Annotated in this window: 197 protein-coding genes, 2 tRNA genes, 2 pseudogenes and 2 riboswitches (1 of these 203 running past the window's edge); of the genes and pseudogenes, 98 read left to right on the plus strand and 103 right to left on the minus strand. The window is 64.9% G+C overall.

The window, feature by feature from the left end:
- Window positions 1-324: 324 nt before the first annotated feature.
- Together VJS90_RS16070 and VJS90_RS16075 are read right to left on the minus strand one after the other, a co-directional pair.
- Window positions 325-1,818 carry a CoA-acylating methylmalonate-semialdehyde dehydrogenase gene (locus VJS90_RS16070; RefSeq protein WP_324122636.1) on the minus strand — a complete coding sequence of 498 codons (1,494 nt, stop codon included), beginning with the start codon at window positions 1,816-1,818 and terminating at the stop codon, window positions 325-327.
- A 67-nt stretch (window positions 1,819-1,885) separates the two neighbouring features.
- Window positions 1,886-3,232, minus strand: a complete 1,347-nt coding sequence (locus VJS90_RS16075; RefSeq protein ID WP_324122637.1) for an aspartate aminotransferase family protein — start codon at window positions 3,230-3,232, stop codon at window positions 1,886-1,888.
- Window positions 3,233-3,350: 118 nt separating this feature from the next.
- Here VJS90_RS16075 and VJS90_RS16080 point away from each other — a divergent pair, with 118 nt between their 5' ends.
- The 5 genes from VJS90_RS16080 (at window position 3,351) to VJS90_RS16100 (ending at window position 8,162) form a co-directional block, all read left to right on the plus strand.
- A complete protein-coding gene (locus tag VJS90_RS16080; protein ID WP_324122638.1) occupies window positions 3,351-4,268 on the plus strand; it encodes a LysR family transcriptional regulator in 918 nt (305 codons plus the stop codon).
- Between the two features lie 69 nt (window positions 4,269-4,337).
- Window positions 4,338-5,000: a TetR/AcrR family transcriptional regulator gene (locus VJS90_RS16085; protein WP_324122639.1), complete on the plus strand. Its 663-nt coding sequence runs from the start codon at window positions 4,338-4,340 to the stop codon at window positions 4,998-5,000.
- A 9-nt stretch (window positions 5,001-5,009) separates the two neighbouring features.
- Entirely contained in the window at window positions 5,010-5,597 is a 588-nt protein-coding gene (locus VJS90_RS16090) for a YigZ family protein (protein ID WP_324122640.1), read from the plus strand.
- Window positions 5,598-5,972: 375 nt separating this feature from the next.
- A complete protein-coding gene (locus tag VJS90_RS16095; protein WP_324123233.1) occupies window positions 5,973-6,659 on the plus strand; it encodes an SDR family oxidoreductase in 687 nt (228 codons plus the stop codon).
- Window positions 6,660-6,806: 147 nt separating this feature from the next.
- A complete protein-coding gene (locus tag VJS90_RS16100; protein WP_324122641.1) occupies window positions 6,807-8,162 on the plus strand; it encodes an 8-oxoguanine deaminase in 1,356 nt (451 codons plus the stop codon).
- 3 nt (window positions 8,163-8,165) lie between these two features.
- On the opposite strand, the gene VJS90_RS16105 is transcribed toward VJS90_RS16100, so the two are convergent.
- The gene (locus VJS90_RS16105) at window positions 8,166-9,251 is read right to left on the minus strand and encodes a calcium:proton antiporter (protein ID WP_324122642.1); all 1,086 of its coding nucleotides are present in this window, start codon (window positions 9,249-9,251) and stop codon (window positions 8,166-8,168) included.
- A 128-nt stretch (window positions 9,252-9,379) separates the two neighbouring features.
- On the opposite strand from VJS90_RS16105, the gene VJS90_RS16110 reads away from it, so the two are divergent.
- Window positions 9,380-10,330, plus strand: coding sequence for an adenosine deaminase (locus tag VJS90_RS16110; RefSeq protein ID WP_324122643.1), 951 nt, complete (start codon window positions 9,380-9,382; stop codon window positions 10,328-10,330).
- 13 nt (window positions 10,331-10,343) lie between these two features.
- On the opposite strand, the gene VJS90_RS16115 is transcribed toward VJS90_RS16110, so the two are convergent.
- Entirely contained in the window at window positions 10,344-11,069 is a 726-nt protein-coding gene (locus tag VJS90_RS16115) for a helix-turn-helix transcriptional regulator (protein ID WP_324122644.1), read from the minus strand.
- Window positions 11,070-11,680: 611 nt separating this feature from the next.
- On the opposite strand from VJS90_RS16115, the gene VJS90_RS16120 reads away from it, so the two are divergent.
- A complete protein-coding gene (locus VJS90_RS16120) occupies window positions 11,681-11,845 on the plus strand; it encodes a hypothetical protein (protein WP_324122645.1) in 165 nt (54 codons plus the stop codon).
- Here the strand turns inward: VJS90_RS16120 and VJS90_RS16125 are convergent.
- The gene (locus VJS90_RS16125) at window positions 11,829-13,010 is read right to left on the minus strand and encodes a multidrug effflux MFS transporter (RefSeq protein ID WP_324122646.1); all 1,182 of its coding nucleotides are present in this window, start codon (window positions 13,008-13,010) and stop codon (window positions 11,829-11,831) included. The two genes, VJS90_RS16120 and VJS90_RS16125, sit on opposite strands and share 17 nt — an antisense overlap.
- 84 nt (window positions 13,011-13,094) lie before the next feature.
- A complete protein-coding gene (locus tag VJS90_RS16130) occupies window positions 13,095-13,292 on the minus strand; it encodes a heavy-metal-associated domain-containing protein (protein WP_324122647.1) in 198 nt (65 codons plus the stop codon).
- Window positions 13,293-13,425: 133 nt separating this feature from the next.
- Here VJS90_RS16130 and VJS90_RS16135 point away from each other — a divergent pair, with 133 nt between their 5' ends.
- The 5 genes and pseudogenes from VJS90_RS16135 to VJS90_RS21890 all read left to right on the plus strand — a co-directional run bounded on the left by VJS90_RS16135 (window position 13,426) and on the right by VJS90_RS21890 (window position 18,505).
- On the plus strand, window positions 13,426-13,812 hold the full coding sequence (locus tag VJS90_RS16135; protein WP_324122648.1) for a hypothetical protein: 387 nt from the start codon (window positions 13,426-13,428) through the stop codon (window positions 13,810-13,812).
- 52 nt (window positions 13,813-13,864) lie between these two features.
- Window positions 13,865-16,063, plus strand: coding sequence for a heavy metal translocating P-type ATPase (locus tag VJS90_RS16140; RefSeq protein ID WP_324122649.1), 2,199 nt, complete (start codon window positions 13,865-13,867; stop codon window positions 16,061-16,063).
- On the plus strand, window positions 16,060-16,467 hold the full coding sequence (cueR, locus tag VJS90_RS16145) for a Cu(I)-responsive transcriptional regulator (RefSeq protein ID WP_324122650.1): 408 nt from the start codon (window positions 16,060-16,062) through the stop codon (window positions 16,465-16,467). The genes VJS90_RS16140 and cueR overlap by 4 nt, the downstream gene beginning before the upstream one ends.
- 250 nt (window positions 16,468-16,717) lie before the next feature.
- Window positions 16,718-17,647: pseudogene (locus tag VJS90_RS21885) on the plus strand (cache domain-containing sensor histidine kinase); the annotation flags it as partial.
- Between the two features lie 129 nt (window positions 17,648-17,776).
- Window positions 17,777-18,505, plus strand: a complete 729-nt coding sequence (locus tag VJS90_RS21890) for a methyl-accepting chemotaxis protein (RefSeq protein WP_414704953.1) — start codon at window positions 17,777-17,779, stop codon at window positions 18,503-18,505.
- Here the strand turns inward: VJS90_RS21890 and VJS90_RS16155 are convergent, their stop codons facing one another.
- Together VJS90_RS16155 and VJS90_RS16160 are read right to left on the minus strand one after the other, a co-directional pair.
- On the minus strand, window positions 18,506-19,294 hold the full coding sequence (locus VJS90_RS16155) for a helix-turn-helix transcriptional regulator (protein ID WP_324122652.1): 789 nt from the start codon (window positions 19,292-19,294) through the stop codon (window positions 18,506-18,508). It lies immediately after the preceding gene.
- A gap of 123 nt (window positions 19,295-19,417) precedes the next feature.
- The gene (locus tag VJS90_RS16160; protein ID WP_324122653.1) at window positions 19,418-20,695 is read right to left on the minus strand and encodes an acetyl-CoA C-acetyltransferase; all 1,278 of its coding nucleotides are present in this window, start codon (window positions 20,693-20,695) and stop codon (window positions 19,418-19,420) included.
- Window positions 20,696-20,810: 115 nt separating this feature from the next.
- On the opposite strand from VJS90_RS16160, the gene VJS90_RS16165 reads away from it, so the two are divergent.
- From VJS90_RS16165 to VJS90_RS16200, 8 genes are all read left to right on the plus strand, one after another.
- On the plus strand, window positions 20,811-22,163 hold the full coding sequence (locus tag VJS90_RS16165) for a 3-oxoacyl-ACP reductase (protein ID WP_324122654.1): 1,353 nt from the start codon (window positions 20,811-20,813) through the stop codon (window positions 22,161-22,163).
- Between the two features lie 2 nt (window positions 22,164-22,165).
- Window positions 22,166-23,017 (plus strand): MaoC/PaaZ C-terminal domain-containing protein, encoded by an 852-nt coding sequence (locus VJS90_RS16170; RefSeq protein ID WP_324122655.1) that lies wholly within the window; start codon window positions 22,166-22,168, stop codon window positions 23,015-23,017.
- A 105-nt stretch (window positions 23,018-23,122) separates the two neighbouring features.
- Window positions 23,123-23,428 (plus strand): MazG-like family protein, encoded by a 306-nt coding sequence (locus VJS90_RS16175; protein ID WP_324122656.1) that lies wholly within the window; start codon window positions 23,123-23,125, stop codon window positions 23,426-23,428.
- Window positions 23,425-24,174: a methyltransferase domain-containing protein gene (locus tag VJS90_RS16180; protein ID WP_324122657.1), complete on the plus strand. Its 750-nt coding sequence runs from the start codon at window positions 23,425-23,427 to the stop codon at window positions 24,172-24,174. The genes VJS90_RS16175 and VJS90_RS16180 overlap by 4 nt, the downstream gene beginning before the upstream one ends.
- A 22-nt stretch (window positions 24,175-24,196) precedes the next feature.
- A complete protein-coding gene (locus tag VJS90_RS16185; protein ID WP_324122658.1) occupies window positions 24,197-24,838 on the plus strand; it encodes a DUF4136 domain-containing protein in 642 nt (213 codons plus the stop codon).
- Between the two features lie 18 nt (window positions 24,839-24,856).
- Window positions 24,857-25,417: a DUF4136 domain-containing protein gene (locus tag VJS90_RS16190; RefSeq protein WP_324122659.1), complete on the plus strand. Its 561-nt coding sequence runs from the start codon at window positions 24,857-24,859 to the stop codon at window positions 25,415-25,417.
- A 132-nt stretch (window positions 25,418-25,549) separates the two neighbouring features.
- Window positions 25,550-26,020 carry an A24 family peptidase gene (locus VJS90_RS16195; RefSeq protein WP_324122660.1) on the plus strand — a complete coding sequence of 157 codons (471 nt, stop codon included), beginning with the start codon at window positions 25,550-25,552 and terminating at the stop codon, window positions 26,018-26,020.
- 112 nt (window positions 26,021-26,132) lie between these two features.
- Window positions 26,133-26,921 carry a response regulator transcription factor gene (locus VJS90_RS16200; protein WP_414704951.1) on the plus strand — a complete coding sequence of 263 codons (789 nt, stop codon included), beginning with the start codon at window positions 26,133-26,135 and terminating at the stop codon, window positions 26,919-26,921.
- 27 nt (window positions 26,922-26,948) lie between these two features.
- Here the strand turns inward: VJS90_RS16200 and pbpC are convergent, their stop codons facing one another.
- The gene (gene pbpC / locus VJS90_RS16205) at window positions 26,949-29,303 is read right to left on the minus strand and encodes a peptidoglycan glycosyltransferase PbpC (RefSeq protein WP_324122662.1); all 2,355 of its coding nucleotides are present in this window, start codon (window positions 29,301-29,303) and stop codon (window positions 26,949-26,951) included.
- Between the two features lie 92 nt (window positions 29,304-29,395).
- Here pbpC and VJS90_RS16210 point away from each other — a divergent pair, with 92 nt between their 5' ends.
- Entirely contained in the window at window positions 29,396-29,689 is a 294-nt protein-coding gene (locus VJS90_RS16210) for a hypothetical protein (protein ID WP_324122663.1), read from the plus strand.
- Window positions 29,690-29,743: 54 nt separating this feature from the next.
- On the opposite strand, the gene VJS90_RS16215 is transcribed toward VJS90_RS16210, so the two are convergent.
- Window positions 29,744-34,642 carry an alpha-2-macroglobulin gene (locus VJS90_RS16215; protein WP_324122664.1) on the minus strand — a complete coding sequence of 1,633 codons (4,899 nt, stop codon included), beginning with the start codon at window positions 34,640-34,642 and terminating at the stop codon, window positions 29,744-29,746.
- Between the two features lie 136 nt (window positions 34,643-34,778).
- On the opposite strand from VJS90_RS16215, the gene VJS90_RS16220 reads away from it, so the two are divergent.
- On the plus strand, window positions 34,779-36,113 hold the full coding sequence (locus tag VJS90_RS16220; RefSeq protein WP_324122665.1) for an MATE family efflux transporter: 1,335 nt from the start codon (window positions 34,779-34,781) through the stop codon (window positions 36,111-36,113).
- 120 nt (window positions 36,114-36,233) lie between these two features.
- Here VJS90_RS16220 and speA read toward each other — a convergent pair whose 3' ends face one another.
- The 4 genes from speA to VJS90_RS16240 form a co-directional block, all read right to left on the minus strand.
- Window positions 36,234-38,147, minus strand: a complete 1,914-nt coding sequence (speA, locus tag VJS90_RS16225; RefSeq protein WP_324122666.1) for an arginine decarboxylase — start codon at window positions 38,145-38,147, stop codon at window positions 36,234-36,236.
- A gap of 151 nt (window positions 38,148-38,298) precedes the next feature.
- Complete coding sequence (locus VJS90_RS16230) at window positions 38,299-38,670, minus strand: translation initiation factor Sui1 (RefSeq protein ID WP_324122667.1); 372 nt, start codon at window positions 38,668-38,670, stop codon at window positions 38,299-38,301.
- A gap of 190 nt (window positions 38,671-38,860) precedes the next feature.
- Window positions 38,861-39,397: an NUDIX hydrolase gene (locus VJS90_RS16235; RefSeq protein WP_324122668.1), complete on the minus strand. Its 537-nt coding sequence runs from the start codon at window positions 39,395-39,397 to the stop codon at window positions 38,861-38,863.
- Window positions 39,397-40,464, minus strand: coding sequence for a DUF2333 family protein (locus VJS90_RS16240; RefSeq protein WP_324122669.1), 1,068 nt, complete (start codon window positions 40,462-40,464; stop codon window positions 39,397-39,399). Before VJS90_RS16240 ends, VJS90_RS16235 begins: the two co-directional genes overlap by 1 nt.
- A gap of 375 nt (window positions 40,465-40,839) precedes the next feature.
- Here VJS90_RS16240 and VJS90_RS16245 point away from each other — a divergent pair, with 375 nt between their 5' ends.
- The 11 genes from VJS90_RS16245 to VJS90_RS16295 all read left to right on the plus strand — a co-directional run bounded on the left by VJS90_RS16245 (window position 40,840) and on the right by VJS90_RS16295 (window position 55,134).
- Entirely contained in the window at window positions 40,840-42,615 is a 1,776-nt protein-coding gene (locus VJS90_RS16245; protein WP_324122670.1) for a protein-disulfide reductase DsbD, read from the plus strand.
- Window positions 42,616-42,791: 176 nt separating this feature from the next.
- Window positions 42,792-43,244 (plus strand): type II 3-dehydroquinate dehydratase, encoded by a 453-nt coding sequence (gene aroQ, locus VJS90_RS16250; RefSeq protein ID WP_324122671.1) that lies wholly within the window; start codon window positions 42,792-42,794, stop codon window positions 43,242-43,244.
- 99 nt (window positions 43,245-43,343) lie between these two features.
- Complete coding sequence (gene accB, locus VJS90_RS16255) at window positions 43,344-43,808, plus strand: acetyl-CoA carboxylase biotin carboxyl carrier protein (protein ID WP_324122672.1); 465 nt, start codon at window positions 43,344-43,346, stop codon at window positions 43,806-43,808.
- Between the two features lie 17 nt (window positions 43,809-43,825).
- Window positions 43,826-45,181, plus strand: a complete 1,356-nt coding sequence (gene accC / locus VJS90_RS16260) for an acetyl-CoA carboxylase biotin carboxylase subunit (protein ID WP_324122673.1) — start codon at window positions 43,826-43,828, stop codon at window positions 45,179-45,181.
- Between the two features lie 147 nt (window positions 45,182-45,328).
- Window positions 45,329-46,222, plus strand: a complete 894-nt coding sequence (gene prmA / locus VJS90_RS16265) for a 50S ribosomal protein L11 methyltransferase (protein ID WP_324122674.1) — start codon at window positions 45,329-45,331, stop codon at window positions 46,220-46,222.
- A gap of 27 nt (window positions 46,223-46,249) precedes the next feature.
- Window positions 46,250-47,551, plus strand: a complete 1,302-nt coding sequence (locus VJS90_RS16270; RefSeq protein WP_324122675.1) for a DUF3426 domain-containing protein — start codon at window positions 46,250-46,252, stop codon at window positions 47,549-47,551.
- A gap of 175 nt (window positions 47,552-47,726) precedes the next feature.
- Complete coding sequence (dusB, locus tag VJS90_RS16275) at window positions 47,727-48,740, plus strand: tRNA dihydrouridine synthase DusB (protein WP_324122676.1); 1,014 nt, start codon at window positions 47,727-47,729, stop codon at window positions 48,738-48,740.
- Window positions 48,737-49,057, plus strand: a complete 321-nt coding sequence (gene fis / locus VJS90_RS16280; protein WP_158461106.1) for a DNA-binding transcriptional regulator Fis — start codon at window positions 48,737-48,739, stop codon at window positions 49,055-49,057. Before dusB ends, fis begins: the two co-directional genes overlap by 4 nt.
- Window positions 49,058-49,138: 81 nt before the next feature.
- Window positions 49,139-50,746: a bifunctional phosphoribosylaminoimidazolecarboxamide formyltransferase/IMP cyclohydrolase gene (gene purH / locus VJS90_RS16285; protein ID WP_324122677.1), complete on the plus strand. Its 1,608-nt coding sequence runs from the start codon at window positions 49,139-49,141 to the stop codon at window positions 50,744-50,746.
- Window positions 50,747-50,937: 191 nt separating this feature from the next.
- Complete coding sequence (gene purD, locus VJS90_RS16290) at window positions 50,938-52,233, plus strand: phosphoribosylamine--glycine ligase (RefSeq protein ID WP_324122678.1); 1,296 nt, start codon at window positions 50,938-50,940, stop codon at window positions 52,231-52,233.
- 135 nt (window positions 52,234-52,368) lie between these two features.
- Window positions 52,369-55,134, plus strand: a complete 2,766-nt coding sequence (locus VJS90_RS16295; RefSeq protein WP_324122679.1) for a hybrid sensor histidine kinase/response regulator — start codon at window positions 52,369-52,371, stop codon at window positions 55,132-55,134.
- A gap of 54 nt (window positions 55,135-55,188) precedes the next feature.
- Here the strand turns inward: VJS90_RS16295 and VJS90_RS16300 are convergent, their stop codons facing one another.
- From VJS90_RS16300 to cobG, 6 genes are all read right to left on the minus strand, one after another.
- Complete coding sequence (locus VJS90_RS16300; protein ID WP_324122680.1) at window positions 55,189-55,812, minus strand: hypothetical protein; 624 nt, start codon at window positions 55,810-55,812, stop codon at window positions 55,189-55,191.
- Window positions 55,813-55,874: 62 nt separating this feature from the next.
- Window positions 55,875-56,564 (minus strand): hypothetical protein, encoded by a 690-nt coding sequence (locus VJS90_RS16305; RefSeq protein WP_324122681.1) that lies wholly within the window; start codon window positions 56,562-56,564, stop codon window positions 55,875-55,877.
- 97 nt (window positions 56,565-56,661) lie between these two features.
- A complete protein-coding gene (gene cobJ, locus VJS90_RS16310; RefSeq protein WP_324122682.1) occupies window positions 56,662-58,365 on the minus strand; it encodes a precorrin-3B C(17)-methyltransferase in 1,704 nt (567 codons plus the stop codon).
- The gene (locus VJS90_RS16315) at window positions 58,362-59,093 is read right to left on the minus strand and encodes a precorrin-2 C(20)-methyltransferase (protein ID WP_324122683.1); all 732 of its coding nucleotides are present in this window, start codon (window positions 59,091-59,093) and stop codon (window positions 58,362-58,364) included. The genes cobJ and VJS90_RS16315 overlap by 4 nt, the downstream gene beginning before the upstream one ends.
- Window positions 59,093-59,719, minus strand: coding sequence for a precorrin-8X methylmutase (locus VJS90_RS16320; RefSeq protein ID WP_324122684.1), 627 nt, complete (start codon window positions 59,717-59,719; stop codon window positions 59,093-59,095). Before VJS90_RS16320 ends, VJS90_RS16315 begins: the two co-directional genes overlap by 1 nt.
- Window positions 59,712-61,049 carry a precorrin-3B synthase gene (gene cobG, locus VJS90_RS16325; RefSeq protein WP_324122685.1) on the minus strand — a complete coding sequence of 446 codons (1,338 nt, stop codon included), beginning with the start codon at window positions 61,047-61,049 and terminating at the stop codon, window positions 59,712-59,714. Before cobG ends, VJS90_RS16320 begins: the two co-directional genes overlap by 8 nt.
- Window positions 61,050-61,152: 103 nt before the next feature.
- On the opposite strand from cobG, the gene cbiE reads away from it, so the two are divergent.
- The 16 genes and pseudogenes from cbiE to VJS90_RS16405 all read left to right on the plus strand — a co-directional run bounded on the left by cbiE (window position 61,153) and on the right by VJS90_RS16405 (window position 75,764).
- Window positions 61,153-62,361, plus strand: a complete 1,209-nt coding sequence (cbiE, locus tag VJS90_RS16330) for a precorrin-6y C5,15-methyltransferase (decarboxylating) subunit CbiE (RefSeq protein WP_324122686.1) — start codon at window positions 61,153-61,155, stop codon at window positions 62,359-62,361.
- Window positions 62,354-63,448 (plus strand): cobalt-precorrin-5B (C(1))-methyltransferase, encoded by a 1,095-nt coding sequence (locus VJS90_RS16335; protein WP_324122687.1) that lies wholly within the window; start codon window positions 62,354-62,356, stop codon window positions 63,446-63,448. Before cbiE ends, VJS90_RS16335 begins: the two co-directional genes overlap by 8 nt.
- The gene (locus VJS90_RS16340) at window positions 63,445-64,164 is read left to right on the plus strand and encodes a cobalt-precorrin-6A reductase (RefSeq protein WP_324122688.1); all 720 of its coding nucleotides are present in this window, start codon (window positions 63,445-63,447) and stop codon (window positions 64,162-64,164) included. The genes VJS90_RS16335 and VJS90_RS16340 overlap by 4 nt, the downstream gene beginning before the upstream one ends.
- 85 nt (window positions 64,165-64,249) lie before the next feature.
- Window positions 64,250-64,480, plus strand: coding sequence for a type II toxin-antitoxin system VapB family antitoxin (gene vapB, locus VJS90_RS16345; protein ID WP_324122689.1), 231 nt, complete (start codon window positions 64,250-64,252; stop codon window positions 64,478-64,480).
- Window positions 64,480-64,879: pseudogene (gene vapC, locus VJS90_RS16350) on the plus strand (type II toxin-antitoxin system tRNA(fMet)-specific endonuclease VapC). The gene vapB and the pseudogene vapC overlap by 1 nt, the downstream one beginning before the upstream one ends.
- Before the next feature lie 153 nt (window positions 64,880-65,032).
- Entirely contained in the window at window positions 65,033-65,425 is a 393-nt protein-coding gene (locus VJS90_RS16355; RefSeq protein WP_324122690.1) for a DUF2946 domain-containing protein, read from the plus strand.
- Window positions 65,426-65,474: 49 nt separating this feature from the next.
- On the plus strand, window positions 65,475-65,957 hold the full coding sequence (locus VJS90_RS16360) for a copper chaperone PCu(A)C (protein ID WP_324122691.1): 483 nt from the start codon (window positions 65,475-65,477) through the stop codon (window positions 65,955-65,957).
- A 20-nt stretch (window positions 65,958-65,977) separates the two neighbouring features.
- Entirely contained in the window at window positions 65,978-66,448 is a 471-nt protein-coding gene (locus VJS90_RS16365) for a DUF2946 domain-containing protein (RefSeq protein WP_324122692.1), read from the plus strand.
- A 111-nt stretch (window positions 66,449-66,559) separates the two neighbouring features.
- Window positions 66,560-67,924 carry a PepSY domain-containing protein gene (locus tag VJS90_RS16370; RefSeq protein ID WP_324122693.1) on the plus strand — a complete coding sequence of 455 codons (1,365 nt, stop codon included), beginning with the start codon at window positions 66,560-66,562 and terminating at the stop codon, window positions 67,922-67,924.
- 120 nt (window positions 67,925-68,044) lie between these two features.
- A complete protein-coding gene (gene cycA / locus VJS90_RS16375) occupies window positions 68,045-69,451 on the plus strand; it encodes a D-serine/D-alanine/glycine transporter (RefSeq protein ID WP_324122694.1) in 1,407 nt (468 codons plus the stop codon).
- A 180-nt stretch (window positions 69,452-69,631) separates the two neighbouring features.
- The gene (urtA, locus tag VJS90_RS16380) at window positions 69,632-70,897 is read left to right on the plus strand and encodes an urea ABC transporter substrate-binding protein (protein ID WP_324122695.1); all 1,266 of its coding nucleotides are present in this window, start codon (window positions 69,632-69,634) and stop codon (window positions 70,895-70,897) included.
- Window positions 70,898-71,054: 157 nt separating this feature from the next.
- Window positions 71,055-72,548: an urea ABC transporter permease subunit UrtB gene (gene urtB, locus VJS90_RS16385; protein WP_324122696.1), complete on the plus strand. Its 1,494-nt coding sequence runs from the start codon at window positions 71,055-71,057 to the stop codon at window positions 72,546-72,548.
- The gene (gene urtC, locus VJS90_RS16390; protein ID WP_324122697.1) at window positions 72,548-73,627 is read left to right on the plus strand and encodes an urea ABC transporter permease subunit UrtC; all 1,080 of its coding nucleotides are present in this window, start codon (window positions 72,548-72,550) and stop codon (window positions 73,625-73,627) included. The genes urtB and urtC overlap by 1 nt, the downstream gene beginning before the upstream one ends.
- Window positions 73,624-74,496 carry an urea ABC transporter ATP-binding protein UrtD gene (gene urtD / locus VJS90_RS16395; RefSeq protein ID WP_324122698.1) on the plus strand — a complete coding sequence of 291 codons (873 nt, stop codon included), beginning with the start codon at window positions 73,624-73,626 and terminating at the stop codon, window positions 74,494-74,496. The genes urtC and urtD overlap by 4 nt, the downstream gene beginning before the upstream one ends.
- A 19-nt stretch (window positions 74,497-74,515) precedes the next feature.
- The gene (gene urtE, locus VJS90_RS16400) at window positions 74,516-75,214 is read left to right on the plus strand and encodes an urea ABC transporter ATP-binding subunit UrtE (protein WP_324122699.1); all 699 of its coding nucleotides are present in this window, start codon (window positions 74,516-74,518) and stop codon (window positions 75,212-75,214) included.
- 31 nt (window positions 75,215-75,245) lie between these two features.
- Complete coding sequence (locus VJS90_RS16405; protein WP_324122700.1) at window positions 75,246-75,764, plus strand: GNAT family N-acetyltransferase; 519 nt, start codon at window positions 75,246-75,248, stop codon at window positions 75,762-75,764.
- A 52-nt stretch (window positions 75,765-75,816) separates the two neighbouring features.
- On the opposite strand, the gene VJS90_RS16410 is transcribed toward VJS90_RS16405, so the two are convergent.
- Both VJS90_RS16410 and cbpA read right to left on the minus strand, forming a co-directional pair.
- The gene (locus VJS90_RS16410; protein ID WP_324122701.1) at window positions 75,817-76,122 is read right to left on the minus strand and encodes a chaperone modulator CbpM; all 306 of its coding nucleotides are present in this window, start codon (window positions 76,120-76,122) and stop codon (window positions 75,817-75,819) included.
- Window positions 76,123-76,124: 2 nt separating this feature from the next.
- Complete coding sequence (gene cbpA, locus VJS90_RS16415) at window positions 76,125-77,072, minus strand: curved DNA-binding protein (RefSeq protein WP_324122702.1); 948 nt, start codon at window positions 77,070-77,072, stop codon at window positions 76,125-76,127.
- Window positions 77,073-77,232: 160 nt separating this feature from the next.
- On the opposite strand from cbpA, the gene VJS90_RS16420 reads away from it, so the two are divergent.
- The gene (locus VJS90_RS16420) at window positions 77,233-78,504 is read left to right on the plus strand and encodes an Hsp70 family protein (RefSeq protein ID WP_324122703.1); all 1,272 of its coding nucleotides are present in this window, start codon (window positions 77,233-77,235) and stop codon (window positions 78,502-78,504) included.
- A 13-nt stretch (window positions 78,505-78,517) separates the two neighbouring features.
- Here the strand turns inward: VJS90_RS16420 and VJS90_RS16425 are convergent, their stop codons facing one another.
- From VJS90_RS16425 to VJS90_RS16435, 3 genes are all read right to left on the minus strand, one after another.
- Entirely contained in the window at window positions 78,518-79,525 is a 1,008-nt protein-coding gene (locus VJS90_RS16425; protein WP_324122704.1) for a hypothetical protein, read from the minus strand.
- Between the two features lie 103 nt (window positions 79,526-79,628).
- Window positions 79,629-79,910 carry a PsiF family protein gene (locus VJS90_RS16430; protein ID WP_324122705.1) on the minus strand — a complete coding sequence of 94 codons (282 nt, stop codon included), beginning with the start codon at window positions 79,908-79,910 and terminating at the stop codon, window positions 79,629-79,631.
- A 102-nt stretch (window positions 79,911-80,012) separates the two neighbouring features.
- Window positions 80,013-80,903, minus strand: a complete 891-nt coding sequence (locus VJS90_RS16435) for a triacylglycerol lipase (protein ID WP_324122706.1) — start codon at window positions 80,901-80,903, stop codon at window positions 80,013-80,015.
- 122 nt (window positions 80,904-81,025) lie between these two features.
- Here VJS90_RS16435 and osmE point away from each other — a divergent pair, with 122 nt between their 5' ends.
- Entirely contained in the window at window positions 81,026-81,367 is a 342-nt protein-coding gene (gene osmE / locus VJS90_RS16440; RefSeq protein WP_158461070.1) for an osmotically-inducible lipoprotein OsmE, read from the plus strand.
- A 49-nt stretch (window positions 81,368-81,416) separates the two neighbouring features.
- Window positions 81,417-81,947 (plus strand): ferritin-like domain-containing protein, encoded by a 531-nt coding sequence (locus tag VJS90_RS16445; RefSeq protein WP_324122707.1) that lies wholly within the window; start codon window positions 81,417-81,419, stop codon window positions 81,945-81,947.
- 244 nt (window positions 81,948-82,191) lie between these two features.
- Here the strand turns inward: VJS90_RS16445 and VJS90_RS16450 are convergent, their stop codons facing one another.
- Window positions 82,192-84,255, minus strand: coding sequence for an AsmA family protein (locus VJS90_RS16450; RefSeq protein ID WP_324122708.1), 2,064 nt, complete (start codon window positions 84,253-84,255; stop codon window positions 82,192-82,194).
- Window positions 84,256-84,538: 283 nt separating this feature from the next.
- Here VJS90_RS16450 and VJS90_RS16455 point away from each other — a divergent pair, with 283 nt between their 5' ends.
- The 3 genes from VJS90_RS16455 to VJS90_RS16465 all read left to right on the plus strand — a co-directional run bounded on the left by VJS90_RS16455 (window position 84,539) and on the right by VJS90_RS16465 (window position 86,779).
- Window positions 84,539-84,859 (plus strand): hypothetical protein, encoded by a 321-nt coding sequence (locus VJS90_RS16455; RefSeq protein ID WP_324122709.1) that lies wholly within the window; start codon window positions 84,539-84,541, stop codon window positions 84,857-84,859.
- Between the two features lie 123 nt (window positions 84,860-84,982).
- Complete coding sequence (locus tag VJS90_RS16460; protein ID WP_324122710.1) at window positions 84,983-85,615, plus strand: TetR family transcriptional regulator; 633 nt, start codon at window positions 84,983-84,985, stop codon at window positions 85,613-85,615.
- Between the two features lie 54 nt (window positions 85,616-85,669).
- Complete coding sequence (locus VJS90_RS16465) at window positions 85,670-86,779, plus strand: AGE family epimerase/isomerase (protein WP_324122711.1); 1,110 nt, start codon at window positions 85,670-85,672, stop codon at window positions 86,777-86,779.
- 3 nt (window positions 86,780-86,782) lie between these two features.
- On the opposite strand, the gene VJS90_RS16470 is transcribed toward VJS90_RS16465, so the two are convergent.
- The 6 genes from VJS90_RS16470 to VJS90_RS16495 form a co-directional block, all read right to left on the minus strand.
- Window positions 86,783-87,550 carry an SDR family oxidoreductase gene (locus tag VJS90_RS16470; RefSeq protein ID WP_324122712.1) on the minus strand — a complete coding sequence of 256 codons (768 nt, stop codon included), beginning with the start codon at window positions 87,548-87,550 and terminating at the stop codon, window positions 86,783-86,785.
- Between the two features lie 566 nt (window positions 87,551-88,116).
- Window positions 88,117-88,833 carry an ABC transporter ATP-binding protein gene (locus VJS90_RS16475; protein ID WP_324122713.1) on the minus strand — a complete coding sequence of 239 codons (717 nt, stop codon included), beginning with the start codon at window positions 88,831-88,833 and terminating at the stop codon, window positions 88,117-88,119.
- Window positions 88,830-89,705: an ABC transporter ATP-binding protein gene (locus tag VJS90_RS16480; RefSeq protein WP_324122714.1), complete on the minus strand. Its 876-nt coding sequence runs from the start codon at window positions 89,703-89,705 to the stop codon at window positions 88,830-88,832. Before VJS90_RS16480 ends, VJS90_RS16475 begins: the two co-directional genes overlap by 4 nt.
- Complete coding sequence (gene livM / locus VJS90_RS16485; protein ID WP_324122715.1) at window positions 89,702-90,985, minus strand: high-affinity branched-chain amino acid ABC transporter permease LivM; 1,284 nt, start codon at window positions 90,983-90,985, stop codon at window positions 89,702-89,704. Before livM ends, VJS90_RS16480 begins: the two co-directional genes overlap by 4 nt.
- Before the next feature lie 2 nt (window positions 90,986-90,987).
- The gene (locus tag VJS90_RS16490) at window positions 90,988-91,902 is read right to left on the minus strand and encodes an ABC transporter permease subunit (protein ID WP_324122716.1); all 915 of its coding nucleotides are present in this window, start codon (window positions 91,900-91,902) and stop codon (window positions 90,988-90,990) included.
- Between the two features lie 153 nt (window positions 91,903-92,055).
- On the minus strand, window positions 92,056-93,192 hold the full coding sequence (locus tag VJS90_RS16495) for a branched-chain amino acid ABC transporter substrate-binding protein (RefSeq protein ID WP_324122717.1): 1,137 nt from the start codon (window positions 93,190-93,192) through the stop codon (window positions 92,056-92,058).
- A gap of 458 nt (window positions 93,193-93,650) precedes the next feature.
- Here VJS90_RS16495 and pncB point away from each other — a divergent pair, with 458 nt between their 5' ends.
- Both pncB and nadE read left to right on the plus strand, forming a co-directional pair.
- The gene (gene pncB / locus VJS90_RS16500; protein WP_324122718.1) at window positions 93,651-94,856 is read left to right on the plus strand and encodes a nicotinate phosphoribosyltransferase; all 1,206 of its coding nucleotides are present in this window, start codon (window positions 93,651-93,653) and stop codon (window positions 94,854-94,856) included.
- 3 nt (window positions 94,857-94,859) lie between these two features.
- Window positions 94,860-95,687 carry an ammonia-dependent NAD(+) synthetase gene (gene nadE, locus VJS90_RS16505; RefSeq protein ID WP_324122719.1) on the plus strand — a complete coding sequence of 276 codons (828 nt, stop codon included), beginning with the start codon at window positions 94,860-94,862 and terminating at the stop codon, window positions 95,685-95,687.
- Window positions 95,688-95,743: 56 nt separating this feature from the next.
- On the opposite strand, the gene azu is transcribed toward nadE, so the two are convergent.
- From azu to rnr, 10 genes are all read right to left on the minus strand, one after another.
- Entirely contained in the window at window positions 95,744-96,193 is a 450-nt protein-coding gene (gene azu, locus VJS90_RS16510; RefSeq protein ID WP_324122720.1) for an azurin, read from the minus strand.
- Between the two features lie 373 nt (window positions 96,194-96,566).
- The gene (locus VJS90_RS16515; RefSeq protein WP_324122721.1) at window positions 96,567-96,860 is read right to left on the minus strand and encodes a hypothetical protein; all 294 of its coding nucleotides are present in this window, start codon (window positions 96,858-96,860) and stop codon (window positions 96,567-96,569) included.
- Window positions 96,861-97,251: 391 nt separating this feature from the next.
- Entirely contained in the window at window positions 97,252-99,558 is a 2,307-nt protein-coding gene (locus tag VJS90_RS16520) for a YgiQ family radical SAM protein (RefSeq protein ID WP_324122722.1), read from the minus strand.
- Window positions 99,559-99,681: 123 nt separating this feature from the next.
- The gene (gene dnaB, locus VJS90_RS16525) at window positions 99,682-101,079 is read right to left on the minus strand and encodes a replicative DNA helicase (protein WP_324122723.1); all 1,398 of its coding nucleotides are present in this window, start codon (window positions 101,077-101,079) and stop codon (window positions 99,682-99,684) included.
- Window positions 101,080-101,189: 110 nt separating this feature from the next.
- Complete coding sequence (gene rplI / locus VJS90_RS16530; protein ID WP_324122724.1) at window positions 101,190-101,636, minus strand: 50S ribosomal protein L9; 447 nt, start codon at window positions 101,634-101,636, stop codon at window positions 101,190-101,192.
- 21 nt (window positions 101,637-101,657) lie between these two features.
- The gene (locus VJS90_RS16535) at window positions 101,658-102,557 is read right to left on the minus strand and encodes a hypothetical protein (protein WP_324122725.1); all 900 of its coding nucleotides are present in this window, start codon (window positions 102,555-102,557) and stop codon (window positions 101,658-101,660) included.
- A 34-nt stretch (window positions 102,558-102,591) separates the two neighbouring features.
- Window positions 102,592-102,822 carry a 30S ribosomal protein S18 gene (gene rpsR / locus VJS90_RS16540; RefSeq protein WP_009403887.1) on the minus strand — a complete coding sequence of 77 codons (231 nt, stop codon included), beginning with the start codon at window positions 102,820-102,822 and terminating at the stop codon, window positions 102,592-102,594.
- 28 nt (window positions 102,823-102,850) lie between these two features.
- Window positions 102,851-103,276, minus strand: a complete 426-nt coding sequence (gene rpsF, locus VJS90_RS16545; RefSeq protein ID WP_324122726.1) for a 30S ribosomal protein S6 — start codon at window positions 103,274-103,276, stop codon at window positions 102,851-102,853.
- 208 nt (window positions 103,277-103,484) lie between these two features.
- On the minus strand, window positions 103,485-104,231 hold the full coding sequence (gene rlmB, locus VJS90_RS16550) for a 23S rRNA (guanosine(2251)-2'-O)-methyltransferase RlmB (protein WP_324122727.1): 747 nt from the start codon (window positions 104,229-104,231) through the stop codon (window positions 103,485-103,487).
- Entirely contained in the window at window positions 104,228-106,879 is a 2,652-nt protein-coding gene (gene rnr, locus VJS90_RS16555) for a ribonuclease R (RefSeq protein WP_324122728.1), read from the minus strand. Before rnr ends, rlmB begins: the two co-directional genes overlap by 4 nt.
- Before the next feature lie 267 nt (window positions 106,880-107,146).
- Here rnr and VJS90_RS16560 point away from each other — a divergent pair.
- The 4 genes from VJS90_RS16560 to VJS90_RS16575 all read left to right on the plus strand — a co-directional run bounded on the left by VJS90_RS16560 (window position 107,147) and on the right by VJS90_RS16575 (window position 110,153).
- A tRNA-Leu gene (locus VJS90_RS16560) sits at window positions 107,147-107,233 on the plus strand.
- Between the two features lie 76 nt (window positions 107,234-107,309).
- A tRNA-Leu gene (locus VJS90_RS16565) sits at window positions 107,310-107,396 on the plus strand.
- A gap of 178 nt (window positions 107,397-107,574) precedes the next feature.
- Entirely contained in the window at window positions 107,575-108,588 is a 1,014-nt protein-coding gene (locus VJS90_RS16570) for an extracellular solute-binding protein (RefSeq protein ID WP_324122729.1), read from the plus strand.
- Window positions 108,588-110,153: an iron ABC transporter permease gene (locus VJS90_RS16575; RefSeq protein ID WP_324122730.1), complete on the plus strand. Its 1,566-nt coding sequence runs from the start codon at window positions 108,588-108,590 to the stop codon at window positions 110,151-110,153. Before VJS90_RS16570 ends, VJS90_RS16575 begins: the two co-directional genes overlap by 1 nt.
- 155 nt (window positions 110,154-110,308) lie before the next feature.
- Here the strand turns inward: VJS90_RS16575 and VJS90_RS16580 are convergent, their stop codons facing one another.
- The 11 genes from VJS90_RS16580 to VJS90_RS16630 all read right to left on the minus strand — a co-directional run bounded on the left by VJS90_RS16580 (window position 110,309) and on the right by VJS90_RS16630 (window position 122,534).
- Window positions 110,309-111,601, minus strand: a complete 1,293-nt coding sequence (locus VJS90_RS16580) for an adenylosuccinate synthase (protein WP_324122731.1) — start codon at window positions 111,599-111,601, stop codon at window positions 110,309-110,311.
- 55 nt (window positions 111,602-111,656) lie between these two features.
- Window positions 111,657-112,844, minus strand: coding sequence for an ATP phosphoribosyltransferase regulatory subunit (locus tag VJS90_RS16585; RefSeq protein WP_324122732.1), 1,188 nt, complete (start codon window positions 112,842-112,844; stop codon window positions 111,657-111,659).
- A 261-nt stretch (window positions 112,845-113,105) separates the two neighbouring features.
- Window positions 113,106-113,975, minus strand: a complete 870-nt coding sequence (hflC, locus tag VJS90_RS16590; protein WP_324122733.1) for a protease modulator HflC — start codon at window positions 113,973-113,975, stop codon at window positions 113,106-113,108.
- Window positions 113,975-115,147 carry an FtsH protease activity modulator HflK gene (gene hflK, locus VJS90_RS16595; protein WP_324122734.1) on the minus strand — a complete coding sequence of 391 codons (1,173 nt, stop codon included), beginning with the start codon at window positions 115,145-115,147 and terminating at the stop codon, window positions 113,975-113,977. The genes hflC and hflK overlap by 1 nt, the downstream gene beginning before the upstream one ends.
- 96 nt (window positions 115,148-115,243) lie before the next feature.
- Window positions 115,244-116,545, minus strand: coding sequence for a ribosome rescue GTPase HflX (hflX, locus tag VJS90_RS16600; RefSeq protein ID WP_324122735.1), 1,302 nt, complete (start codon window positions 116,543-116,545; stop codon window positions 115,244-115,246).
- A 12-nt stretch (window positions 116,546-116,557) separates the two neighbouring features.
- A complete protein-coding gene (hfq, locus tag VJS90_RS16605; RefSeq protein WP_158458519.1) occupies window positions 116,558-116,818 on the minus strand; it encodes an RNA chaperone Hfq in 261 nt (86 codons plus the stop codon).
- 94 nt (window positions 116,819-116,912) lie between these two features.
- Window positions 116,913-117,884, minus strand: coding sequence for a tRNA (adenosine(37)-N6)-dimethylallyltransferase MiaA (miaA, locus tag VJS90_RS16610; RefSeq protein ID WP_324122736.1), 972 nt, complete (start codon window positions 117,882-117,884; stop codon window positions 116,913-116,915).
- A gap of 2 nt (window positions 117,885-117,886) precedes the next feature.
- Entirely contained in the window at window positions 117,887-119,782 is a 1,896-nt protein-coding gene (gene mutL, locus VJS90_RS16615; protein ID WP_324122737.1) for a DNA mismatch repair endonuclease MutL, read from the minus strand.
- Window positions 119,779-121,212: an N-acetylmuramoyl-L-alanine amidase gene (locus VJS90_RS16620; RefSeq protein ID WP_324122738.1), complete on the minus strand. Its 1,434-nt coding sequence runs from the start codon at window positions 121,210-121,212 to the stop codon at window positions 119,779-119,781. The genes mutL and VJS90_RS16620 overlap by 4 nt, the downstream gene beginning before the upstream one ends.
- Window positions 121,213-121,686 carry a tRNA (adenosine(37)-N6)-threonylcarbamoyltransferase complex ATPase subunit type 1 TsaE gene (gene tsaE, locus VJS90_RS16625; RefSeq protein ID WP_324122739.1) on the minus strand — a complete coding sequence of 158 codons (474 nt, stop codon included), beginning with the start codon at window positions 121,684-121,686 and terminating at the stop codon, window positions 121,213-121,215.
- A complete protein-coding gene (locus VJS90_RS16630; RefSeq protein ID WP_324122740.1) occupies window positions 121,674-122,534 on the minus strand; it encodes an NAD(P)H-hydrate dehydratase in 861 nt (286 codons plus the stop codon). Before VJS90_RS16630 ends, tsaE begins: the two co-directional genes overlap by 13 nt.
- Window positions 122,535-122,599: 65 nt before the next feature.
- On the opposite strand from VJS90_RS16630, the gene queG reads away from it, so the two are divergent.
- On the plus strand, window positions 122,600-123,682 hold the full coding sequence (gene queG, locus VJS90_RS16635; protein WP_324123234.1) for a tRNA epoxyqueuosine(34) reductase QueG: 1,083 nt from the start codon (window positions 122,600-122,602) through the stop codon (window positions 123,680-123,682).
- A 439-nt stretch (window positions 123,683-124,121) separates the two neighbouring features.
- Here queG and VJS90_RS16640 read toward each other — a convergent pair whose 3' ends face one another.
- On the minus strand, window positions 124,122-124,733 hold the full coding sequence (locus VJS90_RS16640) for a trimeric intracellular cation channel family protein (protein WP_324122741.1): 612 nt from the start codon (window positions 124,731-124,733) through the stop codon (window positions 124,122-124,124).
- Between the two features lie 93 nt (window positions 124,734-124,826).
- A complete protein-coding gene (gene orn / locus VJS90_RS16645) occupies window positions 124,827-125,369 on the minus strand; it encodes an oligoribonuclease (protein WP_324122742.1) in 543 nt (180 codons plus the stop codon).
- Between the two features lie 84 nt (window positions 125,370-125,453).
- Between orn and rsgA the strand changes: the two genes are divergently transcribed.
- A complete protein-coding gene (rsgA, locus tag VJS90_RS16650; RefSeq protein ID WP_324122743.1) occupies window positions 125,454-126,485 on the plus strand; it encodes a small ribosomal subunit biogenesis GTPase RsgA in 1,032 nt (343 codons plus the stop codon).
- Between the two features lie 195 nt (window positions 126,486-126,680).
- Window positions 126,681-127,118 (plus strand): molecular chaperone Tir, encoded by a 438-nt coding sequence (locus VJS90_RS16655; RefSeq protein ID WP_324122744.1) that lies wholly within the window; start codon window positions 126,681-126,683, stop codon window positions 127,116-127,118.
- 62 nt (window positions 127,119-127,180) lie between these two features.
- On the opposite strand, the gene motB is transcribed toward VJS90_RS16655, so the two are convergent.
- Window positions 127,181-128,224 carry a flagellar motor protein MotB gene (motB, locus tag VJS90_RS16660; RefSeq protein ID WP_324122745.1) on the minus strand — a complete coding sequence of 348 codons (1,044 nt, stop codon included), beginning with the start codon at window positions 128,222-128,224 and terminating at the stop codon, window positions 127,181-127,183.
- A gap of 3 nt (window positions 128,225-128,227) precedes the next feature.
- Window positions 128,228-129,079 (minus strand): flagellar motor stator protein MotA, encoded by an 852-nt coding sequence (gene motA / locus VJS90_RS16665; protein ID WP_324122746.1) that lies wholly within the window; start codon window positions 129,077-129,079, stop codon window positions 128,228-128,230.
- Window positions 129,080-129,211: 132 nt separating this feature from the next.
- Between motA and VJS90_RS16670 the strand changes: the two genes are divergently transcribed.
- Genes VJS90_RS16670 through asd form a run of 3 tightly spaced genes read left to right on the plus strand, consistent with a single transcriptional unit; the run spans window position 129,212 to window position 132,504 of the window.
- A complete protein-coding gene (locus tag VJS90_RS16670) occupies window positions 129,212-130,747 on the plus strand; it encodes an HDOD domain-containing protein (RefSeq protein ID WP_324123235.1) in 1,536 nt (511 codons plus the stop codon).
- Between the two features lie 46 nt (window positions 130,748-130,793).
- Complete coding sequence (locus VJS90_RS16675; protein WP_324122747.1) at window positions 130,794-131,603, plus strand: rhodanese-like domain-containing protein; 810 nt, start codon at window positions 130,794-130,796, stop codon at window positions 131,601-131,603.
- Window positions 131,604-131,616: 13 nt separating this feature from the next.
- Complete coding sequence (gene asd / locus VJS90_RS16680) at window positions 131,617-132,504, plus strand: archaetidylserine decarboxylase (RefSeq protein WP_324122748.1); 888 nt, start codon at window positions 131,617-131,619, stop codon at window positions 132,502-132,504.
- Window positions 132,505-132,583: 79 nt separating this feature from the next.
- Here asd and serB read toward each other — a convergent pair whose 3' ends face one another.
- Window positions 132,584-133,798, minus strand: coding sequence for a phosphoserine phosphatase SerB (serB, locus tag VJS90_RS16685; RefSeq protein WP_324122749.1), 1,215 nt, complete (start codon window positions 133,796-133,798; stop codon window positions 132,584-132,586).
- 133 nt (window positions 133,799-133,931) lie between these two features.
- Between serB and VJS90_RS16690 the strand changes: the two genes are divergently transcribed.
- The gene (locus VJS90_RS16690) at window positions 133,932-135,416 is read left to right on the plus strand and encodes a histidine kinase (RefSeq protein WP_324122750.1); all 1,485 of its coding nucleotides are present in this window, start codon (window positions 133,932-133,934) and stop codon (window positions 135,414-135,416) included.
- A 93-nt stretch (window positions 135,417-135,509) separates the two neighbouring features.
- Here the strand turns inward: VJS90_RS16690 and VJS90_RS16695 are convergent, their stop codons facing one another.
- The 9 genes from VJS90_RS16695 to VJS90_RS16735 all read right to left on the minus strand — a co-directional run bounded on the left by VJS90_RS16695 (window position 135,510) and on the right by VJS90_RS16735 (window position 144,744).
- The gene (locus VJS90_RS16695; RefSeq protein ID WP_324122751.1) at window positions 135,510-136,217 is read right to left on the minus strand and encodes a PqiC family protein; all 708 of its coding nucleotides are present in this window, start codon (window positions 136,215-136,217) and stop codon (window positions 135,510-135,512) included.
- Between the two features lie 172 nt (window positions 136,218-136,389).
- Window positions 136,390-138,648: a DNA topoisomerase IV subunit A gene (gene parC, locus VJS90_RS16700; protein ID WP_324122752.1), complete on the minus strand. Its 2,259-nt coding sequence runs from the start codon at window positions 138,646-138,648 to the stop codon at window positions 136,390-136,392.
- A gap of 10 nt (window positions 138,649-138,658) precedes the next feature.
- Window positions 138,659-139,177, minus strand: a complete 519-nt coding sequence (locus tag VJS90_RS16705; protein WP_324122753.1) for a retropepsin-like aspartic protease family protein — start codon at window positions 139,175-139,177, stop codon at window positions 138,659-138,661.
- Window positions 139,174-140,160: an esterase-like activity of phytase family protein gene (locus tag VJS90_RS16710; protein WP_324122754.1), complete on the minus strand. Its 987-nt coding sequence runs from the start codon at window positions 140,158-140,160 to the stop codon at window positions 139,174-139,176. Before VJS90_RS16710 ends, VJS90_RS16705 begins: the two co-directional genes overlap by 4 nt.
- Entirely contained in the window at window positions 140,157-142,061 is a 1,905-nt protein-coding gene (gene parE / locus VJS90_RS16715) for a DNA topoisomerase IV subunit B (RefSeq protein WP_324122755.1), read from the minus strand. The genes VJS90_RS16710 and parE overlap by 4 nt, the downstream gene beginning before the upstream one ends.
- Before the next feature lie 35 nt (window positions 142,062-142,096).
- On the minus strand, window positions 142,097-142,705 hold the full coding sequence (locus tag VJS90_RS16720; protein WP_324122756.1) for a YqiA/YcfP family alpha/beta fold hydrolase: 609 nt from the start codon (window positions 142,703-142,705) through the stop codon (window positions 142,097-142,099).
- 138 nt (window positions 142,706-142,843) lie between these two features.
- On the minus strand, window positions 142,844-143,647 hold the full coding sequence (cpdA, locus tag VJS90_RS16725) for a 3',5'-cyclic-AMP phosphodiesterase (RefSeq protein WP_324123236.1): 804 nt from the start codon (window positions 143,645-143,647) through the stop codon (window positions 142,844-142,846).
- A gap of 36 nt (window positions 143,648-143,683) precedes the next feature.
- Window positions 143,684-144,136 carry a DUF1249 domain-containing protein gene (locus tag VJS90_RS16730; RefSeq protein WP_324122757.1) on the minus strand — a complete coding sequence of 151 codons (453 nt, stop codon included), beginning with the start codon at window positions 144,134-144,136 and terminating at the stop codon, window positions 143,684-143,686.
- Window positions 144,127-144,744 carry an NUDIX domain-containing protein gene (locus VJS90_RS16735; RefSeq protein WP_324122758.1) on the minus strand — a complete coding sequence of 206 codons (618 nt, stop codon included), beginning with the start codon at window positions 144,742-144,744 and terminating at the stop codon, window positions 144,127-144,129. The genes VJS90_RS16730 and VJS90_RS16735 overlap by 10 nt, the downstream gene beginning before the upstream one ends.
- A 183-nt stretch (window positions 144,745-144,927) precedes the next feature.
- On the opposite strand from VJS90_RS16735, the gene VJS90_RS16740 reads away from it, so the two are divergent.
- The gene (locus VJS90_RS16740; protein ID WP_324122759.1) at window positions 144,928-145,674 is read left to right on the plus strand and encodes an RsiV family protein; all 747 of its coding nucleotides are present in this window, start codon (window positions 144,928-144,930) and stop codon (window positions 145,672-145,674) included.
- On the opposite strand, the gene cytX is transcribed toward VJS90_RS16740, so the two are convergent.
- On the minus strand, window positions 145,643-146,926 hold the full coding sequence (cytX, locus tag VJS90_RS16745; RefSeq protein WP_324122760.1) for a putative hydroxymethylpyrimidine transporter CytX: 1,284 nt from the start codon (window positions 146,924-146,926) through the stop codon (window positions 145,643-145,645). The two genes, VJS90_RS16740 and cytX, sit on opposite strands and share 32 nt — an antisense overlap.
- Before the next feature lie 117 nt (window positions 146,927-147,043).
- Window positions 147,044-148,930 (minus strand): phosphomethylpyrimidine synthase ThiC, encoded by a 1,887-nt coding sequence (thiC, locus tag VJS90_RS16750; protein ID WP_324122761.1) that lies wholly within the window; start codon window positions 148,928-148,930, stop codon window positions 147,044-147,046.
- Between the two features lie 157 nt (window positions 148,931-149,087).
- Window positions 149,088-149,194: riboswitch (TPP riboswitch) on the minus strand.
- A 157-nt stretch (window positions 149,195-149,351) separates the two neighbouring features.
- On the opposite strand from thiC, the gene VJS90_RS16755 reads away from it, so the two are divergent.
- Window positions 149,352-150,794: a TolC family outer membrane protein gene (locus tag VJS90_RS16755; RefSeq protein WP_324122762.1), complete on the plus strand. Its 1,443-nt coding sequence runs from the start codon at window positions 149,352-149,354 to the stop codon at window positions 150,792-150,794.
- 96 nt (window positions 150,795-150,890) lie between these two features.
- On the opposite strand, the gene waaA is transcribed toward VJS90_RS16755, so the two are convergent.
- Window positions 150,891-152,162, minus strand: coding sequence for a lipid IV(A) 3-deoxy-D-manno-octulosonic acid transferase (gene waaA / locus VJS90_RS16760; protein ID WP_324122763.1), 1,272 nt, complete (start codon window positions 152,160-152,162; stop codon window positions 150,891-150,893).
- A 78-nt stretch (window positions 152,163-152,240) separates the two neighbouring features.
- Here waaA and VJS90_RS16765 point away from each other — a divergent pair, with 78 nt between their 5' ends.
- From VJS90_RS16765 to VJS90_RS16780, 4 genes are read left to right on the plus strand one after another with little or no spacing between them, the layout of a single operon-like run.
- Complete coding sequence (locus VJS90_RS16765; RefSeq protein WP_324122764.1) at window positions 152,241-152,573, plus strand: DMT family transporter; 333 nt, start codon at window positions 152,241-152,243, stop codon at window positions 152,571-152,573.
- Between the two features lie 53 nt (window positions 152,574-152,626).
- The gene (locus tag VJS90_RS16770; RefSeq protein WP_324122765.1) at window positions 152,627-153,802 is read left to right on the plus strand and encodes an NAD(P)/FAD-dependent oxidoreductase; all 1,176 of its coding nucleotides are present in this window, start codon (window positions 152,627-152,629) and stop codon (window positions 153,800-153,802) included.
- On the plus strand, window positions 153,799-154,611 hold the full coding sequence (locus VJS90_RS16775; RefSeq protein WP_324122766.1) for an aldo/keto reductase: 813 nt from the start codon (window positions 153,799-153,801) through the stop codon (window positions 154,609-154,611). The genes VJS90_RS16770 and VJS90_RS16775 overlap by 4 nt, the downstream gene beginning before the upstream one ends.
- A gap of 40 nt (window positions 154,612-154,651) precedes the next feature.
- Window positions 154,652-155,605 carry a metal ABC transporter ATPase gene (locus VJS90_RS16780; RefSeq protein ID WP_324122767.1) on the plus strand — a complete coding sequence of 318 codons (954 nt, stop codon included), beginning with the start codon at window positions 154,652-154,654 and terminating at the stop codon, window positions 155,603-155,605.
- 84 nt (window positions 155,606-155,689) lie between these two features.
- Here the strand turns inward: VJS90_RS16780 and hldE are convergent, their stop codons facing one another.
- From hldE to VJS90_RS16810, 6 genes are all read right to left on the minus strand, one after another.
- Window positions 155,690-157,111 (minus strand): bifunctional D-glycero-beta-D-manno-heptose-7-phosphate kinase/D-glycero-beta-D-manno-heptose 1-phosphate adenylyltransferase HldE, encoded by a 1,422-nt coding sequence (hldE, locus tag VJS90_RS16785; RefSeq protein ID WP_324122768.1) that lies wholly within the window; start codon window positions 157,109-157,111, stop codon window positions 155,690-155,692.
- Window positions 157,112-157,186: 75 nt separating this feature from the next.
- Window positions 157,187-158,608, minus strand: a complete 1,422-nt coding sequence (locus tag VJS90_RS16790) for a PIG-L family deacetylase (RefSeq protein WP_324122769.1) — start codon at window positions 158,606-158,608, stop codon at window positions 157,187-157,189.
- Between the two features lie 16 nt (window positions 158,609-158,624).
- Window positions 158,625-159,521: a GNAT family N-acetyltransferase gene (locus VJS90_RS16795; protein WP_324123237.1), complete on the minus strand. Its 897-nt coding sequence runs from the start codon at window positions 159,519-159,521 to the stop codon at window positions 158,625-158,627.
- Window positions 159,521-161,311 (minus strand): lipid A export permease/ATP-binding protein MsbA, encoded by a 1,791-nt coding sequence (gene msbA / locus VJS90_RS16800; RefSeq protein ID WP_324122770.1) that lies wholly within the window; start codon window positions 161,309-161,311, stop codon window positions 159,521-159,523. Before msbA ends, VJS90_RS16795 begins: the two co-directional genes overlap by 1 nt.
- Before the next feature lie 133 nt (window positions 161,312-161,444).
- A complete protein-coding gene (locus VJS90_RS16805; RefSeq protein WP_324122771.1) occupies window positions 161,445-162,599 on the minus strand; it encodes an O-antigen ligase family protein in 1,155 nt (384 codons plus the stop codon).
- A gap of 35 nt (window positions 162,600-162,634) precedes the next feature.
- Window positions 162,635-163,735 carry a capsular biosynthesis protein gene (locus tag VJS90_RS16810; RefSeq protein WP_324122772.1) on the minus strand — a complete coding sequence of 367 codons (1,101 nt, stop codon included), beginning with the start codon at window positions 163,733-163,735 and terminating at the stop codon, window positions 162,635-162,637.
- A gap of 207 nt (window positions 163,736-163,942) precedes the next feature.
- On the opposite strand from VJS90_RS16810, the gene VJS90_RS16815 reads away from it, so the two are divergent.
- The gene (locus VJS90_RS16815; protein WP_324122773.1) at window positions 163,943-164,575 is read left to right on the plus strand and encodes a toluene tolerance protein; all 633 of its coding nucleotides are present in this window, start codon (window positions 163,943-163,945) and stop codon (window positions 164,573-164,575) included.
- Between the two features lie 8 nt (window positions 164,576-164,583).
- On the opposite strand, the gene VJS90_RS16820 is transcribed toward VJS90_RS16815, so the two are convergent.
- From VJS90_RS16820 to putP, 5 genes are all read right to left on the minus strand, one after another.
- A complete protein-coding gene (locus VJS90_RS16820; protein WP_324122774.1) occupies window positions 164,584-165,852 on the minus strand; it encodes a capsule biosynthesis protein in 1,269 nt (422 codons plus the stop codon).
- Window positions 165,849-166,754 (minus strand): glycosyltransferase family 2 protein, encoded by a 906-nt coding sequence (locus VJS90_RS16825; protein ID WP_324122775.1) that lies wholly within the window; start codon window positions 166,752-166,754, stop codon window positions 165,849-165,851. Before VJS90_RS16825 ends, VJS90_RS16820 begins: the two co-directional genes overlap by 4 nt.
- Entirely contained in the window at window positions 166,747-168,501 is a 1,755-nt protein-coding gene (locus tag VJS90_RS16830) for a carbamoyltransferase (RefSeq protein WP_324122776.1), read from the minus strand. The genes VJS90_RS16825 and VJS90_RS16830 overlap by 8 nt, the downstream gene beginning before the upstream one ends.
- A gap of 160 nt (window positions 168,502-168,661) precedes the next feature.
- Window positions 168,662-169,498 (minus strand): 23S rRNA (adenine(2030)-N(6))-methyltransferase RlmJ, encoded by an 837-nt coding sequence (locus VJS90_RS16835; protein WP_324122777.1) that lies wholly within the window; start codon window positions 169,496-169,498, stop codon window positions 168,662-168,664.
- A gap of 124 nt (window positions 169,499-169,622) precedes the next feature.
- Entirely contained in the window at window positions 169,623-171,098 is a 1,476-nt protein-coding gene (gene putP, locus VJS90_RS16840) for a sodium/proline symporter PutP (RefSeq protein ID WP_324122778.1), read from the minus strand.
- Between the two features lie 356 nt (window positions 171,099-171,454).
- Here putP and putA point away from each other — a divergent pair, with 356 nt between their 5' ends.
- The 8 genes from putA (at window position 171,455) to yccS (ending at window position 185,706) form a co-directional block, all read left to right on the plus strand.
- Window positions 171,455-175,408: a trifunctional transcriptional regulator/proline dehydrogenase/L-glutamate gamma-semialdehyde dehydrogenase gene (putA, locus tag VJS90_RS16845; protein ID WP_324122779.1), complete on the plus strand. Its 3,954-nt coding sequence runs from the start codon at window positions 171,455-171,457 to the stop codon at window positions 175,406-175,408.
- A gap of 102 nt (window positions 175,409-175,510) precedes the next feature.
- Window positions 175,511-176,263, plus strand: coding sequence for a sulfite exporter TauE/SafE family protein (locus VJS90_RS16850; RefSeq protein WP_324122780.1), 753 nt, complete (start codon window positions 175,511-175,513; stop codon window positions 176,261-176,263).
- Window positions 176,264-176,467: 204 nt separating this feature from the next.
- Complete coding sequence (locus tag VJS90_RS16855; RefSeq protein ID WP_324122781.1) at window positions 176,468-177,910, plus strand: TldD/PmbA family protein; 1,443 nt, start codon at window positions 176,468-176,470, stop codon at window positions 177,908-177,910.
- The gene (locus VJS90_RS16860; protein WP_324122782.1) at window positions 177,910-179,241 is read left to right on the plus strand and encodes a TldD/PmbA family protein; all 1,332 of its coding nucleotides are present in this window, start codon (window positions 177,910-177,912) and stop codon (window positions 179,239-179,241) included. The genes VJS90_RS16855 and VJS90_RS16860 overlap by 1 nt, the downstream gene beginning before the upstream one ends.
- Window positions 179,242-179,291: 50 nt before the next feature.
- Window positions 179,292-180,719 carry a multidrug transporter subunit MdtD gene (mdtD, locus tag VJS90_RS16865; RefSeq protein WP_324122783.1) on the plus strand — a complete coding sequence of 476 codons (1,428 nt, stop codon included), beginning with the start codon at window positions 179,292-179,294 and terminating at the stop codon, window positions 180,717-180,719.
- Between the two features lie 106 nt (window positions 180,720-180,825).
- On the plus strand, window positions 180,826-182,163 hold the full coding sequence (gene dbpA / locus VJS90_RS16870) for an ATP-dependent RNA helicase DbpA (protein ID WP_324123238.1): 1,338 nt from the start codon (window positions 180,826-180,828) through the stop codon (window positions 182,161-182,163).
- A 44-nt stretch (window positions 182,164-182,207) separates the two neighbouring features.
- A complete protein-coding gene (locus tag VJS90_RS16875) occupies window positions 182,208-183,389 on the plus strand; it encodes an NAD(P)/FAD-dependent oxidoreductase (RefSeq protein ID WP_324122784.1) in 1,182 nt (393 codons plus the stop codon).
- 121 nt (window positions 183,390-183,510) lie between these two features.
- Window positions 183,511-185,706: a YccS family putative transporter gene (gene yccS, locus VJS90_RS16880; RefSeq protein ID WP_324122785.1), complete on the plus strand. Its 2,196-nt coding sequence runs from the start codon at window positions 183,511-183,513 to the stop codon at window positions 185,704-185,706.
- Here yccS and VJS90_RS16885 read toward each other — a convergent pair.
- The 9 genes from VJS90_RS16885 to tkt all read right to left on the minus strand — a co-directional run bounded on the left by VJS90_RS16885 (window position 185,697) and on the right by tkt (window position 195,068).
- Window positions 185,697-185,993, minus strand: a complete 297-nt coding sequence (locus VJS90_RS16885; protein ID WP_324122786.1) for a winged helix-turn-helix domain-containing protein — start codon at window positions 185,991-185,993, stop codon at window positions 185,697-185,699. The two genes, yccS and VJS90_RS16885, sit on opposite strands and share 10 nt — an antisense overlap.
- 17 nt (window positions 185,994-186,010) lie before the next feature.
- On the minus strand, window positions 186,011-186,511 hold the full coding sequence (locus VJS90_RS16890) for a M48 family metallopeptidase (RefSeq protein WP_324122787.1): 501 nt from the start codon (window positions 186,509-186,511) through the stop codon (window positions 186,011-186,013).
- A gap of 30 nt (window positions 186,512-186,541) precedes the next feature.
- On the minus strand, window positions 186,542-188,668 hold the full coding sequence (locus tag VJS90_RS16895) for a putative bifunctional diguanylate cyclase/phosphodiesterase (RefSeq protein WP_324122788.1): 2,127 nt from the start codon (window positions 188,666-188,668) through the stop codon (window positions 186,542-186,544).
- Between the two features lie 194 nt (window positions 188,669-188,862).
- Window positions 188,863-189,927, minus strand: coding sequence for a class II fructose-bisphosphate aldolase (gene fba, locus VJS90_RS16900; RefSeq protein ID WP_324122789.1), 1,065 nt, complete (start codon window positions 189,925-189,927; stop codon window positions 188,863-188,865).
- Window positions 189,928-190,030: 103 nt separating this feature from the next.
- A complete protein-coding gene (locus VJS90_RS16905) occupies window positions 190,031-190,363 on the minus strand; it encodes an MliC family protein (RefSeq protein ID WP_324122790.1) in 333 nt (110 codons plus the stop codon).
- Window positions 190,364-190,428: 65 nt separating this feature from the next.
- On the minus strand, window positions 190,429-190,647 hold the full coding sequence (locus VJS90_RS16910) for a hypothetical protein (protein ID WP_324122791.1): 219 nt from the start codon (window positions 190,645-190,647) through the stop codon (window positions 190,429-190,431).
- A 32-nt stretch (window positions 190,648-190,679) separates the two neighbouring features.
- The gene (locus tag VJS90_RS16915; protein ID WP_324122792.1) at window positions 190,680-191,843 is read right to left on the minus strand and encodes a phosphoglycerate kinase; all 1,164 of its coding nucleotides are present in this window, start codon (window positions 191,841-191,843) and stop codon (window positions 190,680-190,682) included.
- Between the two features lie 13 nt (window positions 191,844-191,856).
- Window positions 191,857-192,924: an erythrose-4-phosphate dehydrogenase gene (gene epd, locus VJS90_RS16920; RefSeq protein ID WP_324122793.1), complete on the minus strand. Its 1,068-nt coding sequence runs from the start codon at window positions 192,922-192,924 to the stop codon at window positions 191,857-191,859.
- Window positions 192,925-193,070: 146 nt separating this feature from the next.
- Window positions 193,071-195,068: a transketolase gene (gene tkt / locus VJS90_RS16925; RefSeq protein ID WP_324122794.1), complete on the minus strand. Its 1,998-nt coding sequence runs from the start codon at window positions 195,066-195,068 to the stop codon at window positions 193,071-193,073.
- Between the two features lie 258 nt (window positions 195,069-195,326).
- Here tkt and VJS90_RS16930 point away from each other — a divergent pair, with 258 nt between their 5' ends.
- From VJS90_RS16930 to VJS90_RS16950, 5 genes are all read left to right on the plus strand, one after another.
- The gene (locus tag VJS90_RS16930) at window positions 195,327-196,328 is read left to right on the plus strand and encodes a metalloregulator ArsR/SmtB family transcription factor (protein ID WP_324122795.1); all 1,002 of its coding nucleotides are present in this window, start codon (window positions 195,327-195,329) and stop codon (window positions 196,326-196,328) included.
- A gap of 12 nt (window positions 196,329-196,340) precedes the next feature.
- Window positions 196,341-197,531 carry a methionine adenosyltransferase gene (metK, locus tag VJS90_RS16935; RefSeq protein ID WP_158458586.1) on the plus strand — a complete coding sequence of 397 codons (1,191 nt, stop codon included), beginning with the start codon at window positions 196,341-196,343 and terminating at the stop codon, window positions 197,529-197,531.
- Window positions 197,532-197,677: 146 nt separating this feature from the next.
- Window positions 197,678-199,351, plus strand: a complete 1,674-nt coding sequence (gene ligB, locus VJS90_RS16940; RefSeq protein WP_324122796.1) for an NAD-dependent DNA ligase LigB — start codon at window positions 197,678-197,680, stop codon at window positions 199,349-199,351.
- Between the two features lie 141 nt (window positions 199,352-199,492).
- Entirely contained in the window at window positions 199,493-199,888 is a 396-nt protein-coding gene (locus VJS90_RS16945) for a DUF1090 domain-containing protein (RefSeq protein ID WP_324122797.1), read from the plus strand.
- A 113-nt stretch (window positions 199,889-200,001) separates the two neighbouring features.
- Complete coding sequence (locus tag VJS90_RS16950) at window positions 200,002-201,159, plus strand: murein transglycosylase A (RefSeq protein ID WP_324122798.1); 1,158 nt, start codon at window positions 200,002-200,004, stop codon at window positions 201,157-201,159.
- A gap of 1 nt (window position 201,160) precedes the next feature.
- On the opposite strand, the gene VJS90_RS16955 is transcribed toward VJS90_RS16950, so the two are convergent.
- Window positions 201,161-201,547, minus strand: coding sequence for an MAPEG family protein (locus VJS90_RS16955; protein WP_324122799.1), 387 nt, complete (start codon window positions 201,545-201,547; stop codon window positions 201,161-201,163).
- 29 nt (window positions 201,548-201,576) lie between these two features.
- Window positions 201,577-202,410 carry a DMT family transporter gene (locus VJS90_RS16960; RefSeq protein WP_324122800.1) on the minus strand — a complete coding sequence of 278 codons (834 nt, stop codon included), beginning with the start codon at window positions 202,408-202,410 and terminating at the stop codon, window positions 201,577-201,579.
- A gap of 291 nt (window positions 202,411-202,701) precedes the next feature.
- On the opposite strand from VJS90_RS16960, the gene VJS90_RS16965 reads away from it, so the two are divergent.
- Both VJS90_RS16965 and VJS90_RS16970 read left to right on the plus strand, forming a co-directional pair.
- A complete protein-coding gene (locus tag VJS90_RS16965) occupies window positions 202,702-203,088 on the plus strand; it encodes a DUF3800 domain-containing protein (RefSeq protein WP_324122801.1) in 387 nt (128 codons plus the stop codon).
- 336 nt (window positions 203,089-203,424) lie between these two features.
- A complete protein-coding gene (locus VJS90_RS16970; protein ID WP_324122802.1) occupies window positions 203,425-204,681 on the plus strand; it encodes a sodium:proton antiporter in 1,257 nt (418 codons plus the stop codon).
- Between the two features lie 4 nt (window positions 204,682-204,685).
- On the opposite strand, the gene VJS90_RS16975 is transcribed toward VJS90_RS16970, so the two are convergent.
- The gene (locus tag VJS90_RS16975) at window positions 204,686-205,084 is read right to left on the minus strand and encodes an acyl-CoA thioesterase (protein ID WP_324122803.1); all 399 of its coding nucleotides are present in this window, start codon (window positions 205,082-205,084) and stop codon (window positions 204,686-204,688) included.
- Between the two features lie 179 nt (window positions 205,085-205,263).
- Window positions 205,264-205,359, plus strand: a riboswitch (S-adenosyl-L-homocysteine riboswitch).
- A 21-nt stretch (window positions 205,360-205,380) separates the two neighbouring features.
- Between VJS90_RS16975 and ahcY the strand changes: the two genes are divergently transcribed.
- From ahcY to VJS90_RS16995, 4 genes are all read left to right on the plus strand, one after another.
- On the plus strand, window positions 205,381-206,790 hold the full coding sequence (gene ahcY, locus VJS90_RS16980) for an adenosylhomocysteinase (protein ID WP_324122804.1): 1,410 nt from the start codon (window positions 205,381-205,383) through the stop codon (window positions 206,788-206,790).
- A gap of 167 nt (window positions 206,791-206,957) precedes the next feature.
- Entirely contained in the window at window positions 206,958-207,803 is an 846-nt protein-coding gene (gene metF, locus VJS90_RS16985; protein WP_324122805.1) for a methylenetetrahydrofolate reductase [NAD(P)H], read from the plus strand.
- 112 nt (window positions 207,804-207,915) lie between these two features.
- Window positions 207,916-208,701: a substrate-binding periplasmic protein gene (locus VJS90_RS16990; RefSeq protein ID WP_324122806.1), complete on the plus strand. Its 786-nt coding sequence runs from the start codon at window positions 207,916-207,918 to the stop codon at window positions 208,699-208,701.
- Between the two features lie 223 nt (window positions 208,702-208,924).
- Entirely contained in the window at window positions 208,925-210,796 is a 1,872-nt protein-coding gene (locus tag VJS90_RS16995) for a DEAD/DEAH box helicase (protein WP_324122807.1), read from the plus strand.
- 60 nt (window positions 210,797-210,856) lie between these two features.
- On the opposite strand, the gene VJS90_RS17000 is transcribed toward VJS90_RS16995, so the two are convergent.
- From VJS90_RS17000 to VJS90_RS17010, 3 genes are all read right to left on the minus strand, one after another.
- Complete coding sequence (locus tag VJS90_RS17000; RefSeq protein WP_324122808.1) at window positions 210,857-211,435, minus strand: YceI family protein; 579 nt, start codon at window positions 211,433-211,435, stop codon at window positions 210,857-210,859.
- A gap of 31 nt (window positions 211,436-211,466) precedes the next feature.
- Complete coding sequence (locus VJS90_RS17005; protein WP_324122809.1) at window positions 211,467-212,018, minus strand: cytochrome b; 552 nt, start codon at window positions 212,016-212,018, stop codon at window positions 211,467-211,469.
- A 189-nt stretch (window positions 212,019-212,207) separates the two neighbouring features.
- A complete protein-coding gene (locus tag VJS90_RS17010; RefSeq protein ID WP_324122810.1) occupies window positions 212,208-214,001 on the minus strand; it encodes a flavin monoamine oxidase family protein in 1,794 nt (597 codons plus the stop codon).
- Window positions 214,002-214,252: 251 nt separating this feature from the next.
- Here VJS90_RS17010 and VJS90_RS17015 point away from each other — a divergent pair, with 251 nt between their 5' ends.
- Window positions 214,253-215,659, plus strand: coding sequence for an adenosylmethionine--8-amino-7-oxononanoate transaminase (locus VJS90_RS17015; RefSeq protein WP_324122811.1), 1,407 nt, complete (start codon window positions 214,253-214,255; stop codon window positions 215,657-215,659).
- Between the two features lie 155 nt (window positions 215,660-215,814).
- Window positions 215,815-216,534: a 16S rRNA (uracil(1498)-N(3))-methyltransferase gene (locus VJS90_RS17020; RefSeq protein ID WP_324122812.1), complete on the plus strand. Its 720-nt coding sequence runs from the start codon at window positions 215,815-215,817 to the stop codon at window positions 216,532-216,534.
- Here VJS90_RS17020 and trhA read toward each other — a convergent pair.
- From trhA to VJS90_RS17055, 7 genes are read right to left on the minus strand one after another with little or no spacing between them, the layout of a single operon-like run.
- The gene (trhA, locus tag VJS90_RS17025) at window positions 216,531-217,148 is read right to left on the minus strand and encodes a PAQR family membrane homeostasis protein TrhA (protein ID WP_324122813.1); all 618 of its coding nucleotides are present in this window, start codon (window positions 217,146-217,148) and stop codon (window positions 216,531-216,533) included. The genes VJS90_RS17020 and trhA overlap by 4 nt on opposite strands.
- Window positions 217,149-217,196: 48 nt before the next feature.
- A complete protein-coding gene (locus VJS90_RS17030) occupies window positions 217,197-217,658 on the minus strand; it encodes a chemotaxis protein CheW (protein ID WP_324122814.1) in 462 nt (153 codons plus the stop codon).
- The gene (locus tag VJS90_RS17035; protein WP_324122815.1) at window positions 217,651-222,579 is read right to left on the minus strand and encodes an Hpt domain-containing protein; all 4,929 of its coding nucleotides are present in this window, start codon (window positions 222,577-222,579) and stop codon (window positions 217,651-217,653) included. The genes VJS90_RS17030 and VJS90_RS17035 overlap by 8 nt, the downstream gene beginning before the upstream one ends.
- A gap of 10 nt (window positions 222,580-222,589) precedes the next feature.
- Complete coding sequence (locus VJS90_RS17040; RefSeq protein WP_324122816.1) at window positions 222,590-224,638, minus strand: methyl-accepting chemotaxis protein; 2,049 nt, start codon at window positions 224,636-224,638, stop codon at window positions 222,590-222,592.
- 14 nt (window positions 224,639-224,652) lie between these two features.
- Complete coding sequence (locus tag VJS90_RS17045; protein WP_324122817.1) at window positions 224,653-225,207, minus strand: chemotaxis protein CheW; 555 nt, start codon at window positions 225,205-225,207, stop codon at window positions 224,653-224,655.
- The gene (gene pilH / locus VJS90_RS17050; protein ID WP_324122818.1) at window positions 225,204-225,569 is read right to left on the minus strand and encodes a twitching motility response regulator PilH; all 366 of its coding nucleotides are present in this window, start codon (window positions 225,567-225,569) and stop codon (window positions 225,204-225,206) included. The genes VJS90_RS17045 and pilH overlap by 4 nt, the downstream gene beginning before the upstream one ends.
- A 44-nt stretch (window positions 225,570-225,613) precedes the next feature.
- On the minus strand, window positions 225,614-226,015 hold the full coding sequence (locus VJS90_RS17055; protein WP_324122819.1) for a response regulator: 402 nt from the start codon (window positions 226,013-226,015) through the stop codon (window positions 225,614-225,616).
- 206 nt (window positions 226,016-226,221) lie between these two features.
- Between VJS90_RS17055 and gshB the strand changes: the two genes are divergently transcribed.
- Entirely contained in the window at window positions 226,222-227,175 is a 954-nt protein-coding gene (gshB, locus tag VJS90_RS17060) for a glutathione synthase (RefSeq protein WP_324122820.1), read from the plus strand.
- A 91-nt stretch (window positions 227,176-227,266) separates the two neighbouring features.
- Window positions 227,267-228,146: the 5' portion of an energy transducer TonB gene (locus tag VJS90_RS17065; protein ID WP_324122821.1), read on the plus strand. It continues 23 nt past the right edge of the window; only the first 880 of its 903 coding nucleotides appear in the window; it begins with the start codon at window positions 227,267-227,269; its stop codon lies off the right edge, out of view.

Genomic DNA, 228,146 nt, shown 5'->3' on the forward strand with positions numbered 1-228,146 from the left:
TGAAGTTTTTAACCAGAAACCTGTTTAACTTCAAACACTTGACTCGCTGCGATCTCTCGTTAGCGGGAGGCGAATTCTACAGCGTTTCAACTCGCTGTCAACCACCTTTTTCACCGCTGCCGATCTTTCGACCGAAGCCCCGCCAGTGCTGCCTGAAACGTTTAACTCGTTGATTCTCAAGGAGTTTCGCGTTCCAACTACGCTGGAAGTGGGGCGCATTATAAGGGGATTCAAAACCCCGTCAACCCCTGATTTCAATAAAGTTCGATATTAGTCAAAAACAAGGCGGGGAGGCCTTTCGGCCTCCCCGCTCACCTGCACGTTCTACAGACTAGGGAACGCGAACTGCGAAGCCTCATGACTGGCACGCTGCGGCCACCGCTGGGTAATCGCCTTGCGGCGGGTATAGAAGCGCACGCCATCCGGACCGTAGGCATGCAGGTCGCCAAACAACGAGCGTTTCCAGCCGCCGAAGCTGTGGTAGGCCACGGGTACTGGCAGCGGCACGTTGACGCCGACCATGCCTACTTCGATCTCGTCGCAGAACAGACGTGCCGCTTCACCGTCACGGGTGAAGATGCAGGTTCCGTTGCCATACTCGTGGTCATTGATCAGCTGCATGGCTGCCTCGAGACTGTTCACCCGGACGATGCAAAGCACCGGACCAAAGATCTCTTCTTTATAGATGCGCATTTCAGGCGTGACCCGGTCGAACAGCGTGCCGCCAACGAAGTAGCCATCTTCATGACCGCTCACACGATAACCACGGCCATCGACCACCAATTGAGCGCCAGCAGCAACGCCATCGTCGATATACCCCACCACCTTGTCACGGGCAGCGGCGGTTACCAGTGGGCCCATGTCCAGGCCGCACGTGGTGCCCGCACCAATCTTCAGTGCCTTGATCTGCGGTTGCAGCTTGGCGATCAGTGCATCGGCAACCTGGTCGCCGACGCACACCGCCACCGAAATGGCCATGCAGCGCTCGCCACATGAACCGTAGGCCGCACCCATCAAGGCGCTCACGGCGTTGTCCAGGTCAGCATCAGGCATCAGTACTGCATGGTTCTTCGCGCCGCCCAACGCCTGCACACGCTTGCCACGCTTGGTGCCCTCGCTATAGATGTACTCGGCGATAGGCGTGGAACCGACGAAGCTCAAGGCTTTGACCTCTGGCGCCTGAATCAGGGCATCCACCGCTTCCTTGTCACCGTGCACCACGTTCAGCACGCCCTTGGGCAGGCCGGCTTCCTGCAGCAGTTGAGCAATATAGAGAGTGGAGCTTGGATCACGCTCGGACGGTTTGAGGATGAAGCAGTTGCCGCAGGCAATGGCCAGCGGGTACATCCACAGCGGCACCATCGCCGGGAAGTTGAACGGCGTGATGCCGGCTACCACGCCCAGCGGCTGGAAGTCGGACCAGGCATCGATGTTAGGGCCGACGTTGCGGCTGTATTCACCTTTGAGCACCTCAGGCGCGGCGCAGGCAAACTCCACGTTCTCGATACCACGCTTGAGTTCACCGGCCGCATCTTCCAGCGTCTTGCCGTGCTCCTCGCTGATCATCTGCGAGATCCGTGCCTCGTTCTGCTCCAGCAATTGCTTGAAGCGGAACATGACCTGGGCACGCTTGGCAGGCGGCGTGTTACGCCAGGCAGGGAAAGCAGACTTGGCGGAATCGATCGCCAGCTGCACGGTGGCGCGGCTGGCAAGCTCGACCTGGTGAATCGCCTGGCCAGTGGCAGGATTGAAGACATCGGCGGTGCGCTCGCCCTTGGAAACCAGCTCGCCGTGAATCAGGTGCTGAACAGTGCTCATGCAGAACTCCATATAAACAGGATCAGGCAGGCGCGTCCACGCACGCCTGCAGACGAAAACGGGAAAGTCAGTCGATCTGGTTCAGCGCCTCACCGACCGCATCGAACAGGCGATCAAGCTCTTGCGTCTGGGTGTTGAAGGTTGGCCCGAACTGCAGGGTGTCGCCGCCGTAGCGAACATAGAAGCCCGCTTGCCAGAGCTTCATCGCCGTCTCATACGGACGCACGATGGCGTCGCCGTCGCGCGGAGCGATCTGGATCGCGCCGGCCAGGCCGTAGTTGCGGATGTCGATGACGTTCTTGGTGCCTTTGATGCCATGCAGCACGTTTTCAAAATGGGGCGCGAGTTCAGCGGCCGACTGCACAAGATTTTCCTTCTGGAGCAGGTCCAGCGCAGCGATACCGGCGGCACAGGCGACCGGGTGCGCCGAGTAGGTGTAGCCGTGCGGGAACTCGACCGCGTACTCCGGCGTGGGCTGGTTCATGAAGGTCTGGTAGATCTCGGTGCTGGCGATGACCGCACCCATCGGGATGGCGCCGTTGGTCACCTGCTTGGCGATGCACATCAGGTCTGGCGTCACGCCGAAGGCTTCGGCACCGGTCATGGCACCCATGCGGCCGAAGCCTGTGATCACCTCGTCGAAGATCAGCAGGATATTGTGCTGGTCGCAGATCTCGCGCAGGCGTTTCAGGTAGCCCTTGGGCGGCGGCAGCACGCCGGCGGAACCCGCCAGCGGCTCGACGATCAGCGCCGCGATGTTCGACGCATCGTGCAGTTCGATCAGCTTGAGCATCTCATCGGCCAGGGCGATCCCGCCCTCCTCCGGCATGCCCTTGGTGAACGCATTGCCCGGCAGTACGGTATGAGGCAGATGGTCTACATCCAGCAACTGGCCGAACATCTTGCGGTTGCCATTGACGCCACCCAGGCTGGTACCCGCGATGTTCACACCGTGGTAGCCCCGGGCGCGGCCGATGAGTTTGGTCTTGGTGGCCTGGCCCTTCAGGCGCCAGTACGCGCGCACCATCTTCACCGCCGTATCGGCGCACTCGGAGCCAGAGTTGGTATAGAAGACGTGGTTGAGGTTGCCGGGCGTCAGCTCGGTGATCTTCTCGGCCAGCTGGAATGACAGCGGGTGTCCGAACTGGAAAGCCGGCGAGTAATCCAGCACGCCAAGCTGCCGGGACACTGCCTCCTGGATTTCCTTGCGGGTATGCCCGGCGCCGCAGGTCCACAGCCCGGACAGCGCATCGAAGATCCGCCGACCCTTGTCATCAACCAGGTAGCTGCCATCTGCCGCCACGATCAACCGTGGATCTCGATGGAAATTGCGGTTGGCGGTGTAGGGCATCCAGTGGGCGTCCAGCTTGAGCTGGCTGGCGATACCTGCGTGAGCGGGTTCGGGCATGTTCATCGGGCGGTTCCTCGCGAGACGATTAGGCAACGATGGGTGTTGTTGCACCTACATTGTCATGGGGATAAAGTTTGAAAAATCCTGCTTTTGTAATCTTCAGTCAGCTGCGGACTAAACTATGAGCCGTCGTCCCGATCCTCTCGCGCAGGTCAGCGATTTCGACATCCGTCTGTTGAAAATCTACCGCAGCGTTGTCGAGTGCGGTGGCTTCTCGGCGGCGGAGAACGTGCTGGGCATCGGCCGTTCGGCCATCAGCCAGCAGATGAGCGACCTTGAGCAGCGCATTGGCCTGCGTCTTTGCCAGCGTGGCCGTGCGGGTTTCTCGCTGACCGAGGAGGGCCGCGAGGTCTACCGCTCGGCCTTGCAGTTGCTCGGTGCCCTCGAGACGTTTCGAACCGAGGTCAACGGCCTGCATCAACACCTGCGCGGCGAGCTGAACATCGGCCTGACCGACAACCTGGTGACCCTGCCCCACATGCGCATCACCCATGCCTTGGCCCAGCTCAAGGACCGCGGCCCGGATGTGCGCATCCAGATCCGCATGATCGCACCGAGCGAGGTCGAGCAAGGCGTGCTCGATGGCAGCCTGCACGTTGGCGTGGTGCCGCAGGCCAGCCTGCTGTCGGGTCTCGAGTACCAGCCGCTGTACAGCGAGCGCTCGCTGCTCTACTGCGCGGTTGGCCATCCCCTGTTCTACGCCGATGACCAGCAGATCGACGACGACCGGCTCAATACCCAGGACGCCATCGCCCCGACCTTCCGCCTGCCGGCCGATATCCAGGCGCGCTACCAGGCCCTGCACTGCACCGCCAGCGCGTCGGACCGCGAGGGCATGGCGTTTCTCATCCTGACCGGCCGCTACATCGGCTACCTGCCCGACCACTACGCCAATTTCTGGGTCCAGCAAGGCCGGCTGCGCGCCCTCAAGCCCATGCAACGCTTCTACGACCTGGAACTGAGCTGGGTGACGCGAAAGGGCCGTCGGCCCAATCTGGTGCTGGAAAGTTTTCTGGAAAGCCTGGCTACCACGCGCTAAGGCTTGTCACATCGCCACAGGCAGGTAATCTGTCGGCACTCGTTGCCACCGACAGCCCGGAATCCGTCCATGACCCTTGAAGTCCCTGCGCATCGCATCCTTTCCTCGGGCAAGCCCGCCGGCCGTATTCGCCAGAAAAACGAACAGGCCATCATCCAGGCCGCCGAAGACGAGTTCGCCCGCCATGGTTTCAAGGGCACCAGCATGAACACCATCGCGCTGAAGGCCGGTCTGCCCAAGGCGAACCTTCACTATTACTTCACCAACAAGCTCGGCCTGTATATCGCGGTGCTCAGCAACATCATCGAGTTGTGGGACAGCACCTTCAACGCCCTGAGCGTGGAGGACGATCCGGCCCACGCGCTGAGCCAGTACATCCGCACCAAGATGGAATTCTCCCGGCGCAACCCGCAGGCATCGCGCATTTTCGCCATGGAAGTGATCAGCGGCGGACAATGCCTGAGCGAATACTTCAGCGCCGACTACCGCGACTGGTTCCGGGGCCGCGCCGCCGTGTTCGAGGCCTGGATGGACGCCGGCAAGATGGACCGGGTCGATCCCGTGCACCTGATCTTCCTGCTCTGGGGCAGTACCCAGCACTATGCCGACTTCGCCACACAGATCTGCCAGGTCACCGGTCGCAGCCGGCTGACCAAGCAGGACATGGAAGATGCCAGCCGCAATCTTGTCCACATCATTCTCAAGGGCTGCGGCCTGACCCCGCCTGCCTGAACCGGACCTATGCCTTCTACCCTGCTCGACCTGTGCGAATACCGCGAAGAAATCCGCAAGAGCCGCTTCATCACGCTGGCGGGCCCGATTGGCAGCGCCGCCGAGGCAATGGCCTTCATCGAGCGCCACAGCGATCTGGCGGCCACCCATAACTGCTGGGCCTGGAAACTGGGCGGCCAGTACCGCAGCAACGACGATGGTGAACCTGGTGGTACCGCTGGGCGACCCATCCTGGCCGCCATCGAGGCCCAAGGCTTTGATCAGGTCGTGGTACTGGTGATCCGTTGGTACGGGGGTATCCAGCTGGGCACGGGCGGGCTGGCGCGCGCCTATGGCGGGGGCGCCAACAAATGCTTGCAGCAGGCCCCGAGGCGCGAACTGGTCGAACGCAGTGAATTCACCTGCAGCTGCACCTTCAGTGAACTGGCCCTGCTCAAGCTGCGTCTGGCAGAACTCGACGGACTGGTGCTGGACGAACAGTTCACCGCCAACGGCGTCGACCTGTTGCTCGCAGTCGGCCGTGCGCACCTGGAAACGCTGCAGCAGCAACTGGCGGACCTAAGCCGCGGCCGCATTCGCCTGGAACCTTTTGAGTGATTGCCCACAACTACTGTGGGCCTGCCTGTGGATAAGCTTGGGGCATACCGTTGCAACCCTTTGACGGCGTGGCCTTCAGACCTCTGATCATATTTTGATCACAATTTGGCGCGCGCCTGGCAACCGACTGAAAACCGGCAAGTTATCCCCAGCCTAGAGGTGTCCAAGACGGTCGGCACCCACCTTTCCACAGGCTTGCGCTTGCACACAGTTCCTGTGGAGCACCCTGTGGATAACCCGTTAGCCATTGCGCCAGGCCCTGACAGCACTGGGCTCCGGGCGTTTTGTACGTTTTTTGACCAGCGTATTTCGCGGGAACTGCCTGCGCTGCCCTGCACTATGCTCAACACCCTTCCCACCTATTCAAGGAGCTCCCTGATGTCTTCCAAAACCGCCCTGATCATCGGTGCCTCGCGCGGACTGGGCCTTGGCCTGGTGCAACGCTTGCGCGAGGATGGCTGGCAGGTCACTGCCACCGTGCGCGACCAGCACAATCCCGGCAAGCTCGGCGACGAGACCGGCGTGCGCATCGAAACCCTCGACATGAACAATGGCACGCAGCTCGACGCCTTGCAGAAAAGCCTGCAAGGCGAGGTCTTCGACCTGGTTTTCGTCAATGCCGGTGTCATGGGGCCGCATCCGCAGGAGCCCGAGGTGGTCCAGCTGAAAGACGTCGGCGACCTGTTCATGACCAATGCAGTCGCGCCGATCCGCGTGGCCCAGCGTCTGGTGGGCCAGGTCCGCCCGGGTAGCGGCGTGCTGGCGTTCATGAGTTCGATCCTTGGCAGCGTGGCCATTCCCGATGGCGTCGAGGTGTGCCTGTACAAGGCCAGCAAGGCGGCGCTCAACTCGATGATCAACAGCTTCGTTGTGCAACTGCAGCGCCCCGACCTCTGCGTGCTGGCCATGCACCCCGGCTGGGTCAAGACCGACATGGGCGGCGAGAATGCCGAGATCGACGTGCTCACCAGCACCCGGGGCATGCTTGAACAGGTCAAGGCCCAGAGTGGCAAGGGCGGCCTGCGCTTCATCAACTACAAAGGCGAGGCACTTGTCTGGTGATTGAAAGCCGGAATTGAAAGGCGGTGAATTGAAAGCCGTCCGGCGAGGCAGTAGACTCGATGCCTCGCCCCCGCGGCGGACCTGGATCAGCAGACAGGGCAACACTGAGCTGGCTTACCTGAACCCATTTTCAGAGGAGCCGGCACCATGCCTGCGACCCGCATCTGGTTGAAACACCCCCTCGCCATCTTCACCGCCAACAGCCTTGACGCTCGTGGCGGGCTGGTCATCGAAGACGGTCGTATCAGCGAAGTCCTGGCCCAAGGCCAAAGCCCCGCCATGCCTGTCACGCAGGTAGTCGATGCCCGCGAGCACGTCGTCCTGCCCGGGCTGATCAATACGCACCACCACTTCTACCAGACCCTCACCCGCGCGTGGGCGCCGGTGGTCAACCAGCCATTGTTCCCTTGGCTCAAGACGCTGTACCCGGTCTGGGCACGCCTGACGCCCGCCAGACTTGAGCTGGCGAGCCGCGTGGCACTGGCCGAGCTGTTGCTGTCGGGCTGCACCACCGCGGCGGATCATCATTACCTCTTTCCAGAAGGCCTGGACCACGCCATCGACGTGCAAGTGGAAAGCGTGCGCGCCCTGGGTATGCGCGCCATGCTCACCCGTGGTTCGATGAGCCTGGGCGAGGCCGACGGTGGCCTGCCGCCGCAGCAAACCGTGCAGCAGGGCGAGGTGATCCTGGCCGACAGCCAGCGACTTGTCCACAGCTACCACGAACGCGGCGATGGCGCGCGTATCCAGATCGCCCTGGCGCCCTGCTCGCCGTTCTCGGTAACCCCACAGATCATGCGCGACAGCGCAGCGCTCGCCGAACAACTCGACGTGCGCCTGCACACCCACCTGGCCGAAACCCTCGATGAAGAAGCATTCTGCCTGCAGCGATTCGGCCTTCGCACCGTGGACTACCTCGACAGCGTCGGCTGGCTCGGGCCGCGCACCTGGCTGGCCCACGGCATCCATTTTGATGCTGATGAGATCAGCCGCCTTGGCGCTGCCGGCACGGGCATCTGTCATTGCCCGAGCTCGAACATGCGCCTGGCCTCCGGCATCTGCCCGACCCTGGACCTGGAAGCCGCGGGCGCGCCCGTGGGGCTGGGCGTCGACGGTTCGGCGTCCAACGATGCATCGAACATGATGCTCGAAGCCCGCCAGGCCCTGTACCTGCAGCGCCTGCGTTTCGGCGCCGAGCAGATCACTCCTCAACGGGTGCTGGGGTGGGCCACTCGTGGCTCGGCGCAGTTGCTCGGACGCGATGACATCGGCGAACTGGCGGTGGGCAAGCAGGCTGACCTGGCCCTGTTCAAGCTCGACGAGCTGCGCTTCTCCGGCAGTCACGACCCGCTATCGGCGCTGCTGCTGTGCGGCGCCGACCGCGCCGACCGCGTCATGGTCGCAGGCCGGTGGCGGGTCATCGATGGGCAGATCGAAGGGCTGGACATCAAAGGCCTGATCGCCGACCACCGTCAGGCCGCCGCGCAGTTGATCGCCGGCTGAGGCTCAAAGCCCCAGCAACGCCAGCATGATGAAGGTGGCGAACAGCACGAAATGGGTCATGCCCTCGATCGCGTTGGTTTCGCCATCGTTGAGGTTGATCGCGCTGACGACCAGCGTGATGGCGATCATCACGGTCTGTACCGGCGTCATCGCCATCTGGAAGGGCTGCCCGGTGTAGAGCGCCATGGCCTCCATCAGCGGCACGGTGAGAATGACCGTCGACAACGAGGCGCCCAAGGCGATGTTGACCACCGATTGCATCCGGTTGGCCAGCGCCGCGCGCAGGGCGGTGAGGATCTCTGGCGCGGCGGAAATCGCCGCGACCACGATGGCCATCAGCACCGGTGGCGCGCCGCTGCCTTCCAGGCCGAAGTCCAGCGCCTGCGACATGACTTCGGCCAGCAAGCCGATCACCACCACGCCAAGGACCAGGATCGCGATGGACCTGGTCTTGCTGTCCGCCGGCCCCGTCGAGGCGGGCGCACGGCGCTTCTTCTCCGGGTAGCTGTAGCTGAAGAAGTAGCTGTGCGGCCCGACCTGCATGCGCAGGAACAGCGCATAGAGCACCAGCATCGCGGCGATGGTGAAGCCTGAGTACAGCTTCCAGTCGCCCTCGGGGATGAACTCGGGCACGATCATCGACACGCCCATGGCGGTCATGATCATCACGCTGTAGGTTCGCGCCGAATCGTCGTTATAGGACTGCTCGCCGTGCTTGAGCCCGCCCATCAACGCGGCCAGGCCGAGGATGCCGTTGATATCAAGCATGACCGCCGAGTAGATGGTGTCGCGCACAAGGGTGGGCGACGCCTCGTTGCTCATCATGATCGCCAGGATGAGCACCTCCACCAGCACCGCCGACAGCGTCAGGATCATCGTGCCGTACGGATCCCCCACCCGTTCGGCCAATACTTCGGCGTGCTGCGCCACCCGCATCGAGGCGCAGACAATGGCCGCCACCAGCACCACGCCAGCGAGCAACGCCACCCCGTGGCCGTGCGCGACCAGTTGCGGTTCGAGTGGCCAGGCGAGCGCGGCGAGCACGATCGCCAGCAGCAGAAATCTTTCCTGTTTCAGTAGTTCGAGCATGGTGCGGTTCTCCAGATCCAGGATAGGGACTGCGCAGGCGGCGCCAGGGTTCCGGGCAGCCGGTGCCCGCTTTCCCGCCAACCTCTAGTAGAATGGCCGCAACCGTTCCTGATCGAGATTTCAACACCATGTACGATTGGCTAAATGCCCTTCCAAAGGCCGAGTTGCACCTGCACCTGGAGGGCTCCCTTGAACCCGAGCTGCTGTTCGCCCTGGCCGAACGCAACAAGATCGCCCTGCCCTGGGCTGACGTCGAGGCCCTGCGCGGCGCCTACGCCTTCAACAACCTGCAGGAATTTCTCGACCTCTACTACCAGGGCGCGGACGTCCTGCGCACCGAGCAGGACTTCTATGACCTGACCTGGGCCTACCTCCTGCGCTGCAAGGCACAGAACGTCATCCACACCGAGCCCTTCTTCGACCCGCAGACTCACACAGACCGCGGCATACCGTTCGAAGTCGTGCTCAACGGCATCAACCAGGCGCTCAAGGATGGTCGCGAGCAGCTGGGCATCGGCAGCGGCCTGATCCTGAGCTTCCTGCGTCACCTGAGCGAAGACGAAGCCCAGAAGACCCTCGACCAGGCGCTGCCCTTCCGCGATGCCTTTGTCGCCGTGGGCCTGGACAGTTCTGAAAAAGGCCATCCGCCAAGCAAGTTCAAGCGCGTGTTCGACCGCGCCCGCGGCGAAGGCTTCCTGACCGTTGCCCACGCCGGTGAAGAAGGGCCGCCCGAATACATCTGGGAAGCCCTCGACCTGCTCAAGATCCAGCGTATCGATCACGGCGTGCGCGCCATCGAGGACGAGCGCCTGATGCAGCGGATCATCGACGAGCAGATCCCGCTCACTGTCTGCCCGCTCTCCAACACCAAGCTCTGCGTGTTCGAGCACATGGGCCAGCACAACATCCTCGACATGCTCGAGCGTGGCGTGAAAGTGACCGTCAACTCGGACGATCCGGCGTACTTCGGCGGCTACGTCACAGAGAATTTCCATGCCCTGCACACCCACCTGGGCATGACCCAGGATCAGGCGCGCCGCCTGGCGCAGAACAGCCTGGACGCACGCCTGGTCAAGTAATTCCTGTGGGCGGCTAGAAGGCGGTAGCCACCAGCGCCGGCCGGGCAATGCGGTTGATGTGACCCAGCCCGGTGGCGCTGATCTGCAAGGCACGGGAGCTTTCCTGCTCGCGGATCCAGCCTGACTGCAGGAACAGCTTGAACAGGCCCTGTCCCAGGCTGCCTCCCAGGTGCGGTCGCCTATCGGTCCATTCGCTGCAACACTTGCAGATCACGCAATGGCTCTGTTGCCCTGGCGCCAGGGCATCGATGTAGAAACCTATGCAGGCCAACGCATCGCGTCCCACGAGGCTCACGACCGTGTGCCCGTCATTGCTTTCGAGCCAACCGGCCTCCAGCAATCGCTGGTACAGGTCGGCCGCCAGCTCGCCGCCCAGGTGATCGCCGCAACGCCGCGCCCGGCGCATCGACAAGGGGATGCTCAAGGGCGCCAGCCCCTCGCGCTCGCCCTTTGGATCGCGCGCCTCGACCTGCACGCTTGCCAGCGCTTCGACCGCGGCGCCGACCTCGGGAGTGGCGAGACGAAAGTAGCGCTTGCGGCCCCGCGCCTCGAGCCGCAGCAAGCCACCTGCCGACAATAGCGACAGGTGCGCGCAGGCCGAGGAGCACGTCACCCCGGTCATGACCGCGATCTCGTCGGCCCGCCGCGCCGATCCGTCGATCAGCGCCCAGAGCATGGCGCAGCGTTTGGGGTCGGCCATCAGGCTTGCGATCTGACTGATACTGGTGACAGCTTTCATATCTCTACTCCCTGCGAGATCACGTCTGGAATCGATTGGCTGAGCATGCGGGCAACACGTGTCGCGAAGCGCCATCGCCCGTCCCCGCAACCGGACCGGGCATGACGCCAGGCAGGTGCCGCGGCCAAACGCACCACAGAAACTGCCTGCGCTGTCCCTTGGCATGGAAACATCTCTCGCTGGCACTGGCCGCCGGTCGCAGTATAAGCCGCGTCGCGGCTGCCACTGGAGGCAGGAATACGGAGGGTCGGCGACCCTCGATGGGGTCGAGGTCGACGCGCTGAGCGCTAGCGCTTGCCCGCCTGATGAGCACGATGCCCCTGCATTACGGAGGGAAATAGACGCTTGGGCAAACCGTGCGCAGGCGGCGGCGTAGGACGTTGCCGACGAAGAGCCAGAAAAAGGAAGGCAAGAAAAAGCGACGATTCCTCGGGGCTACCGGCCTTTCCCCCCTGTGAGCGGCAAAAACACAGCGCACCGTCGATGACAATCCGCAGAGAAAGGCTTTGGCAGGCCGGCATGACCGTCAGTCAGGAGTCGGGCCGCGGTCATGCCGCCGGGAAGTGGCGGCGCTACAATGATTAGCGCTCGCTAACTGGAGGCAAGCCGCGATGAAGATAGTCGTCAGTGCGTCGAACCGTAATCCCAAGTGCCCCTGGCAAGTCCAGCTCGATCAGCACGTGGTGGGTTTCCGTAGCGAGGCCGAGGCGCGCAGTTTCGCGGCCACGTTGCAGAACCGGCTGCAGGCCCCTCACGCCCTCAGGCAGGCCGGCTGAGCTGCAGCCGCCGGGTCAGCACCGCCACCGCCACCACCAGCGCGCCACACAAGCTGATGACCTGTGTCATCGGCACCGCGCTGCCATCGTGCAATACCCCTACCAGTGCCGCCGCGCCCGCGGCGACGCTGAACTGCAGGCAACCCAGCAGCGCTGATGCGCTGCCTGCCCGCGCGCCCTGCCCACTCATGGCGCAGGCCGAGGCATTCGGAATGATGCAGCCCAGGCTTGCGATGCACACGAACAGCGGTACCAGCAGCGGCCATAGCTGGGCCGGACGCATCGACGCCACGGCCATCAGCGCCAGGGCAGCCGCGAGGTACAGCCACACCGCGCGCACCAGCAGCCATGCCGGCCCGCGCCTGGCCAGCAGGCGCGCATTGATCTGCGCCACCAGAATGAAGCCCGCGGCGTTCGCGCCGAACAGCCAGCCGTAATGCTCGGCCGGCACGCCGTAGAGCTTGATGAAGACGAAAGGCGAGCCGGCGATGTAGGCGAACATCCCGGCCATGGCGATACCGCCGGTCAGCGCATGGCCCAGGAACACCCGGTCCCCCAGCAGCCGTGCGTACGAGCGCAAGGCGCCGGACAGAGGCTGGCGCGGTTGATGGGCCGGCAGGCTCTCCGGCAGGCCCAGCCCCACCGCCACCAGGCACAGCGCGCTGAACAGGCACAGGGTGAGGAAGATCGACTGCCAGCCGCCAACATTGACCAGCACGCCGCCAAGCATGGGGGCGAGGATCGGCGCCAGGCCCATCACCAGCATCAGCTGCGAGAACACCTTGGCCGAGCCCACCGCGTCGCACTTGTCGCTGACGATCGCCCGCGACAGCACCATGCCCGCGCAGCCGCCCAAGGCCTGGACAAAGCGCGCGACAATCAGTGCATCCAGGCTAGGCGCGAAGGCGCAGGCCAGCGACGCCAGGGTAAACAGGCTGACGCCGAACAACAGCGGCAGGCGTCGCCCGAAGCGGTCGGCGACTGGTCCATACGCCAGCTGGCCGATGGACAGGCCGAGGAAGTAGGCGGCCAGGGTGGTCTGGACGTGTTTTTCGTCGGTGACGAACGCCTGCGCCATGGCCGGGAAGGCGGGCAGGTAGAAGTCGATCGCCAACGGCCCGAACGCACTCAGGGCGCCGAGAATCAGGAGCATTCGCAGGTTCATGAAGAATCCATAGCAGGCTAAGCAAGCAGCCTAGTTTACCCGTCCATGGATTCTTGCGGAAAACCTTTGCAACATTTACATGAGTCAGAGCGACTGCGCTTCGTAACCTTCCTCCCGGATCGCCGCCAGTACCTGCTCCGCATCCAGCCCGCTCTCCACGCTGACCTGCTTGCCCGCCAGGTCCACCTTGACCTGGGCGTGGGGATCCAGTGCCTGCACTGCCTGGGTCACCGCTCTGGAACAATGACCGCAGGTCATGCCTTGTACATTGAATACGTGCATCGAGACGTTCTCCTGGTGGTTTTTCCCAAGTTTCAACCTTGCCACCACGGCAAGGTCAAGCATGGAGGCTGGAAATCCATCCCCGTGTCAGCCAAGCTGCGCTTTTGACGATTCTGGCAAGCAGGAGATTCTCATGGTCAGGGCAGGATTGGGCCTTCTCGGATTGCTGGGCGCGCTGACGGTGATACCGCCGGCCAGCGCCGAGGGCAATTCGGATTACAGCGTGCTGATCATCTCGCGCGAGCGCCTCGAAGTAGCCACCAGTTGCGAGATCGGGGTCTACCTCAACGATCAGCTCTCCGGCCGGCTGTTCCAGGAGCAGTCGACCTCGTTCAATCTGCCACCTGGCCCGGTGGACGTACGCCTGCGCCTGTTGCCAGGCCAGGCGCCGGGCTGCAGCCCTGGCATCGAGAACCAGCGCAACACCCGGCTCACGCTGCAGGCAGGCAAGATCAACAAGTACCGCATCACCATGGACCATACGGGCCTGACGCTGAGACAGACCCCGCTGGGCTATTGACCTTGCCAGCGTGGCAAGGTTGATGCTGGAGGCCTGTCCAAGGAGGTAAGCCATGCCCGCATCCACCCATTTCGAACTGCTGATCGGCGGCATGACCTGCGCCAGCTGCGCAGGCCGCGTCGAACGCGCGCTTGGCAAGTTGCCGGGGGTGCAGCAGGTCAGCGTCAACCTGGCCAACGAACGCGCGCACATCCAGACGTCAGGCAACATCGACGACAGCGTTCTGCTGCAGGCGGTGGAGCGCGCCGGCTACAGCGCCAGCCTGCCCGAGACGGTTGTCGACGAGCCCGACGCGGCCCGTCGCCGTCTGCGTCACGAGCGCCTGGCTGTGCTTGCAGCCGTGCTGCTGGCCTTGCCGCTGGTGCTGCCAATGCTCCTGCAACCGCTGGGTGTTCACTGGATGCTGCCCGCCTGGGCGCAGTTCGTGCTCGCAACGCCGGTCCAGTTCGTCCTCGGCGCGCGCTTTTATGCCGCCGCCTACAAGGCCGTGCGCGCAGGCGCTGGCAACATGGACTTGCTGGTGGCTCTGGGGACCAGCGCCGGCTACGGGCTGAGCCTCTACCAATGGGGCATCGCCGATGCGGGCAGCATGCCTCACCTGTATTTCGAAGCCTCGGCCGTGGTGATCGCCCTCGTCCTGCTGGGCAAGTACCTCGAAAGCCGGGCCAAGCGCCAGACCGCCAGTGCCATCCGCGCGCTCGAGGCGCTGCGTCCTGAACGCGCCTTGAGGGTGATCGACGGTCGCGAGGAAGATGTGCCGATCAGTCGGCTGCGCCTTAGCGACCAGGTGCTGGTCAAGCCGGGCGAGCGTTTTCCGGTCGATGGCCAAGTGCTCGAAGGCAGCAGCCATGCCGATGAAGCGCTGATCACCGGCGAGAGCCTGCCGGTGCCCAAACAGCCCGGAGACAAAGTGACCGGAGGCGCGATCAACGGTGAAGGCCGCCTGCTGGTGCAGACCCTGGCGCTGGGCACCGAGACCGTGCTCGCGCGCATCATCCGCCTGGTGGAGGATGCCCAGGCCGCCAAGGCGCCAATCCAGAAGCTGGTCGACCGGGTCAGCCAGGTCTTCGTCCCGGCCGTGCTGGTGCTGGCCCTGCTGACCCTGCTGGGCTGGTGGCTGGCTGGTGCTCCCATTGAAGCCGCGCTGATCAATGCCGTCGCCGTGCTGGTCATCGCCTGTCCCTGCGCCCTCGGCCTCGCCACGCCCACGGCGATCATGGCCGGTACCGGCGTCGCCGCGCGCCACGGTATCCTGATCAAGGACGCCGAAGCACTGGAACGCGCCCACGCCGTCAACCGGGTGGTCTTCGACAAGACCGGTACCCTCACCTCCGGCAGCCCGCGCATTGTCCACAGCCAGGCCGTGGCTGGCGACACCATGCAACTGCTGCGACTGGCCGGCGCCTTGCAGCGCGGCAGCGAACACCCACTGGCCAGGGCCGTGCTGGACGCCTGTGGCGACCAGGGACTGGACATACCCCCGGTCAGCGCCAGCCAGTCGCTGACGGGCCGAGGCATCGCCGGACACGTGGATGAGCGGGACCTGGCGCTGGGCAATCACCGCCTGCTGGCGCAAAGCGGCCTGCAGGCGGGTGAACTTGCGGCGCAGGCTCAGTCCTGGGAAGCCGAAGGGCGCACCCTCTCCTGGCTGATCGAGCGCGCACCGCAAGCACGGGTGCTGGGCCTGCTTGCCTTTGGCGACAGCCTCAAGCCAGGCGCCCGCCAGGCTATCGATGCACTGCACGCCCAGGGCATCAGCAGCCACCTGCTGACCGGTGACAACCGCGGCAGCGCCAGGGTGGTCGCCGAGGCGCTGGGCATCGATGACGTGCATGCCGAGGTGTTGCCGGCCGACAAGGCCGCTGCGGTCGGGGCTCTCAGGGCGTCCGGCGTGGTGGCGATGGTGGGTGATGGCATCAACGACGCCCCGGCCCTGGCCGCCGCCGACATCGGTATCGCCATGGGCGGCGGCACGGACGTGGCCATCCAGGCCGCTGGCATCACCCTGATGCGCGGTGACCCGCGGCTGGTGCCGGCCGCCCTGGAGATCAGCCGCAAGACCTACGCGAAAATCCGTCAGAACCTGTTCTGGGCCTTCATTTATAACCTCATCGGCATTCCGCTGGCCGCCCTGGGTTACCTCAACCCGGTGCTGGCCGGCGCCGCCATGGCGCTGTCGAGTGTCAGCGTGGTAAGCAATGCCCTGTGGCTCAAGACCTGGAAACCCACGCAACAGCAGGAGGCCCCATGAACATCGGCCAGGCCGCCCGGCACAGCGGGCTCAGCGCCAAGATGATCCGCTACTACGAATCCATCGGCCTGCTGCGCCCGGCCACGCGCAGCGGCAGCGGCTACCGCCTGTACCAGCCCGAAGACCTGCACAGCCTGGCCTTCATCAAGCGCTCGCGCGACCTGGGATTCTCCCTGGAAGAGGTCGCGCGCCTGCTTACCCTGTGGCACGACCGCCAGCGCGCCAGCGCCGACGTCAAGGCCTTGGCCACCCAGCACATCGGCGAGCTGAACCGGCGGATCGAGGAGCTGGTGAGCCTGCGTGACACGTTGAGCGAGCTGGTGGCGCACTGCCAGGGTGACGAGCGCCCGGATTGCCCGATCCTCAAGGACCTGGCCAATGGGAGGGGTTGTTGCAGCGAGTAAATTAAATATCCCGGCTGTCCTACAAAAACGCCCGCCCCGGCCGATGCCCTATCAACCTGCCTCAATGCGACAAAAACAAATTCCGGGAGCGTGGATGAACATCAAGCAAAAACTGACTTGGGCCTTTGCCGTCATTGCCGGCCTGCCCATCGTCCTGGTCGCCACCCTGGTGGTCCTCAACCTGCGCGGCGAAGCGCGTGATGATTTTCTGGACAACAGCAGCCGGGAAATTCGCCAGGTGGCCAATGCCATGAACCTGTTCTTCGAGGCCATCGACCAGAACGTCGACTTCCTCGCGGCGCAGCCATTGATCGCCTCTACTGGCGGCAACCTCAACAAGTACCTGGGTGCCGATGCGTCCAGCGAGCTTGGCGAGCAGGACAAGCAGGTCCTCGACTTCTTTACCCGGCTGGCGGAGACCCACCCGGGTTACGCCTACCTCTCCTACGGCATGCTCGACGGTGGCTACGTCACCTGGCCAGCCGGGCAGAAGTTTTCCAACTACGACCCACGGCAACGCCCCTGGTACCAGTTGGCGATGGCCAACCCGGGCAAGACCGTGCGCACCGGCGCCTACTACTGGGCCGCCGACGACACCGTGCTGGTCAGTACCGTGCGCAGCGTCCCCAACCAGCTGGGCAGCCCCGGCGGGGTGGTCAACATCGACGTGTCGCTCAATGGCCTGACCGAGATTGTCAGGAAGATCAAGCTGGGCGAGCGCGGCTACCTGCTGCTGGTTGAAAAGAACGGCAACGTGATGGTCGATCCTCGCGACGCCAACCACAACTTCAAGCAGCTCTCGAGCTTCGGCCAGGGCTACGACGAATTGGCCAAGGCCGGCAAAGGCCTGGTCGAGATCGAGCTCGACGGAAAACGCTACATGGCCAACGTCTACCCGGACGAAGGCCTCGGCTGGACCTTCATCGGCCTGATCGAGGAGGAGGAGGTGATGCAGAGCACCACGCGCCTGACCTGGCTGGTAGGCATCATCGCCCTGGTCCTTGCCGCCCTGTTCGCCGTCGTCGGCGCGGCCTTCGCCAAGCTGATCGTGCGCCCGATCAACAGCGTGACCAGCGGCCTGGAAGGCATTGCCCAGGGCGAAGGTGACCTGACCCGCAACCTAGACGTGCGGGGCCGGGACGAAACCGCCCAGCTGGCCAGCTGGTTCAACCAGTTCCTGGGCGCCATCCGCAGCCTTATCCAGAGCATCGGCCAGGCGGCCAGCCAGATTCTCAGCACCTCGGCCAGTTCGACCCGCGTTTCCGGCGACATGGCCGAAGCTGCAGGGCGCCAGCGCGAGGCCGTCGACATGGTGTCCACCGCCTTCCATGAAATGGTCGCCACCGCCAACGAAGTCGCGCGCTCGTGCAGCCAGGCCGCCGATTCCGCTGACAATGGCCAGCAGCAGGCCCGCGAGGGCCAGCGGCAGATCGACGCCGCCGTGCAGAGCGTCGACCGCCTGAGCCAGGAGATTGAGCAGTCGGCCCAGTCGATCCAGCAACTGGAGCGCGACAGCAATGCCATCCAGTCGATCCTGGGCACCATTCGCTCGATCGCCGAGCAGACCAACCTGCTCGCGCTCAACGCCGCCATCGAAGCCGCCCGCGCCGGCGAGCAGGGACGAGGTTTTGCCGTGGTTGCCGACGAAGTCCGGGCACTGGCCAAGCGCACGGCCGACTCCACCGCCGAGATCGACGGCCTGCTCGGCAATCTTGCCTCACGTACCTCCGAAGTCGCCGGCCAGATGCATGCAAGCCTTGAGGTGTCGCAACAATCGGTAAGCCGCATTGGTCTTGCCCGTGACAGTTTCGGGCAGATCCGCGAGTCGGTGGATGTGATTCGCGACATGAACACCCAGATCGCCACGGCCGCCGAGGAGCAGCACCAGGTCGCCGAAGACATCAACCGCCACATCAGCCAGATACACGGCGATGCCCAGTTGGTGGCCGAGCTTGCCAGCGCTGCCCGCCAGGATTCGCAGAGCCTCGCGGGACTGTCGAACGAACTGGACAGCCTGGTGCGGCGCTTCCGGACCTGACTAGAGCCGCAGCTCGCCGGGGGTGAAGCCGAAGAGCTGCCTGAAGGCGGCGATATACGCCGAGGTGGAGTCGTAGCCACAGCCCAGCGCCGCCTCGGTCACGCTCTCCCCCGCCTCCAGCAGCGCCAGCGATGACAGCAGGCGCATGCGCTGGCGCCAGCTGCGAAAGCTCAGGCCCGTTTCGCGCTGGAACAGGCGCATCAGGGTCTTTTCCGAGCGGCCCAGCTGCTGGGCCCATTGCTGGAGGGTCTGCGCCTCGTCGGGCGCAGCGATCAGGCGATTGCACAACTGCAGCAGGCCAGGGTGACGGGGCAGCGGCAGCGAGAACCCGACCTCAGGCAGCGCCTGCAACTGGTCCAGCAACACGCTGACCAGGCGCCCCTCCGGGCTCTGATCTTCCGGGTAGTCCGAGGGGAACAGGCAGAACTGCTTGATCAGCTCGCGCGCCAGTGGCGTCACCTCCAGCACCCGGCAATGGTCCGGCGCCCACGGGCAGGCGTCGCGGCGCACGTACAGGCTGCGCATCTCGGCCTGCATCGAGGTCACCACGTCATGCTCCACCCCCGCCGGAATCCATACGCCCCACTGCGGCGGCGCAAAGTAGCTGCCATCGCTGGTGTAGACCCCGAGGACGCCGCTGATAGCGTACGAAAACTGCACCCAGTCATGGCAGTGACGCGTGGTCCATGACCCGGCGCCCAGGCTCTCGGCGCGCGCGTAGAGCGGCCGGGGCAGGCTGCTCAGGGCGGGGATGGGGCGTGGCGGGGAAAGTTGTCCGGTGGGCGGCATGGCGTGGCCTTGTAGTGCTGACTGGCCAAAGGTTAGCGCCGTTTACCCTCACAGACCATGATTGCCCTGCTGCCTGCACAGCAGGTCCTCGAAGCAGACCACGCAATCCCCAGGCGCCACGGTCTACCGCTCCACGATCATCGTCACCCCCTGCCCCCCCGCCGCGCACATCGAGATCAGACCGCGCCCCTTGCCAGCCTTGTCCAGCAACTTGGCCAGGTTGGCAACGATCCGCCCGCCCGTCGCGGCAAACGGGTGCCCCGCGGCCAGCGAGCTGCCCTTGACGTTGAGCTTGCTGCGGTCGATCGCGCCCAACGGCTCGTCCAGACCCAGGTGGGTACGGCAGAAATCGGGATCCTCCCAGGCCTTGAGGGTGCAGAGCACCTGGGCGGCGAAGGCTTCATGGATCTCGTAGTAATCGAAGTCCTGCAGGCTCAGGCCATTGCGCGCCAGCAGGCGCGGCACGGCGTAGACCGGAGCCATCAGCAGCCCCTCCTGGCCTTTGACGAAATCCACCGCGGCCGTCTCGCCATCGACTACGTAGGCCAGCACCGGCAGCTCACGCTCACGGGCCCACTCCTCGGTGCCCAGCAGCACGAGCGACGCGCCATCGGTCAGCGGTGTCGAATTGCCAGGGGTCAGCGTGGCTTTTTCGCCACGCTGGAACGCCGGTTTGAGCTTGGCCAGCTTGTCCAGAGTCAGGTCGGGCCGCAGGGTGTTGTCGCGGTTTAGCCCCAGGTAGGGCGTAAGCAGGTCGTCATGCCAGCCTTCGGCGTAGGACGCCGCCAGATTCTGGTGGCTGAGCAGGGCCAGCTCGTCCTGCTCGGCGCGGGGGATCTGCCAGGCCTGCGCCATGAATTCGCAATGCTCGCCCATCGACAGGCCCGTGCGCGCCTCGGCGACCCGGGGCAGCTCGGGCTTGAGGTGTCCAGGACGCAGCTTGATGAACGGCTTGAGGCGATCGCCCGTGGACTTGCCGCGATTGGCTTCCAGCAACAGGCGCCGCAGGCCTTCGTTGACCGCGATCGGCGCGTCGGATGTGGTGTCGACACCGCCTGCGACCGCACTGTCGATCTGCCCAAGGGCGATCTTGTTGGCCGCCAGCAACGTTGCCTCAAGTCCCGTGCCGCAGGCTTGCTGGATGTCATAGGCAGGGGTCTGCGGGGAAAGCCGTGATCCGAGCACGCATTCGCGGGCCAGGCTCATGTCGCGCGTGTGCTTGAGCACCGCGCCCGCCACCACCTCGCCAAGGCGCACGCCATGCAGGCCATAGCGCTCGATCAGACCCTCAAGGGCCGCCGTGAGCATTGCCTGGTTGCTGGCAGTGGCGTAGGCGCCGTTGGAACGAGCAAAGGGTATTCGGTTGCCGCCTATGATCGCGACACGGCGCGTTGGACGCATGTGATGTCCTCCTGCTATCAATGATTCGTACAGCCTAGGTGTTTTTTTCGCATCCGAACGACCGTTATGCAAAGTTGGTCCACACTTGCATGCTTGCTATCAGGGAGAACCGTATATGAGCGATCGTTATCTCGGCTTTGCCAACTCCAACCTCGGTCGACGCGTGGTCGATGCAGTCGGCCTGCCCCGCCCAGCGCACCTGGAGCGCTGGCAAGCCGGCCGTCTGTGCCCGGTGGAGGGGGCCCTGTTACTGGGCGGCGGTCCGCTGGCCAACAAAGTCGAAGGTTTCGCCCAACGCCTGACCAGCGAGCCCTACGGCTTCGCCGGCCAAGGCCTGCAATCGCCGCCCTGGGTGGCCGGTCTGGGCCCCAAGGTGAAGGCCGTGGTGTTCGATGCCAGCCACCTCTCCGACACCGATGAGCTTTCGCAGTTGCGCGAATTTTTCCAGCCATTGCTGCGCAGCCTGGCGCCCAGTGCCCACGTCGTGATTCTCGGCCGGGCACCCGAACAGCAGGACGATCCGCTGGCCAGCGTCGCCCAGCGGGCGCTCGAAGGCTTCAGCCGCTCGCTGGGCAAGGAGCTGCGCAATGGCGCCACCGTGCAACTGCTGTACGTAAGCCCTGAAGCCGAAGACCAGCTCGAGGGCGCACTGCGCTTTTTCCTCTCGCCCAAAAGCGCGTTCATCTCGGGCCAGGTGCTGCGACTGCAAGCCTGCGCCGGCCAGGTACAGGACTGGACCCGCCCACTGGCCGGGCGCCGGGCGCTGGTCACCGGCGCCGCCCGCGGCATCGGCGCCTCCATCGCCGAGACCCTGGCGCGTGACGGTGCCGAGGTGGTGTTGCTCGATGTGCCCCAGGCCAGATCGGATCTCGATGCCCTGGCCTCGCGCCTTGGCGGGCGCAGCCTGGCGCTGGACATCTGCGCCGCCGATGCCCCGGAGCAGCTGCTCGCGGCCTTGCCCGAGGGCATCGACATCGTGGTGCACAACGCTGGTATCACCCGCGACAAGACCTTAGCCAACATGACCCCCGAGTACTGGGACGCGGTCATGGCGGTCAACCTCAAGGCCCCGCAGCGTCTGACCCAGGCGCTGTACGACGGCAACCTGCTGCACGACGGCGCGCGCATCGTTTTACTGTCCTCGGTCAGCGGCATCGCGGGCAACCGTGGCCAGGCCAACTACGCCGCGAGCAAGTCCGGCCTGATCGGCTTCGCCCAGGCGTGGGCGCCGAAGCTGGCCAAGCGCGGCGCCAGCATCAATGCCGTGGCGCCAGGGTTCATCGAGACGCACATGACCCACGCCATGCCAGTGTCCCTGCGCGAGGCTGGCCGGCGCCTGAGCTCGCTAGGCCAGGGCGGCCTGCCCCAGGACGTGGCAGAGGCCGTGGCCTGGCTCGGGCAACCGGGCTCCGGGGCGGTCAACGGGCAGGTGCTGCGGATCTGCGGCCAGGCGGTGATGGGGGCGTGAACATGGAGCGCAAATGGCACGACCTGCACAGCCCCGATTCGCGCGCCAGCCTGTACCTGCGCGCGGTCGGCAAACGCAAGATCACCGGCACCACCCTGCCCGCGCGTGGCTTGCGCAGCATGTTGGGGGTCGATCGCGACAACCTCGCCGCTTACCGCAAGCTGTGTCACTTCACCGATGATGGCCGCCTGCCCGGCACCTATCCGCATGTCATGGCCTTCAACTTGCAATTGCAGCTGCTGACCGCCCATGACTTTCCCTTCCCGCTGCTTGGGCTGGTGCATCTGGACAACGACATCCGCGTGCACCGGCCGCTGGGCGGCATCGACAGCCTGCGCTTCACGGTCCGCGCCGACAACCTGCGGCCCCACGCCAAAGGCGGTACGTTCGAACTGATCACCGAGGCGCAGGATGGCCTGGGCCTGCTGTGGAGCGAAACCAGCCGCATGCTGGTGCGCGGCCTGCGCCTGGACGGTACGGCCAACGAAGCCCCCGAGGAGGATCAGCCGGCGCTGGCCGAACTGACCCGCTGGTACGCCGACACCGACATAGGCCGGCGCTATGCCAAGGTCTGCGGCGACTACAACCCGATCCACCTCAGTGGCGCCACCGCCCGCCTGTTCGGGTTTCCAAGCGCGATTGCCCACGGCATGTGGACCCAGGCCATGGCCCTGGCGGCCCTGCGCAGTCACCTGCCGACCAGCGGGTATGCGTTCGAGTCGGGCTTTCGCAAACCGGTGAGGCTGCCCAGCGAGGTGATCCTCAAGACCAGTACCACCGGGACCGAAGGACGCTTGCAACTCGAAGGTCATGAAGGCCTGGTGCACATGGCCGGGGCCTGGCGAACGCTGTAGCAGAGCCACAGCGCTCCACGTGCGAGGCGGCCGGGCACCTCCGGCCGCCCTCTTGCTTTGCAGCCCCGCTCCCCCGAAGCTATGCGCCTCCAGGAGAGCACCCCGATGAACTTGCAAGAACTCACCCAACGCCTGCACCAGATCCGCGACAACAACGACTGGCGCGGCTTTCACAGTCCCAAGAACCTGGCCATGGCCGCCAGCGTCGAAATGGCCGAGCTGGTGGAGATCTTCCAGTGGCTCAGCGAAGACCAGTCGCGCCAGCTGTCGCCCGAGCAACTCGCCCACGCAGGCCAGGAGGTGGGCGATGTGGTGCTCTACCTGTTGCTGCTGTGCAGCGAACTGGGCCTGGACATGGACCAGGTGGTGCGGGCGAAGCTTGCCGACAGCGAAAGGCGCTTCGCCCGATGAACGACCGGCATTTCGATGAACTGGCCAGCCGCTTCGCCCAGAAGATCTACGGCGGCGCCAAGGGCGCCATCCGCCTGGCGGTGTTGCAGGCCGACCTCGCCGAGGTTCTGCCCGATACCCCGTTGCGCGTGCTGGACGTCGGTGCAGGCCTGGGCCACATGTCACTGTGGCTGGCCGAGCGTGGCCATCAGGTGACCTTGGCCGAACCCGCCGCCCCGATGCTCGACGGCGCCCGCGAGCGCTTTGCCGAGGCCGGGCAGCAGGCGACGTTCATCCAGGCGCCGTGGCAGGACTTGCCCAGTCAGCTGGCCGAGCCCTACGACCTGGTGATCTGCCATGCGGTACTGGAATGGCTGGCCGAGCCCGAGACCATCCTGCCGGTGCTGCACCAGCTCACCCGTGCGGACGGTTGGCTGTCGCTGGCGTTCTACAACCGCGACGCGCTGGTATACCGCAACCTGCTCAAAGGGCACCTGCGCAAGCTGCGCAGCGACAGCCTGGCCGGCGAGAAGCAGAGCCTGACCCCGCAAAAACCGCTTGATCCACGCGCACTGCGAGCGCAACTTGAACCCATCTGGCGGGTCGAAAAGGAAAGTGGTGTGCGGGTGTTCCACGACTACATGCCGCGTGAGTTCCAGGCCAAGGCCGAGCTCGCCGACCTTCTGGAAATGGAGCTGGCCCATCGTCGCCATCCGGCCTTTGCCGGCCTGGGCCGCTACCTGCACTGGATCTGCCGACCGCGTTGACCTTACCTGCCGGGAGGAGCACATGCCCAACCCCAGACTGATCCTGGCCCTTTGCGCCCTGGCCTTGGCCGGCTGCCAGGGCAGCAATCCCTACGTGGCCAGCTCCCGGCCACTGCCGCCTGCGCCACCGCAGGCCGCCAGCACCTTCGACGCCAGTGCCTATCCGGCCGCGCCCCGTGACTATGGGCACTACCGCAGCTGGAGCTGGCGCAACGGGCAGCTGCCGCCGGGCACGGCAACGGCCGACCCCGCGCAACTGGCCGACGCTGTCAGCAATGCCCTGGACCAGCATGGCTTGCGCCCCGCCCGCGATACCGGCGCCGATCTGCTGGTGAGCGCAGACCTGCGCCTGGAGCGCCGTGTGCGGCAGGTGCGCGACTATGACGACGGCTATGGGGGCTATCCCTATGGGGGCTACCCCTACGGCGGTGTCGGCTACGGCGGCTACCGCCATGGCTACGGCGCTTATGGCAGTGTCCCGATCGTGCGCACCTATGAGGTCGAGGTCATGGTGGTGCGTATCGACCTGTACGACGCCCGCGACGGCCAGCCGGTCTGGAGCGCCAGCGCCGAAAGCGGCAGCAGCGAGGACTCGGCGCGTGAGCGCGAAAACGCCCTGCGCGAGTCCGTCAACAAGGCCCTGAGCGGCTACCCTCCCAGCTAACGTTCCAGGAGATCCATCATGTCGCGCCGTCTCGTTGTGCTTTCCCTCACGCTGGTGATCGCGGCCTGCTCGAGCAACAACGTCACCCAGGACTTCGACGCCAGCCGCGATTTCGCCGCGTACCGCAGCTGGGCTTGGCAGGAGCCGGCGCTGCAATACCGTCCAGATGATCCGCGCATCAAGAGTGACCTTACCGAGCAACGCATCCGCGAGGCGGTCGAAGGCCAGCTCGACCAGCGCGGCCTGCGCCCGGTCCAGGGCAGCGCGCGCGCGGATGTGAAAGTGCGCACCTACCTGATCGTCGAGCAGCGCCAGCAGCAGATCACCACCAATTACGGCGGCGGCTGGGGCGGTTACTGGGGAGGCTACTGGGGCGGGCCGATGTACAACGAGACCCGCAGCGTCGACTACAAGGTAGCGACCATCCAGGTCGACCTGTTCGACGGCCGGGACGGCAAGCTGGTCTGGCGCGGCAGCGCCGAGCAGGTGATGAACAATTACCCGCCAAGCCCGGAGGAGCGCAGCACGGCGATCCAGAAGACAGTGACGCAGCTGATGGACAACTATCCGCCAAGGTAACGCTCGCTCGCCGGACCTGCGCCACACCTTTTTGCCGTCCCCGCAGGCCCGCTTGCCTGTTCGCGTCTACCCTGACAGAGAAACCTGACTGACAGCGTGGATCCATCAACGAACAGGGACGGCGATCTGCCAATGCAAAGCATTGTTCTTCTGCTGTGGCTTGCCTTGTGCACCGAACAGGATATCCGTGAACGGCAGATCGCCAACACCCTGACTCTGGGTGGCGCGGCCTGCGCACTGGCCTGGCTGTTCGCCACCGGCCACACGTGGATCGGCTCCGAGCCCGAAGCGGCCGGCTGGGCGCTAGCGATTGTCATGGCGCTGACCCTGCCCGGCTACATGCTGGGCCGTTTCGGGGCGGACGATGTCAAGTTGCTCGCCGGGCTGGCCTTGGCCACCGACCATCATCATGTGCTTGGCACCTTCATCGGCGCCGGGGTTGCCGTGCTGGTCTGGATGGCCAGCAAACGCTGGCTGTGGTCCAAGCTCAGCGTGAAGGTGAAGAAACGCCTGGAAAAACTCGCCGAGGACGTCAGCAACAAGCAACCCTTCGCCCCCTATGTGCTCACAGGGTTTCTTCTCGCATCTGTATGGATCCATTGAACGGCCGTGCGGTCCAACTGTTGTACGCATCATGTACAGCGTCGCACCATGCGCCTACCGTTTCAGCGGTCAGTGCGTCTGGCGCCTGGATGAAAGCTGTCTACAAAGGGAGTTGCACGTGAACGGAACCATCAGTGGGACAAGAGTCCTGGTCGTCGATGACCAGGCCGAGGCCGTGCAGGATGTATGCGATTTTCTCCAGGCCAGCGGTTACCTGTGCATACCGGCTCATACGAGTGCCCAGGCCATCGAGCGTTTCCAGGACGATGACGCCATTGGACTGGTGCTATGCGAGCTGCAAATGCCCGAACTCGACGGCATCGGACTGCTGCGTGCGCTCAAGCAGATTGCCGGCCCGCAACGACCATTCGCAGCCATCCTGCTGGCCGGCCGCGCGGGCAAACATGAGGTCATAAGCGCCATGCGTGAAGGGTTCGCCGATTACTACGAAAAACCCGTCATGCTGGCCGACCTGCTGGAGGGACTACAGCGCCAGGATGCCGCATTGCTTGAGCGCAAACGCAACGTCGAGGAACTTGGCACGCTCAACCAGCGCTTGCAGGATCTCGCCGAATCCATAGACGGCCTTTACCATGACCTCGAAAGAGCGCGCGGCCAAGGTCCCTACCGGCGGGCGACGGACATAGAGCACGAGATACCGGATGACAAGCTGCCCGAGATGTTCAACAAGCTGTCGCCCCGTCAGCTCGAAGTCGCCAAGCTGGTGAGCCAGGGCAAGACCAACTACCAGATCGCCTGCGAGCTGGGGATCACCGAAAACACCGTCAAACTGTATGTATCCCAGGTGTTGCGGCTGACGCACATGCATAACCGCACGCAACTGGCCCTGGCCCTGACCCCCCATAGCGCGCCGTGGCATCAGCGGTTCACGGCCCATTGAGCGGCAGCGCGGTCGGGCGCGTGGCCGTCAGGGAGTCACCTGAAACTCCACCCGCGCGGTTTCGCCGCTTTCATCCAGCGCGCTGAGCTCGATACGCCCCACGTGCTCGAAATGCACCACCAGGCGCTGCTGCCCAAGGGTCTCGCCCAGGGGCTGGCCGTTGATGAACCACCAGCGCCGCCCTGCCCCGCCGAGAGCAGACACCTGCAACTGCAGGGGCTCGGTGCTGGTGGCAGGGCGACGCAGCTGGTCGCCGCTGCGGATGCCGACGATCGACAGCGGTGGCGCGGTGGCGGGCATCCGAGGTGGGCAAGCCGGATCAGCCGCGGGCAGACGGGCCGCACGCCGTTCCTGCCTGGGAAGCCAGGGTTCCAGGGGCGCGGGCCACAAGGCCACTTCCCGCAACTGCGCCCCTGGGCAGGATTCATCGACGCGCAGGCCGCGCGCATCGACCCAGACTTTTTCCCGCAGGCCCAGGCCCAGCGGCTGGTCGGCGGCCTGCAAAGTGGGCGGCGTGGTGCCGTCCAGGGTCCAGGCAAAGCGCTGGCGTCGACAGTTGGGGTCTTGCCGGTTCATCGGCTGACCCAGCGGCCAGCAGATCGCAGCGACACCGACACTCCCGGGCACTGCCGTCACGGGCACGGCGACGCCGCGCTGGCGGTCGCGGTTGCTGAGCAGGTCGTGCACCTGGAGCATCAGCGGCGCCGCCGAGGCCAGGCCGAACTGGCCGGGCACGGGGGTGCCGTCAGGCCGACCGATCCAGACCCCGATCAGGTAGCGCGGGCCGACGCCGATCGACCAGGCATCACGAAAGCCATAGCTGGTCCCGGTCTTCCAGGCCAATTGCGGGCGCTGCACCAGCTCGGCGGTGGGGTCGCGGTCAGGACGGGCCTGGCCTGCGAGAATCCGCCGGATGATCCAGGCCGAGCCGGGCGACAGCAGGCGCCGCTCGACCAACGGGTCCTGGGGTTGCAGGCGGATCCTGGCACTGTGTCCGTCCCGGGCGAGCGCGGCGTACCCGCCTACGAGGTCCTCGAGACGACTGCCCGCGCCACCCAGGATCAGCGACAGGTTCGGCTCGGCCAGTGGCGGCAGTATCAGCGGCACGCCAGCACTGCGCAGCGCTGCGGCAAAACGCTTGGGACCGTAGGCCTCGAGCAGTTGCACCGCAGGCAGATTGAGCGACAAGGCCAAGGCCGAGCTGGCCGAGACAGGTCCACTGAACCCCATGGAGAAATTGCCCGGCCGATAATCGCCATAGCGCCGGGGTACATCCTGCAGCAGCGATTCGGAATGGATCAGGCCGTCGTCCAGGGCCATGCCATACAGGAACGGCTTGAGCGTCGAGCCGGGTGAGCGCAGGGCACTGATCATGTCGACATGGCCGAAGCGGCGTTCATCACCCAGGTCGACCGAGCCGAGGTAGGCGCGCACGGCCATGGTCTGCGATTCGACCACCAGGATCGCCGCCGAGGTGCGTTCGGGCAATCGGGCGCGCCAGCCCAGCAGCAGGTCTTCGAGACGGCGCTGCAGCGGGGCATCCAGTGTGGTGCGGATCAGCGGTGGGCTACTGGCGTGGTTCAGCCGGCGCGCGAGCAACGGGGCCAGCGCCGGCTCCTGGCGCGGTGCGAGCAGCAGCGGCTCTTCGCGGGCTTCGGCGACCTGCCGCGCGGGCCATACCTGGTATTCGCCCAGGCGCCGCAGGACCTTGTCCCGAGCACGCTGCGCGCGTTGCGGGTGACGGTCCGGGCGCAACCGGCTGGGGGCCTGGGGCAACACCGCGAGCAACGCGGCTTCGGCAGGCGTGAGTTGCTGGGGCGATTTGCCAAGGTACGCCCAGCTGGCCGCCGCCACCCCTTGCAACGTGCCACCGAAAGGCGCGCGGTCGAGATAGATCTCGAGGATCTGCTCCTTGGACAGGTGCCACTCCAGTTGCGCGGTGCGCCACAGCTGACGCAGCTTGCCCCGGAGCGTGCGCGGATGCGGATCGAGCAGGCGCGCCACCTGCATCGACAAGGTGCTGCCACCCGACACCACGCGCCCGCCCCGCAGGTTGAGCCAGGCGGCGCGTGCCAATGCCAGCGGATTGACCCCGGGGTGGCTGTAGAACCATCGGTCCTCGTAGGTGAGCAGGGCCTGCAGGTACAGCGGTGATACCTGCTCGCGGCTGACCGGATAGCGCCACACGCCATCGGCATCGGCGAACCGCCACAGCGGTGTGCCATCCTCGGCCAGCACGACGCGCGCCAGGTCATCGGCGGGCATTGGCAGTGGCCACAGGCGGTCGGCCAGCCATATCAGCGCCAAGGCGAGCATGCCGGTAGCGAGCACCGCGCGGAGCAGCCTGGCGCAGCGGCTACGCGGGCGGACTAAGCTGAGCATCGGGTAACCCGGGCCAGGGAACCGACGTGCCCTGGCAAGGGCCCAAGACTTGGAAACGGCACGAACGCCGACGCGCAGATCAGGAAGCGACTATGCATGTAGAAGGTTTTTTCGAATGGCTGGGCCAGGCACTGGGGTCGTTGATCCGCTTCATCGTCGATGCGCTGAGCGGACTGTTCAACTGGCTAGCCAGCGCCGGGAGCAATTTCATCGATGGCCTGGCGCAAACCTTGGGCATGGACACTTCGCTGGTCAGCATCCTGGCCCTGGTGGTCGGACTGCTGTTGCTGTTCTCCGCGGTGCGGGCGTTCATGCGCGCGTCGGTCATCATGGGAATCATCTGGTTGCTGCTGGGCTTGTGGGTGTTGAGCTGGGTGGTGCACTGACCCGGTCTGCCGGACGCCGCGGCCCCTGCAGGAGGCCGCGGCATGCCAGGAGTGCTAGCGGCCTTTCACGACCATCTCTCCCTGAGTTTCTCCCACCGCCTGAATGGCCGGCCGGTACATCGACTCGACCTGCGGCGGCGGCACGCGGTAGCTGCCGGGGGTGACGGCTCGCGCCAGGTACAGCAGGTGCGTGGTGCCATAACCGTCGAGCTTGAGCGCGGCCACGTAGCGATCGTCACGAAACTCCTGATGCACCACGTTGGCGTTCTGCATCGACTCGCGCCACTGCTTCACCGCGCTGCTGGCGTTTTCGAGGCTGGCGGCGCTTTGCGCGAGGTTCTGGTTCTCCAGCTCAAGGCCTGCAGGCAGCAGGTCGACCACCAAGGCATCTGGCACCTGGCTCTGGGCCTTGAGCGCCAGGTGCACCAGCACCAGGTCGCCGCTGCGCAGGCTGCCGATATCGAGCGGCTGGCCGTTCATGCCCAGGTACTCGCGGCGGATCGACACGCCATTGGCACTGGCCACGGGCGCCTGCCGCGGATAGCCAGACAGCGTCAGCTGCTGGTACAACGTCTCGCTGCCCTGGTTCTGCACGGTAAGCGGCGAGGCCAGTAGCGGGCCATCGAGCCGGATGCCCGACTCGGCGTTGTCCAGTTCGCGCACTGTTCCGGCGCTCTCGAGACGCGCCCGCCAACTCCCCTCCGGCTTGCCCAGCAGGCCGCGGCCGGCGAGGAACAATGCATTGCGCTCCTGGGTCGACAACCAGCGGTTGGCCGCGAGCTCGTCAGACAACGCAAACAGTCGCTGATCGACCTGATCACTGGCCAGGCTGTTTTCCTGCAACAACGAAAGGATCAACGCCTGGTCACGCAGGGCACTGCCATAGTCGGCCATCCAGCCATCCTTGCGCCCCGCCGCCAGGCCGGCTTGCAGGGCCTGCCGGGCGCGGGGTTTGTCGCCCATCTTGTCGAGGGCGATGGCCAGCTGCACCAGCGGCAGGCCCGAGCGCGCGTCGCTGCGCCGCTCGAACAGGCTGCGCAGGGCACCCAGCGGCGCCTGTTGGCTACGCGCGAGCACCAGCGCCGCATAGGCCTGCACGGCAAAGCGCGTGTGGGCCTCGTCCTGGCTGTAGTTGACCTCGATCAGATTGCGCTCCTGTACATAACGCAACAGGCGCTCACTGGCCTTTTTCAAGGCCTCGGCCGGCACGCCGAAGCCCTGGTCTCGGGCCCGCAGAAGGAAGTCCGTCACATAGGCGCTCAGCCAGTACTCCTCCTCGTCATCCGGACTCCACAAGCCGAAGCTGCCGTTATAGCGCTGCATGCCGAGCAGGTGCTCGACACCCATCTCGATCTTGCGCTTGCGCACCTCGGCAGGCTCGCCCTTGATGCCCAGACGCTTGAGGCTGTCGGCATCGGCGTAGAGGGAGGGGTACAAGCCGCTGGTGGTCTGTTCCAGGCAGCCGTAAGGGTAGGCTTCGAGGGCGCGGATCTGCTCCGCGAGGTTCAGCGGTGGCCGGCTCGACAGCGCAAGGCTGGCTTCCAGCCCAGCCGGTTCATAGGCGTCCAGATCGGCCTGCGGCAGGCTCCAGGGCTGGTCCTTGAGGGCGACGCGATACTGCGTGAGCATGGCCGGATAGGCCGGGCGCACGCCCAGTGTCCATTCACGCTCGAACACCCCAGGCGTCTCGCCCGGCAGCTGCAGTCCACTCACTTGTACCCGTACCTTGCCCTGGCCCAGGCCGCCCAGGGCCTGTACCGGGATTTTCAGAGTAGTGCGCTGGCCCTCGGCCAGGCTGACATGCTGCTGGCTAGCGGCAACCAGGCTGAGCTGGCCTTCGCTGGCCACCTGCACGTTCAGTTGCTGCGCCTTGCCTGACAGGTTCGAGAGGTCCAGGGCAAGCTCGGTACGGTCGCCCCCGGCGAGGAAACGCGGCGCCGACAGTTCCGCGATCAGCGGGGCCGCCACCACCGTCTTGCCTTCGGCCATGCCGAAGCGGTCGTCGCTCCAGGCCTGGGCCATCAGGCGCAGCTCGCCATTGAAGTCTGGAATGTCCACCGTCGCCTGGCCTTCACCCTGAGCATCCAGGGTCACCGGCACGCTTTGCTGGGCGACGATGGTCACCGTCGTGCTCGGTCGCTTGCCGCCCTTGGCCATGGCGGCGTCGCCACCAAAGGCCAGACTTGCCAGGCGGCCCTGACCTGCTTCGATCAGCTGGCCGTAGATGTCCAGCTGGTCGGCGCCATAGGCCTTGCGCCCGAACAGGCTGGCGAAGGGGTCGGGGGTCTTGAAGCCGGTGATGTTGAGGATGCCCACGTCGACCGCCGCCAGTAGCACGTGCACCTGCCGGGGTACGCTGCCATCGGCATTGACGGCCTTGAACCTGACGGTCAGCGGCTGCTTGGGAGGCATCTTCTCGGGGGCCTGCAGGGTCAGCGCCAGCTTGCGCCCGGCCCGTTGCAGCGGCAGGTGCAGCACGCCGACGGCGCGCTTGGGCGTGGCATTGACCTTGCGCTCGCCCGGACGAATCACCAGGGCGCTGACGTACAGGTCGTGGCGGGCCCACGCCTTGTCCAGCCGCACGTCGAACGTCTTGCCCTCGGCAGGCACGTCGATTTCCTGCCACCACAAAGGCCCATCGCTGGACTCGACCATCAGGTAACCGCTGCCAGCGGCGGGCGGCGTCACCGTGACCCTGGCGGTCGCGCCGTCGGCATAGGCGGGCTTGTCCAGCGCCAGCTTGACCTGGTCAGGCCGCACCGCGCCGCCTTCTGCGTTGTCCTGCGCACGGTAGCCGGCCCAGAAGCGCTCGCTGCTGACCAGGCCGGTCTGCGGGTCCTCGACCTCGACGCGGTAAGGCCCCCACTCGACCTGAAAGCTCAGCCGGGCGGTGGAGCCCGCCTTGACGCTGACGGTTTCCTCACTCTGGGTCAGAAATTTCTCGTTGAAGTTGTAGCTCCAGCCATCGCTCTGGGAGTAGTTCCAGTAGTAGTCGCGCCGCTCGCGTATCAAGCGCACCTTGAGGTTGTCGGCAGCCAGCTTGCGCCCGTCGCGGTCGGCGACCAGTACATCGAATTCGACGGGACCGTCGCTATCGGTTTCCTCGCCGTCGAAGAGCCCTCGCAGGCCCGGCAGGCGCTCGGCCGGCCAGATGGGCTGCTCGAGACGGCGGGTGATCGGTCGGCCACCGGACTCCTGCAGGCTGGCCTGGACGGTCAGTTGCAACGGCGAACGGGCTTCGGCCCAGCGGTTGTCGATATCCAGCGTGGCCTTGCCAGCGGCATCAAGCGTGACCTCTTCCAGCTCCAGGTCCTGGCTCAGCTCGGTCTCGGTGATCGAGCCGAACTGGTAGCCGGGCAATGCCGGAACCGCCTCGCGCAGCGGCCGCACATAGGCCTGCCCGCTCAGGCGGTTACCCGCGGCCGGTGCGCCATACAGGTAGCGTCCAATGACCTGGACCTGCGCCTGCTGGTCCGGTCGCAACGGCGTGCTGCTGCCCTTGAGCTCGAGCGCCAGCCGCTCGGGAAGAAAATCCTCGACCAGAATCTCGTGGACCTGCTTGCGCCCACCGCCCAGGTCGAGCAGCAGCTGCCAGCGCCCGGTCGGGGCCTCGCTGGCCAGTTGCAGCGAGTACTGGAACAGGCCATTGGCGTCGGCTTCCCAGACGAAGGTACGGCTGACCTGCTCATCGGGACGGCGAACCTCGACGGTGATCGGCTGGGTCTTGACCGGATTGCCGTCCTGGTCGCGCAGCAGGCCGTTGAGCAGCACGGTCTCGCCCGGGCGATACAGATCGCGCGGGCCGAACACGAAGAACTGCAGCGGATTGGCCGGCGGGCCGGTAATGTCGAACTCGGCCAGGTCCAGCGCGGCGGTGTTCAGGCGCAGCAGGGTCGTGTGGGCGCCCTGGTGGGCGATCAGCACATCCGCCTTGGGCGGCATTGGCAATTGCGCATGGCCGCCCGCGTCGGTGCTGGCCTGGGCCAGCAGCTTGCCCTTGGCGTCGTGCAATTCGAGCGCCACATCGCCCATCGCCTTGCCGCCCTCGAGGGCCTGGGCGAAGACGTCGAGGCGGTCGCGGTAACGGTGCGCCGACAGGCCGATATCGCTCAGGGTGAACAGGGTCGCGGGCTGCGAGTAGTCGTAGGTGCCCGAGGCGCGCATCACCGCAAGGTAGACCCCCGGGGCCTGCAGCGGCTTGATCCCGGCGATCGGCAGCAGCACGGTCTCGCGGGTATTGCGCGCGGGGTTGAGGTCGAAGCGGCCGCTGTACACCAGCTCTGCCATGTCCAGGGTTTCCTTGGACTGGTAGGCGTACAGGCTGCTGTTACGGCCCCAGCTGGCCAGGAACGTCGAGAGCGACTCGGGCCTGACCCGAAAGAACTCCACATCGACCTTGTCGACGTTCAGGGCGATCACCGGCAGGCCCTCGGCCAGGCGCGTCGGCAGCAGCGAGCCGCGGCTCGCGAAGCCCACCGTGGCCTGCATGTCGCGGGTTTCCAGGCGGCTGACGGATTCGCTGCCCAAGGTCTTGCCGTTGACGGCGGTCACGCTCGCATCGACGGTCAGCACCAGCTTGCGCTGCGGCTCGAGGTGGCGCAGGCGCAGCTCCATCTGGTTGTCGGACAGCTCCCACGCACCGTCGACCTTGCCCTTGAGCGTGTCGACCAGATGCACCTTGCCGGCAAAATCCTGCTGCGCATCGAGCGGCACCGAGAAGCTGATCGACAGGGTGCTGGCCCCATCGAGCTGCACTTCGGAGACGTCCAGCACGCTCAGCTCGCGGTCGGCGTAGCGCTTGGCCAGGAGCGCCTGATCCTGGCGCTCGGGCGCCTGGGCCTGGGCGGCGCTGGCGACAGGCTTTTGGGCGGGCGGGGGTTGGTCAGGCGACGATGAATCGCAGGCACTGAGCAAGGCCAGCGCGCAGGCGAGCAACAATCCTTTGTTGAGCATGAGGAACTCTTTCGCAGCGTGTTCGAGAGGGCAGCACTATAGCGTACCCGCGCGCCAGGCACTCGCTGCCGAGTGTGACCAGGTTTGCGCCATCCGCGGCGGGCGGCGCTACAATGCGCTGCCCCAAGGAGCCCGCATGTCCCAAGTGACCACCGACTGGCGCGATCGAGCCACTCACCGCAAGGTGTGGGGCCTGGCGGCGCCGATGATCCTCTCCAACGTTTCGGTGCCGCTGGTGGCGCTGGTCGACAGCACGGTGATCGGCCACCTGCCCCATGCCCATCAGCTGGGCGCCGTGGCGGTGGGCGCCACGCTGTTCACCTTCATGATGGGCATGATGGGCTTCCTGCGCATGGGCTCCACCGGTTTTGCCGCCCAGGCCGCCGGCCGTGCCGACGGCGCCGCGCTGCGCCAGGTGCTGGTGCAAGGCTTGCTGCTGGCGCTGCTGTTCGCCCTGCTGCTTGGCCTGGCCGCCCTGCCGTTCAGCCAGCTGGCCCTGCAACTGATGGACCCCAGCGCGGCGCTTCACCAGTCGACGGAGGACTTCTTCCACACCCGCCTGCTCGGCCTGCCCGCGGCGCTCGCCAGTTACGCCCTGGTCGGCTGGTTTCTCGGCACCCAGAACGCCCGCGCCCCGCTGGCCATCCTGCTAACCACCAACCTGCTCAATATCGCGCTCAACCTCTGGTTCGTGCTGGGCCTGGACTGGGGCGTCATCGGCTCGGCGCGCGCCTCGGTGATCGCCGAGTGGAGCGCGGCCCTGCTCGGGCTTGCCCTCACCCGTCCCGCGCTGCGTGCCTACCCCGGGCACATGGCCTGGACGGCGCTCAGGCGCTGGCACGCCTGGCGCCCTCTGCTGGCGGTGAATCGCGACATTTTCCTGCGCAGCCTGGCGCTGCAGCTGGTGTTCCTGCTGATCGCCATCCAGGGTGCCCGCCTGGGTGAATCGACCGTCGCCGCCAACGCCCTGCTGCTCAACGGCCTGATGCTCACCGCCTACGCGCTGGACGGCCTCGCCCACGCGGTCGAAGCCCTCTGCGGCCACGCCATCGGCGCCCACGACCGCCACGCCCTGCGGCGCGCGCTTGTGGTTGCCTGTGGGTGGTCATTGCTGGTCAGCGTCGGGTTCGCGGGCCTGTTTCTGCTGGGCGGGCATCTGTTCATCGACCTGCAGACCGACATCGACAGCGTTCGCCAGGCGGCGTATCCGTTCTTGCCGTATCTTGCCCTGCTACCGCTGATCGCCGTGTGGAGCTACCTGCTCGACGGCCTGTTCATCGGCGCTACCCGTGCGCGGGAGATGCGCAATGCGATGCTGGCGAGCGTGATGATCGCACTGCCGTTCGCCTGGATGACGAGCGGGCTGGGGAACCACGGGTTGTGGATGGCGTTTCTGGGGTTCATGGGACTGAGGGCGGTGACGCTGGGGTGGGTGGGGTGGAGACTGCAGCGGCGGGGAGGTTGGGTCTGAAGAGTGCCTGGACTGCCCCCTTCGCTGGCAAGCCAGCTCCCACAGGTATAGCGCCCGCCATAGCGTCAGCGCTGTACCTGTGGGAGCTGGCTTGCCAGCGAAGAGGCCTCCCGGTCTACATCAGGACGACAGGTACGACGAGCGCGTCAGCCCCAACCGCAACGCATCCAGGAAATGCGTGCGCTCGCGCGCGGTGATCTTCGCGCTGGCGACCTTGTCGCGGTAGTGCGTCATCAGCTCCTCGGGCGACAGGTGGACGTAGCGCAGCATGTCCTCGATGGTGTCATGGGTCTCGATGCCGGCGTGGTACACGCTGCCGTCGGCGTTCTGGTAGATGTTCACCGAATCGGTGTCACCAAACAGGTTGTGCATGTCACCCAGGATCTCCTGGTAAGCCCCTACCAGGAAGATCCCCAGCAGGTAGTCCTCACCTTCGTTGATCGAATGCACCGGCAGGCTTGTCTCGATGCTCTGCTCGTCGACGTACTGGTTGATCTTGCCGTCGGAGTCGCAGGTCAGGTCTTGCAGCACGGCGCGGCGCAGCGGCTCTTCGTCAAGGCGGTGCAGCGGCAGGATCGGCAGCACCTGGCCAATGGCCCAGGTGTCAGGCAGGCTCTGGAATACCGAGAAGTTGCAGATGTACTTGTCGGCAAGCTTGTCGTTGAGTTCGTCGAGCACCTGGCGATGCGAGCGCTGACGGGCTTTGAGCGAGTTGTGCAGGCGGCGGCACACCGCGAAGTAGCACTGCTCGGCCAAGGCTTTTTCCGCCAGGGTCAGCTTGCCGTCGGCGTACTGGGCCGCCACGTCGCCCATGTAGTGGGTGGCGCGCCAGTAGGTCTCGGTGACCATCTCGATATCGGTCGGGCCCAGCAGGTCGGCCAGCCACTGCACGGTCTCGGGCAGGCTTTCCTTGTTCTCGATCAGCGGGATCTCGTCGTTGTGCTTCTCGACATCGGTCACCTGCACCACCAGCATGGCGTGGTGCGCGGTAAGGGCACGACCACTCTCGGAGAAGATGTGCGGGTGCGGCAGCCCCTGGGCGTCGCAGAACTCCTTGAGCATGCCGACCACCACCGCGGCGTAGTCGTCGATGTCGTAGTTGATCGAGCTGGCATTGCGCGAGTGGGTGCCGTCGTAGTCCACGCCCAGACCGCCGCCGACGTCGATGTGATCGACCGGCAGGCCCAGGGCGCGCAGCTCGCCGTAATAGCGGATCGCTTCCTTGAAACCGTGCTGGTAGTCAGCCAGGTTGGCGATCTGCGAACCCATGTGGAAGTGCAGCAGGCGAATGCCCTGGTCAAGGCCGGCATCGCGGAAGCGTTGCACCACGGACAGCAGTTGCGCGGCCGACAGGCCGAACTTGGACTTCTCGCCACCGGTGTCGGCCCACTTGCTCGACGCCAGCGACGACAGGCGCACGCGCAGGCCCACCTGCGGCTTGACCTTGAGCTCGGCGGCCTCCTCGATCACCAGCGCGACCTCGGACTCTTTCTCGATGACGATGAACACGTTGTGGCCAAGCTTCTGGCCGATCAGCGCCAGGCGGATGAACTCACGGTCCTTGTAGCCGTTGCAGACAATGGTGCCGCCCTTCGGCGCCAGCGCCAGCACGGCCAGCAGCTCGGGCTTGGAGCCGGCTTCAAGGCCGATTGACACGTCCTGCGTGGCGATGATGTTCTCGACCACCGCTTCCTGCTGGTTGACCTTGATCGGGTACAGCGCGGTGTACTGGCTCTGGTAGTCAAGGCGCGCGATATTGGCGTCGAACGCACCGGTCAGCTGGCGCACGCGGTCTTGCAGGATGTCGGGGAAGCGCACCAGCAATGGCAGCGAAAGGCCGCTCTGGCGCAGTTCGTCGACCTGTTCGAACAGGTCGATCGGCGAGCTATCCGGGCCATTGGGGCGAACTTCGACGCGCCCGGCCTCGTTGATGGCGAAGTAGCCGGCGCCCCAATGGCGGATTCCGTAAACACTGCGGCTGTCGGCCACGGTCCATTGGCTGCCATCGTCTTTGCGTGTGCGTCGTACGGACATTCAAGTCCCCTATCTGAAAAGTCGGACACTGCCAGGCAGGTGGGCCTGGGCAGTGTAGAAGCTGAAAATGACGATCGATCCGTGTTCAGGGGTAGACCCGGACTGACGGAACGAGTTTAGAAAGCGTTGGGCAAAAAGTCGCGCAGCGGCCTCAGCCGCCGGACTTTTTCGCTTTGAAGCCCTGCTTGATCAGCTCGGCGATCAGCAGTTCGACGTGATCGCCCTGGATCTCGATGACGCCCTCTTTCAAGGCGCCGCCGGTGCCGCAGCGGCGCTTGAGCGTGCTGGCCAGCTCCTTGAGCGGTTCCAGGGGCAGCGGAACACCGCTGATTGTGGTCACGGTCTTGCCGCCGCGGCCTTTGCTTTCGCGGCGCACACGGGCGATGCCATCCCCTTCGGGGACGAGCGTCTGTTTGCAGATGCAGTCATCCACGGGCTTGCTGCAGTCCGGGCAATGCCGGCCAGCGTCGGTGGAAAACACGAGGCCGCCAAGGGCGGCGAAGGATGAGGCTTTCTTGGCCACTTTTGTTCCTCTTGCATGAGGACAAAAAACCGGCCGGCACGCACATGGCGCCGACCGCGAAGCCCCACTCTGGCAGGGGCAGCGCTACTGCCGCGGATGTCGCGGCAGCCCGAAAAGGCCGCGCAGTGTAACGATAAAAGCGCCGCCTGCTAAGTCCCGGATTGCGGCATTTTTCACAGCTTTCGCGACGTCATGCCCGGCGGTCGAGGTAACGCTGCAACGCCGCCAGCGAATCAGGGCAGTATGGCCGCTGCCGGGTGTCCGCCAGCGCCTGCGCCAAGGTGAGGAATCGAGCCTCTATGACCTCTTCGGGCTGCAGGCGCAACGGCCCGTCCGAGACGGCCGAGAACACCGCGCACCACAACCGGTTGCCCGGCTGGTCGAAGAAGAACTTCTCGTGAAACCGCAGCTCGACGCCGGTAACGCCCAACTCTTCTTCAAGCTCGCGGGCCGCCGACTCGGCGTAGCTCTCCTCGCCCGTCACCATGCCGCCTGCGGCAACATCCCAATAGCCTGGGTAGATCGCCTTGCTCAGGGTGCGCCGGTGCACGCACAACTGGCCAGCGCTGTTGAACAGCAGGATGTAGGTGCCGCGCCCGATCAGCCCGCGCTCGCGCAGTTGCCCGCGAGGCAGGGCGCCCAACGGCTGGTCGTGCTCGTCGACCCAGGCGATCAGCTCGGCATCGGAAGCCGCGCGGTGCGCGGCCTCTGCAGGACTCACCGGCATCAGCCTTGCGACAGCAGCTGGCGCAGGTCGATCACCGCGGCGTTGGCGCGCGAGATGTAGTTGGCCATGACCAGCGAGTGGTTGGCCCACATGCCGAAGCCGCTGCCGTTGAGGACCATCGGGCTCCACAGTGGCTCTTGCGAGGCTTCGAGCTCGCGGATGATCTGGCGAACACTGACCGTGGCGTTCTTCTTGGCCAGCACGTCGGCGAAGTCGACCTCGATCGCGCGCAGCAGGTGCGACAGCGCCCAGGCCTGGCCGCGGGCTTCATAGAACACGTTGTCGATCTGCAGCCATGGGGTCTCGACCACTTCCTCGTCGAGCTGCGGCGCCTGGCCGGCGACCACGGCTTCGGTTTTCAGGGTGCTGTTGAGCTTGACCCGTCCCACGCTTGCGGACAGGCGTTGAGACAAGGAGCCCAGGCGGGTAGCGACGTCACCCAGCCAGTTGTTCAGGTTGTCGGCACGGGTATAGAAGATCGCGTTGTTGTCCCCGCTCGCCAGGCGCGCCTGATAGCGGCTCAGGGAGTTGATGCCTTCCTGGAACTCGGACTCGCTCGACGGCAGGATCCAGCTCTTGTGATCGAAGTTGAAACGCGGCTCGGCCTTGGCCAGGTCAGCGTCCTCGGTGGACTGCGACTGTGAACGGGCGAAGTCCTTGCGCAGGGCGCGGCTCAGGTCACGCACCTGCACCAGCACGCCGTACTCCCAGCTCGGCATGTTGTCCATCCACAGGCCCGGCGGGAAGCGGTCGTTGGCAATGTAGCCGCCCGGCTTCTGCAGCAGCGTGTCGGCAACGGTCTTTAGGGTCTCGATGGTGGTGTAGCCAATGACCATCTGCTGGTTGCTGCGCTGGGCCTGGGATTGCGCGGTCTGCTGGACCGGGAACAGGTCCGGCTCCTGGCTCCAGTACCAGCCAAGGCCGATGCACACCAGCAGGTACAGGCCGATCAGGGTACCCAATGCCCGGCTGAACAAACCGCCGAAATAGCTGCGTGTAGCGGTGGCGCGGGTGTCGACGCGCTCGCGCGCCTCGGCTTTTCCGGTACGGTTTTTCCAGTCCAGCATGGCATTGTCCTTATCAGTCACGTCGGTTCAGGAGCTTGGACCGCAGGTGTCGGCGAGGGTGCCGCGGCAAGCGTGCATCGCCGCACTATAAAGCAAGCATGACGGGGAAGATAAGCGGTGCGCGACGTAGGCTGGCGTTTTTGTGACGTTCCAGCCGCCTCTTCCTGGCAACTGCGCGCCCGCATGAACTGCTGCGATTGCGCAATGGCCACCTGTGGGGTGGGTGTGCCTTGGTAGAAGACAGTTGCTCGCACAGGGTCTGGCGATGGACAGCGGTTGAGCTGCACCCTGGAATCTCCCACACCAGGCCAGGCAGACCCCAATCCGGTGCAACTCCGCTATCATGCCCGCACGTTTCACCCTCGCGAGACCACCATGCGCCGCCTGTTTTTCCTGCTGTTCCTGCTTGTGGCCACCCCTGCCCTGGCCACCGGCCTGCTGGACAACCGTCCCAGCGCCACCCTGGGCGCCGCGTCGCTGAACAACAGCGCCGACTTCCTGCCCGTTCGCGAAGCGTTCAAGCTGAGCCTGGTCGAGGGCGACGCCCAAACGATCAAGCTGAGGTTCGTGGCCGCCGACGGCTACTACCTCTACCGCCACCGTTTCCAGTTTCGCAGCGAACCGGCCGACATCGCCCTGGGCAAGGCGCAGATCCCGCCGGGCGAGGCCAAGCACGATGAGTTCTTCGGCAATGTCGAGGTATACCATGGCATCCTCGACATCGAACTACCCCGCCCGGCCGCCGCCCAGCGCGCGTTCACTCTTCTGGTCACCTACCAGGGCTGCGCCGACAAAGGCCTGTGCTATCCCCCCGAAACCCAGCGCCTGAGCATCGACGGCCAAGGCGGCGCAGCCACCGCAGCCAGCGCCGGCTGGACCTGGCGATCGCTGCTGCTGTTCTTCCTGGCTGGTCTGGGCCTGACCTTCACGCCCTGCGTGCTGCCGATGCTGCCGATCCTCACCGGCGTGGTACTGCGCGGCCAGGTTGGCGGGTGGCGGGGCCTTAGCCTGTCGCTGGCCTACGTGTTGCCGATGGCCGCCTGCTTCGCCCTGCTCGGCGCGCTGATGGGCGTGTTCGGTGCCGGGCTGAACCTGCAGGCTCGCTTGCAGTCGGCCTGGGTGCTGGTGCCGTTCTCGCTGTTCTTCGTGCTGTTCGCCCTGGCCATGTTCGGCCTGTTCGAGCTGAGGCTGCCACAAGCACTGAGCAGCCGCCTGGACCGTGTCGCGGGGCAGACCAAGGGCGGCTCGCTGCTGGGCGCCGCGGTGCTGGGGGTGCTTTCGAGCCTGCTGGTGTCGCCCTGCGTGTCGGCGCCGCTGGCGGGTGCCTTGCTCTACATCAGCGCCAGCGGCGATGCGCTAGGCGGCGCGCTCAAGCTGTTCGCCCTGGGCTTGGGGATGGGCGCACCCTTGCTGCTGGTGGCCACCGGGGGCGCCGCGTGGCTGCCCCGGAGCGGGCCGTGGATGGAAACGGTGAAAAATGCCATCGGCGTGCTGCTGCTGGCCTTGGCCATCGGCCTGCTCAGCCGGGTACTGCCGGGGCCCGTGACGCTGCTGCTGATCGGCCTGCTGGCCGCGGGCGTCGCGCTGTTTCTCGGGGCGCTGGAATTTATCGTCAAGTCCCCGCGCCAGCGCCTGGCGCAGCTGCTGGGGCTGGTCCTGCTGTGCTACGGCCTGGCCTGCTGGTACGGTGCCCTGAATGGCCAGGGCGACCCGCTGCGCCCCCTGCCCCAGGCGGGACTGGCCAGCACCTCAGGAGCACCGGCCGCGAAGGCGGCCGACGCCTGGCAGACCCTCTCGACCCCCGCCGCGCTCGACGCCGCCCTGGCCGACGCCAAGGCGGCCGGGCAGCCGGTCCTGCTGGACTGGTACGCCGACTGGTGCATCAGCTGCAAGGTCATCGAACGCGAGGTGCTGCAGGCGCCGCAGGTCACGCCTCGGCTCGACGGCTTGCGCTTGCTGCGCTTCGACATTACCCAGAGCAATGCCGAACAACGCGCCCTGCTCGACCGTTACCAACTGTTCGGCCCCCCCGCGATGCTGTTTTTCGCCGCCAACGGTAGTGAACAACGCGGTGATCGGGTAGTAGGAGAGGTAAAAGCCGATGAATTCGCCGAACATCTGGCGCGCGTGCGGACAAATCTGGGGCTATAACTTCCTCTGGCTCGGAAATTCCTGCGGGTGGTGACCAATTCCCGTCAGCCGGTCACATACTTTGCGCGAATCTCGGGTATCGTGCCGGCTATTGCCGGGAACTGGACACTCGCGGCTGCTTGGGGCATAGTCGCCGCGCTATGTCAGACACGTCCTACAAACCAAGGAAACCGCAGATGGCAACGCTACTGGTTTTGCACGGCCCCAACCTGAACCTGCTCGGCACCCGTGAGCCGGGTGTCTATGGCGCCGTCACCCTGCCCCAGATCAACCAGGACCTGGAGCAACGCGCCCGGGTGGCTGGGCACCATCTGCAGTACCTGCAAAGCAACGCCGAGTACGAGCTGATCGACCGCATCCATGCCGCGCGCAATGAAGGCGTCGACTTCATCCTGATCAATCCGGCGGCTTTTACCCACACCAGCGTCGCATTACGTGACGCGTTGCTGGCGGTGAGCATCCCATTCATCGAAGTGCATCTGTCCAATGTGCACAAGCGTGAACCTTTTCGCCATCACTCCTACTTTTCCGATGTCGCGGTAGGGGTGATTTGCGGCCTGGGCGCCAGCGGTTACCGCCTGGCCCTGGAATCCGCGCTGGAATACCTGGCTGCCAACGCAAAGCCCTGATGACGAGACCACGGCCCATCATGGCCGGGCTCACAAGAAACGTTTTTCACTACGTTTTCAATTACGCCTTTTGACCCGAACCTTGGGAGTTGATGATTAATGGATATCCGTAAAGTCAAGAAACTGATCGAACTGCTGGAAGAATCTGGCATCGACGAGCTGGAAATCAAGGAAGGCGAAGAGTCGGTACGTATCAGCCGCCACAGCAAGACCCCGGCTGCCCAGCAGTACTTCGCCCCGGCGCCGATGGCCGCTCCAGTGGCTGCAGCTCCAGCCGCTGCCGCCGCCGCGCCAGCCGCGGACGCAGCCCCGGCCGCGCCTAAGCTGAACGGCACCGTGGTCCGCTCGCCAATGGTCGGCACCTTCTACCGCAAGCCTTCGCCAGCCTCGCCTAACTTCGCCGAAGTGGGCCAGACCGTGAAGAAAGGCGACACCCTGTGCATCGTCGAAGCGATGAAGATGATGAACCACATCGAAGCCGAAACCAGCGGTGTGATCGAGTCCATCCTGGTGGAAGACGGTCAGCCGGTTGAGTTCGACCAGCCGCTGTTCACCATCGTTTGACCCTGGGAGAACCTTTGATGTCTGCGAAGCTGGAAAAAGTCCTGATCGCCAACCGTGGGGAAATTGCCCTGCGGATCCTGCGTGCCTGCAAAGAACTGGGCATCAAGACCGTCGCCGTGCATTCCACGGCCGACCGCGAACTGATGCACCTGGGCCTGGCAGACGAGTCGGTTTGCATCGGCCCTGCGGCATCCAAGGATTCCTACCTGCACATCCCGGCGATCATCGCCGCAGCCGAAGTGACAGGCGCCACCGCGATTCACCCTGGCTATGGCTTCCTGGCTGAAAACGCCGACTTCGCCGAGCAGGTTGAAAAATCCGGGTTCGCCTTCATCGGCCCCAAGGCCGACACCATTCGCCTTATGGGTGACAAGGTTTCGGCCAAGGACGCGATGATCAAGACCGGCGTGCCGACCGTACCGGGTTCCGACGGCCCACTGCCTGAAGACGAAGAAACCGCGCTGGCTATCGCCCGCCAGGTTGGTTACCCGGTGATCATCAAGGCCGCCGGTGGCGGTGGTGGTCGCGGTATGCGCGTGGTGCACAAGGAAGAAGACCTGATCTCCTCGGCCAAGCTGACCCGCACCGAAGCTGGTGCGGCGTTTGGCAACCCGATGGTCTACCTCGAGAAGTTCCTGACCAACCCACGCCACGTGGAAGTCCAGGTACTGTCCGACGGCCAGGGCAACGCCATCCACCTGGGTGATCGCGACTGCTCGCTGCAGCGCCGCCACCAGAAGGTACTCGAAGAAGCGCCAGCCCCGGGCATCGACGAGAAGGCCCGCCAGGAAGTCTTCAAGCGTTGCGTCGATGCGTGCATCGAGATCGGCTACCGCGGTGCCGGCACCTTCGAGTTCCTGTACGAGAACGGCAGCTTCTACTTCATCGAGATGAACACCCGTGTTCAGGTGGAGCACCCGGTTTCGGAAATGGTCACCGGCATCGACATCGTCAAGGAGATGCTCAGCATCGCCGCTGGCAACAAGCTGTCGTTCCGCCAGGAAGACGTGGTGATCCGTGGCCACTCGCTGGAGTGCCGGATCAACGCCGAGGACCCGAAGAAGTTCATCCCGAGCCCCGGTACCGTCAAGCACTTCCATGCCCCGGGCGGCAATGGCGTGCGGGTCGATTCGCACCTGTATAGCGGTTACGCGGTTCCACCGAACTACGACTCGCTGATCGGCAAGCTGATCACCTACGGCAAGGACCGCGAAGAAGCCATGGCGCGCATGCGCAATGCTCTGGACGAGATCATCGTCGACGGTATCAAGACCAACATCCCCCTGCACCGCGACCTGGTGCGAGATGAAGGTTTCTGCAAGGGCGGCGTGAATATTCACTACCTCGAGCACAAGCTGGCCAACCAGGAGTGATCCTGGCGCAAGCTTGAACGAACCCCGGCCTGGTGCCGGGGTTTTTTATGCCCGCCCGGATCGCGACACGGCGCCGCCGCTACAGTAAACTGCCGGGCTACGCAGCCTAGGGCTGCTCCCCCTTACGATTGACCAAAGGTGCCCGCCATGCCCTGGCTGCAAGTACGACTGGCTATCAGCCCGGAACAAGCCGAAACCTACGAAGACGCCCTGCTCGAAGTCGGCGCCGTGTCCGTGACCTTCATGGACGCCGAGGACCAGCCGATCTTCGAACCGGACCTCAACACCACCCCGCTGTGGTCCAACACCCACCTGCTGGCGCTGTTCGAGGCCGATGCCCAGCCCGAGGCGGTGTTCGCCCACCTGCGCCTGCTGACCGACGCCGAGCTGCCCGAGCACCAGGCCGAGGTCATCGAGGACCAGGACTGGGAACGCAGCTGGATGGACAACTTCAAGCCGATGCGCTTCGGCCGCCGCCTGTGGATCGTGCCGAGCTGGCATGACGCGCCGGACGCCGAGGCCGTCAACCTGCTGCTCGACCCGGGCCTGGCCTTTGGCACGGGCACCCACCCGACCACCGCCCTGTGCCTGGAATGGCTCGACGGCCAGCAGCTCGAAGGCGTCCAGGTGCTGGACTTCGGCTGTGGCTCGGGGATCCTGGCGATCGCCTCGCTGTTGCTGGGCGCCCGCGAAGCGGTCGGCACCGACATCGACGTGCAGGCGCTTGAAGCGTCCCGCGACAATGCCGGCCGCAACGGCATCGCCGAGTCGCGCCTGGCCCTGTACCTGCCTGAGCAGATGCCGGCCATGCAGGCCGATGTACTGGTCGCCAACATCCTTGCCGGTCCGCTGGTCTCGCTGGCGCCGCAGCTGTCCACCCTAGTGCGTCCGGGCGGCCTGCTGGCGCTGTCGGGCATCCTCGCCGAACAGGGTGAGGAAGTGGCTGCCGCCTACGCCGCCGACTTCGAGCTGGACCCGATCGTCGTGCGCGACGGCTGGGTGCGAATCAGTGGTCGCCGCCGTCAGGCAGGCCTGGAATAAATCGCTGCATAACCCCCGGATCGCCGCATGACCGACAGTTTCGTCACCCAGTGCCCCCATTGCCAGAAACGCTTTCGCGTCACGCATCACCAGCTGAGCCTGGCCCGGGGCGTGGTACGGTGCGGGGCCTGCCTGCAGGTGTTCAACGCGGCCAGGCAATTGCTCGAGCAGAGCGCCGCCGGGGCTGCCGTTCCGGCGCCTGAGGCAACGCCGCCAGCCAGCCAGAGTCCGCCAGCGCAGCCGGACTGGGCCAGCACCGAGCATTCGCTGGACGATCTGGACCTTGACCAGGAACTGGCCCGGCTGGAACGCCGCAGTGGCGTTCGCGACCGGCGTGCGGAAGCGGACGACGAGCGCCTGCATGCCCGTCGCGACGAGCCCGATACGCACGCGCACGACGAGGTCCATGAGCCGTTCGGCAACGCCCGCGAGGATCATCCAGAGCCAGGCATGCCGGACGAGCCTGTCCCGCCACTCATCGTGGAACAGGCGATCGAGCCGGAGGACGCCCCCGGCGATCGAACCGAGCCGTCGCTGAGCAGCCTTGAGCTCGACGCGCACGACGAGCGGGCAGGCCAGCGCGACCACGCACGCCTGACCGAAACGTTCGAGGCATCCTCCGCGGATGACGACGATCTGCCCGGTGACCGCCTGTCAGCGCGCGACGAGGATGAGCCCGGCGAGCGGTTGTCCGCCCGCGAGGAGGACGACGACGCGCTGCTCGAAGACCCGGAAGAACGCCTCGAGCCTGGGCTGATGGCCAAGGCCGAGCGCCCGGGACGCAAGGAGCCGTTGATCGACCTGGTCGACGACCCGCTGCAGCTCGACTGGCAGAAGCCCAAGGCCGACTGGCGTCAGCGCCTGCTGTGGGGCACGCTGGTGCTGCTGGCCGCGGGCCTGCTGGCATTCCAGTACCTGTGGTTCCATTTCGACGAGCTGGCGCGCAACGACCGCTACCGGCCATGGTTCCAGCAACTGTGCCCGGTCGTGGGCTGCACGTTGCCGACCCGGGTGGACATCGCCCGGATCAAGAGCAGCAACCTGGTGGTGCGCAGTCATCCGGACTTCAAGGGCGCGCTGATCGTCGACGCGATCCTCTACAACCGCGCGCCCTTCGCCCAGCCCTTCCCGCTGCTGGAGCTGCGCTTCTCCGACCTCAACGGCCAGCTGATCGCCAGCCGCCGCTTCAAGCCTGCGGAGTACCTCAGCGGCGAGCTTGCCGGACGCGGCGAAATGCCCAGCCAGACGCCAATCCACATCGCCTTGGACATCCTCGATCCGGGTCCCAAAGCGGTCAACTACAGCCTGAGCTTCCGCTCGCCCGAATAGCCCCGCACGGTCGGCGCCGTTTTTCCGGCGCCGGCCGTGTGTCGAGAACACTCGGATCTAAGCCCACAGCTGTTCAGATTTTATCCAAATCCATCTTTATCCGGTCACCGAGAGCGGGTATCATGCCATCCCTTTTTCGAACTCCAATGATCCGGCCCCACAACAGGGAACTCCTATGTCGGCGGTACGCATCGGCCCCTACACACTGAAGAACAACCTGATCCTCGCGCCAATGGCCGGGGTCACGGACCAGCCTTTCCGGCTGCTGTGCCAGCGCCTGGGCGCAGGCATGGTGGTGTCCGAGATGGTGTCCAGCGACATGAGCCTGTGGAACAGCCGCAAGTCGCGCCTGCGCCGCATCCACGAAGGTGATCCCGAGCCACGCTCGGTGCAGATCGCCGGTGGAGACGCGCAGATGCTGGCGGCGGCGGCACGGGCCAACGTCGAGGCCGGCGCGCAGATCATCGATATCAACATGGGCTGCCCGGCGAAAAAAGTCTGCAACAAAGCGGCAGGCTCTGCTTTATTGAGAGATGAAGCACTGGTCAGCGAGATTGTCCACGCCGTTGTCGGCGCGGTGGATGTCCCGGTGACCCTGAAGATCCGCACCGGCTGGGACCGGTCGAGCAAGAACGGCCTGACCGTGGCGAAGATCGCCGAGCAGGCCGGCATCCAGGCGCTGGCGGTGCATGGCCGCACACGCGCCGACCTGTACACCGGTGAAGCCGAATACGACACCATCGCTGCCATCAAGCAGGCGGTGTCGATTCCGGTTTTCGCCAATGGCGACATCACCTCGCCGCACAAGGCCCGGGCCGTGCTGGATGCCACGGGCGCCGACGGCCTGCTGATCGGCCGCGCCGCCCAGGGCCGGCCGTGGATCTTTCGCGAGGTCGAGCATTACCTGCGCACCGGCGAGCAATTGCCGGCGCCGGGACTGGATGAAGTTGAACAGATTCTGCTGGAGCACCTGGCCGCGCTGCACGCCTTCTATGGCGACGTGATGGGTGTGCGTATCGCCCGCAAGCATGTGGGCTGGTACCTGGCAACACGACCGGGCGGCAGGGAGTTTCGTGCCCGGTTCAACGCTTTGGAAGATACGCAAGCGCAGTGCGCCAACGTTCGCGAATTTTTCTGCGAGCGTCGACAGAGCCTTGAGACAGAGGACGGACAAGGGGTGGCCGCATGACGATGATGACCGAGACTTTAGTGAGTGGAACAACGCCCGTGAGCGACAACGTCAACCTCAAACAGCACCTGAACACGCCGAGCGAAGAGGGTCAGACCCTTCGCGGCAGTGTTGAAAAGGCGCTGCACAATTACTTTGCCCACCTCGAAGGGGCTACCGTCACGGACGTGTACAACCTGGTGCTTTCCGAAGTCGAAGCGCCGCTGCTCGAAAGCGTGATGAACCACGTCAAGGGCAACCAGACCAAGGCCAGCGAGATGCTCGGGCTCAACCGAGGCACCCTGCGCAAGAAGCTCAAGCAGTACGATCTGTTGTAACCAGAACCCAAACCAGAAAAGGCGGCTCCCATTCGATGAGGTCGCCTTTTTTGCTGACACCACCGCGTTATGGAATCTGAAATGACCGACCAGACTACCCGCCTGCCGATCCGCCGCGCCTTGATCAGCGTCTCCGACAAGACCGGGATCCTCGAATTCGCCCGTGAGCTGCAGCAGCTCGGTGTCGAGATCCTGTCCACCGGTGGCACCTACAAGCTGCTCAAGGACAACGGGGTCGCCGCGGTGGAAGTGGCCGACTACACCGGCTTCGCCGAAATGATGGACGGCCGGGTCAAGACCCTGCATCCGAAGATCCACGGCGGCATCCTCGGCCGTCGCGGCACCGACGACGCCATCATGAGCGAGCACGGCATCAAGCCGATCGACCTGGTCGCCGTCAACCTGTACCCGTTCGAGGCGACCATCGCCAAGCCTGGCTGCGACCTGCCGACCGCCGTCGAGAACATCGACATCGGCGGTCCGACCATGGTCCGTTCGGCTGCCAAGAACCACAAGGACGTAGCCATCGTGGTCAACGCCAGCGACTACGCCGGCGTGCTCGACAATCTCAAGGCTGGTGGCCTGACCTACGCCCAGCGCTTCGACCTGATGCTCAAGGCGTTCGAGCACACCGCCGCCTACGACGGCATGATCGCCAACTACATGGGCACCATCGACCAGTCCCGCGACACCCTGGAAACCGAAGGCCGCAGCGAGTTCCCGCGCACCTTCAACAGCCAGTTCGTCAAGGCCCAGGAAATGCGCTACGGCGAGAACCCGCACCAGAGCGCGGCGTTCTATGTCGAGGCCAAGCCTGCCGAGGTGGGCATTTCCACCGCCAAGCAGTTGCAGGGCAAGGAGCTGTCGTACAACAACGTGGCCGACACCGATGCCGCGCTCGAGTGCGTCAAGAGCTTCGTCAAGCCGGCCTGCGTCATCGTCAAGCACGCCAACCCTTGCGGCGTGGCCGTTTGCCCGGATGACGAGGGCGGCATCGCCAAGGCCTACGACCTGGCCTACGCCACCGACACCGAGTCGGCCTTCGGCGGCATCATCGCCTTCAACCGCGAGCTGGACGCGCAGACCGCCAAGGCCATCGTCGATCGCCAGTTCGTCGAAGTGATCATTGCCCCGAGCGTCAGCGAAGAAGCCCGCGCGATCGTGGCCGCCAAGGCCAACGTGCGCCTGCTGGCCTGTGGCGAGTGGTCGGCCGAGCGTGCCGCTGCCTGGGACTACAAGCGTGTCAACGGTGGCCTGCTGGTGCAAAGCCGCGACAACGGCATGATCCGTGCCGAAGACCTCAAGGTCGTGACCACGCGCGTGCCGACCGAGCAAGAGATCCACGACCTGATCTTTGCCTGGAAAGTGGCCAAGTACGTCAAGTCCAATGCCATCGTCTATGCCAAGAACCGCCAGACCATCGGCGTTGGCGCCGGCCAGATGAGCCGTGTCAACTCGGCGCGCATCGCGGCCATCAAGGCTGAGCATGCGGGCTTGCAGGTTGCGGGTGCGGTCATGGCGTCGGATGCGTTCTTCCCGTTCCGTGATGGCATTGATAACGCTGCCAAGGTGGGGATTACCGCGGTGATCCAGCCAGGTGGTTCGATGCGGGATGCCGAGGTGATTGCCGCCGCTGATGAAGCCGGCATCGCGATGGTGTTCACCGGCATGCGCCACTTCCGCCACTGATAGGCAATCGGCCGCACTGAAGCAGGCATCTGCTGCGTTGGGGCCGGTTCCGCTGATGCTCATTGCCAGACGGCAACTCCGCTCATCGAAACCGGCCCCGCCTTGCATCTACCTGCTTCATTGCGACCTCGTACCGCGAATAGAGCGCGGAAGGCTTCGCCTTCCGCTCGAAAGACCATCGAGGTTTTGACATGAAAGTTTTGATCATCGGCAATGGCGGCCGTGAACACGCCCTGGCCTGGAAAGTCGCCCAGGACCCACGCGTCGTGAAAGTCTTCGTCGCCCCGGGCAACGCTGGCACCGCCACCGAAGCCAAATGCGAGAACGTCGACATCCAGGTCACTGCCCTGGAGCAACTGGCCGACTTCGCCGAGAAGAACGTCGACCTGACCATCGTCGGCCCGGAAGCGCCGCTGGTCGCAGGGGTTGTCGACCTGTTCCGCAGCCGTAAGCTGGATTGCTTCGGTCCGACCCAGGGCGCCGCGCAGCTCGAAGGTTCCAAGGCCTTCACCAAGGACTTCCTGGCGCGCCACAAGATCCCGACCGCCGACTACCAGAACTTCACCGAGATCGAACCGGCTCTGGCCTACCTGCGGGAAAAAGGCGCACCGATCGTGATCAAGGCCGACGGCCTTGCGGCGGGCAAGGGCGTGATCGTCGCCATGACGCTGGCGGAAGCCGAAGAGGCCGTGCGTGACATGCTGGCGGGCAACGCCTTTGGTGAAGCCGGATCGCGCGTGGTGATCGAGGAGTTCCTCGACGGTGAGGAAGCCAGCTTCATCGTCATGGTCGACGGCCACAACGTGCTGCCGATGGCCACCAGCCAGGACCACAAGCGCGTCGGCAACGGCGACAGCGGCCCGAACACCGGCGGCATGGGCGCCTACTCCCCGGCTCCGGTGGTCACCGCCGAGGTGCACCAGCGTGTCATGGACCAGGTGATCTGGCCGACCGTGCGCGGCATGGCCGAGGAAGGCAATGTCTACACCGGCTTCCTGTATGCCGGCCTGATGATCGACAAGGCGGGCAACCCCAAGGTCATCGAGTTCAACTGCCGCTTCGGCGACCCGGAAACCCAGCCGATCATGATGCGCCTGGAGTCGAGCCTGGTGTTGCTGGTCGAGGCCGCCTTCGCCAAGGCGCTGGACAAGGTCGAGGCCCAGTGGAACCCGCAACCGAGCCTGGGCGTTGTCCTGGCGGCCGGTGGCTATCCGGGCGACTACGGCAAGGGCGCCTCGATCAACGGCCTTGACGCCGCGGCCCAGCTGAACGGCAAGGTGTTCCATGCCGGGACCGCGCTCAAGGATGGTCAGGTGGTTGCCAACGGCGGCCGCGTACTCTGCGCCACCGCCCTGGGTGACACCGTCGAAGCCGCGCAACAGCAGGCCTACCGCCTGGCCGAGCAGGTCAGCTGGGATGGCAGCTTCTACCGCAACGACATCGGCTATCGCGCCATTGCCCGCGAACGCGGTGAAGACCAGCAGTAAGCCTGCCCCCCAAAGCCGTGACGCCATGCGCGCACGGCTTGCGGCTCGTCGACAGGGCCCGGCTTGGGCCTTGCCTTGGCCTTGGCGCGCCGCGCATAGTTACGATTCGGCATTTTGCTAAGAAGGGATTTCGTCTTGCGTCGGCTTCGGATTGCCATTGCCCTGACCGTCAGCCTGCTGACCTTGCTCTGCCTTCTGCCCGCATCGGCCGACCAGGGCGGGTGGGCGGTATTGCTCGACGAACAGGCCAACCTGCAATTGAGCGACGTTCGATCCGAGCGCTACCGCAACCAGTTCAGCCCCCTGCGCCTTGATGATCTCGATGCTGCCATGCCTGATCAGGCGCTGTGGCTGCACTACCGGTTGGCACCCGGCCAGCAGGAACAACTGCTGCGCATCTTCGCCCCGGACCTGTCGCGCCTGGACCTCTACGCGCTGGAGGGTGATCAGCTGCTGCGCCAGATGCACCATGGCCGTCAGCGTGATGACAGCAGCCCTGCCCTGCGCAGCAGCGACCACTTGTTGCCGCTTCCCAACAGTGCGAAACCCCTGGATATCTATGTGCGCCTGATCTCGGAGCACCAGCTGCGTCCGGCCATCAGCCTGGAGCCCGCGGCCACCTCCGCCGCCGACCAGACCCAGCCGCTGCTGTTCGGCCTGCTGTTTGGCTGCCTGCTGATGCTGATCCTGCACAACCTGATCCGCTTCCTTTATTCGCGCTCCAGCACGTGCCTGCTGCTGGCCCTCTACCACAGCCTGATGCTGCTGAGCGCCCTTATCCTGCTCAACCTGACCGGTCCCTGGTGGCATCTCTGGCACACCGCGCAAACGCCAGCGGCGTACCTGATGCTGCTGATGGCGGGAATTGCCGGGCTGTATTTCACCTTGCACTTCTTCGCACCCCGCCGGCAGCCCAGGCTGCACCGCCTGCTGCAGGTGGAAATGCTGGCGGCTGGCCTGAGTGGCCTGTTGCTGTTGTTCGTCGACACCCTGCCGCTCAACCTGATGACCTATGCCCTGCTGGCCATCGGCAGCCTGAGCATGCTGGTGGTCGCCAGCTACCACAGCTACAAGGGGTATGGCCCGGCGCGCCTGTTCAGCGTGGCCATGCTGGTGTTCAACCTTGGCGGACTGGTGGTGCTGCCCGCCCTCCTGGGCCTGACCCGCACGCCCACGCCTTGGCTGTTGTGCATCCTGATGGGGCTGACCGTGGTCAGTGGCTTGCTGCTCAACCTGGCGGTGAGCGCGCGCCTGCGGACCATGAGCGAGGAGCGTTTCAGCGCCAGCCGCGCCCTGGCCGCCGCCGACGCCGAGATCAACGCCAAGGCCGAGTTCCTGGCCAAGATCAGTCACGAAATCCGCACCCCCATGAACGGCGTGCTGGGCATGACCGAGCTGCTGCTGGGCACGCCCCTGTCGGTGAAACAGCGTGACTACGTGCAGACCATCCACAGCGCCGGCAACGAACTGCTTACCCTGATCAACGAGATCCTCGACATCTCCAAGCTCGAATCCCGCCAGATCGAGCTCGATGACGTGCAGTTCGACCTCAATGCGCTGATCGAGGATTGCCTCAGCATCTTCCGCGCCAAGGCCGAACAGCAGAACATCGAGCTGATCAGCTTCACTCAGCCCCAGGTGCCAAGGGTTATCAGCGGCGATCCCACGCGGCTGCGCCAGGCATTGTCGAGCCTGCTCGACAATGCGCTGAAAAACGCCGAGCAAGGCGAGATCCTGCTGGTGGTGGCGCTCGATCAGCGCGGCGAAACCCCTCGGTTGCGCATCGCCGTGCAGGACAGCGGCGACCCGATGCCGGCCGGCGAGCGCGAAGCGCTGCTGCAGGCCGAGCTGCACAGCCGCCATTTCCTGTCCAGCAACAAGCTCGGCGGGCACCTGGGCCTGGTGATCGCCAAGCAACTGATCGGCCTGATGCAAGGCGAGTTCGGTATCAAGACCAGCAACAACATGGGCAACACCCTCTGGCTGACCCTGCCGCTTGATCCACAGCGCCTGGAACAGCCCCCCGCCGACCTCGACGGCCCACTGCGCGACGCGCGGGTGCTGGTGGTGGACGACAACGACACCTGCCGCAAGGTACTGGTGCAGCAATGCACCGCCTGGGGCATGAACGTCAGCGCCGTGCCCTCGGGCAAGGAGGCCCTGGCCTTGCTGCGCACCAAGGCGCACCTGCGCGACTATTTCGATGCGGTATTGCTGGACCAGAACATGCCCGGCATGACCGGCATGCAACTGGCGGCCAAGATCAAGGAAGACCCCAGCCTGAACCACGACATCCTGGTGATCATGCTCACCGGTATCAGCAACGCGCCGAGCAAGATCATCGCGCGCAATGCCGGGATCAAGCGGATTCTGGCCAAGCCGGTCGCTGGCTACACCCTCAAGACCACCCTGGCCGAAGAGCTGACCCAGCGCGGCAAGGCGGTGCTCGCCACCGCGCCTCCCCCCGTCATCCCCCAGCCCCTGGACCTGCCGGCGGACTTCCGCATCCTGGTGGCCGAGGACAACACCATCTCGACCAAGGTGATCCGCGGCATGCTTGGCAAGCTTGATCTGGCGCCCGACACGGCCAGCAACGGCGAAGAGGCCTTGCTGGCGATGAAGCGCCAGCACTATGACCTGGTGCTGATGGATTGCGAGATGCCGGTGCTCGACGGCTTTTCCGCCACCCAGCAACTGCGTGCCTGGGAGGCCGCGACCCATCGCCCGCGCACACCCGTGGTCGCATTGACCGCGCATATCCTTGCCGAGCACAAGGAACGTGCGCGCCTTGCCGGCATGGACGGGCACATGGCCAAGCCGGTGGAGCTGTCGCAACTGCGCGAGCTGGTCCAGTACTGGGCAGGGCAACGGGCGCCGGTTGCCGTGCGCGGCCCCCTGTAGGCACGACCGTGCGGCCCGAGGCAGAGGCATCAGGCCAGGCAGAACGATCAGGCGCTATAGCTCATATTCCGTGAGATCGCGCAGGGCCACCTCGACCAGCGACTGCTGTACCCGGGGCCGGTGCTGCAGGTCGAACAACCGGGTATTGAAGCGCACCAGTTCAGCCCGAACGTCTCGCCTCTCCCGGTCAAGGGACAGAAAACCCGACAAAAACGACGTGTGGGCGCCGCGCTCGTGGTAAATCACCATGTCCACGCGACTGCTGCCCGATGATGCGCAGGGCAGCAGCTGGAAATGCCCATGGGTGCGGGCGTAGTCCTCGAAACGCAACAGGCTGCCCGCATCCGCGGTGAGCCGTCGCAGCGCCAGGCGGGAGCCCTCCGCGAACGGCTTGCCGCCCGTCTGGGCGATGGTACTCAAGGTTCTGTCGACAATGCCCTGCCCCTCACCCGTGGGCCAGTGCGCTTCCTCGGGCGGTACCGCATCCCAGCCATAGAACCGCAGCTGGTTGCGGTAATAGCTGAGCCAATCCTCGATCAGCCCCTCGCCAAAGGCGATGCGGGTTGCACGCTCGGCCAGCGCCAAGGCCAGTTTCACAGCCTCGCGCTGCTGCTGCGCAATCCCCGGCAGGAACGACAAGAGGCTTGCGCCGAGCACTACAGCCTGTGGCTTATCCATGGTCGAATCCCATTCAACGAAACGGAAAATAGATACGGGCAGCCTTGCACTGCCCGCGCGGGTCAGATTTCGTATTCCAGTACGTTGCTGACGCTGCGATCCCCCAGCTTGCCTTCCACCGTCTTGCGTACGCGCTCATAGAGCGTCTTGTTGAAGGACAGCACGGCCGTGCCGGTATACAGATCGGATGAAGTGACGGTCCACTCGATCCCCAGCAGGTCGTTCTCCGACTCCGGCGCGCTGGCCGCGATGCAGCTCATGACCAGCACCACTTCACCCTGGGGGGATTCGATACAGGCGCCCAACCCCACCATGCCGCGAGACTTGCCCTGGCGCTTGTGGATGAACACATCCTTCAGTCCAGGGCTCAGGCCGAGCTTTTCAAGCGCGGCCTTGGCCAGCGCGCCGAATGCCTCGCCCGCGGCCACGCCAAGGGCCGCCGTGCCCGCCGCGCCAAGCACCCGCAGCGCCACCGAGCCCACCGAAACGCTGATGGCCGATGAATGCTCGCGCTCGAAGTTGCGCCGTGTGGTCACCCAGCCACAGTCCTGCAGCACCTTGAGAAACAGGCCATACCAGTTTTCGCTGTCATGTTCAGGGTCGTGCAGCTTGCCTGCCGCCAACGAGGCAAAATGGAAGGCGTTTTTCACGTCGGTACGGCTCTGCAGCGCCATGCCGGCACCAAACGCCATCAGGGAATCTTCCACCAGCACGGCGGAGTCTTTGCTCAGAACGGTTTTATCGTCAGTCATCTTGAATACTCCAAAGGGAATGCCCCTGCGTTCCAGGGGCATTCACACTAAGCAAGAGCATTCGCCAAAACCGGCCCGAAGGCTTTCCCTGGCAACCTCAGGGGGCGGTGGGGTACCAGCGCGGGGTGTACGCCCACACCCCGCCCGCTTCGCGGGCAAAGGTGCACGTCGTGGTCGATCCCACCAGCACCATGGTGCGCATGTCGACCATGTCCGGCACCAGCTCGTCCAGGGTGACTACCTTCAGCGTCTGTCCCGGCCTACCGATATCGCGGCCCAGTACTACAGGCGTCTGCCCATCGCGGTGCTGACGCACGATCTCGAGGGCCCGCCCGAGCTGCCACGGCCGTGATCGCGAGATCGGGTTGTAGAAGGCCAGCACCAGGTCCGCCTGGCAGGCGAGGTCCAGTCGCTGTTCGATGGTGGTCCAGGGCTTGAGGTTGTCGGACAGCGACATCACGCAGAAGTCATGCCCCAGCGGCGCACCGGCCTGCGCCGCGGTGGCGAGCGACGCCGACACACCCGGAAGGATCTCGAGGTCGACACGGTGCCAGGCTGGGTCATCCGAGCCGTGCAAGGCCTCGAGCACGGCCGCGGCCATGGCGAACACACCCGGATCGCCCGACGAGACCACCACCACCGAACGCCCTTGGACAGCCAGCTCGAACGCGTGGCGGGCACGCTGCATCTCTTCGCGGTTGTCGGTGCAGTGCAACACCTGATCGTCGCGAAACGGGCCAGCCATGCGCACATAGGTCTCATAGCCGAGCACATCGTTGGCGCGCGCCAGCTCGGTCTTGACCGCAGGCACCATCAGTTCGGCCGCGCCGGGGCCCAGGCCGATCACCGCCAGCCGGCCCCGGGCACGACCGAGGCGCTGCGGGTCGATAGGCTCGGGCGCCACGGCAATCACCAGGCCGGGCCGGTCGAGCGGCTCGATCCTGGCCTGTTCCAGCGAGGAGCGCACCAAGGCCTGCAGGCTGTCGGCAGCGGGGGCGAAGCGCAAGGCGACCCCCAGGGAACGCGCCGCGTCATGCAGCGCAGGCTGGGCCATGTCCGTGTCGCTGGCCAGCAGGCAGGCCAGGGACTGCTCGGCGATGTTGGCATCGCGCAGGGCAAGGCGCACGGCCTCGGTGAGGTCCGGCACCTGCGCATCGACCGCCACCAGCACGGCGCGCGGATGTATCAACAGCTCGTCGCGGCTGGCCGGGCGGCTCGTGCAGCCGACATGAATCACCCGCTGGGCCGAGTCGCTGCTGGGCAGCTGTACCTGCGCCAGCCAAGGCGCCGCACCTTCGACGCGGACCGTCTCGCCGGCCAGCAGGTCCGAGACAAACCGCTTGCCCTGCTCCAGGTCAGCCAGTGCGTAGCCCGGCGGCGGGTCCAGCAGGCAGGTGCCGAAGCGCAGCTCGCCACTGGTGGTGATGGCGGGCGCCACCTCCAGCGCGGCGCCGATTTCCCGGGCCATGACATTCACCCCGCCCAGGCCGCCGAGCAGCGGCACCACGGCGCTGCCGTCCTCGGCCACGGCCAGCACTGGCGGCTCGACGCCTTTTTCACCGAGCAGGCTGGCCAGGCTGCGGATGACGATACCCGCTGCGCACAGGGCGATGATCGGTGTGTCCTGCTGGTACAGCGCCCGCAGGGTCTGGCCAAAGTCCTGATAGAGACTGTCGGCGTCCTCGACCCGGCCGGCCAGGCCATGGATCACTGCCTGTGGGTACAGCTGCCGGACCTTGCGCGCGGTAGCCAGGGCGCCTGGCCCGAGCACGACGATGGCCGGTGGCTTGCGCGCGCTCATCCCTGCCACCTTTCGCCCGGCACGATGATCAGCGAGAAGTACGGCGAGGACTGTGGATCGACTTCATCAAGCGCGACGATCTTCTGGTTGGCCATGGTCGCGCGCTCGACGTACAGCGCGCGCGTGTCCAGGCCCAGCTCGACCAGCACCTGGCGCACCTTGGTGAAGTTGCGCCCCAGCTTCATGATCACCGCCGCATCGGCATCGGCCAGGCGGCGCTTGAGCTCGTCATGGCCCAGCACGCCGGAAAGCACCGAAAGGCTCTGGTTGCGGTACACCAATGGCGCGCCGAGCACCGAGGCGCCGCCGAGCATGGAGCAGACACCTGGGATCACCTCGGCGTCATGATGCTCGGCCAGCCGGTCGTGCAGGTACATGTAGGAGCCGTAGAAGAACGGATCGCCCTCGCAGATCACCGCCACGTCACGGCCGGCATCCAGGTGCGCGGCGACCTGCACGCTGGCTTCGTCGTAGAAGTCGCTGATCACCTGTTCGTAGGACAGCGGTGCCGGCAGCACCTCGGTGGTCACCGGGTACACCAGCGGCAGCAAGGTCTGCTCGGCCTGCAGGTGCGCCTCGATGATGCCAAAGGCGTTGCCGCGCTTGCCCTTGGCGACGAAGTAGGCCACCACCGGTGCTTCGCGCAGCAGGCGCAGGGCCTTGAGCGTGATCAGTTCAGGATCGCCGGGGCCAACGCCCAGGCCAAGCAGACGTCCACGTACCTGCATCACTCCACCTCCGTGGCCAGGGCATTGACGGCGGCCGCGGCCATGGCGCTGCCGCCCAGACGGCCCTGCATGATCACGAACGGCACGCCACGGCTGTCGGCGGCGAGCATCGCCTTGGACTCGGCGGCGCCGACGAAACCGACCGGGAAGCCCAGGATCAGCGCAGGTTTAGGTGCGCCGGCGTCGATCATCTCCAGCAGGTAGAACAGCGCGGTCGGCGCGTTGCCGATCACCACCACGCTGCCTTCCAGGTGCGGGCGCCACAGTTCCAGGGCGACGGCGGAGCGGGTGTTGCCCGCCTCGCTGGCCATCCCGGGGACGCTCGGGTCACGCAGGGTGCAGATCACCGGGTTGTTGGCGGGCAGGCGAGCGCGGGTCACGCCTTCGGCGACCATGTGCGCATCGCAGAGGATCGGCGCGCCCTTGGCCAGGGCCTCGCGCCCGGCGGTGCCGGCGCCTGGGGAAAACTGCAGGCCGTCAATGGCGTCGACCATGCCGCAGGCATGGATCACCCGCACGGCGAGTTTCTCGAGATCGGCGGGAATGCGGTCGAGCCGCGCTTCCTCGCGAATGATCCGGAAGGAATTGCGATAGATCTCCTGACCATCGCGGATGTAGTCAATCATCAAGGTGCTCCGTAGGCAGGTCGAGCAGTGCGCCTGCTTGTTGCAAGGTGAGGTCGCGCGCTCGCAGGGCACCGAAGCCGGGCTCTCGAGCGTCGCGCAGATACAGGTCGTAGCGGCCCGGGGCTCGGGCCAGAAGGGTGGCCGGGGCGACATGGGCCACGGCGCAGGATCGTTGGCAGCCGCTGAGGTGCACGCTGCCGGGGCCGCCGTGGTGCAACAGGCCGGCCAGGGCCAGGGCATCGGCCTTGGTTTCGGCCTGGCCCTTGGCGCAGCCGCTGGAGCCGGTGCAGGCGACAAGCCGCGCCAAGGGCTGGTCCGGGCTGTGCAGCAGACCGAGTTCAGACAGGGCTTGCCGCGCCTGCGCCAGGCCGGCCTCGGCGACATTGGGCAGCACCAGGCTTTGCCACGGGGTCAGGCGCAGGGTAGCGTCGCCGTGTTCGCGAGCCAGGCGTGCCACGCCGCGCAGCATGGCCGGAGTCAGACGGCCGAGGGGCGGGGCCGCGCCCAGGGCGACCTCGCCCGCTCCACGCTGTGTCAGCAAGCCCAGGTACAGTGCGCTCGCCCGTGGGCGTCGCCAGTCGAGCACGGCGGCGTCACGGCGGATATCCAGGCCCAGGCCCTGGATGAAGTGCTCGGCATCGCAGTCGGCAAGCAACTGGCGCATGCGCGACTGCTCGGGCGTGGCCCGGTCGAGAAAACGCTCGAGCACCGCGCGCACCAAGGGCAGCCCCTGATCCAGCGGCACCGCGCCCAGCACCTGGCCATCAGCCGGACAACCGGCCAGGCCGAACGCCAGCCATACCTGCTGGTCCAGCTTCAGCGCCGACAGCCACAGGTCATGGGGATGCTCGAGCATGGCCAGGGATTCGCCAGCGTCCAGCTGCACGGCGAACTTGGCGGACAACTGGTGCATGCGCGGTGTGCCTTCGAGCATCCGCAGGATCTGCCCGGCCAGGGGCCGTGCGTCGAACAGCATGGCGTGGTCCAGTCCGGCCAAGGGGCTGAGCATCAGGTTGCGCACATCGTCGCCGGCCGCCTCGCGCGGGCCCAGCCCGGCGGCAAGCAACTGCCGCACCAGCGCCTGGTGCTCGCCACCGATACCACGGATCTGCAGGTTGGCGCGGTTGGTCGCCTCGATGGCGCCACTGGCGAAACGCTCGGCGGCCGAGGCCACGGCATCGGCCTGGTCGGCCAGCAGCACGCCACCTGGCAGCTTGATCCGGCAGATCCCGCCATCGCGCGCGGCGACGATGCGCCACAACCCCGGGCAGGCCGAGGGACGAGGCGAAATATCAGGGGTGTGGGCCTGCTTCAAGGGGGTATCCGGCAATCGTGAAAGAGCCCTTCACAGTAGAAGGCGCGGTATTATGCCTGCTTTGTCCGACGGCATGAAAAGTCTGCTGTCGAACGGCGTTCGTGGATGAGGAAGTGGGATGTCGCCCTGGCTGACAGTAGTGGGTATTGGTGAAGACGGTTTCAGCGGCCTGGGCAAGAACGCCCGGCGCGCATTGCTCGGTGCCGGGCGGATTTTCGGCAGCCCGCGCCAGCTGGAGCTGCTGCCGCGCTGCATCGGTGGCGAGCGCCTGGCCTGGTCGAGCCCGTTTTCCCTGGCCCCGGTGCTGGCCCTGCGCGATGAACCCGTGTGCGTGCTGGCCAGCGGCGACCCGATGTACTACGGCGTCGGCGCCAGCCTCGCCCGGCAGGTGCCCGCCGCAGAGATGCAGGTGTTGCCGATGCCGTCTTCCTGCGCGCTGGCCGCGGCCCGCCTGGGCTGGCCGTTGCAGGAGGTGGTAACGGTGTCGGTGGTGGCGCGGCCACTGGCAACGCTCAACCGATACCTCTACAGCGGCGTGCGTCTGCTGGTGCTGAGCAACGACGGCGATAGTCCCGCAGCGATTGCGGCCTTGTTGCGCGAGCGCGGCTTCGGCCCGAGTCGTCTGCAGGTCTTCGAACATCTGGGCGGCCCGGCCGAGCGTCGCCTCGAGGGCTCGGCCGATGACTGGGAAACCCCGGAAATCGCGGCGCTGAACCTGGTCGCCATCGAGTGCAAAGCCGCGCCCTACGCCCCGCGCCTGTCGCCTGTGGCCGGCCTGCCCGACAGCAGTTTTCGCCATGACGGTCAGTTGACCAAGCGTGACGTGCGCGCGATCACCCTGGCGCGGCTGGCACCTCGTCCGGGCGAGGTGCTGTGGGACGTGGGCGCCGGCTGCGGCTCGATCGGCATCGAATGGATGCGGGCCCACCCAAGCTGCCGCGCCCTGGCCATCGAAGCCGACGAAGGCCGGCAGCAGTTCATCGAGCATAACCGCGACGCCTTGGGCGTGCCCGGCCTGCAACTGGTGCGGGGCCGCGCGCCTGACGCGCTGGAAGGGCTCGAGCGCCCCGACGCGATCTTCATCGGCGGCGGCGTGACCCGCGAAGGCGTGCTGGCGCTGTGCTGGGAGCAACTGCGTCCGGGCGGGCGGCTGGTGGCCAACGCCGTTACCTTGCAGAGCGAGCTGGCCTTGGTCGACTGGCGCGAGCGCCATGGCGGCGAGCTGACCCGCATCCACATCGCCCAGGCCCAGCCTCTGGGCGCCTTCGACACCTGGCGCCAGGCGCTGCCGATCACCCTGCTCGAGGCGATCAAGCCCGATGCGTGAGGAAACCCGCGAGCAGCCCGCACCCCTGCGCAGCGGCCTGACCACCGGCAGCTGCGCCACCGCCACCAGCCTTGCCGCCGCGCGCCTGCTGCTTACCGGAGAAGCGACGGACGCGGTGCAGATCACCTTGCCTAAGGGCAAGCAGGTGCAGATGCGCCTGGAGTTCTGCCAGCGCGCCGGCGACCGCGCCGAGGCGGGCACGATCAAGGATGCCGGCGACGATCCCGACGTGACCCACGGCGCCTTGCTGTTCAGCCAGGTGCGTCTGCAGGCCGAGCCTGGCGTTCGCTTTGTCGCGGGCCAGGGCGTCGGCACCGTGACCCGACCCGGCCTGGTGCTTGGGGTGGGTGAACCGGCGATCAACCCGGTGCCTCGCCGAATGATCGGTGATCACTTGCAGCAACTGGCCATGGAAGCGGGCTACGCAGGTGGCTTCGAGGTCACGGTCAACGTACGTGACGGCGAGCAGCTGGCGCTCAAGACCATGAACCCGCGGCTGGGCATCCTCGGTGGGTTGTCGATCCTGGGTACCAGCGGGATCGTCCGGCCTTTTTCCTGCGCGGCCTACATCGCCTCGATCCATCAAGGCATCGACGTTGCCCACACCAACGGCTACACCCACATCGCGGCGTGCACCGGCAATGCCAGCGAAGACACCATGCGCCGGGTGTACGGCCTGCCGGAAATCGCCCTGATCGAGATGGGCGACTTCGTCGGCGCGGTGCTCAAGCACCTGCGCAAGGTGCCCGTGGCGCGGCTCAGCCTGTGCGGCGGCTTCGGCAAGATCAGCAAGCTGGCCGCCGGGCACATGGACCTGCACAGCCGCCACTCCAGCATCGATCTGCCGCAACTGGCTGCCTGGGCCTCTGACATCGGCGCCGACAGCGCGCTGCATACCGCCATCCTTGGCGCCAACACCAGCCAGCAGGCGCTGGCCCTCGCGCACGCCGAGGGCGTCGAGCTGGGCAACGCCGTCTGCCAGCACGCCCTGGCCTTTGCCCGCAGCGTGGTGCCGGCCCAGGTGCAGGTCGAAGTATTCGCCATCGACCGCCAAGGTGGCATCGTCGGCCAGGCGGGCGTGCGATGAGCCCGCGCATCCTGCTGCTGGGCGGCGTGACCGAGGCCCTGTCCATCGCCCGGCGGTTGGGGCCAGAGCATATCTACAGCCTGGCGGGCATCGGCCGCGTGCCCCAGGACCTGGCCTGCCAGGTCAGGGTCGGTGGCTATGGCGGCGCCGAAGGGCTGGCAGCGTTCGTGCGCGAGGCCGGCATCGACCTGCTGATCGACGCCACCCATCCCTATGCCGCGCAGATCAGCCACAACGCCGCACAGGCGGCGCGCCTGGCCGGGATTCCCTGCTGGGCGCTGCGCCGCCCTGCATGGCAAGCGCAAGCCGGAGATGACTGGCGGGAGGTGGACGACTGGTCCGGCCTGATCGAGGCCCTGCGACCATTCCGGCGACCACTGTTCACCCTCGGACGCGAGCCTTTGCAGCACCTGGACGAGATCCCCCCGGAGCAGTTCTGGACCCTGCGCGCGCTGGAAGCCTGCCCCGGCAACGACCGCTGCGAAGTCATCGGCGCGCGCGGGCCGTTCCTGCTCGCCGATGAGCGCGAGCTGTTCGAACGGCGGCAGATCGATGTGCTGGTGAGCAAGAACAGCGGCAGCGTCGCGACCGAGCCCAAGCTCGAGGTCGCACGAGAGCGAGGGGTGCCGGTTCTGGTATTGAAGCGGCCTGGCCTGGCGGAGGTGGATCGCGAGTTCTGGAGTGTCGAGAAAGTAACGGCAGCGCTAGAGCTGTAGATCGAACAGCCATGTATATCCCTTTGACATATACCTGATCCGTCATACACTCAGACATACATTTACCCTTCCCAGGAGGTGCTCCATGGAACAAGGTGCGGTCTTCAAAAATAACCGAAGTCAGGCTATCCGCTTGCCCAAATCCGTCGCATTACCTGATCACGTCACCCGTGTCGATGTCGTTGCCATCGGTCGTACGCGCATCATCACGCCAGCAGGCGAAGCCTGGGACAGCTGGTTTGACGGGGACAATGTGAGCGCGGACTTCATGTCCCGACGCGAGCAACCCGCCGATCAGGAGCGTGATGGTTTCTGATGCTCAAATACATGCTCGACACCAACATCTGCATCTTCACCATCAAGAACAAGCCTCAATCTGTACGAGATGCCTTCAGTAGACACCATGAGCAGATGTGCATCAGCGCCATCACCATGATGGAGCTGATCTATGGTGCGGAAAAGTCCGCAGCTCCCGAGCAAAACCTGGCCGTCATCGAGGCCTTCGCTGCACGCCTGGAAGTCCTCGATTACGACAATCATGCGGCTGCCCAGCGGCCAGCTGCGCGCGGAACTTGCTCGGGCCGGCACGCCTATAGGGCCATATGATCAGATGATCGCTGGACACGCCCGCTCTCGCGGTCTTCTTCTGGTAACCAATAACCTACGGGAATTCCAGCGAGTTCCCGGGCTGCGAGTAGAGGACTGGTCGAGCTAGCTCGGTCATTCTCCCGACCGCAAACGAAGACCTGCCGGGCGAGGGTCAGGCAAGAGTCGAACGACAGCCCGATGCGGCACTTCACCGCACCCCGGCCATTTTTCCCTATACTGCGCGTTACAATACCGTCCTGATTCCTGACCGGATCTCTCCATGACCCCACATCGGCCTGCCCTGACTTGGATCGCCTGCCTTGCAGTGCTGTTCAACCTGCTGGCCATGCCGTTGTCGTCCGCCGCCCCCAAGGGTCCGGCCGAACAACTGCTGTGGGGTGCTTTCTGTTCGAGTGTTTCCGGCAAGGCCAAGGCTGAAATCATGGCCTTGGGCAAGCTGGACCTCGGCCAGCAAGGCGAAGACCATTCCAACATGGAGCACTGCTGGTGCTGCTCGGGCACCGCGCCCTCCCTGGCGCTGCCGGGGCACCTGCCGCAACTGACCCATCCACGTGCATTGGCAAGCGCCTGCGGGACACCCCTGCTCGCCTACCAGCCCACGCCGCGCCAGCAATGGCCGACCCTCAATCCCCGTGCCTCCCCGCTGGGCTGAGTTCACCGCGCCTGCCGTTGCGAACCTGAACAGAACCGGAGACACCACCATGCTCAAGCACATTTTGCTCCTGGCCGCCTTGCTGCTGCCCGGCGCCTTTGCCAATGCCCACGAATACACCAAGGGCGACCTGCATATCGCCCACCCGTGGTCGCTGGAACTGCCACCGAACGCGCCCAACGTCGCCGCCTACTTCGTGGTGCACAACAACGGCACGCAGGATGATCGCCTGCTCGGCGTCGACAGCCCGATCAGCGATGATGCGCAACTGCACGAACACATCACGACCGAAGCGGGCCTGATGAAAATGCGGCAGGTTCAGAACGTGGCCGTTCCCGCAGGCCGGGACCTCACGTTTGCCCCCAGCGCCTGGCACGTCATGCTGATGCAACCCAAGGACCGCAGCCTGCTCAGCGATGGCCAGCGTTTCCCGATGACCCTGCATTTCGAAAAGGCCGGTGACATCACGGTCAATGTCGTGGTGCAGAAGCAGCCACTGACGCAAGACCCGCACCAGGCCCACACGCACTGACCGTCTGAGCCGCGCTCGCCATGAGCACCCTGCGCAACCGGTTCGCCCGGCCCACCCGCCCTGATCATAGGCGCGTCGGTGGCGGCTGGCTGAGCCTGTTTGCCATGTGGATGATCTTCATCGGCCCGCTGGTGTCCCAGTCGATGCCGATGGAGCACCACGCCGGCATGCCGATGGACATGCCCATGGCCGCCGGGCATCACCAGGCCGAAGCCGGGCACCCTGGCCATGGCAACGATGGCCGGCTGCATGTGCTCTGGGAAAAGTGCGGCTATTGCAGCCTGCTGTTCAATTGCCCGGGCCTGCCCCAGGCACTCAGCCCGCTTAGCACCGGTGCGGTGCCGCAAGCCACGCTCGTCCCGCTGCCGACACGCCACGGCCATGCGCGCCAGGCGGTGTTTCCCGGCGCCCGCAGCCGCGCGCCGCCTTCCTCGATGAGGTCTGAAAACACATTGCATGCCCGGGACTCCCAAGTCTCGCGCCTTTCATGACTGCCAGGGCGCACGCCCTGGACCGAGGTTGACCGAGCCTGATCCATCATCCGCGCGCGTCCGGTGTTGGTGTCTGGCCCAGGTTGCCTTTCTGGCTGCACGGAGCGCTCCATGAGCAAACCTTCGATTTCCTTCTACAACCTGGCCTGGCGCTGGCACTTCTATGCCGGGCTGTTCGTTGCCCCGTTCATGATCCTGCTGGCCCTGACCGGGATCATCTATCTGTTCAAGCCGCAGCTCGACCCGCTGATGTACCGCGACCTGATGGTGGTCGAGGCGGGCCACCACCGCCAGAGCGCCGACAGCCTGCTGGCCGAGGTGCACCAGGCCTATCCCAAAGGCCACGTCGGCCAGTACCTGCCCCCCCTCGATGCCGGGCGCAGCGCGCAGTTCGTGGTGCATGACGGCGGGCGCGAGCTGAATGTGTTCGTCGATCCGTACAGTGGCAAGGTACTGGGCGAACAGGACAGCAAGTACAACCTGCAGGCCGTGGCCCGTGCGCTGCACGGTGAGCTGATGGTGGGTACCCTTGGCGATCGCCTGGTGGAGCTGGCGGCGGGCTGGGGCATCGTTCTGGTGATGTCCGGTCTCTACCTCTGGTGGCCGCGCGGGCGCAAGAGCGCCGGTGTGCTGTGGCCGCGCGTGACCGCGCGCGGGCGTGTGCTGTGGCGCGACCTGCATGCGGTCACCGGCTTCTGGGGCGCGGGCCTGCTGCTGTTGATGCTGCTCAGCGGCATGACCTGGACCGGCTTCTGGGGCAAGCAGTACGCCGACCTGTGGAACCGCTTTCCGGCCGCCATGTGGAACGACGTCCCGCAGTCGGACCAGCAGGCCCGCGAGCTCAACAGCGCGCACCGCCAGACCGTGCCCTGGGCCGTGGAGAACACCCCGATGCCGCAGTCTGGGGCGCATGCCGAGCATGCCGGGCACCACATGATGTCCAGCGCCCCGGCCGCGCCGCAGGTCAGCCTGCAGCAGGTCGAAGACGTCGCCACCGCGCGCAAGGTCGCGCCCGGCTACAGCATCACCCTGCCGACCACCGCCGAGGGCGTGTTCACCATTGCCGTGTTCGCCGATGATCCGCGCAACGACGCCACCCTGCATGTCGACCAGTACACCGGCCAGGTGCTGGCCGATGTGCGCTGGCAAAACTACAGCCCGGTCGCCCGCGCCACCGAGCTTGGCGTGATGCTGCATGAAGGCAAGATGTTCGGGGCGCTGAACCAGGTCATCATCCTCGCGATCTGCCTGATGATCCTGCTGAGTTCGGTGAGCGGCATCGTGATCTGGTGGAAACGCCGCCCGGCCGGCGAGCTGGGCGTGCCACCGTTGCGTCACGACCTGCCCCGCTGGAAGACCGCGACAGGGGTGATGATCGTGCTGGGGCTGGCGTTTCCGCTGGTCGGGGCATCGATGCTGGTGATGTGGGTGGTCGACAGCCTCGTGGTGCGCAGGGGCGTACTCGCACGCGCCTGAGCCCTGTCACAAGGGAAGGATTGTTTCCAATTGAGACGACGTGTCACGCCCCGCACCCTGGGGGGCGTGATAGCCTAGCCGGCTTTCACAAGAAGACTGACCCTCAATGGAATGCAGCCCATGACCCGGACCTCATCCGCGCCGCACGACGGCAATCACCTGCAACGCAACCTGACCAATCGCCATATCCAGCTGATCGCCATCGGTGGCGCCATCGGCACCGGCCTGTTCATGGGCTCGGGAAAGACCATCAGCCTGGCAGGTCCGTCGATCATCTTCGTCTACATGATCATCGGCTTCATGCTGTTCTTCGTCATGCGCGCCATGGGCGAACTGCTGCTGTCGAACTTGAACTACAAGTCGTTCATCGACTTCTCCGCCGATCTGCTCGGCCCCTGGGCAGGCTATTTCACCGGCTGGACCTACTGGTTCTGCTGGGTCATCACCGGCATCGCCGATGTGATCGCCATCGCTGCCTACACGCAGTTCTGGTTCCCCGACCTGCCTCAGTGGATACCTGCGCTGGCCTGCGTGGGCGTGCTGTTGTCGCTGAACCTGATCACCGTGAAAATGTTCGGCGAGATCGAGTTCTGGTTCGCGCTGATCAAGATCGTGGCAATTCTCGGCCTGGTCGCCACGGGTCTGTACATGGTCTTCAGCGGCTTCGAGTCGCCGGCCGGACGCACCGCGAGCCTGGCCAACCTGTGGAATGACGACGGCATGTTCCCCCACGGCCTGATGGGCTTTTTCGCAGGCTTCCAGATCGCCGTGTTCGCCTTCGTCGGCATCGAACTGGTCGGCACCACCGCCGCCGAAGCCAAGGACCCCGAGCGCACCCTGCCGCGGGCGATCAACTCGATCCCGATCCGCATCATCATGTTCTACGTGCTCGCGCTCGTCGCCATCATGGCCGTCACCCCGTGGCGCGACGTGGTGCCGGGCAAAAGCCCGTTCGTCGAGCTGTTCGTCCTGGCGGGCCTGCCGGCCGCGGCCAGCCTGATCAACTTCGTGGTGCTGACCTCGGCCGCCTCGTCGGCCAACAGCGGCGTATTCTCCACCAGCCGCATGCTCTACGGCCTGGCCCAGGAAGGCGACGCGCCGAAGGCCTTCGAGAGGCTGTCCAGCCGCCGCGTGCCGGCCAATGGCCTGTACTTCTCCTGCACCTGCCTGCTGCTGGGCGCCGCGATGATCTACGTGATCCCCAACCTGGTCGAAGCCTTCACGCTGGTGACGACCGTGTCGGCGATCCTGTTCATGTTCGTCTGGTCGATGATCCTGCTGTCGTACCTCAAGTACCGCAAGCAGCGCGCCGCCCTGCACCAGGCATCGACCTACAAGATGCCTGGCGGACGCTTCATGTGCCTGGTGTGCCTGGCCTTCTTCGGCTTCATCCTGGTGCTTCTGAGCCTTGAGGACGACACGCGCAAGGCGTTGATCGTCACCCCGGTGTGGTTCCTGCTGCTGGCCGTGACCTACCGGTACATGCGCCGTGCGCGCCTCCAGGCAATGCCCTCCCAGGCCGATTGAGCCTGCCGCAGGTTGCGCACCAGTACGGCGCAACCTGCATTCCCCTGTACACCATGGCGGTGCACTGACCGCCGGGTGATCCTCCAGAACATGCATGCTTGACCGTTCGGACAAGTCGGCACACCCCTTGCAAAGCCTCTCCTCGAGTCGCCAACACTCGAATAACAACGGAGAGAGCACATGAAGCGTCGCAGTCTGATCAAGGCCTTCACCTTAAGCGCAGGCCTGGCCGCCATGGGGATGAGCTGGACCCTGCAGGCCGCCGAGACCATCAAGGTCGGCATCCTGCATTCGCTGTCGGGCACCATGGCGATTTCCGAGACCTCACTCAAGGACATGGCGCTGATGACCATCGAGCAGATCAACGCCCAGGGCGGGGTCAACGGCAAGATGCTGGAACCGGTCGTCGTCGACCCGGCGTCGAACTGGCCGCTGTTCGCCGAGAAGAGCCGCCAGTTGCTGACCCAGGACAAGGTCGCGGTGGTGTTCGGCTGCTGGACCTCGGTGTCGCGCAAGTCGGTGCTGCCGGTGTTCGAGGAGCTCAACGGGCTGCTGTTCTACCCCGTGCAGTACGAGGGTGAGGAACTCTCGCCAAACGTGTTCTACACCGGCGCCGCGCCGAACCAGCAGGCCATCCCGGCGGTGGAATACCTGATGAGCGAAGACGGCGGCGGCGCCAAGCGCTACTTCCTGCTCGGCACCGACTACGTCTACCCGCGTACCACCAACAAGATCCTGCGCGCCTTCCTGCACAGCAAGGGCGTGGCCGACAAGGACATCGAAGAGGTGTACACGCCGTTCGGCCACAGCGATTACCAGACCATCGTCGCCAACATCAAGAAGTTCTCGGCGGGCGGCAAGACCGCGGTCATCTCCACGGTCAACGGCGACTCCAACGTGCCGTTCTACAAGGAGCTGGCCAACCAGGGCCTGAAAGCCACCGACGTGCCGGTGGTCGCCTTCTCCGTGGGTGAAGAGGAGCTGCGCGGCATCGACACCAAGCCCCTGGTCGGGCACCTGGCGGCGTGGAACTACTTCGAGTCGGTGGATAACCCGGTCAACCAGAAGTTCGTCGCGGACTGGAAAGCCTACGCCAAGGCCAAGAACCTGCCGGGCGCCGACAAGGCCGTGACCAACGACCCGATGGAGGCCACCTACGTCGGCATCCATATGTGGGCCCAGGCAGCGGAAAAAGCCAAGTCCACCGACGTCGACAAGGTGCGCGAGGCCCTGGCGGGCCAGAGTTTCAAGGCGCCCTCGGGCTACACCCTGACCATGGACAAGACCAATCACCACCTGCACAAGCCAGTGATGATCGGCGAGATCCAGGATGACGGGCAGTTCAGCGTGGTCTGGGAAACCGGGCAGCCGCTGCGCGCGCAGCCGTGGAGCCCGTTCATCCCGGGCAATGACAAGCGGCCGGATTATGCGGTGAAGGGGAATTGAGAAAGCGGGGCCATCTGTAGTGGCCCCTTCGCTGGCAAGCCAGCTCCCACAGGTCCGGTGTTGAACCCAAGGACGGCGCTGTATCTGTGAGAGCTGGCTTGCCAGCGAAGGGGGCCTGACAGACGACAACAATCCACCCCCCCGGCAGAGATTTCCCATGCCCAAAGCCCTCTACACCCTGCTCCTGCTACTCCTGCTCCCCCTGGCCGCCCACGCCAGCGAGGGCGAATTCTTCCTGTCCTCCAAACCGGCGGACCAGGCCCGCCTGCTCCAGGACTGGGCGGCGCAACCCGACCCGGCGCGCCTCACCCTGCTGGGCGAGCTCAAGCAAGGCCGCATCGCCGTCGACGACACGCGCAAGGTACGCTTGAACAACCGCCTGCGCGGCCTGATCGACAATGCCCTGGCCAGCCACCAGATGCTCAGCGACGATACCCGCGTACGCCTGTCGGCCGCCCAGCAGTTGCAACGAAGCGCGCAACCGGCCCAAGTCGCGTTCCTCGACCGCCGACTCGCGATCGAAGCCGATGCCGCCGTGCGCGCCGCGCTGAGCCTGGCCCTGGCCAATCTGCAACTGGCCGCCAGCGAGCCGTCCGTGCGCCTGGCCGCGGTGCGCCTGCTCGGTGAAACCGGCGATCCCCAGGCCCGCACCCGCCTGCAGGCCCTGCTCGAACCCGGCGCCGAAACCGACGCCGCCGTGCGCACCGCCGCCGAAACCAGCCTTGCCCAGGTCGAACACAAACTGTTCATCGGTGAACTGCTCGGCCAGGCCTTCAGCGGCCTGTCACTGGGCTCGATCCTGCTGCTGGCGGCGCTTGGCCTGGCGATCACCTTCGGCTTGCTGGGGGTGATCAACATGGCCCATGGCGAGATGCTGATGCTCGGCGCCTACAGCACCTACATGGTCCAGGTGCTGGTGCAGCGCCTGGCGCCCGACGCGATCGAGTTCTACCCGCTGATGGCCCTGCCGGTGGCCTTCGCCGTCAGCGCCGGGGTTGGCATGCTGCTGGAGCGCACCGTCATCCGGCACCTGTATGGCCGTCCGCTGGAAACCCTGCTGGCGACCTGGGGCATCAGCCTGATCCTGATCCAGGCGATTCGCCTGCTGTTCGGCGCGCAGAACGTCGAGGTCAGCAATCCGGGCTGGCTGTCCGGGGGGCTGCAGGTGCTGCCCAACCTGGTCCTGCCCTACAACCGCATGGTGATCATCGGCTTCGCCCTGGCGGTTGTGCTGCTCACCTGGCTGCTGCTCAACCGCACGCGGCTGGGCCTGAACGTGCGCGCCGTCACCCAGAACCGCAACATGGCGGCCTGCTGCGGCGTCAGCACCGGGCGCGTCGACATGCTTGCCTTCGGCCTGGGCTCCGGCATCGCCGGGCTCGGCGGCGTGGCGCTGAGCCAGGTCGGCAACGTCGGCCCGGACCTGGGCCAGAGCTACATCATCGACTCGTTCCTGGTGGTGGTGCTCGGCGGCGTCGGGCAACTGGCCGGCACCCTGTGGGCCGCCTTCGGCCTGGGTATCGCCAACAAGCTGCTGGAGCCGCAGATTGGTGCGGTGCTCGGCAAGATCCTCATCCTTGCGCTGATCATTCTGTTCATCCAGAAGCGTCCGCAAGGCCTGTTCGCCCTCAAGGGACGGGTAATCGACTGATGAACCAGCCTCTGCTTGTCACCGCCACCCAAAAAGCCGGCCCGCGCCTCACCCTGACGATCGGCGCTGTCATCGTCCTGGTGCTGCTGGCCCTGCCCTTGCTGTCACTGCTCCCGGCCGGGCACAGCCTGCAGGTCTCGGCCTATACCCTGACGCTGGTCGGCAAGATCCTTTGCTATGCCATCGTCGCCCTGGCCCTGGACCTGGTCTGGGGCTACGCCGGGCTGCTGTCGCTGGGCCATGGGCTGTTCTTTGCCCTGGGCGGCTATGCGATGGGCATGTACCTGATGCGCCAGGCCTCGGGCGACAGCCTGCCGGCATTCATGACCTTCCTGTCGTGGACCGAGTTGCCGTGGTACTGGGCTGGCACCCAGCATTTCGCCTGGGCCCTGTGCCTGGTGGTGCTCGCGCCTGGGCTGCTGGCGCTGGTGTTCGGCTGGTTCGCCTTCCGCTCGCGGATCAAGGGCGTGTACTTCTCGATCATGACCCAGGCCCTGACCTTCGCCGGCATGCTGTTGTTCTTCCGCAACGAAACAGGATTTGGCGGCAACAACGGCTTTACCAGTTTCCGCACCCTCCTGGGCTTCGACATCGCCTCGCAAGGCACGCGCGCGGTGCTGTTCCTGCTGACCGTGGCACTGCTGCTGGCCAGCCTGTACCTGGGCTGGTGCCTGGCGCGCAGCAAGTTCGGCCGGGTGCTCACCGCGCTGCGCGATGCCGAGAACCGCCTGATGTTCAGCGGCTACGACCCACGCGGCTTCAAGCTGCTCGTGTGGGTGCTGAGCGCCGTGCTGTGCGGCCTGGCCGGGGCGTTGTACGTGCCACAGGTGGGCATCATCAACCCGAGCGAGATGTCGCCGACCAACTCCATCGAAGCGGCCGTGTGGGTGGCGCTTGGCGGACGTGGAACCCTGATCGGGCCGCTGCTCGGCGCCGGCCTGGTCAACGGCATGAAGAGCTGGTTCACCGTGGCGTTTCCTGAGTTCTGGCTGTTCTTCCTGGGTGCGCTGTTCATCGTCGTGACCCTGTACCTGCCCAAAGGCGTGATCGGCCTGCTGAAAAAGAGGAACCACGCATGAGAAGCCTGCCCATCTCGCCGGTGCATCCGGAATTCATGCTCGAACCGCTGTTCTACCCTACCGACCTCGAGGGTTCCGGCCGCGACGCGATCGGCCTCGGTCAGCGGCGCAAGCCCGGTCTGAACGTTCGCCATGGCACCGTGCTGACGCTGGAGGACATCAACGTCAGTTTCGACGGTTTCAAGGCCATCAATGGCCTGAACCTGTACATCGGCGTGGGCGAGCTGCGCTGCATCATCGGCCCCAATGGTGCCGGCAAGACCACCTTGATGGACGTGATCACCGGCAAGACGCGCCCCGACAGCGGCAGCGCCTGGTTTGGCGAAACCCTCGACCTGACCCGCATGAGCGAGGTGCAGATCGCCCAGGCCGGCATCGGCCGCAAGTTCCAGAAGCCCACGGTGTTCGAGGCGCTGACGGTCTTCGAGAATCTTGAGCTGGCGCAGAAGACCGACAAGTCGGTGTGGGCCTGCTTGCTGGCGCGGCTCGATGACGAGCAGCGTCAGCGCATCGACGAGGTCATGCACACCCTGCGGCTGCAGGCGTTGGCGCACCGCCCGGCGGGCCTGCTCTCGCACGGACAGAAGCAGTTCCTGGAGATCGGCATGCTGCTGATGCAGGACCCGCAACTGCTGCTGCTCGACGAACCGGTGGCAGGCATGACCGATGCCGAGACCGAGTTTACCGCCGAGCTGTTCAAGGGCCTGGCTGGCAAGCACTCGCTGATGGTGGTCGAGCACGACATGGGGTTTGTCGGCAGCATCGCCGACCACGTGACCGTGCTGCACCAAGGCAGCGTGCTGGCCGAAGGGTCGCTCGCGCAGGTGCAGGAGGATGAGCGGGTGATCGAAGTCTATCTGGGCCGCTAGGCATTCAAGGAAAATCCCCATGCTGAAAATCGACACCCTGCACCAATACTACGGCGGCAGCCATATCCTGCGCGGCCTGTCCTTCGAGGCCAAGGTCGGCGAAGTCACCTGCCTGCTCGGGCGCAACGGCGTGGGCAAGACCACCCTGTTGCGCTGCCTGATGGGCCTGCTGCCCGCGCGCGAAGGCAGCGTGCACTGGGAAGGCAGGGCGATCACCACGCTCAAGCCCCAGCAGCGGGTGCACGCCGGGATCGCCTATGTGCCCCAGGGCCGCGAAATCTTCCCGCGCCTGACCGTCGAGGAGAACCTGCTGATGGGCCTGTCGCGTTTCAAGGCGCGAGATGCCCGCGAAGTGCCAGCGTTCATCTACGAGCTGTTCCCGGTACTGGAACAGATGAAGCATCGCCGTGGCGGCGACCTGTCGGGCGGGCAGCAGCAACAGCTGGCCATCGGCCGCGCCCTGGCCAGCCGCCCGCGCCTGCTGATTCTCGATGAGCCCACCGAAGGCATCCAGCCTTCGGTGATCAAGGAGATCGGCGCGGTGATTCGCAAGCTCGCGGCCCAAGGCGACATGGCCATCCTGCTGGTCGAGCAGTTCTACGACTTTGCCGAGGAACTGGCCGACCAGTACCTGGTGATGTCGCGCGGCGAAATCGTCCAGCGCGGACGCGGCGAAAACATGCAGGCCGAAGGTGTGCGCGGGCTGGTAACCATTTAACCTGCGGCCAGTCCCCTAGCGAGAAGCAGTCATGAGTCAATCGATCCGCGATGCCCTGCCCCAGGATCTGCCGGGCATCCTCGACATCTACAACGACGCCGTGCTCAACACCACGGCGATCTGGAACGAAAAACCGGTCGACCTGGCCAACCGCCAGGCCTGGTTCGAGGCGCGCCAGCAGCAGGGTTACCCGATCCTGGTGGCGGCGGATGACAGCGGGGTGCTTGGCTACGCCTCGTTCGGCGACTGGCGGCCGTTCGAAGGCTTTCGGTACAGCGTCGAGCACTCGGTGTACATTCGCGGTGACCAGCGCGGCAAGGGCCTGGGGCCGGTATTGATGGCGGCCTTGATCGAGCGGGCGAAGGCATGCGGCAAGCATGTGATGGTTGCCGCCATCGAGAGCGGCAACGCAGCGTCGATCCGCCTGCATGAGCGGCAAGGATTCGTGGTGACCGGGCAGATGCCGCAGGTGGGGGTGAAGTTCGGGAAGTGGCTGGACCTGACATTCATGCAACTGATGCTGAACCCCGGGGCCAAGCCCGGGCAATAGCAGCCGATCACAGGACCAGCCCGCCCCCACAGGATGGACCGGCCCTGAAAAGTCAGGTCTGGATGAACCTGCCCAGGCGCTGCCTGAGCATCACGTTCTCGCTGCGCAGGTGCTGCACCTCGTCCAGCAGTTCCAGCGCCAGCGCCACGCCTTCCCACTCGAGCTCAAGCTCCTGGTGAAGCTTGGCCGCGCGCTTGAGCAGCACCGGAGCCTGATCGTCGAACAACCAGTCCTCCGGGGTTCGCCCCAACGGTTCGACGATGCCGTGCTCAACGATCTCGATCACGCAGTCCGCCGTGAGATCGGCTTCCTGGCAGAGGGTTCGCATGTCCAGCTGAACGATCAGGGTGCTGCTCATGGTCAACTACTCCATTGAGTCCTCGGATTGAAAGCTGCTTGCTCCGCCAGCCGGTTCCACAGCTCGCGCGTGGCGGCGTCGGACAGGCTGGGCATGACCACCTTGAGCTGGGCATACAGGTCGCCGCGCTGGCCCTGCTTGTTGGCCAGCCCCATGCCCTTGACGCGCAGGCGCTGGCCGCTCTGGCTGTCAGGACGAATGGTCAGGTTGATCTTGCCGGTGAGGGTCGGCACCGCCACCTTGGTGCCCAGTGCCGCCTCCCAGGGCGCCAGGGGCACGGTGATGATCAGGTCGTGTCCTTCGACGTCGAACAGCGGATGCGGTGCCATGCGGATGGTCAGGAACAGGTCGCCATTGGCGCCGCCGCCCGCGCCCGGGGCGCCCTGGCCCTTGAGGCGGATGCGCTCGCCATCGCTGACCCCGGCCGGGATCTTCACGTTCAGCGTCTTGGTGGTGTGACCGGTGCGCTGGCCGCTGCCGTTGTACTGCGGCACCTGGAAGCTGATCTTCTTCGACTCGGTGCTCAGCGTCTCTTCAAGGAAGATCGCCAGTTCCATTTCCACGTCCTGCCCTCGCCTGCCCGTGCTGCGTTGCTGACCACGACCAAAGGGGCTGCCGCCACGGGCACCGAAGATCGAACTGAAAAAGTCTGAAAAATCGCCATTCTCGAAGCCACCACCCCCAGCGCCACGGCTTTCCCAGCCCGGCGGCCCCTGGAACGGCCGCCCGTGCTGGCCGTATTTGCGAATCTGGTCATATTCGGCGCGTTTGTCAGGGTTGCTCAAGGCCTCATAGGCCTCGTTGGCTTCCTTGAACTTGTCCTCGGCGTCACGCTCCTTGCTGACGTCAGGGTGATACTTGCGGGCAAGCTTGCGGTACGCGGCTTTGATCGCCTTGTCATCCGCCGTCGGCTCCACGCCCAGTATCTTGTAATAGTCTTTGAAGTCCATCTACGCCATCACCGTCAAAATGTTCACTGCATCAGAAGATAGGGACCAAGCATAGCCGTTCAAGGTGTCCTTGGCTTCGCCACACGCAGACAATCGGTCTTGCTTCTGCTGGCCACTGGCATAAAATGCGCGGCCGTTTTGCCTCCGGAAGCTTTTCGTAATGTCTGACGTATCCCCGGCCCGCGCCTGCGGCATCGACTTCGGCACCTCCAACTCCACGGTCGGCTGGCACCGCCCGGGGGTCGAGTCGCTGATCGCCCTGGAAGACGGCAAGATCACCCTGCCCTCGGTGGTCTTCTTCAATATCGAAGAGCGCCGGCCGGCCTATGGCCGCATGGCCCTGAACGAGTATCTGGAAGGCTACGAAGGCCGTCTGATGCGCTCGCTCAAGAGCCTGCTGGGCTCCAAGCTGATCAAGCATGACACCAGCGTGCTGGGCACCGCCCTGCCGTTCAAGGACCTGCTGGGGATGTTCATCAGCGAGCTGAAGAACCGTGCCGAAGCCAACTCGGGCCGCAGCTTCGACGAGGTGGTGCTAGGCCGGCCCGTGTTCTTCGTCGACGACGATCCAGCCGCCGACCAGGAGGCCGAGAACACCTTGGCCGAGGTCGCCCGCAAGATCGGCTTCAAGGACGTCTCCTTCCAGTACGAGCCCATCGCCGCGGCCTTCGACTATGAGTCGGGCATTGATCGTGAAGAGCTGGTGCTGATTGTCGATATCGGCGGGGGTACCTCGGACTTTTCCCTGGTGCGTCTGGCACCGGAGCGCCATCTGGTTGATGACCGCCATGGCGACATCCTCGCCACCGGCGGCGTGCACATCGGCGGGACCGACTTTGACAAGCAGCTCAGCCTGCAAGGCGTGATGCCGTTGTTCGGCTACGGCAGCCGGATGAAGAGCCAGGCGCTGATGCCGACCAGCTATCACCTGAACCTCGCCACCTGGCACACCATCAACTCGGTGTACTCGCAGAAATCCCAGCTGGCGCTGGGCAGCATGCGCTACGACATCGAGGACACCTTGGGCATCGATCGCCTGTTCAAGCTGATCGACCAGCGCGCCGGGCACTGGCTGGCGATGGAAGTGGAAGCGAGCAAGATCGAGCTGACCGAAGCGGACAGCCGTAAGGTGGACCTTGGGCGCATCGAGCCTGCCCTTGCCGTCGACCTGACCCGCGCGGTCTTCGAAGAGGCCATCGACAGCCTGCTCGAGCGTGTCCGCGGCAGCGTCACCGAGCTGCTGGCCAAGGCGGGCGTGGGCGTCGCCCAAGTCGACACGGTGTTCTTCACCGGTGGCTCCAGCGGCATCCCCGCCCTGCGCCAGAGCGTCGCGGCCATGCTGCCTAACGCCCGCCATGTCGAAGGCAACATTTTCGGCAGCATCGGCAGCGGCCTGGCGATCGAAGCGCGCAAGCGCTACGGCGTGGTCTGAGGCGCGAAAGCGCCTACACCAGTTCCACCCGCCGCAACTCGCTCTTCAGGTACGCGTAGTAGATCGGTCCTGCCACCACCCCCGGCAGGCCGAACGCGGCCTCGAACACCAGCATCGCCAGCAGCAGCTCCCAAGACTTGGCGCTGATCTGCCCGCCGACGATCCGCGCGTTGAGGAAATACTCGACCTTGTGGATGACAATCAGGTAGCCCAGCGCGGCAACCGCCACCCAGATCGACATCGACAGCCCGACGATGGTGATCAGGGTGTTGGAGATCAGGTTGCCGATCACCGGCAACAGGCCGAGCAGGAAGGTCAGGACGATAAGCGTCTTGGTCAGCGGCAGGTGGACATCGAACAGCGGGAAGATCACCGCCAGGAAGATACCGGTGAAGAAGGTGTTGAGCAGCGAGATCTTGATCTGCGCGAAGACGATGTTGCGAAAGGCCTTGACCAGCAGGTTCAGGCGGTCGAACAAGGCCGCTGCCAGGGGCTTGCGCCGGGTGACATCGGGAATCCGCTGCAGGGCGACGATGGCGCCGAGGATCATGCCGATCAGCAAGGTCACGAACATGTGCGCCGCGCCCTTGCCCACCAGTTGCAGCTCGCCCAGATGTGTCTTGAGCCAGTCGCCGATGGCCACCTTGAACTCCGCCGCGCTGGCCGGCAGGTAAGCGTCGATGAACGGCGGCAACTGGCTGCGCGCCTGATCGACGAGAATCATGAAACGGTCCAGCGAGGCACCAGGGTTTTCCGCCTCGTGCAGCAGGAAGCTGAACGCGCCGGCAAACAGCAAGGTCAGGGTGCTGACCACCAGCGTGCCGAGCAAGGCCACCGCCAGCCAGCGGGCGCGCTGCCCGGCGATCAGCGGTTGCAGGCGTGGGGTAAGCATGTTGACCAGCTCGAACACCAGCAACCCGGCGAGCAGGCTGGGCAGCAGCTTGAGTGGCAAGGCCAGCAGCAGGCCGGTGAATACGATGATCCAGCTGGCCAGGGTGATCTGGCGGGCAGTGAAGGTCATACAACCTCGGAAGGCAACTGCGGAAAAGGCGCAGTCTGCCAGCCTTCAGGAGGCAGGCATAGGGGCTTGCCAGCAGTCAGCCAGCACGCCGCTCACCGCTGGATCATTTGTTCTTGAGGCATTCGCTCATGTAGACCTTGCGCTCATCACCCTTGAGCGCCTTGGTGGTGGCATCGGCGTTGCATTTTTTCATGCGTTCCTGCGAGGTCATGGGCTTGGCCTTGAGGCAGGTGCTCATGTACGCCTTGCGCTCATCGCCCTTGAGGGCCTTGGTCGTGGCCTCGGCGTTGCAGCCGGCCATTTTTTCCTGCTGGGTGTTGGCGGCAAATCCTTGCGCACTGATCAACAGGCCTGCCAGCAGCAGCGACACACGCGCCATCTTCATGGAGTTGTCTCCTTGTCTGCGCGCCGGGTGCGCGTAGTGGCCTGAGTGTAGACAACACCGCTGACACCGGCCGAATCTACGCAGTCCAAAAGCCGCAAAATCCTACAGCCCCACGGCCTTCAGCCTGGCCGCATGCTCGGTGAACAGCCGCACCGGCTCGGCGCCCTTGCCCACAGCGCCGAGCGACTGGTTGACGATATCCAGGTGGTCCAGCGGGTAGTCGTCGCCGATCACCTGGCCCAGGTGCGAGCTGAAACGCCCGACCAAGCCGTCGCATTGGCCGGGTTCCTTGACGAAGGTGCGGGCGAACAGGCGACAGAAGCGATTGCTGCCGTCGAAGCGGTTGCGGCCCCGGTCGGTAAGCCCTGGCTGCAAGGTGCCAGACCATGAGTAGTAGCGCACGCCGTTGACTTGCGGCGGTCCCTCCCCGCCCCAGGCAGTCGGCAGCCCCTGGGGATAAGCCTGGTTGAACAGGGCCGCCCCGGCGCTGGTGAGCGCCTGGTGCGAAGCGTGCACATCGATCGGCAGCCGCTCGCGGCGCCAGCCGGTTTCCAGCCAGGCCATCACCACAGCCAGCGCGTAGAGCAGCGCTTTGAGCACACGGCCTTGCGGGGAGTCACCTGGCGCCTTGCGTTCCAGGTAGTCGGCCAGCTCCGAGCCGTGGTTCGGGCCGGCGATGGAGGTGACCGAGGCGACCCGGTCCGGGCGCTTGGCCGCGGCGTAGCGAGCGGTCAGTGCGCCCTGGCTGTGGCCGAGCAGGTTGACCCGCGCCGCGCCGGTGCGCTGGCAGATGTCCTCGATGATCGCCAGTAACTGTTCGCCGCGCACCGCCTCGCCGTGCAGCGGCGAAACCTGCACCGGAAACACCTGCGCCCCGCCGCGGCGCAGGGCCGGGACGATGCCGAACCAGTAGGGATACAGCACCAGGCGCACGAAACCGAGCATGCCCGGCACCAGCACCAGTGGATAACGCGTGGCCAGATCCGTGTTCATCGCTGCTCTTCCCGCCCAGTGGCCAGTCGCCAACATTACGGGCGCAAGCGGACGACCGCAATCGAACTCCTGGCGCCGCGTGCGGTTCCAATCTGAACGAACCCTGAGCAAGGAGCGGGACCATGTACAAGCAGACCCTGGCAATCCTTCTGGCCAGCGCCACCCTCGCCGCCTGTGGCAGCCGTCCGGAAAACCCGGTGGACTACGTCACCTACCGTGACCAGCCGCTGGTCAAGCAGGTCGAGCACGGCATGACCATGCAGAAAGTCATCGCCATTGGCGGCAGCCCGTCCTTTGTGATCGACCTGCCGAACGGGGGCACCTGCAACGACTACATTCTCAACCGCGACGGCAAGCAGCAGCCTTACTACGTGCGTTTCGACGCTACAGGCCACGTCGATGCGAAGGGCTTCAAGACCTGCAAACAACGCGAAGAAGACCGGCAAGCCGCCCCCGGCGCCTGATCCTCTCGAACCACCGTGATTATCCAACCTGATTGCCTGGAGACAGCACATGAGCAATGTTGAACTGACCGACGTACAAACCCTGCGCGCCCGTGCGCGCCAGCACGTCGAGCAAGGCGCCGTGACCGAAGGCTACACCGCCGACCGTCAGCAGATCCTGCGTCTTCTGAACGAATCGCTGGCCACCGAGCTGGTCTGCACCCTGCGCTACAAGCGCCATTACTTCATGGCCAGCGGTATCAAGGCCAGCGTTGCGGCCGACGAGTTCCTTGAGCACGCGAACCAGGAAATGGAGCATGCCGACCGCCTGGCCGAGCGTATCGTGCAACTGGGTGGCGAGCCGGACTTCAACCCTGACAACCTGAGCCGCAACTCGCACGCCCAGTACGTGGCGGGTGCCACTCTCAAGGAGATGGTGCTGGAAGACCTGGTGGCCGAGCGGATCGCGATCGACAGCTACCGCGAGATCATCCGCTACATCGGCGAGCAGGACCCCACCACGCGGCGTATCTTCGAAGATATCCTGGCGCAGGAAGAAGAGCATGCCGATGACATGGCGGACTTGCTGCAGGGGCTGTGACCGGACCTGAGGTTTCGCCAGAAAAAGGCCAGCATCGCTGGCCTTTTTCATGGGCGTCACTACTTGCCCGAAGCCTCTCTGCTGGCGCAGCCGCGCAGCTGCGTCTGGGACTGCGAAGCAGTCCCTTGTGGGAGCGCGCCTTGTGCCGCGATCGAGGGCGTAGCCCTCGCTGGGGCGCAGGGTTACCGTGTTGCGCGGTGGTGGCAGGAAGCACCGAGTGCAGCCAGTTACCCTTGAATCCCTTCTACGGCTTCGCCTTGACCTCCCGAGGCGCCTGGCCAGCCTTCATCCGCTGCAACAGCGGCGTGCACTGGTTGGGCTCGCCGCCACTGGGCGCGATCAGCGCCAGCAGCCCGGCGGCCGGGCCTACGGTGACCCCCAGCGCGACCATGCCAGCCCCGCGCAATGCCAGGGGCACGGCCTGCACGCCCGCGCTCGGCTTGGCGAAGGTGCCCCGCACGTAGAGCGGCGAGCGCAGCGAGAACAGCCTTACCCCCTTGGACTCAGGCGCGATCTTCAGGTCCAGTTTCTCGCTGGCGAAGTTGGCGGTGCCGTTGACATGGATGATGGCGTTCTCGGTATCGAACAGAAACAGCCGCGTCGTCGCCAGCCCATCCTTGATCCCGACATCGGCCGCCGCGCAGTTGATCTTCACCTCTTCATCACCGAACAGCTTGTCGACCACGTAGTTGCCCACGTTGAGGCCGGCGATCTCCATCAGGCTGCCGCTGATCGCGCCATCGTTGATCAGCAGGCGCAACTCGCCGCTGGAGGTACCGAGCAGCGCCGCGACCGAGTTGCCGCGGCCTGTGAGGTCGGCGTCGCCGTTGAGCTCGCCAAAGCTGGTCTGCATGGGGGCGAAGGTGGGGAACAGCTGCTTGAGCTTGAAACCGCGGGCGGTGAGCTGCGCGCGGCCCTGCAAGGGCACGCTGCGACCGTCCAGGCGGATCCTCGCGTCGAGGTTGCCACCCGCCACGCCAAAGCGCAGAGGCGCCAGGCGCAGAAGACCATCTTCAAGCAGCACATGGGCAGACAGGTCGTTGAACGGCAAGTCCTCGCTATGGACGATGCGCTTGCCACTGAAGGTGACATCGGCATCCATGGCGCGCCAGCGTTCGGTGCGGAATTCCTCGACCGGCAGCACCTTGTCGGTGGGCTGCTTGCTGGCACCCCCACGGGCCTTCTGCTCGGCGTTGGAATCCGCGCCGATCAGCGGGGCCAGGTCCTTGAACAGCAACTGGTTGGAGACCAGCTTGCCGGTCAGCTTGGGGCGGGGCTGGCTGGAGACGAACGCCAGGTCGCCATGGATATCGCTGTCGCCGATCTTGCCGTTGAACCCCTCGTAGCGGAAGGTCGCGCCCTTCGGATCCTGCAGGTTGGCCAGCAGGTGACCGTCGGTTGAATAGGCCGGCGAGTCAGGCAGTGTCACGCCGGTCAGCGGATAAAGATTGCCCAGGCTTGCACCCGACAGGCGCAGGCGTAGGTCGAGGGCGCCGAGGTTGCGCGGGTCGGTCAGGGTGCCGGCCAGCACCACATGGGTGTCGGCGATGCGCACGTCGGCCTGCAGGGGGAAGGGCTGGGTGGCATCCTGCAGCGCCAGCAAGCCGCCGATCTTGCCGTTGCCCGAAAGCGGCTGGCCCTTGTAGCGACCCTCGAATTTCAACCCAAAGGCATAATCCTGGGCGCCGCCGGCCTTCTCCGCGCTGGCCTTGCCGACGATCTCGCTGAACGGGATCGGCTTGCCGAGCGGGTCGATCTGCACCTTGACGCTGCTCTTGAGAGTCTGGTCGTCGAAGCTGACATTGCCCTGATCGAAACCGATGGCGCCAATGTCCAGCACCCATTTCGAGGGCTCGGCGTTTTCATCCTTGGGCCCGAAGTCGAAATTCCAGTTGGCCCGGCCATCCGCCAGGCGGGTCAGGCTGGCCGTGGGCTTGGTCAGGTCGATGCGCGGGATGACGATCTGCTGCAGCAGCAGCGGCAACGGCGACAGACGAAACTCGACATGCTCAAGGCCAACCATCTGCGGCTCCTTGAGCCAGTCAGGGTTGCCCAGGGTCAAGTCGTCGGCCAGGAAACGCGGCCATGGCACCCAGGCCCGCCACCCGCCTTCCTCGGGCTCGCGCTGCCATTTGACGTCGAGGTTGCCGTTGATGGCGAATGGCCGGTTCAAGGCCTCGGAGACCTTCTCGTTGAGGATCGGCTTCACGCGGTTCCAGTCGAACGTGGCGATGACGACCACCAGCACGGCCACCAGCACGAGCAGGGTGGCGAGGATCCAGGAAATGATTCTGGCGGGGCGCGTCATTGCGTGGTTCTCCTGATGACAGCAAGGTTCTGGCGCGGGCCGACGTGGCACACAATAAGTCGGACTGATGAAAGCCCGCAGGGTTTAGTCGGCGGGCATCATAAGGGGATTTTTATTGCGCCGTGCCCTTGGCAAACGCCCGCGGATACGGCGCCAGAGCGTCTGAGAGCCAATATCAATAGCGTCGATGGTTACCATTACCCGTATGAACTTTTCCCTGGCGCTCCCAAGCGTAGCATTGCCCTCGTAGCCACTTTCCAGCACCCACCGAGGAGCACTGATCATGAAACGCCAACTGCTGCTGAGCCTGTCCCTGTCCATCCTGGCCGCCAACGCCTTTGCCCTGCCGGCCGACGACCTGCACCTGACCGCCGAATCCCGTTCCAGCTCGGCCGAGATCGCCCAACCGCTGAAAACCGTTGCCGAGGGTGGCTCTGATCGACTGATAGAGCGTAGTGAACGCATCGCCGAAGGTGGCTCCGACCGCCTGATCGAACGCAGTGAACGCATCGCCGAAGGTGGCTCCGACCGCCTGATCGAAAACAGCGACCGCATCGCCGAAGGTGGCTCCGACCGCCTGATCGAAAACAGCCGTGCGAGCTGATCCCCATGCCCGAAAACCGCACGCCGCCCAGTCGCGGTAAACCTCCTCCCGAGCCCGGTCCATTGACCGGGCTCCGTTTTTTTAACTAGAGTGCTGGCCCGTACCGCCATCGATACCTGCCCCATGCTGCCGCGTGCCGAACAGAAACTACAGACCCGCCAGGCCCTGCTCGATGCTGCCTGCCAGCTGATGGAGAGCGGCCGTGGGTTCGGGGGTATCAGCCTGCGGGAGGTGGCCAGGACGGCGGGCATCGTGCCCACCGGCTTCTACCGTCACTTCACCGACATGGACGCGCTGGGCCTGGCGCTGGTTGGCGAAGTAGATGCGACCTTTCGCCAGACCATCCGCCTGGTGCGGCAGAACGAATTCGAGATGGGCGGCATCACCGATGCCTCCGTTCGCATCTTTCTCGGCGTGGTTGCCGCCCATCGGGCGCAATTCCTGTTCCTGGCACGTGAGCAATACGGCGGCTCGCAGGCCGTGCGCCAGGCCATCGGCCGGTTGCGCCAGGACATCAGCAGCGACCTTGCCACCGACCTTGCGCGCATGCCGCGCTGGCAACACCTGGACGCCGACGCGCTGACGGTCATGGCCGACCTGGTGGTCAAGACCGTGTTCGCCACCCTGCCCGAACTAATCGACACCCCAGCCCCTTTTGATGCGCAAACGATCAGCCCGCAGGAAAAGATCATCCAGCAGCTGCGCTTCATCTTCGTCGGCGCGCGCCACTGGCAGGGCTTGCGTCACCCGGTCTAGCGGGCGCATTCCTGCTACCATTGCGCGCATTGCCCGATAGCGACGAGCGCTTCCATGTCCGACCCCCGCCCTTCCCTGCCCGAACTGCACACCCGCCTCGACCGATTCAGCCGGCACCTTGCCGAGCGCATCGTGCCGCTGTGGCAAGGCCCGGGGTGGAACGCGGACCTGGCGCTGCCCTTCGAGGCGCTTGACGACCAGCAGCGCCCGTTACCGGCGCAGCGCTACCGGGCCATGGCCTGCGCGCGCCAGCTGTACCTGTTCAGCAGCCGCATCGAGCAGCCCGGCGCCGCCGAACGCGCGGCCGCGCTGTTCCGCTCGCTGCGACGGCATTTCCACGACGCCGAGCATGGCGGCTGGTTCTACAGCATCGACGCCCAGGGCCAGCCGCTGGACCGGCGCAAGGACCTCTACACCCATGCCTTCATCGTCTTCGCCTGCGCGCATTACTGGGGCAAGGTGCGCGAGCCACTGGTCGAGTCCACCCTCAACGCGGCGCTCAGCGTCGTGACCGAGCGCTTTGCCCGCGACGATGGCCTGTTCGAGGCGAGCCTGGGCGAAGACTGGTCGGACCTGGGCAGCGGACCGCTGCAAAACCCGCAGATGCACCTGGCCGAGGCCTTTCTGCAAGTACTGGCGGTACGCGATGACGCTGCCGTACAGGAACGCCTTGAACACCTGTGCGAAGCCCTGCAGACACACTTCATCGACCCGCAGCACGGCGTGATGCTGGAAAAGCCTCGCGGGGCTGTGGATAACTGGTTCGAGCCTGGTCACCAGTTCGAGTGGTTCTACCTGCTCGAAACCTCAGGGCTGCTACGCGGCAGTGCGCTGCACGCCTCGATCAGCCGCGCCTTTGCCCACGCCGAAGCGCTTGGGGTGAAGGACACCGCGGTGCTGGCGATGCTCGCCGTGGATGGCCAGGTGCTCGACGCCACCCAGCGTATCTGGGCCCAGGCCGAGTACCTGCGCGCCCTGGCATTGCGCCCGGGAAATGCGGCCAGCCTGCTGGCGCAGCTGGCGGCGCTTGAAGAGCGCTTCCTGCATGCCGGCGGCTGGCACGAGTGCCGCGACGCCAGTGGGGCGGTCAGCCGGCATGACATGCCTTCGACCACGCCCTATCACCTGGCCACCTGCCTCGAAGGGCTGCAGCGCCTGGCGTGAACCTTACGCCTTGGCGGAGCGGTCGATGGCGAAGCCTGCCCACGACTGGCTCACCGGCATCAGCTCCAGGCTGTTGATGTTGATGTGCGCCGGCTGGTTGAGAATCCAGAAGATGGTCTCGGCGATGTCCTGGGGCTGGATCGGCTCGGCGCCCGCGTAGGTGGCGTCGTAGCGCGACTGGTCACCGCCGAAGCGCACCAGCGAGAACTCGCTTTCGCACAGACCCGGCTCGATGTTGCTCACCCGTACGCCAGTGCCCTGCAGGTCACAGCGCAGGCTCAGCGAGAACTGGCCGACGAATGCCTTGGTGCCGCCATAGACGTGGCTGCCCGGGTAGGGATAGTTGCCCGCCACCGAACCCACGTTGAGGATGGTCGCGCCGCGGCCATGGGCGATCAGGCGTGGCAGCAGCAGGCGGGTGCTGAACATCAGGCCCTTGATATTGGTGTCGACCATGGTTTCCCAGTCATCCAGGTCGCACTTCTGCGCAGGATCGGTCCCCAGGGCCAGCCCCGCGTTGTTGACCAGGCCACGCAGCGTGGCGAACTCCGGTGGCAGCGAGGCGATCGCCTCTTCCATGGCCTTGCGGTCACGCACGTCCAGCACCAGGCCATGCACCTTGGTGATTGCCGACAGCTCGGCGCACAGCGCATCGAGGCGTTCCTGGCGGCGGCCCGTGAGCACCAGCGACCAGCCGGCCTCGGCAAAGCGCCGCGCACAGGCTTCGCCAAAACCGGAAGTCGCGCCTGTGATGAATACCGTGGAAGTCATGCTGTTCTCCTTCGAAGTGGGGATGCCGTCGGCAAGCCTTGCAGCATGCCCGCCAGACACGCTGCCAGCAAGCGCCGCAGCCACTGATCAAAAAACGTACAAGACTCGCAAAGCCACGTGCCAGACGCCTTGGGGCAGGGTATGCGCATGTTATCCACAGGGCTTTCCCCACGGATTGGGGGCAACTTGGAAGGGAGATCGAGCCGCGGATTACAGGGGTGATGGCGCAACGCTTTCATCCATGCCGTGTACAGCGGTCTGTCCCAGGCTTTCCCACAGATTTATCCACAGGTTTGACAAGGGTGTCAGTTAGGGCCTGGGAAGTCTGGATATGCAAGGAAAAAGTATCCACAACCGCTGATTGATCAAAAAACGAACAGCACACTACAGGCCTTGCCATCCGTGGCCTACAGCCAGATGCCACCATGTTTTCCACAGCCAGCCACACACGATCCGTGGACAACTTCAAGGCTGTGGAAACAAAGGCTTATCTCCCCAATTTGACGCCACACAGGAGAAGGGTGCGACAAGTTGTCCACATAACCCTTCCGCCTGGTGTCAGGCCCTCAATGCCCACCCAGATACGCGTTGCGCACCTCTTCATTGACCAGCAGCTCCTGCCCCGTCCCGGTCATGCGTATCTGCCCGTTGACCATCACGTACGCGCGGTCCGACAGCTTGAGCGCATGGTTGGCGTTCTGCTCCACGAGGAAGATGGTCATGCCGGTCTTCGCCAGTTCGCGCAGGGTTGCGAAGATCTGCTTGACCACGATGGGTGCCAGCCCCAGGGACGGTTCGTCCAGCAACAGAAGCTTGGGACGGCTCATCAGCGCGCGGGCGATGGCGAGCATCTGCTGCTCGCCACCCGACATGGTCATGGCACGCTGGGTACGGCGTTCCTTGAGCCGGGGAAACAGCTCGTACATGCGCTGCATGTCTTCGCTGGCGTACTTGTCGCCGATGGGGATGGTGCCCATCAGCAGGTTTTCCTCCACGGTCATGTCCGGAAACACCCGCCGCCCTTCCGGCGACTGGGCGATGCCGTTGGAGGCGATGTAGTGCGATGACTTGCGAGTGATGTCGGTGCCCCGGTAGACAATCTGCCCGCCCGCCGCCCGTGGCTGGCCGAAGATCGACATCAGCAGGGTCGACTTGCCGGCCCCGTTGGAGCCGATCAGGCTGACCGTCTCGCCCTCGTTGATGTGCATCGAGACCTTCTTCAGGGCCTGGATCGGCCCATAGAACACGTCCAGCTCGCGAAGCTCGAGAATGGGTGCGCTCATACCAGTTCCTCTTCGTCGGCACCCAGGTAGGCGGCGATCACCGTCGGGTTGTTGCGGATATCCTGCGGAGCGCCCTCGGCAATCACGTTGCCGTGGTCGAGCACCACGATGTGGTCGGAAATGCTCATCACCATGCCCATGTCGTGCTCGATCAGCACCACGGTCATGTCGTGCTCGTCCCGCAGCACGCGGATCATGCGGCTCAAGGCCTCGGTCTCGTGCGGGTTGAGGCCGGCCGCCGGCTCGTCGAGGCAGATGATCTGCGGACGCGTGCACATGGCCCGGGCAATCTCCAGCCGCCGCTGCTGCCCATAGGACATTTCACCCGCCAGGCGGTTGGCGCAATCGACCAGGTCGACCACCTCGAGCCAGTAGAAGGCGTGGTCCAGGGCATCGCTCTCGGCCTTGCGGTATGCCTTGGTATTGAGCACCCCGGCCAGCAGGTTGCGGTTGACCCACATGTGCTGGGCCACCAGCAGGTTCTCGACCACCGACATTTCCCGGAACAGGCGGATGTTCTGGAACGTGCGCGCCAGCCCGGCCCGGTTGACCAGGTGGGTGCCGCCGAACATCTTGTAGTACAGGCGGCTGCCCAAGGTCTTGGGGGACACGAAGTCCGTCGCCTGGAAGCGCTCGCCGAGCAGCTGGATGACGTTGGTCTTCTGCCCGCGCATGCTCATCTCGATGCGCCCGCCGCTGGCCTTGTAGAAACCGGTCAGGCAGTTGAACACCGTGGTCTTGCCGGCGCCGTTGGGGCCGATCAGGGCGAAGATGTCGTTGCGCCTGACCTTCAGGCTGACATCACTGAGCGCCTTGATACCGCCGAAATGCATCATCAGGTTGTCGACCGACAGAATGATATCGTCGCTCATGGCGCCACTCCTTTACGCGGGACGACACCGCTGCGGCTGATACGGATCAGCCCGCGCGGTCGCCAGATCATCATCAGCACCATCAGCACGCCGAACAGCAGCACCCGGTATTCGGAGAAACTGCGCAGCAGCTCCGGGGCCACGGTCAGCACGAAGGCGGCGATCACCACGCCCACGGTCGAGCCCATGCCGCCGAGCACCACGATGGCCAGTATCAACGCCGACTCGAAGAAGGTGAACGACGACGGGTTGACGAAGCCCTGGTAGGTGGCGAAGAACACCCCGGCGAGCCCTGCGGTGGAAGCACCCAGGGTAAAGGCCGAGAGCTTGACCAGCACGTGGTTGAGGCCCATCGAGCGGCAGGCGATCTCGTCCTCGCGCAGGGCTTCCCACGCCCGGCCCACGGGCATGCGGGTCAGCCGGTGCTTGATGTACAGCACGCCCAGCACCACCATGAACAGCACGATGTAGATGAACAGGAATTTCAGGTTGGGGTTGTAGTCGATGCCGAAGAACTCATGGAACGGCACCCCGCCATCCTTGGCCCGACGCCCGAACTCCAGGCCCAGGAAGGTGGGCGACGGCGCCGGCATGCCGTTCGGCCCGCCGGTGAACGACAGCCAGTTGTTGAGTATCAGCCGAATGATCTCGCCGAAGCCCAGGGTCACGATGGCCAGGTAGTCACCGTGCATGCGCAGCACCGGAAAGCCCAGGATGCAGCCGGCCAACGCCGCGGCAATCGCGGCCAGCGGCAGCACGCTCCAGAAACCCAGCCCCAGGTACTGGTAGCCCAGCGCCAGGCCGTAGGCACCGATGGCATAGAACGCCACGTACCCCAGGTCGAGCAGGCCGGCAAGGCCGACCACGATGTTCAGGCCCAGGCCCAGCAGCACATAGATCAGCCCGAGGATCACCACGGTCAGCAGGTACTTGTTGGCGAAAATGGGGAAGACGATGGCGATCACGATCAGCGCCGGGATGATCCAGCGCAGCCGCGACTTGTAGTCCGGCGCCAGGACCTGCACGCCCGAACCGCCGCTGTCGAAGCCCTGAAGCATGCGCTGGCCGGTGCCGGTCTGCAGGAACAGACTGAGCACGAAACGCCCGATCATCACCCCGCCGACCAGCATCGCCACTCGCCGTGGCTCGGCATTGAAGCTGTAGCCGTCGAGCACCACACCCACGACGGGGCCAAACACAATGAGCGCGAGGAAGCCTGCGACCAGGGTTTCAATCAGGCTGCGTTTGATATCGAATCCGGAAGAATTGGCAGCGGACATGGTTACACCTTCGCCACAAGTGGACGACCCAACAGGCCCTGGGGTCGGAAGATCAGGATCAGTACCAGCAGCGAGAAGCTGAACACATCCTTGTAGTCAGAGTTGATCATCCCGGAGAACAGCGATTCGGAAATACCCAGGATGATCCCGCCCAGCATGGCCCCCGGCAGCGAGCCGATGCCGCCCAGCACCGCGGCGGTGAAGGCCTTGATGCCGATGATGAAGCCTGCGTAGAAGTCGAAGGTGCCGTAGTTCATGGTGATCAGCACGCCCGCCAGCGCGGCCATCACCGCACCAATGACGAACACGTAGGAAATCACCCGGTCGGTGTTGATGCCCAGGATCGACGCCATCTTGCGGTCTTGCTGGGTGGCGCGGCACATGCGGCCGAGCCTGGTGAACTTGATCACGTAGGTGAGCAGCCCCATGCCGACGAACGCGGCGATGAGGATGAAGATCTTGGTATAGGTCAGTTGCACGAAGCCGGTGCCGACTTCCATGCGCCAGGCCCCTTCGAGCAGGGTCGGCACGCCTTGCTGGCGAGCGCCCTGGCTGATCTGCGCGTAGTTCTGCAGGATCAGCGAGATACCGATGGCGCTGATCAGCGGCGCCAGGCGGGTGGAGTTGCGCAGGGGCTTGTAGGCGATGCGTTCGATGGTGAACCCATAGACGCCCGTGACAACGATGGTGAACAACAGCGTGCCCAGCATCAGCAGCGGGAAGGACTCGATGCCGAAGTAGGCCAGCAATGCCAGGCTGATCGCCGCGAGGTACGCGGAAATCATGTACACCTCGCCGTGCGCGAAGTTGATCATGCCGATGATGCCATAGACCATTGTGTAGCCGATGGCAATCAGACCATAGACAGACCCGAGGGTCAGTCCATTGATCAGTTGCTGCAGGAAAATACCATCCATAACGCACTCTCACCTGATTGAGACTGCACGTGCGCCGACCACGCAAGGCCCCGGATGAAGCGGCCCTCGCAGCGCAGAACCGTGCAGGTCTACGGAATAGGACAGGTACCGCGGGGCAGCGGCCCGGGTGCGTGCCCGGGCCATCCACCGTTGTTATTTTTGTTTGTCCAGCTGGTGGTACTTGCCGTTGGCATCCCACTGGTAGACCACGTAGTCGGACACGGTCAGGTCACCCTTGGCGTCCCACTTCTTCTCGCCCATCACCGTTTGCACGGGGTTGGCCTTGAGCCACTTGGCGGCATCCTCGCCCTTGTTGCTCTTCGCGCCGTTGAACGCGGCCGCCAACGCCTGGACCGAGGCGTAGGCATACAAGGTGTAGCCCTCAGGCTCGGTGCCGCCCTTGCGGAACGCGTCCACCACCGCCTTGCTGTCGGGCAGCAGGCGCGGGTCGGCGCCGAAGGTCATGTACACACCATTGGTGTATTGGGCACCCCCGGCGGTGGATACCAGCTCGTCGGTGACGATGCCGTCGTCGGACATGAATGCCACGTCCTTGAGGCCCTGCTCGCGAAGCTGGCGGACCAGCGGACCGGCTTCGGGGTGCAGGCCACCGAAGTAGACGATGTCGGCGCCAGCGGCGCGGATCTTGGTGACCACGGCGCTGAAGTCTTTTTCGCCACGGGTCAGGCCTTCGTACAGCACCGGCTTGACGCCGCGCTTCTCCAGTTGCGCCTTGGTCGCGTCGGCCAGCCCCTGGCCGTAGGTGTCCTTGTCATGCAGCACGACGACCTTTTTGCCCTTGAGCACATCGACGATGTAGTTGCCAGCAACGATGCCCTGCTGGTCATCGCGGCCGCACATGCGGAACATCGCGCTCAGCCCGCGCTCGGTGACCTGCGGGTTGGTGGAGCCTGGGGTGATGGCGATCACACCGGCTTCGTCGTACACCTCGGAGGCCGGGATGGTATTGGAGGAGCAGAAGTGACCGACCACGCCGATGACCTTGTCCTGGTCGACCAGACGGTTGGCCACGGCCACGGCTTGCTTGGGCTCGCACGCATCATCCCCTTTGACCAGGACGATCTTCTCGCCATTGACGCCGCCTTTCGCGTTGACTTCGTCGGCCGCTGCCTGCGCACCTTTCATGTACTGCTCGCCAAACGCCGCGTTGGCCCCGGTCATCGGGCCCGCTACGCCGATTTTTATGTCGGCCTGGACAAACGAAGAAACACCCAGCGCCGAAGCCACGGCGAGAGCCAGGAAACCCTTCTTGTAAAACGTCTGCGACATGAGGTGGTGCTCCTAGAGTTTTTTTTGGTTGGCACTACAACGTTCAGCACTTGCTCTGAGCAAGCGCCGTGCCATCAGTTTTGTATTCCGGGAAAACACATCAGGATGCTGCCGAAGCTGACCGGCGGGCGCGTGTCCGGAGAGCGTGCACCTCGCTGCCCTTGGGCAGGCGCTACCTTTTGTCGATCTAAGGCGCAACCGTGCTGTGCCATCATTGCAACCCCGGCAAGTGTTAACGTGCAACTGACCTGTAACAGCGGACGTCACCGAAGTGCACATCGCGGGTGCGCGACTGCTACAGCGAGCACCTTTGCAAGGCTAGCTCGCCCCCGGGGAAAGCGCCGCCCTCGGGCCGCATCCACCGGATTTTCGTCATCGCCGGGAAAAGGCTGGCACAATGGCCCGCATTGCGCGTGCGCCATCCGCTTCGCAGCACGCCGCCGACCTGGAGCCCTTCAATGAGCGAGAGCGCATTCTCCGAGCGCATCGTGCACAACCTGCTCGACACCGATTTCTACAAGCTGACGATGATGCAGGCGGTGCTGCACAACTATCCCAACGTGGATGTCGAATGGGAGTTCAAGTGCCGCAACGGCGAAGACCTGCGCCCTTATCTGGCAGAGATCCGCACCCAGATCGAGCAGCTTTGCGAGTTGAGCCTGGATGAGCAGCAACTGGGCTTTCTGGAACGGATAAGCTTCATCAAGCCCGACTTCCTGCGTTTTCTGGGCCTGTTCCGCTTCAATCTGCGCTACCTGCACCTGAGCATCGAGTACGACCAGCTGTGCCTGCGCCTGCGCGGGCCCTGGCTGCATGTGATCCTGTTCGAGGTGCCGCTGCTGGCCATCATCAGTGAAGTGCGTAACCGACAGCGTTATCCACAGGCGCGGCTGTCAGACGCCCGCGACCAGCTCTATCGCAAGTTCGACTGGCTGCGCGCGCATGCCAGCGACGAGGAACTGGCAGAGCTGCAGGTCGCCGACTTCGGTACCCGTCGGCGTTTCTCCAGCGGCGTGCAGGAAGAAGTCGTGCGGCTGCTGCGCGATGACTTCCCGGCGCGCTTCGTGGGCACCAGCAACGTCAACCTTGCCCGCAAGTTCGATATCAAGCCGCTGGGCACCATGGCCCATGAATGGATCATGGCCCACCAGCAGCTGGGCCCGCGGCTGATCGACAGCCAGAGCGCCGCGCTTGACTGCTGGGTCCGCGAGTACCGGGGCCTGCTCGGCATCGCCCTGACCGACTGCATCACCATGGATGCCTTCCTGGGCGATTTCGATCTGTATTTCGCCAAGCTGTTCGACGGCCTGCGCCATGACTCCGGGGAGCCGGTGGCCTGGGCCGAAAAAGCCATCGCCCATTACCGCAGGCTGGGCATCGACCCGATGACCAAGACCCTGGTGTTTTCCGACGGTCTCAACCTGACCCGCTCGCTGGAAATCTTCCGCGCCCTGCGCGGTCGCATCAACGTCAGCTTCGGCATCGGCACCAACCTGACGTGTGATCTTCCGGGGGTGGCGCCGATGAACATCGTGCTTAAAATGACCGACTGCAACGGCTCGCCGGTTGCCAAGATCTCCGACGAAGCCGCCAAGACCCAGTGCCGCGACCCCAACTTCGTCGCCTACCTGCGTCATGTATTCAAAGTCCCCAGCAAGGAGTAACCGATGCAAGCCGTCCAGCAAGAGATTGCGCAGCAGTTGCAGGTTCAGCCGCCGTTCGCCGATGCCGCCGCGCTCGAGGCCGAAGTGGCCCGGCGTGTGGCCTTCATCAAGCGCTGCCTGGCAAACGCCCGGCTCAAGACGTTAGTGCTCGGGATCAGCGGCGGGGTCGATTCGCTGACCGGCGCCCTGCTCGCCCAGCGCGCGGTGACCGAGCTGCGGGCCGAGACTGGTGACCAAGGCTACCGCTTCATCGCGGTCCGTCTGCCGTACAACGTGCAGCACGACGAGCATGACGCCCAGGCCTGCCTCGAGGTGATCAAGGCCGACGAAGTGCAGACGGTCGACATCGCGCCCGCCGTGATCGGCCTGAAAGACAATGTCGCGGACCTGCGCACGGGCGAGCCGGCGCTGGTCGACTTCGTGGTCGGCAACGTCAAGGCGCGCATGCGCATGATCGCCCAGTACACCATCGCGGGTGCCCGCCAGGGGCTGGTGATCGGTACCGACCATGCGGCCGAGGCGGTGATGGGCTTCTTCACCAAGTTCGGTGACGGGGCCTGCGACCTGGCGCCCTTGAGCGGCCTGGTGAAAAACCAGGTGCGCGCGATCGCACGCAGCTTCGGCGCGCCTGAGTCACTGGTGGAGAAAGTGCCTACGGCCGACCTGGAAGACCTGGCCCCGGGCAAGCCGGACGAGGCCTCCCATGGGATCACCTACCAGCAGATCGACGCGTTCCTGCACGGCGAGCCGGTCAGCCAGGAGGTGTTCGACATCATCGTCGCCACCTACCGCAAGACCCAGCACAAGCGCGAGCTGCCTTTCGCGCCTTGAAACGCGAGGTGGGAGCGGTTGTATCCGCTCCCACCTTGTATTGCGACAGCCCGTCGTTACTTGACGACGACCTTGCCCTTCATCATGGCGACATGGCCCGGGAAGGTGCAGAAGAAGCTGTAGTCCCCGCCCGCTTCCAGCTTGGACAGGTCCAGCGTCACCGTGTCTTCTTTCTCTGGCGCGCCGATCATCCTGGTGTGGGCGATGATGCGTGCGTCATCGGCCTTGAGGTAGTCCTTGTCCAGGCCCTGGGTCATGCCTTCGGTGGCGATGGCCTGCATGTCAGCGGTCTTGCTGATGACCAGGTTGTGACCCATCACGTTCTTCGGCAGGTTGCCAGAGTGGGTCAGCTTGACGGTGAATTCCTTGCAGCTCTTGTCGACCGTGAACTCCTTGCTGGTGTAGGTCATCTGGTCGGTCGAATCGACCGTCACCGAGCATTCGGCGGCGAAGACAGAAGCGCTGGCGAGGGTCAGCAGGGATACCGCTACAGCTTTCGCAAACATCGTGATTCTCCTTGGCAGGGTTTTATCAGTTCGCATGCTGCCTAAGGCCACCCGGCCCTACCCTGATGTGCATCAAGGCAGTGACTGAGGGCCGGCAGTGAAATTGTTCTATGGATTGTATACATAAAACCTAAGTGCGCATCATGCTTCATTCATGGACGATGGGACAACCATATCGAGGAGCGAATAACATGACTTTTGGAAATTTCCTGAACGGAATGCTGGCCGCGTATGCATCAGGGGCCGCGGGTGCGACCTGCCAGTTTGCCCGGCCGGAGTGAATCGCAACGTATGACGGTGAGGGCAGGAATCGATGAATGTCCAGACAGGTTTCACGGCCGCGACCGGGCCGCGAAACCTGAATCCCGGTCTGTCAGCGGGCCGGCGGCGCGTGATTCAACGCTGTGACCAGCGCATCAATCTGGCCCGAGGCGAGTTCCAGGTTGTGCATGCTGTTGGTCAGTGTGTGCTTGAGATCGTCGTCGGGGCAGGCTTTGCAGGCGTTGTGGACTGCGTTATGGGACAGCAGGAAGTAGTGGCAGGCGTTCATCAGCACGTCCTGGATGAGGACTTCGCTGTTGATGATGGCGGCGGCCAGGGTGCTTCCGGGGGTGGGCTCGAATTTCGGGCCCCGCGCTGTGGGAGGATCTGGAACGATTTTCTTCACGTTGTTACTTCCTTATGAAAGCTACAACCTTTTCGTTTCCACACAAAGGGTGGCAGCTGTACGCGGGGTGGAAAACCAGGCGGAAGTAAGGACCCGGCAGGCAGTCAAGCCTCCCGCGCACAGCTGCCATATCAGCAGTTTGCCTACTTCCGCAAAGCCCGGGTTTCCACACCCGATCGCTGAACATTCAGCGACCCTTGCAGCCTAGTGGGAGCCTCTTTCCGGGGCAATCAGACGTGAGCAGACAGAACCCGTAGGATATTTCCCGCCACCCCAAACCACCAGCCCAAACACGTCAGACCACACCGCCAGCACCTGTAGGATCTTTCGCCAGTCAGCCCCACCCCCAGTGCCCGGCTGCGCCGGCACGGAGGCCGGAGGCAGCGCAGCGTCAGCGCGGAAGAACCGGCTGGCGCGTCTTGCCCTTGCCTTTGGCCTTGCCGCCCTTGGCGGCGTCCTTGCGGTCCTTCTCGGCCTGCTTGTTGCGCGCGAACGCGGCGGCCTTGGCCTGCTCGCGCTTGTCCCACGGCTTGCTGCCGTCGCTGGCGCGTGGCGGCAGGCCGGTGTGCTGGGTCAAGATCTTCTGTTCCTTGGCGACCTTGTGGCTGCCCGCCGGGGTCGAGTTCTTGCGGCGGGCACTGTGGTAGGTGTCGCCCTCTGGCTGGTGCAGCGGAATCAACTGGTGCTTGCCCGGGCCGATCAGGTCGGCACGGCCCATGCGCTCAAGCGCCGCACGCAGCATCGGCCAGCCCTTCGGGTCGTGATACCGCAGGAAGGCCTTGTGCAACCGGCGCTGCTCATCGCTCTTGACGATGGTCACCGAGTCACTCTTGTAGGTGACCTTGCGCAGCGGGTTCTTGCCCGAGTGGTACATGGCGGTCGCCGAGGCCATCGGCGACGGGTAGAACGCCTGTACCTGGTCGGCACGGAACCCGTTGCCCTTGAGCCACAGCGCCAGGTTCATCATGTCTTCGTCGGTGGTGCCCGGGTGCGCGGCGATGAAGTACGGGATCAGGTACTGCTCCTTGCCCGCCTCCTTCGAGTACTTCTCGAACATGCGCTTGAAGCGGTCGTAGCTACCGATGCCCGGCTTCATCATCTGATTCAGCGGGCCTTCCTCGGTGTGCTCCGGGGCAATCTTCAGGTAGCCGCCCACGTGGTGGGTGACCAGCTCCTTCACGTACTCAGGCGATTCAACCGCCAGGTCGTAGCGCAGGCCGGAGGCGATCAGGATCTTCTTCACGCCCGGCAACGCACGCGCGCTGCGGTACAGCTGGATCAGCGCCGAATGGTCGGTGTTCAGGTTCGGGCAGATACCCGGGAACACGCAGGATGGCTTGCGGCAGTGACTCTCGATTTCGGTGGTCTTGCAGGCGATCCGGTACATGTTCGCGGTCGGTCCGCCAAGGTCGGAGATCACCCCGGTAAAGCCCGGCACCTTGTCACGAATCTCTTCGATCTCGCGGATAATCGAATCATGCGAACGGTTCTGGATGATCCGGCCTTCGTGTTCGGTGATCGAGCAGAAGGTGCAGCCGCCAAAGCAACCACGCATGATGTTCACCGAGAAACGGATCATCTCGTAGGCCGGGATACGTTCCTTGCCGTAAGCCGGGTGCGGGACACGTGCGTACGGCATGCCGAACACGTAGTCCATTTCTTCGGTGGTCATGGGAATGGGCGGCGGGTTGAACCACACGTCCGCCTCGCCATGCTTCTGCACCAGCGCGCGGGCGTTGCCCGGGTTGGTCTCCAGGTGCAGCACGCGGTTGGCGTGGGCGTAGAGCACCGGGTCGTTACGTACTTTCTCGAACGAGGGCAGGCGGATGACCGACTTGTCGCGGGTCATGCGCGGGCTTTCCAGGATCTGCACAACCTTGGCTTCGTTCGGGTCCTCGACGTCGCCCTTGGCCTGCTCGATGGCGCACGCCTGAGTGTCCTGGGTGTTGACGTAGGGGTTGATGATCTTGTCGACCTTGCCCGGACGGTCGATGCGCGTGGAGTCGATCTCGTACCAGCCCTGCGGCGTGTCACGGCGCACGAACGCCGTGCCGCGCACATCGGTGATGCTCTCGATCGACTCGCCGAAAGACAGCCGCTGGGCGACCTCGACGATGGCGCGCTCGGCGTTGCCGTACAGCAGGATGTCGGCGCAGGCATCGATCAGGATCGAGTGGCGGACCTTGTCCTGCCAGTAGTCATAGTGGGCGATGCGGCGCAGCGAAGCCTCGATGCCGCCGAGGACGATCGGCACATGCTTGTAGGCTTCCTTGCAGCGCTGGCTGTACACCAGGCTCGCGCGGTCCGGACGGCTGCCCGCCAGCCCGCCAGGGGTGTAGGCATCGTCCGAACGGATCTTCTTGTCCGCTGTGTAGCGGTTGATCATCGAATCCATGTTGCCCGCCGCCACCCCGAAGAACAGGTTCGGCTCGCCGAGCTTCATGAAGTCGTCCTTGGACTGCCAGTTCGGCTGGGCAATGATGCCTACGCGAAAGCCCTGGGCTTCCAGCAGACGGCCGATGATCGCCATGCCGAACGACGGATGGTCGACGTAGGCGTCACCGGTCACGATGATGATGTCGCAGGAATCCCAGCCCAGCTGATCCATCTCGGCCCTGCTCATCGGCAGGAACGGCGCTGGTCCGAAGCATTCGGCCCAGTACTTGGGATAGTCGAAAAGTGGTTTGGCTGCTTGCATGTCAGTGACCGGTTCTGGTGTGCAGGGAAATCGCGGGCGCGGAATATAGCACAAATTTTGATCAAATCCGACCGTTCCGGTCGGATTCACGTGGCCGATTAACGGGGCTATTCGACGCGGCGATTACTCGTCGTCGTCGAAGTTGTAGCTACCCGGCGCGAGGTTCTCGAAGCGAGTGTACTTGCCGATGAAGGCCAGCCGCACGAAGCCGATGGGGCCGTTACGCTGCTTGCCGATGATGATCTCGGCGACGCCCTTGTGCTCGGTCTCGGGGTGATACACCTCGTCGCGGTAGACGAACATGATCACGTCGGCGTCCTGCTCGATCGCTCCGGATTCCCGAAGGTCGGAGTTGACCGGGCGCTTGTTGGGGCGCTGTTCGAGCGAGCGGTTGAGCTGCGACAGGGCGATGACCGGGCAGTTGAATTCCTTGGCCAGGGCCTTGAGGGAACGGGAGATCTCGGAAATCTCGTTGGTCCGGTTGTCGCCGCTGGAGCCTGGAATCTGCATCAGCTGCAGGTAGTCGATCATGATCATGGCGAGGTCGCCATGCTCGCGCACCAGACGACGGGTACGCGCGCGCATTTCCGAGGGGCTGATGCCCGCGGTGTCGTCGATGAACAGCTTGCGGTCGTTGAGCAGGTTGACCGCCGAGGTGAGCCGCGGCCAGTCATCGTCATCGAGCTGGCCGGAACGCACCTTGGTCTGGTCGATGCGGCCAAGCGAGGACAGCATACGCATGATCAACGATTCGCCAGGCATCTCGAGCGAGTACACCAGCACGGCCTTGTCGCTGCGCAGCACGGCGTTTTCGACCAGGTTCATGGCGAAGGTGGTCTTGCCCATCGACGGACGGCCGGCAACGATGATCAGGTCGGCCGGCTGCAGGCCGCTGGTCTTCTCGTCGAGGTCGGTGTAGCCGGTGGAGATACCGGTGATGTCGCTGTCGGAGTTGAACAGGGTATCGATGCGGTCGATGGCCTTGGCCAGCAGGTCGTTGACGCCCACCGGGCCGCCGGTCTTGGGCCGGGCTTCGGCGATCTGGAAGATCTGCCGTTCGGCTTCGTCGAGCAGGTCTTCGGCGTTGCGGCCTTGCGGGTTGAAGGCGCTGTCGGCGATGTCGCTGCTGATGCTGATCAGCTGACGCAAGGTGGCACGTTCGCGAACGATCTGCGCATAAGCCTTGATGTTGGCGACGGACGGCGTGTTCTTGGCCAGCTCGCCGAGGTAACCAAGGCCGCCGATCTGCGACGACACCCCTTCCTTTTCCAGCTGCTCGTGCAGCGTGACGACGTCGAAGGGGGTATTCAGGTCCACCAGCTTGTGGATGGCGCGGAAGATCAGGCGGTGGTCATGCCGGTAGAAATCGCCGTCCGAGACCTGGTCCAGCACGCGCTCCCATGAATTGTTGTCCAGCATCAGGCCACCGAGCACGGCCTGTTCGGCCTCGATGGAATGCGGCGGCACCTTCAGGGCTGCGGTCTGCAGGTCGAATTGCTCGGGGGTGGAGATCTCGGTCATGGCCACGCGGAATTCTGGGTGATGAAAAAGACAAAGGGCACGACCTGCAAAGCAGGACCGTGCCCGATGTTAACCGGCTGGCGCCCAAGGGGCCAGCCGATCGGTACAGCTTAGGCTGCGACGACGACCACGCGAACGGTGGCTTCAACGTCGCTGTGCAGGTGCACGGCAACGTCGTATTCGCCAACGTTACGGATGGTGCCGTTCGGCAGACGAACTTCAGCCTTGGCCACTTCAACGCCGGAGGCGGTCAGGGCGTCAGCGATGTCGTGGGTGCCGATCGAACCGAACAGCTTGCCTTCGTCACCGGCGGTGGCAGTGATGGTCACTTCCAGCTCGGCCAGTTGGGCAGCACGGCTTTCAGCCGAAGCTTTCTTGTCCGCAGCCAGTTTTTCCAGCTCGGCACGACGCTCTTCGAACGCAGCCAGGTTGGCGGCGGTAGCAGCGGTGGCCTTGCCGAATGGCAGCAGGAAGTTACGGCCGTAACCGGCCTTAACATTCACTTTGTCGCCCAGGTTGCCCAGGTTGGCGACTTTTTCCAGCAGGATCAGTTCCATTTGGTATAAACCTCTTAACTTTTAACCTTCACCGTTCGCAGAACCGCTGTCGTCACCCTTTTCAGGGGAATTGCGACAGCGAAAATCAATCAGGCTGTCGACAATGGCCAAGACCACGAGCAACGGATAAATCAGGTGCATGAACAGCACCAGCGTCACGTACATCCCGACTAGCCAGAACCGGCCCAGTCGTTTCTGCGCCACCAGCCCGTGCAGCAGGGCGATACCTGCGAACATGAGCGGCACACTGCACAACGGCGTGAGCATCGCCAGGCCCGTACCGAAGTTCGGACCGACCAGCATGCACGCCAGCAGCAACAGCGCCGGCACCTTTGGAATCCGCACCGCCTGAAACTCGCGGCCGAAACCTCCGGGGTTGTACAACGCGGCCTGCCAGTAGCGGCCCAACATCAGGGCCAGCACGCTGACGGCTTGCAACAGAGCCGCTATCAGGCCATTGAGCACCGGTACGATCAGGCCTTCGAGCCGGGCCCGCTCCTCTACCGACATCTGCTGGTAGAGCCCGTCGAGCATCCCCGGCAGGCGATCGATGATCGCCTTGGCCAGGTACTCGATCGGTTCACGGAACACCGAACCCAGGACAACGCCATATACCAGGCCCAGGGCGATGCTGAACAACAGCACCCGGTTCCAGGAATGCCCGGCGCGCAACAGCGCAGCCAGTCCCAGCGTACCCAGCAGCACCATGAGGGTGCGCGGCTCGCCGAAGAACCACCAGGCCAGAGCGGGCAGCAATGCCCAGCCCAGGACCGATGAAGCATCCTTGAATCCGCGCCGCAGGAACACCAGGCACCCAGCGGCGGCACTCAACCAGAACAACAGCGGCAATGCCGCACAACCGACCACCACTACAGTGGCCTGCACGCGACCGCGCATGATGAAATCAGCTAACGCTCGCATGCTCTATCCCTTGCTGCTTGTCGACGGCCCGGTCTCAGCGGCCGTGGCTGTCGGTGTAGGGCAGCAGGGCCAGGAAGCGGGCGCGCTTGATAGCGGTAGCCAGCTGACGCTGATAACGAGCTTTGGTACCGGTGATACGGCTTGGAACGATCTTGCCGGTTTCGGATACGTAAGCTTTCAGGGTGTTGAGATCTTTGTAGTCGATCTCTTTCACGTCTTCAGCAGTGAAGCGGCAGAATTTACGACGACGGAAGAAACGTGCCATGTAATAGGCTCCTCAAAAGGTCCGTGGATTACTCGTCAGCGTTATCGCTGTTGTCGCTGTCATTGCTGTCGTCGCCATCGGCGCTTTCAGCATGCTCAGGACGGTCGCGACGCTCACGGCGCTCACTGCGGTTTTCTTCAGCCTTGAGCATCTCGGACTGGCCAGTGACGGCTTCGTCGCGACGGATGACCAGGTTACGGATCACGGCATCGTTGTAGCGGAAGTTGTCTTCCAGCTCGGACAGAGCCTTGCCGGTGCACTCAACGTTCAGCATCACGTAGTGAGCCTTGTGAACATTGTTGATTGCGTAGGCCAGTTGACGACGGCCCCAATCTTCGAGACGGTGGATTTTGCCGCCGTCTTCTTCGATCAGCTTGGTGTAACGCTCAACCATGCCGCCGACTTGCTCGCTCTGGTCCGGGTGGACCAGAAAGATGATTTCGTAATGACGCATGAATGCTCCTTACGGGTTAGTAGCCTGCCAGAATCCTGGTCAGACAAGGAGTGAATGACACTGTATGTCTTGCCGCGGGAAGAGGCACATGCGCGCCTGCCCGGGTCGGCAAGGGGCGCAATTGTAGAGAAGCCGGGACGGACAAGCAAGGTGATTGGCGAATATTTGTACAGCGAAGAATCCCCCCAGAGATCTGGGGGGAGAAGCGTCAGGACTTGGCCTGACGCTGGCGCACAGCCTCGAACAGGCACACCCCGGTGGCCACCGAGACGTTGAGGCTGCTCACGCTGCCGCCCATCGGCAACTTGACCAGGAAGTCGCAGTGCTCGCGGGTCAGGCGGCGCATGCCCTTGCCTTCGGCGCCCATCACCAGCACGGTCGGCCCGGTCATGTCCTGCTGGTAGATCTGCTGCTCGGCCTCACCCGCGGTACCCACGACCCACAGCCCTTTCTGCTGCAGTTTTTCGAGGGTACGCGCCAGGTTGGTCACCGCCACCAGGGGCATGACCTCGGCGGCGCCACAGGCGACCTTGCGCACCACGGGGGTGAGGCTGACCGATTTGTCCTTGGGGATCACCACCGCCGTGGCACCCGCCGCATCGGCGGTGCGCAGGCAGGCGCCGAGGTTGTGCGGGTCGGTGACGCCATCGAGCACCAGGATCAGCGGCTTGCCCTCGCTGCGATCGATCAGCTCGTCGAGCATCGCCTCATTCCAGACCTGGCTCGGGCTGACCTCGGCGACCACGCCCTGGTGCACGCCTTCGACCCAGGCATCGAGCTCGCGGCGCTCGGCCTGACCGACCGGGATGCGGTGCTGGGCCGCCAGTTCGATCAGCGCCTGGACGCGTGGCTCACTGCGCCCTTCCGACAGCCAGATCTGCTTGACCCGCTTGGGATGGTGCTGCAACAACGCCTGCACGGAATGCACGCCGTAGATCTTTTCCAGCTGACTCATGACTTGCTCTTGCCTTTGCGTGCGGTACTGGCCCCTGATTTCGGTGGCCCCTTGCGGTGCTTGGTCGGCTTGCCGGAAGACGACTTGGCGCCGGACTTGTCCGACTTGGCGGCGCCGGTACGGGCGTCGCTCATCAGCGCTTTCTTCATCTCACGGCTCTTGCGCACCTCGGCGTTGCGCTCAACTGCCTGGGAAGGGAAGTAGGCCTCGGAAGCCTCGCCCTTCTTGCCGCGGCGGGCCGGTTCGGCCTTGGGCGCTGGCGCCGGTGCCGACAGCTCGGTCTTGGACTCGGCACGGGAGCGGGCCTTGGACGGGCTCGCCGAGCGGGAACCGTCGGCGCCCTGCTTCGATGCCGGAGCATCATCCGCGGCACGGCGCTTGCGGCCGATCGGGGCATTGAGGGTGCTGTCGGCCACCTCGAAGTCGATCTTGCGCTCGTCCAGGTTGACGCGCATCACCTTGACGTCGATCGTGTCGCCCAGGCGGAAGCTGCGACCGCTGCGCTCGCCCGCCAGACGATGGTGGATCGGGTCGAAGTGATAGTAGTCACCCGGCAGCGCGCTGACATGCACCAGGCCTTCGACGTAGATGTCGGTCAGTTCGACGAACAGGCCGAAGCCGGTCACCGCGGTGATCACACCCGGGAAGGTCTCGCCCACGCGGTCCTTCATGTACTCGCACTTGAGCCAGTTGACCACGTCGCGGGTGGCCTCGTCGGCGCGCCGCTCGCTCATGGAGCACTGCTCGCCCATCTGCTCGAGGGTGTTCTCGTCGTACGGGTAGATGCGCGCCTTGGGAATGCTCATCGCACCGGCACGTTTGACGTGCGGGGTTTCCTGGCGGGAACGGATGACGCTGCGGATGGCGCGGTGCACCAGCAGGTCCGGGTAGCGGCGGATCGGCGAGGTGAAGTGGGTGTACGCTTCGTAGTTCAGGCCGAAGTGGCCGTTGTTCTCGACGCTGTACACCGCCTGGCTCAACGAGCGCAGCATGACGGTCTGGATCAGGTGGAAGTCCGGACGGTCGGCGATCTGCGACAGCAGGGCCTGGTAGTCCTTCGGCGAAGGCTCCTTGCCCTTGTGCAGCGACAGGCCGAGCTCGCCCAGGAAGGCGCGGAGCTTTTCCAGGCGCTCCGGCGGCGGGCCATCGTGGACACGGTACAGAGCCGGAATCTCGTGCTTCTTGAGAAACTCGGCGGTGGCCACGTTGGCCGCCAGCATGCATTCCTCGATCAGCTTGTGGGCATCGTTGCGCACGGTCGGGCGGATTTCCGCGATCTTGCGCTCGGAGCCGAAGATGATACGGGTTTCCTGGGTCTCGAAGTCGATCGCGCCACGGCTGTGACGGGCATCCAGCAGGACCTTGTAGATCGAGTACAGGCTTTTGAGGTGCGGCAGTACTTCTTCGTACTGAATACGCAGCGCGCGGCCTTCGCGGGTGCGCGAATGCTCGAGCATGCTGCTGACCTTGTTGTAGGTCAGGCGCGCATGGGAGTGGATCACCGCTTCGTAGAACTGGTAGTCGACCATCTGGCCGGACTTGTTCATGGTCATCTCGCAGACCATGGCCAGGCGATCGACATGCGGGTTCAGCGAGCACAGGCCGTTGGACAGCTCCTCGGGCAGCATCGGCACCACCCGCTCGGGGAAGTAGACCGAGTTGCCGCGCACCTGGGCTTCGTTATCCAGGGCCGAGCCCAGGCGAACGTAGCTGGAAACGTCGGCGATCGCCACGTACAGGCGCCAGCCGCCCGAGAACATGCGCAGCTTGCCGAGCGGCTCGCAGTACACCGCATCGTCGAAGTCGCGGGCATCCTCGCCGTCGATGGTGACGAACGGCAGGTGACGCAGGTCGACGCGCTTTTCCTTGTCCTTCTCTTCGACTTCGGAGCGGAACTTGCGCGCTTCCTTGATCACCGCCTCGGGCCAGACATGCGGAATGTCATAGCTGCGCAGCGCGACGTCGATCTCCATGCCCGGCGCCATGTAGTTGCCGATCACTTCGACCACATCGCCCTGGGGCTGGAAGCGCGGGGTTGGCCAGTGGGTGATCTTGATCTCGACGAACTGACCGATCTTGGCCCCGCCATTGCGGCCGGCGGTGACCAGCACTTCCTGCTGGATCTTCGGGTTGTCGGGGGTGACGAAGCCGATGCCGCCTTCTTCGTAGTAGCGGCCGACCACGCTTTCATGGCCCCGGGAAATGACCTCGACGATCACGCCCTCGCGGCGCCCACGGCGATCGACGCCGCCGACCCGTGCCAGCCCGCGGTCGCCATCGAACACCAGGCGCATCTGCGCAGGGCTCAGGAACAGGTCGTCGCTGCCATCGTCCGGGATCAGGAAGCCGAAACCATCGCGGTGGCCCGAAACGCGGCCCAGGATCAGGTCCAGCTTGTCTACCGGGGCATAAGTGCCGCGCCGGGTATAGATCAGCTGGCCGTCACGCTCCATGGCGCGCAGGCGGCGACGCAGGGCTTCGATCTGGTCTTCGGTGGTCAGGCCGAACTCCGCCACCAACTGCTCTCTCGCAGCCGGCTCACCGCGGTCGGCAAGGTGTTGCAGGATCAGCTCACGGCTGGGAATGGGGTTGTCGTATTTTTCCGCTTCACGTGCGGCCTCGGGATCGAGGGATTGCCAATCGGCCATCAGTAGGGGTTCACCTTGGTCTATATAAGGGATAGTTTGGCATAGGCGTATTGAAACCGGAAATGTCAGACTTGGACAGCCCCGCCAAAGGGTACTCGGCGGCTTCGAAGGCCTGCCGAATCAACAACTTGAAATTTTGAATTTTTTTTTGGTCCGGGGCTTTACAGCCTCCAGAGCCATCCGTATAGTGCGCACCACGACGACGGACACCGTCGTTATAGTTGAAAAGCGGACCGATGTGAACCATCGAGTTAGCCTTCAGCGAAAGCCCAGGTGGTGAAATTGGTAGACACGCCAGCTTCAGGTGCTGGTGACCTTACGGTCGTGGAAGTTCGAGTCTTCTCCTGGGCACCAATTTCAAGTTTCAGATAGAGCCTATCTGGAATTTACGAGACACGCTACACCGCTTCATGCTTTACTGCTTCAACTTGCCCAGATGGTGAAATTGGTAGACACGCCAGCTTCAGGTGCTGGTGACCTTACGGTCGTGGAAGTTCGAGTCTTCTTCTGGGCACCATCTTCAAGAAAACCCGCTAGCTCGCTAGCGGGTTTTTTCTTGCCTGCGATTCCCCCTCCTCCACCCGAATGAATTTCATTGCCGGGCGCTGATGAATCTTCTTCCACGTGCTCACTTGAGAAACAATATCGTTTATCATTGTTTCCAAATATGTAGCCGTAAGCGAGGAAGTACCCGCATGACGATCCGCCCGAAACCGCTGATGCGCACCCTGGCCGCCGCCGTACTCGGCCTGGTGCTTGGCGCGCCGGCCGCCATGGCTGCCGACCCGGTGTCCCTGACGCTCTACAACGGCCAGCACAAGGAAATCGGCGAGGCTATCGCCAAGGCTTACGAGGCCAAGACCGGCATTCATATCAATATCCGCAAGGGCAGCAGCAACCAGCTGGCCAGCCAGATCATCGAGGAAGGCGACCGTTCGCCGGCCGACGTGATCTACACCGAGGAATCCCCGCCGCTGAACAACCTGGGCGAGCTGGGCCTGCTGGCGAAGATCGACGACGCCACCCTGCAGATGCTGCCCAAGGAATACGTTGCCGCCAACGGCAGCTGGATGGGCGTTACCGCGCGGACCCGCGTGGTGGTGTTCAATCCCAAGCAGATCGACGAGAAGGACTTGCCACAATCGGTCATGGACTTCGCCAACCCTGAGTGGGATGGCCGCGTCGGCTTCGTTCCGACCAGCGGTGCCTTCCAGGAGCAGGCCGTGGCCATCCTGAAGATGCACGGTCGCGATGCCGCCGAGGAATGGCTGACTGGCCTCAAGGCCTTCGGCAAGACCTACACCAACAACATGGTCGCCCTGAAGGCCGTGGAAAACGGCGAAGTCGCCGCGGTACTGGTGAACAACTACTACTGGTATGCCCTCAAGCGCGAGCGCGGCCAGCTGGACTCGAAGCTGTACTACCTGGCCGACGGCGATGCCGGTGGCCTGGTGACCATTTCCGGCGCCGCCGCGGTCAAGGCCAGCAAGCATCCGAAGGAAGCCCAGGCCCTGCTCAACTGGATGGCCAGCGAAGAAGGCCAGCGCGTGATCACCCAGACCACCGCCGAGTATCCCCTGCATAAAGGCATGGTTTCCGACCAGGGCCTGAAGCCGTTCGAGGAGCTGCGTCCGCCGCAGATCACCCCGGCCGACCTTGGCAACGCCGAGGAAGCCCTGGAACTTGAACGCGAAGTCGGCCTGCTCTGATGACTGCCGCCCTGCCTCAGCCGGCACTGCTGCGCTTCGTGCCACGCCGCAAGCGCCCCTCGATCTGGGTGGTGCTGCCGGTGCTGTTCCTGGTGGCCATGAGCTTGCTGCCATTGCTCTATGTTGGCCTCAAGACCTGGGAAGCCGGCTGGCAGGAAGCGCTGCACCTGCTCTGGCGTCCCTTTGTCTGGGGGCTGATGCGCAACACCCTGATGCTGATGGTCGGCGTGACCGTCGTGTGCCTGGTCGTCGGCCTGGCATTGGCGTGGCTGCTCGAGCGCAGCGACCTGCGCGGACGCCGCTACTGGGGTGTGATCCTGTGCCTGCCATTCGCGGTGCCGTCGTTTGTCAGCAGCTTCACCTGGGTGTCGCTGAGCCCGAAGTTCGAAGGCCTCGGCGGGGCGATCCTGGTCATGGCGCTGTCGAAATACCCACTGGTGTTCCTGCCAGTGGCAGCGACCCTGCGCAACCTTGATACCTCGCTCGAGGAGTCGGCGCGCACCCTGGGCTGCAGCCGCTGGGGGGTGTTCGTCAAGATCACCCTGCCGCTGCTGTGGCCGTCGATGCTGGGCGGCGCACTGCTGATCGCGCTGCACATGCTGGTGGAGTTCGGCGCGCTGTCGATTCTTGGCCTGCAGACATTCACCACGGCGATCTACCAGCAGTTCGAGCTGGAGTTCAGCAACGCCAACGCCGCGATGCTTTCGGCCGTGCTCCTGGCCATGTGCCTGGTGATGTTGTGGCTGGAACTGCGCGTGCGCGGCAAGGCCCGTCATGTGCGCATCGGCCAGGGCGTTGCCCGCCGCGGCGCGCCAGTACGCCTGCGCGGCTGGACGGCACCGGCGCAACTGTTCTGCCTGGGGTTGGCGGTGCTGGGCAGCGGCATCCCGCTGGCCATGCTTGGCTACTGGTTGAGCGTCGGCTCGTCCGCTGCTTTCCCGGTAGCCGATATCAGCCGGGCATTGCTGTCATCGCTGTCGATGTCGCTCGGTGGCGCAGGTTTCACTCTGCTGCTGGCGCTGCCCATCAGCTTCCTGGTGGTCCGCTACAAAGGCCGCCTGGCGATCTGGGCCGAGCGCCTGCCCTACCTGTTGCACGCCCTGCCAGGCCTGGTGATCGCGCTGACGCTGGTGTACTTCGCCCTGCACTATGTTCCCGCGCTGTACCAGACCACGGGATTGCTGTTGCTGGCGTATGCCCTACTCTTCCTGCCGCTGGCCCAGGCGCCGGTGCGCACGGCGCTGAACAAGGCGTCGCCGACGCTTGAAGAAGCTGCGCGGACCCTGGGCGCCAGTTCGTTCGGGGCGTTTTGCCGGGTGACCCTGCCGATCATCTTCCCGGCGCTGGCGGCGGCGTTCGCACTGGTGTTCCTGGATGCCATGAAAGAGCTGACGGCGACCTTGCTGCTCAGCCCGACGGGAATGACCACGCTGGCGACCGAGGTCTGGGCGCATACCGCCAACGTCGAGTTCGCGGCGGCGGCGCCTTATGCGGCGTTGCTGATCCTGGTTTCGGGATTGCCGGTGTACCTGCTGACGACGCGGATGTATCTGAACAGGGCGTAGCCTGCTCGGGCCTCTTCGCTGGCAAGCCGGCTCCCACAGGTAGGTCGCTGCCTCTACAGCCTGCGCTGTACCTGTGGGACGCTCTTGCACCAGGCAAAAAAAAGCCGCGCTTCCTTTCGGAGGCGCGGCTTTTTTTCAGCCTTCAGGAAGCTGAATCAGGCAAACGGATGACGCAGCACGATGGTCTCGTTGCGGTCCGGGCCGGTGGAGATGATGTCGATCGGGGCACCGACCAGCTCCTCGACGCGCTTGATGTAGGCGCGGGCGTTGGCTGGCAGCTCTTCAAGCGACTTGGCGCCGACGGTGGAGTCGGTCCAGCCTGGCAGCTCTTCGTACACCGGCTCCAGGCCGATATAGCTGTCGGCGTCGGTCGGCGCGTCGATGACGGCACCGTTCTCGTTCTTGTAGCCCACGCAGATGCGAATGGTCTCAAGGCCGTCGAGCACGTCCAGCTTGGTCAGGCACAGGCCCGAGATGCTGTTCACGTCGATCGCGCGACGCAGGATGACGGCATCGAACCAGCCGCGACGACGGGCACGGCCGGTGGTCGCACCGAACTCGTGGCCACGCTTGGCCAGGAACGCGCCGACGTCATCGAACAGCTCGGTCGGGAACGGGCCGGAACCCACGCGGGTGGTGTAGGCCTTGGTGATCCCGAGGATGTAGTCGATGTACATCGGGCCAACGCCGGAACCGGTGGCGATGCCGCCCGCGGTGGTGTTCGAGCTGGTGACGTACGGGTAGGTACCGTGGTCGATGTCCAGCAGCGAACCCTGGGCGCCTTCGAACATGATGTCCTTGCTGGCGCGACGCAGGTTGTGCAGCTCGGCGGTGACGTCTTGCATCATCGGCTGGAGCAGCTCGGCGTATTCCATGCACTCGTCCAGGGTCTTCTGGAAATCGATCGCAGGCTCTTTGTAGTAGTTCACCAGCTGGAAGTTGTGGTAGTCCAGCAGCTCGCCCAGCTTGGCCGCGAAGCGCTCGCGGTGGAACAGGTCGCCGATGCGCAGACCGCGACGGGCTACCTTGTCTTCGTAGGCCGGGCCGATGCCACGACCGGTGGTGCCGATCTTCTGCTCGCCACGGGCCTTTTCACGGGCCTGGTCGAGGGCCACGTGGTAGGACAGGATCAGCGGGCAGGACGGGCTGATGCGCAGGCGCTCGCGCACCGGCACGCCCTTCTCTTCCAGCTTGGTGATCTCGCGCAGCAGGGCGTCAGGTGCAACCACCACGCCGTTGCCGATCAGGCACTGCACGCCTTCACGCAGGATGCCCGAAGGAATCAGGTGCAGCACGGTCTTCTCGCCATTGATGACCAGGGTGTGGCCAGCGTTGTGACCGCCCTGGTAACGCACTACGGCGGCAGCATGTTCGGTCAGCAGATCGACGATCTTGCCTTTGCCCTCATCACCCCATTGGGTGCCCAGGACGACGACATTCTTACCCATAACACTTGTCCTCATTCACGCAATCTTGGGTGCCGGCGATTGCCGGCGGAAAAACTCACTGGGTCAGCGGCAGAACCTGCCAGCGCCCGTCTTGCTGAATCAATTGCCGATCACAATCCGCCTCAAGAGCAGCATTCAGCGGCTGGCCAGGCAGGGCCTGGACCACACGCTGGCCCTCGTTGCGCAACTGGCAGACCAACTGCCAGAGGGCCGCGTCGCTGCTGTCGGGAATCCAGATCCCGCCAGAAGGCAACACGACCTCCGCTCGCCCCAGTGTGACCAGGGTCTTCAAATCCGTGGAGAAACCGGTGGCCGGGCGTGCCCGGCCAAAGTCGGCGCCGATGTCATCGTAGCGCCCGCCCTGGGCGATCGATTGACCGACGCCAGGCACGAACACCGCGAACACCACGCCAGTGTGATAGTGGTAGCCGCGCAGCTCGCCCAGGTCGAAATACAACGGCAGGTCCGGATACCGCGCCGCCAGGCGATCGGCGATCGCCAGCAGGTCATCCAGCGCGGCCAGCACGCTGGCCGGCGCACGCCCCAGACGTACGCGGGCCTCGTTGAGCACCTCGCGGCCGCCGCACAGGTCGCTCAGCGCACGCAGCATGCTGCCCAGGTCCTTGGGCAGGTCTGCGGTCAGCGCCTCGACCTCGTCGCGCGCCTTGCGCTGCAACGCGTCGAACAGCTGTTGCTCGACCGCGCCAGACAGACCGGCAGCGCGAGCGAGGCCGCGGTAGATACCGACATGGCCGAGGTCCATGTGCACGTCCGGTACGTCGGCCAGTTGCAGCATGGCGAGCATCAGGCTGATGACTTCGACGTCGCTGGCCGGGCTGGCATCGCCATAGAGCTCGGCGCCCAGCTGGATCGGGCTGCGCGAAGTCGACAGGGCGCGCGGCTGGGCGTGCAGCACGCTACCGGCATAGCACAGGCGGCTCGGGCCTTCGCGACGCAGGGTGTGCGCGTCGATGCGCGCGACCTGCGGCGTGAAATCGGCGCGAAAGCCCATCAGGCGACCGGACTGTGGGTCGACGACCTTGAAGGTCCGCAAGTCCAGGTCCTGGCTGGCACCGGTGAGCAGCGATTCCAGGTATTCGATATGCGGGGTCACGACCAGTTCGTAACCCCAACTCTGGAACAGGTCCAACACCTGGCGGCGCGCGATCTCGATGCGCGCAGCCTCTGGTGGCAGTACTTCCTCGATGCCATCTGGCAAGAGCCAGCGGTCTACCGTTGCCATTACGCCATTTCCCCTTTGGTCCGGGCGGCCTGCCCATGGGCGAGCCTTGAGTGAAACAGGTATCGTCAGACAGCATCAGGCAGCACCGATCCCAGCGCCACCGCCGTGCCAACACCCTCTAATCCTTAAACGACCCACGTCGCGGCGAATCAACCTTGCAGACGCAAAAAAGCCGGGAAAATCCCGGCTGCCGCATCATACACCCGTTTTCAGACAGAAATCACCCCGCCAGGCGTTTTAGCCGCCCGGCGGGGTGTCTGGTCAGGGCTTGCTCTTGTCGAGGAAGCGGAAGAACTCGTTCTTCGGATCCAGGACCAGTACATCGCTCTTGCTCGAGAAGCTCTCGCGGTAAGCCTGCAGGCTACGGTAGAAGGCGTAGAAATCAGGGTCCTGATTGTACGCCGCCGCGTAGATGGCGGCCGCCTGGGCGTCACCGTCACCGCGGGTCTCTTCCGATTCGCGATAGGCCTCGGCCACCAGGACACGGCGCTGACGGTCGGCATCCGCACGGATACCCTCTGCCAGCTCGTTACCCTTGGCGCGGTGCTCGCGGGCCTCACGCTCACGCTCGGTGCTCATGCGGTCGAACACGCTGCGGTTCACTTCCTTGGGCAGGTCGATGGCCTTGACGCGAACGTCGATGACTTCGATGCCCAGTTCCTTGTTGGCCATGCGGTTCAGCGAAGCCGTGATGTCAGCCATCAGCGCGTCGCGTTCACCGGACACCACCTCGTGCAGGGTGCGCTTGCCGAACTGGTCACGCAGGCCGCTTTCAAGACGACGCGACAGGCGCTCGTCAGCGATCTGCTTGAGGCCGGACGTGGCGGTGTAGAACCGCTCGGCATCCTTGACCCGCCATTTGGCGTAGGCATCGACCATGACGGCTTTCTTTTCAAGCGTCAGGAAGCGCTGGGTCGGTGCATCCAGGGTCATCAGGCGGGCGTCGAACTTGCGCACCTGGTTGACGTACGGGATCTTCACATGCAGGCCAGGCTGGACATCGGTCTGGACCACACGGCCAAAGCGCAGCATTACCGCGCGCTCGGTCTGGGACACGATGTAGAAGCTGTTCCAGGCCACGATGGCCAGCACCACGGCCACGATCAGGGCGATCAGCGATCTGTTGCTCATCAGCGGCTCTCCCTAGTGCGCGGCGGCTGTTGTTGCGATTGCAGCTCCGATGACGAACGGGCAGCCGCGTCGTTGACCGACGCCGAGCCCGCACCGCTGACCGGTGCCGCGCTGTTGCGGCTGCCTTCGACCATCTTGTCCAGCGGCAGGTAGAGCAGGTTGTTCTGCCCGTCCTTGGTCGCCACCATGACCTTGCTCGAATTGCTGTACACCTGCTGCATGGTCTCCAGATACAGACGCTGGCGGGTAACCTCTGGCGCCTTGCGGTACTCGGTGACCAGCTTGACGAAGCGGTCGGCCTCACCCTTGGCGCGGGAGACGACTTCGTCGCGGTAGCCGTTGGCGTCCTCGATGATGCGCTGGGCCTGGCCGCGGGCTTCTGGCACCACGCCATTGGCGTAGGACTCGGCCTGGTTGCGGGCGCGCTGCTCGTCTTCGCGGGCACGGATCACGTCGTCGAAGGCTTCCTGCACTTCACGCGGGGCTGCCGCGCTCTGCACGTTGACCTGGGTCACGGTGATACCGGTGCGATAGGTGTCGAGGAAGCGCTGCAGGCGTTCGCGGATATCCACGGCCATCTGCTCGCGGCCTTCGGTGAGGACCTGGTCCATCGAGGTGGAACCCACCACGTGGCGCAAGGCACTGTCGGTCGCGTGCTGCAGGCTGACCTCAGGCTGGTCGACGTTGAGCACGAAGTCCTGCAGGTTGGTGATCTTGTACTGCACGGTCAGCGGCACCTCGACGATATTCTCGTCCTCGGTGAGCATCTGCCCCTGCTTGGTATACGCACGCTCACGCGTCACGTTTTCCATGTACTTGCGATCGATCGGCGGGAAGTAGATGTTCAGGCCCGGCCCTACGGTCTCGTAGTATTTGCCGAAGCGCAGCACGACGGCCTGCTCCTGTTCATCAACCACGTACACGGCGCTGTACAGCCAGATGGCCGCCAGCACGGCAAGGCCGATACCGAGCAGGCCAAGACCGCCGCCCCGCCCGACATTCCTGTCACCACCGCGTTTCTTGCCACCGCCAAACATGCCGTTCAGGCTGTCCTGCAGCTTGCGGAAGGCCTCGTCCAGATCGGGTGGACCCTTCTTGTCGCCACCGCCACCACGGCGGCCGCCCCAGGGGTCCTGATTGTTCGAGTTGCCACCCGGCTCATTCCAAGCCATAGCGCTCTCCATCTGATAAAGCAAAGACGCGCCCACGGCGCGCCGTCCAATGCTACAGAATGCCTGTTACGGCTGCCCGGCAACGTCACCGGGCATTTATTGCAAAGTATGTTGCTCGATAAACACCTGCGGTTCCATGCCTTCGCGGCTGACCAGGCGATTGAGATCGACCCTGGGCAAACGAACGCTCAGCAGGCTGCTGCCTTCTTCATCATGCTCTTCGCCCTGCACGGCGCCCATCTCGAAGAATTGCGCGCGCAAGCGGGCAAAACGCTGGTCCAGGCGCAGGGTAGCGACAAAGAGATCATTGCCCAGCAATTCGGCAACCGCCTGGCCCACCAGCTCCAGACCGCGGCCGTCACGTGCCGACACCCAGACCCGTTGCGGCTTGCCATCGGCATCGCGCTGGATCTGCGGCTCGACGTCCTCGAGCAGGTCGAGTTTGTTATAGACCTCGAGGATCGGCAAGCCTTCGGCGCCGATCTCGCCCAGCACGGCCATCACTTGCTCGATCTGCTCCATGCGCTCTGGCTCATGGGCATCGATCACGTGCAGCAGCAGGTCGGAGTTGCTCGACTCTTCGAGCGTAGCCCGGAATGCCTCGACCAGCTTGTGCGGCAGGTGACGAATGAACCCTACCGTGTCGGCCAGCACGATCGGCCCAAGGTCGTCGAGTTGCAGACGGCGCAGGGTCGGGTCGAGGGTGGCGAACAGCTGGTCGGCGGCATACACCTCGGAGGCGGTCAGCGCGTTGAACAGGGTCGATTTGCCGGCGTTGGTATAGCCCACCAGCGACACCGACGGGATATCCGCGCGGCGGCGGCCGCGGCGTGCCTGCTCGCGCTGGCTGCGGACCTTTTCGAGACGGGCCTTGATCTGGCGCAGGCGAACCCGCAACAGGCGCCGGTCGGTCTCGAGCTGGGTTTCACCCGGGCCGCGCAGGCCGATACCGCCCTTCTGCCGCTCAAGGTGGGTCCAGCCGCGCACCAGCCGCGTGCTCATGTGCTCGAGCTGGGCCAGTTCGACCTGCAGCTTGCCTTCATGGGTACGCGCCCGCTGGGCGAAGATGTCGAGGATCAGCCCGGTACGGTCCAGCACGCGACACTCGAAGACACGTTCGAGGTTACGTTCCTGGCTGGGTGTGAGGGTGTGATTGAAAATCACCAGATCGGCCTGTTCGGCCTTGACCAGGTCGCGCAACTCCTCGACCTTGCCACTGCCAATCAGGTACTTGGCCGTAGGCTGATGTCGCGCCACATTGACGAACACGACGATATCGGCTCCGGCCGACAATGCCAGCTCCTGAAACTCCTGCGGGTCTTCGCGCGCCTCAGGGTTCTGACCTTCCAAGTGAACGAGCAACGCCCGCTCACCACCACCGTGGCGCTCAAAGAACAAAGCAGACTCCTATCAGGCGTTACCTGGTTCAGCGTCGCCCTGCTCGGAATCAGTCGGGCTAGGCAGGCGAACCGGGCGGGCAGGTACCACCGTGGAGATGGCGTGTTTGTAGACCATCTGGCTGACGGTGTTTTTCAGCAGGACGACGAACTGGTCGAACGACTCGATCGAGCCTTGCAGTTTGATGCCGTTGACCAGATAGATCGAAACCGGAACTTTTTCTTTTCTCAAAGTGTTCAAGTAAGGGTCTTGTAGCGAATGCCCTTTTGACATATGCCGCACTCCTGTAAGGATCAATAGTAGAAAAACGATGGAATTCGGTGCTTCAAGCCGCCAGGTCCGAAGAATAGACGGCAATTGCAGGGACTCAGCTCAATATGGAGACGGACCCGAGGTATTGCAAGGTGCGGGACAGATTGTCGCAGGCAAGGCTATCAAGCCAGTGAACGTCGGACCAGCCGCGTAACCACGTAAATTGCCGCTTGGCGAGCTGGCGAGTGGCGATGATGCCGCGCTCGCGCATCTCGGCTTCGCTGAGCTTGCCGTCGAGATGTTCCCAGACCTGTCGATAACCTACTGCCCGTATAGACGGCAGCCCCGCGTGCAAGTCACTTCTGGCTCGCAGCTCTCGGACCTCGTCCACGAAGCCCTGTTCCAACATTTGCGAAAATCGTGTCGCGATTCGCTGGTGCAGAACGTGACGATCCGTAGGCGCGATGGCCAAACTGGCGACAGTATAGGGCAAATGTCCCTGCCCGCCTGCGTCTGCGGCAAGACTTTGCGCGAATTGACGCTGGCGATGGGCTGTCATGCTCTCGCCGCTGACCCGGTGGACCTCCAGCGCGCGGATGAGGCGCTGGGGATCGTTGGGGTGGATGCGCGCGGCCGACTCCGGATCGACCTCGGCCAGCTGCCGATGCAGTTCGGCCAGCCCTAGCGCGCTGGCTTGGGCTTCGAGTTGCGCGCGCACCTCGGCGTCGGCGGCGGGCATGTCCGCCAGCCCATCGACCAAGGCCTTGTAATAGAGCATGGTGCCGCCAACCAGCAGCGGAATATTGCCACGCGCGGTGATCTCGGCCATCGCCTGCAGGGCATCACGCCGAAAGTCCGCGGCCGAGTAGCTTTCGGCCGGGTCGAGAATATCGATAAGCCGGTGCGGGTGGGCCGCGAGCACCTCCCGGGAAGGCTTAGCGGTACCGATGTCCATGCCGCGGTAGACCAGCGCCGAGTCGACGCTGATCAGCTCGCACGGCAGTACCTGTGTCAGCGCGATGGCGAGGTCGGTCTTGCCGGCCGCCGTGGGGCCCATGAGAAATATCGCAGGAGGCTTGCCGCTCATTTCTATCGACCGCGCAGGAAAAGTTTGTCCAGGTCGTCCAGGCCCATCTGGGTCCAGGTCGGCCGGCCGTGGTTGCACTGGCCGCTGCGCTCGGTGTTTTCCATGTCGCGCAGCAGGCCGTTCATTTCAGGAATGGCCAGGCGCCGGTTGGCGCGCACCGCGCCATGGCAGGCCATGGTGCCGAGCAGTTCGTTCAAGTGCGCCTGGATCCGGTCGCTGGTGCCGTATTCCATCAGGTCGGCGAGCACGTCCTGTACCAGACGGTTGGCCTCGGCCTGCTTGAGCAGCGCCGGGATCTGCCGGATCGCCAGGGTTTCCGGGCCAAGCCGCTGCAGCTCGAAGCCCAGCTTCTGGAACCACAGGGCATGTTCCTCGGCGCAATCGGCCTCGCGCTGGCTCATGGCGAGCGACTCGGGGACCAGCAGCGGCTGGCCGCTGAGGCCTTCGCTGGCCATTGCCACCTTGAGCCGCTCGTACATGATCCGTTCGTGGGCCGCGTGCATGTCCACCAGCACCAGGCCGACGGCATTCTCGGCAAGGATATAGATCCCTTTCAACTGGGCCAGCGCGTAGCCCAGCGGCGGGATATCCCCCTGGCTCTCGGGCAACGCGACAGGCGCGTTCGCGGACGGGTCAAGGGGGGCGAAGAACTCGCGATAGACGTTCTGCGCCTCGGCGACCGGCAGGGCCTGGGCCGGGCGCGGCGTGTACTGGTACTGATAGCCAGCGCCGCTACCGCTACCCGGTTGACGGGGGACGGACGGGGGCTGCTCAAGCACCGGCGTGGCCAGGCGCATCTCGCCCTGAGGGCCGAATTCACCGGCTTGCTGACCGCTGGGCCGGGCGATCTCGACCACCGCGGCGGGTGCCGCCAACTGATCTTCGGGGCGCACGTCGGCCAGGGCACGGTGCAGGGTGCCGTAAAGAAAATCGTGCACCATGCGCCCGTCACGGAAGCGTACTTCGTGCTTGGTCGGGTGCACGTTGACATCGACGCCGGTTGGGTCGAGCTCAAGAAACAGCACGAAGGTCGGATGACGGCCATTGAACAGCACATCGCGATAGGCCTGGCGTACCGCATGGGCCACCAGCTTGTCGCGCACCGCGCGGCCGTTGACGAAGAAATACTGCAGGTCGGCCTGGCTGCGCGAGAACGTCGGCAGTCCGACCCACCCCCACAGGCGCAGGCCGTTGCGCTCGACCTCGATCGGCAGCGCCTGCTCCAGGAAGCCCGGCCCGCAAATGGCGCCGACGCGCCGGGCGCGGGACATCTCATCCGCCGCATCGTGCAGGCTGAGAATGCTCTTGCCGTTGTGACGAAGATGGAAAGCGACGTCGAAGCGAGCCAGCGCCAGGCGGCGGATCACCTCCTGCAGGTGATCGAACTCGGTCTTTTCGGTCTTGAGAAACTTGCGCCGCGCCGGGGTATTGAAGAACAGGTCCCGCACCTCGACCGAGGTACCGACAGGATGCGCCGCCGGCTGCACCCGCGGGCTCATGTCGCGCCCCTCGGTCTCGACCTGCCAGGCTTCGCTGGCGCTCGCGGTGCGCGAGGTCAGTGTCAGGCGGGCGACCGAGCTGATCGAGGCCAGGGCCTCGCCGCGAAAGCCCAGGCTGAGCACGCCTTCAAGGTCTTCGAGTTCACGGATCTTGCTGGTGGCATGGCGCGCGAGCGCCAACGGCAGGTCGTCGGCGGCAATGCCGGTGCCGTCGTCACGCACGCGCAGCAGCTTGACCCCACCCTGCTCGACGTCCACGTCAATGCGCCGGGCGCCGGAGTCCAGGCTGTTTTCCAGCAGCTCCTTGATCACCGACGCCGGACGCTCGACGACCTCGCCAGCCGCGATCTGGTTGGCGAGCCGCGGGCTGAGCAGCTCTATTCGTGAACCGCCGCTCATTGGGAAGCCAGCGCGGTAGTCGGAATATCAAGCTGCTGGCCGACCTTGAGCTCGTCAGTCTTGAGCTGGTTGCTCGAGCGCAGGCTGGCCACGCTGACCTGATAGCGCACGGCGAGCATCGCCAGGGTCTCGCCCGGACGCACCGTGTGCTCGCGCGGCCCTTGGGCGATCTTGCCACTGTCACGCAGCCAGGCAAGGTAGGTGCCCGGTGGCGGGTTCTGCTGGAAGAACTGGCGCACGCCGCTGTGAATGGAACGCGCCAGCGCCTGCTGATGGCTGGCGGTGGCCAGTTTGGCCGCCTCGTTGGCGTTGGAGATGAACCCGGTCTCCACCAGGATGGAGGGAATGTCTGGCGACTTGAGCACCATGAACCCCGCCTGCTCGACCCGGCGCTTGTGTAGCGAGGTGATGCGGCCCATGTTGCCCAGCACCTTCTGCCCGACGTTGAGGCTCGAGCTCAGTGTCGCGGTCATCGACAGGTCGAGCAACACACCTGCGAGCATGCGGTCCTTGTCGTCGAGACTGACGTTGCCGGCACCGCCGATCAGGTCGGAGCGGTTTTCACTGTCGGCCAGCCAGCGCGCGGTCTCGGACGTGGCGCCGCGGTCCGACAGGGCGAACACCGAGGCACCGAAGGCAGCCCTGGACGGCGCGGCGTCGGCATGAATGGAAATGAACAGGTCAGCACCCTTCTTGCGGGCGATCTCGGTGCGCTTGCGCAGCGGGATGAAGTAGTCGCCGGTACGGGTCAGCTCGGCGCGAAAGCCTTTCTCCGCGCTGATCTGGCGCTGCAGTTCCTTGGCGATCTGCAGCACGATGTCTTTTTCATGCTGGCCACGCGAACCCGAGGCGCCCGGGTCTTCACCGCCGTGGCCGGCGTCGATGGCGACGACGATGTCGCGCTTGCCACTGGGCACCGGTGTCAGCTTGATCGCCGGTTGCGCAGGTGTGACCGGCACCGCCGGAGTGGTCGCCGGCGGGGCTGGCGCAGGCGTAGGCGTACTGGCCGCGACCGCGTCGGCCTCCTGGTCGTACAGGTCGACCACCAGGCGGTTGCCGTACTGTGCGTTGGGCGCCAGGACAAAGCTCTTCGGGGTCACGGCCTTTTTCAGGTCGATCACCACCCGCAAGTCGTTAGGGGTCCGCTGGGCGGAGCGCACGCTGCTGATCGGGGTATTGGAGGTCGAGACCGTCAGCGGCGCGCCGAGGGTCGCGCCATTGATGTCGATCACCAGCCGGTCGGGTGCGCTCAGCGTGAACACGCTGTGCTGCACCGGCCCCGAGAGGTCGAAGACCAGCCGTGTGTTGTCCGGAGCACGCCACAAACGCATGCTCTTGACTTGAGTGACGGCCAGAGCGTCAACGGTCACTGCCGTCAATAACAGTCCTACGGCAGCGACCAGCGCGCGTATGCGCATACCTATCCCCATTTACAGTTTGAATTCGACGGCCAGAGCGGCACACCAGGTTTCGCCGCGCGAGCCCTGCGGCGACAGGGTCAGCGAGCGTCCGCTCGCCTGAGGGCTTATGGTAATGGTCAGGTCGGGCTTTGGCAAAACGCCTGCCCCATTCCGGGGCCACTCGAACAGGCACAACGGGTCGCCCTCGAAATAGTCGCGAATGCCCATGAACTCCAGCTCTTCCGGATCGACCAGCCGATACAGGTCGAAGTGATAAGCTCGGACCTCACCGATCTCGTAGGGTTCGACCACGGTAAAGGTCGGACTCTTTACCGCGCCGGTATGCCCCAGGCCGCGGATCAGCCCGCGTGACAGGGTGGTCTTGCCCGCCCCCAGGTCGCCTTCGAGAAAGATCACGCCGTGGCCCGCGGTGACGCGGGCCAGTTGCCCGCCGAACGCGACCATGGCCTGCTCGTCGGCCAGAAACAGGGTTATGCCTGACACGCTGAATGCTCCTCCAATAACGCTCGAATAACAGGAATCAGATCGCTGGCCGCAAGGCCGCGCCCCTGCACACCTAGCCTTTCGCCCGCACAGGCATGCAGCCAGACGCCCAGGCAGGCGGCGTCCCAGCACTCGAGCCCTTGTGCCAGCAGCGCCGCGAGCACGCCAGTGAGCACATCGCCGAGGCCTGCCCCTGCCATCGCGGGATGGCCGCGGCCGCACAGGGCCAGTTGCCCCGCGGGGTCCGCCACCAGGGTGCCAGCACCCTTGAGCACGCACACGCTGCCATACTTGCGCGCCAGCTTGCGCGCCGCGCCTGGGCGGTCGGCCTGTACCGCTTCGGTGGACACCCCCAGCAGGCGCGCGGCCTCACCAGGGTGCGGGGTGATCACGCTGCCGCTGGGCAAGGCCAAGGGCGTGCTGGCCAGCAGGTTGAGCGCATCGGCGTCCCACACCTGCGGCATCTCGGCATTGGCCACCGCCGACAACAGGCTGCGGCCCCAGGACGCCTGGCCAAGGCCCGGACCGACCACCACCACCGAGGCACGTTCTAGCACGCTTACCAGCTGGTTGGCCGAGCTCACGCCCAGGGCCATGGTTTCGGGCAGGCGGGTCAAGGCCGCGCCGACGTGCTCGGGCCGGGTGCCCAGCGAGACCAGCCCCGCGCCGCAGCGCAAGGCCGCTTCGGCGCTGAGCAGCACCGAGCCGCCGGTGCCAAGGTCGCCGCCGACCACCAGCACGTGGCCAAAATCGCCCTTGTGCGCGCTCGGGCGCCTGGGTGCCAGCTTCGCCACGTTGGCGCTGCTCAGGGTTTGTGGTGCGTTTGCGGGGTGTTTGGTCTGGGGCATGGGGTCAAAGGCTCCGATGTCTGGCAGAATTATACGCACCTGAGCCCGTAATGCCTTATTTCCCCATGTCCGCCGTCACCCCAGATCTTCCCGCACTGGCCCAATCGATCAAGGATTGGGGCCGAGAACTCGGTTTTGCCCACGTCGGCATCGCCGGTGTGGCGCTTGGCGAGCACGAACAGCATCTGGAGCGCTGGCTGGCGGCGGGCTACCACGGCGAGATGGAGTACATGGGCGCCCACGGCAGCAAGCGCTCGCACCCGGACGAACTGGTCCCGGGCACCTTGCGGGTGGTGTCGCTGCGCATGGACTACCTGCCCGGTGACACACAGATGGCGCAACGCCTGGCCCAGCCCGAGAAGGCCTACGTCTCGCGCTATGCCCTGGGCCGCGACTACCACAAGCTGATCCGCAAGCGCGTCCAGCACCTGGCCGAGCGTATCCAGCAAGCCATCGGCCCGTTCGGGTTTCGCGCCTTTGTCGACAGCGCCCCGGTGCTGGAAAAAGCTATTGCCCAGGAAGCCGGGTTAGGCTGGATCGGCAAGAACACGCTGTTGCTCAACCGCAAGGCCGGCAGCTATTTCTTCCTTGCCGAGCTGTTCGTCGACCTGCCGCTGCCGGTCGACCCCGCCCAGGCCAGCGAACACTGCGGCCGCTGCCAGGCCTGCCTGGACATCTGCCCTACCGGCGCCTTCGTCGGGCCCTACGTGCTCGACGCCCGACGCTGCATCTCGTACCTGACCATCGAGCTCAAGAGCGCCATCCCGGTCGAACTGCGCCCGTTGATCGGAAACCGCGTGTTCGGCTGCGATGACTGCCAGATCGTCTGCCCCTGGAACCGCTTCGCCCGCCCCACCGGCGAAAGCGACTTCACGCCCCGGCACAACCTCGACAACGCCGACCTGGCGCATCTGTTCCTGTGGGACGAGCCGACTTTTCTCTCCAACACCGAAGGCTCGCCCCTACGGCGCGCAGGTTATGAACGCTGGCTACGCAACCTGGCGGTGGGTCTAGGCAATGCACCCTCGACGATCCCCGTGATAGAGGCCCTGAAGGCCAGACAGGATCACCCGTCGGAGATGGTTCGCGAGCATGTGCAGTGGGCGCTGGCGCGGCATGAGGGTGGTGAGGCGAACGGGGTGGAGTGACAGTTTGAACGGAGTGGCAGGTTTCACGGCCCCTGCGGGCCCGATCGCGGGACCAGCCCACACACACCCACCGCATGCATCTATAGAGCTAGAGCTGCTGTTGAGCTGCTGTTGAGCTGCTGTTGATCTGCTGTTGCTCTGGCTTTTGATCTACCGCCCCTTTCCAGCAGGCCGAGTGGAGGTGTCGTGGAGGGGCGTGGGCGCAGCCCACCTTCGGCGAAGCCGAAGGCGCGAGCAGGGCCGCGCAGCCCCGTAGCGACACCGGAGCGAGGGGACCCGAAGCGCAGCGTAGGGCCCATGGAGGGGCCAGCCTTTTTGGTTACTTTTGAGGCGCTTGTCAAAAGTGACTCGCCGTAAGGGCGAAACCATACTCAGCGCCTCTAAAGCAACTGGATATTCACCCCCTCCAAAAGCCCCAAAACCAACACACCCACCCCCCTCAATGCTGATCGTTATAGTGAAACTTCGGCATCTCCCAATGAAACCGAATCGCCAGCAACCTCACCAAAAACCCACCAAACAACGTCAACAGCATCGCCTGCCCCGCCGGCACCTCGAAGTACACGCACCCCAAGTAGAACCACGCCGCCGCGAACGACACACTGGCATATAGCTCCCGCCGAAACACCAAAGGAATATCGTTGCAAAAGATATCCCGCAGAATCCCCCCAAACACCCCAGTGATCACCCCACTGATGGACGCCACCAGCATCCCCTGCCCCATCTCCAGCGCCGTCATGCAGCCAATCAGGGTAAAGGCCACCAGCCCCAGCGCATCCAGCACCAGAAACAGCGACCGCAGACGGCGCATCAAGGGCGCGATGAAAATGGTCATCAGCGCCGCGAAACTGGTGAGAACCAGGTACTCCGGGTGCTTGACCCAGGTCAGCGGGTAATGCCCAAGCAGCACGTCGCGCACCGAACCGCCCCCCAGCGCGGTGACGCAGGCGATCAGCACCACGCCGAACCAGTCCATGCCGCGACGCCCGGCAGACAGCGCGCCGGTCATGGCTTCGGCGGTGATCGCGATGAGATAGAGCATCAGCAACATGGGACGGGTCCGTGCAGGAAAGGCGCGCAGTCTACTCAGTTGCTCAACGCACCAAAAGGGGGCTGCGCAGCCTTCACGCCACGAGTTGCAGGCTCAGACCTTGATGAAGTGCTCGCGGTAGTGCCGCAGCTCGGCAATCGACTCGCGGATATCATCCAGCGCCAGGTGCGTGCCGCCCTTGACGAAGCTGTCACGCACATGCGGCGCCCAGCGCGCGGCCAGTTCCTTGACCGTGGACACATCCAGGTTGCGGTAGTGGAAGTAGCTTTCCAGGGTCTTCATGTGCCGATAGAGAAAGCGGCGGTCCTGACAGATGCTGTTACCGCAGATCGGCGACTTGCCCTTGGGCACCCACTGCTCGAGGAACCTGACCGTTTCGGCCTCGGCCTCGGCCATGCTGACGCGGCTCTCGCGAACGCGCTGGGTCAGGCCCGAGCCGCCGTGGGTCCGGGTGTTCCATTCGTCCATGCGCGCGAGCACTTCGTCGCTGTGGTGGATGGCGATCACCGGGCCTTCGGCCAGGGTGTTCAGCTCGCTGTCGGTAACGATGGTGGCCATTTCGATGATCACATCGGTGTCCGGGTCCAGGCCGGTCATTTCCAGATCGATCCAGATCAGGTTCTGTGGATTTTGCATGTGAAGCTCCTCGATTAGGCCGACATATTAGCCTAGTGCTAAACTGCTCGCCGTTTTCAATCGCCCCGCAACCTCGGAACCTTCATGGCCAAACGCCAGCTCAATCGACGCCAAAACTGGCGCATCGAAAAAATCCAGAACGAACGCGCCGCTCGCGCCGCCAAACGCGAACAGCACGCGCTGCACGAGCTCGAAGGCGGCGACCTGGGCCCCGAGCAACTGGGCCTGGTGATCGCGCATTTTGGCGTGCAGGTCGAGGTCGAGGCCCAGGACGGCGATGTCGCCGGCCAGGTCTTCCGTTGCCACTTGCGGGCCAACCTTCCGGCGCTGGTCACAGGCGACCGCGTGGTGTGGCGAGCGGGCAACCAGGGCATCGGTGTGATCGTCGCGCAGATGCCGCGCAGCACCGAGCTCTGCCGGCCCAACAACCATGGCCAGCTCAAGCCGGTTGCGGCCAACGTCGATCTGATCGTGATCGTCTTCGCCCCGGCCCCCGAGCCGCAGGCGAACCTGATCGACCGCTACCTGGTGGCGGCGGAGCACGCAGGCATCCGTCCGTTGCTGCTGCTCAACAAGGCTGACCTGATCAACGAGCAGAACGCCCCGGCGCTCAATGCGCTGCTGGCGGTCTACCGGCAACTGGGCTACCCGCTGCTGGAGGTTTCCGCGCACCAGGGCGATGGCATGCAGCGCCTGCAGGAGATGCTCGACGGGCACATCAGCGTGTTCGTCGGTCAATCCGGCGTGGGCAAGTCGTCGCTGGTCAACAGCCTGCTGCCCGATGCCCAGAGCCGCGTGGGCGATCTGTCCGAGTGGTCGGGGCAAGGCACCCACACCACCACCACCGCCCGCCTGTATCACTTCCCCGGCGGCGGTGAGCTGATCGACTCCCCCGGGATTCGTGAGTTCGGCCTGGGACATGTCAGCCGTCACGATGTCGAGGCCGGTTTCATCGAGTTCCAGGACCTGCTGGGCACGTGCCGGTTCCGCGACTGCAAGCATGACCGCGAACCCGGTTGCGCCCTGCTGCTGGCGCTGGAAGATGGCCGCGTCCAGCAACAGCGCATGAACAGCTACCGCTCGATCATTGCCAGTCTTTCTGAAGACAGCTACTGAGATCACGCTGCACAAGACCTTCCCAGGATCGCTGGGCGGGCCGACAGTGCAGTGCAGGCTGGGAGGCGGTTTTTTTGTAGGAAACGTTACCTGCGCTTGTAGGAAACTTCTCTATTCACCGTCATCCCTTGCCGTGTCCGTCCTTCTCGCCAATGGTCATGTAACCAGACCGAACGACGTGGGAGGATTGCACGGATGCCAGTGTTCATCAGTTATCGCCATAGCGAACGCCTGGATGCGTTCATCATCAACGAGCGCTTGTTGCTTGAAGGTATCGTCACTCGCCTGGAGCTGTTCGACAGCGCCCAGCACAGCGCCGAAGACCCTTGCACCAGCCTCTGTCACCGCCTGTACAACGTCACGCACCTGATCGCCGTGGTCTCGCCCGTCACCGCGGCGGACTGGTGGCTGCCCTGGCAACTGGGTGCCGCCACCGCGCTGCACCGGCGCATCGCCCTGTACCAGAGCGGCTCAGGTTGCCTGCCCTGTTATCAGCAGCGGTGGCCGCGCATGCATGAGCGCGAGCACCTTGAGCTGTTCGTGCGCGCCTACCAGGATGACGGCATGTCCTGCCGCGCCAGCGCCGAAGCGTTCCATGCAGACCTGCGAGCCAGGATCCGCCGGGGGTTCTAGCGGCTGCGCGGCGCATCGCGGGGGGTGCGCTTCAGGCTTGCGGTGCCCGGCGCATCCCGCACTTACTCCTTCGGCTCATCCATCTTCAACACACCATCCTCGAAGATGTTCAGCTTCTGCCGCAATTCGCGCGGCTGCATCGGCGCCTCGCTCTGGGCGACACCTGGCGCGCCAGCCGCGCCTGGCGCCGGTGCGGCGGAGCTGCCCGGGTTCCCGGTCGCGGGCGGCGTGGGCGGGGGCGGCGCGTCGGGCTTGCCCTGCTCACCCTCGATGGACCGCTGGGCCTTCTTGGTCAGCACGATGATGTCGATGCGCCGGTTGACCGGGTTGAACGGGTTCTTGCGGTCGAACAGCGAAGACGAGGCGTAGCCAACCACCCGTGCCACCTGCTCGTCCGGATAGCCGCCCGCCACCAGCGCACGCCGCGCGGCGTTGGCGCGGCTGGCCGACAGCTCCCAGTTGCCGAAGCCGCCGCTGCCAGCGAAGGGCTTGGCATCGGTGTGGCCGCTGACGCTGATCTTGTTCGGCACCGCCTTGATGGTGTCGGCCATCGCCAGCAGGATGTCCTCGAAATACGGCTGCAGGCGCGCGCTGCCCAGGTCGAACATCGGCCGGTTCTCGGCATCCATGATCTGGATACGCAGGCCGTCCTGGGTGATCTCGAACAGGATCTGGTCCTTGAACTTCTGCAGCTCGGGGTTTTCCTCGACCTTGTTCTGCAGTTCCTGCAACAGCAGTTCGAGCCGCTCGCGCTCGACTTGCTCGGCCATGTTCTCGACCTTCTCCTGGTCGATCTGGATGCTGGTCTCCGGCGACGACTCGGTTTTCACTTCCGGGTTGATGGTTTTTTCCGGCGAGAGCTCGGGCGAGCCGCCCAGGTCGATGACGTAGGGCGTGCCGCTCTCGGAAAAACCGATCGGATCCTTGAAGTAGCCGGCGATGGAGAGCTTCTGCTCTGGCGTTGCGGTGGACAGCAGCCACAGCACCAGGAAGAACGCCATCATCGCCGTGGCAAAGTCGGCGAAGGCGATCTTCCAGGCGCCCCCGTGATGCCCGGCAGCGAAGCGCTTGACGCGCTTGATGATAATCGGCTGATTGTTTTCCATGAATCAGCGACCGCGAACTGCTTGTTCCAGCTCGGCGAAGCTCGGGCGGTGCTTGGGGTACAGCACCTTGCGCCCGAATTCCACGGCCAGCGACGGCGGCATGCCGGAGGCCGAGGCCACCAGCGAGGCCTTGATGGCTTCGTACAGGTTGACCTCTTCCTTGGCATCGTGAGCCAGGCAGTTGGCCAACGGGCCGAAGAAGCCGTAGGCCGCCAGGATACCGAAGAAGGTACCGACCAGCGCCGCGCCCACGTGCATGCCGATCGCCGCCTGGTCGCCATCGCCCAGCGAGGCCATGGTCACCACGATACCCAATACCGCGGCCACGATACCGAAGCCGGGCATGCCGTCGGCGATACCGGTTACCGCGTGGGAAGGATGCTCAAGCTCCTCCTTCATGCTCATCAGCTCCATGTCGAACAGGCCTTCGAGCTCATGCGGGGCCATGTTGCCGGTGGACATGATGCGCAGGTAGTCGCAGATGTACGCGGTCATGCGCTCATCACCGAGCACGGCCGGGTATTTGGCGAAGATCGGGCTGGCCGAGGCATCTTCGATATCCGCCTCGATGGCCATCATGCCTTCGCGGCGGCTCTTGTTGAGGATCTCGTAGACCAGGCCCAGCACCTCCAGGTAGAAGGTGTGGCTGAAGCGCGAGCCAAACATCTTGATCGACTTCTTGACCACATGCATGGTCATGTAGCCAGGGTTGGACTGGAGGAACGCGCCGAATGCCGCGCCACCGATGATCAGGACCTCGAAAGGCTGGATCAGCGCTGCAATCTTGCCGTGAGAGAGGACATATCCGCCGAGCACGCTCGCGAATACGACGATGATGCCGATAATTTTAGCCATAGATTCAAAGCACTTGCAGTCGTGGTCAGGGTCGGGGGCCGGAGCTTGTAAAACTCTTCTTCTACTTATCGGCAGAACTGCGCCAGACTAAAGCCCGTCCAAGCGAAAAGCCAGTTCAGAGCTGATGTCATGATGCCAATTGCCGCCGGTGTACAAGGTCAGGTCCCGTCCACGCTGCCAGCGTGGGTAAAGCTGCTCGATGGTGTGCGACTGCCTGTGCCCAAGGTCAGTCATGACCGCGTGCAGGCCGCCATCAATGACAGCCGCCGCTCCATGCGCGAGATTGCCGAGCTGATGCAGGACAGTCCCGCGCTGGTGCTCAGTGTCATGCGCGAGGCCAATCACCCGGCCAATGCCAGCCAGGCACAGCCGGCGGAAAGCCTGGAAATCGCCCTCAACCGGCTGGGCCTGGCCCGCACCAGCAGTCTGCTGGCGCGCCTGCCGGCCGTGCCGGTCGAGGACATCCCGCCGGTGCTGCGACAGTTCCAGCTGATCAGCCAGCACGCCAGTCAGCAGGCCAGCGGCTTGTTCGCCAGCCGCCTGGCGCGTCTTTGGCAGGAAATCCACTGGGGCAGCCTGCTGTTCCTTTCGCCGCTGTGGCCCCTGGCCGTTACCCATCCCAAATTGCTCGACGCCTGGGAACTGCGGGTCATCCACAAGGGAGAGGACGCAGCCACGGTGGAGCTCGAGCTGTTCGGCGTGCGGATCATGCAGTTGTGCCAGGCGGTGGCCGAGCACTGGCGGCTCTCCGAATGGGTCACTCAAGGCTATCGCCTGCTGCAGGAAGAGCGCGATCAGCTGGCCAAGGTACTGAACATCGCCCGCGAGGAAGATGCCCTGCACCAGCAGCACCGCCTCGACGACGAGCCGGGTCTGCGCCGCTGGTTCAACCAGCCGGCCAATACCGTGCTGCTGGCCAACGGCCTGGCGCTGGCTGCCCAGGTCGGCTGGGTCAACCCGCACCTGTTGCGCTGGCAACTGCTGACCAGCCTTTACCTGCAGACCACCCTCGACGATGTGCAGCAGCAGGTCCACCAGCAGGCCGCCGCCAGTGCGCGCCAGCACGCCGGCATGGCCTTGTTCCACCCTGCCGAGGCGCTGATCTGGCCGTGGAGCCAGCGCCGCCCGCACCCCGACATGCTCGCCCCGGCTCCGCCCTCGCCCCAGGACCTGGATGCCTGGCGCACGCTGTGCGGCGAGCTGCTGGCCCAGCCGAGCCCTTTCAGCAATGCCATCCACCTGAGCACCCACGCCCGCGACGCCCTGCTGGCCTGCGGCATGCAGCGGCTGATGCTGATGATGCCCGACCGCGCCACCAACAGCCTGCGCGTGCAGCAGGTGGCCGGCCTGCCCAAGGAAGCCCTGCGCCTGAACCTGCCGATCGAACAGAGCAAACTGCTGCAACGGCTGATGAGCCAGGCCGCGCAGCTGCGCCTTACCCCTGACAATCACGCCCAGTTCTCGGCGCTGATGCCCGAGCCGCTGCGCGCGCTGTTCGACAGCCAGCACCTGCTGTTGCGTTCGGTCGCAGTCAATGGCCAGGTACTGATGCTGGTGCTTGCCGACCAGGGCGGCAAGCCACTGGCCGATGTCAGTCAGCAGGCCTTTGGCAAGACCGTGCAATGCATCGAGCGCGCCCTCGCCGCTTTCGGCAATCGCAACGCCTGAGCCATGCGCTACAATCGCTCCCCCTGTTCCACCCTGGAGACTGTGGATGACTGACTTTTCTGGTTTGCCCTTGGTGATCGAGCCGGCCGACCTGGTGCCGCACCTCGATTCACCGCAGCTGATCGTGGTCGACCTGACCAGTGCCAATCGCTATGGCAGCGGCCATGTGCCCGGTGCCCGTTTCGTCGACCCCAAGCGCACCCAGTTGGGCCAACCACCCGCGCCAGGCCTGATGCCGAGCCGTGCCGATCTCGAAAAGCTGTTCGGCGAGCTGGGCCATCGCAGCGATGCGGTCTACGTGGTCTACGACGACGAGGGCGGCGGCTGGGCCGGGCGCTTCATCTGGCTGCTCGACGTCATCGGTCACACGCGCTACCACTACCTCAATGGCGGCATCCAGGCGTGGCCGGCGGACCAACTGTCGACCGAGGTGCCCGTCAATGCCGCGGGGCCGGTGAGGCTGCAACTGCACGACGAGCCCACCGCCACCCGCGAATACCTGCAAAGCCGCCTGGGCGCCCCCGACCTTGCGATCTGGGATGCGCGCAGCCCGGGCGAGTACCGTGGCGAGAAAGTCCTGGCCGCCAAGGGCGGACACATCCCCGGCGCGGTCAATTTCGAGTGGACCGCCGGCATGGACCTGAACGACAACCTGCGCATCCGCCAGGACATGCCAGAGATCCTCGCCCAATTGGGCATCACCAAGGACAAGGAAGTGGTCACCCACTGCCAGACCCACCACCGCTCCGGCTTCACCTACCTGGTGGCCAAGGCCCTCGGTTACCCAAGGGTGAAGGCATACGCCGGCTCCTGGGGCGAATGGGGCAACCACCCGGACACGCCCGTAGAGGTTTAAGGAAAACTACTCAATGAAATCCCGTCTCTTCATCATCAGCCAGTACCTGCTGCCGCATCACCTGTTGTCGCGACTGGCCGGCTGCATCGCCGAGTGCCGCGTGCGCTGGTTCAAGAATGCCTTCACCGCGTGGTTCGCCAAGCGCTACCAGGTCGACATGTCCCAGGCCGTGGTCGAAGACCTGACCGCCTACGAGCACTTCAATGCCTTCTTCACCCGCGCCCTGAAACCCGGCGCGCGCCCACTGGATGAAACGCCAGGCGCCATCCTGTGCCCGGCGGACGGCGCGGTCAGCCAGCTCGGTCCGATCGAGCACGGCCGTATCTTCCAGGCCAAGGGACACAGCTTCAGTGCCCTGGAACTGCTGGGCGGCGATCCGGCCAATGCCGCGCCGTTCATGGGCGGCGAGTTCGCCACCATCTACCTGTCGCCCAAGGACTACCACCGCGTGCACATGCCGTTGGCCGGTACCCTGCGCGAGATGATCTACGTGCCGGGCCGGCTGTTCTCGGTCAACCAGACCACCGCCGAAAACGTGCCGGAGCTGTTCGCGCGCAATGAGCGGGTGGTCTGCCTGTTCGATACCGAGCGCGGGCCGATGGCCGTGGTGCTGGTTGGCGCGATGATCGTGGCCTCGGTCGAGACCGTGTGGGCGGGCCTGGTGACGCCACCCAAGCGCGAGCTCAAGACCTTCCGTTACGACGAGGCCAGCCGCGCGCCGATCCATCTGGAGAAAGGTGCGGAACTGGGCCGCTTCAAGCTGGGCTCCACCGCCGTGGTGCTGTTCGGGCCGGAGCAGGTGAAGTGGGCCGAAAGCCTGGGCGCGGGTTCAGCCGTGAGCATGGGCCAGCAGTTGGCGCTGCCGGTACAGGTGCCGGAACCGGAGCCGGCGCTGGCGTAGCCTTCGCGGCAAAGCTGACACACCCCACGAAAAAGGCCCTGCATGATCCGCTCATGCAGGGCCTTTTTTCGCGGCCTGATCAGGCCCGACCGTCGCGGTCGCGCATCCCGAGCAGGTACAGCACGCCATCCAGGCCCAAGGTCGAAATCGCCTGCCTGGCGGACTGCTTGACCAGCGGCTTGGCCCGGAACGCCACGCCCAACCCGGCCAGCGCCAACATTGGCAGGTCATTCGCGCCATCGCCCACGGCAATGGTCTGTTCCAGCTGCAAGCCTTCCTTCTGCGCCAGCTCCTTGAGCAGGTCGGCCTTGCGCTGGGCGTCGACGATCGGCTCAACGGCGACGCCGGTGACCTTGCCATCCACCACTTCAAGCTCGTTGGCGAACACATAGTCGATGCCCAGGCGCGCCTGCACCTGCCTGGCGAAATAGGAGAAGCCGCCAGACAGGATGGCAGTCTTGTAGCCCAGGCGCTTGAGTTCGGCGAACAGGTTCTCGGCGCCTTCGGTCAGGCGCAGCGACGCACCGATCTCGTCCAGCACGCCAACATCCAGGCCCTTGAGCAGCGCCATGCGCTCCTTGAAGCTGGCGCGGAAATCCAGCTCGCCACGCATGGCCCGCTCGGTGATGGCCGACACCTGCTCGCCAACGCCCGCCGCCTTGGCGAGCTCGTCGATCACCTCGGCCTCGATCAGGGTGGAGTCCATGTCGAACACCGCCAGGCGCCGGTTGCGGCGGAACAGGTTGTCCTGCTGGAAGGCGACATCGATGTCCATGGCCTGCGCCATGGCGAAGAAGTCGGCGCGCATCGCCTCGGCATCGCTTGGCTCACCCCGCACGGAGATCTCCAGGCATGCCTTGCCCTTGCCGGTCGGGGCGTTCAGGGCAACGCGCGACGAAAGCCGCTCGATACGCTCGATGGTCAGGCCGTACCGGGAGATGACTTCGCTGACCTGCTGCAGCTGCTCTGGCATGACCTTGCGGCTGAGCAGAGTCACGATGTGCCGTGGCTCCCCCTGGCTGTCGACCCAGTGCTGGTAGTCAGCCTCGGTGACCGGCGTGTAGCGGGCCTGCAGGTGCAGCTCATGGGCCTTGCCCTGCACGCTTTGCAACAGGGTCGAGGCGGCTTCGTTATCCGGGATGTCGACCAGGATGCCGAACGACAGCGTGCCGTGCATCACCGCCAGGCCGATGTCGAGGATGTTCACACCGCCCTGGAGGAGGACGCCGGTAATGGCCGCGGTAAGACCTGGACGGTCTTCACCGGTGATGTTGATCAGGACGATTTCGCGCAAGACGGGCTCCGGCTCGATGAAAAAAGCGCATTCTACCGACTTTCGATGACCATCGGGCGCAGTCGATGCTTTGCCGACCCTGGAGTGCTCGCTATACTGCGCAGCACTTTTCCGCCATAAAGAGCCGCGCTCTGTGAACCGGCCCACGCCCGTCAAGACTGACAACTTCTTCATCATGATCTACCGTGCCCTGAGTCAGCGCCGCATTTCGCTGGCCCTGCGGATCGCCAGCTACAACATCTTCCTGGTGGCCCTGGCGCTGGTGATCTATGCCTGCGTGATGGGCTTGCAGTTCAAGCAGGCCATGCATGACCAGGCCGATGCGCTTGGCCAGAGCCTGACCACCCAGACCGCGACCTCCGCGACCGAGCTGCTGGTGTCCAACGACATCCTCAGCCTCAACGTGTTGCTGGGCAACCTGGTGAAAAACCCGCTGGTGGCCCACGCGGCGATCTACAGTGTCGACAACCGGATCCTCGCCGAAGCTGGCCAGCGCCCGAAAAACGGCCTGCTGGGCGAGGCCGAAGGCCTCTACCAGACCAAGATCACCTTCCAGGACGTCACCGCCGGGCAGCTGCGCATCAGCCTGGACATGACCCAGTTCCAGCAACCGCTGACCATCAGCCTGCAGAGCATGGGCATCCTGGCGGCAATCCTGCTGGCTCTGGCGTTGGCCTTGAGCTTGCGTCTGGGCAGGTACATCTCGACGCCGCTGCTGCAATTGCGAGTGTGGCTGCGCGATCCGCATCCCTACACTCCGGCGACCGATCGCCAGGACGAAGTAGGCGACCTGGCCCGCCAGCTGCACGCGCGCCTGGCACCCGAGCCGCCGCCCGAGCCAGAGCCGCCCGAGCATGACGACGAGGACGACGAGGCCTTCGAGGTCCACGGTCTGCACGACGACGACCACGTCGAGCCGCCCGCGGCCACGCGCCCGGTCAAGGCCGAAGCCACGGCGGGCGACGACGAGGACGACGCGGCCTTCGCCGGGTTGATGGACGAGGAGGACGCCCCGGCCAAACCGAGCGTTCCCGCCAGCAGCGAGCCCCAGAGCAGCGCCGTGCTTGCCGTGCAGCTTGGCTCGCAAGAACAGCTGCGCCGCCTGCCCCGGGCTCGCCTGACCGAACTGCTGGACCGCTATCGCGACTGCCTGGACCAGGCAGCCTCGCTGTATGAAGGCCAGACGTACACGCTCAATGACGGCAGCACGCTGCTGCTGTTCCACAGCGCTGACAGTGGCGAGGACTACCTCACCAACGCCATCTGCTGTGGCGAACTGCTGCGTGCGCTGGGCCATGCATTGCAGGTCGAAGTGGCTGACAGCGGCATCACGCTGCAACTGCAGCTGGGCCTGGCCCTCGGGGATGACCTCAATGGGCTGAGCCAGGTAGACCTGCTGCTGACCGACAAGGCCCAGGATGCCCTGGCACTGTCTCAGCACAGCCGCAACCTGCTGCTGGTCGAGCGCAGGATCAACGACGACAGCCTGATCCGCCAGCGCGCGCGCATCCGCCCTATCGCCAGCCCCGAAGGCGCGAGTTGCGTCGAGCGGCTGCTCGAGCCATACCCCTCGATGCTGGAGCGACAGCTGGCGCGGATGGCCGAACGGCAGGCCTGACCTCCTTATGTGGGAGCGGCCGCTCCCACAGGGGTAGGGACACAGGCAATAAAAAAGCCCGCATCGCTGCGGGCTTTTTTATTGGTGAAGGGCTCAGAACCTGAACACTTCCATATCGGTGCGGATGGGCGAAGCCATGGGGATCTTCGACTTCTCCGGCTCCTTGCGCACCTGGGCAGGTGCTGCTTTTTTAGGCGGCTCGTCGGCGATGGCCGGCTGATTGGCCAACGGCTTGAGCGCCGTGCTCAGCTGCTCGGCCAGCTTCTGCAGCAACTGACCCTGGGCCTGGACCTGGGAGGCCTCGCTGCCCTTGTGCGGCTGCTCGAGATGGACGATACGGTTGTCACGGACATGCCCACGGCGGTCCAGCAGACGCCACTGGGCATCGAGGATCGCCGGCTGGTTGGCGCCCGAGTCCAGGCGGGTGATCGACAGCAGCACCTGCACGTCCGGGCTGAAGCCGGTACTGGCGGGGGCCAGGACCACACGCTGGCTGTCCAGGTGCGAAGCGAGCTGGCGCACCAGCAACTGGTCGATGTCCGAAGACAGGCTACCCGCCCAGCGGCCATCGGTGGCGGCGGTCAGGCTGCCATCGGCCTGACGTTGCAGAAAGGTTTCGCGTTGCAGGTAGTCGGCCACCGAAACCGGGCCGAGCAGCACTGCCATGCCCGACGCTTGCTTGGGCAGCGCGGGATCACCGCTGTCGAGCTGGTACAGGGATACCGGCTGGTGCATGCTGCAACCAGCCAGACCGAGCACGCCAGTCATCAGCAGAACAAATGGAAGGCGCAGAAATTTCATCATCCCATCCAGGCGGTCGCCTGAGGCCGACCGCAACGATACACATGTAGATTCAAACGGGCACACAGCCACACTGGCGCCACGAGCGGCCTATCATCCGCGAAATGAACGCCCGACTCCAGTGTTTATGCCCTGAACGGCGTTGAAAAAGCCGTTCAAGGCACAGGGTCGTTTACGCCGGACCTTCCACCGTCAGACTGTCAACCCGCTGGAAGCCGCGGGGCAGCTTGTTGCCACGCCGGCCGCGCTCTCCCTTGTAGTGTTCAAGATCATCCGGCTTGAGCGACAAGGTACGCTTGCCAGCTTGCAATACAAGCGTCGATCCCTCGGCGATGACCGCCAGATCACTGACAAACTCCTCACGGCTCGCCACCCGGTCCCCGGGCACACCGATGATCTTGTTGCCCTTGCCCTTGCCCAGCTGTGGCAGGTCGCTGATCCTGAACACCAGCAAGCGGCCTTCACTGGTCACCGCGCCGAGCCAGTCCTGCTCGCGGTTGGTCACCGGCCGCGGCGCGATGACCTTGGCGCCATTGGGCAGGCTGAGCAGGGCCTTGCCGGCCTTGTTCTTGGCCTGCAGGTCTTCGCCCTTGACCACGAAGCCGTAGCCGGCGTCGGAGGCCACCACGTAGAGCGCATCGTCCTCGGGCAGCAGCACGCACTCGAAACCCGCGCCTGGCGGCGGCGTCAGGCGACCGGTGAGCGGCTCGCCCTGGCCACGTGCCGACGGCAGGATGTGGGCGGCCAGTGAGTAGCTGCGGCCGGTCGAGTCGATGAACACGGCAAACTGGTTCGAGCGCCCCGCGGCCGCGGCACGGAAACCGTCGCCTGCCTTGTAGGAAAGCCCGGTGGCGTCGATGTCATGACCCTTGGCGCAACGTACCCAGCCTTTTTCCGACAACACCACCGTAACCGGCTCGGTCGGCATCAGCTCCGTTTCCGACAGCGCCTTGGCCTCGGAGCGGGCAACGATTGGCGAGCGGCGGTCGTCGCCGTAGGTTTCGGCATCCTTGACCAGCTCGGTACGCACCAGCTTGCGCAGCTTGGCTTCGCTGCCCAGCAGGGAGGTCAGCCTGGTCTGCTCCTTGCGCAGGTCTTCCTGCTCGCCACGGATCTTCATCTCTTCGAGGCGCGCCAGCTGGCGCAGGCGTGTCTCGAGGATGTAGTCCGCCTGGATCTCGGTAAGCTCGAAGCGCGTGATCAGCGCGGCCTTGGGCTGATCCTCGGTGCGGATGATGTGGATCACCTCGTCCAGGTTGAGGAAGGCAACCAGCAAGCCGTCGAGCAGATGCAGGCGCCGCTCGACCTTGTCCAGGCGGAAGCGCAGCCGGCGCCGGACCGTTTCGGTGCGGTACTGCAGCCACTCCACCAGCAGCATGCGCAGGTTCTTCAACTGCGGACGGCCATCAAGGCCAATGATGTTGATGTTGACCCGGTAGGTGCTCTCAAGGTCGGTGGTGGCGAACAGGTGCTGCATCAGTTCGTCGGCATCGATGCGGTTCGACCGCGGGATGATGACGATGCGGCACGGGTTCTCGTGGTCGGACTCGTCACGCAGGTCGGCGACCATCGGCAGCTTCTTGGCCTGCATCTGCGCGGCGATCTGCTCCAGCACCTTGGCGCCGGAAACCTGGTGTGGCAGGGCTGTGACGACGATATCGCCGTCCTCGATGCGGAACACGGCACGCATGCGGATCGAGCCCTTGCCGCTTTCGTACATCTTCTGCAGCTCGGCGCGAGGCGTGATGATCTCGGCTTCGGTCGGGTAGTCCGGCCCCTGGATGTATTCGCACAGCTGCTCGATGGTGGCCTTGGGCTCGTCGAGCAGGCGCACGCAGGCGCTGGCCACCTCGCGCAGGTTGTGCGGCGGCACGTCGGTTGCCATGCCCACGGCGATGCCGGTGGTGCCGTTGAGCAGGATGTTCGGCAGGCGCGCCGGCAACACGGCAGGCTCCTGCAGGGTGCCGTCGAAGTTGGGCACCCAGTCGGAGGTGCCCTGGCCCAGCTCGCTGAGCAGCACTTCGGAGTAGCGTGACAACCGCGCCTCGGTGTACCGCATGGCGGCGAACGACTTCGGATCGTCCGGCGCACCCCAGTTGCCCTGGCCGTCGACCAGGGTATAGCGGTAGCTGAACGGCTGCGCCATCAGCACCATGGCTTCATAGCAGGCCGAATCGCCGTGGGGGTGGAACTTGCCGAGCACGTCACCGACGGTCCGCGCGGATTTCTTGTGCTTGGAGTCGGCATCGAGCCCCAGTTCACTCATGGCATAGACGATGCGGCGCTGCACCGGCTTCAGGCCATCACCAATGTGCGGCAGCGCCCGGTCCATGATCACGTACATGGAGTAGTTGAGGTAGGCCTGTTCGGTGAAGTCAGCCAGGGAACGGCGTTCGACGCCGTCAAGACTCAGTTCGAGTGAGTCGCTCATGCGGGCCTCGTCATTTCAGGTTCTGGCGCAGCAGCAAGGTGCCGCTGCGCTGGGTAAATTCAAGTTGTTTCAAGGCGCTCATGCCTAGCAATACCTGCTCGCCTTCGAGCCCCGGCACGACCAGGGCACGCACGTTGCGCAGGTGGATTTCGCCGAGCTGCAGGCTGTCCAGGCGGGTGCGGTAGCCTTGGGTACGGCCGTTTGCGGTGCTCAGCATCACCGGCGCGCCGCGCTCAAGGCCGAACGCGCGGGCCAGGGCTTCGGGCACCGCGACATCGGTGGCGCCGGTATCGAGCATGAAGCGCACGACCTGGCCGTTGATCGCCCCGTCGGCGACAAAATGCCCTTGGCCATTGCCAAGCAGCCGCACCTCGATGAAGTCCGCGCCACGCTCCGATTGCACCACGGCGTTGGGATTCTGCTGGCGCTCCTCCCACTCGCCGAAAAAGCGCGTGGCCAGAAACATCGCGCCCGCCCAGGCGACAATCAGCAGCAGCCTGCCCGCACGTTTGCCCGGCGGCTGGCTCACGGCCTGGCGCTCCAGCCGCCAGGCGGCGCCTCGAAGCGCCAGACCACCGGCCGGGACTCCCCGTCGGCGCGGGTCGCGCCATTGTTGTCGAGCCCGACCCAGGCGCCCTTGTCGTCGATCACCAAGGCCTCGGCGAGACCGAACGGCTGGTCGTAGCGCCGTTCATCGGCAAGCCCGCCCGCGGCGAACGACCAACAGCGCTCGACCTGGCCGGTGTCGGCGTCACGCCGGCAGATCCGGAAGGCATTGCGCTCGAGGGTGAACAGCTTGCCCTTGTACAAGGACAGGTCGGCGAAATCACGCGACACCGGCCGGGTGCGGTGCATCTGTGGGGGCCGCATCTCGACACCGGCCTCGCTGAGGAGCACGCAGCTGCCAGCACAGGACCACACCGACTGCTGGCGCCTGACCGAGATGAGCCCGCGCCGCTCACGTTCCGCGGCCAGCCACAGGCGATCGCCCGAGGGGCTGATCGCCAGGCCTTCGAATAGGGCATTGAAATTCAGGAGCATGCCGCTGGCACGGGCCTGGCGAATCATCGCCGGGTCGATCTTCAACCAGTCAGGATCTCCCTCCAGCGGGATTTGCAGCACAGCGGCGTGCGCCTCGCTGACCACGAAGAAATTGCCCGCATCGTCGCAGCTGATGCCCTCGAAATCCAGCTCGCCACCACGTATGAACGACGCTGCCCAGTTGCCCGAGCGCAAGCCCCATGGCAACCCGCTCTCCGGCACCGGAGGCGCTGAAAACGTCAGGGGCTGGCTTTGCCACACCTGATCCTGCTGGTCCAGCCGGTAGATGCGGTCGTCATCGCGGTCCGACACCGCCCACAGAGCGCCACGGCACACGGCCAGACCCGACAGGTTGCCGCCGCGCATGCCCTCGACCGGGTGCTCGGCGGTCAGCGTCAACTCGGGCCAGGTGTCCGCCAGGACATGAACCGTGCAAAAGGCCAGGCAGACTGCCAGTGCCCAACGAATCAAGTCAGGACCTCGGCCAGGTTGCCCTTGCTCTCGAGCCAGCTCTTGCGGTCGCTGGCGCGTTTCTTGGCCAGCAGCATGTCCATCACCTCGTGGGTCTTCTCCACGTCATCCAGGGACAATTGCACCAGGCGGCGAGTGTTGGGGTCCATGGTCGTTTCGCGAAGCTGCGGCGGGTTCATCTCGCCCAGGCCCTTGAAGCGGGTGACCTGCGGCTTGCCGCGTTTTTTCTCGGCCACCAGCCGGTCGAGGATGCCATCGCGCTCCGCTTCGTCCAGGGCGTAGTAGATTTCCTTGCCCAGGTTGATGCGGTACAGCGGCGGCATGGCCACGTAGACATGCCCGGCCTCGACCAGCGGGCGGAAGTGCTGGACGAACAGCGCGCACAGCAGGGTCGCGATGTGCAGGCCGTCGGAGTCGGCGTCGGCAAGGATGCAGATCTTGCCATAGCGCAGCTGGCCGAGGTCGGTGGCGCCAGGGTCGACGCCGATGGCCACGGCGATGTTGTGCACTTCCTGGCTGGCCAGCACCTCGCCCCCGTCGACCTCCCAGGTATTGAGGATCTTGCCGCGCAACGGCAGGATCGCCTGAAACTCCTTGTCCCTCGCCTGCTTGGCCGAGCCACCGGCCGAGTCACCCTCGACCAGGAACAGCTCGGCGCGCATCGGGTCCTGTCCGGCGCAGTCGGCCAGCTTGCCCGGCAGCGCCGGGCCCTGGGTGATGCGCTTGCGCTCGACTTTCTTGCTGGCCTTCAGGCGGCGGCCGGCATTGCTGATGGCAAGCTCGGCCAGTTGCATGCCCAGTTCGGGATGGGCGTTGAGCCACAGGCTGAACGCATCCTTGACCACACCGGAGACAAACGCAGCCGCCTCGCGCGATGACAGGCGTTCCTTGGTCTGCCCGGAAAACTGCGCGTCCTGCATCTTCATCGAGAGCACGAAGGTGATGCGCTCCCAGACATCCTCAGGGGCCAGCTTGACACCGCGAGGCAGCAGGTTGCGGAACTCGCAGAACTCGCGCATGGCATCGAGCAGGCCCTGGCGCAGGCCGTTGACGTGAGTGCCACCCTGGGCCGTGGGGATCAGGTTGACGTAGCTTTCCTGGATGCTGTCACCGCCTTCGGGCAGCCACAGCAACGCCCAGTCGACGGCTTCCTTGTTGCCGGCCAGACTGCCGCAGAACGGCTCGTCCGGCAGGCGCTGGAACTCGCTGACCGAGTCGACCAGGTAGGAACGCAGGCCGTCCTGGTAATGCCACTCGACCTTCTCGCCGGTGGCCTTGTCCTCGAAGCTGACCAGCAGCCCGGGGCAGAGCACGGCCTTGGCCTTGAGCACATGCTTGAGCCGGCTGATGGAAAACTTCGGCGAGTCGAAATACTTGGGATCGGGCGCGAAGTACACGCTGGTGCCGGTGTTGCGCTTGCCCACGGTGCCGATCACTTCCAGCTCGGTGGACTTGAAGCCGTCGGCAAACGTCATCTGGTATTCGTTGCCATCGCGCTTGACCCGCACGCGGACCTGGTTCGACAGGGCGTTGACCACCGAGATGCCGACGCCATGCAGGCCGCCGGAGAACTGGTAGTTCTTGTTGGAGAACTTGCCGCCGGCGTGCAGCTTGGTAAGGATCAGCTCGACGCCCGAGACGCCCTCCTCGGGGTGGATATCCACGGGCATGCCGCGGCCGTCGTCGCTCACTTCAAGGGAGTGGTCGGCGTGGAGGATGACCTGGATGGAACGCGCGTGACCGGCCAGGGCTTCGTCGACACTGTTGTCGATCACTTCCTGGGCAAGGTGGTTCGGCCGGCTGGTGTCGGTGTACATGCCCGGCCGCTTGCGGACCGGGTCAAGGCCGGAGAGGACTTCGATGGCGTCTGCGTTATAGGCGCTAGCGCTGGGATTGGCCATGGGTTCTCGTCGTCAGTCGTTGTGAATGCAAAGCATCAGAATAGGGAAAAATCGAGCGCGTCATACTGCGCGCGGGCAATGCCAGCATGGGCCAGCAATGCCGGCAGGTGCTCGGCAAAGCCCTGGAAGCCGTGGTCGCCACCGGCCTGGATGCGCAGTGCGCAGGCCCGGTAGTAACGCTCGGCGTGGCGATAATCCAGGGTTTCATCGCCGGTCTGCAACCACACCTGATAGCGGCTCGCATCCTGCGGCGGCGGTACTTCAAGCTCGGCCAGGGCGTGGATGTGGTCGTGGGTCAGGTCCCAGGACTCGCCGCTGTAGAAATTCTGCTGGGGGCCAAGAAAGCCGTCGAACAGACGGTGCGGGGTGACCGCCGGGTTGATCAGCAAGGCCTTGAGCCCGTGGCGCTCTGCCAGACAGGTGGCATAGTAGCCGCCGAGCGAACTGCCGACCAGCAACGGTGCGCCCAGTTCACCGATCGCGTCTTCGAGCTGGACGACCGCCTGGCGCGGATGGTGATGCAGGGCCGGGACCCGCAACTGCCCGGCCAGGCCCAGGTGCTGCATCACGGCGCTCATCTGCTGCGCCTTGCGTGACAGCGGCGAGCTGTTCAAGCCATGGATATAGAGGATGGAACCCGACATGCTGCCCCCGGAAACTGCGGTTGCGCACCCTTCGAAGCGGGCGCAAGGACGCGCAGTGTAGCGTGTTCGGGGGGGAAAGGCGCGCGGCGGGGATTTTCGCAACACTTTTGCCGGGGCCTGCCCGCGGCGCCAACCGGTTCAGTACCCAGGGCCATTGAAATCCAGGCGTACGTGGTAATCTTCCACGCGCGACACGCCCGTCTCGATCTTGCCGTCGGCATGCAGGCGCAGCCAGCGGTAGCCGGGCTTCTCCTCACTGACCGTGAAGTCCTCGCACCCCGGGGCGAACTGGATGCAGGTCGAAGGCGACGCCAGTAACCGCACCCCGCCCCGCGCCTGGTCCCATTCCTGGTGGATATGCCCCCACAGCAGCGCGCGCACCTGTGGACAAGCGTCGAGCACCTCGAACAGCGCATCGGCATTGCGCAGCCCGATGGACCCCATCCAGGCGCAGTCGATCGGCACGGGCTGATGATGCAGGCACACCAGGCAATGCCGGTCCGGCGCTTCGCGAAGCGCCTGGTCAAGGCCCGACAGCTGGCCTGAGTCGAGCACCCCGAATGTCGCTCCCACGACCTGCGAGTTGAGCATGATGACCCGCCACTGGCCTATGTCAGTGACCGACTGGAGCAGGTTCTCACCCTCTGCTGCCCGCGCCATCGCGGCCTGGTCGTCATGGTTGCCCGGCAGCCAGCGTGCCTGCGCCGCGAACGGCTCGGTCAGCTGCTGAAAACAGGCGTAGGACGCATCGCTACCGTCCTGGGACAGGTCACCGGTGGCCAGCAACAGGTCGACGCGTGGCTGCTCACGGCGGGCCAGGGCAACGACGCGCTGCAGGCTGTCACGGGTATTCATGCCGATCAGGCTGCCCTGGGCTTCGGCAAACAGATGGCTGTCGGACAGCTGCACGACATGCACGGGGGATTGCACTGGAAATTGGATGGGCTGCGGCAACGGCCGTCTCCTCGATGTGACAGTTCAGCGTACCGCGGCCAGCTCATGGCCACAGGCCAGGCAGTGGCTCAGCCATTCACCGAGGAACAGGTTGAGCTGGGCTTTCTCGTCCGGCTGGTGCATCGCGGCGTTCGGATAGGGATAGATGCTGCGAAAACGCCGGGTATGCTCGGAGCTGACCACCTCGGCCATGCGCGCATCGTGATACACCTGCACCTCGAGCTGCGGCACCGGCAGCCAGGGCAGGCTGTGCTCCTGGCGCACGCGCAACGTAGTGGTATAGGGGCAGGCCAGCACGACGTCGAGCACCAGCACACCCAGCAACTGGTCGCCTTGGGCCATGCCGATGCGCCGCGAGCTCTGCGCGCTGCGCATGTCGGGCAGCAGACGCATCAGCCGCGCGTAGTTGGCCTCGCAGGCCGCCTGCAGGCCCGCCAGATCGACCCGGTAGCGCTCGCGTAACAGGTTCACGACCACAGCCCCCTGACTTCGTCGCGGTTAAGGGCCAGCCATTGCAGGGCGATGATGGTCGCGGCATTGGCGATCCTGCCGTCACGCACCGCCTGCAGGGCATCCTCGAAAGGCCACACCCGGACACGAATGTCCTCGCCCTCCTCTTCCAGCCCGTGCAGCCCGCCAGCGCCTTCGCTGCTGCAGCGGCCCAGGTACAGGTGCACGAACTCATCGCTGCCGCCCGGAGACGGGAAGTAGCGGGTCATCGGCCACAAGGCGTCGAACGTCAGTCCGGCTTCTTCCTGGGCCTCGCGATGGGCGACTTCCTCAGGCTGCTCGTCCTTGTCGATCAGGCCGGCGACCAGCTCGACCAGCCATGGATTCTCGACCTTGCCAAGGGCGCCGACGCGAAACTGCTCGATCAGCACCACCTCGTCACGCCGGGCATCGTAGGGCAGCACGCACACGGCGTCGTGGCGCACGAACAGCTCGCGGCTGATCTCGCGCCCCATGCCACCGGCGAACAGCTCATGGCGCAAGCGCACCCTGTCGAGCTTGTAAAAACCCTGGAAGCAATTGGCCCGCTCGACGATCTCGACCGCCTGGGGCACCGTATTCAACGAATCTGACATGGAAATCCTCGTTACCTCGTTTACAGCTCCGGCCATCCTACTCCGCGTATCGCCGGGTTTCACCCCTTTAAAGATAGCGCCCAGGCTGCGAGGATAGGGCACGGCTGCTCTGTTCAGCTTAGTGGCGAACCGAAGGCTTCGCCGACGGTCCAAGGCCGATCAATTTCAGTTGCAAGGATCATCATGACGCTAGTCAAACTGACTTCCGTGGCCGTGCTGGCACTGGCCCTGGGCGCTTGCCAGAGCTTGTTCACGCCCTCCCTGCGCGCGCCGCTCGAGGTCAAGCGCGATGCCTGGGAACACATCAAGCCCGGCTGCAGCGAAAGCGACTGCCCGCTGGTGAATATCGACATGATTCACTTCCCGGCCCTGCCCAAGCTTGACGGCATCGTCGAGAAACGCTTGCTGCAGCTGACCGAGGACAACCAGCGCAGCACCCCGCCCGCGACGCTCAAGGCCTATGAGGAGCAGTACCTGCAGAGCGCCGAGAAGCGCAACAGCAGCTATTTGCAGGCCAAGGTACGCGAGCAGCATGACGGCCTGGTGATCATCGAACTGTCGAGCTACCTGGACAGCGGCGGCGCCCATGGCATGCCGGGGCGCGGCTTCATCAACTACTCGCGCAAGCTGGACAAGGTCCTGACCCTGGACGACATGCTGGTACCCGGCCAGGAGGCGACCTTCTGGAAGACCGCCGAGGAATCCCACCGTGCCTGGCTGATCAGCACCGGCATGGACAAGGACCCCGAGTTCGTCAAGACCTGGCCGTTCCGCCAGACCCCGCACATCGCCCTGACCTACGGCGCGGTGGTGCTCAAGTACGAAGTCTATGCCATCGCGCCGTATTCGATGGGTCACATCGAGCTGAAGATCCCCTACCCGCGCCTGAACGGCGTGCTCAAGCCGGAGCTGTTTCCCGGCCGCGGCTGAGGCTCAGCACACCGTGCAACACACCTGCCAGCAGCAAGGCCGGCAGGGTTGCCCCGACATCCGGCGCCAGGCTGGCCATCAGGTGATAGGCTGCGACGCCCACGCCCCAGGCCAGCAACGCGCTCCAGTGCAGGCCACCGACCACCGCAGGCAAGCGTCGCCTGCGAACGATGAAGTGGTCCATCAGCACCACGCCGAACAGTGGCGCGAATACCGAGCCGATCAGCAGCAGGAAGTTTTCGTACTGCGCCAGCGGCGCCAGGCAGGCGATCAGCGTGCACAGGGCGCCGAGGGCCAGGGCCAGGTGCTCGACCTTGAGGCGCACCAGCAGTCCGGTGGTCACCGCGGCCGAATGGATATCGGCAAAGGCGTTTTCGCTTTCATCCAGCAGGATCAGCAGCAGCGGGATGCCCAGGCCGGCGCCGGCGAGCGCCAGCAATAGCGCGTTGGCCTCGCCACTCGAGGCGAACGCCAGGGTGTAGGCCACGCCCAGGCTCATCAGCCAGGTGTTGCCGATGAAATAGCCCAGCGCGGTGCCGGCGAACACCCGGTTGGCGCGCTGGGCGAACCGCGAATAGTCGGCGATCAGTGGCAGCCAGGACAGCGGCATGGCGATGGCGATGTCGAAACCCACCGCCAGCGACATGGAGCCATCACCCGCACGGGCCCAGATCGCGGCCAGGTCTGCCTTGGCGAACAGGTTCCAGGTCAGCCACAGACAGGCCCCGATCAGCAGCCAGATGCCCCACTTGCGCAGGATCTTGCGCACGAAGGCCAGCGGCCCGCAGACCGCCAGCAAGGTTGCCAGGACGCCGAAGCACAGGGTCCACAGGATCGGGCTGGTCAGCACGCTGTCTTCGCCAAACGCCCGGGCGCCCAGCAGGCTGGCCGCATCGCGCATGACGATGATCTCGAACGAGCCCCAGCCGATCAGCTGCAGCAGGTTGAGCAGCGAGGGCAGCCGCACGCCGTGGCCGCCGAGGGTCAGGCGCAGGGTGGCCATGGCCGACAGGCCCGTGTCGCTGCCGGTCACGCCGACCGCCGCCAGCAGCAGCACGCCGACGGCGGTGCCCATGAAGATCGCCGCCATCGCACCCGCCAGGCCCAGACCAGGGGCCAGCATGGCGCCGACTTGCAGAACCATCAGGCCGGTGCCCAGGGAGAACCAGAGCACAAACAGATCACGCGCCCCGAACAGACGCTGGCTGGAGGGGACGGGATGGTCAGGGGAAAAATGGTTGGTGGTGCTCACGATATGGTGCTCGACAGAGATAATGAGAATACCCCTTCGCTGGCAAGCCAGCTCCCACAGGTATTGTGTATACCGGACCTGTGGGGGCTGGCTTGCCAGCGAATCGGTGCGCTGCGATCAGACCTTCTGGTACAACTGGCTACCTTCCTGGCGGAACCGCTCCGCCTGCTCGCGCATGCCATCCTCCACCGCCACATCCACCGCCGCGATGCGTTGGTTGGCCGCGTACTCGCGCACTTCCTGAGTGATCTTCATCGAGCAGAACTTCGGTCCGCACATCGAGCAGAAATGCGCGACCTTGGCCGATTCCTTGGGCAGCGTCTCGTCATGGAAGGCGCGCGCGGTGTCCGGGTCCAGGCCCAGGTTGAACTGGTCCTGCCAGCGGAACTCGAAGCGTGCCTTGGACAAGGCATTGTCCCGAATCTGCGCGCCTGGGTGCCCCTTGGCAAGATCCGCGGCATGGGCCGCGATCTTGTAGGTGATGATGCCGGTCTTGACGTCGTCCTTGTTCGGCAAGCCCAGGTGCTCCTTGGGCGTGACGTAGCAGAGCATGGCGCAACCGAACCAGCCGATCATCGCCGCGCCAATACCGGAGGTGATGTGGTCGTAGCCGGGCGCGATGTCAGTGGTCAGCGGCCCAAGGGTATAGAACGGCGCCTCGTCGCAGCACTCGAGCTGCTTGTCCATGTTCTCCTTGATCAGCTGCATCGGCACATGGCCCGGGCCTTCGATCATGCACTGCACATCATGCTTCCAGGCAATCTTGGTCAACTCGCCCAACGTCTCGAGCTCGCCGAACTGGGCCTCGTCGTTGGCGTCGGCGATCGAGCCCGGGCGCAGGCCATCACCGAGCGAGAAGCTGACGTCGTAGGCCTTCATGATTTCGCAGATTTCGTCGAAATGGGTGTAAAGGAAGTTTTCCTTGTGATGCGCCAGGCACCACTTGGCCATGATCGAGCCACCACGGCTGACGATGCCGGTGACCCGCTTGGCGGTCAGCGGCACGTAGCGCAGCAGCACGCCGGCGTGGATGGTGAAGTAGTCCACGCCCTGTTCGGCCTGTTCGATCAGGGTGTCGCGGAACAGCTCCCAGGTCAGGTCCTCGGCGACTCCGTTGACCTTCTCCAGCGCCTGATAGATCGGCACGGTACCGATCGGCACCGGCGAGTTGCGGATGATCCACTCGCGGGTCTCGTGGATGTGCTTGCCGGTGGACAAGTCCATCACGGTGTCCGAACCCCAGCGGATACCCCAGGTCAGCTTGGCCACTTCTTCCTCGATCGAGGAGCCCAGGGCGCTATTGCCGATGTTGCCGTTGATCTTCACCAGGAAGTTGCGGCCGATGATCATCGGCTCGAGCTCGGTGTGGTTGATGTTGGCGGGAATGATCGCACGGCCGCGGGCGACTTCCTCGCGCACGAACTCCGGGGTGATCTCCTTGGGGATGCTGGCGCCAAAGCTGTGGCCTGCGTGCTGCTGGTCCAGCAGCCCGGCGGCGCGGGCCTCCTGTAGCTTCATGTTCTCGCGGATGGCGACGTATTCCATCTCGGCGGTGATGATGCCCTTGCGCGCGTAGTGCATCTGGCTGACGTTGGCGCCGGCCTTGGCGCGGCGCGGGTTGCGCACGTGGGCAAAACGCAGCTTGGCCAGCTCGCCATCGTTGAGCCGTTGCTGGCCGAAGTTCGAGCTCAGGCCGTCGAGACGCTCGGTGTCGCCACGGTCGTCGATCCAGGCCGAGCGCACATCGCCCAGGCCCTTGCGCACATCGATGATGACGTCAGGATCGGTGTAAGGGCCAGAGGTGTCGTAGACCAGCACCGGCGCGTTGCTCTCGCCGCCGAAGTCCGTAGGGGTGTCATCGAGGCTGATCTCGCGCATCGGTACGCGGATGTCCGGGCGCGAACCCTGGACATGGATCTTGCGCGACCGGGTGAAGGGCTGCACGGACTGCTGGTCGACTTGGGCCGACTCACTCAGGTTGATCGATTTTTCTTGTTTGCTCATCACAGGCTCTCCAGACAGCTTCCTAGCGGTGGAATGTCGGGGGAGAACCTGAAAAAGACGCGGACGCACCCTGTGAAGGTGCAGTGCCGGATGCGGGGTGTACGGCGCTTTGCAGCGGCTCGACAAATCCCGGACCTGACACAAGAGACTCGCCGGGAAAGCGAGAAATCTTGTTCCCTACGCAGGCGCTAACCTGATCAGGTTCAACGGGATCCGGAACTCTCCGATCTCAGCCTCTGCTTCGAGGCACCCCGACAAGAACGCGCCCAGTCTAGACTGGTCTCATCACCAAAGCCAAGCGTGCAAGCACAGGGATGATGAATGGCGCAAATGGCAGATTGTTGCCAAATGCGCGCGCCACTACACTGCCTGGCAGCCGATACTCAACAGTTCAGAAATTAAAACGTTCAAGGATCGCCCTATGCTGCGCAAACTTTCACTGGCCATTGCCGTGTCTTGTGCGTCGAATGGCCTGGCCTGGGCAGCGGATGTGCCCACCACGGTGAAGACCGACCTGGTCAGCGTCTACCAGGAAGCGGCGAGCAACAACGCCGACCTGGCCGCCGCCCGTGCCGACTATGGCGCCCGCCGCGAAGTGGTGCCCCAAGCCCGCGCAGGCTTGCTGCCGAACCTCTCGGCCGGCGCGGAAATGATGAACACCCGTACCCGGCTCGATGAGCCCTCGATCACCTCCAACCGCAGCGGCAACGCCTGGAGCGCGACCTTGTCGCAGCCGGTGTTCCGCGCCGATCGCTGGTTCCAGCTGCAGGCAGCCGAGGCGGTCAACGAGCAGGCAGCGCTGGAGCTCTCGGCGACCGAGCAGAACCTGATCCTGCAGACCGCCGAGAACTATTTCGCGGTGTTGCGCGCCCAGGACAACCTGGCCGCGACCAAGGCCGAGGAGTCCGCGTTCCGGCGCCAGCTCGACCAGTCCAACGAACGCTTCGATGTCGGCCTGTCGGACAAGACCGACGTGCTGCAGTCCCAGGCCAGCTACGACACCGCCCGGGCCAACCGGATCATCGCCGAGCGCAACGTGCAGGACGCCTTCGAGGCCCTGGTGACCCTCACCAACCGCGAGTACGGCGCCTTGCAGGGCGTGGTGCACACCCTGCCGGTGCTGGTCCCGACGCCCAACGACGCCAAGACCTGGGTCGACACCGCCGCGCGGCAGAACCTCAACCTGCTGGCCACCAACCACGCCGTCGATGCGGCCGAGGAAACCCTGCGCCAGCGCAAGGCCGGTCATGCCCCGACCGTCGATGCGGTGGCGCGATACCAGAAGGGTGACAACGACAACCTTGGCTTCACCAACCCCGCGCCCCAGGCCGGCGTGCGCTACGGTGGTGACGTCGAGCAGACCAGCATCGGCCTGCAACTGAACATCCCGATCTACAGCGGCGGCCTGACCAGTTCGCAGGTCCGCGAGGCCTACCAGCGCCTGAACCAGGCCGAGCAGCAGCGTGAAAGCCTGCGCCGCCAGGTGGTGGAAAACACCCGCAACCTGCACCGTGCGGTGAACACCGACGTCGAACAGGTGCAGGCGCGCAAGCAGTCGATCATCTCCAACCAGAGCGCGCTCGAGGCCACCGAGATCGGCTACCAGGTCGGCACCCGCAACATCGTCGACGTGCTCGATGCGCAGCGCCAGCTGTACACCTCGGTGCGTGATTACAACAACAGCCGCTACGACTACATCCTCGACAACCTGCGGCTCAAGCAGTCCGCCGGCACGTTGAGCCCCCAGGATCTGCAGGACCTGGGGCGCTTCCTCAAGGCTGACTACAACCCGGACCGGGATTTCCTCCCCCCGGACCTGGCGGCCGCCGCGGCGAAGAATTTCGAGCGCAAGCCGCAACCGTGAACCTGTGGGAGCCTGAAGTGCGCCCAAGGAGCTGGGCACTGATCCAGCCCTGGGGACAGCTCGGGCCGGGGCGCGGCGAGCTGTGCTGCAGGGCGCTTAAGGCATCAACCGCCCCAGCCCGTCCAGCAACCGCTGCAATGCGCCCTGGTTAGCCACCATCACCGCGCGGCCAGCCGCGCCCATGCGGCGGGCATCCTGCGGCAGCTCGACCAGGCGTTGCACCGCCGTGGCCAGCCCCTCGGCATCATCCACCTGCTGCAACGCACCCGCTTCGCGAAGCATGGCGCTGATCTCCAGGAAGTTGAACACGTGCGGCCCCATGACCACCGGCAGCGACAAGGCCGCAGGCTCCAGCGGGTTGTGCCCGCCATTGGCCACCAGGCTGCCGCCGACAAAGGCGATGTCCGCCAGCGCATAGAGAAACAGCAGCTCGCCCATGGTGTCGCCCATCAGCACCTGGGTCCGCGCGTCGACGGCAACGCCTTGGGAGCGACGCACGGTGGTGAATTGTGCCGCGCACAGCGCATGCACGGCGTCGAACCGTTCAGGATGCCGCGGGACCAGGATCAGCAAGGCATCCCCATGCACCTTCAGCAACTGCCGGTGGGCATCGAGGATGATCGGGTCTTCGCCCTCGTGCGTGCTGGCGGCGATCCACACCGGTCGCTGCACTGCGCTCCATTGGGCACGCAGCTCGAGGGCGCGGGCGGGCAGTTGCTCGTCGATCTTCAGGTCGAACTTGATCGAGCCGGTCACCCGCACGCAGTCGGGATGCGCGCCCAGGCTGCGGAAACGCTCGGCCTCGGTCTCGGTCTGCACGGCGATCAGGCTCATCTCGGCGAGCATCGGCCGGGTCAGCCTGGCGAAACGCGCATAGCCTCGCGCCGATCGTTCCGACAGACGCGCATTGGCCAGCGCGACCGGGATGCCGCGCTTCGCGCACTGGTGCACATGGTTGGGCCACAGCTCGGTCTCCATGATGATGCCCAGCCTGGGCCGGACATGATCAAGAAAGCGCCCCGCCGCCCATGGCAGGTCATAGGGCAGGTAGCAGTGCTGGATGCGCGGCTCGTCGCCGAACAGCGCGCGGATGCGTTCCGAACCTGTGGGGGTCATGCAGGTGATGGTGACCGGCAGGTCGGGATAGGCCTTGAGCAATGCGCGCACCATGGGCGCCGCGGCGATGCTCTCGCCCACCGACACGGCATGCACCCACAACCCGCCCTGGCGCATGGCGGGAAGCCCTAGAGCAAAGCGCTCGGCGATCCGCTGGCGGTAGGCTGGCGCCTTGCGCCCACGCAGGAACAGGCGCAGCGCGACCAGCGGTAGGCCCAGGTGAAACAGCAGGGTATAAAGGGTTCTGTTCATGGCGGCGAAGTTTACGCGTCAATGGCCGGCGAGTGCACGAATGCCTAGAATGCACAGCCTGCCCTCAAGGAATGCCTCATGAACGCCTACACCTACCTGGCCATCGCCATCGTCGCCGAAGTCATCGCCACTGCTTCCATGAAGGCGGTCAAGGGACTGAGCACGCCGCTGCCCCTGCTGTTGATGGTCTGTGGCTACGCCGTGGCGTTCTGGATGCTGACGCTGGTGGTGCGCAGCGTGCCGGTCGGCATCGCCTATGCCATCTGGTCAGGGCTTGGCATCGTGCTGATCAGCGTGGCCGCCCTGGTGATCTACGGGCAGAAACTGGACATACCGGCAATGCTTGGCATGGCCATGATCGTCGCGGGTGTGGTGGTGATCCAGGTGTTCTCGAAAACCACCGGGCATTGATTCCTCGCACAGCCTGTATACTGGCCGCCTGTCCCAGCTTGTGAGGTTCGTGCATGCCATCTGCCATTTCCACTGACGTCCTGATCGTCGGCGCCGGGGTCGCGGGCCTCTGGCTCAACGCCCGCCTGCAACGACTGGGCTATTCGACGGTGCTGGTGGAACGTGCGAGCCTGGGGGGCGAGCAGACCATCAAGTCCCAGGGCATCATTCATGGCGGCGCCAAGTACGCCTTGCACGGCGCCCTGACCGGCGCCTCCGAAGCCATCGCCGACATGCCACGCCGCTGGCGCGAGGCGCTGGCGGGCAATGGCGAGCTCGACCTGTCCGCTGTCCGCCTGCTCTCCGAGGCCCATTACCTGTGGTCGCCCGGCACCTTGGCCGGCAACCTGACCAGCTTTTTCGCCAGCAAGGCGGTGCGCGGCCGGGTCGACCAGGTGAAGGGCGAGCAATTGCCCCCTGCCCTGCAGGACCGCGCCTTCAAGGGCAAGGTGTATCGCCTGGCCGAGCTGGTGGTCGATGTTCCAAGCCTGTTGAAGGTCTTGGCCGAACTTGCCGGGGACAGCCTGCTGGCGGGCGAGCGGGTGGAACCGCTGCACGAAGGGGACGCGCTGGTCGGTCTGCGGGTCGACGGACGCGAGATCCGGGCCCAGCGCATCGTCCTCAGCGCCGGTGCCGGCACCGCCGACCTGCTGCAGGCGCTTGGGCTGGACCAGCCGGCCATGCAGCGCCGCCCGCTGCACATGGTGATGGCCAAGGGCGCAAGCCTCAAGCCGCTGTATGCCCACTGCCTGGGCGGCGGCCCCAAGCCGCGTGTCACCGTGACCAGCCATCCGGCCAGCGATGGCCAGTGGGTCTGGTACCTGGGCGGCGACCTGGCCGAAGCCGAGGGCGTGGCCCGCGAACCCGCCGCGCAGATCGCCGCGGCGCAGAAGGAAATCGGCGGGCTGCTACCCTGGGTCGACCTGAGCCAGGTCCAGTGGGCCACCGTGCGCATCGACCGCGCCGAGCCTGCGCAGTCTGGCCTGGTGCGTCCCGACAATGCGTTCCTGGCCGAGCAGCAGCGCCTGCTGGTGGGCTGGCCTACCAAGCTGGCACTTGCGCCCGACTTCGCCGACCGCGTGCTCAAAAGCCTTGACCGCGACGGCATCAAGCCCGCCTCGCACCCGGACCTCAGCGGTCTCCCCCGCCCCTCGATCGGCACCCCTGCCTGGGAACAACTGCTGCCATGAGCCTCCCGACCCTGCATGACCTTCACCGTCCCCTGGGCAGCACCGGCCTGCGTGTTTCTCCATTGGGCCTTGGCACCGTCAAGCTCGGCCGCGACCAAGGGGTCAAGTACCCCTCCGGCTTCACCATTCCCGACGATGGCCAGGCCCGCATGCTGCTGGCCCAGGCGCGCGAGCTGGGAATCAACCTGATCGACACCGCACCGGCCTACGGCAACAGCGAAGAGCGCCTCGGCCCTTTGCTGCGCGGCCAGCGCCATGAGTGGGTGATCGTCAGCAAGGTCGGGGAAGAATTCGACGACGGCCAGTCTCGTTTCGACTTCAGCGCGGCGCATACGCGCCTGTCGGTGGAACGCAGCCTGAAGCGCCTTGAAACAGATTGTATTGATCTGGTGCTGGTCCACTCGGACGGCAACGACCTGGCGATTCTCGAAGGACAAGAGGTCTACCAGACCCTCGCGCAGCTCAAGCAGGAGGGCAAGATCAAAGGCTACGGCTTCTCGGGCAAGACCGCGGCCGGTGGGCTCAAGGCCTTGGAGCGCGGGGACTGCGCCATGGTCACCTACAACCTCAACGAGCAGGCGGAGCGCCCGGTGCTGGACTACGCTGCCGAACACGGCAAGGCGATCCTGGTGAAAAAGGCGCTTGCCAGCGGTCACGTCTGCCTGGCGCCGGGCACCGATCCGGTGCGGGCCAGCTTCGAATTGCTGTTTGCCCACCCTGGGGTGTGCAGTGCTATTGTCGGCACCATCAATCCGTTGCACCTGGCGCACAACGTCGCGACAGTCGCCCGCATCCTTCGCCAGCACTGAGCCGCCCGCGCGGCCGTCCCCCAACACAAGGAGGAGCCTCGTGGCGCGAACGCTGATCCGCAAGAATCCCAGCGACTTCAAGACCCTGCCCCTGCACGTCGAAGCGACCCCTGATGCCCTGAGCTACCAGGGCATCGGCATGCCCCTGAACTTTGCCCAGACCCTGCAGCGGCGCAAGCCAATCCAGCTGGCCGATACCCAACGCTTCGTGGCCGAGCTGGCCAATCTGGGCGTCTCGGTGCGCCTGACCCTGAGCTGGCAGAACCGCGACTACTGGGTGCTGGTGCGCCAGCGCCGTCAGGACCGTGGCGACGTGGTGCTCAAGCTGATCTCGGGGTACGTGCCGGCCCGCGAGCTCAACCTGCCGCTGCACACGGCCATCCAGGAAGTGGCCGAGGAGTGCCTTCTGGAAACGCCGGAGGGCTGGCTCGGCGGGCGCTTCAATGACACCTGGCTGCCAGCGCCTTATGCCGCTGCCCTGCATTACCGCGAGGCCCTGCCGTTTGTACTGACGCCTCAATCGGGTGCCGCGCGCCCCGTGCACTGCGGCACCCTGACCTTGCTGGAGCGCCCGCGGGCCTATGTGCACCTGCCCACGGCGTCGTTGCAGCTGATTTATGACCTGCGGCTGCAAGTGCCCCGGGAAGCGAAGTCACTGAGCCTGTTTCATGTGGATGAACGGCTGGAAGGCGATCAGCTGGTGACCCGGCTCAACCGCAAGCGGCCGGACCTGTACCTGATGCAGTTGCAGGATGGCGAGCCGACGGCCGAGCTGTACACGCTCAAGAAAGGTCAGCTGCAAGCGGCGAGCACGCGAGGGCTGTACCTGGCCGAAAGCTTTGCCGCCCAGGACGGCTGGGTGGTCAGGGAAGAGCGGATACGCTGGAAGGACTGGATGCGCCAGCAGGGACTGGTAGCGCCGAGGCCGGCCTCGGGGTTGCAGCGGTTGAAGGGCAAGGCGCGGGATTTGTTGCGGATGGCGTTGAACAAGTAGCCCGGTTGGCGTTGTAGTGTCACTGAGGGCCTCTTCGCTGGCGAAGAGGCCGGATCAGACCGCACAAGGCTGCGCGGACACACTTCAGTTCTTGCGAATCTTTTCCACAATCGCCGTGGTCGAGCTGTTTTCGACCAGCCCCAGCACCTTCACGGTGCCGCCATACGCCGTGACGATATCGGCGCCCACCACCTGGTCGATGCCGTAGTCGCCACCCTTGACCAGCACGTCTGGCCGGACCTCGCCGAGCAGGTTCTCGGGCGTGCCTTCCGGAAAGCTGATGACCCAGTCCACCGCGCCAAGCCCCGCTAGCACCGCCATGCGCCGGTCGACACTATTGATCGGCCGGCCCGGCCCTTTCAGGCGACTCACCGATGCATCGTCGTTGACCGCGACGATCAGCCGATCGCCCTGGGCGCGCGCCTGCTCCAGGTAGGTCACGTGGCCTGCGTGGAGAATATCGAAGCAGCCATTGGTGAAGACGATCTTTTCCTTGTGCGCGCGGGCGTCGTCGATGGCCAGGCGCAACTGGTCGAGGCTGAGCACGCCGCGCTCGGAGCCCTCTTCGCGCTGGATCGCCCGCCGCAGTTCAGGCGCGCTGATCGCCGCCGTGCCCAGCTTGCCAACCACGATGCCCGCGGCCAGGTTGGCCAGGCCCACGGCCTGGGGCAGGTCTTCGCCAGCGGCGATGGCCGCGGCCAGGGTGGAGATGACCGTATCGCCGGCACCGGTGACATCGAACACTTCACGGGCACGCGCCGGCAGGTGCATGGCCGGATGGTCAGCGCGCAGCAACGTCATGCCGTGCTCGCCACGCGTCACCAGCAAGGCGCCCAGGTCGAGTTCCTGCATCAGTTGCAAGCCCTTGGCGACCAGTTCGGATTCGTCGGCGCAGCGCCCCACGATAGCCTCGAACTCGCTGAGGTTCGGGGTGATCAGGCTTGCGCCCCGGTAGACCGAGAAGTCCTTGCCCTTGGGGTCGGCGAGCACCGGAATACCCTTGGCCCTGGCGGCCTGGATCAGCGCCTGGTGATTGCGCAGCGCGCCCTTGCCGTAGTCCGAAAGCACCAGGACCTTGACGCCTTCGAGCAGCGTGTCGACCTCGGCGCCCAGCGACAGCGCGTCGGTGGCGAAGGGTTCTTCGAAGTCGATGCGCAGCAGCTGCTGGTGACGGCTCATGACTCGCAGCTTGACGATGGTCGGCTGGTGCGCGATGCGCTGGAAGATCGAGCGCACGCCAGCAGCCTGCAGGCTGTTGGCCAGGCTCTCGGCCGCTTCATCCTGGCCGGTGACGCCGACCAGCGACGCCGGCGCGCCCAGCGCGGCAATGTTCAAGGCAACGTTGGCCGCACCGCCTGGACGGTCCTCGATCTGCTCGACGCGCACCACCGGCACCGGCGCTTCGGGCGAAATTCGCGACGTACCGCCATGCCAGTAACGGTCAAGCATCACATCACCGACCACCAGGACCGGCGCCTGATCAAATCGTGGCATGGATAACTTCATGGAAACTCCAAGGGGTGATAAAAGCTGCGCGGATAATAACATAGCGGCACAAGGCGGCCGCACGCGAGCTGTAGGTCAGCGGCTGTCATCCGGTGTCGGATCATTCAGGGTACGCACCCAGAATAGCTCGTGCCGGCGCACTGCCTTGCGGAAAAATTCGTCTTCGCCCGTGCGCGGCCAGCGGCGCCCGGCCAGCAGCCGCTGGAGGGTCCGGCGCACCCGCCTTTTCAGCGGTGGCCGGCCTTGCAGGTCATGCTGCATGCCCAAGGCCATGGCCTTGTCCAGGCGCGTGTCCGCGTCCAGCTGTGGGCTCCAGAGCCTGTCGGCGGGCAGCGGCTCGATGCTCGGCGGCAACGCGATGCCGTAATCCGCCGGTCCCATCGGCCAGCGGTCGTTGTCATGCAGGTGATTGGCGTACAGCAACAGGCTGTGGGGCCGCCAGGCGCTCAGCTCGATGGCTTCCATGAGGGCGCGGGTACTGGCGACATGGTCACTGTGCGGATCCAGCTCGGGATGAGGAGTCAGCACCACCTGAGGACGATGCAGCTCCAGCAGGCGGGCAAGGTCCGCCACCAGGTTGCGCCAGGTCGGCTGGCCATCGGCGTCACCGGGCAGGCCCACGGTATTGTGCTGGCGAACTGGGCGAATATCGCACTGCCCCGACTCGCGAGAACCGAAGGCCTGTTCGGGTTGTTCAGCCATCGCGCCCAGCTGCAGGCAGTAGTAACCCAGCTGCACGCACCGCTGCTGCGGCACGCCGCCCCACAACGGCACCGCCAGGCTGTCCCAGCTGCGCAGGCGGCCCTTGAGCAAGGCCGCCTGAGCCGCGTCCAGCCCCATGTCCTGGAATGCCTCGGCCTCGATCTCACCCTGGGTCAGGGTGACGATGGAAACCTCGGATGCCCGGCTGTAAAGGCCGAAGGCCGCCAGCTCGGCATCGTCGGCATGGGGCGCGATGATCAGCATCGATTGCTCGGCGAAGTCCGGGTTGCTCATCGCATGCAAGACAGCCGTGGGCGCCAGGCGGCAGAAGCGGCCGCGCAAGGTCAGCGTCCCGGCGGCCAGCGCGTCGCCCTGTCCAGACAGGTTGATGAAGCGCTCCCCTGCGACACCGCGCTCGAAGTCCTGGCGGTCATCACCAACCCACACCTGCGGATCGAGCAGGCGGCCCAGCCAGTGACTCTCGACCCGTACCTGGAGCACCAGCGTCTGCGCGGCGCCGAAGTCGCCCGAGACATGCACTGACCCATCGGCCAGCGACACCGGAAACCGGGGCGTACCGGCCGGGAAGTCGTAGCGGTAATCGTCGCTCGGCGCATAGAACAGATGGTCGGCGAACCAGGCCTCGTGGGCCACCCAGCCCAGCAGCAGCAACAGTGGCAAAGGCCACCACGCGATGAAGATGCCGCACGACAGCGCCGCCAGCAACGCACCGATCAATACCAGGCGCTTGCGTTGACGATGGCGCTTGAGCAACTGTTGCTTGCGTCCGCTCATGGCTGCATGACCTCGCTCAAACCCGGTAGACCGGCACCCGGTGGCACCAGCGGTCCTTGTATTCCCGATCGGCACGGCCGAACGAATAACGCAGCGGCTTGCCCAGGGCATGCGCCTCTTCCCAGGCGGCCTGGGTATTGACGAAGCTGAGCACGCTGCCGGGACTGAACTCGCGTTGCTGCGGATCCACGCCCCCGTTGATGTATTCGAGGCTCAGCCATTTGGGCGCCTCCACGCGATACAGGACCTGCACCGCCACCGGCTCGTCATTCAGGTAGATGACAGATCCGGTCATGAATTCGCGCAGCAGGCTGAACACTTCGGCAAGATGGGCATGGCCGGGCGCCTCGAAGTTCCAGCGGCGCTGGAACAGGTCGGCGTAGATACGTGCCTGTTCGCTGGCGGTCAGCTCCAGCATCGGGCGGATGCTGCCTCCGGCTTCCTCGAGCAGGCGTTTTTCGCGCCGCTGGTTGTAGCGAAACTTCTTGCTGTAGTCCTCCGGCTCACGGGCCAGGGCCAGGCCCTCGGGCTGCTCGGTAAGGCCGGTGAGGTTGTCCGCGTTGAGCTGCGAGACATAACGCATGCCATGACGCACCCGAGCCTTCGCATGCTCCGCGGCGGGCAGGATGATCTCGGCATTGCCCAGGTCGAACAGGCCCCGCTTGCCCTGGCGCTTGAGCACATCCTTGGACAAGGCGACATGCCGCCCCCAGGTGGGCATCGCGGCAAGCATTTCGCCCTCCACGAACCACCCCAGGTAGCGCACCGCGATGCCCGCCAGCCCGGCCAACCGTTCAACGACCGCGGGATGACTCGCCACGCTGCCCCCATACCGCTGCCAGGCTTGGGCATAGTCCGTGGCATCGATAGGCGTCCAGCCGCTTTCCCGCCAGGCCCTGCAATAACTCAGGATCAAACGTGCGGCTCCTTCATCACGCCATCGGCCGTCTCGTCGAAGTTCTTCTCGTGAAGGCGCGCGTACTGGCCATTGAGGGCCAATAGTTCGGCGTGCGTGCCACGCTCGATGATACGGCCCTGGTCCATCAGCAGGATCAGGTCGGCCTTCTCGATGGTCGACAGGCGATGGGCGATGACCAGCGTGGTCCGCCCTTTCATCACACGGTCCAGGGCAGCCTGGATATGGCGCTCGGACTCGGTGTCCAGGGCCGACGTGGCTTCGTCGAGAATCAGCAACGGCGCATTCTTGAGCAATGCCCGGGCGATTGCCAGGCGCTGGCGCTGGCCGCCGGACAACAGCACGCCGTTCTCACCCACCAGCGTGTCGTAGCCCTCGGGCATGTTTTCGATGAACTCGGCGGCGTAGGCGTCCGTAGCGGCCTTGTGGACGTCCGCGATCGGCGCGCCGGCCAGGTCGCCATAGGCAATGTTATTGGTGACGGTGTCGTTGAACAGCGTGACCTGTTGAGTCACCAGGGCGATATGCCGACGCAGGTTGGTCAGCTTGTAGTCTTCGACGTCCACGCCATCGAGCAGGATCTGGCCTTTGCCGTGGTGATAGAAACGCGGAATCAGGCTGGCCAGGGTCGACTTGCCGCTGCCAGAACGCCCCACCAGCGCAACCATCTGGCCTTCCTGGGCCGTGAAGGAAATGTCGCTGAGCACCATCTTCTCGGTGCCTGGGTACTGGAAGCTGAGATTGCGCACTTCAAGGCGTCCGCTCACCCGCTGTACTTCCTGGGTGCCGGTGTCGACTTCGGGCACTTCGTCGAGCTGCTCGAAGATGCTCTCGGCGCCCGCGAGCCCTTTCTGGATGGTCGCGCTGACTTCCGACAGCTGGCGGATCGGCTTGGGCAGCAGACCGGCGGCGGTGATGTAGGCAATCAGCTCACCCGCCGAGGCATCGCCGCGCATGTACAACACCAGGTACATCAGCACGGCCATGCCGACGTAGATCACCAGTTGCAGGACCGGCGTGTAGATCGACTGGGTGCGGGTCATGCCCAGGCTGCGGTTCATGTTGTCGGCGCTGGCCTTGTGGAAGCGCTCCGTTTCATAGGACTCGCCACCGAAGCTGCGGACCACGCGATAGCCCTGGATGGTCTCCGAGGCCACATGGGTCACATCGCCCATCGCCACCTGGATCTTCTTGCTCTGCTTGCGGAATTTCTTGCTCGCGCTGCTCACCAGCACCGCGATGACCGGCAGGATCGCCAGCAGCACCAGGGTCATTTTCCAGTTGGTGTACAGCAGGTAACCGAACAGGAATACAACGGTCAGGCCTTCACGGATCACGACCTTGATCGCATCGGTGGCCGCACCGGTCACCATGGTCACGTTGTAGGTGATGCGCGAAATCAGGTGCCCGGAATTGTGATTGTCGAAGTAACGGTTGGGCAGGGTCAGCAGGTTATCGAACAGCTCGCACCGCAGATCATGGACAACACCACGGGCGACCTTGGCCAGGTAGTAGTTGCCCAGGAACGAGCCGATGCCTTGGTAGACCGCGATCAGCACGATCAGCAGCGGCACGCCGAGCACCAGCGAGACACCCAGAAACTTGGCGTCATCGGGCTTCTGCAAGGCATCGAGGAAATGTTTGAGCATGTCCGCCAGCATCGGCTGGCTGGATGCGAAAAGCACGAACCCCACTATGCTAATAGCAAAAGCACCCCAGTACGGGAGCACGTATTTCAGCAATCGCAGATAGATCTTCATGCTCGATTGCTGGTCGGGATTGGCCATTTGGTGCGCCTCGTACGTTTTAAAAGACAGACAAGCTGCGCATTGTAACAGCGAAGCAATGAATATGAGCCAGGCGGGCCGGGACGCAGGGCAATGCCTGCCGGCGCCCGCGACATCACTGCCCGCGCATTTCCTACTGGTGCGCCGTGCTGCCAGGCAAATCGCTGCGCGCCGGGTGCTGGCGAGACGCCAATACGATACTCAGGGCAATCGGCAGCCAGGTGATCAGCCAGTCCGCATTGGGCTTGAGCCACAAGCCGATGCCATCGGTCAGCAGCGACACACCGGAAAACACCCACAGGGCCAACACCACCTGCCCAAGAGGCTGCGCGCGCGACACCCAGCCGCGCCATCCCACCACCAGCCACAGGCAGGCGAACAGCAGCAGCCCGATCACCCCTTCGCGGACTCCGGTGTCCAGAAACAGGTTATGCGGATGCTTGAAGGCGACCTGGAGCTCCACGATCGGGATTTCATACTGATGGAAACCCAGGCCCATCACCCAGTTGTCGAGCATCAGTTCCATGCCGCCATGCCAAAGCTCAGGGCGGTAGGAAACCCCACGCTGCGACAGGATCTGCGGGTCATACAGGGCGATGGCGCCCACCCCAAGGCCGGCCAGGACAATCAGCCCGACGCCCAGGCGCGAAGGACGCGCGACCACCATCACCAGCATGCAGGCGGCCAGGCCGATCCACACGCCACGGGTCTGGCTGAAGCCCAGGAACATCGCGTAGCCCACCGCCGGAACCAGCACCAACAGCTTCACCCAGGGATTGATGCGCTGGGTCTGTAGCGTGAACGCGCCCATGATCGCCAGCGCACCGACGGCATGCGCGGCCATGATGGCGGTGTCCCACAGACCGACGGCAATCAGCCGACCGTTGAAGGCCTGTTCGGGCACTCGATAGAAAGCCAGCCAGGAGACGATGGCAAACAGTCCGCCCACGATGGAGGAGCCCAGCAGCAGCGACTCAAGGGATCGTTGGCGGCGCTGGGCGGCCAGCAGTATTCCCACCAGGGTAAGCGCCACGTAGATCGGCACCTTGCTCTTGCTGAAGACGTCGTCGCCGCCCTCCACCGCCAGTACCAGAAAGGTCCAGGCGACGAACAGGGCAAACAGCACAGACTCTGGCTGCTTGAGCATCACGCGAAAATCCCGGTGGAACAGCGCCAGCAACGCCGGCAGCCACAGCAGGAAGATGATCATCTGGTGATAGAGCTTGTTGTTCGGCAAGACCCAGGGCCCACACAACAGTACCAGCAGCCCCAATGATGCCCAGATCATCAGGACTTCCTTACCCACAAGCCTTTTTATACTTTTCAACAATTGTCCTTACCCAGGATTCGGTTGGCGACTCGTTGCAATTGGGCCTTGTCGGCGTTTTTCCAGGCACCTTTGATGCAGTAGTGCTCGGTCAGGTAGTGAACGAAGTTACGCCTGAGCTGAGCATCCAGCGGCCAGTGGGCAGCGTCGCGCGCCAGGGTCATCGCCTGGTCGGCGGTGTCGGCATGCACCACCAGGCCTTCAATGTTGTAGAACGCCTGCCCCAGGGTCATCACCGGCTTGTCCAGCAGAAGACTCTCCAGGCCCACCGTCGAGTTCAGCGTGATGACGAACTGGCTGCACTCGATCAGTTGCTGGGTGGCGTTGCCATTGGCGAACAGCAGCCGCTCGTGCGCCCGGGCATGCAGGTCTGGATAGGACTCGCGACTCGAGGGGTGCTCCTTGAACACCACCGTCAGGCCGGTTTGCGCAGCCAGGCGTTCGCCCAGACTGAAGAGATCGCGCATGTTCCGGACCCAGGGTGAAAACAGTCTGACCTGGGTATCGCGGTCGTCCTGGAAGGGTATGAAGACATACCGCGCCGGCAGTTCGATTGGTGCGGGACCTGCGCTACGCGGCTGGCGCGGCACCAGAACGGCCTTGATCCGCAGGTCGGACGCCGGAGCGGGGAAGTCGACGTAGAAGCGGGGGTCGCGGGGAACGGAATTGAGGTAGTTCACACCCCGTGGGTCCACGGTGGTGGTGTCGGGCAGCAACCCGTTCTCGAAGAAGAAGGTCTTGCACCCCGGTGGTGCCAGCGCGGCAAGCAACCGGGAATAGCGATGGGCGCCATTCCAGAACCCCAGAACGTCGGGACGCTCCCGGTCCAGCAGGGCCTTGGCACGTAACGCCGTCCACAGCAGCTCGGCACGCAGCAGCAGGCGATAGACGCATCCGTTGGACTTTTTCTTGACCTGGCGTTCTTCGCATTTTTCGTCGACCAGGCTCTGCCAGTCGATGCGCGACAGTACGCCGGAAATTTGTGTCAGCCGTGGCCAGGGCATTTGTCGAGGCGTGACGACCTTACCCTGAAGATCCGTCTCGTCAAGCAACCGGCTGAAGTAGAGACTTTGGTGCTTGGCAAAGGAAATGAACATCGTTGTTGTCATAGAGCGTCCAAAATATTGCCTGCAACTACCCGCAAGAATCCTCCGTGACCGTCCTTGACAACCCCTCAGAGATCAACGCCTTGCAAACGGGCGCGCCTCAAAATGTTGGCAAGATTGTAGCATAGCGGTTTTTTGTGCAGCGAGCCCTGGGATAAGATATCAGCCTTTTCTGACAGGCCTCGGCCTGGAGCCTTGATGCAAACGCTCGACCATACCGCCTACCTCACTCTGCGCCAGGGCGCTGATGTTCTTGAAGCCGACGGCAAAGGGGACAAAGTGCTGCGCCTGTCCGATGGGACCATGCTCAAGCTGTTTCGTCGCAAACGCCTGCTGACATCCGCGCTGTGGGCGCCGTATGCGCAACGTTTCGCGCAGAACTGCCGGGCCCTGCACGAGCGCGATGTCGAGTGCCCGACGGCGCGCCGGGTCTACCGCATTCCAAGCATCGAGCGCGATGCGGTGCACTACGATCCCTTGCCCGGGCGCACGCTGCGCCAGCTGCTGGACAGCGACACGCCTGAAGGGCTGCGCGCGCAACTGGGCGTGTTCGTTGCCCGCCTGCACGAAGCGGGGGTGTACTTTCGCTCCGCGCATCTGGGCAACGTGGTCCTGACGCCCGAAAACAACCTGGGGCTGATCGACATCGCGGACCTGCGCATCTACCGCAAACCCCTGGGCAAGCGCCTGCGCCTGCGCAACTTCAAGCATATGCTGCGCTACCGTCAGGACCGTGAATGGCTGCTCGCGAATACAGAGTTTCTTGAACACTACCTGCAGCACCAGCACCACTGCACCGAACGTGAGCTCACTCTCGCGCTAAGCCGCTAGCCCAGGGTTCAACCGGTCGCGGCCAAGGGAATCGTCTCGAAATCGCGGCCCGGGGCTTCGTTCCGCACCAGGTTCTCGATCAGTTGCGCGGTCTTGTCCAGGCCCTGGAAACCGAATACCAGGTGGTAATCGGCGAATCCTCGGGCCTGGGCCACCTTGCCCGGGTAATCCTGCTCGATCTCTTGCAACTGACGCGAAAGCGACACCCCATCGCGCACCTGCGGCCCGAAAAACAGCGCATGAGAGAAGACGTCGGCCTCGTCGCCCGCATTCACGTGGATCACCGGCCGCCCGGCCAACCCCGCCTCGATACCGGCGTTTGACATGATGTTGACCACCACGCTCGATTGCCCCAGCGCCTGGGCCAGCGAACAGCCGGTTTCCAGCAGCGCGATGTTGGAGAAGCGGCCTGCGGCCTCGGTCCAGAATTGCGCCTTGCTGCGCGGGTGGCGCTTGAACAGCACGCGATGGTGCGGATGCGCCTCGGCCCAGTCCCGCAGCAACTGGTAGGTCTGCTGGTAGCCTGGTTCCTTTTCCCGGTCCGGGCCGACGCCCAGAACCAGTAGCGTCTTCAGCTCGGGACCGGCAGGCGGCAGGTTGTAGGCTTCATCGACCAGGTAGGACCCCACCAGCACGGCCGTCGACTCGCCAAACCGCAGGTTGCGTGCCTGCAGGGCAACCAGCGAGCTGCGGCCAAACAAGGCGTAGTAGTCGTAGTCGTTCATGGCCAGGCGGCGCGATGTGTCCAGTGTCGCCGAATGAGCCAGCTGCAGCAGCCGGGCGTTGCGCGCAGCCAGGGCCAGGCGCAGGAACGGCGCATGCAGACTGCCGTTGCGCTCGTTGATCAACAGCTGGGGTTCATACTGCCCGACCAGCCATTGCGCGTGAGCGGCATACGCCAGGTAACGCAATGGCACAGGCTGCGGCGGCGCCAGCAGCAGGCGCCCGGAACAGGCATCGGATGGCGAGCGCAAGGCGGCTTCGGTCAGTTGCAGCCCGCGCGCGCGAACGGCATCGATCAGGATATTCTTGCGCTGCAGCGCCATGGATTTGGGCGCCGAATGCAGCAGCAGCACCTGGCAAGGGGTAGCGGTGACCGAGCGGCTCAAGCACGCCTTTGCACGCAGACCCAGCGCCAAGTCGACCAGCATGTCGCGGGCCATGCGCAGCAGGCTACCGGCCCGGCCATGCCGCTCACGCAGGAGCTTCCAGCGGTATCGATCCAGGTCACGGGCCTTGTCTGCCCAGCTTTGCTGCCCGGGGCCCAGGGTGCTCACTTGAATAGCAACCGAATGGCTTTGCGGGTGTAGGACCAGCGCGTGAGTGAACGAGGATCGGCGCGTAGCGCCTGCGCGTAGAAGGCCTTGGCGTTGGCATGGTCGCCCGCGCTGTAGCAGTCCCGGAACAGCGACAGGCAGCGCTGGGCGAGGAACGCCTTGCGCAGGTCCTGCAGGCTTTCAGGCATGCGCGCCGGGGCGAACACCTCGTCGACCATGCCGATGCCGGCTGCCAGGCTTTGCCTGAGGTCATGCCGCATGCTGTCGCCGTGCTTGTGGATCAGCGCCAACGGCTGATCGAGCACGCTGCAGGGGAACCGTGCCAGTACCTGGGCAAAGACGGGGATGTCCTCGACATTGCGCAGGTGCTCGGGATAGTTACCCGGCGCAAACACCTCCCGATGCATCGCGCACGCGCCATTGGACAGGGAAACGGTCTTGTCGAGCAGGTAACCCCGCACCCGCCCGCGCGCGGTCGCTGGCAGCGGCTTGACGCGATGCAAGGTACGCGTGCCGTTCTCGAACACCGACCAGTGCCCACCGATGATCAGGCGGCTGTCCGGATGAGCGTCGATGTGCTGGCTCAGGGCGGCTAGCGCCCCAGGCGCCATTTCATCGTCGGCATCGAGAAAGATCAGGTACTGGCCCAGTGCCTCGACGATGCCCCGGTTACGCACCGACGACAGCCCGCCGTTGGTTTTGCGCACGGCCCGGAAACGCCCCGGATACTGGCCCTGGAGAGACTCCAGCACCTGCGGGGTGGCATCGGTGGAGCCATCGTCGATGACCAGCAGCTCGGCGCGCGCCTCACCCAGCTGCGCCAGTACCGACTCGACGGCGCGCGGCAGGGTGCTGGCGTAGTTGTAGGCCGGGATGACGACGCTGATCTGCACCTCAGTCAACCGGATACCCCTCCGCGCCCTCTTTGACCACCAGGATGTCTTCCATGATCAGGTACTGCAGGTCGGAGCCGAAGAACATGTTCAGCGCGTCGGTCGGCGAGCAGATCATCGGCTCGCCCCGGCGGTTGAGCGAGGTGTTGAGCGACACGCCGTTGCCGGTGAGGTCCTCGAGCGCCTTCATCATGTCGTAGTAGCGCGGGTTGTACTCGCGCTTGAGCACCTGGGCACGCGAGGTGCCGTCCTCATGGACGACTTCCGGCACACGGGTCTTCCATTCCTCGGCGACTTCGAAGGTGAAGGTCATGAACGGCGCCGGGTGATCGATCTTGATCATCTGCGGGGCGACGGTGTCGAGCATCGACGGGCAGAAAGGCCTCCAGCGCTCGCGGAACTTGATCTGGTGGTTGATGCGGTCGGCAACGCCGGGCACGCTCGGGCAACCGATGATCGAACGGCCACCCAGGGCTCGCGGACCGAACTCCATGCGACCCTGGAACCAGGCGACCGGGTTGCCATCGACCATGATCTTGGCGATCTGCCGTGGCATGTCGTCGAGCTTGCGCCATTTCGGCTGGCTCGGATGACGCGCGCAGGCGGCGATCACATCCTCATTGGAGTAGGCCGGGCCGAGGTAGACGTGTTCCATCTTCTCGACCGGCACGCCACGGGCATGCGACACATAGGCCGCCGCGCCGACGGCGGTACCGGCGTCGCCTGAGGCCGGCTGGACGAACAGTTCCTTGAGGTCGGGACGGGCGATGATCTTCTGGTTGAGCTTGACGTTGAGCGCGCAACCGCCGGCGAAGGCCAGCTTGCCGGTTTCCCGCAGGATGTCGCCCAGGTAATGGTCGATCATCTGCAGCGACAGTTTCTCGAACAGCGCCTGCATGCTGGCAGCGTAATGGATGTACGGCTCGTCGGCGATGTCGCCTTCGCGCTTCGGACCCAGCCACTCGATCAGCTTGGGCGAGAAGTAGAAGCCCTTGCCCTTCTCTTTGTAGCGGCGCAGGCCGATGACGTTGGCGTACTCGGTGTTGATCACCAGCTCGCCGTTCTCGAAGCTCGCAAGGCGCGAGAAGTCGTACTTGCTGGCGTCGCCATACGGCGCCATGCCCATGACCTTGAACTCGCCGTCAAGCATCTCGAAACCGAGGAACTCGGTGATCGCGCCGTACAGGCCGCCGAGCGAATCCGGGTCGAAGAATTCCTTGATCTTGTGGATCTTGCCGTTTTCACCGTAGCCGAAGAACGTGGTGGCATACTCGCCCTTGCCGTCGATGCCCAGGATCGCGGTCTTCTCCTTGAAGCCCGAGCAATGGTAGGCGCTGGAGGCGTGCGCCAGGTGGTGCTCGACCGGCTCGATCTTGACCTTCTTCGGGTCGAAGCCCAGCTGCTCCAGGCACCAGACGATCTTCTTGCGGTAGCGCTTGTAGCGGCGGTTGCCCATCAGGATCGCGTCAAGGGCACGGTCCGGGGCGTACCAGTAGCGCTTGGCGTAGTGCCAGCGGGCCTTGCCGAACAGGCTGATCGGGGCGAAGGGAATAGCCACCACGTCGACGTCCGACGGCTTGATGCCAGCCTGCTCCAGGCAGAATTTCGCCGACTCGTAGGGCATGCGGTTCTTCGCGTGCTTGTCACGCACGAAGCGCTCTTCTTCAGCGGCGGCAATCAGCTTGCCGTCGATGTACAGGGCCGCGGAAGGATCATGGCTAAGGGCGCCGGACAGGCCAAGAATCGTCAATGCCAAGGGTCTAGCCTCTTCAAACTTTGAAAGTGCGCCTCGACCGCGTGGGCGGGAGGCGGCGAAAGAGCGGGATTATAACGCAAAGCGTCGAAACGGTGATGGCTGCAACAGGGCCGGGGCCTGCATGAGCGGACATGCCCGCTCATGCAGAAGACATCGCGACCTACTCGGCGATCAGCCAGTCCATCCGCCAGCTGCCGCGCGTCTGGGCCAGCACCTGGGACAGCCACGGCAGCAGCTCGCGCAGCTCTTCCTCAAGCCCCCACGGCGGGTTGGCGATGGCCAGGCCCGAGCCGTTCAGGCCCTGCGGGCTGTCCTGCGGATGCACGTACAGCTCGACCCGCAGCAGCTTCGGCGCGCCCGTGCTGGTCAGGTCCTGGTAGAAGCGCACCAGCTGGCGCTGGTCCTTGATCGGGTACCAGATGGCCGCGACGGTCTGGCGCATGCGTCCGATCGCCTCTTTCATCGACTGGCTGCAGCGCTTGAGTTCATCGGCCTGCTCGAACGGCGGATCAATCAGCATCACCGCACGCTTCTCCTGCACAGGCAGCAGTGCGCGTGGCACATGCCAGCCCTCGCCCAGGTGCACGGTGACCCGAGGGTCCTTCTTCATGTTCTCCTTGAGCAGGCGCCCGTCCTCGGGATGCTTCTCGTTGAGCTGCACCCGGTCCTGCTGACGCATCAGGCGCCGCGCCAGCTCTGGTGAGCCCGGGTAATACCGCAGTTCGCCGTCGGGGTTCAGGCGCTGGATGATGCGCAGGTAGTCGGCGGTCACCGCTGGCAGGTCATCGCGCCCCCAGAGACGGGCGATGCCCTCGAGGTACTCGCCGGTGCGGCTCGCCTGGTCACCCTGCAGGTCGTACAGGCCAAGCCCGGCATGGGTGTCGAGGTAGGCGAGAGGCTGTTCCTTGCGTGACATCAGCGCGATAAGCCGGGTCAGGACAAGGTGTTTGAAGACGTCGGCATGGTTGCCGGCGTGGAAGGCGTGACGATAGTTCATGGCAACTCCTGCAAGGCCGCAAAGTTTACCCTGTCGCGCCGCGCCCGTCAGTGGACACCCGCCAAAACGACGACGGCCCGCGCCTCGATGAGGTGCGGGCCGTCTCAGGCAAGCTGCGCGAGCCTTACTTGTCGGCGTGATACGCCGCGTCAGCGTTTTCGAAGCGAGTCACCATGCTGCCGGACGGACGCCCTAGCAGGCTCACCACGACGATGGCCAGCGTAGCGAACGCGAAGCCTGGAATGATCTCGTACAGGTCCGTACCCAGGCTCTTCCAGACGATCACGGTGACCGCGCCCACCACGATGCCAGCCAGCGCGCCGTTACGGGTCATGCCCTTCCACAGTACCGACAGCAGCACCACCGGACCAAAGGCAGCGCCGAAGCCGGCCCAGGCATAGGACACCAGGCCCAGCACGCGGTTATCCGGATTGGCCGCCAGGGCGATGGCGATCAGCGCAACGGCCAGGACCATCAGGCGACCGACCCATACCAGCTCGCCCTGCGAGGCGTTCTTGCGCAGGAAGGCCTTGTAGAAGTCCTCGGTCAGCGCACTGGAGCACACCAGCAGCTGGCAGCTCAGGGTACTCATCACCGCGGCCAGGATGGCCGAAAGCAGCACGCCGGCAACCCATGGGTTGAACAGGATCTTCGCCAGTTCGATGAAGATGCGCTCATGGTTCTCGGTGACCGGACCCGCCAGGTCAGGATTGGCCGAGAAGTAGGCGATACCGAAGAAGCCCACGCCGCAGGTACCGGCCAGGCACAGGATCATCCAGGTCATGGAGATGCGGCGGGCGTTGGCGATCGACTTCACCGAGTCGGCGGCCATGAAGCGCGCCAGGATATGCGGCTGGCCGAAGTAGCCCAGGCCCCAACCCATCAGCGAAATGATGCCGATGAAGGTCGCGCCCTTGAACATGTCGAAGTTCGCCGGATTCTGCGCTTCGATCGCCAGAAGGGTGGTGTCGAAGCCGCCCGTGGAGATCAGCACGATGATCGGCGTCAGGATCAGCGCGAAAATCATCAGCGAAGCCTGCACGGTATCGGTCCAGCTCACCGCCAGGAAGCCACCCACGAAGGTGTAGGCGATGGTTGCCGCGGCGCCGGCCCACAGGGCGGTTTCATACGACATGCCGAAGGTGCTTTCGAACAGGCGCGCGCCTGCGACGATGCCAGAGGCGCAGTAGATGGTGAAGAACACCAGGATGACCACGGCGGAGATGATCCGCAGCAGGCCGCTCTTGTCCTCGAACCGGCTGGCGAAGTAGTCAGGCAGGGTCAGCGCATCGCCGTTGTGCTCGGTCTGCACCCGCAGGCGACCGGCAACGAACAGCCAGTTCAGGTAGGCACCGACGGTCAGGCCGATGGCGATCCAGGCTTCGGAAAGACCCGACATGTAGATGGCGCCCGGCAGGCCCATCAGCAACCATCCACTCATGTCCGATGCGCCGGCCGAGAGCGCGGTCACCACGGAGCCGAGGCTGCGTCCGCCGAGGATGTAGTCGGAAAGGTTCTTGGTGGAGCGATAGGCCATGAAGCCGATCAGCACCATTACCGCGATGTAGATCACGAAAGTGATCGTGATTGGACTGCCCATTGTTGTGCCCTGGCGTTTGTTTTTATGTAGCAACCTCACCGTCGGCCGGTTGCACCCAGGCGGCGAATCCTATGCAACAACTAGAATAAGGTGCAACCACTTTCGGCCCTCAGTTGCACCAGTTCCGATATTTCCTACAAATTCGGCCTTTTTTGCACCGTTTTAGCGCCATCCGCTTGTAGATCCCGAAAAAAATGCCTCGCAAACAACCTTTTTCAACATAGGGTTTTAGCCGTCTGACGAATTGCACCTTTTTCCTACAAAAAACGGGTTGCACCCGGTTGCACCCGCCCTGTCCGATCGCTAATCTTGGCGCCAGCTTAAGCCACAGCCGTGGCAGATAATGAGGATAAGAAATGGCGACGACCACCCTTGGGGTCAAACTCGACGACCCTACCCGTGAACGACTCAAGGCCGCTGCGCAGTCCATCGACCGCACGCCGCACTGGTTGATCAAGCAAGCGATCTTCACGTACCTGGAGAAGCTCGAGGGTGGCGCCACCCTGACCGAAATCAACGGTCATGCCAGCATTGCCGCCGACGAGGCGGGCGAGGTCCAGGCGGATCACAGCCATCAGTGCTTCCTGGAATTCGCCGAGAGCATCCTCCCGCAGTCGGTCCTGCGCTCGGCCATCACCGCCGCCTACCGCCGTCCCGAGCAGGAAGTCGTGCCGATGCTGCTGGAGCAGGCCCGCCTGCCCGCGCCGCTGGCTGAGGCGACCAACAAGCTGGCCGCGACCCTCGCCGACAAGCTGCGCAACCAGAAGAGCGCCGGCGGCCGCGCGGGTATCGTCCAAGGGCTGCTGCAGGAGTTCTCGCTGTCCTCCCAGGAAGGCGTGGCGCTGATGTGCCTGGCCGAGGCCCTGCTGCGCATCCCGGACAAAGGCACCCGCGACGCGTTGATCCGCGACAAGATCAGCACCGGCAACTGGCAGCCGCACCTGGGCAACAGCCCGTCGCTGTTCGTCAATGCCGCGACCTGGGGTCTGTTGCTGACCGGCAAGCTGGTCTCCACCCACAACGAGTCCGGCCTGACCTCCTCGCTCAGCCGCATCATCGGCAAGAGCGGCGAGCCGATGATCCGCAAGGGCGTCGACATGGCCATGCGTCTGATGGGCGAGCAGTTCGTCACCGGCGAAACCATCGCCGAGGCCCTGGCCAACGCCAGCCGTTTCGAGTCCAAGGGCTTCCGCTATTCCTACGACATGCTCGGCGAAGCCGCGCTGACCGAGCACGACGCGCAGAAATACCTGGCGTCCTACGAGCAGGCGATCCATTCGATCGGCAAGGCCTCCCACGGCCGTGGCATCTATGAAGGCCCGGGCATCTCCATCAAGCTCTCCGCCTTGCACCCGCGCTACAGCCGTGCCCAGTACGAGCGCGTGATGGAGGAGCTGTACCCGCGCCTGCTGTCGCTGACCCTGCTTGCCAAGCAGTACGACATCGGCCTGAACATCGACGCCGAGGAAGCCGACCGCCTGGAGCTGTCGCTCGATCTGCTCGAGCGCCTGTGCTTCGAGCCGCAGCTGGCCGGCTGGAATGGCATCGGCTTTGTCATCCAGGCCTACCAGAAACGCTGCCCGTACGTGATCGACTACGTGATCGACCTGGCCCGTCGCAGCCGTCATCGCCTGATGATCCGCCTGGTCAAGGGCGCCTACTGGGACAGCGAGATCAAGCGCGCGCAAATGGAAGGCCTGGAAGGCTATCCGGTCTACACCCGCAAGGTGTACACCGATATTTCCTACATCGCCTGCGCACGCAAACTGCTGTCGGTGCCTGAAGCCATCTACCCGCAGTTCGCCACCCACAACGCCCATACCCTGGCGGCCATCTACCAGCTCGCCGGTCAGAACTACTACCCGGGCCAATACGAATTCCAGTGCCTGCATGGCATGGGCGAGCCACTGTACGAGCAGGTCGTGGGCAAGGTCTCCGAAGGCAAGCTGAACCGTCCGTGCCGCGTGTACGCACCGGTCGGCACCCACGAAACCCTGCTGGCCTACCTGGTCCGCCGCTTGCTGGAAAACGGCGCCAACACATCCTTTGTCAACCGCGTGGCCGACCACTCGCTGTCGATCCAGGAACTGGTCGCCGACCCGGTCGCCAGCATCGAGCGCATGGCCACCCAGGAAGGCAGCATTGGCCTGCCGCACCCGCGCATCCCGATGCCGCGCGACCTCTATGGCAGCGAGCGGGCCAACTCGGCCGGCATCGACATGGCCAACGAACACCGCCTGGCATCGCTGTCCTGCGCCTTGCTGGCAACCGCCCACACTGACTGGAAAGCCGCGCCGCTGCTGGGTTGCGCCGCCAGCCAGGAGCCTGCTGCCGCGGTGCTCAACCCCTCGGACCACCGCGATGTGGTCGGGCACGTCCAGGAAGCCACGGTCGGCGACGTCGACAATGCCATCCAGTGCGCCCTGAACGCCGCGCCGATCTGGCAGGCCACCCCGCCCGCCGAACGTGCCGCCATCCTCGAGCGCGCCGCCGACCTGATGGAAGCCGAGATCCAGCCGCTGATGGGCCTGCTGGTTCGCGAAGCGGGCAAGACCTACGCCAACGCCATCGCCGAAGTGCGCGAAGCCGTGGATTTCCTGCGCTACTACGCCGTCCAGGCGCGCAACGACTTCAGCAACGACGCCCACCGCCCACTCGGCCCGGTGGTGTGCATCAGCCCGTGGAACTTCCCACTGGCGATCTTCTCCGGGCAAGTCGCGGCGGCCCTCGCCGCCGGCAACCCGGTGCTGGCCAAGCCCGCCGAGCAGACCCCGCTGATCGCTGCCCAGGCCGTGCGCCTGCTGCTTGAGGCCGGTATTCCTGAAGGCGTCCTGCAACTGCTGCCAGGCCGCGGTGAAACCGTGGGTGCTCGCCTGGTGGGCGAGGAGCGCGTCAAGGGCGTGATGTTCACCGGCTCCACCGAAGTGGCGCGCCTGCTGCAGCGCAACATCGCCGGACGCCTGGACGCTCAGGGCCGCCCGATTCCACTGATCGCCGAGACCGGCGGCCAGAACGCCATGATCGTCGACTCCTCGGCCCTGACCGAACAGGTGGTGATCGACGTGGTGTCCTCCGCCTTCGACAGCGCCGGCCAGCGTTGCTCGGCCCTGCGCGTGCTGTGCCTGCAGGAAGATTCCGCCGACCGCGTGATCGAAATGCTCAAGGGTGCCATGGCCCAGAGCCGCCTGGGCAATCCCGAGCGCCTGTCCGTGGACATCGGCCCGGTGATCGACGCCGAGGCCAAGGCTGGCATCGAGAAGCACATCCAGGGCATGCGTGAAAAAGGCCGCTCCGTGTACCAGGTCGCCATCGCCGATGGCGCCGAGTGCAAGCGTGGCACCTTCGTCATGCCGACCCTGATCGAGCTGGAGAGCTTCGATGAGCTCAAGCGCGAGATCTTCGGCCCGGTCCTGCACGTGGTGCGCTACAACCGCCGCAACCTCGACCAGCTGATCGGGCAGATCAACGCTTCCGGCTACGGCCTGACTCTGGGCGTGCACACCCGCATCGACGAGACCATCGCCAAGGTGGTGGATAACGTCAACGCGGGTAACGTCTATGTCAACCGCAACGTCGTTGGCGCCGTGGTCGGCGTGCAACCGTTCGGCGGCGAAGGCCTGTCCGGCACCGGCCCGAAGGCCGGTGGCCCGCTGTACCTGTACCGCCTGCTGTCGACCCGTCCGGTCGATGCCATCGAACAGCACTTCAAGCGCACCGACGGCGACGCCAAGACCGGCAACCCTCTGCGTGACGCGCTGCTCAAGCCACTTCAAGGCCTCAAGGCCTGGGCCGCCAGCAATCAGCATGGCGATCTCGCCACCCTGTGCGACCAGTACGCCCAGCAGTCGCAGAGCGGCATCAGCCGCGTGCTGCCAGGCCCGACCGGCGAGCGCAACAGCTACACCATCCTGCCGCGCGAGCACGTGCTGTGCCTGGCCGACAACGAGACCGACCTGCTCACCCAGCTGGCCGCCGTCCTCGCCGTCGGCAGCTCGGCGGTCTGGCTCGATGCCGAACCTGGCAAGGCCCTGCGTGGCCGCCTGCCGAAGGACGTGCAAGCGAAGATCAGGCTGGTTGCCGACTGGCACAAGGACGATGTGGTGTTCGAGGCCGTCCTGCACCATGGCGATTCCGATCAGCTGCGCGGCGTGTGCGAGCAGATCGCCAAGCGTGCTGGCGCGATCGTCGGCGTACACGGCCTGTCGGCTGGGGAAACCAACGTAGCGCTGGAGCGGTTGGTGATCGAGCGGGCATTGAGCGTGAACACTGCTGCGGCGGGCGGTAATGCGAGCCTGATGACGATCGGTTGATCGTTCTGCCCGGCCCCTGTGGACGTCTTGGCAACGAGGCTTCACAGGGGTAAGGTGCATCACTCGTGGCAAGGAGGCCATGCAACAAAACGGACTTCGATGATGAGTGATGCATTCGCCATTGGCCTGCCAGGCTATGCCGTAATTTTTGCCACCCTGCTGTGCGCCTACGTGATCTTCGGCATTGCCGGGTTCGGTAGCGCATTGATCGCCAGCCCCATTCTCGCGCTCTATATCCCCATCGCCAAGATCGTCCCGCTGCTCGCACTGATCGATCTCTGCGCCGCCGTGGTCAATGTCAGCCGCGACGCACGCAAGGCCGACTGGACGGAGCTCCGGCGCCTGGTTCCACTCATGGTGGTTGGCAGCCTGATCGGCGCCGCCATCCTGCTCCAGAGCCAACCTGACATCCTGCTCCTGGCACTGGGGGTATTCGTGGTGGGCTATTCCCTCTATTCACTCAGCGGCCTCAGGCCCGAGCGTTCTTTCTCCCGCGTGGCGGCACTCCCGTTCGGCTCGGTGGGAGGGGTCTTCAGCGCCCTGTTCGGCAGCGGCGGCTTCATCTATGCCATCTACCTGAGCGGCCGGATCAGGGACAAGAACGCCATGCGGGTCACGCAGACCACGCTGATCGGCCTGAGCACCCTGACCCGCGTGGTGCTGTTCGCGCTCGCCGGAGTCTACCTGGACACCAGCCTGCTGTGGCTCGCGCTGTTTCTCGCGCCAGGCATGCTGATCGGCATCACGGTAGGCCGCCGCCTTACGCTCGGGATGTCGCGGGAACAGTTTCTCAAGCTGATCAATGTCGTCGTGCTCGCCTCGGGCGTGATGCTGATCATCCGCTACTTCGCGTGACCCTTGGTGCCGGCGCAGCCTGGACCGGTGCCTCCTAAGGGAATATCCCTCGGAGCGAGCTGCAAGCCGCGCGGTATTTCCCTGACCTGGAACGTGCCGGGCTGCCATACTGGGCTCGCAGTGCCCCAGGCCCGTGACGAGACCTGCCGGGGCATGCAAGACCGGTGGTTCCGGCAGAACCACTACTCACCTGGAGGTGACTGAATGTTCGATTCAAGCGCCTTGCTGCGCCAGCGCTTCGCCGCGCTGCGCAGCTCGGCCGAGTTCTATTCGCTGCGGCACGTGAAGCAGTCATCACAGTCGTTGTCGGTGCGCCGCAATGTGGCCGAACCGCCGTTTCTGCACAGCGACCAGGGCGCGATGCTGACCGTGCGTATCAAGGGGGTCGAGGCTTATGCGGCCACCGCCGACCTGTCCCAGTCCGGGCTGCAGCGTGCGCTGGAGCGCGCCGAGGCGCTGGCACGGCAGGTTAGCGATCTGGCCCTGCTCGACCTCAGCCAGCACGCGGTGGCCAGCGAGCGCCACGACTACTGCTCGCCCAACCTCGATCAACCCCTGCCCTCGCTGGCCGACTGCCTCGCCTTGCTGGCCGCCGAGTCGGCCAGCGTGCCGCGTGACAGTCGCCTGGTGAACTGGCAGGCCAGCCTGAGCATCAGCAACGTCGAGCAGATTTACCTGAACACCGCCGGGGCTGAGCTGCGCCATGCCCAGCGCTTTCTGTTCCCGGGCTTCAGCGCCACCGCGAGCGACGGGCAGGACAGCCAGAGCCGCAGCCTGGGCCGCGAGAACTTCGGTCAGCAAGGGGGCCGCGAGGTCATCGAGCGCTGCGGGTTGGCAGGCGCGGGGGCCCGCGTCGCCGACCAGGCGCTGCAACTGCTGCTGGCGCCGAACACGCCGAGCGGCCCGCGTGACCTGTTGCTGATGCCGGACCAGATGATGCTGCAGATCCACGAGTCGATCGGCCACCCGCTGGAGATGGACCGCATTCTCGGCGACGAGCGCAACTACGCTGGGACAAGCTTCGTGAAAGCAGGCGATTTCGGTGTGCTGCAATATGGCTCCCACTTGTTGAACGTGACCTTCGACCCGAGCATCGGCGAAGAGCTCGCCAGCTACAGCCATGACGACGACGGCACCCCGGCCGACAAGCAATTCCTGATCCGCGACGGCCTGCTGCTGCGCCCGCTGGGTGGTGCGCTGTCGCAGTTCCGCTCAGGGCTCGAAGGCGTGGCGAACAGCCGCGCCTGCGGCTGGAACCGGGCGCCGATCGACCGCATGGCGAACCTCAATATCGAACCGGGCGACCAGTCGCTCGAGCAACTGATCGGCGGCATCGAGAAGGGCATCCTGATGCGCACCAACCGCTCCTGGTCCATCGATGATGCGCGCAACAAGTTCCAGTTCGGCTGCGAGTGGGGGCAACTGATCGAGAACGGCGAGCTAAGGGGCGTGGTGAAGAACCCCAACTATCGCGGCATCTCCGCGCGGTTCTGGAGCAACCTCAGTGCCGTGGGCGACCGCGATACCTTCCAGGTGCTGGGCACGCCCAACTGCGGCAAGGGCGAACCCAACCAGGTGGTGCGCGTCGGGCACGCCTCGCCTGCCTGCGTGTTCAGCCAGATCGACGTATTCGGAGGAGACGCCTGATGGCTGACACACCCTTGCAATGCTTTCAGACGCTTGTGGATAACTTGCGTGACGCGCTCGCGCCTGGCGAGCACTTCACCCTGGGTTACAGCGCGGAGCACTCGCAGTTCATCCGCTTCAACCATGCCCGTGTACGCCAGGCCGGCGATGTCAGCCAGGCCAGTGCCTTGCTGCGGCTGGTCAAGGACGGGCGCCAGGCCGAGATGCGGTTCACTCTGGGCAATGACGATCAGGTCGACCTCGAGCGCCTCGAGGGGGCCCTGAGCCAGCTGCGTCAAACCCTGCCGCTGCTCACTGCCGATCCGTACCTGAAGCTGGATGAAACCCCGTGGCAAAGCCACAGCCTGCTTGAACAGGCACTGCCCGACTGCAGCGAGGTGCTGGCCGAGGTCGAGCGCGGCGCGGGCGATCTGGACCTGGTCGGTATTTACGCCACTGGCCCGATCTGCCGTGGCTTTGCCAGCTCGTTTGGCGCGTTCGGCTGGCATCAGGCGAACAGTTTCAACTTCGACTGGAGCCTGTTCCACGCCAACGGCCAGGCGGTCAAGGCCAGTTACGCCGGTCAGGACTGGAGCAGGGAGGCCTTCGCGTCACGTCTGCAGCAGGCCCGCGAGCAGCTCGACTACCTGGGCAGACCGTTGCGGGTACTGGAACCTGGCCAATACCGCGCGTTTCTCGCACCCGCGGCGCTTGAAGAAATCACTGGCCTGCTCTGCTGGGGCGGGTTCTCGGGCCAGTCACTGGCCACCGGTGACAGCCCTCTGCAACGGCTGTACAGCGGCGATGCGCGGCTCAGCCCCCTGCTGAACATCGACGAACAGGTCATCGGCTCGCTGAGCCCGGCGTTTTCCGACGAAGGCTCGCCGCGCCGCGACCTGCGGCTGGTCAGCGAAGGACGAGCACTGGAGCGCCTGGTGAGTGCCCGCAGCGCGGCCGAGTTCGCCCTTGAGGCCAATGGCGCCGACAGCTACGAGTCGCCTTGCGCGTTGAGCCTGGGTGCAGGTGACCTGGTCGCCAGCGAGGTACTGGCGCGACTGGATACGGGGCTGTACATCAGCAACCTGTGGTACCTGAACTACTCGGACCTGCCTGCCGCGCGCATGACCGGCCTGACGCGCTTCGCGACCTTCTGGGTCGAGGATGGAAAGATCCAGGCACCGGTGAGCACCATGCGCTTCGACGACAGCGTGTACAGCCTGCTCGGCAGTCAGCTCGAAGCGCTGACCGTCGAGCGCGAGATGATCCTGTCGACCAGTACGTACGGTCAGCGGCAAACCGGATCGAGTCATTTGCCGGGGGCGCTGGTCAGAGGATTGACCCTGACGTTGTAAGCGGGGCCACCGCCGGTCTCGCGAATGCCTACAGATTCAAGGCCCACCCCATGCCCGAACGCACACCGCTGGACCCGACCACCGCCCGCTGGATTCCGTGGGTGGTGGCCATCGCCTTCTTCATGCAGTCCCTGGACGGCACGATCCTCAATACCGCCCTGCCGGCCATGGCCCTGGACCTGGCCGAGAACCCGCTGCGCATGCAGGGGGTGATCATCGCCTACATGCTCACCGTGGCGTTGCTGATCCCGGCATCGGGCTGGATCGCCGACCGCTTCGGCACCAAGCGCATCTTCTTCAGCGCCATCCTGCTGTTCAGCTTCGGCTCGCTGCTCTGCGCCCTGGCCAACAGCCTGGGCCTGCTGGTCGGGGCGCGGGTCATCCAGGGCCTGGGCGGCGCGCTGATGCTGCCGGTCGGGCGGCTGGTGGTGCTGCGCGCGTACCCGCGCTCCGAACTGGTGCGGATCATGAGCTTCATCACCATTCCCGGGCTGCTGGGCCCGTTGCTGGGCCCGACCCTGGGCGGCTGGCTGGTGGAGATTCTCAGCTGGCACTGGATCTTCCTGCTCAACCTGCCGGTCGGAGCGCTCGGCTGCTACGCGGTGTGGAAGTTCATACCCGACCTGCGCGGCGCCGAACGCACGGCGTTCGATGGCGTCGGCTTCCTGCTGTTCGGCGCGGCGATGGTGCTGATCACCATCGCCATGGAAGGCCTGGGCGAGCTGCACCTGCCGCACCTGCGGGTGATGCTGCTGCTGTTTGCCGGCATGGCGTGCCTGGCGGCCTACTGGCTGCGCGCCGGGCGCGTGGAGAACCCGCTGTTCTCGCCGCGCCTGTTTCGCACGCGCACCTTCTCGGTGGGTATCCTGGGCAACCTGTTCGCGAGGCTGGGCAGCGGCGCCCTGCCCTTCCTGGTGCCACTGCTGCTGCAGGTGGCGCTGGGCTACTCGCCGTCCCAGGCCGGCATGAGCATGATTCCCCTCGCTGCCGCGGCGATGGTCGCCAAGTCCATCGCGCGCCCGCTGATCGAGCGCCTGGGCTACCGCATCATTCTCACCAGCAATACCTTGCTGCTCGGCGTGCTGCTGTGCAGCCTGGGCCTGGTCAACGAAAGCACGCCCTATCCGCTGCTGCTGGCCCAGCTGGCACTGCTGGGGGCGGTCAACTCGATGCAGTTCACCGCCATGAACACCGTGACCCTGATCGACCTGGACGACGCCAGCGCAAGCAGCGGCAATGGCCTGCTGTCGGTGGTGGCGCAGCTGTCGCTGAGCCTGGGCGTGGCCTGCGCGGGGGCATTGCTGGGCGGCTTCACCGCCGCCGGCAGCGCCGAGGGCGTGGAAAGCACCCTGGGCGCATTCCAGCTGACCTTCCTGAGCATCGGACTGATGGCCATGCTGGCCGCGGCGATCTTCCTGCAACTGGCGCCAACGGACGGAAGGCGTGCCCCTCGTCCGGTTGAACAGATCGAACCTTAGGGCCAAAGGCCATGGGGCTGGTACACTGCTCGGCATTTTTGCCCTTCAGGCCCGCCCCGTGACCACCACCGCTACCGCCTTTGCCACCCTGCCGCTGTCCGCCGCCATGCTTGCCAACCTGGACACCCTCGGCTACGCCCAGATGACCCCGATCCAGGCCCAGAGCCTGCCGGTCATCCTGCGCGGCCAGGACCTGATTGCCCAGGCCAAGACCGGCAGTGGCAAGACCGCCGCCTTCGGCATCGGCCTGCTCAACCCGATCAACCCGCGCTACTTCGGGTGCCAGGCGCTGGTGCTGTGCCCGACCCGCGAGCTTGCCGACCAGGTCGCCAAGGAGCTGCGCCGCCTGGCGCGCGCCGAGGACAACATCAAGATCCTGACTCTCTGCGGTGGCGTGTCGCTTGGCCCGCAGATTGCCTCGCTGGAGCACGGCGCGCACATCATCGTCGGTACGCCAGGGCGCGTGCAGCAGCACCTGGACAAAGGCACCCTGGTGCTCGACGGCCTCAACACGCTGGTGCTGGACGAAGCCGACCGCATGCTCGACATGGGGTTCTTCGATGCCATCGCCCAGATCATCGGCCGCACCCCGTCGCGTCGCCAGACGCTGCTGTTCTCGGCGACCTACCCGGCCGGCATCGAGCAGCTGGCCGCGAAGTTCATGCGCCAGCCGCAGCAGGTCAAGGTCGAGTCGCTGCACACCGATACCCAGATCGAGCAGTCCTTCATCGAGATCGAGCCACAGCATCGTCTCGAAGCGCTGACCCGCGTGCTCGGTCACTACCGTCCGCAGTCCTGCGTGGCCTTCTGCTTCACCAAGCAGCAGTGCGATGACGTGGTCCAGCACCTCAAGTCCAAGGGTATCGTGGCCGAGGCGCTGCATGGCGACCTGGAGCAGCGCGACCGCGACGAAGTCCTGACCCTGTTCGCCAACCGCAGCAGTTCGGTCCTGGTTGCCACCGACGTCGCCGCCCGCGGCCTGGACATCGACGGGCTCGACCTGGTCGTCAACGTCGAACTGGCGCGTGATGCCGAAATCCATGTGCACCGCGTCGGCCGTACTGGCCGTGCTGGCGAGAAAGGCATTGCCGTGAGCCTGGTGGCCCCGGCCGAAGGCCATCGCGCCCAGGCCATCGAAGCCCTGCAGAAGCGCCCGTTGCGCTGGGAGCAGCTCGACAGTCTGAAGGACAAGGGCGGCGAGCCGCTGCTGCCGCCGATGAGCACCCTGTGCATCGGTGCCGGCCGCAAGGACAAGCTGCGTCCGGGCGACATCCTGGGGGCCCTGACCGGTGACGCCGGGATTCCCGGCAAGCAGGTCGGCAAGATTGCGATCTTCGACTTCCAGGCGTTCGTCGCCGTGGAGCGCGGCGTGGCCCGCCAGGCGCTGAGCCGGCTGAGCAGCGGCAAGATCAAGGGCCGCTCGCTGCGCGTGCGGATTGTATGAAGCGGGTCGGTGTCGTTATTGAAATTGTCTAGGGATCCCGCTTCGTGCAAAACACCGACGTAATCATCATCGGCGCCGGCGCTGCCGGCCTGATGTGCGCCCTGACCGCCGCCCAGCGCGGCCGTCGGGTGCAACTGCTCGACCACGCCAACAAACCCGGCAAGAAAATCCTCATGTCGGGCGGCGGGCGCTGCAACTTCACCAATATGTATTCCGAACCCGCCAACTTCCTCTCGCAGAACCCGCACTTCTGCAAGTCGGCCCTGGCTCGCTACACCCAGTGGGATTTCATCGGGCTGGTGGCCAAGCATGGCGTGCCGTACCACGAGAAAAAGCTCGGCCAGCTGTTCTGCGACAACAAGTCCAGCGACATCCTCGACATGCTGCTGGCCGAATGCGACAGCGCGGGTGCCCAGCTGCGCATGGACACCCGCATCGAGCAGATCGAGAAGACCGAGGACGGCTACCTGCTGGAAACCAGTGCCGGTCCCTGGCGCTGCCAGTCGCTGGTGATCGCGTCGGGCGGGTTGTCGATCCCGACCCTCGGCGCAACCGGCTTTGGCTACCAGGTCGCGCGTCAGTTCGGCCACAGCGTGCTGGCAACCCGCGCGGGCCTGGTGCCGTTCACCATCACCGAGCCGCAGCTCAAGGCCTTGTGCACGGAATTGTCGGGCACCTCGCTCGACTGCGTCGCGACCTGCAATGGCACAAGCTTTCGCGAGAACCTGCTGTTCACCCACCGCGGCCTCAGTGGCCCGGCGATCTTGCAGGTGTCTTCGTTCTGGGAAGCTGGCGACACCGTCGAGATCAACCTGTTGCCCGACCACGACGCCCTTGGCTGGCTGCAACAGCAACAGGCCGAACGCCCCAACAGCGAGCTCAAGACCCTGCTCGGCGAGCTGTTCACGCGCAAGATGGCCAACCTGGTCGCCGAGCAGTGGTTCGTGTCCAGGCCGATGAAGCAGTACACCCCCGCGGAGCTGGCCCAGGTCGCTGAAAAACTGTCGGCCTGGCAGGTCGTGCCCGCGGGCACCGAAGGCTATCGCACCGCAGAGGTGACCCTGGGCGGGGTCGATACCCGCGAGGTTTCATCCAAGACCATGGAGTCGCTCAAGAGCCCCGGCCTGTACTTCATCGGCGAAGTGCTGGACGTCAGCGGCCACCTGGGAGGGTTCAATTTCCAGTGGGCCTGGGCTTCCGCCAATGCCGCCGCGCAGTTCGTCTAGGCTTTCGCGTTAGAATCCTTTCCGGCACGGAACGCTTCTTGCTGGTCCGTGACGCCTGGCGGCATACCGTCGCCAGGCACGGTTCATTCTCGACCCCAGCCAAGCAGGCCTTCCGCCCATCATGTCATCGTCGTCTTTCCGCCATTCCTTGCGTCGTCTATGGGGCCAGGACAAGTTCAGCTACAGTCTCCGCGTTCTGATCGCACTCACCGGCAGCATGGCGCTGTGCTGGTACCGGGACGAGATGAGCCTGCTGATCCCGCTGTTCCTGGGCATCATCGCCAGTGCCCTGGCCGAGACCGACGACAGCTGGCAAGGCCGCCTCAACGCCTTGGCCGTGACCCTGGTGTGCTTCACCATCGCCGCACTCTCGGTGGAGCTGCTGTTCCCCTACCCGCTGATATTCGGCTGCGCGCTCGCGGTGTCGACCTTCGCCCTGACCATGCTCGGCGCACTGGGCGAGCGCTACGGCGCGATTGCCTCGGCCACGTTGATCCTGGCGGTGTACACCATGATCGGCGTCGACCAGCGCGGCGGGCAGGTCACCGATTTCTGGCACGAGCCCTTGCTGCTGGTGGCCGGCGCGGCCTGGTACGGGCTGCTCTCGGTGCTCTGGCAGGCGCTGTTCGCCAACCAGCCGGTCCAGCAGAGCCTGGCCCGGCTGTTCCGCGAGCTGGGACGCTACCTGAAGCTCAAGGCCAGCCTGTTCGAGCCGGTGCGCACCCTGGATATCGAAGCCCGGCGCCTTGAGCTGGCGCAGCAGAACGGCAAGGTGGTCGCCGCGCTCAACACCGCCAAGGAGATCATCCTGCACCGGGTCGGCAACAGCCAGCCCAACTCCAAGGTCAGCCGCTACCTCAAGCTGTACTTTCTTGCCCAGGACATTCACGAACGGGTCAGTGCCTCGCACTACCCTTACAACGCCCTGGCCGAAGCGTTCTTCCACAGCGACGTGATGTTCCGCTGTCAGCGCCTGCTGCGCCAGCAGGGCGCGGCCTGCCAGCGGCTGTCCGAGTCGATCCGCCTGCGCCAGCCTTTCGCCTATGACACGCGTTTTGCCGAGGCGCTGGAAGACCTGCACGCCTCGCTCGAGCACCTGCGCCTGCAAAGCAACCCCGCGTGGCGCGGGCTGCTGCGCTCGCTGCGGGCGTTGGCGGCGAACCTGGGCACCCTCGACCGCCTGCTGGGTTCGGCGAGCAACCCCGACGGCCTGGCCGACGCCAGCGACAGCAGCCTGCTCGATCGCTCGCCGCGAAGCCTGAAGGACGTCTGGAGCCGCCTGCGTACCCAGCTGACGCCGACTTCGCTGCTGTTCCGCCACGCCCTGCGCCTACCCCTGGCCCTGTCGATCGGCTACGGCATGGTGCACCTGATCCACCCCACCCAGGGCTACTGGATCATCCTCACCACGGTGTTCGTCTGCCAGCCCAACTATGGCGCAACGCGCCGCAAACTGGTGCAGCGCATCGTCGGTACCGCCATCGGCCTGACCGTGGGCTGGGCGCTGTTCGACCTGTTCCCCAGTCCCATTGTGCAGTCGCTGTTCGCCGTGGCGGCAGGGGTGGTGTTCTTCGTCAACCGCACCACCCGCTACACCCTGGCCACGGCCGCGATCACCCTGATGGTGCTGTTCTGCTTCAACCAGATCGGCGACGGCTACGGGCTGTTCCTGCCGCGCCTGTTCGATACCCTGGTCGGCAGCCTGATTGCGATTCTGGCGGTGTTCCTGTTCCTTCCCGACTGGCAGGGCCGCCGCCTGAACAAGGTGCTGGCCAACACCCTGACCTGCAACAGCCTCTACCTGCGCCAGATCATGCAGCAATACGCCCATGGCAAGCGCGACGATCTTGCCTACCGCCTGGCCCGGCGCAACGCCCACAACGCCGATGCGGCCCTGTCGACCACGCTGGCCAACATGCTGATGGAGCCGGGGCACTTTCGCAAAGAGGCAGATGTGGGCTTTCGCTTCCTGGTGCTGTCGCACACCCTGCTGAGCTACCTGTCAGGGCTGGGCGCGCACCGCGATACGGCGTTGCCCGCGGAGGTGCACGAGCACCTGATCGACGGCGTCGGGAGCAGTCTGGCCAATAGCCTGGACGAGATCGCCAATGGCCTGTCGGCCAAGCTGGCGGTGGCGATCCACAGCGATGAAGAGGAAGCGCTGGCCAACACGCTGGAGCAGATGCCGGAGGAGCTGGATGAACACCAGCGACTGGTACAGACGCAGCTGGCGCTGATCTGCCGGCAGCTGGGGCCGTTGCGCACGCTGGCGGCGCACCTGATCAAGGCGCGGCCGCCGCAGGTGGATCAGGGGTAGTCCAGCACCTGACGGATCTGCCGCAGGTGCTGCTCGACCCACCGGGGGTCCACCGCGCCCCAGTCACGAATCCGGTACTGCCCGGCGTGATGGCGGGCGCCCTCCTCCTGCTCGAACTCGCAGACGATATCCAGGTCGGCCAGCGCGGCGATGGTGTCCTGGGCGGTGCGCCGGGGCATGCCGGTGGCGGCCATCAAGGCCGGGACGCTCGCGGCGCTCTGGCTGTCGATCAGCCAAGCCACATACAGGCGGCGGTAGAAACTGGTCTTGGTCTTGCTCACTTCCATCGGCAGGGTCCTTGGGCTCAGGGCGTGTCGGGCAGTTCCCGGTAGGTCAGGTAGATGCGCAGGTCGAACTCCATCTGGTGGTAGCCTGGCTGCATGTGCTCGCACAGCTGGTAGAACGCCTTGTTGTGATCACGCTCCTTCAGGTGCGCCAGTTCGTGCACGACGATCATCCGCAGGAACTCTGGCGCGGCCTCCTTGAACAGCGAGGCGATGCGGATTTCCTTCTTCGCCTTGAGCTTGCCACCCTGCACCCGCGATACCGCGGTGTTCAGGCCCAACGCACGATGGGTCAGGTCGAGGCGGTTGTCGAACAGCACCTTGTCGAGGTTCGGGGCGTTGCGCAGGTGTTCCTGCTTGAGGCCCTGGACATAGCCGTAGAGCGCCTTGTCGCTCTGCACGGCATGGCGTTCAGGGTAGCGCTGCTGCAGGTAGTCGCCCAGGCGGTTGCTGGCGATGAGCTGGCGTACCTGGTCTTGCAGGTGCGCGGGGTAGGCTTGCAGGTAACGTAGGGTGGTCATGTCACGGTATTAGGCGAGGAATACGCGAGTTTAACCAACCGGGGGCCAGGGCAGGGGAAAATCCTGCACAAACACACTGGCATCCTCGGGCGTCAACGGACGCGCCACCAGGAAGCCTTGTACGTACTCGCACTCGTTGTCGCGCAGCCACTCGGCCTGCTCCGGCGTCTCCACGCCTTCGGCGATCACCGTGATGCCGTAGGCCTTGCACAGCTGGATGACACTGCGCGCCAGCGCCGCATCGGCCATCGAGTCTGGCAGGCGCGCCACCAGGTGGCGGTCCAGCTTGAGGGTGTCGATAGGCAGGTCGCGCAGCATGCGCAACGAGCAGTCACCGGCCCCGAAGTCGTCCAGCGCCACGCGCACGCCCAGGCCGCGCAGGCGCTGTACCTGCTTGATCGCCGCGTCGATGTTGTACATCAGCGAGGTCTCGGCCACTTCCACCTCCAGCTGCGAAGGCGCCAGGCCGTGCTCCTCGATCACCCGCGCCAGTTCCTCGACGAGATTGGGCATGGCGAACTGCGCGCGGCTGAGGCTGATGCCCAGCACCAGGTCTGGCGCGAAGCGGTCGTACCAGGCACGGCGCTGGGCGGCGCCCTTGTGGTAGATCCAGCCGGCCAGGCGGCTGATCAGGCGCGCTTCCTCGAGCAGCGGGATGAACAGCCCTGGCGGGACGTCCCCGGCGCTGGGGTGCTGCCAGCGCAACAAGGCTTCGAAGCCGCGCAGGCGACCGTCGGCGAAGGCCACCTGGGGCTGGTAGACCAGGCTGAACGCCTCGTCTTCGATTGCCTCGCGCACGCTGTCCTCGAGCATCAGGCGTGAGCGCGCACGGCCATTGAGCTCCTCGTCATAGAAGCGGTACTGCTGGCGACCGGCCTGTTTGGCCGCGTACATGGCGGCATCGGCGGCGCGCATCAGGCCTTCGACGGTCGCGCCGCAGTCCGGATAGGTGGCGATGCCGATGCTGACACCCAGGCTGATGTCCACATCATCGAAGCGCTGGCACATCGAGACCCGCTCGATCAGCGTTTCGGCAAAACGCCCGGCCAGCTCCGGAAACGGCAGCTCATCGAACAGTGCCGTGAACTCGTCCCCGCCAATGCGCGCCAGCAGCGCCTGGCTGCCCAGGCATTCCTTGAGCTGCTCGGCAACGCAACGCAGCACCCGGTCGCCGGCCTCGTGACCCAATGTGTCGTTGACCCGCTTGAAACCATCCAGGTCCATGTACAGCAGCGCCTTGGCCGTGTCAGGACGTTCGCTGCGCAGCAAGGCCTCCTCGGCGGCCTGATGGAAGCCACGCCGGTTGAGCAGGCCGGTCAACGGGTCGGTCACGGCCTGGTGCGCCAACTGCTGGTGCAGACTGCGCACGATGGACATGTCGAGCACGGTCACCACCATGGCGCGCTGCTCGCACGCCAGCGGCGCGCACGAGAGCGCGACCGGTACCGGCCGGCCAGTTGCCGTGCGCAGCATGGCGTCGTGCACTCGAAGGACTTCCCGACCCAGATAGGCCTGGTAGAACGCCGACTCGGTCCAGACGCGGGTGGCAAGCTGAAGGAATTCCAGCAGGGCAGCGCCCTGCAAACGTTCGACCGGCGCATCGAGCAGCTGCGAGATGGCCGGGTTGGCAAAGCTGATGGTTCCGCACTCCTTCACCACCAGGATGCCCTCGGCCGCGTTGTCGAGCACCGAGGCGTTGAAGGCGCGAGCCGTCTCAAGCTCGCGGCTCAGGCGCTGGAGCATGCGGCGATTGCGCTGCGGTTCCAGCAAGGCCTGAACCTTGGGCTTGAGGATCTTGGGGTCGAAGGGTTTGAACAGGTAGTCCACCGCGCCACTGGCATAGCCCTTGAGCACCGCTGCGTCGGACTGTTCATTGGCGGTCAGGAAGATGATGGGCGTCAGCCGGGTGCGCTGGCTGCCGCGCATCAGGCGCGCGACCTCGAAGCCGTCCATTTCCGGCATCTGCACATCCAGCAGGACCAGGTCGACGTCGTGGGCGAGCAAGGCGCTCAGCGCCTCCCTGCCAGATCGTGCCGTCAGTACCTGCCAGTCCTGGCGCGCGAGAAGCGCCCGCATGCTGAGCAGGTTTTCCGGGTAATCATCGACAATCAGGACAACCGAGCCGCCATCGAGGGACGGTGTGTGAGCGCAATCCATGCTTTTCTCTTGTAATTGCCGAGTACGACGTGCAATTGGATCCGATTAACACTCTAGACCGCTTGGGCCCAGACGCCAAGATATCAGATGGACATCACGCGTAATAAGTTCAGCATCCGACTGGCGGTATTTTCAGCGCATGAAAAAACCCGATGCGCAGGCATCGGGTTTCGAAGGTCACACGTGCGGCCGGATCAGTTGATCTTGGCTACCAGCTCACCCTTGGCGTAGCGCTGGAACATGCCTTCCAGGGAGATCGGCTTGATCTTCGAGGCGTTGCCAGCGGTGCCGAACGCTTCGTAGCGGGCGATGCACACATCACGCATGGCCTTGACGGTCTCGCCAAAGAACTTGCGTGGGTCGAACTCGCTCGGGTTCTGCGCCATCAGGCGACGCATGGCACCGGTGGAGGCCAGGCGCAGGTCGGTGTCGATGTTGACCTTGCGCACGCCATACTTGATGCCTTCGACGATTTCCTCGACCGGCACGCCGTAGGTCTCTTTGATCTCGCCGCCGTACTGGTTGATGATCGCCAGCCATTCCTGCGGGACCGAGGAAGAGCCGTGCATCACCAGGTGGGTGTTAGGGATGCGCTTGTGGATTTCCTTGATGCGGTCGATCGCCAGGATGTCGCCGGTAGGCGGCTTGGTGAACTTGTAGGCGCCGTGGCTGGTACCAATGGCGATGGCCAGGGCGTCGACCTGGGTCTTCTTGACGAAGTCGGCCGCTTCCTCAGGGTCGGTCAGCATCTGGCTGTGGTCCAGCACGCCTTCGGCGCCGATGCCGTCTTCTTCACCGGCCATGCCGGTTTCCAGCGAGCCCAGGCAACCCAGCTCACCCTCCACCGAAACGCCGCAGGCGTGGGCCATGGCCACGGTCTGCTGGGTAACGCGCACGTTGTACTCGTAGTCGGTCGGGGTCTTGCCGTCCTCGCCCAGCGAGCCGTCCATCATCACCGAGCTGAAGCCCAGCTGGATCGAGCGCTGGCAGACATCCGGGCTGGTGCCGTGGTCCTGGTGCATGCACACAGGGATGTGCGGGAATTCTTCGATCGCCGCCAGAATCAGGTGGCGCAGGAAAGGGGCGCCTGCGTACTTGCGCGCACCGGCCGAGGCCTGAACGATGACCGGAGAGTCGGTCTTGTCAGCCGCTTCCATGATGGCGCGCATCTGCTCGAGGTTGTTTACGTTGAAAGCTGGGACGCCATAACCGAACTCGGCGGCGTGGTCCAGCATCTGGCGCATGCTAATGAGTGCCATTGTGTATCTCTCTCCCGACAAGCGTCGTTTTTTGTCATGCAAGCCCGCCATGGCGGCGGCTGCTGTTCAAGTAGTGTGGGCCACGCAGGGGTGGCCCGGCCAGTCACGGTGCCTTGCAGCCCCGCCCTATCAGATCGTTGGTCGCAACCCAGTACACCAGGCCTTCATCGCCCTGGATGTGCAAGGCCAGTACACCGTCGCTGTACAGCGTGCCCGAGGCACCCGGCTCGGCTCGCAGCCGGTAGACCTGGTCACCGCCTGCGAGCCGTGCATCCACCGCGTCGCGGTTGGCATCGACAAACCGCCATTGCACCTGCGCCTGGGTATCGCATACCCACTGCGTCCAGTTGTCCGCGACAGGTTCGGCGCCGGACGATGTCCAGCGTGTGCATCCTGCCAGTGTCGCCAGGGCCACAAGGGCCATGAGCGCCTTCATCGATTGTCCTCTTGAAGACCACGAAACAGCCGTCTGGTTGCCTGGCTGGCGATCAGCGACGCCATTCATGGGCAACCCGGGGCACGCCGCTGGTGCTCGTCGTCGTACTTTTCCAGGCCTTCGGGGCCCAGGCGCTTGCTGATCACCGGCACCGTCTCGGCTTGCCAGTCGGACTGGTAACAGCCGCCCTTGGGCGCGCCGGGTGTGCCTGCCTCCGGTGCCGGCGTGCCTGAGCATGCGCCCAGCAACGCCGCCATGATCATCACAGGCAATCGCTTGACCATCAGGTCGCCCCCTTTGCCAGGCGCCGGACGCTTCAGGCCTTGGCCCGCTGTTCCAGGATTTCCACCGCAGGCAGGACCTTGCCTTCGACGAACTCGAGGAACGCGCCGCCACCGGTAGAAATGTAGGAGATATCCTTGGACACGCCATATTTGTCGATCGCGGCCAGAGTGTCGCCACCACCGGCGATCGAGAACGCCGGGCTCTCGGCGATGGCCTTGGCCAGCACTTTGGTGCCGTTGCCGAACTGATCGAACTCGAACACGCCCACCGGACCGTTCCACAGAATGGTCTTCGAGGTTTTCAGCAGCTCGGCGAACTGTTGCGCCGTTTGCGGGCCGATGTCCAGGATCATGTCGTCTTCGGCCACGTCTGCAACCGCCTTGACGGTGGCCTCGGCGCTTTCGGCGAACTCCTTGGCGACCACCACATCGACCGGCAGCGGCACGCTGACCTTGGCGGCGATGGCTTTGGCGGTGTCGACCAGGTCAGGCTCGTACAGCGACTTGCCAACCTTGTAGCCGGCGGCGGCGAGGAAGGTGTTGGCGATACCGCCACCGACGATCAGCTGGTCACAGACCGAGCTCAGGCTATTGAGCACGTCCAGCTTGGTGGACACCTTGGAGCCCGCGACGATGGCCGCCATCGGCTTGGCCGGGGCCTTCAGGGCCTTGCCCAGCGCGTCCAGCTCGGCAGCCAGCAGCGGGCCCGCGGCAGCGACCTTGGCGAACTTGGCGACCCCATGGGTCGAGCCTTCGGCACGGTGGGCGGTGCCGAAAGCGTCCATGACGAACACGTCGCACAGGGCCGCGTACTGCTGCGCCAGCTCATCGGCGTTCTTCTTCTCGCCCTTGTTGAAGCGCACGTTCTCGAAGAGCACCAGCTCGCCGGCCTTGACCTCGACACCGGCCAGGTAGTCGGCCACCAGCGGCACGTCACGGCCCAGCGCCTTGGCCAGGTACTCGGCAACGGGCTTGAGGCTGTTCTCGGCCGAGAACTCACCTTCGGTCGGACGGCCCAGGTGCGAGCAGACCATCACGGCCGCGCCTTTTTCCAGGGCCAGCCTGATGGTCGGCAGCGCAGCGAGGATACGCGCGTCGCTGGTAACCACGCCGTCCTTCACAGGCACGTTGAGGTCTTCGCGGATCAGTACGCGCTTACCTTGCAGATCGAGGTCGGTCATCTTCAACACGGTCATGAATCAGAGTCCTTCAGGGCTGTTCGCAAGTGGTGCGGGTGGGATGGACGACGCGCAGATAATGATCGGCGACGTCGAGCATGCGGTTGGCAAAACCCCATTCATTGTCGAACCAGGCCAGCAGGTTTACCAGGCGAGGGCCGGAAACACGGGTCTGGCTGGCATCGACGATGGCCGAATGCGGGTCATGGTTGAAATCACAACTGGCGTGCGGCAGCTCGGTGTAGGCCAGCAAGCCTTTCAGCGGGCCGCTCAGCGCCGCCTGGTGCAGCACCCGGTTGACCTCCGCGGCCGTGGTATCGCGGCCCGTCTGCAGGGTAATGTCCAGGCACGACACGTTGACGGTCGGCACACGCACCGCTTTGGCCTGGATTCGCCCGGCAAGTTCCGGAAGCAGCCGCTCGATGCCACGCGCCAGACCAGTGGACACCGGAATCACCGACTGGAATGCCGAGCGCGTGCGGCGCAGGTCCTCGTGGTGATAGGCATCGATCACCGGCTGGTCGTTCATCGCCGAGTGGATGGTGGTGATCGACACGTACTCGAGGCCGAACGCCTCGTCCAGCACGCGCAACAGCGGCACGCCGCAGTTGGTGGTGCAGGATGCGTTGGACACCAGCCGCTCCTGGCCGGTCAGGCGGTGCTGGTTGATGCCGTAGACCACCGTGGCATCGACATCGGCTTCGCTGGCCATCGGCTGGGAAAACAGCACCCGCGGGGCGCCGGCATCCAGGAAACGCTGGGCATCGGCGCGGGTGTTGTAGGCGCCGGAGCATTCCAGCACCAGGTCCACGTCGAGCGCGGCCCAGTCGATGCCTTCGGGGGTGGGACTGCGCAAGACCTTCACGCAGTCGCCGTTGATATGCAGACAATCGCCCTCGACCTTCACTTCACCGGGAAAACGCCCGTGGGTGGAGTCGAAGCGTGTCAGGTATTCCAGACTGGCAAGGTCTGCCAGGTCATTCAGCGCAACGATCTCGAAGCCAGCCTTCGCTCCCCGCTCGAAGAGTGCGCGCAGTACGCAACGACCGATTCGGCCGTAGCCGTTGAGTGCAACCTTGAAAGGGCGTGGGTGGGGCATTCGGGTACTCACAAGATCCAGTGTGGGCAATCTGGGGAATTGGAGGTGCGCCGTTCGCGGGCAAGCCCGCTCCCACAGGTCAGGCAATATCCTGTGGGAGCGGGCTTGCCCGCGAATCGGGGCGATACCGCCCTCAGATCCTTACATCAATCTTCCAGCAGTTCCTCGGCGGTACCCAGGATGTTCTCCAGGGTAAAGCCGAATTCCTCGAACAGCGCCGCCGCCGGGGCCGACTCACCGTAGGTGGTCATGCCGATGACGCGGCCTTCGAGGCCGACATACTTGTACCAGAAGTCCGCGTGGGCGGCTTCGATGGCGATGCGCGCGCCAACTTCCAGTGGCAGCACGGACTGCTTGTAGGCGGCATCCTGGGCGTCGAACACGCTGGTGCTCGGCATCGACACGACGCGTACCTTGCGGCCCTGCCCGGTCAGCTTGTCGAAGGCCTGCACGGCCAGGCCGACTTCCGAACCGGTGGCGATCAGGATCAGCTCAGGCTCGCCCGCGCAGTCCTTGAGCACATAGCCGCCGCGGCTGATGTCAGCGATCTGCTGGGCATCGCGGTCCTGGTGCTGCAGGTTCTGGCGCGAGAAGATCAGCGCCGACGGGCCGTCCTTGCGCTCCAGGGCGTGCTTCCAGGACACGGCCGATTCGACCGCGTCGGCTGGGCGCCAGGTGTCCAGGTTCGGGGTGCTGCGCAGGCTGGTCAGCTGCTCGATCGGCTGGTGGGTCGGGCCGTCTTCGCCCAGGCCGATGGAGTCGTGGGTGTAGACGTGGATGACGCGCTGCTTCATCAGTGCCGACATGCGGACCGCGTTGCGGGCGTATTCCATGAACATCAGGAAGGTCGCGCCGTAAGGCACCAGGCCGCCGTGCAGGGCGACGCCGTTCATGATGGCGGTCATGCCGAACTCGCGCACGCCGTAGAACATGTAGTTGCCGCTGGCGTCCTCGGCGCTGACACCCTTGCAGCCTTTCCACAGGGTCAGGTTGGAACCGGCCAGGTCGGCCGAGCCGCCCAGCAGTTCAGGCAGCAGCGGGCCGAAGGCGTTCAGGGTGTTCTGGCTGGCCTTGCGGCTGGCGATGGTCTCGCCCTTGGCAGCGACTTCGCTGATGTAGGCGGTGGCCTTTTCGGCGAAATCGGCAGGCAGGTCACCGTTCAGGCGGCGCTTGAGCTCGCTGGCCAGCTCCGGGAAGGCCTTGGCGTAGGCGTCGAAACGCTGGTTCCAGTCGGCCTCGGCCTTGGCACCGGCTTGCTTGGCGTCCCACTCGGCATAGATGTCGGCAGGCACTTCGAACGGCGCGTGGTTCCAGTTCAGCTGCTTGCGCGCCAGGGCGATTTCGTCGTTGCCCAGCGGAGCGCCGTGGCAGTCTTCCTTGCCCTGCTTGTTCGGCGAGCCGAAGCCGATGATGGTCTTGCAGCAGATCAGGGTCGGACGGTCGCTCTTGCGGGCGGTCTCGATGGCGGTCTTGATCTCGTCGGCGTCATGGCCGTCGACATTGCGGATCACCTGCCAGTTGTAGGACTCGAAACGCTTCGGGGTATCGTCGGTGAACCAGCCCTCGACTTCGCCGTCGATGGAGATGCCGTTGTCGTCATAGAAGGCGATCAGCTTGTCCAGGCCCAGGGTGCCGGCCAGCGAAGCCACCTCGTGGGAGATGCCTTCCATCATGCAGCCGTCGCCCAGGAACACGTAGGTGTTGTGGTCGACAACCTTGTGCCCGTCGCGGTTGAACTGGCCAGCCATGACTTTTTCGGCGATGGCGAAGCCCACGGCATTGGCCAGGCCTTGGCCCAGCGGGCCGGTGGTGGTCTCGACGCCCGGGGTGTAGCCGAGCTCCGGGTGGCCCGGGGTGCGGCTGTGCAGCTGACGGAAGGCCTTGAGGTCGTCGATCGACAGGTCATAGCCGGTCAGGTGCAACAGCGAGTAGATCAACATCGAGCCATGGCCGTTGGACAGCACGAAGCGGTCACGGTCGGCGAACTTCGGGTTGCTCGGGTTGTGCTTGAGGTAGTCACGCCAAAGAACCTCGGCGATATCCGCCATGCCCATGGGGGCACCGGGGTGGCCGCTGTTGGCCTTTTGCACGGCATCCATGCTCAGTGCACGAATGGCGTTGGCACGTTCACGACGGCTGGGCATCGCTGATCTCCTGGGATGTGAAAGAGTAATGGAACGAAAAAAGGCGGCCATTTTCGCCCACGGCGGCCCCGGGGGCAATCACGGATGGTCGAAGGCTGGCGATTTTCCTGCGAATAACCGCAATTTCGGGACATTACACTCTGAAAAAGCTGAGTGCGCCCTGCGGCGGCTCGGCTGCCGTTCCGCTTATCGCGCAATATCAAAACTTTTTGATATTGCTATTGCGGGGGGCGGGCACCCTGTCTAGACTGCCCGACCATGAACCTGCGCGCCCCTTCGATACGTCCCGAGCCAAGCGACGACCTGACCGCCCTGTGCAAGGCCGGCGGCGATCCGCTTCGCCTGAACGTCCTGCGCGCGCTGGCCAGCGACTCCTATGGCGTGCTTGAGCTGGCGCAGATCTTCGACATTGGCCAGTCCGGGATGAGCCATCACCTCAAGGTACTGGCACAGGCCGAACTGGTGGCGACGCGCCGCGAAGGCAACGCGATCTTCTATCGCCGCGCCCTGCCTGACAGCCTGCGCCTGGGCGGTCGCCTGCACACCGCGCTGCTCGATGAGGTCGACAGCCTGTCGCTGCCAGCCGACGTGCAGATGCGTATCGTCCAGGTGCAGCAGCGGCGCGCGGCAACCAGCCAGGACTTCTTTTTGCGCGTGGAAGAAAAGTTTCGCGCCCAGCAGGACCTGATCGCCGGGCTGCCCCAGTACCGCGAAAGCCTGCTGGCGCTGCTCGACAACCTCAGCTTCGATGGCCATGCCAGCGCGCTGGAAGTCGGCCCGGGCGACGGCGAGTTCCTGCCCGAACTCGCCCGGCGCTTCGCTTGTGTCACGGCGCTGGACAACAGCCCGACGATGCTCGACCTGGCCCGCCAGGTGTGCCTGCGCGAGGGCCTGGCTAACGTGAACCTGCAGTTGGCCGATGCACTGAGTGCAACGGATGTGGAAGCCGACTGCGTAGTGCTGAACATGGTCCTGCACCATTTCAGCGACCCGGCCGAAGCCCTGCGGCGGCTGGCCACCCGGGTAAAGGCAGGCGGCAGCCTGCTGGTCACCGAGCTGTGCAGCCATGACCAGGGCTGGGCCCGGGAAGCCTGTGGCGACCTGTGGCTGGGCTTCGAACAGGAAGACCTGGCCGGTTGGGCCACGGCTGCCGGACTGACCCCCGGGGATAGCCTCTATGTAGGCTTGCGTAACGGTTTCCAGATTCAGGTACGCCATTTCGAGCGGCCTGCTGGCGACATCACCATCGGTAAATTTTAGGAACCCGTCGAGATGAGCGAATATTCCCTTTTCACCTCCGAGTCCGTGTCTGAAGGCCATCCGGACAAGATCGCCGACCAGATTTCGGACGCGGTCCTGGACGCCATCATCACCCAGGACAAGTATGCCCGCGTGGCCTGCGAAACCCTGGTCAAGACCGGTGTCGCCATCATCGCCGGCGAAGTCAGCACCTCTGCCTGGGTAGACCTTGAAGAGATCGTGCGCAAGGTCATCGTCGATATCGGCTACAACAGCTCCGACGTCGGCTTCGACGGCGCCACCTGCGCCGTGATGAACATCATCGGCAAGCAGTCGGTGGACATCGCCCAGGGCGTCGACCGCTCCAAGCCGGAAGACCAGGGCGCGGGCGACCAGGGCCTGATGTTCGGCTACGCCAGCAACGAAACCGACGTGCTGATGCCGGCGCCAATCTGCTTCTCGCACCGCCTGGTCGAGCGTCAGGCCGAAGCGCGCAAGTCGGGCCTGCTGCCCTGGCTGCGCCCGGATGCAAAGTCGCAGGTCACCTGCCGTTACGAAGGCGGCAAGGTCGTCGGGATCGACGCGGTCGTGCTGTCGACCCAGCACAATCCCGAGGTCGCGCAAAAAGACCTGCAGGAAGCGGTGATGGAGCTGATCGTCAAGCACACCCTGCCTGCCGAGCTGCTGCACAAGGACACCCAGTTCCACATCAACCCGACCGGCCAGTTCATCATCGGTGGCCCGGTGGGCGACTGCGGCCTGACCGGCCGCAAGATCATCGTCGACAGCTACGGCGGCATGGCCCGTCACGGTGGCGGCGCATTCTCCGGCAAGGACCCGTCCAAGGTCGACCGTTCGGCCGCTTACGCTGGCCGCTACGTGGCCAAGAACATCGTTGCGGCAGGCCTTGCCGAGCGTTGCGAGATCCAGGTTTCCTACGCCATCGGCGTCGCCCAGCCCACGTCGATCTCGCTGAACACCTTCGGCACCGGCAAGATCTCCGACGACAAGATCATCCAGCTGGTGCGCGAGTGCTTCGACCTGCGCCCATACGCGATCACCACCATGCTCGACCTGCTGCACCCGATGTACCAGGAAACGGCTGCCTACGGTCACTTCGGCCGCACTCCACAGCAGAAGACCGTGGGTGACGATACGTTCACCACGTTCACCTGGGAGCGTACTGACCGGGTTGACGCGCTGCGCGCTGCTGCCGGGTTGTAAGACGCTGCATCGAAGGCCCCGCCCGGGTGATCGGGCGGGGCTTTTTTGTGGGTGCGAAGGACACACCTCCTGACAATCCATCGCCGCATACGGCAGCCCTGTTGCCTAGGCTTGGCCTTCCCTACCGCCAGGCAAGGATGCCGGCCATGATCCACATGTTTCTTGCTGCTCTGCTCTTCAGTCTTTACCTGCCTGCGCTGCGGGCCGAGCCTTGCCCGCCCTGGTCACCCCAGCGCGCCGCAAGCGAGCTCGAACAACTGCGCCAGACGCTCGCTGAATGGGATGACCACTACCATCGTCTCGGTACCTCCCTGGTAGCCGACGACCTCTACGACCAGAGCCGCGAACGCCTGGAACTCCTTCAGCAGTGTTTCGCCGACAAGGTCAAAGCCAACCCCCTTGCCACCGCTGCAGGCCCGGTCGCCCACCCGGTTCCCCACACCGGCGTCGCCAAGCTGGCCGATGAACGCGCCGTGCAGGCCTGGATGAGCGACAAGCAGAACATATGGATACAACCCAAGGTGGATGGCGTCGCGGTCTCGCTGGTGTACAAGCAAGGCAAACTGGCACGCCTGCTCAGCCGGGGCGACGGCGTCCATGGCCACGACTGGAGCCGGCACTTGCCGCGGCTGAGCGCCATCCCCGCTCGACTCCCGCAACCCGTCGACCTGGTCTTGCAGGGCGAAGTGTACTGGCGTCTCGATGCCCATGTGCAAGCCACCGCGGGCAGCGTGAAGGCGCGCAGCATCATCGCCGGCCTCATGGCGCGCAAGCAGATGACCGTCACCCAGGGACAAGGTGTTGGCCTGTTCGCCTGGGACTGGCCGGCCGGCCCCGTGACCCAGCAGGAGCGCCTGGCGCAGTTGCAAGCGCTGGGGTTTGTCGACACCGCGCGCTACAGCCAACCGGTGCGCAATGTCGACGAGGCCGCGAAATGGCGGGCGCAGTGGTACGGATCGCCCCTGCCCTTCGCCACCGACGGGGTGATCCTGCGACAGGACCAACGCCCGCCCTCGACCCGCTGGAAGGCCCAGGCACCCTACTGGATCGCGGCGTGGAAGCATCCGTTCGCCACGGCGATGGCCGAGGTGCGCGAGGTCCACTTCACCGTCGGGCGTACTGGCCGTGTTACTCCAATGCTGCGCCTGCGGCCAGTCATCCTGGATGATCGGCGCATTACCCAGGTGAGCCTGGGTTCCTTGGCGCGCTGGCGCGGCCTGGATATCCGTCCGGGCGACCAGGTGGCCATCAGCCTGGCCGGGCTGACCATCGCGCGCGTGGACCAGGTGGTGCACCGCAGCATCGAGCGCGTGCCCGTGCAACCGCCACCTCAAGGGCGTTTCCATGGCATGACCTGCTGGGAGGCAATCCCGGGCTGCGAAGAGCAGTTCGTCGCAAGGCTCGCCTGGCTAGGGGGCAAGCAAGGACTGGACCTGCCGCGCGTGGGCCCCGGGGTATGGCGCAGCCTGGTGGAAGCAGGCCAGGTCACCACCCTGGCGGACTGGCTTGGCCTGCGCAGCGAAGACCTGCTCACGCTGAGCGACCTGGGTCCGGCACGCGCCCGCCATTTCGCGCAGGGCATCGCCGCCGCCCGCACGCGCCCATTCGAACAGTGGCTGCGCGCCCTGGGCACACCGGCGCCCCGCGGCCTGGATCTGCCTCACCCGTGGAGCGCCCTGGCGGGCCGGGATGCCGGGCAATGGCAGAGGGAACCCGGTGTCGGCGCACGCCGGGCCGAGCAGTTGCAGCAGTTCTTCCAGGACCCGGCCATTCAGGGGCTGGCACAAAGGCTTCGATCAGAGGCCATTGATGGCTTTTGATCAAGGACGGTCTGTCACGCCCGAAACCGTAGGACTTATCTGATCGTCACCCGGAAAATTCCACTAAGGGTTTCTAAATCGAATAAATCAGGGCAGGATTTCCCATTATTTTTGCTGCCCTGCCCCTTTGAGGAGGCCCTCATGAAACTGTTTTCCACGCTTGTCCTGCTGTCCGCATTCGGCCTCGCCGCCGGCCCTCTCCAGGCCGCGCAACCTGATCCTGGCCTGACGGGCTGCGCCGCCAAGCGCAGCGCCATCGAAAACCAGCTCAAGGAAGCGCGCGCGCACAACAACAAGGGCCAGATCGACGGCCTGGAAACGGCCTTGAAGGAACACACCGAGCACTGTACCGACAGCAGCCTGCGCAAGCAGCGCGAACAGAAGGTGCTGGACGCCCGCCACGAAGTGTCCCAGCGCGAGCGCGACCTGGACAAAGCCATGAAAAAAGGCGACCCGGAGAAGATCAACAAGCGCAAGGACAAGCTGGCCGAGTCCCGCAAGGAGCTCAAGGACGCCAAGGATGAGCTGGACAAGTAACGCCACGCGGTATCGGCTTCCAGGTACCCCACCAGCCCGCCAGCAGATCCATTGAGAGAGGCTGGCGGCCTTGATCACGTTCTTTGCGCCTCGCCCAAAAGGATTCGCCCTTCATGAAATCTGCTCTACGCCACCTCGGCTGGGCGCTACCGGCGCTGGCCCTGCTGGCCGGCTGCAACGGCAAGGAAGACCACGCCGTCAAGCCTGAACCCCACGCGATCGCCACCTACGCCAGCGCCGACTGGAAAGACCTGCCCACGGTCAGCGACAGCGACCTGCTGGCCGGCTTCGAGGCCTGGCGCAGCGCGTGCGAGCGCCTCAAGCGCGATGCGACCTGGGCAACCACCTGCCAGGCCGCAGTCCAGGTACCGGCCGAGGCAGGCAAGGTTCGCGGCTTTCTCAACGAGCACTTGCAGGTCTATGGCCTGCGCTCGGCACAGAACAACGCCAATGGTCTGATCACCGGTTACTACGAGCCCGTCTATCCCGGCAGCCTGACCGCCACGGACACGGCCAGTGTGCCGGTCTACGGGGTCCCCCAGGACATGATCACGGTCGCCCTCGACAGCGTCTATCCCGAACTCAAGGGCAAGCGCCTGCGCGGACGCCTGGACGGTCAGGTACTCAAGCCCTATGACACCGCCGAGGTGATCAACCGTGAAGGCGCCAAGGCCCCCGTGCTGGCCTGGTTGACCGACCCGATGGACCTGCAGTTCCTGCAGATCCAGGGCTCCGGCCGCATCCAGCTGGACGATGGCCGTCAGCTGCGCATCGGCTATGCCGACCAGAATGGCCACCCGTACCGGCCGATCGGCCGCTGGCTGGTGGAGCAGGGCCAGCTGAAGAAAGAAGACGTCACGATGGGCAGTATTCACGCGTGGGCCCAGGCCAATCCGGGGCGGGTCCCTGAACTGCTGGCCAGCAACCCCAGCTACGTGTTCTTCAGTGCCCGCCCGGACAGCAACGAAGGCCCGCGCGGCTCGCTCAACGTGCCGCTGACCGCAGGCTATAGCGTGGCGATCGACCGCAAGGTGATTCCCCTGGGAAGCCTGCTCTGGCTATCCACCACGCGGCCTGACGGCAGCCCGGTGGTACGTCCGGTCGCGGCGCAGGATACCGGGGGCGCGATCACCGGCGAGGTGCGCGCGGACCTGTTCTGGGGCACCGGCAGCGAAGCCGGCGCGCTTGCTGGCGACATGAAGCAGCAAGGCCGGATCTGGCTGCTCTGGCCCAAGGGCGCGGCGCTGCCAGAAGTGCCGAAGGCACCTTGAGCTAGGCCGAGATCACGAAGAACGACACGATCAGCGCCAGGCCGGCGAACCACACCAGCGACCGCAGCGCGGCCCAGTCGGCCAGGTAGCAGATGATGTAAAGCAGACGGCTGGTGATGTAGAGGACCGCCAGTACATCCTGGGTAACCTGGTCGGCATTGCCGACCAGGTCGGCGATCAACACCGCGGCGGCGAATGCCGGAAAGGCCTCGTAGCCGTTCTGCTGCGCGGCATGGGCGCGGCGCGGCAGACCTTCGAGCTTTTCCAGAAAGGCACGCGGGTCATGGTTATGACCCATGCGGAACTTGCCACTGCTGAGCTTGGCGGTCAGCGCGCAGAGCGGCGGCTGGAAGATCGCGATCAGTACACACCACAGGGCAACGGTCATGGGGGATTTCCTTGTCGGAGGGGTCGGGTTCAGAGCTTCATCACCAGCATGCCTGCCAGCACCAGCCCGCAGGCTAAGAGCCTCGGGCCGCCAAAAGGTTCTTTGAGATAGCGCATGCCCAGCAACACCACCAGAATCACGCTCAACTCGCGCAGCGCCGCCGCCTCGGCCACCGAGCCCAGGTGCATGGCCCACAGCACCAGCGCGTAGCTGAGCAGCACGCACAACCCCACCGCCAGCCCCAGCCGCCACTGCAGGCGCCAGAACAGCCTGAACGGTGCCCGGCGGGCCACGGCGGCCAGCAGCGGAAACGGCCAGGCGCTGAGCAGCGTCAGCCAGACCAGGTAGTCGAACGGCTTGCCCCACAGGCGCAAGGCCTGGCCGTCGAACCAGGTATAGCAACCGATGCACAGGCCGATCAGCCCCACCACCGGCAACATCGACCACGGCAACCGGTCACCGCCCCCGCCCTGCCACAGCAGGCACGCCATGCCACAGGGGATCAGCAGGATGCCAATGATCTGCTGGCTGCTCAGCGCCTCACCGGCGAACGCCAGCGTCAGCGCCAGCACCACCAGCGGCGACAACCCGCGCATCAGAGGATAGACCAGCCCCAGGTCACCGACCCGGTAGGCCCGGATCAGCAGCACCCGGTACAACTGCTCGGCCACTGCCGAAGCGATCAGCCAAGGCCACACCGCCACTGGCGGCACACCGACAAACGCCACCGCCCCCACCGCGAACACCAGCGCCACCGTGTCCATGCTCGCGATCACCAACAGGCGCTCGCCGCTAAATTTGATCAGGGTGTTCCAGGTCGCGTGCAGCAGCGCCGCGATCAACACAAGCGAGGTGGCTAGCATCGTTACAGTCCTTGGAGAAGCAAGCAAGCCAGGCATTGAAAGGCAAAGCAAGCTACATCGAGGCTTATTCTCAAGCCTTGAATGGCCGGTGTTAAGGTTTAGGAATTGGCCTACACAAATTGGAGAATTCTCCAGCGCATACGTCCTCCGCGAAAGGAGGAGAAGTGGATATATTGTCGCCCCCTATTCTCAAACAAGCCCTCATCCAATGATATTGACGCGTCGGCCACGGCAGCATAGTATCGTCTCAACGCATGGGTTAACGCCCGTGCCTACCTTCCGAGGCCCGCTATGCGCAAGCATGCGGGCTTTCGTGTTTCTGGGCCAAGGGCTTTGGAAACGATGACGCACTATGTCGCTTACTTGGACGAATTTGGACATGTAGGCCAGTACGTCGCCCGCGACCATCCTAACTTCAGGACCAGCCCCGTGTTCGGCCTGGCAGGCATGCTGATCCCCGCCGATCAAGTGAGAGAGTTTGCGATCTACTTTTTCAAGCTCAAGTGCCAGCTCCTGGCTTGGGACCTGATAAACGATAATCCGCGCAACCTTCCCGCTTACCAATGGGAGAAGAAAGGATCAACGCTCTACACCACCCGCAATGTCACTCGCTACCGCGTGTTGAGGCAGTCGACGTTCCGCTTGCGCTCCAGTGCGCCGATTGGATCTGCGGGCTGATCGGTCGACTAACTGCGCTTGCCGTGTCTCCGACGGAATTTCAGGATTGGGTGCCCTTCGAGACTTACTTTTCGATGCGTATTGGGGAAGTCACTCTTCCCTCTTGCGGCCTGGACGAGCAGGAAGAAGCCTGCGTCTTACCGGACGACGGGGTCGAAATTGTAATGCCGTAGGTCAGGCATTTCTGCCTGGAATATTCGCTAGCGAAACCCTGCAACCGAAACGCTGTCAACGATGGCAGTCAAAAACTGTGTCCCGAACCCCTCCTGCGGTCATCAAACAACTGCCCGGACTTTTCGGGTACCGGCTCGCAGACCCATTGCCACAGGACTTCGGATGCTTGAGATTGTTGCTGTCTTTATTTGCCTGACCACCCTCCTCACCTACGTCAACTACCGTTTCATCGGCCTGCCGCCAGCCATCGGCGTGATGGTCACCGCGCTGCTGTTCTCCCTGATGCTGCAGGGCCTGAGCCTGATCGGCTACCCGGGCCTGGAGGCGCGGGTCGAGGGGTTGATGAACCAGATCGACTTCAATGACCTGCTGATGCACTGGATGTTGTCGTTCCTGCTGTTCGCCGGCGCCTTGCATGTCAACCTGGCCGACCTGCGCAGCTATCGCTGGCCAATCGGCCTGCTCGCCACGGTGGGGGTGCTGATCGCCACCGTGGTGATCGGCTACCTGGCGCACTGGATCTTCGCGCTCTTTGGTTGGCACGTGAGCATGCTGTACTGCCTGCTGTTCGGTGCGCTGATCTCGCCCACCGACCCGATCGCGGTGCTCGGCGCGTTGCGTACTGCAAACGCCTCGAAGCCGCTGAAAACCACCATCGTCGGCGAGTCGCTGTTCAACGATGGCACCGCGGTCGTGGTGTTCACCGTGCTGCTGGGCATCGCGCAGCTTGGCGAGACCCCGAGCGTGGCCGACACGGCCGTGCTGTTCGTGCGTGAAGCCGTGGGCGGCGTGGTGTTTGGGGCGGTGATCGGCTACGCCATCTACCGGATGATCAAGAGCATCGAGCAGTATCAGGTCGAGGTCATGCTGACCCTGGCGCTGGTCATCGGCGGCTCGGCGCTGGCGTACGAGCTGCATGTCTCGGCACCGATCGCGATGGTGGTCGCGGGGCTGATCATCGGCAACCTGGGCCGCAACCTGGCGATGAACGACATGACGCGCCGCTACCTGGACGGTTTCTGGGAGCTGATCGACGACATGCTCAACGCCCTGCTGTTCGCGCTGATCGGCCTGGAGCTGCTGCTGTTGCCGTTCAACTGGCTGCACGTCGCGGCTGCCACTGCCCTGGCGCTGGCGATCCTGCTGTCGCGCCTGCTGACGGTGGCCCCGGCCATCCTGTTGCTGCGTCGCTGGCGCCCGGTGCCGAGCGGCACGATTCGCGTGTTGACCTGGGGCGGCCTGCGCGGCGGTGTCTCGGTGGCTTTGGCGCTGTCGCTGCCTGCCGGCGAGGAACGTGACCTGCTGCTGAGCATCACCTACATCGTGGTGCTGCTGTCGATCCTGATCCAGGGCCTTAGCATCGGCCGGGTGGTGCGTGGAGTGACCGGGCAGAAAGACGCCCCGGCCACCGACCACTAGCAGGTCATTCGATCGCCGTGTCGAACTGATCCTGGATGTACTTGATTTCGGTCCGCCCGTGCGCCGCGGGCAGGCCGTCTTCGCCGAGGTTGACGAAGACCATCCTGTCGACCGTGAGGATGCTCTTGCGGGTGATCTTGTTGCGCACCTCGCACTTGAGGGTGATCGAGGTGCGGCCGAATTCGGTGGCGGTGATGCCCAGCTCGATGATGTCGCCCTGGCGCGAGGCGCTGACGAAGTTGATCTCCGAGATGTACTTGGTCACCACGCGCTGGTTGCCCAGCTGGACAATGGCGTAGATCGCCGCTTCTTCGTCGATCCAGCGCAACAGGCTGCCACCGAACAGCGTGCCGTTGGGATTGAGGTCTTCGGGTTTAACCCACTTGCGGGTGTGGAAGTTCATCATTGCTCCTGACCGGTTTGCCAATCGTGCAGCCATGATGGCAGAGCCGTTCGTCGTACTCCATCGGCCATCGACCATCGTCTCGATTAATCGACAGAAAACCGTGGGCGCCAGCGCGCACCACAGCTATAATCGCCCACGTTTCACATGGCCGCCCACAGCGGGGCCATGCCCGCCACCTGTCCGAGGGGCGCTGCAGCAGGCTCGGCCTGTCAGGCTCGGATGGGGCGTTGTCCGTCTCGCGGACGCTTAACGCACAACGGCGCCCATTCGCACACTACGAATGGAGGCTCTTCATGAGCGCTGTAAACACGCCTGCAGGTTTTACCGATTTCAAGGTCGCTGACATCTCCCTGGCCGCCTGGGGCCGTCGCGAAACCATCATCGCCGAGTCCGAAATGCCGGCACTGATGGGTCTGCGCCGCAAGTACCTGCAAGAGCAACCGCTCAAGGGCGCCAAGATCCTCGGCTGCATCCACATGACCATCCAGACCGCCGTGCTGATCGAGACCCTGGTTGCCCTGGGTGCCGAAGTGCGCTGGTCGTCGTGCAACATCTTCTCGACCCAGGACCAGGCCGCTGCCTCCATCGCCGCCGCCGGCATCCCGGTCTTCGCCTGGAAAGGCGAGACCGAGCAGGAGTACGAGTGGTGCCTGGAGCAGACCATCCTCAAGGATGGCCAGCCATGGGACGCCAACATGATCCTCGACGACGGCGGCGACCTGACCGAGCTGCTGCACAAGAAGTACCCGACCGTGCTGGAAAACGTCCACGGCGTGACCGAGGAAACCACCACCGGTGTGCACCGCCTGCTCGACATGCTGGCCAAGGGCGAACTGAAAGTCCCGGCGATCAACGTCAACGACTCGGTCACCAAGAGCAAGAACGACAACAAGTACGGCTGCCGTCACAGCCTCAACGACGCCATCAAGCGCGGCACCGACCACCTGCTGTCGGGCAAGCAGGCGCTGGTGATCGGCTACGGTGACGTGGGCAAGGGCTCGGCCCAGTCGCTGCGTCAGGAAGGCATGATCGTCAAGGTTTCCGAAGTCGACCCGATTTGCGCCATGCAAGCCTGCATGGACGGCTTCGAGCTGGTCTCGCCGTTCGTCGACGGCATCAACGATGGCACCGAGGGCAGCGTCGACAAGGCACTGCTGGGCAAGATCGACCTGATCGTCACCACCACCGGTAACGTCAACGTCTGCGATGCCAACATGCTCAAGGCCCTGAAGAAGCGCGCCGTGGTCTGCAACATCGGTCACTTCGACAACGAGATCGACACCGCCTTCATGCGCAAGAACTGGGCATGGGAAGAGGTCAAGCCGCAGGTGCACAAGATCCACCGCACCGGCCTGGGCGATTTCGACCCGCAGAACGACGACTACCTGATCCTGCTGGCCGAAGGCCGTCTGGTGAACCTGGGCAACGCCACCGGTCACCCAAGCCGCATCATGGACGGCTCGTTCGCCAACCAGGTGCTGGCACAGATCTTCCTGTTCGAGCAGAAGTTCGCCGCCCTGTCGCCTGCGCAGAAAGCCGAGCGCCTGACCGTCGAAGTGCTGCCCAAGAAGCTTGACGAAGAAGTGGCCCTGGAAATGGTCCGCGGCTTCGGCGGCGTGGTCACCCAGCTGACCCGCCAGCAGGCCGACTACATCGGCGTGACTGTCGAAGGCCCGTTCAAGCCGGACGCCTACCGCTACTAAGCCGCCACGCGGGAAGTTGCACGCGGCGGGCGACACGCCAGGGCAGACCATGCCTGGCCCCGCTTGCCGCGTGCAGCATTGAAGATGCCTGGGCCAGGTCGGCCTGAACCGTCCTGGCTTCTACTTGCGGCTTGCAGCTTTGCGCTTGCAGCTCCGAGGTATGCCTGATGTCTGAAGAACGCCGTTACAGTTTCGAATTTTTCCCTACCAAGACCGACGCTGGCCACGAAAAGCTGATGGGCGTTGCCCGTCAACTGGCCACCTACAACCCTGATTTCTTCTCCTGCACCTACGGTGCCGGGGGCTCGACCCGCGACCGCACGCTCAACACCGTGCTGCAGCTGGAACACGAGGTAAAGGTCCCGGCCGCCCCGCACCTGTCGTGCGTTGGCGACAGCAAGGAAGACCTGCGCAGCCTGCTGGCGCAGTACAAGGAAGCCGGCATCAAGCGCATCGTCGCCCTGCGCGGCGACCTGCCATCGGGCATGGGCATGGCCAGCGGCGAGCTGCGCCACGCCAATGACCTGGTCGAGTTCATCCGCCAGGAAACCGGTGACCACTTCCATCTGGAAGTCGCCGCCTACCCTGAGATGCACCCGCAGGCACGCAATTTCGAGGACGACCTCAACAATTTCGTGCGCAAGGTCAAGGCCGGTTCCGACAGCGCCATTACCCAGTACTTCTTCAACGCCGACAGCTATTTCTATTTTGTCGAGCGCGTGCAGCAGATGGGCGTGGATATCCCTGTGGTGCCGGGCATCATGCCGATCACCAACTACAGCAAGCTGGCACGCTTCTCCGACGCCTGCGGCGCCGAGATTCCGCGCTGGATCCGCAAGCAGCTCGAAGCCTACGCCGATGATGCGAACAGCATCCAGGCCTTTGGCGAAGAAGTGATCACCCGCATGTGCGAGCAACTGCTGCAAGGCGGCGCACCGGGGCTGCATTTCTATACCCTCAACCAGGCCGAGCCTAGCCTGGCGATCTGGAATAACCTGCAACTGCCGCGTTGATGTTCGAGTGCAGGGTCTGAAGCCCACACGGCTCCGGCCCTGCGCCGCCCCTCCGGATTCCCACGCCACTGCCACGCTGGCCAGCGCCTGCCCCACGTCGTAATCTTGCGCCATGCCCCACCTTAGCCGCCTCCTCTGCACACTCCTGCTCGCCAGCCTGAGCTTCCTGGCGCATGGCGAACGGCTGCGCATTGTCAGTGATGAATGGTCCCCCTATTTCTACCAGGAAAACGGCCAGTTCCGGGGCATGGACTACGAGGTCGCCAATGAAGTCTTCAGGCGTCTGGACATTCAGGTGCACTGGCAGATCCTGCCGTGGAAGCGCTGCCTGGCACTGGTCGAGCAAGGCCTGGCGGACGGCATTCTGGATATCTTCCAGACTTCCGCGCGCCAGGCAGCGATGGTCTATCCCGACGAGCCGATGTCGACCGTGGAATTCGTGCTGTTCCAGGCCAAGGCTCGTCCGCATCAGGTGAACCGCCTTGAAGACCTCGCCGGACTGACCGTGGGCACCTCTCCCGGATACGACTACGGGCCGGCATTCCTTGAATCGACGCTGTTTCGCCGCGAAGCCGCGCCCACCCATGAGGCCAACCTGGGCAAGTTGCAACGGGGACGCATCGACCTGCTGGTCACCGACCGCCGCGTCGGTCTGTACCTGCGCCAGCAACTGGGCCTGGAACACGCCGTCGAGGACCTCGCGCTGGTGATCAGCCAACAGCCGCAATACCTGGGCCTGGCGCGCAAACCTGGCCGCGCGGTGCTGGCTGAACGCTTCGCGGCCGAGCTGCGCCGCTTCAAGCAGGAGCCTGCCTACGCCGAACTCCGGGCCCGCTACGACGGCGAGCTTGCGAGCATTCCTCGCGCCGTTGAGCAGCAGGAAAGCGGCACGCCTTGATTGCTCTGTTATACTCGGGCCTTCCCGCCAGGCTTACGCCCGGACGCTCGGCCTTGCAGCAGGCATCCCGACCGGCAGAAACGCGCGCCTAGAGCCCGCCCGCCGCTTCCCGGATGCACAGTTAAAGCCCTGCTGGACCGGACGCGACCGCATCCCTGCGATGCTTGTCGCGCCAGGCACGATCATCCCATCGGGCCCAGCCCACACTAGAACAGGATTGCCCATGTCCTTTGCTTCCCTCGGTCTCTCCGAGGCTTTAGTCCGCGCTATCGAGGCAGCGGGCTATACCCAGCCCACTCCGGTGCAACAGCGGGCTATTCCCGCCGTGTTGCAAGGCAGCGACCTGATGGTCGCCGCCCAGACAGGTACTGGCAAAACCGGCGGCTTCGCCCTGCCGATCCTCGAGCGCCTGTTTCCGGGCGGTCATCCGGACAAATCCCACCGTCATGGTCCCCGCCAGCCCCGCGTGCTGGTCCTGACCCCGACCCGCGAACTGGCCGCCCAGGTCCATGACAGCTTCAAGGTGTATGCACGTGACCTGAAACTGGTCAGCGCCTGCGTCTTCGGCGGCGTTGGCATGAACCCGCAGATCCAGGCCCTGTCCCGCGGCGTCGATGTCCTCGTGGCCTGCCCTGGCCGCCTGCTGGACCTCGCCGGCCAAGGCAATGTCGACCTGTCACATGTCGAGATCCTGGTACTGGACGAAGCCGACCGCATGCTCGACATGGGCTTCATCCATGACGTCAAGAAGGTCCTGGCCCGCCTGCCAGCCAAGCGCCAGAACCTGCTGTTCTCGGCGACCTTCTCCAAGGACATCACCGATCTGGCCGACAAGCTCCTGCGCAACCCGGAGCGTATCGAGGTCACGCCGCCGAACACCACCGTCGAGCGTATCGAGCAACGTGTCTACCGCCTCGCGGCCAGCCACAAGCGCGCGCTGCTGGCCCACCTGATCACCCTCGGTGCGTGGGAGCAGGTGCTGGTGTTCACCCGCACCAAGCACGGCGCCAACCGCCTGGCCGAGTACCTTGAGAAGCACGGCCTGACCGCCGCCGCGATCCACGGTAACAAGAGCCAGAACGCTCGCACCAAGGCGCTGGCCGACTTCAAGGCCGGTACCGTTCGTATCCTGGTGGCGACCGATATCGCCGCCCGCGGCCTGGACATCGACCAGCTGCCGCACGTGGTCAACTTCGAGCTGCCGAATGTCGAGGAAGACTACGTTCACCGCATTGGCCGTACCGGCCGGGCTGGCCGCTCCGGCGAGGCTATTTCGCTGGTCGCGCCGGACGAGGAAAAACTGCTCAAGAGCATCGAGCGCGTCACCCGCCAGAAGATCGCCGACGGCGACCTGATGGGCTTCGATGCCAGCAAGGTCGAGGCCGAGAAGCCTGAAGTGCGCGAGCGCCCGCAGGTCAGCGGTCGCGGCTCCCGCAACCCGCGTGGTGAGGGCAGTGCTGCCGGCAATGGTGGCCGCAAGGACAAGGGCAAGGAAAAAGGCCGTGAAAAGCCGCCTGCCGACAAACCGGCTGAAAAGGCCGCCGGCCAGCAGCCTCGCCAGGAGCGCAAGCCGCGCAACAAGAAGCCTGCCCAGTCGCAGTCGTCCCAGCAAGGCGCGTCATCGGCGCCGGTCAATCGTGACCCTGAAGCGTTCCTCGACGATGACGTCGACAATTTCGGCAACCGCGCCGACTACGTCAGCCCATACCAGAACAAGAACCAGGGCCGTAACCGCCGTCCAGGTGCCGCGGGTCAGCAGACTCAAGCTGGCGGTCAGCGCCAGGGCACCGGCACCGGCACCGGGGGCCAGGCCCGTGGTGGCCAGCCGCGTACCGGTGGCGGCGCCGGCAGTGGTGACAAGCGTGCGCGCAACAACAACGGCGGTGCTCGTCGTGACGGTGGCGGCGGTCGCCGCAACGACTCGTCGCGTCAGGAGCCTGCGGTCCGTGGCCCTCGCGATGGCCAAAGCCAGACCCAGCCGAAGATCGTGCACAAGGAATCGAAGCTCGACCGGTTCCCGACCGCCGAACAGCTCGAAGATCTGCCAAGCCGCCCGCGCGGTGAGCGCCCTGCGCTGCTGACCCGCAATCGCTGATCAGCTGCACTGACAAAAACGCCGCCCACTAGGGCGGCGTTTTTGTTTGCGGCAGCAGAGTTACTTCTGTTTCACGCCTTCCAGGCTGATGTCCAGATCCAGGGTCTGGGAGGTCGGGCCCGGCCCCTTGATGCCAAAGTCGGGCAGGTTCAGCGTGGTCTTGGCGTTGAAGCCTGCACGCTCACCGCCCCACGGATCCTTGCCTTCACCGTTGAACTCGGCCTTGAAGGTCACCGGCTTGGTCACGCCGTGCAGGGTCAGGTCGCCAGTCACGTCGGCGGTTTTCTCACCCGTCGACTTGACCGCGGTGGAGACGAACTTGGCCTCGGGGTACTTGCTCACGTCGAGGAAGTCTTTACTGGCGATGTGCTTGTCACGCTCGGCATGGTTGGACCACAGGCTGGCGGTCTTCAGGTCGACCGCAATCTTGCTGGCTTCAGGCTTGGCCTTGTCCCACGAGAAGGAACCCTCGAAGTCCTTGAACGTGCCGTGAATGAAGCTGTAACCCAGGTGGCTGATCTTCCAGTCGACGAAAGCGTGCTGGCCTTCCTTGTCGATCTTGTAGTCCGCCGCCATGGCCTGGCCGGCCGAGAGCAGAGCAGTACCCAGTGCCAGCGCGGCGAAAGTCTTTTTCAACATCCTTCGATTCCTTTGCAATTGAGGTTGGGAGTCAAGCTTTGCGGCCCAGCATGCGTGTCAGGGTCGCGTCACGGTCGATGAAATGGTGCTTGAGGGCTGCCAGGGCATGCAGGCCGGAGAAAACCACCAGCGCCCAGGCCAGGTAGAAATGGATCTCACCGGCAAGGTCTGCCTGGTCGGGCAGGTTGCTGACCAGCGCCGGCACCTCGAACCAGCCGAATACCGGAATGCCCACGCCATCGGCGGTGGAGATCAGGTAACCGGCGATCATCACTGCGAACAGGCCGAAGTACAGCACAGCATGGCCAAGTTTGGCGGCCACCCGTACAAACGAGCCGTGGTTGGCAGGCGCGGGCGGTGGCGGACTGATGAAGCGCCAGACCACACGCACCAGCATCACGCCCAGCAGGATCAGGCCAATGCTCTTGTGCAGGTCGGGTGCTTCCTTGCGCCACGGGCTGTAGTAGTCGAGGCCGACCATCCACAGGCCCAGGGCGAACAGGCCATAGACCGCCAGGGCCACTGCCCAGTGCAAAAGCATGCTGACCAAACCATAGCGAGCGGGTGAGTTGCGCAGTTGCATGCCTGTTTCCCTGTAAGAACTGTTCACAAGACTAGCGCGAAACGTATCGAAAAAAAGCGTAAAAACCTGCTGATAAATATCGTTTTAACTGATTGGTAGAGTACGGTTTTCCTATTAAGGAAAGATTAACCGCCTTTTGCAGAAGCGGGCGTGCGCCACCTCTGCAAAAGGGAAGCCCCCTCGCCCGTGTCAGTGGGCCTTGGCCTGGGTGGCAGTGGTCTTCTTGCTGTGCACCGGCTTGGCCACAGGCTTTTTCACCGGATGTGCCTTGGCCGGCGTTTTCTTGACCGGCGCAGGCTTCACCGGTTCTTCCTTGGCTATGGGCGCGACAACCGGGGCGGGGGTCGGCGCAGTAGCAGGGGCCGCCACTGGCGCTGGTTCCGCAGGCTTGGCAACCGGCTGCGCGGCAGGCGCTTCATCGTTGCCGAACATCCGCGAGAAGAAGCCTGGCCTGGTTTCCTTCACAGGCTCCGCCTTGGCCGGTGTCTTGTCGGAAGCGCCACCGAACAGGCCTGAGAAGAACCCGCCCTTGTCCTTGGCGGCCACCGCGCCCGCCGCACCGGCCGCCGCGGCGGCAGCCACCGCCCTGGCCGGCTCGAACGACTTCCCCGCCGCCAGGTCCTGAACCTGGCTCGCGGCGCGCTGGCCACTGCGCAGCGCGCCTTCCAGGGTTCCCGGGTAGAGCGCATCGGTGTGCTCACCGGCAAAGGCGACACGCTGCACCGGCCGCTCCCACAGGCGCCAGTACTTGCTGATCTGGCCTGGGCCGTACGCCAGGTAGGCGCCGCCCATGCCGGCGTCGGTGCTGTAACGACGAATCTCATAGCCGGTGAAGGCGCCACGGGCTTTTGGATAGAAGGCATGCATGCGGATCAATACCTGATCGACCATCTGCTTGTCACCAAAGGCCTGCAGCAGCCGGGCGTTGTCGCCAGACAGGTTGATCACCACGTTGGCGCCACCCTTGAGCGCTGGCTCGATCCACAGCATGCCCAGTCCGGTGTTGCTGAAGATCTCGCCCGACATGCGCGCGCGGCTCTCCCAGACCGGGGTCTTGAACTTGAGCAGCAGCTGGTCGCGCCAGCCATAGTTGGTGCCTTTGAGCGCAGCCAGGTGCTGGTTGTCCAGGCCAGGGGTCATCTGGATCTTGGCCAGGGCGCGCAGAGGCACGGCCATGACCAGGTAGTCGGCCTGGTAGCCGACGCTGCCGACCTTGACCGTGACGCCGTGCTGGTCCTGGACGATCGAGGTGACCGGCGAGCTGGTCTTGATGGTCTTCAGCTGCTTGACGAAGGCCTGCGCCAGTACCGGGCTGCCGCCAGGCAGGCGCGCGGCGCGCAGGTCGCGGTCGCTGACGCCACGGTAAACGCGCGTCTGCTGGGCGAAATACAGCAACGACAGGCGCGATGGCTCGTCATAGCGGGTACGGATCTGCTGGTTGATCAGCTGACGTGCGACGGACGGCAACTGCAGCTTGTCCAGCCAGGCCGACACGTTGATCTGGTCGAGGGCGAACAGCGTGCTGTTGGCCGCCGGCGCAAGTGGGTCGTCGATCGAACGGGCCAGGTCGTCGAGGGTTTTCTCGTAGCGTTTCAAGGCCTCGGCGGTGGCGGGCTGTCTGGCCGCCAGGTCCGCCGCGCTGAAGTAGTCGCCATCGATCAGGTAGCTTGGGGTGCGCACATATTCGGGCGCGGGCAAGGTACTGAGCCTGAACTGGTCCAGGTATTGATTGAGCACCGGCTGCGCCTTGCTGTTGCCCACCCACTCGCTGGTCGCCAGCCCCGAGCGTCCGCCCATGCCACCCTTGGCTTCCAGCAGTGTGACCTGCCAGCCCTTGCCTTGCAGCTCGTAGGCGGCGGTCAGGCCCGCCAGGCCACCCCCGACGACGATCGCCGAGGGCGCCTTGCCCTCAGCCAGCGCGGCGCCGCCGGACAAACCACCAATCATTACCAACGCGCACAGGCGCAGCCAAGCAGCAGCCATTTCGGCGAACTCCGGATCAGAAAAACCAAAAAAAGAAGGGGAAGGACACCCCGGGATGTGATGCATCAAGAATACGTCACGCGTAGGCACCCTGCCAGCAGAGTGACATCAAGTGCTTTACCACATTCACATTTTCGTCAGCAGCCAGGATGGCTCGCCCCTCTTCAGGCATCGCACGGCGGTTGTCCTGCCTGCCTTCATTGCTTAGGCTTACGCGGTCTATACAAGCCGCGTCGCCAGGAGAAGTGCCCATGGGCCTCAATGATCAGTGGATGCAACGTGACCTCAAGGTCCTGTGGCACCCCTGCACCCAGATGAAAGACCACGAGCAGCTGCCGCTGATTCCGATCAAGCGCGGTGAAGGCGTGTGGCTGGAGGACTTCGAGGGCAAGCGCTACCTGGACGCCGTCAGCTCCTGGTGGGTCAACGTGTTTGGCCATGCAAACCCGCGCATCAACCAGCGCATCAAGGACCAGGTCGACCAGCTCGAGCACGTGATCCTCGCAGGCTTCAGCCATCAGCCGGTGATCGAGCTGTCCGAGCGGCTGGTCAAGCTGACGCCGGCCGGGCTGGACCGCTGCTTCTATGCCGACAACGGCTCGTCCTGCATCGAAGTGGCGCTGAAGATGAGCTTCCACTACTGGCTCAACAAGGGCCAGCCGCAGAAGAAGCGTTTCGTCACCCTGACCAACAGCTATCACGGGGAAACCATCGCGGCGATGTCGGTGGGCGATGTGCCGTTGTTCACCGAAACCTACAAGGCGCTGTTGCTGGATACCATCAAGGTACCGAGCCCTGACTGCTACCTGCGCCCGGATGGCATGGGCTGGGAAGAGCATTCACGCAACATGTTTGCCGCCATGGAGCAGACGCTGGCCGAGCACCACGCCACGATCGCCGCCGTGATCGTCGAGCCGCTGATCCAGGGCGCAGGCGGCATGCGCATGTACCACCCGGTCTACCTCAAGTTGCTGCGCGAAGCATGCGACCGCTACGGCGTGCACCTGATCCATGACGAGATCGCCGTGGGCTTCGGCCGTACCGGCACGATGTTCGCCTGCGAGCAGGCCGGCATCCGCCCGGACTTCCTCTGCCTGTCGAAGGCCCTGACCGGTGGCTACCTGCCGCTGGCCGCGTGCCTCACCACCGAGGATGTCTACCAGGCGTTCTACGACGACTACCCGAGCCTGCGCGCCTTCCTGCATTCGCACAGCTATACCGGCAACCCGCTGGCCTGCGCCGCGGCCCTGGCGACGCTCGACATCTTCGAGCAGGACAACGTGATCGAGGCCAACAAGGCCCTGGCCCAGCGCATGGCCAGCGCCACCGCGCACCTGGTCGACCACCCTCATGTGGCCGAGGTGCGCCAGACCGGCATGGCCCTGGCCATCGAGATGGTCAAGGACAAGCCGAGCAAGACTGCCTACCCCTGGCAGGAACGGCGAGGCCTGAAGGTCTTCGAGCACGCCCTGACCCGTGGCGCGCTGCTGCGCCCGTTGGGCAGCGTGGTGTATTTCCTGCCGCCCTACGTGATCACGCCCGAGCAGATCGATTTCCTCGCCGAGGTGGCCACGGAGGGCATCGATATCGCGACGCGCAGTAGCGTCAGCGTGGCGGTGCCGGAGAACTTCCATCCCGATTTCCGGGATCCGGGCTAAGCCCCCGTCAATCAAATCACCACCGTATCCTTGTGGGAGCTGGCTAGCCAGCGAAGAGGCCCGACCAGAAAACCTCGGTGCATGGCAAGGGCTTTGCCCTTGTTAGCTGGCAAGCCAGCTCCCACCCGGGACAACACCTTATCCAGAGCACCACCATGCGACTATCCCGCTTTTTCATCGACGCCCCCCTGAGCCTTGGCGAGCACGACCTGCCCGAGGCACAGGCCCATTACATCGGCCGGGTCCTGCGCATGGCGCCAGGCGATGCCGTGCAGCTGTTCGACGGCAGCGGCCAGGAATTTCTCGGCCAGCTGCTGGAAGTCGGCAAGAAAACCGTTCGCGTCACCCTCGACCAGGCCCTGCCTGGGCAAGCCGAATCGCCCCTGCAGATCCACCTCGGCCAGGGCCTGTCCCGCGGCGAGCGCATGGACTGGGCCATCCAGAAAGCCACGGAACTGGGCGCCAGTGAAATCACCCCGATCGTCAGCGAGCGCTGCGAAGTGCGCCTCAAGGACGAACGCGCCGACAAGCGCCTGGCCCACTGGCGCCAGGTCGCCATCAGCGCCTGCGAGCAATGTGGCCGCTCACGCCTGCCGGTCATCCACCCACCCCTGACACTGGCCGAGTGGGTCAAGGGCACCGAGGCCGCGCTCAAGCTGGTGCTGCACCCCGTGGCCGAGCCGCTGGTCAGCCATGCCCGCCCCGACACCCTGGCGTTCCTCATCGGCCCTGAAGGCGGCCTCAGCGATGCCGAGGTCGAGCACGCCAAGGCCGCCGGCTTCCAGGCTGCCCGCCTCGGCCCTCGCGTGCTGCGCACCGAGACCGCCCCGGTGGTCGCGCTCTCGGTCGCGCAGCAGCTGTGGGGCGATTTCTAGAGCACGTAGAAAAACATGGCGATGAAGTGCATCACGCTGCCAGCGATCACGAACAAGTGCCAGATGCCGTGCCAGTGGCGAAAGCGCCGGTCGTAGGCGAAGAAGATGATGCCCACGGTATACAGCACGCCCCCCGCCGCCAGCCAGGCAAAGCCGGCGGTGCCGAGGGTGTGCAGCAATGGATTGACCGCCACCAGCACGATCCAGCCCATCAGGGCGTAAATCACGATCGACATCACCCGCGCCTCGGAGCGCGGCTTGATCTCTTGCAACATGCCGATCAGGGCCAGTCCCCACACCACGCCGAACAGGCTCCAGCCCCAGGGCCCACGCAGGCTGACCAGGCAGAACGGTGTGTAGCTGCCGGCAATCAGCAGATAAATGGACAGGTGATCAAGCTTGCGCATGATCACCTTCGTTCGCCCGCGGGTGCTGTGGTAGAGGGTCGAGATGCTGTACAGCGTCAGCAGCGTGACACCGTAGATCGAGAAGCTGACGATCTTCCATGGATCGCCCTGCAAACCGGCCACGATGATGAGCCAGATGGCGCCGATGGCGGACAGTACCGCACCGACGAGATGCGTCCAGGCATTGAAACGTTCACCGTAATACATACAACACCGACCCCCCATGCCTGCTTCAGGTTCCCTTGGAACCTGAGACTAGCCAAGCGCCGCGTCACGCACCAGCCGCTCTAGCGCGGCCAGGTCAGGTACCCGCGCGACCTGGTCGCCGACCTGCACCGCGGCCACTTCCAGTGGTGCCAGGGGCACGTCGACGTAGTTGAGCTGGCTGTCGAGCTTGCATGAGCGCGGGATGCCCTGCACCAGCATGGCCAGGTAGCGCAGACCGGTATCGCCCAGCGCGTTGAGCACGACGATGCGGGCCCGATCGCCGCAGGGGGTATGCCCGCCGCACGCGGCCTCGAAGCCGATCAGCGGCAGGCGCTGCTGGCGCCAGTCGACCCAGCCTTGGTGCCAGGGAGTCTCTCCCGGCTGGCAGCTGACCGCGCGCTGGCCGATCAGCTCGGCCACGGCGACATTGGGCAGCACCAGCGTACGGTCGCCCAAGGGCAGCAGCAGGCCGGTGAGGCTGACGCGCTGGCCGGCAAGATGATCAAGCATTGGCGTTGCTCCATTGGGCGATGCTCTGTAGCAGGACCGACTCCTGGTAGGGTTTGCCCAGGTAGTCGTTGACACCGATGGCCATCGCCCGGTCGCGGTGCTTCTGGCCGGTGCGCGAGGTGATCATGATGATCGGCAGGTCCTTGAGACGCTCATCGCGGCGCACACGGGCCGCCACCTCGAAACCATCCATGCGCGGCATTTCGATGTCCAGCAGCAGCACGTCAGGGCGGTGCTGGTCGAGCAAGAGCATGGCGTCGACGCCATCCTTGGCGGTGAGCACGTTCATGCCGTGGCGTTCGAGCAGCCGTCCGGTCACCTTGCGCACGGTTACCGAATCGTCCACCACCATCACCAGCAGGGGCCTGCGCGGCGGCTGGCCGGGCAGCAGCGCACGTGCGCCAGCCGCCCCCGGCAGGTGAGTGCGACGCCGCTGCAGGCCACGCAACTGCCCCAGCAGGTCAAGAATCAGCACCACGCGGCCATCGCCGAGCAAGGTCGCGCCCGACAAGCCCGGCACGGCAGCGAACTGCGGCCCCAGGCTTTTCACCACGATCTCGCGGCTTGGAGAAAGGCTGTCGGCCTGCACCGCGAACGACTGTTCATGGGAGTGCACCAGCAACACCGGCAGCGGCACGCTCTGGCCCAGCAGACGCGGCGAGCTTGCGCCCTGCACCAGTTCGCCCAGATAGCGAAGCTCGTAGTGGTGACCGGCATAGGTGTAGCGCGGCGCCTGCTGCTGGTAGCAGGTCTGCAGCTCGCCCGGCGGCACGCGCACGATCCCCTCGATGGTATTGAGCGGGATGGCGAACTGCTCCTCGCCCAGGTTGACCATCAGTGCCCGGTTGACCGACACGGTGAACGGCAGGCGGATCAGGAAACGCGCGCCCTTGCCCGGGCTCGACTCGATGCTCATCGAGCCGCCCAGTTGCTTGACCTCTTCATGCACGACGTCCATGCCCAGGCCGCGCCCGGAGATCTGGGTGATCTTCTCGGCGGTGGAAAAGCCCGGCCGCAGGATGAACTGCATGATCTCGTGTTCGGACAGGTGCGCCTCGGGATCGAGCAGGCCGCGCTTGATCGCCTTGCGCCACACCGCCTCCAGCGGGACGCCGGCGCCATCGTCGGTCATCTCGATGACGATGTCGGCGCCTTCGTGCAGCAGGTTCAGGCTAATGGTGCCCTGCTCGGGCTTGCCCGCCGCCAGGCGCGCCTCGCGTCTTTCAAGGCCGTGGTCGACGGCGTTGCGCAGCATGTGCTCAAGGGGCGCGACCATGCGCTCGAGCACGCTGCGGTCCAGCTCGCCCTCGGCGTTGCCCACGATCAGCTCGACCTGCTTGCCCAGCTCGCTCGCCACCTGGCGCACCACCCGCTGCAAACGCGGCACCAGGCGTTCGAAGGGCACCATGCGGGTGCCGGTCAGCCCCTCCTGCAGCTGGCTGTTCACCCGCGCCTGCTGCTGCAGCAGGCTGGAGGCCTGTTGCGCCTGCTGGGTCAGGGTTTCCTTGAGATCGAGCAGATCGGACGCCGACTCGAACAGGGCCCGCGACAATTGCTGCAACTGCGAATGGCGGTCCAGCTCCAGGGGATCGAAGTCTTCGTAGGCATCGCGCTCGGTCTGCTGCCGGCTGGAGATCTGCCCTTGGGTTTCGGTGTCGAGGCGGCGCAGCTGGTCGCGCATGCGCTCCAGGGTGGTTTCCATCTCGCCCAGAGCGACCTGGGCATCGTTGACGTGCTGCTCGATGCGCCCACGGATGATCGAATGCTCGCCCGCCAGGTTGCCCAGGTTGTCGAGCAGCTCGGCGCCGACCTTGACCATGTCGCCGGGTGCCCGCTCGGGCACCGCGGCGGGAGCCTCGGCAGGCGCCAGGTCAGGCTTGCCCTGGCCCGCGGCAGTGTCGGCCAGCGCCGCGCTGCTGAAGTTGCGGATGTAGTCGATCAGCGCCGTGGCGGCATGCAGCGGCTGGCCAAGGCGAACGGCATCGAGCATCTGCGCCAGGCGGTCATGGCAGTTCTGCAGCAGGCTGAACAGTGCAAGGCTGGGCGGCAGTTGCCCGGCGGCCAGCAGCTCATAGAGAAACTCCAGCTCATGGGCCAGGTCGCCGATGGCGGCGATCTCGACCATGCGTGCCCCGCCCTTGAGCGTATGCAGGTCACGCAGCAGGTTTTCCACCTCGACCAGGTTGCGCGGCTCGGCCTGCCAGCGCGACAACGCGGCGCCCGCGCTTTCGACGATGTCCGAGCTTTCCTCGAGAAAGATCTCCAGCAATTCCTTGTCGCCGGGCGCCTTGTTGTCCTCCGGCGTCGGCACGCCCAACGCCAGGGCGCTGGCCCTGCTCAGCTCGGTGACACCGTTGTCGCGGCTGACCAGGCCTGTGGCCGACGGCGCCAGGCCCTCGTCCAGCAAGTCGCGCAGGGCCTGCAGGCACTCGGGTCGCGCCGTCACCTCCTGGCCTGCGGCGATCTCGTCGAGCATGTCGATCAGTGCTTCGTGAGCCTGCTGGGCCTGCACGAAGAAACGCGCGCTGGCCCCCAGGCTGCCTTCCTCGACCGCCCCGTAGAGGTCCAGCAAGGCTTCGCAGACCTCGTCCACCTGCCACAGGTCGGCCAGGTGCGCGCCTTGCCCGAGGGTGGTCAGCTCGTCGAGCAGGGCATCGAGCTCCTGGCGCTCGCCCGGGTGCTCCTGCCAACGCGAGAGCAGCGACTCGGCGTCGAGCAGGATGTCCATGCCTTGGGCCAGGAAGCTTGCGATCAGTTGCGGATCGCGCCGCGGCCGGCGCGTCTGCCCAGCGCTCTCTTGCAGCGCTTGCAGGCGGGCATCAACGGCCTGGCCGGTGTGTTCGATCAGTTGCGCGGCACCGCGGATCGCCGCCAGCGGCGTGCTGTCGAGTTGCGCCAGGCCAATGCGCAGGAGGGTGCTGGACGCCTGCAGCAGTGCGATGTCGTCCGGCAGCAAGGTCAGTTGATGCGCCTTGTATTCACGCGCGAGGCGGTCGAGCGCCGTCGCCAGCTCGGCGATCGGCATGACACCGGCCATGGCCGCGCTGCCCTTGAGAGTGTGCAAGGCGCGCTGCAGGTTGTCGCTGATCGAAAGCGCGGCGGGGCCGGTGGCGTCCTGCAGGACGCTCTCGAGCGTGGCAAGGTGGCCTAGGGCCTCGTTGCGGAAGATGTCCAGCAACTGCGGATCCAGCTCGCTGTCGCCGTCGCTGACGACGCCTGCATCGTTCATGGCCAGGGCATGCAGGTGGCTGGACAGCACTTCGATAGGGCTGACGGCCGGCAATTGGCCAGACGCGAAGTCGGCCAGCAGGTCGGGAAGCCGCGCGAAGGCTTGCTGAAGGCTGATCTGGGCCTCGGCGGTGAGCTGCACGCGGCCCTCGAGCACCCGGTTGAGCAGGTGTTCGGCGCCCCAGGCCAACTCGCCCAGTGCCTGGGCGTCGACCATCCGCCCGCTGCCCTTGATGGTATGCAGCGCGCGGCGGACCTCGATCAGCGACTCCCGCTGGCGCGCATCGGCGCGCCAGCGGGCCCAGTGGCGCTCGATCTCAGGCAGCAGTTGCCCGACTTCGTCGAGAAACACCTCGCGCAACTCATCACGCAGCGCAGCGCGCTCATCAGGCTCAGGGCTGGCGGCCTCCTGGGCGCGAGGCCGCTGCACGCCAAGGGCCAGCAACGCCTGGCGGGCAAGGTCGAGAAACCGCAGCGCGTCGGCCAGCGGGTCGGCGACCAGCCATTGCAGGTAGCACTCGCTGGCACTGAGGGCGTCGGCCAGGTGCGCGAGGTCGACCGCCGCCGGTTCCACGCCGCTCTCGAGCAGGTGCGCCTGGGCATACGCCGCGCAGTCGCCCAGCACATCGGCGGCGCCGGGCAGCATCAGCATGCCCATCGCGCCGCTGATCTGCAGCAGCAGGTCCGGCAGAGGCTGCAGGCGCTGGCGTGACCAGCCTGCCTCCAGGCAATCGCCAATCAGCTCCTTGACCTGCTGCAACACCGACAGCGCCTCGACCAGCACCAGGTGACGGATCTCGGCCAGGTCGGAGCCCGGCAGCGGCAACGGCCCGCCCTCCTCCAGCGGCCCCACCATGCCGTTCAGCGTCGCTTCGACGTAGAGCAGGGCACCGGCGATGTCCATCAGCAGGGCATCGTCCGGCACGCGCTGGCCTTGGGCCAGGCTCTGCACGGCCAGGACCTGGTTGATGATCACCCGGCGTGGCTGCTGGAAGCCCAGCACCGCCAGGGTGTCGGCCACCTGGCGCAACGGTGCCAGCAACGGCTCGAGCTGGTGGTACTGCTGGCGATCGCCGCGCCCATAAACGTCCAGGCGCTCCTTGATGCGCATCAGGTCGTCGCACAGGGCCTTCACCACCGAGCGCAGGGCATCCCGGCCCTGCCCTGCCTCCATGTGCTCGCGCCAGCCGCCCAGCGGCAGGTCGAGGTTGGCCAGGTCTTCGGCACCGGCCAGCATCTGCCCGGGCTGCGGGCTGCCCATGAGGCTGGCCTGGGCCAGCAGCTCGACGCCACGGCAGGCACGCAACTGGTTGAGCAGCGGCAGCATCACCAGGGGCAGGTCGTGGCGGGCGCTGCGCAGCCGCTCCAGGTAGACCGGAAGCTGCTCAAGCCCACGGAACAGCGCGCCCAGGCAGTCGCCACGGGAGGTGATCTGCCCCTCGGCGAGCGCCCGGCCGAGCAGTTCCATCTCTTCGGCCAGGCACCGAGCGCCGGGCAGCTCCAGCATGCGCAGGCAACCGTGGACCTGATGCAGGTTGTCGAGAAAGACCGCCAGCACGGCGGTCTCCCCAGGCTCGCCGGCAAACCGTTCCAGCGCCTGGCGCGCCTCTGCCAGGCACTCGAGGATGGCGGGCCTGGTCCACGCCAGGGCCACCGTGTCGTGGCGCAACGGGACCTGTGCTGCATTGGCCATGCTTAATTCCTCAAGGGCGTTCGGCCGGGGCCGGCAGGGTGAAGCCTGACACGGAGCGGCGCATTTCGCTGGCCATGCGCGCCAGGTGACGGATGCTGTCGGCGGTCGCGGTGGAGCCTGCGGATGTCTGCGCGGTGATCTGCTGGATGACCGCCATGGTGTGGGAAATCTGCCCGGCAGAGGAGGTCTGCAGCTGGGCGGCATCGGAGATGCTGTGGATCAGTTCGGCAAGCGTCTGCGACACCCCTTCGATCTCGGCCAGGGAAACCCCGGCGTCCTGCGCCAGGCGCGCGCCCCGGACCACCTCGGCAGTGGTCTGCTCCATGGAGATCACCGCCTCGTTGGTATCGGCCTGGATGGTTCGCACCAGCGCCTCGATCTGTCGCGTGGCCGAGGACGAGCGCTCGGCCAGGCGCTGCACCTCGTCGGCGACCACGGCAAAACCGCGCCCGGCCTCACCGGCCAGCGAGGCCTGGATGGCCGCGTTGAGGGCCAGGATATTGGTCTGGTCGGCGATGTCGTCGATCAGGCTGACGATATCGCCGATCTCCTGGGACGACTCACCCAGGCGCTTGATCCGCTTGGCGGTGTCCTGGATCTGCTCGCGGATGTTGTCCATGCCGTTGATGGTGTTGTGGACCACCTCGTTGCCCTTGTTGGCGATGGCCACCGAACGCTCGGCGACCTTGGCCGACTCATAGGCATGCGCCGACACCCGGTCGATCGACTCGACCATGTCGCCGACGGCCACCGAGGCTTCGCTGATCTGTTCGGCCTGGTGCTCGGACGCCTTGACCAGCAGGCGCGCGGTGTTTTTGGTGTCCTGCACGGCGCTGGCCACCTGCACGGCGCTGTGGTTGATGGTGGCCACCAGGTCGCGCAACTGGTCGACCGAGTAGTTGATCGAGTCGGCAATGGCCCCGGTGAATTCCTCGGTGACCGACACGGTGACGGTCAGGTCGCCGTCGGCCAGCTCTTCGATCTCGTCGAGCAGGCGCATGATCGCCCGCTGGTTGCGTTCGTTCTTCTCGGCGGTCTCGCGCAACTGGCGGCGGGTGGTGCGCACCATCACCAGGCCGATCAGGATGATCGATGCCAGTGCCAGCAGCCCCAGCGCGTAGCCGCCCACGGTGTCCAGGGTACGTCCGCTGGCCAGGTTCTCGAAGCCGTTGGCCAGGTGCGAGGCCTCGTCGAGCAAGGTCTGCGACAGGCTGAAGATATTGCCCGCGGCCTCGCGTACGCGCAGCAGCTCGGGGGAAGTCTCGAGGATCTCGTCCACCGAGCCTGCAACGAACTGGAACAGCTCGGCGATCTCGGCCAGGCGCGCCCGGGCATCGGCGTCCTCGACGCGGGTGACCTGGATCAGCGGATTGCCGCCCAGCATGCCTTCCAGCACCTGGCCAAAGCGGTTGGCGTCGCGGCGGAAGGCATCGGCCGCCTGCACCGAGGCCTCGTCACCGGCCAGCACGGTATTGACCGAACCGAGGATGCGCTCGGCCAGCAGCAACTGGCGCTGGGCCACGGCGACCTGGCTGGCGGGGGCACCGCTCTTGAGCAGGATCTCGACGACCTTCTCGTACTCGACCTGCAACTGCGGCACCGTCTCGGCCAGCGTCGCGGCGACCTGGTGCAAGGACAGCACCGTCTGCTCGCTGGCCAGGATGGTGTCGGTATTCTTGCGCAGGTTTTCCCAGTCGCGCTTGACCGTATCCATCTCGTCGCGCACCGCCGTTGGGGCTTCGGGCAGCCCGGTGGCAGGATCGCCCTGGCGCAGGTAGCCCCAACGCCGCTCGAAGTCGTTGCGCGCATCGCTCAGCAGCTTGAACGCCAGCCCCTTGCCGGCCGCCGCTTCGGTGGCGTTCTTGGCGATGCGCTGGGACAGCACGCGCAGCTCGCCGGCATGGCCGATGTACTGCTTGTCGTAGTTGGACTGGGTGTTGAGGTAGGCGAAATTGGCGAACAGCAGGATGATCGACAGAATCAGCACGATGAACAGCGCGGCGATCTGCGCGGTGCTGCGCAGCCGCGGGTTGGCGGACGGGCTGGGGGGTTGGCTCACGGTCGGTTAGTCCTCTACAACGCCACATCGAGAAAGCCCGGCGCCTGGGCCAGGGCCAGCGGGCTGAAGATCGCCCAGTTGCGCTCGCGGGCAAAATGCCCCCGCACGAACGGCGCCGCAGCGCCGATCAACGGCCGCGGCGGCGCATGATCCAGGCTTTGCGGCGCAAAATGCTGAAGGCCCAGCACTTCGTCCACCAGAAGCCCGGCGAACAGTTCCTCGGTATCCAGCACCAGCACCCGCCGCTGCTTGCCAGGGGCGCAGGCGCCAAGCCCGAAGAAGCCGCCGAGGTCCATCACCGGCAGCAGGCGCCCCCGCAGGTTGGCGACACCGCAGACCCAGGGCTGTACCCCCGGCACGCGGCTGCTGCGCGGCTCATGCAGCACCTCGGCGATTTCGCCCATGGGCGCCACGAACCACTGGCCGGCCACGCGAAAGCCGATGCCGCTCCAGTGCTCCAGGCGGGTTTCCTGGCGAGGCGCGTCGGCCACCAGCAGGCGGCAGCGGCGGTCGATGTCGAGCAGCAACTCGAAGGCGGTCAGCGACGCGCCCTGGGGGCGCGTGGTCAAGCTGGCAGCACGCCTTTGAGTTTCTTGATCAGGGTGTCTTCGTCGACCGGCTTGACCAGGTAGTCGCGCGCGCCCTGGCGCTCGCCCCAGACCTTGTCGGTCTCTTGGTCCTTGGTGGTGACGATGATCACCGGTATGCCCTTGGTATCAGGGTCCTTGCTCAGCTGGCGGGTGGCCTGGAAGCCGTTCATGCCGGGCATGACGATGTCCATCAACACCGCGTCGGGCTTTTCCTGGCGCGCCAGGGCAACGCCATCGGCGCCGTTGACCGCCTTGAGCACCTGGTGCCCGTGCTTTTCGAGCATCGCGCTCAATTTGTACATTTCTGTCGGCGAATCGTCGACAATCAGAACTCGGGCCATGCTGTTTCCCCATGAGGAAAAAGACGCCGCCTGGGCGGGCGACGTCAGGGTGCGTGTTGTTCTTGCGCGGCGAACCCGGGCACATGGGCCTTGATCGCGTCGAGCAGTTCGTCCTTGCTGAATGGCTTGGTGAGGAACTGGTCCGAGCCCACCACCCGTCCGCGGGCCTTGTCGAACAGGCCGTCGCGCGACGACAGGAGGATCACCGGAATGTCCTTGAAGGCGCTGTTGTTCTTGATCAGCGCGCAGGTCTGGTAACCGTCCAGGCGCGGCATGAGTACATCGACGAAGATGATCCGGGGCTGGTGGTCGACGATCTTGGCCAGGGCATCGAAGCCGTCGCAGGCCGTGATCACCTCGCAGCCTGCCTCGCTGAGCAACATCTGGGCGGTGCGGCGGATCGTGCGCGAGTCGTCGATCACCATCACCTTCAGTGGCTGTTCCATATTTGCGCTACCATCGCTGCTCGGGCGTCGCCTGAAAGGGGCCGTGCAGGCCACGTGCCCGGCCTTTTTAGCACACTCCGGGAAGCCATACCATTGGCCCACCGGCCCGCGACCCGCTGCCCCTTGACCATCCGCGCCGCGAGCGCCACCCTGACGCCACTTTTCATTCGAACCACCGCGGCATAGGCCGCCCAGAGGAATTACCCATGAGCGTTCGCCTCGGGATTGTCATGGACCCCATTGCGGGCATCTCCTACAAGAAGGACAGCTCGCTGGCCATGCTGCTGGCCGCACAGGAACGCGGCTGGTCGCTGTTCTACATGGAGCAGCGCGACCTTTACCTGGGTGCCGGCCAGGCTCGCGCCCGCATGCGCCCGCTGAAGGTCTTCGCCGACCCGGCGCGCTGGTTCGAGCTGGGCGAGGAACAGGACAGCGCGCTGAGCGAGCTGGACACGATCCTGATGCGCAAGGACCCGCCCTTCGACATGGAGTTCGTCTACAGCACCTACCTGCTGGAACAGGCCGAAGCCGAGGGCGTGCTGGTGGTCAACCGCCCGCAGAGCCTGCGCGACTGCAACGAAAAGCTGTTCGCCACGCGCTTCCCCGAGTGCATGGCGCCGACCCTGGTCAGCCGCCGCGCCGACATCCTGCGTGAATTCGCCGCCACCCATGGCGATGTGATCCTCAAGCCGCTGGACGGCATGGGTGGCGCGTCGGTGTTCCGCCACCGCCAGGGCGACCCGAACCTCTCGGTGATTCTCGAGACCCTGACCCTGCATGGCCAGCAGCAGATCATGGCCCAGGCCTTCCTGCCAGCGATCAAGGACGGCGACAAGCGCATCCTGATGATCGACGGCGAGCCGGTGCCCTATTGCCTGGCGCGTATCCCGGCCAGCGGCGAGACCCGCGGCAACCTCGCCGCAGGCGGGCGTGGCGAGGCGCGCGAGCTGAGCGAGCGTGATCGCTGGATCGCTGCCCAGGTTGGCCCGACCCTGCGCGAAAAGGGCCTGCTGTTCGTTGGCCTGGACGTGATCGGCGACTACCTCACCGAGATCAACGTGACCAGCCCGACCTGCATCCGCGAGATCGACAACGCCTACGGCACGCGCATCGGCGCGCAATTGATGGACGCCATTGATCGCCAGCTCAAGGCACGCTGACCACCGACGCGAAGCAACCGTGCGGAGTGGGGTATGATGCCGGTCGTTTTTTTCGACCTGCGCGCCCGCCCTGCCGGTTGCTGGATACCTGATGACGCTGCCTGCTGACATCCCTGCCGAACTCACCCCACCCCGCGCACGCCCGGTGGACCGGCTCGGCTTTGCCTTGTTCCTGGCGGCGCTGGTGCACCTCGCGCTGATCCTGGGGGTTGGGTTTTCGTTCACCAAGCCCGCCGAGATCCGCCGGACCATGGAGATCACCCTGGCCACCTTCAAGAGCGAGAAGGCGCCGGAGAAGGCCGATTTCCAGGCCCAGGAAAACCAGCAAGGCAGCGGCACGCTGGACAAGAAGGCGGTGCCCACGACCACCGAGGTCGCGCCTTTCCAGGACAGCAAGGTCAACAAGGTCACTCCGCCACCGGCGGCCCGCCCCCCGGTGTCCGCGCCCGCCCAGGCCAAGTCGGCGGTGACCACCCAGGCGCCCAAGGCGCAAAAGGTCCAGACCCTGCCCAAGGAAAGCAAGCCGCAACCCAAGCCCCAGGCCGCCGCGCCAGAATTCGACAGCTCGCAGCTGTCCAGCCAGATCGCCAGCCTCGAGGCGGAACTGTCGAACGAGCAGCAGATGTATGCCAAGCGCCCGCGCATCCACCGCCTGAACGCCGCCTCGACCATGCGCGACAAAGGCGCCTGGTACAAGGAGGAGTGGCGCAAGAAGGTTGAGCGGGTCGGTAACCTCAACTACCCCGACGAAGCCCGCCGCCAGCAGATCTATGGCAGCTTGCGGATGATGGTGTCGATCAACCGCGATGGCTCGTTGTTCGAAGTGCTGGTGCTGGAATCGTCCGGCCAGCCGCTCCTGGACCAGGCCGCCCAGCGCATCGTGCGCCTGGCCGCGCCGTTCGCGCCGTTCACCGGTGACCTGGGCGAATTCGACCGGCTGGAAATCATCCGCACCTGGCGCTTTGCCAGAG

Source organism: Pseudomonas sp., assembly GCF_035277045.1.
Lineage (GTDB): Bacteria > Pseudomonadota > Gammaproteobacteria > Pseudomonadales > Pseudomonadaceae > Aquipseudomonas.

What these genes read in the sequence shown, in the direction of transcription:
- VJS90_RS16070 (WP_324122636.1), bottom strand. Translation starts at nt 1,818, where the DNA reads ATGAGCACTGTTCAGCACCTGATTCACGGCGAGCTGGTTTCCAAGGGC.
- VJS90_RS16720 (WP_324122756.1), bottom strand. Translation starts at nt 142,705, where the DNA reads ATGTCGGGTTCCATCCTCTATATCCATGGCTTGAACAGCTCGCCGCTG.
- pncB (WP_324122718.1), top strand. Translation starts at nt 93,651, where the DNA reads ATGAGCGAGAGCGCATTCTCCGAGCGCATCGTGCACAACCTGCTCGAC.
- mutL (WP_324122737.1), bottom strand. Translation starts at nt 119,782, where the DNA reads ATGAGCGGCGGTTCACGAATAGAGCTGCTCAGCCCGCGGCTCGCCAAC.
- VJS90_RS16575 (WP_324122730.1), top strand. Translation starts at nt 108,588, where the DNA reads ATGACTGCCGCCCTGCCTCAGCCGGCACTGCTGCGCTTCGTGCCACGC.
- VJS90_RS16130 (WP_324122647.1), bottom strand. Translation starts at nt 13,292, where the DNA reads ATGCACGTATTCAATGTACAAGGCATGACCTGCGGTCATTGTTCCAGA.
- putA (WP_324122779.1), top strand. Translation starts at nt 171,455, where the DNA reads ATGGCGACGACCACCCTTGGGGTCAAACTCGACGACCCTACCCGTGAA.
- cbpA (WP_324122702.1), bottom strand. Translation starts at nt 77,072, where the DNA reads ATGGACTTCAAAGACTATTACAAGATACTGGGCGTGGAGCCGACGGCG.
- urtD (WP_324122698.1), top strand. Translation starts at nt 73,624, where the DNA reads ATGAGAAGCCTGCCCATCTCGCCGGTGCATCCGGAATTCATGCTCGAA.
- VJS90_RS16140 (WP_324122649.1), top strand. Translation starts at nt 13,865, where the DNA reads ATGCCCGCATCCACCCATTTCGAACTGCTGATCGGCGGCATGACCTGC.
- VJS90_RS16765 (WP_324122764.1), top strand. Translation starts at nt 152,241, where the DNA reads ATGAACGCCTACACCTACCTGGCCATCGCCATCGTCGCCGAAGTCATC.
- VJS90_RS16300 (WP_324122680.1), bottom strand. Translation starts at nt 55,812, where the DNA reads ATGGATAAGCCACAGGCTGTAGTGCTCGGCGCAAGCCTCTTGTCGTTC.
- prmA (WP_324122674.1), top strand. Translation starts at nt 45,329, where the DNA reads ATGCCCTGGCTGCAAGTACGACTGGCTATCAGCCCGGAACAAGCCGAA.
- VJS90_RS17020 (WP_324122812.1), top strand. Translation starts at nt 215,815, where the DNA reads ATGCGACTATCCCGCTTTTTCATCGACGCCCCCCTGAGCCTTGGCGAG.
- VJS90_RS17005 (WP_324122809.1), bottom strand. Translation starts at nt 212,018, where the DNA reads ATGCAACTGCGCAACTCACCCGCTCGCTATGGTTTGGTCAGCATGCTT.
- VJS90_RS16420 (WP_324122703.1), top strand. Translation starts at nt 77,233, where the DNA reads ATGTCTGACGTATCCCCGGCCCGCGCCTGCGGCATCGACTTCGGCACC.
- VJS90_RS16970 (WP_324122802.1), top strand. Translation starts at nt 203,425, where the DNA reads ATGCTTGAGATTGTTGCTGTCTTTATTTGCCTGACCACCCTCCTCACC.
- VJS90_RS16995 (WP_324122807.1), top strand. Translation starts at nt 208,925, where the DNA reads ATGTCCTTTGCTTCCCTCGGTCTCTCCGAGGCTTTAGTCCGCGCTATC.
- VJS90_RS16335 (WP_324122687.1), top strand. Translation starts at nt 62,354, where the DNA reads ATGCGTGAGGAAACCCGCGAGCAGCCCGCACCCCTGCGCAGCGGCCTG.
- cycA (WP_324122694.1), top strand. Translation starts at nt 68,045, where the DNA reads ATGACCCGGACCTCATCCGCGCCGCACGACGGCAATCACCTGCAACGC.
- VJS90_RS16805 (WP_324122771.1), bottom strand. Translation starts at nt 162,599, where the DNA reads ATGATCTGGGCATCATTGGGGCTGCTGGTACTGTTGTGTGGGCCCTGG.
- trhA (WP_324122813.1), bottom strand. Translation starts at nt 217,148, where the DNA reads ATGTATTACGGTGAACGTTTCAATGCCTGGACGCATCTCGTCGGTGCG.
- VJS90_RS16100 (WP_324122641.1), top strand. Translation starts at nt 6,807, where the DNA reads ATGCCTGCGACCCGCATCTGGTTGAAACACCCCCTCGCCATCTTCACC.
- motA (WP_324122746.1), bottom strand. Translation starts at nt 129,079, where the DNA reads ATGGCTAAAATTATCGGCATCATCGTCGTATTCGCGAGCGTGCTCGGC.
- cueR (WP_324122650.1), top strand. Translation starts at nt 16,060, where the DNA reads ATGAACATCGGCCAGGCCGCCCGGCACAGCGGGCTCAGCGCCAAGATG.
- VJS90_RS16115 (WP_324122644.1), bottom strand. Translation starts at nt 11,069, where the DNA reads ATGAAAGCTGTCACCAGTATCAGTCAGATCGCAAGCCTGATGGCCGAC.
- VJS90_RS16965 (WP_324122801.1), top strand. Translation starts at nt 202,702, where the DNA reads ATGCGCAAGCATGCGGGCTTTCGTGTTTCTGGGCCAAGGGCTTTGGAA.
- rnr (WP_324122728.1), bottom strand. Translation starts at nt 106,879, where the DNA reads ATGGCCGATTGGCAATCCCTCGATCCCGAGGCCGCACGTGAAGCGGAA.
- VJS90_RS16915 (WP_324122792.1), bottom strand. Translation starts at nt 191,843, where the DNA reads ATGACCGTGTTGAAGATGACCGACCTCGATCTGCAAGGTAAGCGCGTA.
- VJS90_RS16815 (WP_324122773.1), top strand. Translation starts at nt 163,943, where the DNA reads ATGCAAACGCTCGACCATACCGCCTACCTCACTCTGCGCCAGGGCGCT.
- VJS90_RS16850 (WP_324122780.1), top strand. Translation starts at nt 175,511, where the DNA reads ATGAGTGATGCATTCGCCATTGGCCTGCCAGGCTATGCCGTAATTTTT.
- VJS90_RS16895 (WP_324122788.1), bottom strand. Translation starts at nt 188,668, where the DNA reads ATGGATTGCGCTCACACACCGTCCCTCGATGGCGGCTCGGTTGTCCTG.
- VJS90_RS16775 (WP_324122766.1), top strand. Translation starts at nt 153,799, where the DNA reads ATGAGCCTCCCGACCCTGCATGACCTTCACCGTCCCCTGGGCAGCACC.
- VJS90_RS16450 (WP_324122708.1), bottom strand. Translation starts at nt 84,255, where the DNA reads ATGACGCGCCCCGCCAGAATCATTTCCTGGATCCTCGCCACCCTGCTC.
- dbpA (WP_324123238.1), top strand. Translation starts at nt 180,826, where the DNA reads ATGCTTGCCAACCTGGACACCCTCGGCTACGCCCAGATGACCCCGATC.
- VJS90_RS16490 (WP_324122716.1), bottom strand. Translation starts at nt 91,902, where the DNA reads ATGGATGGTATTTTCCTGCAGCAACTGATCAATGGACTGACCCTCGGG.
- VJS90_RS16860 (WP_324122782.1), top strand. Translation starts at nt 177,910, where the DNA reads ATGGCTGACACACCCTTGCAATGCTTTCAGACGCTTGTGGATAACTTG.
- VJS90_RS16695 (WP_324122751.1), bottom strand. Translation starts at nt 136,217, where the DNA reads ATGAAATTTCTGCGCCTTCCATTTGTTCTGCTGATGACTGGCGTGCTC.
- VJS90_RS17055 (WP_324122819.1), bottom strand. Translation starts at nt 226,015, where the DNA reads ATGGAACAGCCACTGAAGGTGATGGTGATCGACGACTCGCGCACGATC.
- VJS90_RS16235 (WP_324122668.1), bottom strand. Translation starts at nt 39,397, where the DNA reads ATGCCGGTGAGTCCTGCAGAGGCCGCGCACCGCGCGGCTTCCGATGCC.
- motB (WP_324122745.1), bottom strand. Translation starts at nt 128,224, where the DNA reads ATGGAAAACAATCAGCCGATTATCATCAAGCGCGTCAAGCGCTTCGCT.
- VJS90_RS16990 (WP_324122806.1), top strand. Translation starts at nt 207,916, where the DNA reads ATGCCCCACCTTAGCCGCCTCCTCTGCACACTCCTGCTCGCCAGCCTG.
- accC (WP_324122673.1), top strand. Translation starts at nt 43,826, where the DNA reads ATGTCTGCGAAGCTGGAAAAAGTCCTGATCGCCAACCGTGGGGAAATT.
- VJS90_RS16165 (WP_324122654.1), top strand. Translation starts at nt 20,811, where the DNA reads ATGAGCGATCGTTATCTCGGCTTTGCCAACTCCAACCTCGGTCGACGC.
- parC (WP_324122752.1), bottom strand. Translation starts at nt 138,648, where the DNA reads ATGAGCGACTCACTCGAACTGAGTCTTGACGGCGTCGAACGCCGTTCC.
- VJS90_RS17035 (WP_324122815.1), bottom strand. Translation starts at nt 222,579, where the DNA reads ATGGCCAATGCAGCACAGGTCCCGTTGCGCCACGACACGGTGGCCCTG.
- VJS90_RS16435 (WP_324122706.1), bottom strand. Translation starts at nt 80,903, where the DNA reads ATGAACACGGATCTGGCCACGCGTTATCCACTGGTGCTGGTGCCGGGC.
- urtB (WP_324122696.1), top strand. Translation starts at nt 71,055, where the DNA reads ATGCCCAAAGCCCTCTACACCCTGCTCCTGCTACTCCTGCTCCCCCTG.
- VJS90_RS16890 (WP_324122787.1), bottom strand. Translation starts at nt 186,511, where the DNA reads ATGACCACCCTACGTTACCTGCAAGCCTACCCCGCGCACCTGCAAGAC.
- VJS90_RS16360 (WP_324122691.1), top strand. Translation starts at nt 65,475, where the DNA reads ATGCTCAAGCACATTTTGCTCCTGGCCGCCTTGCTGCTGCCCGGCGCC.
- purH (WP_324122677.1), top strand. Translation starts at nt 49,139, where the DNA reads ATGACCGACCAGACTACCCGCCTGCCGATCCGCCGCGCCTTGATCAGC.
- VJS90_RS16955 (WP_324122799.1), bottom strand. Translation starts at nt 201,547, where the DNA reads ATGACCGTTGCCCTGTGGTGTGTACTGATCGCGATCTTCCAGCCGCCG.
- rpsF (WP_324122726.1), bottom strand. Translation starts at nt 103,276, where the DNA reads ATGCGTCATTACGAAATCATCTTTCTGGTCCACCCGGACCAGAGCGAG.
- VJS90_RS16315 (WP_324122683.1), bottom strand. Translation starts at nt 59,093, where the DNA reads ATGCAGGTACGTGGACGTCTGCTTGGCCTGGGCGTTGGCCCCGGCGAT.
- VJS90_RS16180 (WP_324122657.1), top strand. Translation starts at nt 23,425, where the DNA reads ATGAACGACCGGCATTTCGATGAACTGGCCAGCCGCTTCGCCCAGAAG.
- VJS90_RS16740 (WP_324122759.1), top strand. Translation starts at nt 144,928, where the DNA reads ATGACGCTAGTCAAACTGACTTCCGTGGCCGTGCTGGCACTGGCCCTG.
- VJS90_RS16220 (WP_324122665.1), top strand. Translation starts at nt 34,779, where the DNA reads ATGTCCCAAGTGACCACCGACTGGCGCGATCGAGCCACTCACCGCAAG.
- VJS90_RS16585 (WP_324122732.1), bottom strand. Translation starts at nt 112,844, where the DNA reads ATGGCAACGGTAGACCGCTGGCTCTTGCCAGATGGCATCGAGGAAGTA.
- VJS90_RS16570 (WP_324122729.1), top strand. Translation starts at nt 107,575, where the DNA reads ATGACGATCCGCCCGAAACCGCTGATGCGCACCCTGGCCGCCGCCGTA.
- urtE (WP_324122699.1), top strand. Translation starts at nt 74,516, where the DNA reads ATGCTGAAAATCGACACCCTGCACCAATACTACGGCGGCAGCCATATC.
- VJS90_RS16810 (WP_324122772.1), bottom strand. Translation starts at nt 163,735, where the DNA reads ATGTTCATTTCCTTTGCCAAGCACCAAAGTCTCTACTTCAGCCGGTTG.
- asd (WP_324122748.1), top strand. Translation starts at nt 131,617, where the DNA reads ATGAAATCCCGTCTCTTCATCATCAGCCAGTACCTGCTGCCGCATCAC.
- rlmB (WP_324122727.1), bottom strand. Translation starts at nt 104,231, where the DNA reads ATGAGTCAGCTGGAAAAGATCTACGGCGTGCATTCCGTGCAGGCGTTG.
- parE (WP_324122755.1), bottom strand. Translation starts at nt 142,061, where the DNA reads ATGGCCAATCCCAGCGCTAGCGCCTATAACGCAGACGCCATCGAAGTC.
- VJS90_RS16245 (WP_324122670.1), top strand. Translation starts at nt 40,840, where the DNA reads ATGCGCCGCCTGTTTTTCCTGCTGTTCCTGCTTGTGGCCACCCCTGCC.
- VJS90_RS17010 (WP_324122810.1), bottom strand. Translation starts at nt 214,001, where the DNA reads ATGGCTGCTGCTTGGCTGCGCCTGTGCGCGTTGGTAATGATTGGTGGT.
- VJS90_RS16175 (WP_324122656.1), top strand. Translation starts at nt 23,123, where the DNA reads ATGAACTTGCAAGAACTCACCCAACGCCTGCACCAGATCCGCGACAAC.
- VJS90_RS16125 (WP_324122646.1), bottom strand. Translation starts at nt 13,010, where the DNA reads ATGAACCTGCGAATGCTCCTGATTCTCGGCGCCCTGAGTGCGTTCGGG.
- msbA (WP_324122770.1), bottom strand. Translation starts at nt 161,311, where the DNA reads ATGGCCAATCCCGACCAGCAATCGAGCATGAAGATCTATCTGCGATTG.
- VJS90_RS16215 (WP_324122664.1), bottom strand. Translation starts at nt 34,642, where the DNA reads ATGCTCAACAAAGGATTGTTGCTCGCCTGCGCGCTGGCCTTGCTCAGT.
- VJS90_RS16190 (WP_324122659.1), top strand. Translation starts at nt 24,857, where the DNA reads ATGTCGCGCCGTCTCGTTGTGCTTTCCCTCACGCTGGTGATCGCGGCC.
- VJS90_RS16320 (WP_324122684.1), bottom strand. Translation starts at nt 59,719, where the DNA reads ATGATTGACTACATCCGCGATGGTCAGGAGATCTATCGCAATTCCTTC.
- queG (WP_324123234.1), top strand. Translation starts at nt 122,600, where the DNA reads ATGTCCGCCGTCACCCCAGATCTTCCCGCACTGGCCCAATCGATCAAG.
- mdtD (WP_324122783.1), top strand. Translation starts at nt 179,292, where the DNA reads ATGCCCGAACGCACACCGCTGGACCCGACCACCGCCCGCTGGATTCCG.
- VJS90_RS16580 (WP_324122731.1), bottom strand. Translation starts at nt 111,601, where the DNA reads ATGGGTAAGAATGTCGTCGTCCTGGGCACCCAATGGGGTGATGAGGGC.
- VJS90_RS16405 (WP_324122700.1), top strand. Translation starts at nt 75,246, where the DNA reads ATGAGTCAATCGATCCGCGATGCCCTGCCCCAGGATCTGCCGGGCATC.
- VJS90_RS16945 (WP_324122797.1), top strand. Translation starts at nt 199,493, where the DNA reads ATGAAACTGTTTTCCACGCTTGTCCTGCTGTCCGCATTCGGCCTCGCC.
- VJS90_RS16110 (WP_324122643.1), top strand. Translation starts at nt 9,380, where the DNA reads ATGTACGATTGGCTAAATGCCCTTCCAAAGGCCGAGTTGCACCTGCAC.
- rplI (WP_324122724.1), bottom strand. Translation starts at nt 101,636, where the DNA reads ATGGAACTGATCCTGCTGGAAAAAGTCGCCAACCTGGGCAACCTGGGC.
- putP (WP_324122778.1), bottom strand. Translation starts at nt 171,098, where the DNA reads ATGGGCAGTCCAATCACGATCACTTTCGTGATCTACATCGCGGTAATG.
- VJS90_RS16535 (WP_324122725.1), bottom strand. Translation starts at nt 102,557, where the DNA reads ATGCGAGCGTTAGCTGATTTCATCATGCGCGGTCGCGTGCAGGCCACT.
- VJS90_RS16160 (WP_324122653.1), bottom strand. Translation starts at nt 20,695, where the DNA reads ATGCGTCCAACGCGCCGTGTCGCGATCATAGGCGGCAACCGAATACCC.
- VJS90_RS16950 (WP_324122798.1), top strand. Translation starts at nt 200,002, where the DNA reads ATGAAATCTGCTCTACGCCACCTCGGCTGGGCGCTACCGGCGCTGGCC.
- VJS90_RS16480 (WP_324122714.1), bottom strand. Translation starts at nt 89,705, where the DNA reads ATGAGCGACGATATCATTCTGTCGGTCGACAACCTGATGATGCATTTC.
- VJS90_RS16930 (WP_324122795.1), top strand. Translation starts at nt 195,327, where the DNA reads ATGAACCTGCGCGCCCCTTCGATACGTCCCGAGCCAAGCGACGACCTG.
- VJS90_RS16495 (WP_324122717.1), bottom strand. Translation starts at nt 93,192, where the DNA reads ATGTCGCAGACGTTTTACAAGAAGGGTTTCCTGGCTCTCGCCGTGGCT.
- VJS90_RS16905 (WP_324122790.1), bottom strand. Translation starts at nt 190,363, where the DNA reads ATGAAGGCGCTCATGGCCCTTGTGGCCCTGGCGACACTGGCAGGATGC.
- metF (WP_324122805.1), top strand. Translation starts at nt 206,958, where the DNA reads ATGTCTGAAGAACGCCGTTACAGTTTCGAATTTTTCCCTACCAAGACC.
- gshB (WP_324122820.1), top strand. Translation starts at nt 226,222, where the DNA reads ATGAGCGTTCGCCTCGGGATTGTCATGGACCCCATTGCGGGCATCTCC.
- rsgA (WP_324122743.1), top strand. Translation starts at nt 125,454, where the DNA reads ATGGCCAAACGCCAGCTCAATCGACGCCAAAACTGGCGCATCGAAAAA.
- cbiE (WP_324122686.1), top strand. Translation starts at nt 61,153, where the DNA reads ATGTCGCCCTGGCTGACAGTAGTGGGTATTGGTGAAGACGGTTTCAGC.
- fis (WP_158461106.1), top strand. Translation starts at nt 48,737, where the DNA reads ATGACGATGATGACCGAGACTTTAGTGAGTGGAACAACGCCCGTGAGC.
- VJS90_RS16455 (WP_324122709.1), top strand. Translation starts at nt 84,539, where the DNA reads ATGAAACGCCAACTGCTGCTGAGCCTGTCCCTGTCCATCCTGGCCGCC.
- miaA (WP_324122736.1), bottom strand. Translation starts at nt 117,884, where the DNA reads ATGAGCGGCAAGCCTCCTGCGATATTTCTCATGGGCCCCACGGCGGCC.
- VJS90_RS17015 (WP_324122811.1), top strand. Translation starts at nt 214,253, where the DNA reads ATGGGCCTCAATGATCAGTGGATGCAACGTGACCTCAAGGTCCTGTGG.
- VJS90_RS16465 (WP_324122711.1), top strand. Translation starts at nt 85,670, where the DNA reads ATGTCCGACCCCCGCCCTTCCCTGCCCGAACTGCACACCCGCCTCGAC.
- VJS90_RS16885 (WP_324122786.1), bottom strand. Translation starts at nt 185,993, where the DNA reads ATGGAAGTGAGCAAGACCAAGACCAGTTTCTACCGCCGCCTGTATGTG.
- VJS90_RS16075 (WP_324122637.1), bottom strand. Translation starts at nt 3,232, where the DNA reads ATGAACATGCCCGAACCCGCTCACGCAGGTATCGCCAGCCAGCTCAAG.
- VJS90_RS16185 (WP_324122658.1), top strand. Translation starts at nt 24,197, where the DNA reads ATGCCCAACCCCAGACTGATCCTGGCCCTTTGCGCCCTGGCCTTGGCC.
- VJS90_RS16155 (WP_324122652.1), bottom strand. Translation starts at nt 19,294, where the DNA reads ATGCCGCCCACCGGACAACTTTCCCCGCCACGCCCCATCCCCGCCCTG.
- VJS90_RS16085 (WP_324122639.1), top strand. Translation starts at nt 4,338, where the DNA reads ATGACCCTTGAAGTCCCTGCGCATCGCATCCTTTCCTCGGGCAAGCCC.
- VJS90_RS16855 (WP_324122781.1), top strand. Translation starts at nt 176,468, where the DNA reads ATGTTCGATTCAAGCGCCTTGCTGCGCCAGCGCTTCGCCGCGCTGCGC.
- VJS90_RS16090 (WP_324122640.1), top strand. Translation starts at nt 5,010, where the DNA reads ATGCCTTCTACCCTGCTCGACCTGTGCGAATACCGCGAAGAAATCCGC.
- livM (WP_324122715.1), bottom strand. Translation starts at nt 90,985, where the DNA reads ATGTCCGCTGCCAATTCTTCCGGATTCGATATCAAACGCAGCCTGATT.
- VJS90_RS16170 (WP_324122655.1), top strand. Translation starts at nt 22,166, where the DNA reads ATGGAGCGCAAATGGCACGACCTGCACAGCCCCGATTCGCGCGCCAGC.
- VJS90_RS16640 (WP_324122741.1), bottom strand. Translation starts at nt 124,733, where the DNA reads ATGTTGCTGATGCTCTATCTCATCGCGATCACCGCCGAAGCCATGACC.
- VJS90_RS16425 (WP_324122704.1), bottom strand. Translation starts at nt 79,525, where the DNA reads ATGACCTTCACTGCCCGCCAGATCACCCTGGCCAGCTGGATCATCGTA.
- hfq (WP_158458519.1), bottom strand. Translation starts at nt 116,818, where the DNA reads ATGTCAAAAGGGCATTCGCTACAAGACCCTTACTTGAACACTTTGAGA.
- hflK (WP_324122734.1), bottom strand. Translation starts at nt 115,147, where the DNA reads ATGGCTTGGAATGAGCCGGGTGGCAACTCGAACAATCAGGACCCCTGG.
- VJS90_RS16355 (WP_324122690.1), top strand. Translation starts at nt 65,033, where the DNA reads ATGACCCCACATCGGCCTGCCCTGACTTGGATCGCCTGCCTTGCAGTG.
- waaA (WP_324122763.1), bottom strand. Translation starts at nt 152,162, where the DNA reads ATGAACAGAACCCTTTATACCCTGCTGTTTCACCTGGGCCTACCGCTG.
- urtA (WP_324122695.1), top strand. Translation starts at nt 69,632, where the DNA reads ATGAAGCGTCGCAGTCTGATCAAGGCCTTCACCTTAAGCGCAGGCCTG.
- dusB (WP_324122676.1), top strand. Translation starts at nt 47,727, where the DNA reads ATGTCGGCGGTACGCATCGGCCCCTACACACTGAAGAACAACCTGATC.
- VJS90_RS16210 (WP_324122663.1), top strand. Translation starts at nt 29,396, where the DNA reads ATGCATGTAGAAGGTTTTTTCGAATGGCTGGGCCAGGCACTGGGGTCG.
- tkt (WP_324122794.1), bottom strand. Translation starts at nt 195,068, where the DNA reads ATGCCCAGCCGTCGTGAACGTGCCAACGCCATTCGTGCACTGAGCATG.
- rpsR (WP_009403887.1), bottom strand. Translation starts at nt 102,822, where the DNA reads ATGGCACGTTTCTTCCGTCGTCGTAAATTCTGCCGCTTCACTGCTGAA.
- VJS90_RS21890 (WP_414704953.1), top strand. Translation starts at nt 17,777, where the DNA reads ATGGTGTCCACCGCCTTCCATGAAATGGTCGCCACCGCCAACGAAGTC.
- VJS90_RS16975 (WP_324122803.1), bottom strand. Translation starts at nt 205,084, where the DNA reads ATGAACTTCCACACCCGCAAGTGGGTTAAACCCGAAGACCTCAATCCC.
- hflC (WP_324122733.1), bottom strand. Translation starts at nt 113,975, where the DNA reads ATGAGCAACAGATCGCTGATCGCCCTGATCGTGGCCGTGGTGCTGGCC.
- VJS90_RS16655 (WP_324122744.1), top strand. Translation starts at nt 126,681, where the DNA reads ATGCCAGTGTTCATCAGTTATCGCCATAGCGAACGCCTGGATGCGTTC.
- ahcY (WP_324122804.1), top strand. Translation starts at nt 205,381, where the DNA reads ATGAGCGCTGTAAACACGCCTGCAGGTTTTACCGATTTCAAGGTCGCT.
- VJS90_RS16675 (WP_324122747.1), top strand. Translation starts at nt 130,794, where the DNA reads ATGACTGACTTTTCTGGTTTGCCCTTGGTGATCGAGCCGGCCGACCTG.
- VJS90_RS16790 (WP_324122769.1), bottom strand. Translation starts at nt 158,608, where the DNA reads ATGAGCGGACGCAAGCAACAGTTGCTCAAGCGCCATCGTCAACGCAAG.
- accB (WP_324122672.1), top strand. Translation starts at nt 43,344, where the DNA reads ATGGATATCCGTAAAGTCAAGAAACTGATCGAACTGCTGGAAGAATCT.
- dnaB (WP_324122723.1), bottom strand. Translation starts at nt 101,079, where the DNA reads ATGACCGAGATCTCCACCCCCGAGCAATTCGACCTGCAGACCGCAGCC.
- pilH (WP_324122818.1), bottom strand. Translation starts at nt 225,569, where the DNA reads ATGGCCCGAGTTCTGATTGTCGACGATTCGCCGACAGAAATGTACAAA.
- VJS90_RS16670 (WP_324123235.1), top strand. Translation starts at nt 129,212, where the DNA reads ATGCCAATTGCCGCCGGTGTACAAGGTCAGGTCCCGTCCACGCTGCCA.
- VJS90_RS16430 (WP_324122705.1), bottom strand. Translation starts at nt 79,910, where the DNA reads ATGAAGATGGCGCGTGTGTCGCTGCTGCTGGCAGGCCTGTTGATCAGT.
- VJS90_RS16755 (WP_324122762.1), top strand. Translation starts at nt 149,352, where the DNA reads ATGCTGCGCAAACTTTCACTGGCCATTGCCGTGTCTTGTGCGTCGAAT.
- VJS90_RS16630 (WP_324122740.1), bottom strand. Translation starts at nt 122,534, where the DNA reads ATGCCCCAGACCAAACACCCCGCAAACGCACCACAAACCCTGAGCAGC.
- VJS90_RS16910 (WP_324122791.1), bottom strand. Translation starts at nt 190,647, where the DNA reads ATGGTCAAGCGATTGCCTGTGATGATCATGGCGGCGTTGCTGGGCGCA.
- epd (WP_324122793.1), bottom strand. Translation starts at nt 192,924, where the DNA reads ATGCCCCACCCACGCCCTTTCAAGGTTGCACTCAACGGCTACGGCCGA.
- hldE (WP_324122768.1), bottom strand. Translation starts at nt 157,111, where the DNA reads ATGAAGTTATCCATGCCACGATTTGATCAGGCGCCGGTCCTGGTGGTC.
- VJS90_RS16195 (WP_324122660.1), top strand. Translation starts at nt 25,550, where the DNA reads ATGCAAAGCATTGTTCTTCTGCTGTGGCTTGCCTTGTGCACCGAACAG.
- VJS90_RS17030 (WP_324122814.1), bottom strand. Translation starts at nt 217,658, where the DNA reads ATGCTTGATCATCTTGCCGGCCAGCGCGTCAGCCTCACCGGCCTGCTG.
- nadE (WP_324122719.1), top strand. Translation starts at nt 94,860, where the DNA reads ATGCAAGCCGTCCAGCAAGAGATTGCGCAGCAGTTGCAGGTTCAGCCG.
- ligB (WP_324122796.1), top strand. Translation starts at nt 197,678, where the DNA reads ATGATCCACATGTTTCTTGCTGCTCTGCTCTTCAGTCTTTACCTGCCT.
- speA (WP_324122666.1), bottom strand. Translation starts at nt 38,147, where the DNA reads ATGTCCGTACGACGCACACGCAAAGACGATGGCAGCCAATGGACCGTG.
- VJS90_RS16305 (WP_324122681.1), bottom strand. Translation starts at nt 56,564, where the DNA reads ATGACTGACGATAAAACCGTTCTGAGCAAAGACTCCGCCGTGCTGGTG.
- VJS90_RS16240 (WP_324122669.1), bottom strand. Translation starts at nt 40,464, where the DNA reads ATGCTGGACTGGAAAAACCGTACCGGAAAAGCCGAGGCGCGCGAGCGC.
- osmE (WP_158461070.1), top strand. Translation starts at nt 81,026, where the DNA reads ATGTACAAGCAGACCCTGGCAATCCTTCTGGCCAGCGCCACCCTCGCC.
- VJS90_RS17000 (WP_324122808.1), bottom strand. Translation starts at nt 211,435, where the DNA reads ATGTTGAAAAAGACTTTCGCCGCGCTGGCACTGGGTACTGCTCTGCTC.
- orn (WP_324122742.1), bottom strand. Translation starts at nt 125,369, where the DNA reads ATGCAAAATCCACAGAACCTGATCTGGATCGATCTGGAAATGACCGGC.
- metK (WP_158458586.1), top strand. Translation starts at nt 196,341, where the DNA reads ATGAGCGAATATTCCCTTTTCACCTCCGAGTCCGTGTCTGAAGGCCAT.
- VJS90_RS16105 (WP_324122642.1), bottom strand. Translation starts at nt 9,251, where the DNA reads ATGCTCGAACTACTGAAACAGGAAAGATTTCTGCTGCTGGCGATCGTG.
- VJS90_RS16135 (WP_324122648.1), top strand. Translation starts at nt 13,426, where the DNA reads ATGGTCAGGGCAGGATTGGGCCTTCTCGGATTGCTGGGCGCGCTGACG.
- VJS90_RS16475 (WP_324122713.1), bottom strand. Translation starts at nt 88,833, where the DNA reads ATGAGCGCACCCATTCTCGAGCTTCGCGAGCTGGACGTGTTCTATGGG.
- VJS90_RS16620 (WP_324122738.1), bottom strand. Translation starts at nt 121,212, where the DNA reads ATGGGGATAGGTATGCGCATACGCGCGCTGGTCGCTGCCGTAGGACTG.
- VJS90_RS16735 (WP_324122758.1), bottom strand. Translation starts at nt 144,744, where the DNA reads ATGTCAGATTCGTTGAATACGGTGCCCCAGGCGGTCGAGATCGTCGAG.
- cobJ (WP_324122682.1), bottom strand. Translation starts at nt 58,365, where the DNA reads ATGAGCGCGCGCAAGCCACCGGCCATCGTCGTGCTCGGGCCAGGCGCC.
- VJS90_RS16365 (WP_324122692.1), top strand. Translation starts at nt 65,978, where the DNA reads ATGAGCACCCTGCGCAACCGGTTCGCCCGGCCCACCCGCCCTGATCAT.
- VJS90_RS16770 (WP_324122765.1), top strand. Translation starts at nt 152,627, where the DNA reads ATGCCATCTGCCATTTCCACTGACGTCCTGATCGTCGGCGCCGGGGTC.
- purD (WP_324122678.1), top strand. Translation starts at nt 50,938, where the DNA reads ATGAAAGTTTTGATCATCGGCAATGGCGGCCGTGAACACGCCCTGGCC.
- VJS90_RS16340 (WP_324122688.1), top strand. Translation starts at nt 63,445, where the DNA reads ATGAGCCCGCGCATCCTGCTGCTGGGCGGCGTGACCGAGGCCCTGTCC.
- VJS90_RS16835 (WP_324122777.1), bottom strand. Translation starts at nt 169,498, where the DNA reads ATGAACTATCGTCACGCCTTCCACGCCGGCAACCATGCCGACGTCTTC.
- VJS90_RS16445 (WP_324122707.1), top strand. Translation starts at nt 81,417, where the DNA reads ATGAGCAATGTTGAACTGACCGACGTACAAACCCTGCGCGCCCGTGCG.
- VJS90_RS16460 (WP_324122710.1), top strand. Translation starts at nt 84,983, where the DNA reads ATGCTGCCGCGTGCCGAACAGAAACTACAGACCCGCCAGGCCCTGCTC.
- fba (WP_324122789.1), bottom strand. Translation starts at nt 189,927, where the DNA reads ATGGCACTCATTAGCATGCGCCAGATGCTGGACCACGCCGCCGAGTTC.
- VJS90_RS16960 (WP_324122800.1), bottom strand. Translation starts at nt 202,410, where the DNA reads ATGCTAGCCACCTCGCTTGTGTTGATCGCGGCGCTGCTGCACGCGACC.
- VJS90_RS16520 (WP_324122722.1), bottom strand. Translation starts at nt 99,558, where the DNA reads ATGCAAGCAGCCAAACCACTTTTCGACTATCCCAAGTACTGGGCCGAA.
- pbpC (WP_324122662.1), bottom strand. Translation starts at nt 29,303, where the DNA reads ATGCTCAGCTTAGTCCGCCCGCGTAGCCGCTGCGCCAGGCTGCTCCGC.
- VJS90_RS16120 (WP_324122645.1), top strand. Translation starts at nt 11,681, where the DNA reads ATGAAGATAGTCGTCAGTGCGTCGAACCGTAATCCCAAGTGCCCCTGG.
- thiC (WP_324122761.1), bottom strand. Translation starts at nt 148,930, where the DNA reads ATGAGCAAACAAGAAAAATCGATCAACCTGAGTGAGTCGGCCCAAGTC.
- azu (WP_324122720.1), bottom strand. Translation starts at nt 96,193, where the DNA reads ATGTTTGCGAAAGCTGTAGCGGTATCCCTGCTGACCCTCGCCAGCGCT.
- aroQ (WP_324122671.1), top strand. Translation starts at nt 42,792, where the DNA reads ATGGCAACGCTACTGGTTTTGCACGGCCCCAACCTGAACCTGCTCGGC.
- urtC (WP_324122697.1), top strand. Translation starts at nt 72,548, where the DNA reads ATGAACCAGCCTCTGCTTGTCACCGCCACCCAAAAAGCCGGCCCGCGC.
- VJS90_RS16270 (WP_324122675.1), top strand. Translation starts at nt 46,250, where the DNA reads ATGACCGACAGTTTCGTCACCCAGTGCCCCCATTGCCAGAAACGCTTT.
- VJS90_RS16410 (WP_324122701.1), bottom strand. Translation starts at nt 76,122, where the DNA reads ATGAGCAGCACCCTGATCGTTCAGCTGGACATGCGAACCCTCTGCCAG.
- VJS90_RS16370 (WP_324122693.1), top strand. Translation starts at nt 66,560, where the DNA reads ATGAGCAAACCTTCGATTTCCTTCTACAACCTGGCCTGGCGCTGGCAC.
- yccS (WP_324122785.1), top strand. Translation starts at nt 183,511, where the DNA reads ATGTCATCGTCGTCTTTCCGCCATTCCTTGCGTCGTCTATGGGGCCAG.
- vapB (WP_324122689.1), top strand. Translation starts at nt 64,250, where the DNA reads ATGGAACAAGGTGCGGTCTTCAAAAATAACCGAAGTCAGGCTATCCGC.
- VJS90_RS16470 (WP_324122712.1), bottom strand. Translation starts at nt 87,550, where the DNA reads ATGACTTCCACGGTATTCATCACAGGCGCGACTTCCGGTTTTGGCGAA.
- VJS90_RS16080 (WP_324122638.1), top strand. Translation starts at nt 3,351, where the DNA reads ATGAGCCGTCGTCCCGATCCTCTCGCGCAGGTCAGCGATTTCGACATC.